This window comes from Streptomyces tirandamycinicus (assembly GCF_003097515.1).
Classification (GTDB): Bacteria; Actinomycetota; Actinomycetes; order Streptomycetales; family Streptomycetaceae; genus Streptomyces; species Streptomyces tirandamycinicus.
This window is the reverse complement of the sequence record NZ_CP029188.1, coordinates 3,970,344-4,197,702: the sequence shown is the minus strand read 5'-3', so window position 1 is coordinate 4,197,702 and position 227,359 is coordinate 3,970,344. Positions and strand designations below refer to the sequence as shown.

General features: G+C 71.6%; 205 protein-coding genes, 4 tRNA genes, 3 pseudogenes and 2 riboswitches (2 of these 214 only partly in view). Of the genes and pseudogenes, 66 read left to right on the top strand and 146 right to left on the bottom strand.

Annotated elements, in window-relative coordinates; all coding sequences use genetic code 11:
• Nucleotides 1-476, bottom strand: partial view of a metallophosphoesterase gene (locus DDW44_RS18675; RefSeq protein ID WP_108907126.1) — the beginning only. 958 nt of this gene lie to the left of the window's left edge; only the first 476 of its 1,434 coding nucleotides appear in the window; its start codon is at nt 474-476; the stop codon falls past the left edge of the window.
• A 12-nt stretch (nt 477-488) separates the two neighbouring features.
• Entirely contained in the window at nt 489-734 is a 246-nt protein-coding gene (locus DDW44_RS32850) for an SCO4848 family membrane protein (RefSeq protein ID WP_026165066.1), read from the bottom strand.
• 280 nt (nt 735-1,014) lie between these two features.
• On the opposite strand from DDW44_RS32850, the gene DDW44_RS18670 reads away from it, so the two are divergent.
• Nucleotides 1,015-2,340, top strand: a complete 1,326-nt coding sequence (locus DDW44_RS18670) for a D-alanyl-D-alanine carboxypeptidase family protein (RefSeq protein WP_341867075.1) — start codon at nt 1,015-1,017, stop codon at nt 2,338-2,340.
• On the opposite strand, the gene DDW44_RS18665 is transcribed toward DDW44_RS18670, so the two are convergent.
• From DDW44_RS18665 to DDW44_RS18655, 3 genes are all read right to left on the bottom strand, one after another.
• Nucleotides 2,288-3,208, bottom strand: coding sequence for a YihY/virulence factor BrkB family protein (locus DDW44_RS18665; RefSeq protein ID WP_017946480.1), 921 nt, complete (start codon nt 3,206-3,208; stop codon nt 2,288-2,290). The two genes, DDW44_RS18670 and DDW44_RS18665, sit on opposite strands and share 53 nt — an antisense overlap.
• 160 nt (nt 3,209-3,368) lie before the next feature.
• The gene (locus tag DDW44_RS18660; RefSeq protein WP_108907125.1) at nt 3,369-4,340 is read right to left on the bottom strand and encodes a decaprenyl-phosphate phosphoribosyltransferase; all 972 of its coding nucleotides are present in this window, start codon (nt 4,338-4,340) and stop codon (nt 3,369-3,371) included.
• Nucleotides 4,333-4,908 carry a phosphatase PAP2 family protein gene (locus tag DDW44_RS18655; protein ID WP_244224216.1) on the bottom strand — a complete coding sequence of 192 codons (576 nt, stop codon included), beginning with the start codon at nt 4,906-4,908 and terminating at the stop codon, nt 4,333-4,335. Before DDW44_RS18655 ends, DDW44_RS18660 begins: the two co-directional genes overlap by 8 nt.
• Nucleotides 4,909-5,368: 460 nt before the next feature.
• On the opposite strand from DDW44_RS18655, the gene dprE1 reads away from it, so the two are divergent.
• Both dprE1 and dprE2 read left to right on the top strand, forming a co-directional pair.
• Nucleotides 5,369-6,742, top strand: coding sequence for a decaprenylphosphoryl-beta-D-ribose oxidase (gene dprE1 / locus DDW44_RS18650; RefSeq protein ID WP_108908875.1), 1,374 nt, complete (start codon nt 5,369-5,371; stop codon nt 6,740-6,742).
• Between the two features lie 42 nt (nt 6,743-6,784).
• Nucleotides 6,785-7,540 carry a decaprenylphospho-beta-D-erythro-pentofuranosid-2-ulose 2-reductase gene (dprE2, locus tag DDW44_RS18645; protein WP_017946484.1) on the top strand — a complete coding sequence of 252 codons (756 nt, stop codon included), beginning with the start codon at nt 6,785-6,787 and terminating at the stop codon, nt 7,538-7,540.
• 191 nt (nt 7,541-7,731) lie between these two features.
• On the opposite strand, the gene DDW44_RS18635 is transcribed toward dprE2, so the two are convergent.
• From DDW44_RS18635 to DDW44_RS18625, 3 genes are all read right to left on the bottom strand, one after another.
• Nucleotides 7,732-8,319, bottom strand: coding sequence for a 2'-5' RNA ligase family protein (locus DDW44_RS18635; RefSeq protein ID WP_108907122.1), 588 nt, complete (start codon nt 8,317-8,319; stop codon nt 7,732-7,734).
• A gap of 112 nt (nt 8,320-8,431) precedes the next feature.
• Entirely contained in the window at nt 8,432-9,445 is a 1,014-nt protein-coding gene (gene trpS, locus DDW44_RS18630; RefSeq protein WP_108908874.1) for a tryptophan--tRNA ligase, read from the bottom strand.
• A gap of 583 nt (nt 9,446-10,028) precedes the next feature.
• Nucleotides 10,029-11,348 carry a serine hydroxymethyltransferase gene (locus DDW44_RS18625; RefSeq protein WP_108907121.1) on the bottom strand — a complete coding sequence of 440 codons (1,320 nt, stop codon included), beginning with the start codon at nt 11,346-11,348 and terminating at the stop codon, nt 10,029-10,031.
• A 30-nt stretch (nt 11,349-11,378) separates the two neighbouring features.
• Nucleotides 11,379-11,469, bottom strand: a riboswitch (ZMP/ZTP riboswitch).
• A 307-nt stretch (nt 11,470-11,776) separates the two neighbouring features.
• On the opposite strand from DDW44_RS18625, the gene rocD reads away from it, so the two are divergent.
• On the top strand, nt 11,777-12,985 hold the full coding sequence (gene rocD, locus DDW44_RS18620) for an ornithine--oxo-acid transaminase (RefSeq protein ID WP_017946488.1): 1,209 nt from the start codon (nt 11,777-11,779) through the stop codon (nt 12,983-12,985).
• 212 nt (nt 12,986-13,197) lie between these two features.
• Here rocD and DDW44_RS18615 read toward each other — a convergent pair whose 3' ends face one another.
• Nucleotides 13,198-14,406, bottom strand: coding sequence for a glutathionylspermidine synthase family protein (locus DDW44_RS18615; RefSeq protein WP_108907120.1), 1,209 nt, complete (start codon nt 14,404-14,406; stop codon nt 13,198-13,200).
• A 12-nt stretch (nt 14,407-14,418) separates the two neighbouring features.
• A complete protein-coding gene (locus DDW44_RS18610; RefSeq protein ID WP_026165068.1) occupies nt 14,419-14,700 on the bottom strand; it encodes a hypothetical protein in 282 nt (93 codons plus the stop codon).
• Nucleotides 14,701-14,878: 178 nt separating this feature from the next.
• Between DDW44_RS18610 and DDW44_RS18605 the strand changes: the two genes are divergently transcribed.
• Nucleotides 14,879-15,751: a DMT family protein gene (locus tag DDW44_RS18605; protein ID WP_166802807.1), complete on the top strand. Its 873-nt coding sequence runs from the start codon at nt 14,879-14,881 to the stop codon at nt 15,749-15,751.
• A gap of 178 nt (nt 15,752-15,929) precedes the next feature.
• Here the strand turns inward: DDW44_RS18605 and pdxR are convergent, their stop codons facing one another.
• The gene (pdxR, locus tag DDW44_RS18600) at nt 15,930-17,390 is read right to left on the bottom strand and encodes a MocR-like pyridoxine biosynthesis transcription factor PdxR (protein ID WP_108907118.1); all 1,461 of its coding nucleotides are present in this window, start codon (nt 17,388-17,390) and stop codon (nt 15,930-15,932) included.
• Nucleotides 17,391-17,437: 47 nt separating this feature from the next.
• Between pdxR and DDW44_RS18595 the strand changes: the two genes are divergently transcribed.
• The gene (locus tag DDW44_RS18595) at nt 17,438-17,938 is read left to right on the top strand and encodes a carboxymuconolactone decarboxylase family protein (protein WP_167455513.1); all 501 of its coding nucleotides are present in this window, start codon (nt 17,438-17,440) and stop codon (nt 17,936-17,938) included.
• Between the two features lie 204 nt (nt 17,939-18,142).
• Here the strand turns inward: DDW44_RS18595 and DDW44_RS18590 are convergent, their stop codons facing one another.
• The 6 genes from DDW44_RS18590 to DDW44_RS18565 form a co-directional block, all read right to left on the bottom strand.
• On the bottom strand, nt 18,143-19,105 hold the full coding sequence (locus DDW44_RS18590) for an ABC transporter substrate-binding protein (protein WP_017946494.1): 963 nt from the start codon (nt 19,103-19,105) through the stop codon (nt 18,143-18,145).
• A gap of 117 nt (nt 19,106-19,222) precedes the next feature.
• Nucleotides 19,223-21,193: an ABC transporter permease gene (locus tag DDW44_RS18585; protein WP_017946495.1), complete on the bottom strand. Its 1,971-nt coding sequence runs from the start codon at nt 21,191-21,193 to the stop codon at nt 19,223-19,225.
• A 67-nt stretch (nt 21,194-21,260) separates the two neighbouring features.
• Nucleotides 21,261-22,385, bottom strand: a complete 1,125-nt coding sequence (locus tag DDW44_RS18580; RefSeq protein ID WP_018889272.1) for a quaternary amine ABC transporter ATP-binding protein — start codon at nt 22,383-22,385, stop codon at nt 21,261-21,263.
• A complete protein-coding gene (locus DDW44_RS18575; protein ID WP_108907116.1) occupies nt 22,382-23,923 on the bottom strand; it encodes a GMC family oxidoreductase in 1,542 nt (513 codons plus the stop codon). The genes DDW44_RS18580 and DDW44_RS18575 overlap by 4 nt, the downstream gene beginning before the upstream one ends.
• 27 nt (nt 23,924-23,950) lie before the next feature.
• Nucleotides 23,951-25,432, bottom strand: a complete 1,482-nt coding sequence (locus DDW44_RS18570; RefSeq protein WP_108907115.1) for an aldehyde dehydrogenase family protein — start codon at nt 25,430-25,432, stop codon at nt 23,951-23,953.
• Between the two features lie 681 nt (nt 25,433-26,113).
• The gene (locus DDW44_RS18565) at nt 26,114-27,103 is read right to left on the bottom strand and encodes a malate dehydrogenase (RefSeq protein WP_017946499.1); all 990 of its coding nucleotides are present in this window, start codon (nt 27,101-27,103) and stop codon (nt 26,114-26,116) included.
• A gap of 44 nt (nt 27,104-27,147) precedes the next feature.
• Between DDW44_RS18565 and DDW44_RS18560 the strand changes: the two genes are divergently transcribed.
• Nucleotides 27,148-27,357, top strand: a complete 210-nt coding sequence (locus DDW44_RS18560; RefSeq protein WP_108907114.1) for a hypothetical protein — start codon at nt 27,148-27,150, stop codon at nt 27,355-27,357.
• A gap of 80 nt (nt 27,358-27,437) precedes the next feature.
• Here DDW44_RS18560 and DDW44_RS18555 read toward each other — a convergent pair whose 3' ends face one another.
• The 4 genes from DDW44_RS18555 to DDW44_RS32115 all read right to left on the bottom strand — a co-directional run bounded on the left by DDW44_RS18555 (nt 27,438) and on the right by DDW44_RS32115 (nt 31,011).
• Entirely contained in the window at nt 27,438-28,469 is a 1,032-nt protein-coding gene (locus DDW44_RS18555) for an XRE family transcriptional regulator (RefSeq protein ID WP_108907113.1), read from the bottom strand.
• A 529-nt stretch (nt 28,470-28,998) separates the two neighbouring features.
• Complete coding sequence (locus tag DDW44_RS18550; protein ID WP_108908873.1) at nt 28,999-29,727, bottom strand: DUF3017 domain-containing protein; 729 nt, start codon at nt 29,725-29,727, stop codon at nt 28,999-29,001.
• Between the two features lie 161 nt (nt 29,728-29,888).
• Nucleotides 29,889-30,746 carry a bifunctional methylenetetrahydrofolate dehydrogenase/methenyltetrahydrofolate cyclohydrolase gene (locus tag DDW44_RS18545; RefSeq protein ID WP_017946503.1) on the bottom strand — a complete coding sequence of 286 codons (858 nt, stop codon included), beginning with the start codon at nt 30,744-30,746 and terminating at the stop codon, nt 29,889-29,891.
• A 37-nt stretch (nt 30,747-30,783) separates the two neighbouring features.
• A complete protein-coding gene (locus tag DDW44_RS32115) occupies nt 30,784-31,011 on the bottom strand; it encodes a hypothetical protein (protein WP_167455512.1) in 228 nt (75 codons plus the stop codon).
• 225 nt (nt 31,012-31,236) lie between these two features.
• On the opposite strand from DDW44_RS32115, the gene DDW44_RS18540 reads away from it, so the two are divergent.
• The gene (locus DDW44_RS18540) at nt 31,237-31,818 is read left to right on the top strand and encodes a hypothetical protein (protein WP_108907112.1); all 582 of its coding nucleotides are present in this window, start codon (nt 31,237-31,239) and stop codon (nt 31,816-31,818) included.
• A gap of 365 nt (nt 31,819-32,183) precedes the next feature.
• Here the strand turns inward: DDW44_RS18540 and purH are convergent, their stop codons facing one another.
• Nucleotides 32,184-33,764, bottom strand: a complete 1,581-nt coding sequence (gene purH, locus DDW44_RS18535; protein ID WP_017946506.1) for a bifunctional phosphoribosylaminoimidazolecarboxamide formyltransferase/IMP cyclohydrolase — start codon at nt 33,762-33,764, stop codon at nt 32,184-32,186.
• The gene (gene purN, locus DDW44_RS18530; RefSeq protein ID WP_017946507.1) at nt 33,751-34,368 is read right to left on the bottom strand and encodes a phosphoribosylglycinamide formyltransferase; all 618 of its coding nucleotides are present in this window, start codon (nt 34,366-34,368) and stop codon (nt 33,751-33,753) included. Before purN ends, purH begins: the two co-directional genes overlap by 14 nt.
• 227 nt (nt 34,369-34,595) lie before the next feature.
• Here purN and DDW44_RS18525 point away from each other — a divergent pair, with 227 nt between their 5' ends.
• Nucleotides 34,596-35,414, top strand: a complete 819-nt coding sequence (locus tag DDW44_RS18525; protein ID WP_108907111.1) for a hypothetical protein — start codon at nt 34,596-34,598, stop codon at nt 35,412-35,414.
• Between the two features lie 352 nt (nt 35,415-35,766).
• Here DDW44_RS18525 and DDW44_RS18520 read toward each other — a convergent pair whose 3' ends face one another.
• On the bottom strand, nt 35,767-37,926 hold the full coding sequence (locus DDW44_RS18520; protein WP_108907110.1) for a cell division protein PerM: 2,160 nt from the start codon (nt 37,924-37,926) through the stop codon (nt 35,767-35,769).
• 116 nt (nt 37,927-38,042) lie between these two features.
• Here DDW44_RS18520 and DDW44_RS18515 point away from each other — a divergent pair, with 116 nt between their 5' ends.
• On the top strand, nt 38,043-39,734 hold the full coding sequence (locus DDW44_RS18515) for a helix-turn-helix domain-containing protein (RefSeq protein ID WP_108907109.1): 1,692 nt from the start codon (nt 38,043-38,045) through the stop codon (nt 39,732-39,734).
• A gap of 197 nt (nt 39,735-39,931) precedes the next feature.
• Here the strand turns inward: DDW44_RS18515 and sucD are convergent, their stop codons facing one another.
• The 7 genes from sucD to DDW44_RS18480 all read right to left on the bottom strand — a co-directional run bounded on the left by sucD (nt 39,932) and on the right by DDW44_RS18480 (nt 49,780).
• Nucleotides 39,932-40,816 carry a succinate--CoA ligase subunit alpha gene (sucD, locus tag DDW44_RS18510; protein WP_017946511.1) on the bottom strand — a complete coding sequence of 295 codons (885 nt, stop codon included), beginning with the start codon at nt 40,814-40,816 and terminating at the stop codon, nt 39,932-39,934.
• A 20-nt stretch (nt 40,817-40,836) separates the two neighbouring features.
• Nucleotides 40,837-42,012 (bottom strand): ADP-forming succinate--CoA ligase subunit beta, encoded by a 1,176-nt coding sequence (gene sucC / locus DDW44_RS18505; RefSeq protein ID WP_027731805.1) that lies wholly within the window; start codon nt 42,010-42,012, stop codon nt 40,837-40,839.
• 652 nt (nt 42,013-42,664) lie between these two features.
• Nucleotides 42,665-43,675: a hypothetical protein gene (locus DDW44_RS18500; RefSeq protein WP_108907108.1), complete on the bottom strand. Its 1,011-nt coding sequence runs from the start codon at nt 43,673-43,675 to the stop codon at nt 42,665-42,667.
• An 88-nt stretch (nt 43,676-43,763) separates the two neighbouring features.
• Complete coding sequence (locus tag DDW44_RS18495) at nt 43,764-44,888, bottom strand: hypothetical protein (RefSeq protein ID WP_167455511.1); 1,125 nt, start codon at nt 44,886-44,888, stop codon at nt 43,764-43,766.
• A 151-nt stretch (nt 44,889-45,039) separates the two neighbouring features.
• Nucleotides 45,040-46,230, bottom strand: coding sequence for a VWA domain-containing protein (locus tag DDW44_RS18490; RefSeq protein WP_108907106.1), 1,191 nt, complete (start codon nt 46,228-46,230; stop codon nt 45,040-45,042).
• Nucleotides 46,227-48,671: a DUF5682 family protein gene (locus tag DDW44_RS18485; protein WP_108907105.1), complete on the bottom strand. Its 2,445-nt coding sequence runs from the start codon at nt 48,669-48,671 to the stop codon at nt 46,227-46,229. Before DDW44_RS18485 ends, DDW44_RS18490 begins: the two co-directional genes overlap by 4 nt.
• Complete coding sequence (locus DDW44_RS18480; RefSeq protein WP_108907104.1) at nt 48,668-49,780, bottom strand: AAA family ATPase; 1,113 nt, start codon at nt 49,778-49,780, stop codon at nt 48,668-48,670. Before DDW44_RS18480 ends, DDW44_RS18485 begins: the two co-directional genes overlap by 4 nt.
• Nucleotides 49,781-49,897: 117 nt before the next feature.
• Here DDW44_RS18480 and DDW44_RS18475 point away from each other — a divergent pair.
• From DDW44_RS18475 to DDW44_RS18460, 3 genes and pseudogenes are all read left to right on the top strand, one after another.
• A pseudogene (locus DDW44_RS18475) lies at nt 49,898-50,275 on the top strand (SWIM zinc finger family protein); the annotation flags it as partial.
• 362 nt (nt 50,276-50,637) lie between these two features.
• A pseudogene (locus DDW44_RS18465) lies at nt 50,638-51,600 on the top strand (SWIM zinc finger family protein); the annotation flags it as partial.
• Between the two features lie 116 nt (nt 51,601-51,716).
• Nucleotides 51,717-53,324 carry a DUF5691 domain-containing protein gene (locus DDW44_RS18460; protein ID WP_108907103.1) on the top strand — a complete coding sequence of 536 codons (1,608 nt, stop codon included), beginning with the start codon at nt 51,717-51,719 and terminating at the stop codon, nt 53,322-53,324.
• Nucleotides 53,325-53,756: 432 nt separating this feature from the next.
• Here the strand turns inward: DDW44_RS18460 and icmB are convergent, their stop codons facing one another.
• Nucleotides 53,757-54,164, bottom strand: a complete 408-nt coding sequence (gene icmB, locus DDW44_RS18455; protein WP_017946519.1) for a coenzyme B12-dependent isobutyryl CoA mutase small subunit — start codon at nt 54,162-54,164, stop codon at nt 53,757-53,759.
• Between the two features lie 408 nt (nt 54,165-54,572).
• On the opposite strand from icmB, the gene DDW44_RS18450 reads away from it, so the two are divergent.
• Complete coding sequence (locus DDW44_RS18450; protein WP_108907102.1) at nt 54,573-55,502, top strand: esterase/lipase family protein; 930 nt, start codon at nt 54,573-54,575, stop codon at nt 55,500-55,502.
• Between the two features lie 208 nt (nt 55,503-55,710).
• Nucleotides 55,711-57,345 carry a M23 family metallopeptidase gene (locus DDW44_RS18445; RefSeq protein WP_108907101.1) on the top strand — a complete coding sequence of 545 codons (1,635 nt, stop codon included), beginning with the start codon at nt 55,711-55,713 and terminating at the stop codon, nt 57,343-57,345.
• 276 nt (nt 57,346-57,621) lie between these two features.
• Here the strand turns inward: DDW44_RS18445 and pcrA are convergent, their stop codons facing one another.
• A complete protein-coding gene (gene pcrA / locus DDW44_RS18440) occupies nt 57,622-60,093 on the bottom strand; it encodes a DNA helicase PcrA (protein WP_108907100.1) in 2,472 nt (823 codons plus the stop codon).
• A gap of 210 nt (nt 60,094-60,303) precedes the next feature.
• Nucleotides 60,304-60,472, top strand: a riboswitch (cyclic di-AMP (ydaO/yuaA leader).
• Between pcrA and DDW44_RS18435 the strand changes: the two genes are divergently transcribed.
• On the top strand, nt 60,471-61,775 hold the full coding sequence (locus DDW44_RS18435; RefSeq protein ID WP_208647976.1) for a C40 family peptidase: 1,305 nt from the start codon (nt 60,471-60,473) through the stop codon (nt 61,773-61,775). Its footprint overlaps the riboswitch before it by 2 nt.
• A gap of 493 nt (nt 61,776-62,268) precedes the next feature.
• Here DDW44_RS18435 and DDW44_RS18430 read toward each other — a convergent pair whose 3' ends face one another.
• Nucleotides 62,269-62,622: a hypothetical protein gene (locus tag DDW44_RS18430; RefSeq protein WP_017946524.1), complete on the bottom strand. Its 354-nt coding sequence runs from the start codon at nt 62,620-62,622 to the stop codon at nt 62,269-62,271.
• 251 nt (nt 62,623-62,873) lie between these two features.
• Between DDW44_RS18430 and DDW44_RS18425 the strand changes: the two genes are divergently transcribed.
• Nucleotides 62,874-63,923: a C40 family peptidase gene (locus DDW44_RS18425; RefSeq protein WP_108908871.1), complete on the top strand. Its 1,050-nt coding sequence runs from the start codon at nt 62,874-62,876 to the stop codon at nt 63,921-63,923.
• A gap of 144 nt (nt 63,924-64,067) precedes the next feature.
• On the opposite strand, the gene DDW44_RS18420 is transcribed toward DDW44_RS18425, so the two are convergent.
• A complete protein-coding gene (locus tag DDW44_RS18420) occupies nt 64,068-64,763 on the bottom strand; it encodes a LuxR C-terminal-related transcriptional regulator (RefSeq protein ID WP_017946526.1) in 696 nt (231 codons plus the stop codon).
• Nucleotides 64,760-66,034: an ATP-binding protein gene (locus tag DDW44_RS18415; RefSeq protein WP_108907099.1), complete on the bottom strand. Its 1,275-nt coding sequence runs from the start codon at nt 66,032-66,034 to the stop codon at nt 64,760-64,762. Before DDW44_RS18415 ends, DDW44_RS18420 begins: the two co-directional genes overlap by 4 nt.
• Before the next feature lie 410 nt (nt 66,035-66,444).
• Here DDW44_RS18415 and DDW44_RS18410 point away from each other — a divergent pair, with 410 nt between their 5' ends.
• Together DDW44_RS18410 and DDW44_RS18405 are read left to right on the top strand one after the other, a co-directional pair.
• Nucleotides 66,445-67,743, top strand: a complete 1,299-nt coding sequence (locus DDW44_RS18410; protein WP_108907098.1) for a PspC domain-containing protein — start codon at nt 66,445-66,447, stop codon at nt 67,741-67,743.
• Entirely contained in the window at nt 67,730-67,993 is a 264-nt protein-coding gene (locus DDW44_RS18405; RefSeq protein WP_027731820.1) for a hypothetical protein, read from the top strand. Before DDW44_RS18410 ends, DDW44_RS18405 begins: the two co-directional genes overlap by 14 nt.
• Here the strand turns inward: DDW44_RS18405 and DDW44_RS18400 are convergent.
• Together DDW44_RS18400 and DDW44_RS18395 are read right to left on the bottom strand one after the other, a co-directional pair.
• Complete coding sequence (locus DDW44_RS18400) at nt 67,900-68,418, bottom strand: DoxX family membrane protein (RefSeq protein WP_027731821.1); 519 nt, start codon at nt 68,416-68,418, stop codon at nt 67,900-67,902. The genes DDW44_RS18405 and DDW44_RS18400 overlap by 94 nt on opposite strands.
• Nucleotides 68,419-68,507: 89 nt before the next feature.
• Complete coding sequence (locus tag DDW44_RS18395; RefSeq protein WP_108907097.1) at nt 68,508-69,722, bottom strand: hypothetical protein; 1,215 nt, start codon at nt 69,720-69,722, stop codon at nt 68,508-68,510.
• Nucleotides 69,723-70,116: 394 nt separating this feature from the next.
• Here DDW44_RS18395 and DDW44_RS18390 point away from each other — a divergent pair, with 394 nt between their 5' ends.
• Nucleotides 70,117-70,560 (top strand): cupin domain-containing protein, encoded by a 444-nt coding sequence (locus DDW44_RS18390; RefSeq protein WP_018889297.1) that lies wholly within the window; start codon nt 70,117-70,119, stop codon nt 70,558-70,560.
• Nucleotides 70,561-70,621: 61 nt separating this feature from the next.
• On the opposite strand, the gene DDW44_RS18385 is transcribed toward DDW44_RS18390, so the two are convergent.
• A complete protein-coding gene (locus tag DDW44_RS18385) occupies nt 70,622-71,203 on the bottom strand; it encodes a Uma2 family endonuclease (protein ID WP_108907096.1) in 582 nt (193 codons plus the stop codon).
• A 164-nt stretch (nt 71,204-71,367) separates the two neighbouring features.
• Complete coding sequence (guaA, locus tag DDW44_RS18380; RefSeq protein WP_206307273.1) at nt 71,368-72,984, bottom strand: glutamine-hydrolyzing GMP synthase; 1,617 nt, start codon at nt 72,982-72,984, stop codon at nt 71,368-71,370.
• 305 nt (nt 72,985-73,289) lie between these two features.
• Here guaA and DDW44_RS18375 point away from each other — a divergent pair, with 305 nt between their 5' ends.
• Together DDW44_RS18375 and DDW44_RS18370 are read left to right on the top strand one after the other, a co-directional pair.
• Nucleotides 73,290-73,622, top strand: coding sequence for a chorismate mutase (locus DDW44_RS18375; RefSeq protein ID WP_017946534.1), 333 nt, complete (start codon nt 73,290-73,292; stop codon nt 73,620-73,622).
• A 900-nt stretch (nt 73,623-74,522) separates the two neighbouring features.
• A complete protein-coding gene (locus tag DDW44_RS18370; protein WP_167455509.1) occupies nt 74,523-75,614 on the top strand; it encodes an LPXTG cell wall anchor domain-containing protein in 1,092 nt (363 codons plus the stop codon).
• A gap of 198 nt (nt 75,615-75,812) precedes the next feature.
• Here DDW44_RS18370 and DDW44_RS18365 read toward each other — a convergent pair whose 3' ends face one another.
• From DDW44_RS18365 to DDW44_RS18340, 6 genes are all read right to left on the bottom strand, one after another.
• Nucleotides 75,813-77,846 (bottom strand): GMC family oxidoreductase, encoded by a 2,034-nt coding sequence (locus tag DDW44_RS18365; protein ID WP_108907093.1) that lies wholly within the window; start codon nt 77,844-77,846, stop codon nt 75,813-75,815.
• Nucleotides 77,847-77,883: 37 nt separating this feature from the next.
• Nucleotides 77,884-79,512: a succinic semialdehyde dehydrogenase gene (locus DDW44_RS18360; protein WP_108907092.1), complete on the bottom strand. Its 1,629-nt coding sequence runs from the start codon at nt 79,510-79,512 to the stop codon at nt 77,884-77,886.
• Nucleotides 79,513-79,807: 295 nt separating this feature from the next.
• The gene (locus tag DDW44_RS18355; protein ID WP_108907091.1) at nt 79,808-81,421 is read right to left on the bottom strand and encodes a serine/threonine-protein kinase; all 1,614 of its coding nucleotides are present in this window, start codon (nt 81,419-81,421) and stop codon (nt 79,808-79,810) included.
• A gap of 146 nt (nt 81,422-81,567) precedes the next feature.
• Complete coding sequence (locus tag DDW44_RS18350) at nt 81,568-84,726, bottom strand: protein kinase (protein WP_108908870.1); 3,159 nt, start codon at nt 84,724-84,726, stop codon at nt 81,568-81,570.
• A gap of 250 nt (nt 84,727-84,976) precedes the next feature.
• Nucleotides 84,977-87,724: a serine/threonine protein kinase gene (locus DDW44_RS18345; protein ID WP_108907090.1), complete on the bottom strand. Its 2,748-nt coding sequence runs from the start codon at nt 87,722-87,724 to the stop codon at nt 84,977-84,979.
• Between the two features lie 163 nt (nt 87,725-87,887).
• Nucleotides 87,888-89,594 (bottom strand): glycerol-3-phosphate dehydrogenase/oxidase, encoded by a 1,707-nt coding sequence (locus tag DDW44_RS18340; RefSeq protein ID WP_026165079.1) that lies wholly within the window; start codon nt 89,592-89,594, stop codon nt 87,888-87,890.
• 220 nt (nt 89,595-89,814) lie between these two features.
• Between DDW44_RS18340 and DDW44_RS18335 the strand changes: the two genes are divergently transcribed.
• Entirely contained in the window at nt 89,815-91,056 is a 1,242-nt protein-coding gene (locus DDW44_RS18335) for a nucleotide sugar dehydrogenase (protein WP_108907089.1), read from the top strand.
• Between the two features lie 210 nt (nt 91,057-91,266).
• Here the strand turns inward: DDW44_RS18335 and DDW44_RS18330 are convergent, their stop codons facing one another.
• The 4 genes from DDW44_RS18330 to DDW44_RS18315 all read right to left on the bottom strand — a co-directional run bounded on the left by DDW44_RS18330 (nt 91,267) and on the right by DDW44_RS18315 (nt 95,705).
• Nucleotides 91,267-92,391 carry a GuaB3 family IMP dehydrogenase-related protein gene (locus DDW44_RS18330; RefSeq protein ID WP_017949596.1) on the bottom strand — a complete coding sequence of 375 codons (1,125 nt, stop codon included), beginning with the start codon at nt 92,389-92,391 and terminating at the stop codon, nt 91,267-91,269.
• A gap of 127 nt (nt 92,392-92,518) precedes the next feature.
• On the bottom strand, nt 92,519-94,021 hold the full coding sequence (guaB, locus tag DDW44_RS18325) for an IMP dehydrogenase (protein ID WP_108907088.1): 1,503 nt from the start codon (nt 94,019-94,021) through the stop codon (nt 92,519-92,521).
• Between the two features lie 150 nt (nt 94,022-94,171).
• Nucleotides 94,172-94,759: a sigma-70 family RNA polymerase sigma factor gene (locus DDW44_RS18320; protein ID WP_017949598.1), complete on the bottom strand. Its 588-nt coding sequence runs from the start codon at nt 94,757-94,759 to the stop codon at nt 94,172-94,174.
• A gap of 334 nt (nt 94,760-95,093) precedes the next feature.
• Nucleotides 95,094-95,705 carry a response regulator transcription factor gene (locus DDW44_RS18315; protein ID WP_003948568.1) on the bottom strand — a complete coding sequence of 204 codons (612 nt, stop codon included), beginning with the start codon at nt 95,703-95,705 and terminating at the stop codon, nt 95,094-95,096.
• 379 nt (nt 95,706-96,084) lie between these two features.
• Between DDW44_RS18315 and DDW44_RS18310 the strand changes: the two genes are divergently transcribed.
• Nucleotides 96,085-96,408, top strand: coding sequence for a WhiB family transcriptional regulator (locus DDW44_RS18310; RefSeq protein ID WP_017949599.1), 324 nt, complete (start codon nt 96,085-96,087; stop codon nt 96,406-96,408).
• Nucleotides 96,409-96,514: 106 nt separating this feature from the next.
• On the opposite strand, the gene DDW44_RS18305 is transcribed toward DDW44_RS18310, so the two are convergent.
• Nucleotides 96,515-97,405, bottom strand: coding sequence for a LysR family transcriptional regulator (locus tag DDW44_RS18305; RefSeq protein ID WP_017949600.1), 891 nt, complete (start codon nt 97,403-97,405; stop codon nt 96,515-96,517).
• Nucleotides 97,406-97,484: 79 nt separating this feature from the next.
• Between DDW44_RS18305 and DDW44_RS18300 the strand changes: the two genes are divergently transcribed.
• The 3 genes from DDW44_RS18300 (at nt 97,485) to DDW44_RS18290 (ending at nt 100,072) form a co-directional block, all read left to right on the top strand.
• Complete coding sequence (locus DDW44_RS18300) at nt 97,485-98,156, top strand: MOSC domain-containing protein (protein ID WP_108907087.1); 672 nt, start codon at nt 97,485-97,487, stop codon at nt 98,154-98,156.
• 252 nt (nt 98,157-98,408) lie between these two features.
• Nucleotides 98,409-99,182 (top strand): SDR family NAD(P)-dependent oxidoreductase, encoded by a 774-nt coding sequence (locus tag DDW44_RS18295; RefSeq protein WP_017949602.1) that lies wholly within the window; start codon nt 98,409-98,411, stop codon nt 99,180-99,182.
• Nucleotides 99,183-99,379: 197 nt separating this feature from the next.
• A complete protein-coding gene (locus DDW44_RS18290; RefSeq protein WP_017949606.1) occupies nt 99,380-100,072 on the top strand; it encodes an ester cyclase in 693 nt (230 codons plus the stop codon).
• Between the two features lie 111 nt (nt 100,073-100,183).
• Here the strand turns inward: DDW44_RS18290 and groL are convergent, their stop codons facing one another.
• The 3 genes from groL to DDW44_RS18275 form a co-directional block, all read right to left on the bottom strand.
• Complete coding sequence (gene groL, locus DDW44_RS18285; protein ID WP_108907086.1) at nt 100,184-101,806, bottom strand: chaperonin GroEL; 1,623 nt, start codon at nt 101,804-101,806, stop codon at nt 100,184-100,186.
• A 100-nt stretch (nt 101,807-101,906) separates the two neighbouring features.
• Nucleotides 101,907-102,215: a co-chaperone GroES gene (gene groES / locus DDW44_RS18280; protein WP_017949608.1), complete on the bottom strand. Its 309-nt coding sequence runs from the start codon at nt 102,213-102,215 to the stop codon at nt 101,907-101,909.
• A 463-nt stretch (nt 102,216-102,678) separates the two neighbouring features.
• Nucleotides 102,679-103,806, bottom strand: a complete 1,128-nt coding sequence (locus DDW44_RS18275; RefSeq protein ID WP_108907085.1) for a polysaccharide deacetylase family protein — start codon at nt 103,804-103,806, stop codon at nt 102,679-102,681.
• A gap of 87 nt (nt 103,807-103,893) precedes the next feature.
• Here DDW44_RS18275 and DDW44_RS18270 point away from each other — a divergent pair, with 87 nt between their 5' ends.
• Nucleotides 103,894-105,171, top strand: a complete 1,278-nt coding sequence (locus DDW44_RS18270; protein ID WP_108907084.1) for a class I SAM-dependent methyltransferase — start codon at nt 103,894-103,896, stop codon at nt 105,169-105,171.
• A 223-nt stretch (nt 105,172-105,394) separates the two neighbouring features.
• On the opposite strand, the gene DDW44_RS18265 is transcribed toward DDW44_RS18270, so the two are convergent.
• From DDW44_RS18265 to tsaB, 4 genes are read right to left on the bottom strand one after another with little or no spacing between them, the layout of a single operon-like run.
• Nucleotides 105,395-105,679 carry a hypothetical protein gene (locus tag DDW44_RS18265; RefSeq protein ID WP_108907083.1) on the bottom strand — a complete coding sequence of 95 codons (285 nt, stop codon included), beginning with the start codon at nt 105,677-105,679 and terminating at the stop codon, nt 105,395-105,397.
• Entirely contained in the window at nt 105,676-106,800 is a 1,125-nt protein-coding gene (tsaD, locus tag DDW44_RS18260) for a tRNA (adenosine(37)-N6)-threonylcarbamoyltransferase complex transferase subunit TsaD (RefSeq protein ID WP_108907082.1), read from the bottom strand. The genes DDW44_RS18265 and tsaD overlap by 4 nt, the downstream gene beginning before the upstream one ends.
• A complete protein-coding gene (rimI, locus tag DDW44_RS18255; RefSeq protein ID WP_017949613.1) occupies nt 106,793-107,290 on the bottom strand; it encodes a ribosomal protein S18-alanine N-acetyltransferase in 498 nt (165 codons plus the stop codon). Before rimI ends, tsaD begins: the two co-directional genes overlap by 8 nt.
• Complete coding sequence (tsaB, locus tag DDW44_RS18250) at nt 107,287-107,940, bottom strand: tRNA (adenosine(37)-N6)-threonylcarbamoyltransferase complex dimerization subunit type 1 TsaB (RefSeq protein ID WP_108907081.1); 654 nt, start codon at nt 107,938-107,940, stop codon at nt 107,287-107,289. The genes rimI and tsaB overlap by 4 nt, the downstream gene beginning before the upstream one ends.
• Before the next feature lie 102 nt (nt 107,941-108,042).
• On the opposite strand from tsaB, the gene DDW44_RS18245 reads away from it, so the two are divergent.
• Nucleotides 108,043-108,600, top strand: a complete 558-nt coding sequence (locus tag DDW44_RS18245) for a L,D-transpeptidase (protein WP_240800516.1) — start codon at nt 108,043-108,045, stop codon at nt 108,598-108,600.
• A 182-nt stretch (nt 108,601-108,782) separates the two neighbouring features.
• Here DDW44_RS18245 and DDW44_RS18240 read toward each other — a convergent pair whose 3' ends face one another.
• The 8 genes from DDW44_RS18240 to DDW44_RS18205 all read right to left on the bottom strand — a co-directional run bounded on the left by DDW44_RS18240 (nt 108,783) and on the right by DDW44_RS18205 (nt 117,105).
• The gene (locus tag DDW44_RS18240) at nt 108,783-108,995 is read right to left on the bottom strand and encodes a hypothetical protein (RefSeq protein ID WP_018889320.1); all 213 of its coding nucleotides are present in this window, start codon (nt 108,993-108,995) and stop codon (nt 108,783-108,785) included.
• A gap of 187 nt (nt 108,996-109,182) precedes the next feature.
• Nucleotides 109,183-109,707, bottom strand: a complete 525-nt coding sequence (gene tsaE / locus DDW44_RS18235; protein ID WP_108907079.1) for a tRNA (adenosine(37)-N6)-threonylcarbamoyltransferase complex ATPase subunit type 1 TsaE — start codon at nt 109,705-109,707, stop codon at nt 109,183-109,185.
• Nucleotides 109,679-110,908, bottom strand: coding sequence for an alpha/beta fold hydrolase (locus DDW44_RS18230; RefSeq protein ID WP_018889322.1), 1,230 nt, complete (start codon nt 110,906-110,908; stop codon nt 109,679-109,681). Before DDW44_RS18230 ends, tsaE begins: the two co-directional genes overlap by 29 nt.
• Before the next feature lie 57 nt (nt 110,909-110,965).
• The gene (gene alr, locus DDW44_RS18225) at nt 110,966-112,177 is read right to left on the bottom strand and encodes an alanine racemase (protein WP_108907078.1); all 1,212 of its coding nucleotides are present in this window, start codon (nt 112,175-112,177) and stop codon (nt 110,966-110,968) included.
• Nucleotides 112,178-112,268: 91 nt separating this feature from the next.
• The gene (locus DDW44_RS18220; protein ID WP_208647974.1) at nt 112,269-113,702 is read right to left on the bottom strand and encodes an NAD(P)H-hydrate dehydratase; all 1,434 of its coding nucleotides are present in this window, start codon (nt 113,700-113,702) and stop codon (nt 112,269-112,271) included.
• Between the two features lie 285 nt (nt 113,703-113,987).
• On the bottom strand, nt 113,988-114,356 hold the full coding sequence (locus tag DDW44_RS18215; RefSeq protein WP_017949621.1) for a holo-ACP synthase: 369 nt from the start codon (nt 114,354-114,356) through the stop codon (nt 113,988-113,990).
• The gene (glmS, locus tag DDW44_RS18210; protein WP_018889326.1) at nt 114,353-116,200 is read right to left on the bottom strand and encodes a glutamine--fructose-6-phosphate transaminase (isomerizing); all 1,848 of its coding nucleotides are present in this window, start codon (nt 116,198-116,200) and stop codon (nt 114,353-114,355) included. The genes DDW44_RS18215 and glmS overlap by 4 nt, the downstream gene beginning before the upstream one ends.
• A 101-nt stretch (nt 116,201-116,301) precedes the next feature.
• Nucleotides 116,302-117,105 (bottom strand): hypothetical protein, encoded by an 804-nt coding sequence (locus tag DDW44_RS18205; RefSeq protein ID WP_108907076.1) that lies wholly within the window; start codon nt 117,103-117,105, stop codon nt 116,302-116,304.
• A gap of 179 nt (nt 117,106-117,284) precedes the next feature.
• Between DDW44_RS18205 and coaA the strand changes: the two genes are divergently transcribed.
• Both coaA and DDW44_RS18195 read left to right on the top strand, forming a co-directional pair.
• On the top strand, nt 117,285-118,277 hold the full coding sequence (coaA, locus tag DDW44_RS18200; RefSeq protein ID WP_108907075.1) for a type I pantothenate kinase: 993 nt from the start codon (nt 117,285-117,287) through the stop codon (nt 118,275-118,277).
• Nucleotides 118,278-118,338: 61 nt separating this feature from the next.
• Nucleotides 118,339-119,286: a DUF389 domain-containing protein gene (locus tag DDW44_RS18195; protein ID WP_108907074.1), complete on the top strand. Its 948-nt coding sequence runs from the start codon at nt 118,339-118,341 to the stop codon at nt 119,284-119,286.
• Between the two features lie 3 nt (nt 119,287-119,289).
• Here DDW44_RS18195 and DDW44_RS18190 read toward each other — a convergent pair whose 3' ends face one another.
• Nucleotides 119,290-119,535: a GntR family transcriptional regulator gene (locus DDW44_RS18190; RefSeq protein WP_017949626.1), complete on the bottom strand. Its 246-nt coding sequence runs from the start codon at nt 119,533-119,535 to the stop codon at nt 119,290-119,292.
• Between the two features lie 177 nt (nt 119,536-119,712).
• Between DDW44_RS18190 and DDW44_RS18185 the strand changes: the two genes are divergently transcribed.
• A complete protein-coding gene (locus tag DDW44_RS18185) occupies nt 119,713-119,946 on the top strand; it encodes a hypothetical protein (protein ID WP_017949627.1) in 234 nt (77 codons plus the stop codon).
• Complete coding sequence (locus DDW44_RS18180) at nt 119,943-120,140, top strand: hypothetical protein (protein ID WP_017949628.1); 198 nt, start codon at nt 119,943-119,945, stop codon at nt 120,138-120,140. Before DDW44_RS18185 ends, DDW44_RS18180 begins: the two co-directional genes overlap by 4 nt.
• A 117-nt stretch (nt 120,141-120,257) precedes the next feature.
• On the opposite strand, the gene DDW44_RS18175 is transcribed toward DDW44_RS18180, so the two are convergent.
• From DDW44_RS18175 to DDW44_RS18155, 5 genes are all read right to left on the bottom strand, one after another.
• Nucleotides 120,258-121,658 carry an alpha/beta hydrolase family protein gene (locus DDW44_RS18175; protein WP_108907073.1) on the bottom strand — a complete coding sequence of 467 codons (1,401 nt, stop codon included), beginning with the start codon at nt 121,656-121,658 and terminating at the stop codon, nt 120,258-120,260.
• Between the two features lie 134 nt (nt 121,659-121,792).
• Entirely contained in the window at nt 121,793-123,151 is a 1,359-nt protein-coding gene (gene glmM, locus DDW44_RS18170) for a phosphoglucosamine mutase (RefSeq protein ID WP_018889330.1), read from the bottom strand.
• Between the two features lie 200 nt (nt 123,152-123,351).
• Complete coding sequence (gene rpsI, locus DDW44_RS18165) at nt 123,352-123,870, bottom strand: 30S ribosomal protein S9 (RefSeq protein ID WP_017949631.1); 519 nt, start codon at nt 123,868-123,870, stop codon at nt 123,352-123,354.
• Nucleotides 123,871-123,911: 41 nt separating this feature from the next.
• Nucleotides 123,912-124,355 carry a 50S ribosomal protein L13 gene (gene rplM / locus DDW44_RS18160; protein ID WP_017949632.1) on the bottom strand — a complete coding sequence of 148 codons (444 nt, stop codon included), beginning with the start codon at nt 124,353-124,355 and terminating at the stop codon, nt 123,912-123,914.
• A 473-nt stretch (nt 124,356-124,828) separates the two neighbouring features.
• A complete protein-coding gene (locus DDW44_RS18155; RefSeq protein WP_108907072.1) occupies nt 124,829-126,490 on the bottom strand; it encodes an ABC-F family ATP-binding cassette domain-containing protein in 1,662 nt (553 codons plus the stop codon).
• A gap of 47 nt (nt 126,491-126,537) precedes the next feature.
• On the opposite strand from DDW44_RS18155, the gene DDW44_RS18150 reads away from it, so the two are divergent.
• The gene (locus DDW44_RS18150) at nt 126,538-127,413 is read left to right on the top strand and encodes a hypothetical protein (protein WP_108908869.1); all 876 of its coding nucleotides are present in this window, start codon (nt 126,538-126,540) and stop codon (nt 127,411-127,413) included.
• A 264-nt stretch (nt 127,414-127,677) separates the two neighbouring features.
• Here the strand turns inward: DDW44_RS18150 and truA are convergent, their stop codons facing one another.
• From truA to rpsJ, 31 genes are all read right to left on the bottom strand, one after another.
• On the bottom strand, nt 127,678-128,547 hold the full coding sequence (gene truA / locus DDW44_RS18145) for a tRNA pseudouridine(38-40) synthase TruA (RefSeq protein ID WP_108907071.1): 870 nt from the start codon (nt 128,545-128,547) through the stop codon (nt 127,678-127,680).
• 97 nt (nt 128,548-128,644) lie between these two features.
• Nucleotides 128,645-129,184: a 50S ribosomal protein L17 gene (gene rplQ, locus DDW44_RS18140; protein ID WP_108907070.1), complete on the bottom strand. Its 540-nt coding sequence runs from the start codon at nt 129,182-129,184 to the stop codon at nt 128,645-128,647.
• Nucleotides 129,185-129,385: 201 nt separating this feature from the next.
• A complete protein-coding gene (locus tag DDW44_RS18135) occupies nt 129,386-130,408 on the bottom strand; it encodes a DNA-directed RNA polymerase subunit alpha (RefSeq protein WP_017949642.1) in 1,023 nt (340 codons plus the stop codon).
• A gap of 201 nt (nt 130,409-130,609) precedes the next feature.
• On the bottom strand, nt 130,610-131,014 hold the full coding sequence (gene rpsK, locus DDW44_RS18130; protein WP_017949643.1) for a 30S ribosomal protein S11: 405 nt from the start codon (nt 131,012-131,014) through the stop codon (nt 130,610-130,612).
• Between the two features lie 65 nt (nt 131,015-131,079).
• Nucleotides 131,080-131,460, bottom strand: a complete 381-nt coding sequence (gene rpsM, locus DDW44_RS18125) for a 30S ribosomal protein S13 (protein WP_018889340.1) — start codon at nt 131,458-131,460, stop codon at nt 131,080-131,082.
• A 198-nt stretch (nt 131,461-131,658) separates the two neighbouring features.
• Entirely contained in the window at nt 131,659-131,772 is a 114-nt protein-coding gene (gene rpmJ, locus DDW44_RS18120; RefSeq protein ID WP_003956441.1) for a 50S ribosomal protein L36, read from the bottom strand.
• 58 nt (nt 131,773-131,830) lie between these two features.
• Nucleotides 131,831-132,052, bottom strand: coding sequence for a translation initiation factor IF-1 (gene infA / locus DDW44_RS18115; RefSeq protein ID WP_003956442.1), 222 nt, complete (start codon nt 132,050-132,052; stop codon nt 131,831-131,833).
• A gap of 318 nt (nt 132,053-132,370) precedes the next feature.
• Nucleotides 132,371-133,207 (bottom strand): type I methionyl aminopeptidase, encoded by an 837-nt coding sequence (map, locus tag DDW44_RS18110; RefSeq protein ID WP_108907069.1) that lies wholly within the window; start codon nt 133,205-133,207, stop codon nt 132,371-132,373.
• 132 nt (nt 133,208-133,339) lie between these two features.
• Entirely contained in the window at nt 133,340-134,005 is a 666-nt protein-coding gene (locus DDW44_RS18105) for an adenylate kinase (protein ID WP_018889342.1), read from the bottom strand.
• Nucleotides 134,005-135,324, bottom strand: coding sequence for a preprotein translocase subunit SecY (gene secY, locus DDW44_RS18100; RefSeq protein WP_018889343.1), 1,320 nt, complete (start codon nt 135,322-135,324; stop codon nt 134,005-134,007). The genes DDW44_RS18105 and secY overlap by 1 nt, the downstream gene beginning before the upstream one ends.
• Nucleotides 135,325-135,567: 243 nt before the next feature.
• Nucleotides 135,568-136,023, bottom strand: a complete 456-nt coding sequence (gene rplO / locus DDW44_RS18095; RefSeq protein WP_017949648.1) for a 50S ribosomal protein L15 — start codon at nt 136,021-136,023, stop codon at nt 135,568-135,570.
• A 2-nt stretch (nt 136,024-136,025) separates the two neighbouring features.
• Nucleotides 136,026-136,208: a 50S ribosomal protein L30 gene (gene rpmD / locus DDW44_RS18090; RefSeq protein WP_017949649.1), complete on the bottom strand. Its 183-nt coding sequence runs from the start codon at nt 136,206-136,208 to the stop codon at nt 136,026-136,028.
• Nucleotides 136,208-136,813, bottom strand: a complete 606-nt coding sequence (rpsE, locus tag DDW44_RS18085) for a 30S ribosomal protein S5 (RefSeq protein ID WP_005313527.1) — start codon at nt 136,811-136,813, stop codon at nt 136,208-136,210. Before rpsE ends, rpmD begins: the two co-directional genes overlap by 1 nt.
• A gap of 38 nt (nt 136,814-136,851) precedes the next feature.
• A complete protein-coding gene (gene rplR / locus DDW44_RS18080) occupies nt 136,852-137,235 on the bottom strand; it encodes a 50S ribosomal protein L18 (RefSeq protein WP_017949650.1) in 384 nt (127 codons plus the stop codon).
• A gap of 3 nt (nt 137,236-137,238) precedes the next feature.
• Nucleotides 137,239-137,778: a 50S ribosomal protein L6 gene (gene rplF, locus DDW44_RS18075; RefSeq protein WP_018889344.1), complete on the bottom strand. Its 540-nt coding sequence runs from the start codon at nt 137,776-137,778 to the stop codon at nt 137,239-137,241.
• Between the two features lie 22 nt (nt 137,779-137,800).
• Complete coding sequence (rpsH, locus tag DDW44_RS18070) at nt 137,801-138,199, bottom strand: 30S ribosomal protein S8 (protein ID WP_017949652.1); 399 nt, start codon at nt 138,197-138,199, stop codon at nt 137,801-137,803.
• A 265-nt stretch (nt 138,200-138,464) separates the two neighbouring features.
• The gene (locus DDW44_RS18060; protein ID WP_003956452.1) at nt 138,465-138,650 is read right to left on the bottom strand and encodes a type Z 30S ribosomal protein S14; all 186 of its coding nucleotides are present in this window, start codon (nt 138,648-138,650) and stop codon (nt 138,465-138,467) included.
• 5 nt (nt 138,651-138,655) lie between these two features.
• Nucleotides 138,656-139,213, bottom strand: a complete 558-nt coding sequence (gene rplE / locus DDW44_RS18055) for a 50S ribosomal protein L5 (protein WP_017949654.1) — start codon at nt 139,211-139,213, stop codon at nt 138,656-138,658.
• Nucleotides 139,213-139,536 carry a 50S ribosomal protein L24 gene (gene rplX / locus DDW44_RS18050; RefSeq protein WP_017949655.1) on the bottom strand — a complete coding sequence of 108 codons (324 nt, stop codon included), beginning with the start codon at nt 139,534-139,536 and terminating at the stop codon, nt 139,213-139,215. Before rplX ends, rplE begins: the two co-directional genes overlap by 1 nt.
• 2 nt (nt 139,537-139,538) lie before the next feature.
• Nucleotides 139,539-139,907 carry a 50S ribosomal protein L14 gene (gene rplN, locus DDW44_RS18045; RefSeq protein WP_003956455.1) on the bottom strand — a complete coding sequence of 123 codons (369 nt, stop codon included), beginning with the start codon at nt 139,905-139,907 and terminating at the stop codon, nt 139,539-139,541.
• A gap of 157 nt (nt 139,908-140,064) precedes the next feature.
• Nucleotides 140,065-140,349 carry a 30S ribosomal protein S17 gene (gene rpsQ / locus DDW44_RS18040; protein ID WP_017949656.1) on the bottom strand — a complete coding sequence of 95 codons (285 nt, stop codon included), beginning with the start codon at nt 140,347-140,349 and terminating at the stop codon, nt 140,065-140,067.
• A complete protein-coding gene (gene rpmC, locus DDW44_RS18035) occupies nt 140,349-140,573 on the bottom strand; it encodes a 50S ribosomal protein L29 (protein WP_017949657.1) in 225 nt (74 codons plus the stop codon). The genes rpsQ and rpmC overlap by 1 nt, the downstream gene beginning before the upstream one ends.
• Complete coding sequence (rplP, locus tag DDW44_RS18030) at nt 140,573-140,992, bottom strand: 50S ribosomal protein L16 (protein WP_017949658.1); 420 nt, start codon at nt 140,990-140,992, stop codon at nt 140,573-140,575. Before rplP ends, rpmC begins: the two co-directional genes overlap by 1 nt.
• A gap of 5 nt (nt 140,993-140,997) precedes the next feature.
• A complete protein-coding gene (gene rpsC / locus DDW44_RS18025) occupies nt 140,998-141,849 on the bottom strand; it encodes a 30S ribosomal protein S3 (RefSeq protein WP_018889346.1) in 852 nt (283 codons plus the stop codon).
• Nucleotides 141,849-142,196, bottom strand: a complete 348-nt coding sequence (rplV, locus tag DDW44_RS18020) for a 50S ribosomal protein L22 (protein WP_009327087.1) — start codon at nt 142,194-142,196, stop codon at nt 141,849-141,851. The genes rpsC and rplV overlap by 1 nt, the downstream gene beginning before the upstream one ends.
• Before the next feature lie 42 nt (nt 142,197-142,238).
• Entirely contained in the window at nt 142,239-142,520 is a 282-nt protein-coding gene (gene rpsS, locus DDW44_RS18015; RefSeq protein WP_017949661.1) for a 30S ribosomal protein S19, read from the bottom strand.
• A gap of 12 nt (nt 142,521-142,532) precedes the next feature.
• Nucleotides 142,533-143,369: a 50S ribosomal protein L2 gene (gene rplB / locus DDW44_RS18010; RefSeq protein ID WP_017949662.1), complete on the bottom strand. Its 837-nt coding sequence runs from the start codon at nt 143,367-143,369 to the stop codon at nt 142,533-142,535.
• 37 nt (nt 143,370-143,406) lie between these two features.
• Nucleotides 143,407-143,721, bottom strand: a complete 315-nt coding sequence (rplW, locus tag DDW44_RS18005) for a 50S ribosomal protein L23 (RefSeq protein ID WP_018889347.1) — start codon at nt 143,719-143,721, stop codon at nt 143,407-143,409.
• The gene (gene rplD, locus DDW44_RS18000) at nt 143,721-144,371 is read right to left on the bottom strand and encodes a 50S ribosomal protein L4 (protein ID WP_017949664.1); all 651 of its coding nucleotides are present in this window, start codon (nt 144,369-144,371) and stop codon (nt 143,721-143,723) included. The genes rplW and rplD overlap by 1 nt, the downstream gene beginning before the upstream one ends.
• A gap of 8 nt (nt 144,372-144,379) precedes the next feature.
• Nucleotides 144,380-145,024 carry a 50S ribosomal protein L3 gene (gene rplC, locus DDW44_RS17995; RefSeq protein WP_017949665.1) on the bottom strand — a complete coding sequence of 215 codons (645 nt, stop codon included), beginning with the start codon at nt 145,022-145,024 and terminating at the stop codon, nt 144,380-144,382.
• A gap of 13 nt (nt 145,025-145,037) precedes the next feature.
• Complete coding sequence (gene rpsJ, locus DDW44_RS17990) at nt 145,038-145,346, bottom strand: 30S ribosomal protein S10 (RefSeq protein ID WP_003948644.1); 309 nt, start codon at nt 145,344-145,346, stop codon at nt 145,038-145,040.
• A 1,032-nt stretch (nt 145,347-146,378) separates the two neighbouring features.
• Here rpsJ and DDW44_RS17985 point away from each other — a divergent pair.
• Nucleotides 146,379-148,049 carry an RNA ligase family protein gene (locus tag DDW44_RS17985; protein ID WP_108907068.1) on the top strand — a complete coding sequence of 557 codons (1,671 nt, stop codon included), beginning with the start codon at nt 146,379-146,381 and terminating at the stop codon, nt 148,047-148,049.
• Nucleotides 148,050-151,073, top strand: coding sequence for a poly(A) polymerase (locus DDW44_RS32845; protein WP_244224057.1), 3,024 nt, complete (start codon nt 148,050-148,052; stop codon nt 151,071-151,073).
• Between the two features lie 281 nt (nt 151,074-151,354).
• Here the strand turns inward: DDW44_RS32845 and tuf are convergent, their stop codons facing one another.
• From tuf to DDW44_RS17895, 16 genes and pseudogenes are all read right to left on the bottom strand, one after another.
• On the bottom strand, nt 151,355-152,548 hold the full coding sequence (gene tuf, locus DDW44_RS17975; RefSeq protein ID WP_017949669.1) for an elongation factor Tu: 1,194 nt from the start codon (nt 152,546-152,548) through the stop codon (nt 151,355-151,357).
• A 152-nt stretch (nt 152,549-152,700) separates the two neighbouring features.
• Nucleotides 152,701-154,827 carry an elongation factor G gene (gene fusA / locus DDW44_RS17970; protein ID WP_017949670.1) on the bottom strand — a complete coding sequence of 709 codons (2,127 nt, stop codon included), beginning with the start codon at nt 154,825-154,827 and terminating at the stop codon, nt 152,701-152,703.
• Between the two features lie 40 nt (nt 154,828-154,867).
• On the bottom strand, nt 154,868-155,338 hold the full coding sequence (rpsG, locus tag DDW44_RS17965) for a 30S ribosomal protein S7 (protein WP_006347241.1): 471 nt from the start codon (nt 155,336-155,338) through the stop codon (nt 154,868-154,870).
• A 2-nt stretch (nt 155,339-155,340) separates the two neighbouring features.
• Nucleotides 155,341-155,712 (bottom strand): 30S ribosomal protein S12, encoded by a 372-nt coding sequence (gene rpsL / locus DDW44_RS17960; protein WP_003948652.1) that lies wholly within the window; start codon nt 155,710-155,712, stop codon nt 155,341-155,343.
• Between the two features lie 565 nt (nt 155,713-156,277).
• Nucleotides 156,278-157,174, bottom strand: coding sequence for a hypothetical protein (locus DDW44_RS17955; protein ID WP_208647973.1), 897 nt, complete (start codon nt 157,172-157,174; stop codon nt 156,278-156,280).
• 449 nt (nt 157,175-157,623) lie between these two features.
• On the bottom strand, nt 157,624-161,532 hold the full coding sequence (locus DDW44_RS17950) for a DNA-directed RNA polymerase subunit beta' (RefSeq protein WP_017949672.1): 3,909 nt from the start codon (nt 161,530-161,532) through the stop codon (nt 157,624-157,626).
• 129 nt (nt 161,533-161,661) lie between these two features.
• Complete coding sequence (gene rpoB / locus DDW44_RS17945; protein ID WP_017949673.1) at nt 161,662-165,147, bottom strand: DNA-directed RNA polymerase subunit beta; 3,486 nt, start codon at nt 165,145-165,147, stop codon at nt 161,662-161,664.
• A 542-nt stretch (nt 165,148-165,689) separates the two neighbouring features.
• Nucleotides 165,690-166,076, bottom strand: a complete 387-nt coding sequence (gene rplL / locus DDW44_RS17935; protein ID WP_018889352.1) for a 50S ribosomal protein L7/L12 — start codon at nt 166,074-166,076, stop codon at nt 165,690-165,692.
• Between the two features lie 106 nt (nt 166,077-166,182).
• Nucleotides 166,183-166,713, bottom strand: coding sequence for a 50S ribosomal protein L10 (rplJ, locus tag DDW44_RS17930; RefSeq protein ID WP_017949675.1), 531 nt, complete (start codon nt 166,711-166,713; stop codon nt 166,183-166,185).
• Nucleotides 166,714-167,052: 339 nt separating this feature from the next.
• Entirely contained in the window at nt 167,053-167,991 is a 939-nt protein-coding gene (locus DDW44_RS17925; RefSeq protein ID WP_108907067.1) for an SCO4651 family lipoprotein, read from the bottom strand.
• Nucleotides 167,992-168,153: 162 nt separating this feature from the next.
• The gene (rplA, locus tag DDW44_RS17920) at nt 168,154-168,876 is read right to left on the bottom strand and encodes a 50S ribosomal protein L1 (protein WP_017949677.1); all 723 of its coding nucleotides are present in this window, start codon (nt 168,874-168,876) and stop codon (nt 168,154-168,156) included.
• Nucleotides 168,877-168,959: 83 nt separating this feature from the next.
• A complete protein-coding gene (gene rplK / locus DDW44_RS17915) occupies nt 168,960-169,394 on the bottom strand; it encodes a 50S ribosomal protein L11 (protein WP_006347265.1) in 435 nt (144 codons plus the stop codon).
• 224 nt (nt 169,395-169,618) lie between these two features.
• Nucleotides 169,619-169,828, bottom strand: a pseudogene (locus DDW44_RS33365) (VOC family protein); the annotation flags it as partial.
• 181 nt (nt 169,829-170,009) lie between these two features.
• On the bottom strand, nt 170,010-170,903 hold the full coding sequence (gene nusG / locus DDW44_RS17905; RefSeq protein WP_108907066.1) for a transcription termination/antitermination protein NusG: 894 nt from the start codon (nt 170,901-170,903) through the stop codon (nt 170,010-170,012).
• A 74-nt stretch (nt 170,904-170,977) separates the two neighbouring features.
• A complete protein-coding gene (gene secE / locus DDW44_RS17900) occupies nt 170,978-171,265 on the bottom strand; it encodes a preprotein translocase subunit SecE (protein WP_017948778.1) in 288 nt (95 codons plus the stop codon).
• 106 nt (nt 171,266-171,371) lie between these two features.
• Nucleotides 171,372-171,444, bottom strand: a tRNA-Trp gene (locus tag DDW44_RS17895).
• A 245-nt stretch (nt 171,445-171,689) separates the two neighbouring features.
• Between DDW44_RS17895 and DDW44_RS17890 the strand changes: the two genes are divergently transcribed.
• Nucleotides 171,690-172,916 (top strand): pyridoxal phosphate-dependent aminotransferase, encoded by a 1,227-nt coding sequence (locus DDW44_RS17890; RefSeq protein ID WP_108907065.1) that lies wholly within the window; start codon nt 171,690-171,692, stop codon nt 172,914-172,916.
• A gap of 401 nt (nt 172,917-173,317) precedes the next feature.
• Nucleotides 173,318-174,337: an adenosine deaminase gene (locus DDW44_RS17885; RefSeq protein ID WP_027731867.1), complete on the top strand. Its 1,020-nt coding sequence runs from the start codon at nt 173,318-173,320 to the stop codon at nt 174,335-174,337.
• A 93-nt stretch (nt 174,338-174,430) separates the two neighbouring features.
• Here the strand turns inward: DDW44_RS17885 and DDW44_RS17880 are convergent, their stop codons facing one another.
• The 6 genes from DDW44_RS17880 to DDW44_RS17855 form a co-directional block, all read right to left on the bottom strand.
• Nucleotides 174,431-175,486, bottom strand: coding sequence for a UDP-N-acetylmuramate dehydrogenase (locus DDW44_RS17880; RefSeq protein WP_108907064.1), 1,056 nt, complete (start codon nt 175,484-175,486; stop codon nt 174,431-174,433).
• A gap of 343 nt (nt 175,487-175,829) precedes the next feature.
• Complete coding sequence (locus tag DDW44_RS17875) at nt 175,830-176,258, bottom strand: MaoC family dehydratase (RefSeq protein ID WP_017948774.1); 429 nt, start codon at nt 176,256-176,258, stop codon at nt 175,830-175,832.
• 5 nt (nt 176,259-176,263) lie between these two features.
• On the bottom strand, nt 176,264-176,716 hold the full coding sequence (locus DDW44_RS17870) for a MaoC family dehydratase N-terminal domain-containing protein (protein ID WP_017948773.1): 453 nt from the start codon (nt 176,714-176,716) through the stop codon (nt 176,264-176,266).
• Nucleotides 176,717-176,835: 119 nt separating this feature from the next.
• On the bottom strand, nt 176,836-177,000 hold the full coding sequence (gene rpmG / locus DDW44_RS17865; RefSeq protein ID WP_003956487.1) for a 50S ribosomal protein L33: 165 nt from the start codon (nt 176,998-177,000) through the stop codon (nt 176,836-176,838).
• 86 nt (nt 177,001-177,086) lie between these two features.
• Nucleotides 177,087-177,159 (bottom strand) — tRNA-Met (locus DDW44_RS17860).
• A 47-nt stretch (nt 177,160-177,206) separates the two neighbouring features.
• A tRNA-Thr gene (locus DDW44_RS17855) sits at nt 177,207-177,279 on the bottom strand.
• A 298-nt stretch (nt 177,280-177,577) separates the two neighbouring features.
• Between DDW44_RS17855 and DDW44_RS17850 the strand changes: the two genes are divergently transcribed.
• From DDW44_RS17850 to DDW44_RS17840, 3 genes are all read left to right on the top strand, one after another.
• Nucleotides 177,578-178,825, top strand: coding sequence for an amidohydrolase family protein (locus tag DDW44_RS17850; protein ID WP_108907063.1), 1,248 nt, complete (start codon nt 177,578-177,580; stop codon nt 178,823-178,825).
• A 180-nt stretch (nt 178,826-179,005) separates the two neighbouring features.
• A complete protein-coding gene (locus DDW44_RS17845) occupies nt 179,006-179,662 on the top strand; it encodes an NAD(P)H-binding protein (RefSeq protein ID WP_026165425.1) in 657 nt (218 codons plus the stop codon).
• A 718-nt stretch (nt 179,663-180,380) separates the two neighbouring features.
• Entirely contained in the window at nt 180,381-180,839 is a 459-nt protein-coding gene (locus DDW44_RS17840) for a transglycosylase SLT domain-containing protein (RefSeq protein WP_017948770.1), read from the top strand.
• A gap of 219 nt (nt 180,840-181,058) precedes the next feature.
• On the opposite strand, the gene DDW44_RS17835 is transcribed toward DDW44_RS17840, so the two are convergent.
• Entirely contained in the window at nt 181,059-182,939 is a 1,881-nt protein-coding gene (locus tag DDW44_RS17835) for an FAD-dependent monooxygenase (protein ID WP_244224056.1), read from the bottom strand.
• Nucleotides 182,940-183,458: 519 nt separating this feature from the next.
• Between DDW44_RS17835 and DDW44_RS17830 the strand changes: the two genes are divergently transcribed.
• On the top strand, nt 183,459-184,691 hold the full coding sequence (locus DDW44_RS17830; RefSeq protein WP_027731870.1) for a cation:proton antiporter domain-containing protein: 1,233 nt from the start codon (nt 183,459-183,461) through the stop codon (nt 184,689-184,691).
• Nucleotides 184,692-185,050: 359 nt separating this feature from the next.
• Entirely contained in the window at nt 185,051-185,881 is an 831-nt protein-coding gene (gene nadE, locus DDW44_RS17825; RefSeq protein ID WP_108907061.1) for an ammonia-dependent NAD(+) synthetase, read from the top strand.
• 1,320 nt (nt 185,882-187,201) lie between these two features.
• Here nadE and DDW44_RS31725 read toward each other — a convergent pair.
• The 6 genes from DDW44_RS31725 to DDW44_RS17805 all read right to left on the bottom strand — a co-directional run bounded on the left by DDW44_RS31725 (nt 187,202) and on the right by DDW44_RS17805 (nt 194,973).
• Entirely contained in the window at nt 187,202-188,092 is an 891-nt protein-coding gene (locus DDW44_RS31725; protein ID WP_146207034.1) for a hypothetical protein, read from the bottom strand.
• A 4-nt stretch (nt 188,093-188,096) separates the two neighbouring features.
• Complete coding sequence (locus tag DDW44_RS17820; RefSeq protein ID WP_167455508.1) at nt 188,097-190,370, bottom strand: WD40 repeat domain-containing protein; 2,274 nt, start codon at nt 190,368-190,370, stop codon at nt 188,097-188,099.
• A gap of 119 nt (nt 190,371-190,489) precedes the next feature.
• Nucleotides 190,490-192,487: an AAA family ATPase gene (locus DDW44_RS31720; RefSeq protein ID WP_425275644.1), complete on the bottom strand. Its 1,998-nt coding sequence runs from the start codon at nt 192,485-192,487 to the stop codon at nt 190,490-190,492.
• Between the two features lie 329 nt (nt 192,488-192,816).
• Nucleotides 192,817-193,602, bottom strand: coding sequence for an inositol monophosphatase family protein (locus tag DDW44_RS17815; RefSeq protein WP_108907059.1), 786 nt, complete (start codon nt 193,600-193,602; stop codon nt 192,817-192,819).
• Nucleotides 193,599-194,456 (bottom strand): DUF5919 domain-containing protein, encoded by an 858-nt coding sequence (locus tag DDW44_RS17810; RefSeq protein ID WP_146207031.1) that lies wholly within the window; start codon nt 194,454-194,456, stop codon nt 193,599-193,601. The genes DDW44_RS17815 and DDW44_RS17810 overlap by 4 nt, the downstream gene beginning before the upstream one ends.
• A 19-nt stretch (nt 194,457-194,475) precedes the next feature.
• Nucleotides 194,476-194,973, bottom strand: coding sequence for a GntR family transcriptional regulator (locus tag DDW44_RS17805; RefSeq protein ID WP_167455507.1), 498 nt, complete (start codon nt 194,971-194,973; stop codon nt 194,476-194,478).
• Nucleotides 194,974-195,252: 279 nt separating this feature from the next.
• On the opposite strand from DDW44_RS17805, the gene DDW44_RS17800 reads away from it, so the two are divergent.
• The 17 genes from DDW44_RS17800 (at nt 195,253) to DDW44_RS17725 (ending at nt 207,167) form a co-directional block, all read left to right on the top strand.
• Nucleotides 195,253-195,636 carry a hypothetical protein gene (locus DDW44_RS17800; protein WP_108907056.1) on the top strand — a complete coding sequence of 128 codons (384 nt, stop codon included), beginning with the start codon at nt 195,253-195,255 and terminating at the stop codon, nt 195,634-195,636.
• The gene (locus tag DDW44_RS32110) at nt 195,636-195,806 is read left to right on the top strand and encodes a hypothetical protein (protein ID WP_167455506.1); all 171 of its coding nucleotides are present in this window, start codon (nt 195,636-195,638) and stop codon (nt 195,804-195,806) included. The genes DDW44_RS17800 and DDW44_RS32110 overlap by 1 nt, the downstream gene beginning before the upstream one ends.
• On the top strand, nt 195,806-196,111 hold the full coding sequence (locus DDW44_RS33215) for a WhiB family transcriptional regulator (protein WP_279634808.1): 306 nt from the start codon (nt 195,806-195,808) through the stop codon (nt 196,109-196,111). Before DDW44_RS32110 ends, DDW44_RS33215 begins: the two co-directional genes overlap by 1 nt.
• On the top strand, nt 196,108-196,488 hold the full coding sequence (locus DDW44_RS17790) for a SpdD-like protein (RefSeq protein WP_108907055.1): 381 nt from the start codon (nt 196,108-196,110) through the stop codon (nt 196,486-196,488). Before DDW44_RS33215 ends, DDW44_RS17790 begins: the two co-directional genes overlap by 4 nt.
• A gap of 101 nt (nt 196,489-196,589) precedes the next feature.
• Nucleotides 196,590-196,886, top strand: coding sequence for a hypothetical protein (locus DDW44_RS17785; protein ID WP_108907054.1), 297 nt, complete (start codon nt 196,590-196,592; stop codon nt 196,884-196,886).
• Nucleotides 196,887-197,007: 121 nt separating this feature from the next.
• Complete coding sequence (locus DDW44_RS17780; RefSeq protein ID WP_108907053.1) at nt 197,008-197,517, top strand: hypothetical protein; 510 nt, start codon at nt 197,008-197,010, stop codon at nt 197,515-197,517.
• A 2-nt stretch (nt 197,518-197,519) separates the two neighbouring features.
• The gene (locus DDW44_RS17775; protein ID WP_108907052.1) at nt 197,520-197,723 is read left to right on the top strand and encodes a hypothetical protein; all 204 of its coding nucleotides are present in this window, start codon (nt 197,520-197,522) and stop codon (nt 197,721-197,723) included.
• A gap of 93 nt (nt 197,724-197,816) precedes the next feature.
• A complete protein-coding gene (locus tag DDW44_RS17770) occupies nt 197,817-198,062 on the top strand; it encodes a hypothetical protein (protein ID WP_108907051.1) in 246 nt (81 codons plus the stop codon).
• A gap of 5 nt (nt 198,063-198,067) precedes the next feature.
• On the top strand, nt 198,068-198,877 hold the full coding sequence (locus tag DDW44_RS17765) for a DUF2637 domain-containing protein (protein WP_146207030.1): 810 nt from the start codon (nt 198,068-198,070) through the stop codon (nt 198,875-198,877).
• Complete coding sequence (locus tag DDW44_RS17760) at nt 198,874-199,512, top strand: GGDEF domain-containing protein (protein WP_108907049.1); 639 nt, start codon at nt 198,874-198,876, stop codon at nt 199,510-199,512. The genes DDW44_RS17765 and DDW44_RS17760 overlap by 4 nt, the downstream gene beginning before the upstream one ends.
• 14 nt (nt 199,513-199,526) lie before the next feature.
• On the top strand, nt 199,527-200,066 hold the full coding sequence (locus DDW44_RS17755) for a hypothetical protein (RefSeq protein ID WP_108907048.1): 540 nt from the start codon (nt 199,527-199,529) through the stop codon (nt 200,064-200,066).
• Complete coding sequence (traA, locus tag DDW44_RS17750; RefSeq protein ID WP_108907047.1) at nt 200,066-200,707, top strand: plasmid transfer protein TraA; 642 nt, start codon at nt 200,066-200,068, stop codon at nt 200,705-200,707. The genes DDW44_RS17755 and traA overlap by 1 nt, the downstream gene beginning before the upstream one ends.
• A gap of 26 nt (nt 200,708-200,733) precedes the next feature.
• On the top strand, nt 200,734-202,788 hold the full coding sequence (traB, locus tag DDW44_RS17745; RefSeq protein ID WP_108907046.1) for a plasmid transfer protein TraB: 2,055 nt from the start codon (nt 200,734-200,736) through the stop codon (nt 202,786-202,788).
• A 336-nt stretch (nt 202,789-203,124) separates the two neighbouring features.
• A complete protein-coding gene (locus DDW44_RS17740) occupies nt 203,125-205,146 on the top strand; it encodes a DUF3987 domain-containing protein (RefSeq protein ID WP_108907045.1) in 2,022 nt (673 codons plus the stop codon).
• A gap of 265 nt (nt 205,147-205,411) precedes the next feature.
• Entirely contained in the window at nt 205,412-205,594 is a 183-nt protein-coding gene (locus tag DDW44_RS17735) for a hypothetical protein (protein ID WP_108907044.1), read from the top strand.
• Between the two features lie 23 nt (nt 205,595-205,617).
• Nucleotides 205,618-205,788, top strand: coding sequence for a helix-turn-helix transcriptional regulator (locus DDW44_RS17730; RefSeq protein WP_108907043.1), 171 nt, complete (start codon nt 205,618-205,620; stop codon nt 205,786-205,788).
• Nucleotides 205,788-207,167 (top strand): tyrosine-type recombinase/integrase, encoded by a 1,380-nt coding sequence (locus tag DDW44_RS17725; protein WP_108907042.1) that lies wholly within the window; start codon nt 205,788-205,790, stop codon nt 207,165-207,167. The genes DDW44_RS17730 and DDW44_RS17725 overlap by 1 nt, the downstream gene beginning before the upstream one ends.
• A gap of 1,149 nt (nt 207,168-208,316) precedes the next feature.
• On the opposite strand, the gene DDW44_RS17715 is transcribed toward DDW44_RS17725, so the two are convergent.
• Entirely contained in the window at nt 208,317-209,018 is a 702-nt protein-coding gene (locus DDW44_RS17715) for a hypothetical protein (RefSeq protein ID WP_108907041.1), read from the bottom strand.
• Nucleotides 209,019-209,053: 35 nt separating this feature from the next.
• On the opposite strand from DDW44_RS17715, the gene DDW44_RS17710 reads away from it, so the two are divergent.
• Nucleotides 209,054-209,725 (top strand): hypothetical protein, encoded by a 672-nt coding sequence (locus tag DDW44_RS17710; protein ID WP_108907040.1) that lies wholly within the window; start codon nt 209,054-209,056, stop codon nt 209,723-209,725.
• 238 nt (nt 209,726-209,963) lie between these two features.
• Here DDW44_RS17710 and DDW44_RS17705 read toward each other — a convergent pair whose 3' ends face one another.
• The gene (locus DDW44_RS17705) at nt 209,964-210,593 is read right to left on the bottom strand and encodes a class I SAM-dependent methyltransferase (protein WP_108907039.1); all 630 of its coding nucleotides are present in this window, start codon (nt 210,591-210,593) and stop codon (nt 209,964-209,966) included.
• 241 nt (nt 210,594-210,834) lie between these two features.
• On the opposite strand from DDW44_RS17705, the gene DDW44_RS17700 reads away from it, so the two are divergent.
• Nucleotides 210,835-212,151: an AlbA family DNA-binding domain-containing protein gene (locus tag DDW44_RS17700; protein ID WP_167455505.1), complete on the top strand. Its 1,317-nt coding sequence runs from the start codon at nt 210,835-210,837 to the stop codon at nt 212,149-212,151.
• A 170-nt stretch (nt 212,152-212,321) separates the two neighbouring features.
• On the opposite strand, the gene DDW44_RS17695 is transcribed toward DDW44_RS17700, so the two are convergent.
• From DDW44_RS17695 to DDW44_RS17675, 5 genes are all read right to left on the bottom strand, one after another.
• Complete coding sequence (locus tag DDW44_RS17695) at nt 212,322-213,518, bottom strand: IS110 family RNA-guided transposase (RefSeq protein ID WP_108907037.1); 1,197 nt, start codon at nt 213,516-213,518, stop codon at nt 212,322-212,324.
• 291 nt (nt 213,519-213,809) lie between these two features.
• A complete protein-coding gene (locus tag DDW44_RS31715) occupies nt 213,810-214,109 on the bottom strand; it encodes a hypothetical protein (RefSeq protein ID WP_146207007.1) in 300 nt (99 codons plus the stop codon).
• A gap of 50 nt (nt 214,110-214,159) precedes the next feature.
• Nucleotides 214,160-215,022 (bottom strand): IS5 family transposase gene (locus DDW44_RS17685; RefSeq protein ID WP_167455504.1). Its coding sequence is split into 2 segments (ribosomal slippage): nt 214,160-214,675 and nt 214,678-215,022, totalling 861 coding nucleotides; the frame shifts between segments, so codons are not numbered across the junction.
• A 339-nt stretch (nt 215,023-215,361) separates the two neighbouring features.
• Entirely contained in the window at nt 215,362-216,081 is a 720-nt protein-coding gene (locus DDW44_RS17680) for a hypothetical protein (RefSeq protein ID WP_108907036.1), read from the bottom strand.
• Between the two features lie 468 nt (nt 216,082-216,549).
• Nucleotides 216,550-216,631, bottom strand: a tRNA-Tyr gene (locus tag DDW44_RS17675).
• A 190-nt stretch (nt 216,632-216,821) separates the two neighbouring features.
• Between DDW44_RS17675 and DDW44_RS17670 the strand changes: the two genes are divergently transcribed.
• From DDW44_RS17670 to DDW44_RS17660, 3 genes are all read left to right on the top strand, one after another.
• Nucleotides 216,822-217,310, top strand: a complete 489-nt coding sequence (locus DDW44_RS17670) for a YajQ family cyclic di-GMP-binding protein (protein WP_017948765.1) — start codon at nt 216,822-216,824, stop codon at nt 217,308-217,310.
• 196 nt (nt 217,311-217,506) lie between these two features.
• Nucleotides 217,507-218,013 carry a methylated-DNA--[protein]-cysteine S-methyltransferase gene (locus DDW44_RS17665; protein ID WP_018889370.1) on the top strand — a complete coding sequence of 169 codons (507 nt, stop codon included), beginning with the start codon at nt 217,507-217,509 and terminating at the stop codon, nt 218,011-218,013.
• Nucleotides 218,014-218,044: 31 nt separating this feature from the next.
• The gene (locus DDW44_RS17660; RefSeq protein WP_108907035.1) at nt 218,045-218,716 is read left to right on the top strand and encodes an alpha-ketoglutarate-dependent dioxygenase AlkB family protein; all 672 of its coding nucleotides are present in this window, start codon (nt 218,045-218,047) and stop codon (nt 218,714-218,716) included.
• A 111-nt stretch (nt 218,717-218,827) separates the two neighbouring features.
• On the opposite strand, the gene DDW44_RS17655 is transcribed toward DDW44_RS17660, so the two are convergent.
• Nucleotides 218,828-219,097, bottom strand: coding sequence for a GlsB/YeaQ/YmgE family stress response membrane protein (locus DDW44_RS17655; RefSeq protein ID WP_027731874.1), 270 nt, complete (start codon nt 219,095-219,097; stop codon nt 218,828-218,830).
• Between the two features lie 115 nt (nt 219,098-219,212).
• On the opposite strand from DDW44_RS17655, the gene DDW44_RS17650 reads away from it, so the two are divergent.
• On the top strand, nt 219,213-220,457 hold the full coding sequence (locus tag DDW44_RS17650) for an APC family permease (RefSeq protein WP_108907034.1): 1,245 nt from the start codon (nt 219,213-219,215) through the stop codon (nt 220,455-220,457).
• A gap of 130 nt (nt 220,458-220,587) precedes the next feature.
• Here DDW44_RS17650 and DDW44_RS17645 read toward each other — a convergent pair whose 3' ends face one another.
• The 6 genes from DDW44_RS17645 to DDW44_RS17620 form a co-directional block, all read right to left on the bottom strand.
• On the bottom strand, nt 220,588-220,980 hold the full coding sequence (locus DDW44_RS17645; RefSeq protein WP_017948758.1) for a YccF domain-containing protein: 393 nt from the start codon (nt 220,978-220,980) through the stop codon (nt 220,588-220,590).
• The gene (gene htpX / locus DDW44_RS17640; protein WP_017948757.1) at nt 220,977-221,840 is read right to left on the bottom strand and encodes a zinc metalloprotease HtpX; all 864 of its coding nucleotides are present in this window, start codon (nt 221,838-221,840) and stop codon (nt 220,977-220,979) included. The genes DDW44_RS17645 and htpX overlap by 4 nt, the downstream gene beginning before the upstream one ends.
• Nucleotides 221,841-222,003: 163 nt before the next feature.
• Nucleotides 222,004-222,462 carry a large conductance mechanosensitive channel protein MscL gene (mscL, locus tag DDW44_RS17635; RefSeq protein ID WP_017948756.1) on the bottom strand — a complete coding sequence of 153 codons (459 nt, stop codon included), beginning with the start codon at nt 222,460-222,462 and terminating at the stop codon, nt 222,004-222,006.
• A gap of 237 nt (nt 222,463-222,699) precedes the next feature.
• Nucleotides 222,700-224,250, bottom strand: coding sequence for an NADH-quinone oxidoreductase subunit N (locus DDW44_RS17630; RefSeq protein WP_108907033.1), 1,551 nt, complete (start codon nt 224,248-224,250; stop codon nt 222,700-222,702).
• A complete protein-coding gene (locus tag DDW44_RS17625) occupies nt 224,247-225,800 on the bottom strand; it encodes an NADH-quinone oxidoreductase subunit M (protein WP_037788288.1) in 1,554 nt (517 codons plus the stop codon). Before DDW44_RS17625 ends, DDW44_RS17630 begins: the two co-directional genes overlap by 4 nt.
• 27 nt (nt 225,801-225,827) lie before the next feature.
• Nucleotides 225,828-227,359, bottom strand: the 3' portion of a protein-coding gene (locus DDW44_RS17620; RefSeq protein ID WP_108907032.1) for an NADH-quinone oxidoreductase subunit 5 family protein. 469 nt of this gene lie beyond the right edge of the window; 1,532 of the gene's 2,001 nt are visible here — the last part of the coding sequence; its start codon lies beyond the right edge, outside the window — the gene reads right to left on this strand; it ends in the stop codon at nt 225,828-225,830.

Genomic DNA, 227,359 nt, shown 5'->3' with positions numbered 1-227,359 from the left:
GCGGTCGCCGTGGCGCCCTGACCTGATTCGGGCGATTCTGGCGACTCTGGAGGTTCGGGCGCGTCCGGCCGCGCGGCCGCCGGGCAACCGGCGGAGGAGACCGGGACCGCGTCCGCCGTCGCGAGCGGGACCCCGGGAGCCGCCGGGCGGCGGGCCGCCCGGCGGTCCAGGGCGCGGCGCAGGAGGGGGCGCACCGCCTCGCCCGCGACCAGGGCGAGCGTCAGGTACAGCAGCGTGGCGAGCCAGAGGTAGCCGGGCCACGCGAAGGTCTGCTTGAGCCAGAAGGGGGCGTCGGCCCGGCCGGCGGTGAACGCGCCGACGGTGAACAGCGGCAGCACGATCACGGCGGCCGTACCCGCGCGGCGGGCCGCACCGGGCCCGGCCGTCGTGTCGCGGACCAGGCGCCGCCATACGTACCAGTGCACCGCCACCAGCAGGGTGACGACGACAGCGATCACAAGCAGCACGACCAGCACGGCAGCGTTCCCCTATTCGTGGTCGCGGCGCAGTGCGCGTACGCCACGCAACCCGATCGCGCCGATCACCGTCCCCAGGAGCAAGGACGTAACGGCGAGCAGCAGATGGACCCAGAAGTACGCGGTGGGGTCACCGGCGTCGTCGAAGGCGAGCCCGCTGGCGTCCTGCCACAGGTTCCTCACGAAAGTGACCCAGATGACCCAGCTCCACACCCCGAACGCGAGCAGGAACCAGGAGACCGGGCGGCTGAGCTTCATGGACTCAGTATCGCCGCAGTCCCCTTCCCCGGAGCGGCGGGGTCGGGTGGTGCCGCACGCGGCGTCCGCGCCCGCCGGTTCCGCGCCCGCCGCTTCCGAGGCGGGCGGTTCCGAGGCCGGCGGCTCCACGTCGGCCCGTTCCGAGGCCGGCGGCTCCACGTCGGCCCGTTCCGGGGCAGGCGGTTTCGTCGTGGGCCGGGCTGGGCTGTACCGGCGGAGCTCGCGGCGGGTCACCCGGCCGGTGTCGGACCCGCCGTCGGGTCCCTGTACGTTCTCGTCCGTGTCTGCTTTGAGGAAAACCGCATGGGCGGTCGCCGTCGCGTTGCTGCCCGCGCTCACCGCCGCACCCGCGACCGCCGCGGCCAAGGCCGGCACGAAGGACGAGAAGGCCCCCAAGCCCCCGGCGGTGATGTCCACCGTCGGCGGCGCGCAGCTCGGCAGGCCCGGCACCCAGGTCAGGCTGGCGGCGGGCGCCCCCGTCCTCCCCAAGGAGGTGACGGGCCGTTCCTGGATCGTCGCGGACGCCGAGAGCGGTGAGGTGCTGGCCGCGCACAACGCGCACTGGCGGCTGCCTCCCGCCTCCACGCTGAAGATGCTCTTCGCGGACACGGTGCTGCCCAAGCTGTCCAAGGACCAGCAGCACACGGTCACCCGCGACGAACTCGCCGGGGTCGGCGTGGGCAGCAGCCTCGTCGGCATCAAGGAGAACCAGACCTACTCCGTCCACGACCTGTGGCTCGGGGTGTTCCTCCGCTCGGGGAACGACGCGGTCCATGTGCTGTCCGAGATGAACGGCGGCATCCCGCGGACCGTTCAGGAGATGCAGGAGCACGCGGAGGAGCTGCAGGCCCTCGACACCCGGGTCGTCACGCCGGACGGGTACGACGAGAAGGGCCAGGTGTCGAGCGCGTACGACCTGACCCTGATCGCCCGGAGCGGTCTGCAGAAGAAGGACTTCCGGGAGTACTGCGCGACCGCCCGCGCGCAGTTCCCCGGCGAGCAGAAGCCCGGCAAGAAGCGCGAGTCGTTCCAGATCCAGAACACCAACCGGCTGCTCACCGGCGACTTCGGCGTCGCCCCCTACCAGGGCATGGCGGGGGTGAAGAACGGCACCACCACGCTCGCCGGCTCCACCTTCACCGGTGTGGCGGAGCGCGACGGCAAGGTGCTGCTGGTCACCGTGATGAACCCGGCGTCGAAGGAGGGCCACGCGGTCTACAAGGAGACCGCGCGCCTGCTCGACTGGGGCTTCGCGGCGGCCGGGAAGGTGGAGCCGGTCGGCGAGCTGGTGCCCCCCAGGTCGGCGGACACGGGCTCGTCCGGCGACTCCGGCGGCTCCGGCGACTCGGGCGGTGCCGCGACGGGCGACTCCGACGGGCCCGCCTCAGGTGGCGAGACAGGCGGGAAGGACGGCCGGGACGGCCGGGACGGCGAGGAGCGGTACGGCCCGGACGAGGCGTCCGCCGCGAGCCGGGGCGGGACCACCGGCGCGGGCGTGGCGGTCTCGGTGGCCATCGTCGCGCTGGTGCTGCTCGCGGTGGCCGGGTTCCTGGTCAACCGGCGGTGGCCGCTGCCCGATCTGGCCCGTCGCCGGCCGCGTCGCTGACCGGCTCCTCCGCGCCGGAGCCACTGCCCGTCGCCGTCCACGCGGCGCAGAACAGCAGCAGCTTCGCGGTGAAGTTGATCCACAGCAGCAGGGCGACGGGCACCCCGAACGCGCCGTACATCGAGTTCGCCGCCACACCGGAGATGTAGCCGCTGAGCAGCAGTTTCAGCGACTCGAAGCCGACGGCCCCGACCAGCGCCGCCACGATCAGCCGGCGGCGCGGCGGATGGACGCCGGGCAGCAGCGTCAGGACGTACAGCAGCATCAGGAAGTCGGCGACGACGGCGACGGCGAGGGCGGCGGTCTGCAGCAGGACACCGCCCGCCCCGCCGCCGTCGATACCGATCCGGTCCGCGGTCCAGCCGACGGCACTGGACCCGAGCGCCGACGCGGCGGACGAGGCCAGCCCCACTCCCCCCAGGCCGAGCAGGATCACCGCGTCCTTGCCCTTGCGGGCGACCGGGTTGCCGCCCTCCTTGTCGTCGAGGCCCCAGACGACCCGCAGGCACTCCCGCAGCGAGCCGACCCAGCCGATACCGGCGAGCAGCAGCAGCGCACCGGCGATCAGTCCGACCGCGCCCGCGTTCTCCACCAGCGCTCCGAGGTCGAGCTGGTCGGAGATGCCCGGCACCTGTTCGGTCAGCTTGTCCTCGAGCGACTTCAGTTGCTGCTTGCTGAGCAGCGCGGCCCCGATCGCGGCGGCGACGGTGATCAGCGGGAACAGCGCCAGGAAGCTGATGAATGTGATCGCCGCGGCCAGCCGGGTCCAGCGCACCTCCTCGAGGGTCTCGTACGAGCGCCATGCGTGCGTCCGCATCAGGCGCTGCACGTACGGTCCGATGGCGGGAAGCCGGGTCAGCCAGTCCATGGGGTACGCCTTCCCCCGGTCGGCGCGCTTGATCCGAAGACGGGCGCACGTGTCCCCGGATCGCCGGGCAGGGTGAGCAGGGCGGGCAAGCCGGTGCCGGCGAGCAGACCGGGCAGGGCGGGCAGGGCGGGGAAGGCGGGCGGACGGTGCGGCGGCTCGGTCACAGGTCCGCGACCGCCATCGCGTAGATCGCCAGCCAGGCCAGGCCGATGACGGCGAGCGGCCGGTCGCGCAGGACGACGTCCTCGGGGGCGCCCGCGGCGCCCCGGTCGGCGAACACCGCGTACCGCAGTACGGCCAGGATGAAGGCGATCATCGAGAGCTGGCGCCACGGCAGCAGCGAACCGTCGGCGGTCCCGCCGCTCTCCAGCGCCCAGAGGCAGTAGCCGAGGACCGCCGCGCCGGCCGCGAGCTGCCACACGAACCGGAGGTAGCCGGTCGTGTACGAGGTGAGCAGGGCCCGGGTCGCACCGTCGGAGCCCTCCGTCTCGACGGCCTCCGAGTAGCGCTTGGCGGCCACCATGAACAGCGCCCCGAAGCCGGTGGTGATCAGGAACCAGCGGGAGAGCGGAATGGACAGCGCCACCCCGCCGACCACGGCGCGCATCAGGAACCCCGTGGTGACGATGGCGAGATCGACCACGAGGACGTGCTTGAGGCGGACGCAGTAGGCGATCTGCATCACCACGTACGCCGTCAGCAGCACGGCCGTCATGGCGTTGCACAGGACGGCCGCCGAGGCGGTGGACGCGGCGGCGAGCAGCACCCCGGCGGTGCAGGCGACGGGCACCGGCACGTCCCCGCGGGCGACCGGGCGCAGGCGCTTCAGGGGGTGTGCGCGGTCGGCTTCCGCGTCCAGCGCGTCGTTGATCAGGTACACGGCGGACGCGGCGGCGGTGAACAGCATGAAGACGAGGGCGAGTTGGAGGGCGGTCTGCCGGGACACCAGCTCACCGGCCGCGGCGGGTGCCGCCCCGACCAGCACGTTCTTGATCCACTGGCGTGGTCTGGCGGTCCTGACCAGGCCGATCGGCAGGCTCAGACGCCGGCGCGCCCGGGCGCCCCCGCCGGACGGCGGCAGCCGTCCGGGCTCTCCCGGCTGCTCCAGCAGCGCGGTGCTGCGCTCAGACACGGCGTCCCCCGCCGGACGGACGCCCCGGGGCGGACGGGCGTCCCCGGCCGGACGGGCTTCCCTCGCCGGACGGACGTACGCCGACGGACGGACGTACGCAGCCGGAGAGCCAGGGCGTTCCGCCGTGTGCCAGCAGTCCGCCGAGCAGCGCCCCCGCCGCCACGTCGGTGGGGTAGTGCACCCCGGCGACCAGGCGGGAGACGCACATGGCGGCGGCGAGCGGCCGGACCACCGCGCGGCCCGCCGGACGCAGCACCCCGAAGGTCACGGCCGCGGCAGCGGCCGAGGCGGCGTGCGAGCTGGGGAAGGAGTGCCGTCCCGCGGTGCGGACCAGCGGTTCGCCCGCGGGCAGCAGGGGCCGGGGGCGGCGCACCACCTGTTTGACCGCCACGCTGGCCAGATGGGCGGCGGCGACCAGCGCGGTGCCGCGCAGCCAGCCGGACCGGCGCTCGCGGTCCGCCGCCGCGCAGAGCAGGCCCGCCGCGAGCCAGAGGGCGGCGTGCTCGCCGCCGTGCGAGAGCGCGCGAGCGGCCGCCGCCACCCGGGGGTCGTCGCCGCAGCCGCGCATCACGGCCAGCAGGCGCCGCTCGGCGGCGGTCCAGCCGGACCGGCCCCGTCCCCGGTTCCCGCCGTACGGGTCGAACGGGTCGAACGGGACCGACGGGTCCGTCGGGTCCGACGGGTCCGACGGGTCCGACGGGTCCGACGGGTCGTGGCGATCCCGCCGGCTCGGACGGTCGTCCCGCCAGTTCGGCCGGTTCGGCCGGTTCGGCCGGGGTGTCCTGTCGGCATCGCGCATCAGCCGCCCCTTTCGATGAACCAGAGGCGACTCTTCTCAACGCGAGGCCGAAATGCGCGATCATATGGTGGGACACCCCTTTAATCACCCATTTCGGCGAGTCAGGGATATTGAACGCAGATCGCCTATAGAGGGCGATACCGTCGCGCGCATGTCTGCCGAGTGCGCCCCCGCCACCCCCGCCGAGCACACCGCGCCGGGCGTGCCCGTGACGCCCGCCGTGCCCGCGATGCCCGTGACGCCCGCCGACCTGGACGACGACCTGCCGGTGCCGGTGACCGGCTGGGGGCGCACCGCACCCTCCGCCGCGCTGCTGGTCCGCCCCCGTACCCACGAGGAGGCCGCGGCGGCCGTGCACCACTGCGGCAGCCGGGGCGCCATCGCCCGCGGGCTGGGCCGGGCCTACGGCGACGCGGCGCAGAACGCCGGCGGGGCGGTCCTCGACATGACCGGCCTGGACCGGATCCGCACCATCGACGCCGAAGGCGGCGTCGTGGTCTGCGACGCCGGGGTCAGCCTCCACCGGCTGATGGAGGTGCTGCTGCCGCTCGGCTGGTTCGTGCCGGTCACGCCCGGGACCCGCTACGTCACGGTGGGCGGTGCCGTCTGCGCCGACATCCACGGCAAGAACCACCATGTGTCGGGCTCCTTCTCCCGCCACGTCCTCTCGCTGGAGCTGCTCACCGCGGACGGCGAGGTGCGCACGGTGGTCCCCGGCACCGAGCTCTTCGACGCGACGACCGGCGGCATGGGACTGACCGGCGTCGTCCTCTCCGCCACGCTCCGGCTGCACCCGGTCCGGACGTCGCTGATGTCGGTGGACACCGAACGCGCCACCGATCTGGACGACCTGATGGCCCGTCTGACCACCGGCGACGGCCGCTACCGCTACTCGGTCGCGTGGATCGACCTGCTCGCACGCGGCGCGGCGACGGGCCGCGCGGTGCTCACCCGCGGGGAGCACGCGCCGCTCGACGCGCTCCCCCCACGGGCACGGCGCCGGCCGCTGGAGTTCCGTCCCCGGCAGCTTCCCCCGGTGCCCGGCGTCGTCCCCGGAGGCCTGCTCGGCCGCGCCTCGGTGTCCGTCTTCAACGAACTCTGGTACCGCCGCGCCCCCCGCGCACGCCGGGAGCAGCTGCAGAGCATCCCGGCCTTCTTCCATCCCCTCGACGGCGTTCCCCACTGGAACCGCGTGTACGGCCGCGGCGGCTTCGTCCAGTACCAGTTCGTGGTCGGCCACGGGCGGGAGGAGGCACTGCGCGAGGTGGTGCGGCGCGTCGCCCGGCGGCAGTGCCCGTCGTTCCTCGCCGTGCTGAAGAGGTTCGGCGAGGGCGACCCGGGCTGGCTCTCGTTCCCGATGCCCGGCTGGACGCTCGCCCTGGACGTACCGGCCGGACTGCCCGGCCTCGGCCCGTTCCTGGACGGGCTCGACCAGGTGGTGGCCGACGCCGGCGGACGCGTCTACCTGGCCAAGGACTCGCGGCTGCGGCCGGAGTTGCTGGCCGTGATGTACCCCGGCCTCGACCGGTTCCGGGCGCTGCGCGCACGGATCGACCCGCGCGGAGTGTTCGTGTCCGACCTGTCCCGCCGGCTGTCCCTGTGACACCCGCCGGCCCCGCACCCATGTGACGAAGGAGCACCCACCGTGAAGGACGCTTTCGGCACTCCCCAGACCCTGCTCGTCCTCGGCGGCACGTCGGAGATCGGCCTGGCCACGGCGCGCCGGCTGGTGGCCCGCCGCGCCCGTACGGTCTGGCTGGCCGGCCGCCCCTCCCCCGCGCTGGACGCCGCCGCCGACGGACTGCGCGAACTCGGTGCCGATGTACGCACCGTGCCCTTCGACGCCCTGGACCCCTCCGGGCACGAGGAACTCCTCGGCAAGGTGTTCGCGGAGGGGGACATCGACATGGTGCTCCTCGCCTTCGGAGTGCTGGGCGACCAGGCGCACGACGAGGCCAGGCCGCTCGCGGCGGTCCGCGTCGCCCAGACCAACTACACGGGTGCGGTGTCCTCCGGGCTGATCTGCGCCGGCGCGCTGCAGGCGCAGGGGCACGGCTCACTCGTGGTGCTGTCGTCGGTGGCGGGCGAGCGGGCCCGGCGGGCCAACTTCATCTACGGCTCGAGCAAGGCCGGGCTGGACACCTTCGCCCAGGGACTCGGCGACGCCCTGCACGGCACCGGGGTGCACGTGATGGTGGTCAGGCCGGGCTTCGTGCGGTCGAGGATGACGGCGGGGCTGGTGGAGGCGCCGCTCGCGACGACGCCCGACCAGGTGGCGCGGGCGATCGAGAAGGGGCTGCGGCGGCGCTCCGAGACCGTGTGGGTTCCGGGGGTGCTGCGGGTGGTGATGTCGGCGCTGCGGCACGTCCCCCGGCCGCTGTTCCGCCGCCTGCCGGTCTGAGCGGCCTGCGGTGTGCCCGGGGACGTCCCGGTCTCACGAGGCGTCCCACGGTGCTCCCCGAGACCGCTGCCGGGTGAGCCGGAGCGGACGCCCGGCCCGGCGCCCGGCCGGGGTACTCGGTGGTGAGCCGGGGCTGCGGGATCGACGGCGTGCGGCGGCTGCGGGGGCAGCACCGCGTGGCGGCCGCGGGATCAGTGGCGCGTGGCGGCCGGCTCGTCCACCGGGGTGCTCTGCGGCGGGACGCCCGCGGGGGCCCCGCCGCCGAAGGCGTACTCGCGCAGCTTGCGCCACACCCCGTCCGCGCCCTGCTCGTAGAGGGCGAAGGAGGTGCAGGTCCACGCGGCCTCGTAGCCGGCCAGCTCCTCGTACGCCCGGTCCATCGCGTCCTCCGCGATGCCGTGCGCGACGGTCACATGCGGGTGGTACGGCCACTGCAGCTCACGCACGAGCGGCCCCGACTCGTCCCGCACCTGCTGCTGGAGCCGGGTGCAGGCCGCCGCGCCCTCGACCACCTTGACGAACACCACGGGCGACAGCGGGCGGAACGTGCCGGTGCCGGACAGCCGCATGGGGAACGGCCGGCCCGCGACCGCGACCTTCGCCAGATGCGCCTCGACCTCGGCCAGTACCGACTCGTCGGCCTCGGTGGGCGGGAGCAGCGTCACGTGCGTGGGGATGCCGTGCGCGGCGGGATCCCCGAAGCCGGCGCGCCGCTCCTGGAGCAGGCTGCCGTAGGGCTCCGGGACCGCGATCGAAACGCCCAGCGTTACGGTCCCCACGTCGTTCTCCTCCTCCGGGTCCTCGTGGTCTGCGCAGGCGCCAGTGTGGCGCCTGCGGTCGTGGTCCCGCCAGGGTCCTTTTCGCCCCGGTGCCCGGCGGGATCCCCCGGTCTCAGTGCTTGGCGGGCAGGAACCCCACCCGGTCGTACGTCACGGCGAGGGTCTCCGCCGCGACCGAGCGGGCCTTCTCCGCGCCCTTGGCCAGCAGGGAGTCCAGCGTCTCCGGATCGTCCAGGAACTCCTGGGTGCGGGACCGGAACGGGGTGACGAAGTCGACCATGACCTCGGCGAGGTCGGTCTTGAGCGCGCCGTAGCCCTTGCCCTCGTACCTCTGCTCCAGCTCCGCGATGCCGGTCCCGGTGAGGGTGGACTGGATGGTGAGCAGATTGCTGACGCCGGGCTTCTCCGCCGGGTCGAACCGGATGACCGTGTCGGTGTCGGTGACCGCGCTCTTGACCTTCTTCGCGGTCGCCTTCGGCTCGTCGAGCAGATTGATCAGGCCCTTGGGGGTGGACGCCGACTTGCTCATCTTGATCTGCGGGTCCTGCAGGTCGTAGATCTTCGCCGTCTCCTTCAGGATGTACGGCGCGGGGAGCGTGAAGGTCGGGCCGAAGCGGCTGTTGAAGCGTTCGGCGAGATCGCGGGTGAGCTCGATGTGCTGCCGCTGGTCCTCACCGACCGGCACCTGGTCGGCCTGGTACAGCAGGATGTCGGCGACCTGGAGGATCGGGTACGTGAACAGGCCGACGGTGGCCCGGTCCGCGCCCTGCTTGGCGGACTTGTCCTTGAACTGCGTCATGCGCGAGGCCTCGCCGAAGCCGGTGAGGCAGTTCATGACCCAGCCCAGCTGGGCGTGCTCGGGCACATGGCTCTGGACGAACAGCGTGCAGCGCTCCGGGTCGAGACCCGCGGCGAGCAGCTGGGCTGCGGCGAGGCGGGTGTTGGCGCGCAGCTCGGCCGGGTCCTGCGGGACCGTGATCGCGTGCAGGTCGACCACCATGTAGAAGGCGTCGTGGGTCTCCTGCAGGGCGACCCACTGGCGGACCGCGCCGAGGTAGTTGCCGAGGTGGAACGAGCCGGACGTGGGCTGGATCCCCGAGAGCACACGAGAACGTTCAGAGGCCATGTCCAGCATTCTCTCAGGTGCCGCCGACAGGTCGGGAACCGATCGGCGACGCGCGGTGCACCGGCGGTGCGGGCGTGCGGCAGAGGGGCCCGGAGGGGTCGGCCCCGGACTCTCGCCGACGACCCGGCGGTGATCGCCCGCGAGCGATCCCGGGAGGCCGCGGTACGTGGAGAGCCGCTGGGCACGCGGACCGCGGGGCGCCGCCCGCGGCGGTGGCCTGCGCAGTCGGCTCCGCCTCGGAGGGTGGGGTGCGGTGCGCCCGCTCCGGGCGTACCGCCGGCCGGGCCCGTTCCGCGGTGCCGCGGCCTTCCGGCGGCGACCGCCGGGGGCCGCCGAGGGCCGCCGCCGATGAGACGAGAAACACACTGCGCCCTGCCGTGCGGACACGGGTGGCCCCGGTCGGGCGGCGTGGACGCGCCGGATCGACCGGGACCCCCGGGGAGGCCCCCGCCCCTCAGCCGTACCGGCACCGGGAAGCCCCCCCTCGCCGTACCGGCACCCCCGGGAAGCCCCCGCTGCTCGGCGGTGCCGGCCCGGGACGAGCCGGACCGCACGTGTGCGGGGTGCGGGAGGCCGCCGCCGGTCAGGCGGGCAGACCCGGCAGAGTCGGCAGACCCGGAGCCGGGAAGGCCGACATCAGCTCGCCGACCTCGGCCCGGATCGCGGCCAGCGCGTCCTCGTCGCCCCTGCGGGCGGCGGCCACCCCGCGGTCGATCCAGTCGGCAACGGCCGGCATGTGCTCGGCCGTGAGACCGCGGGAGGTGAGGGACGGGGTGCCGATGCGGACACCGGAGGGGTCGAACGGCTTGCGGGGGTCGAAGGGCACGGTGTTGTAGTTGACCACGATCCCGGCCCGGTCCAGGGCCTGCGCCGCGACCTTGCCCGGGACCTCCTTGGACGTGAGGTCCATCAGCACCAGGTGGTTGTCGGTGCCGCCGGAGACCAGCTCGAAGCCACGGGCGAGCAGGGCCTCGGCGAGCGCCCCGGCGTTGGCGACGACGGCGTGGGCGTAGTCGCGGAAGGAGGGCTGGGCCGCCTCGTGCAGGGCGACGGCGATACCGGCGGTGGTGTGGTTGTGCGGTCCGCCCTGGAGGCCGGGGAAGACGGCCTTGTCGACGGCCTTGGCGTGCTCCTCGCGGCACATCAGCATCGCGCCCCGCGGACCGCGGAGCGTCTTGTGCGTGGTGGTGGAGATCACGTCGGCGTGCGGGACCGGCGAGGGGTGGGCGCCGCCGGCGATGAGGCCGGCGATGTGCGCGATGTCGGCGACGAGCACCGCACCGGCCTCGCGGGCGATCTCCCCGAACGCGGCGAAGTCGATGGTGCGGGGCAGCGCCGTGCCGCCGCAGAAGATGACCTTCGGCCGCTCCTTGAGGGCGAGTTCACGCACCTCGTCGAAGTCCACGAGACCGGTGTCCCGCCGGACGCCGTACTGGACGCCGCGGAACCAGGAGCCGGTGGCCGAGACGCCCCAGCCGTGGGTGAGGTGGCCGCCCATGGGGAGGGCCATGCCCATCACGGTGTCGCCGGGCTCGGCGAAGGCGAGGTACACGGCCAGATTGGCCGGCGAGCCGGAGTAGGGCTGCACATTGGCGTGCTCGACGCCGAAGAGGGACCTGGCACGGGCGACGGCGAGCCGCTCGACCCGGTCGATGTTCTGCTGGCCCTCGTAGTAGCGGCGCCCGGGGTAGCCCTCGCTGTACTTGTTCTGCAGCACGGTCCCGGAGGCCTCCAGCACCGCCTGGGACACGTAGTTCTCGCTGGGGATGAGCCGCAGGGTGTCGGCCTGCAGCCGCTCCTCGGCGCCGACGAGCGCGGCCAGTTCGGGATCGGCGGCGGTGAGCGCGGGATGGCGGGCGGGTGTCGCCGGGGTGGCTGTGGCGGGTGTGACGGGAGCGGTCATGGCGTCCTCCGGGACAGACGTCGGGTGCGTCCCGGGTGCCCAGGCGGGCGGCACCTCGCAGGTTCTGCCGCACACGGCTCCACCGCGGTTCGTTCCGCGTACGCCAGTCGCCGTGCGTGCCGCCCACCCTACTGGTGGTGCTCCCGGCCCGGCCACGGGCACGGGCACGGGTGCGGCCCCGGCCACGGGCACGGGTGCGGTGCGGGTGCGGGCACGGGCACGGGCACGGGTATCGCGAACGGGCACGGGTGCGGTTATCGCGAACGGCCGCCGGGCAGCGGGGAGGTCTCCGGTGAACCGCACCGGAAGCCGGATGTTTCTCCCGCCGGTGAGCGAGCGACGATAGAAAGGGGCCACGCACCCCGGCCCTGGTCCGACCGGGCGGCCCCGCCGCAGCGGACCCACGCCGCAGTACGAACGGAGACCCCGTGTCTGCAACGGAGAGAGCCATCGCCTCCACGGAGGCGCACAGCGCCCACAACTACCACCCGCTGCCCGTCGTCGTGGCGACGGCGGACGGCGCGTGGATGACCGACGTCGAGGGGCGGCGCTTCCTCGACATGCTCGCCGGGTACTCGGCGCTCAACTTCGGCCATGGCAACCGGCGCCTGATCGACGCCGCGAAGGCCCAGCTGGAGCGGGTGACGCTGACCTCGCGGGCGTTCCACCACGACCGGTTCGCCGACTTCTGCACCCAGCTCGCCGAGCTGTGCGGCATGGAGATGGTGCTGCCGATGAACACCGGGGCGGAAGCGGTGGAGACCGCGGTGAAGACCGCCCGCAAGTGGGGCTACAAGGTCAAGGGCGTCCCGCCCGGCCAGGCGAAGATCGTCGTCGCGGCGAACAACTTCCACGGCCGGACGACGACCATCGTCAGCTTCTCCACGGACCCGGAGGCCCGCGCCGATTTCGGTCCGTACACGCCGGGCTTCGAGATCGTCCCGTACGGCGATCTCACCGCCCTCCAGGCCGCGTGCAGCGCGAACACGGTGGCGGTGCTGCTGGAGCCGATCCAGGGCGAGGCCGGGGTTCTGGTGCCGCCGGCCGGCTATCTCGCCGGGGTGCGGGAGCTGACCCGCGAGCGGAACGTGCTGTTCATCGCCGACGAGATCCAGTCCGGCCTGGGCCGCACCGGACGCACCTTCGCCTGCGAGCACGAGGGCGTCGTCCCCGACATGTACGTCCTCGGCAAGGCCCTCGGCGGCGGTGTCGTCCCGGTGTCCGCCGTGGTGTCCTCCTCCGAGGTCCTCGGCGTCTACCAGCCGGGCGAGCACGGTTCGACGTTCGGCGGCAATCCGCTGGCCTGCGCGGTGGCACTGGAGGTCGTCGCGATGCTGCGCACCGGCGAGTTCCAGCAGCGGGCGAGCGAGCTGGGCGACCATCTGCACCACGAACTCGGGCTGCTGGTGGGCGGCGGCGCGGTGGACGCGGTGCGCGGGCGGGGGCTGTGGGCCGGTGTCGACATCGCGCCCTCGCACGGCACGGGCCGGGAGATCTCCGAGAAGCTCATGGACCGCGGTGTCCTGGTGAAGGACACCCACGGCTCGACGATCCGGATCGCGCCGCCGCTCGTGATCAGCAAGGAGGACCTGGACTGGGGCCTCGACCAGTTGCGCGCGGTGCTGGCGGGCGGGTGAGCGGGCCGCGGGAGCGGCGTCCCGGAGGGTGCCCGGCCTGACCCGGGCGGTGTGCGGGACCTGCGGTGGTCCGGTCCCGGGGTCCGGCGCCGCCGGGCCGGACCGCCCATCGCGGTCGCCGAAGCGGGCAGGGCGTCACCGCCGCCGCGGGCTCGGGGCCGGGCCGCGGTGGCGGGCCCTTCAGTGGAAGGGGCCGTCAGGGGACGGCGCCCTCAGAGGATCACATGCGGCAGGAAGCGGGCGTACTCGTCCGTGACCAGTCCCGAGGACTCGCGGATGCCGAGCCCGGCCGCCTCGTTCTCGACGACCCAGGCGCCGAGCACCACCCGGTTCCCTCCCCCGGAGCCGTCGCCCGGGGGCGCCGTCAGGTCGGGGAGCGGCGCCAGCTGCTGGTAGCAGCAGGGCTCGTCACGCGGCTCGGGTGGCGTCCCCGGCTGATGGACCGTGATGCCCGAGCCCTCGCGGCCGAGGAGCGGCTTGGCGACCCAGCCGGTGGATGCGGCGAGTTCACGCGGACCGTCGAGATAGGCGGGCAGCAGATTGGGGTGCCCCGGGTAGAGCTCCCACAGCACCGCGAGCAGCGCCTTGTTGGAGAGCAGCATCTTCCAGGCGGGCTCGATCCAGCAGGTGCTGCCGGTGCCGCCGCCGTTGTCCAGGGTGTCCAGGACGTACGGGCCGAAGCGGTCCGTGGTCAGCCACTCCCAGGGGTACAGCTTGAAGCAGCTGCGGATGAAGCGGAGCCGTTCGTCGACGAAGCGGCCCGACAGCCGGTCCCAGCCGATCTGCTCCACGGACAGCGCCTCGGTGGTGAGACCCGCCTGCTGGGCGGTCTCGCGCAGATAGGCGACCGTCATCAGGTCCTCGCCCAGCTCGTCGCCGTCGGAGTGCACGAAGTGCAGCGGGCCGGACGGCAGCAGCGGCGCCTGACGCCGCCAGGCGTCGACCAGTCGCTCGTGCAGCGAGTTCCACTGGTCGGCGCCGGGGAAGCGGTCCTCCATCCAGAACCACTGGGGGCTGGCCGCCTCCACCAGCGACGTGGGGGTGTCGGCGTTGTACTCCAGCATCTTGGCCGGGCCGGCACCGTCGTAGCGCAGGTCGAACCGCCCGTACAGGGAGGGGAGTTCAGCGCGCCAATGCCAGGACTGGGCGACGAGGCGGGCGAGCCGGGGGTCGGTGATGCCGAGGTCCGCGAAACGGTCGTGCTCCACGATGTGGGCCGCCGCGGCGAGACACATGGCGTGCAGTTCCTCGACCACCTCCTCCAGCGCCTCCACCTCGGGCAGGGAGAACTCGTAGTAGGCGCTCTCGTCCCAGTACGGCCGCAGTGAGCCGTCCGGGTAGCGGGTGAGGGGATAGACGAGACCCTGCTCCTCGACGGTTCGCTGCCAGTCGGCGCGGGGTTCGACGGTGTGCCGCTTCATGCCGCCGGCCGCTCAGCCGCCGCCGGAGCCGGAGCAGCCGAAACCGCCCCGCTCCACCGCGGCCTTGTCGAAGCTGCCGCCGGAGACCCTGCCGTCGTACTTGCTGCCGCCGTAGTAGTAGGAGCCGGTGCCGCCACGCCTGTCGTCGTCGCACTCGTAGCTCGGCAGCACCTCACGGGTGATCCGGTCGACGCAGCGCCTGTCCGGCTCCGAGCCGCACGAGGTGATCGTCACCGCGAGCACCCCCATACCGCCGAGCACCACGGTGCTCGACCTCAACCTGCGACGTGCCATCCTCCGGGCCTCCCCCTGGGCGTTCGAACAGTTCCAGCCGGTCAACCAGCCGCCGGACAGACTAGATGCCACCACCGGCCGTCCGTAACCCGGTCCGCGAACCCTCCCCGTCCAGTGCCGTGTCAGGCAGGGTTTGCCCCGCCTGACGCGGCACTAGAGTCGCTTCGTGGTCATCGGGATGCTGAGTGCGCTGGGTGCGTCGGTCTGCTACGGCACGGCCACCGTCCTCCAGGCCGTCGCCGCGCGAGCGGCCGTCGAGCCGGACGCGGGGGCGTCTCGCTCGGGAGTGGACACCGCGCTGTTCGTACGCGCCGTGCGCCAGTGGCGCTATCTGCTCGGGCTCGTCCTGGACGGGGCCGGATTCGTGCTGCAGATCGTGGCACTGCGGCTGATCCCGATCTACGCGGTCGGCGCCGCACTGGCGGCCAGTCTGGCCGTCACGGCCGTACTGGCCACCCGCGTACTGGCAGTGCGGCTCAGCCGGACGGAGTGGGCGGCGGTCGCGGTGGTCTGCGCCGGCCTCGCGATGCTGGGGCTCGCCTCGGGGCCGGAGGGCGGTACGCCCGCGCCTCCGTGGCTGGAATGGGCGCTGCTCGGCACGGCGGTCGCCGTGCTGCTGGGCGGCGCGGCCGCGGGCCGGCTGCCCGGCCGGCCGCGGGCGCTGGTGCTGGGCGGGTGCGCGGGGCTCGGCTTCGGGGTGCCGGAGGTGGCGGTCCGGCTGCTCGACCGGCCCTCGGTCGCCGACCCGGCGCTGTACGCGCTGCTGCTGGGCGGGGCGGCGGCGTTCCTGCTGCTCACCTCGGCATTCGCGCACGGCTCCGTCACCACGGCCACGGCGGGGATGGTGCTCGCGGAGACCATCGCGCCCGCCGTCGTGGGAGTCGTCTGGCTGGGCGACCGCACCCGCGAGGGCCTGGCGTGGCTCGCCGTCCTCGGCTTCGCGGTCTCCGTGGCCGGCGCGCTGGCGCTGGCACGCTTCGGCGAGATTCCGGCCGCGGCGACGCCGCCGCGCTCCACCGGCTCCCCACCCGTCGGCCGGGGCGGCGGCTGACCCGGCCCGGGCCGGCCGCGTACCCGCCCGATCCCGGCACTGGTCCGGCAGGTCCCGGCACTGATTCCGGCGCGCCTGGCACTGGTCCCGGCGCTGATTCCGGCAATGGCCCCGGCGGCGCCGCGCGATGGCGACGGCCACGACGGCGACGGCGACGGCGACGGCGACGGCGACGGCGTCAGGGAAGCACCCGGCACAGGGCGTCCAGCGCCCCCGACCACGCGCTGTCCGCGGGAGTGCCGTAACCGACGACCAGGGCGTCGGGGCCCGGTGGGGTGGCGGGGTGGTGGAAACGGCCGAGGCCTTCGACGGCCAGGCCCTGCCAGGCCGCGGCCTGGACGACCGCCCGCTCGGTGCCCGGTGGGAGTTCCAGCACCGCGTGCATCCCGGCCGCGATGCCGCTCACCCGGATCCCCGGGGCCCGTTCGGCCAGCGCCGCGACCAGCTGGTCGCGCCGGCGCCGGTAGCGCAACCGCATGGCCCGTACATGCCGGTCGTAGGCACCGGAGGAGATGAACTCGGCCAGGGTCAGCTGGTCCAGCGCGCCCGACGACCAGTCCGACTCCCCCTTCGCGGCGGCCACATCGCCCACCAGCGCCTCCGGAAGGACCATCCACGCCAGCCGCACGCCGGGAGCCAGCGACTTGCTCGCCGTACCGAGGTACACGACCCGCTCGGGGTCCAGGCCCTGGAGCGCGCCGATGGGCTGCCGGTCGTACCGGAACTCCCCGTCGTAGTCGTCCTCCAGGACCAGTCCGCCCGTGGCGCACGCCCAGTCGACCGCGGCGGTGCGCCGGTCCGGTGGCAGCGCGACGCCCATGGGGAACTGGTGCGCGGGCGTCAGCAGCACCGCTCCGGCGCCGTCGAGCGAGGCGAGATCGCCGGTGCGGGTGCCGCGTTCGTCGAAGCCCAGCGCGGACAGCCGCAGGCCGGCGTCGGTCAGCCGCCTCCAGTGCAGGTCCAGCCCGTACGCCTCGACGGCCACCTCCCGCACGCGGCCTCCGGGGCCCGGCGTCCGCGCCCCGGACCGCAGCACCGATCCCAGCAGCATCAGCCCGTGGACGAAGCCGGAGCAGATCACGATGCGGTCCGGGTCGGCGTACACGCCGCGGGCCCGGGCGAGGTAGTCCGCGAGCGCCGTGCGCAGTTCCGGCCGCCCGCGCGGATCACCGTAGCCGAAGGCCTCGTGCGGGGCGGCGGTGATCGCGCGCCGGGCCGCCTTGAGCCACTCGGCGCGCGGGAACGACGCCACGTCGGGCGAGCCGGGCATCAGGCTGTGCGCCGGGCGGCCGCGCACCGGGCCGGGTCGCTGCGGGGAGGGCGCCGGCCTGCGCGGTGCGGTCCGCCGGGCGACGCGGGTGCCCGAGCCCTGCCGGGCGGTGAGCCAACCCTCGGCGACGAGTTCGGCGTACGCGTCGGCGACGGTGTTGCGCGCGATGCCGAGATCGGCGGCGAGGGTCCGCGAGGAGGGAAGCCGGGTGCCGGGGGCCAGCCTGCCGCTTCGGACGGCGTCCCGCAGCGCGTCCATCAGCCCGCTCCGCAGTCCGGTTCCGCGCAGCGCGACGTGGAGGTCGACGTGGAGATCGACGTGGAGGTCGGCGCCGGTGCCGGACGGGAAAGTGGCCCGCTCTTTCGTCATGGAAATGGACCATAGCGATGTGCCATGCGCCGCGTACGGTCGACGGTATGATCGAGACCAGGAACGACGTCCACAACCACGAGCACAGCCCGCGCATGCGGTGGGCCGAACACGCTCCCGAGGTGTACAAGGCCATGGTCAGGCTGGACGCGGCGGCTCAGCGGGGGATCGACCCCACCCTGCTGGAGCTGGTGAAGATCCGCGCGTCCCAGCTGAACCACTGTGCCTTCTGCCTCGACATGCACACCAAGGACGCCCTTGCCGCGGGCGAGTCGGTGGACAGGATCATCCAGCTGAGCGCCTGGGAGGAGTCGCGGCACTTCTACACGGCCAGGGAGGTCGCGGCGATCGAACTGACGGAAGCCGTGACGGTGCTGACGGACGGTTTCGTCCCGGACGAGGTGTACGAGAGGGCCGCGAAGCACTTCGAGGAGGGGGAGCTGGCGCAGCTCATCGCGGCGATCGCCGTCATCAACACATGGAACCGGTTCGCCGTGACGACGCGGATGGTGCCGGGCCACTACACGCCCGGCCAGTTCAAGCGCTGAGCGCCCGGCCGTACGCGCCGTCCGCGAGCGCGGCGCCCTCCCCCGCGGCCCGTCGCGCTCCGCGCGTGCGCGACGGGCCGCCCGGCGAGCGGCACGCCCGACGGCCGGGCCCCACCGCACCCGGGCCCGGCCCCACGGCGCGAGGGCCGGGGCCCCACCGCACCCGGGCCGGGCCTCACCGCGCGAGGTCCGCCCCCGTCCGCGTCACTTCTTGGGCAGCCAGGCCTTCCAGGTCGCCTCGTTCTCCTTCACCCACTTCTCCGCGGCGGCCTCCGGCGACATCTTCTCGCCGGCGATCATCAGCGCGACCTCGTTCTGCTGCTCGGTCGTCCAGTTGAAGTTCTCCAGGAACTCGGCGGCCTCGCCGCCGTTCTTCGCGAAGTCCGCGTTGAGGAACTTCTGCAGCGGTGTGTGCGGGTAGGCGCACGCGACCTTCTTCGGGTCGGCGTCGCAGCCCTCCTTGTACTCCGGCAGCTTGACCTCGACCATGTCGACCTCTGCGTTCAGCCACTGCGGGGTCCACCAGTACGTCAGGAAGGGCTTCTTCGCCTTCGCGTACTTCTTGATGGCCGTGATCTGCGCGGCCTCGGAGCCCGCGTACTTGGTCTTCAGGTTCAGCTTCAGGTTGTTGATGATGGCGTCGTCGTGGGTGACGTAGTCGGGCGAGCCCTCCAGCAGTTCGCCCTTCTGGCCGCTCTCCGCGGTCCGGAACTCCTCGGCGTACTTGTTGAGGTTCTTCCAGTCCGTCACATCGGGGTGCTCGTCCGCGAAGTACTTCGGGACGAACCAGCCGATGTGGCCGGTGACGCCGAGGTCGCCGCCCTTGACGACGGTCTTCTTGGTCTCGACGTACTGCTTCTCCTCCTTGGGGTGGCCCCAGTCCTCGAGGATCGCGTCGATGTCGCCCTTGGACAGCGCGTCCCAGGCGAGGACCTCGCCCATCTGCTGGGTCTTGACCTTGTAGCCGAGCTCCTCCTCGAGGATCTGCTTGGCCACGGCGACATTCGCCTGGGCGCCGACCCAGGACGGCACGGTCAGCTTGACGGTCTTGTCGCCGCCGGCGGCGGTGCTCTTGCCGGTGTCGGCGGCTCCGCAGGCGGTGAGGGAGAGGACGCCGAGTGCTCCGGCAACGGCGACGGCGGTACGGAGGGTTCTGGCGGTGCGCATGGTGCTCCTGTCGGGTGGTGCGGACGGGTCGGGTTCGGCGGGCGGTACCGGACGCGTTGCGGTCGGCGGGCGGTACCGGACGCGTTGCGGTCGGCGGGTGGTGCGGAAGAGGTGGGGTCAGCGGGGGGTGCGGGAGGTCCGCTGGGTGACGCGGTCCAGGACGAGTCCGAGGCAGACGATCGCGATTCCGGCGGTCATGCCGAGGCCCATCTCGCCCCGGGACAGACCCTTGATCACGTCGTAGCCGAGCGCGCCGCCGCCGACGAGCCCGCCGACCACGACCACGGCGAGCACCAGCACCACGCCCTGGTTGACGGCGAGTTGCAGAGCCGGACGGGCCAGCGGCAGCTGTACGCCGAAGAGTTGCTGGCGCGTGGACGCGCCGAGCGAGCGGGACGCCTCCACGGCCGCCGGATCGACCTCGCGCAGGCCCTGCGTGGTGATGCGCACGACGGCGGGCAGCGCGTAGACGACGGCCGCGACGATCGCCGAGGTACGGGTGGCGCCGAAGAGCGCGACGACCGGGATGAGGTACACGAACTGCGGCATCGTCTGCATGGCGTCCAGCAGCGGCCGCACCCATCGCTCGAGGCGTCCGGCGCGTGCGCACAGCACACCCGCGAGGAAGCCGAGCACCAGGGTGACCACCAGCGCGGCGAGCACCTGGGAGAGCGTGTTCAGGGACTTGGTCCACACGCCGAGCACGCCGATCGCGGCCATCGCCACGGTCGCGGTGACGGCGGAGAGCCAGTTGCCGACGAGCCGGGCCGCGGCGGCGACCAGCAGCAGGACGGACCACCAGGGCAGCCAGAGCAGCGCGTCCCGCAGCGGGTTGAGGAGCCACACGGTGAACTCGCGCGCCCAGACCTCGGTGAAGGTCAGGTTCGCGGTGATCCACTCCTGTGCCCGGTTGACCGGCGTGGAGATGTCGTACGTCCAGGCGTCGGGCCAGCCGGCGGTGCGCACGGCCGCCGCGGCGGCGACCGCGGCCGCCACCAGCGCCCAGGCCCGGCCGCCGTGCAGCCAGCTCCCGGCGGGAGCGGACGCGCCGGTGCCGTCGCCCGCGGCCGCCGTCGTACGGTCCAGCCAGACCGCGATGAGCACGATCGGGAGACCGGCGGCGAAGGCCTTGCCGACGTCCGTGGTCGCCAGCGCGGAGTACACCTCCTCGCCGAGACCGCCCGCGCCGACCAGCGCGGCGATGACCACCATGGACAGCGCCATCATGATCGTCTGGTTGAGTCCGAGCAGCATCTGCCTGCGGGCGAGCGGGAGCCGCGCGGTCCACAGGCGCTGCCGGCCGTTCGTGCCGAGCGACACCGCGGCCTCCAGCGCCGCCGGGTCGGCGCCGCGCAGCCCGAGCGCGGTGAGCCGGGCCATCGGCGGGGCGGCGTAGATGACGGTGCAGAACAGCGCGGCCGGCGTCCCGGTGCCGAAGACCAGCACGAACGGCAGCAGGTACGCGAAGGCCGGCATGACCTGCATGGTGTCGAGCACCGGGCGCAGCGCCCGGTCCACCCGGTCGGAGAGGCCCGCGGCGAGACCGATCAGCGTGCCGAGCACGGCTGCGGCCGCGACGGACACCACCATCAGCGCGATGGTGAGCAGCGTGGCGTCCCACATCCCGAGCAGCCCGCAGACGGCGAACGCGCCGAGCGCGGTCAGCGCGACGCGCAGCCCGCGCCGGCCCAGGCCGGCGGCCCGCCAGGCGACGAGCACCGCGGCGGCCGTGACACCGAGCCAGCCGAGGGCGTCGAGGCCCTGGTAGACGGCGTTGACGGCGTCCGTGGCGGTGTTGGAGAGGTGGAGCAGGAAGTACAGGAAGAGCGGGTGGGAATCGCGGTTGTCGACGATCCATTCGTTGGCCGCGTCGAGCGGCCCCGATATGTCGGCGGTCAGCCCGGCGGGCCAGGTGCCGCCGCCGAGCAGGACGGCGCCGAGCACCAGGAGGGCGGCGAGCGCCCCGCCGCCCGCGAACAGCCCGCGGCGGCGCCGTACGGCGTCGCGCAGACCGCCGCCGGAGGGCCGGGTCCGGGCCTCGCCCGCGCCGGTCCCGGGCTTGGAGACGGTGGTGGCGGTGGCGCTCATCGGCCCCACCTGCCGGTGCCGGCGGCCGGTTCGCACGCGGGGCGGCACCCCGTGGTGTGGGTCTCTCTCATGCCGCCACCTCCCGGGCGGGGACACCCGCCACGACCGCCAGCAGCGCGGCGTGGTCCACCACGCCCAGGCAGCGTCCGCCCTCGACGACGCGGACCGGGCCGCCGGAGCGGGCGACCGCCTCGATCGCCTCGGAGACCGTCGCGCCGGGGGCGACCGCGGGGCCGTGCTCGGCCTCGGTAGCGCCGTCCGCGGGGCGCATGGCCGTACGGACGGTCATGACCTGCTCGCGGGGTACGTCGCGGACGAAGTCCCGTACGTAGTCGTCGGCGGGCGAGCCGACGATCTCCTCGGGAGTGCCGAGCTGGACGATGCGCCCGTCCCGCATAAGGGCGATCCGGTCGCCGAGGCGCAGCGCCTCGTTCAGGTCGTGGGTGATGAAGACCATGGTGCGGCCCTCCTCGCGGTGCAGCCGGATCACCTCCTCCTGCATGTCGCGGCGGATCAGCGGGTCGAGCGCGCTGAACGGCTCGTCGAAGAGCAGCACCTCGGGGTCGACGGCGAGGGCGCGGGCGAGGCCGACGCGCTGCTGCTGGCCGCCGGAGAGCTGGCCGGGGCGGCGGTCCTCCAGGCCGCCGAGGCCGACCTTGGCGACGACCTCGGCGGCCCTGGCGCGCCGCTCGGCCCGGCCCACGCCCTGGATCTCCAGCCCGTAGGCGACGTTGTCGAGGACGGTGCGGTGCGGCAGCAGACCGAAGTGCTGGAAGACCATGGCGGCGCGGTGCCGGCGCAGCTCGCGCAGCCGGGCCTTGTCCATCGAGAGCACGTCCTCGCCGTCGATGGCGATGGAGCCGGAGGTGGGTTCGATCAGCCGGGTCAGCGTGCGCACCAGGGTGGACTTGCCGGAGCCGGAGAGCCCCATGACCACGAAGACCTCGCCCCTGCGGACGTCGAAGCCGACATCCCGCACGGCGGCCGTGCAGCCGGTGCGTTCGCGCAGCTCGGCGGGGCTCAGCGCGGCGAGCTCGGCCGAGGCGGGCACCCGGTCGGCCTTGGGGCCGAACACCTTCCACAGGCCGCGCACCGCGAACACGGGCGGTTCCGGGTGCCCGGTGCCCTCGTCGCCGGCCGGGGCGGCGGCCCTGGTGCCGGCGCCGGTCGTCTCCTTGGTGTCGCCGTTCATCGCGCCTCGTCTCCCGTCGGCTTGAGTAGATCCGCACACTTCTCGCCGACCATCAGCACCCCGATCATCGGGTTGACGGCCGGCATGGTCGGGAAGACGGACGCGTCGGCGATCCGGATTCCTTCGAGTCCCCTGATCCTCAGTTCCGGGTCGACCACGGCCAGTTCGTCGGCGGGGGAACCCATGCGGCAGGTTCCGGCCGGGTGGTACACGGTGTGGGCGACCTTGCGCGCGTACTCGCTCAGCTCCTCGTCGCCGGTGACCTCCGGTCCCGGGCAGACCTCCCGCTTCAGCCATCCGGCCAGCGGTTCGGACTGCGCGATCTGCCGGGCGAGCCGGATGCCGTCGACGAGGGTCCGGCCGTCGTAGTCGTCCTCGTCGGTGAAGTAGCGGAAGTCCAGTGCGGGCTTGACCTCGGGGTCCGCGCTGGTCAGGTAGAGGCGGCCGCGGCTGCGCGGCTTGGGGATGTTGGGCGTCATCGACACGCCGTGCGCGGGCCGTTCGTAGCCCAGCCGCTCCGGATTGTCGGTGAACGGGATCTGGTAGAAGTGGAACATCAGGTCGGGGCCGCGCTCGGCGTCGTCGCGGCGCACGAACAGACCGGCGTCCGAGTCCATCGCCGAGTTCTCCGGGATCGGCCCGTGGGTCTCCCAGACGATCACCGACTCGGGGTGGTCGAGCAGGTTCTCGCCGACGCCCGGCAGATCGTGGGCCACGGGGATGCCGAGGGCCTCCAGATCCGCCTTGGGCCCGATGCCGGAGTGCATCAGCAGCCGCGGGGTGTCCACGGCCCCGGCGCAGACGACCACCTCGCGGCGGGCCCGGAGCAGCCGCTCCTCGCCGTCCTTGGTGCGGACGTGCACGCCGCGGGCCCGGGTGCCGTCCAGCTCCAGCCGGTACGCCCAGGTCTCCAGCAGCAGGGTGAGGTTGGCCCGTTCGTCCATCACCGGGTGGAGGTAGGCCACCGACGCCGACGAGCGCTTGTTGTTCTCCGGGTGGTACGCGAGGTCGAAGAAGCCGACGCCCTCGTGGAACGGCTTCCTGTTGAAGCCCTCGACGCGCGGTACGCCGAGTGCCGCCTGGGCGGCTTCCACGAAGTCCCGGGCGATGGCGTTGCGGTCGGCCTCGTCGACCGGGACAACGTTGTTCAGCAGCCTGCCGAAGTACGGGTCCATCGCGGCGGCGTCCCAGCCGTCGGCGCCCGCCTCGGCCCATTCGTCCCAGTCGGACGGCAGCGGCTTGAAGGCGATGAGGGTGTTGTGCGAGGAGCAGCCGCCGAGCACCTTGGCGCGGCTGTGCCGGATGTGGGAGTTGCCGCGCGGCTGTTCGGTGGTGGGGTAGTCGTAGTCGAGTTCCCCGCCGAGGAGGCCCATCCAGCGGCGCAGGGTGAGGACGTCCTCGCGGTCCACGTCGCTCGGGCCGCCCTCGATGACGGCCACGGTGACATCCGGGTCCTCCGTCAGGCGGGAGGCGATCACCGATCCGGCGGTGCCGCCCCCGACGACGACGTAGTCGTACGCGTAATCGTGCTCGGTCATGGTGGTGGTTGCTCCTGCTCCCCGTGATCAGCCCGCGAACCAGCGCACGGGGCGCGGGGCGAGGTTCTGATAGATGTGCTTGGTCTCGCGGTACTCGGCGAGCCCGGCGGGGCCGAGCTCCCGGCCGATGCCGGACTTGCCGAAGCCGCCCCACTCCGCCTGAGGCAGGTACGGGTGGAAGTCGTTGATCCACACGGTGCCGTGGCGCAGCCGTGCCGCGACCCGCCGGGCCCGTCCGGGGTCGCCGCTCCAGACGCCGCCCGCGAGCCCGTACTCGGTGTCGTTGGCGAGCGCGACGGCCTCGTCCTCGGTACGGAAGGTCTCGACGGTGAGGACCGGGCCGAAGACCTCCTCGCGCACCACGCGCATGGTGCGGTCGCACCGGTCGAGGACGGTCGGCCGGTAGAAGTAGCCGGGTCCGTCGGGCCGCTTGCCGCCGGCGCGCAGCACCGCGCCCTCGGCGAGCGCGGAGGCCACGAAGTCCTCGGTCTTCGCCAGCTGCTGCGCGGAGACGAGCGGTCCGCACTCGACGCCGTCGTCCGTGCCGGGGCCGAGCCGGATCAGCTCGGCACGGCGGGCGAGTTCGGCGACGAAGCGCTCGCGGAGGGACTCCTCGACGATGAGGCGGGAGCCGGCGGAGCAGACCTGGCCGCTGTGGATGAACGCGGCGTTCAGCGCCTGGTCGACGGCGGTGTCGAAGCTCTCGTCGTCGGTGCAGGCGTCGGCGAACACCACGTTGGGGTTCTTGCCGCCCAGTTCCAGGGCGACCTTCTTGACGCTGTCGGCGGCGGCCCGCATCACCTTGGTGCCGCTGGCCAGCCCGCCGGTGAAGGAGACGAGGTCGACGTCGGGGTGCTCCGCCAGGCGGGCCCCGACCGGGTCGCCGGGGCCGGTGACGAGGTTGGCGACGCCGTCCGGCAGTCCGGCCTCCGACAGGAGGCGGATCAGCGCGACGGTGCTGAGCGGGGTGATCTCGCTCGGCTTGACGACGAAGGTGTTCCCGGCCGCGAGGGCGGGCGCGATCTTCCAGCTCGCCTGCAGCAGCGGGTAGTTCCACGGGGTGATCAGACCGCACACGCCCACCGGTTCGTGCACGATCACGCTGTGGATGTCCGGTGAGCCGGCGTCCACGACGCGGCCGTTCTCGTTGACGACGAGATCGGCGAAGTAGCGGAAGGCGTCGGCGACGCAGTCGACGTCGACGCGGCCCTCCTCCACGGTCTTTCCGGCGTCGCGGCTCTCCAGGCGCCCGAGTTCCTCGCGGTCCCGCTCCAGCAGCCCGGCGACGCGGCGCAGCAGCGCCGCCCGCTCGGCCACCGGTGTGCGGGGCCAGTCCCCCGTGTCGAACGCCTCGCGTGCGGCGGCGATCGCGGCGTCGGTGTCCTCGGCCCCGCCTTCCGCCACGACGGCGAAGGGCGCGGCGTCCGCGGGGTCGAGGATCTCGCGCGTGGCGCCGGAGACGGCTTTGCGCCATTCCCCGGCCACGTGGATGGTCAGTTGTGCCGACACGTCGCGTTTCGCCTTCCATTCCCGTTATGTCGCTCACCAGCAAGGACTGGCGAGCGGGTCGCCTGCCCCGGAGAGCGGAAAGCATGCGCGACGGGTGGCCGGAAGTAACGTGTGTCACTCCGCGGGGAGCGAGGGAAGTCGCGTGCGAGTCGTCACGGACGGTGAGCGGACCGGCTCGCGTGAGCGTCACGCCGGGGCCTCACGGGGTCTTCACGCGGGGCCTTCACGGGGGCTTGGGCCGGGTCTTCGCGGGGCCTCCACGAGGGTGTGCACGAAGGGCTGCACGAGGGGCTGCACGGGGAGCCTCCAGGCCGCCGCCGCACACTCTTGACTTCCGTCATATCGGGAGGAAACTGGTCTTTACACCAGAAAACCGCAGAGAGCCGCACCCCGTCGGAAGAGACGTCTTACCGAAGGGCGTGACCCCCTCGGCTCTGGCTAGGCCCCCGGCGAGAAGTGCGAGGACCAGCGCGACCGGCGACGACCGGTGCGTGGGAAATCGCCCCGATCACCGGGGACTGTCGTATGCCGGGGCCGCTCCCGGGCCGGCCGCGGGCGGGTGCCCGCCGGCGCGACGCGTCGGTCCGGCCGCGCCGCATCGTCCGCGGGAAACGCCGGAAACGCCGGTGGGACGCCGCACGTTCGTGCGGCGTCCCACCGGCGTTTCGCCGTTGCCGACCGTCAGATGAGGCCGAGGCCGCGAACCGCCTCGCGCTCCTCCTCCAGCTCCTTCACCGACGCGTCGATGCGGGTGCGGGAGAACTCGTTGATGTCCAGGCCCTGGACGATCTCGTACTTGCCGTCCTTGCAGGTGACCGGGAAGGAGGAGATCAGACCCTCGGCGACGCCGTAGGAGCCGTCCGACGGGATGCCCATGGAGGTCCAGTCGCCCTCGGCGGTGCCGTTGACCCAGGTGTGGATGTGGTCGATCGCCGCGTTCGCGGCGGACGCGGCCGAGGAGGCGCCGCGGGCCTCGATGATCGCGGCACCGCGCTTGGCGACGGTCGGGATGAAGGTGTCCGCGAGCCAGCTCTGGTCGTCGATGACCTCGGCGGCGTTCTTGCCCGCGATCTCCGCGTGGAAGACGTCCGGGTACTGCGTCGCGGAGTGGTTGCCCCAGATGGTGAGGCGCTTGATCTCGGAGACCGGGACACCGGTCTTGGCGGCCAGCTGCGACAGCGCGCGGTTGTGGTCGAGGCGGGTCATCGCGGTGAAGCGCTCCGCCGGTACGTCCGGGGCGGCGGCCTGCGCGATGAGCGCGTTGGTGTTGGCCGGGTTGCCCACGACGAGGACCTTGATGTCGTCCGCCGCGTGGTCGTTGATGGCCTTGCCCTGCGGCTTGAAGATGCCGCCGTTGGCCTCCAGCAGGTCACCGCGCTCCATGCCCTTGGTGCGCGGGCGGGCGCCGACGAGCAGTGCCACGTTGGCACCGTCGAAGGCGATGTTGGGGTCGTCGGTGATGTCGATGCCCCGGAGCAGCGGGAAGGCGCAGTCGTCGAGCTCCATGGCGGTGCCCTCGGCGGCCTTCAGGCCCTGCGGGATCTCGAGGAGGCGCAGCCTGACCGGCACGTCCGCGCCGAGCAGTTGGCCCGAGGCGATGCGGAAGAGCAGCGCGTAGCCGATCTGGCCGGCGGCGCCGGTGACGGTGACATTCACGGGAGTGCGGGTCATGGCGATCTCCGTAAGACAGCTGGCGGTGGGGGTCCCTGCCCCTGGTGCTGGACATCTCCACCGTAGTGATCGGCACCGCCGCGTTCGGCGCGATGCGCGCGATCGGCGCTCACCCCGCCGGACCGGCACGGGTCCGCGCCGATCGGCACCGGTCGGCACCGATCGGCACCGGTCGGCACCGGTTCGCGCCGATCGGCACCGGTGGCCGGGGCCGGTGGTCGGCACCGATCGCGGTGATCGATCTCTCGACGTGAAGAGATATCCAGCGGTCAGGCTATCCGACCCGGGCCCCCCGGAACCCCCGGATCCCTGTGGTGCGGCTCACTGGAGCGCGCTACTGCTCCGTCGTGCATCCCTCGTCGCCCGTCGTCAGCGTGGCGCACGCCTTCGCCTCGGACTCGGCGGCCACGGCGACCATCGGGGTGTAGGCGTCCTTGTCCGCGTTGACGAGCCCGCTGCCGCTCTCGCCACCGGCGCTGATCCGCACCTTGTCGCCCGGTGTCGCCTGAGTGATCCGCGCCCACGCGGCCCCGCACGTCTTGCTGTAGCGCACTTCGACGAGGGCGGTGCCGACGGTCGCCCGGGAGGCGGTCGTGGCGAGCTGACCGCCGCACCCCATGTTCTCGGGGTCCTGGCCCGTGCAGTCGGCACCGACGCACTTCACCCCCGCGGGCAGCTCCGGCGCGCTGGTCGCCGGCGCCGCGGAGGGCTGCCTGGCCACGTCGCTGCCCGGCTCGTCACCGGCGCCGCCGAGATCGGTCAGCAGCACCGCGGCCGCGATCACCAGCAGCGCACCGACCAGCCCCGCCACGAACACCGTCGCCTTGCGCCGCCCGCGCCCTGGTCCCGGACCGCCGGACGGGGCGGGGGCACCGGGGTACGGGGAGCCCGGCCGGTGCCCGGCCCGTTCCGATCCGCTGCTGGGCTGGGCGGGCACCCGGGGCCGGTCGCGCGGGCCCTCCCCGTCCGGTGCGGTGGTGGTCAGCCCGCCGCCGCGGCCGGACGGGGCGCCCGGGCCCTTCGGTCCGAACTCGCCCAGAGCGGCGCGCGCCTGGGATATCCGGATGGCCTCCATCGTCATGTCGTGGCGCATCTCGGCGCGGCTCCAGGCACGCTCGGCGAGCTCCCACATGGTGGTGAGGTGGACCGGATTGGTCCCGGTGACCTCGGCCAGGGCGACGATCGCGCCCTTGGGTGCGAGCAGCCGTCCGTTCAGAAAGCGCTCCCACGACGTCTTGCTGTAGCCGGTGCGGTCCGAGAGCGCGGCGATGCTCAGCCCACTGCGGTCGACGAGCCTGCGCAACTGGCTCGCGAACTCCCTCACCTGCGGATCGAGTTCTTCCGGTAGCGCCTTCCAACGAGGCATTGCCTCCCCCTTGTCCCCCGAGTACGTGCCTGATGTGCCCCGCGCCGTGGTGCCCCCCGCCACGCCTCGGGGTCCGCGTCGTGTGGACTACCCGGAGGGATGCGCGAAGCCAGGATGACAGTTCCTGGCGCCGGGGCGCACGGGAGCATTCGGGACGATGCCGTACCCCGATGTGCGCCGCCGTTCCGAAAGCCGGCCTCAGTCTCGCATCCGTTGCCCGGCGATCACACCATGGCGGAACGGTCACTTCCGTGCCACAGGCCCCGAAATTCTCTTGTGACTGATTGGCGCGTGCATGACCCTGAACCGGGCAGCGGTGTCCGTCCTCCTCGGGGGAGGGGACGGCCGCCGTCGCCCCTGCGCGCCGCACGCCGGCCGCGGCCGAGGCACCACAGCGGGGTGTGGGCGCGTTTGCGTGGTGCGCGACAGCGGGCGCGGACCCGTGCGCGCGGTGCGCGACAAAAGCCGCGAACGGCTCCGGCCGCGCGGCCGGCCCGGACGCACGGGACGGCCGGTGCGCCCGGGTGCTCTACCGCACGGTGAAGCGGACCGCTTCCTCGAGGAACGGGATCTCCAGCCACGGCCGCGGCTGGACCATCAGGGCGAGCAGCACGATGACGGTCCCGAGCACCCCGTAGGTGACCATGTCGGTGAAGCGCGAGCGCACCGCCAGCATCCCCACGGACGGCAGCACCCGGCGCAGCGCGGCGCCGGTGAGCAGGGCGGCGCCGACGAGCATCGTGCCGACCCTGAACGCCTGCTCGAACGGGTCCGCACCGACGATCAGCAGACCGAGCGCCGCGAGCCCGAGCACCGTCAGCAGCGGCCACTGGCGCGCGGGAGCCGGCGCGTCACCGGGCGCGGCCCGCCCGCCGCCCTCGGGGCGCGCGGTGTCCCGGGTGACGGTGGGCGGGCGCCGCGACCTGCCGGCGGCCCGCTCGCGCGCGCCCGCCGGCTCCTCGGCGGGCCCGGGCTGGGAACCCTTCGGCGTCTCCGCGTCGCCGGCGGCATCCACCGCGCCGCCCGCCGTCACCGTACGGTCCCCGGCGTTCGCGGAGCCGTTCGAGGTGCCGCGGTCCGCGTCACTGTCGGAGCCGCCCGGTCCCGCGTCCTCACGCCGGGCGGGGCCCGCGCCGTTCCTCGCCACGGGATCGCCCGCCTCGGACCGGGTGCCGTTGCGTCCTGCCGGTTCGCCCGGCGCCTCGGGCCGGATGCCGTTCGCGCGCGCCGTCCCGTCCGTACGGTCGGCGCCGCTCACCGCCGGGCCGGTCCCGGGCGTGCCCGGGGCGCCCCCCGGCGTGTCCGGCGGGCCGAAGGACGCGCCGTTCGCCCGGGCCGGCCGGCGGCCGGCAGCGGAGCCCGCGCGGTCGCCGGGGGAGGGAGAGGAGGAGGGGGAGGGGGAGGAAGAGTCCATGGATCTCAGTCCGCGGCTGCCTGCTCGGCCGCCTCGACGACGTTGACGAGGAGCATGGCGCGGGTCATCGGGCCCACACCGCCCGGGTTCGGCGAGAGCCGGCCGGCGACCTGCGCGACGTCCGGATGGACGTCGCCGACGATCTTCCCGTTGCCGTCGCGGCTGACGCCGACGTCCAGCACGGCCGCGCCCGGCTTGACGTCCTCGGGGCGGACCAGATGGGCCGAGCCCGCCGCGGCCACGATGATGTCGGCCTGGCGCAGATGCGAGGAGAGGTCCCGCGTGCCGGTGTGGCACTGGGTGACCGTGGAGTTCTCGGAGCGGCGGGTGAGCATCAGCGGCAGCGAGCGCCCGATGGTGGTGCCCCGGCCCACCACGACGACATGGGCGCCGTTCAGCTCCACCTCGTACCGGCGCAGCAGCCGGATCACGCCGTTCGGCGTGCACGGCAGCGGTGCGGGCTCGTTCAGCACGAGACGGCCCAGGTTCGTCGGGTGCAGGCCGTCCGCGTCCTTCGCCGGGTCGATCAGCTCCAGCACCCGGTTCTCGTCGATGCCCTTCGGCAGCGGCAGCTGCACGATGTAACCGGTGCACTCCGGGTTCTCGTTCAGTTCCCGGACGACCGCCTCGATCTCCTCCTGCGTAGCGGTCTCGGGCAGTTCACGCTGGAGGGAGGCGATGCCCACCTCCGCGCAGTCCCGGTGCTTGCCGGCCACGTACTTCCGGCTGCCGACGTCGTCGCCGACCAGGACGGTCCCGAGGCCGGGCCTGAATCCCCTGGCCTTGAGCGCCGCCACGCGGGCGGCCAGTTCGGACTTGATCTCGGCCGCGGTGGCCTTGCCATCGAGAATCTGGGCGGTCATGCCCCCATCCTCGCGGATGACCCCGCCCCGGTACCAATCAGGTTCGCTCCGAGCGGCCGGGCACCGCCCGCACACCGGCCTCGGCGGCGGTGGTGGCGTCGGCGGCGGCGGTGGCGGCGGTGGCGGTGGTCGCGGCGGGGACCAGTGTGGTGACGGCGGCTCGGTGAGACCGGTGCGGTGAGGACCGGCTCGGTGAGACCGGTGCGGTCGCAACGGCGGAGTTCGCTGCGGCGGGCTTCGCGGCGGCGCAGTTCGCACCGGCCACCCCCGGGATCCTCCCGGCATGCCACCACACGGTTCGCCCAGCGGTACACAAGGTTGCACTCGCACAACACATTCGCATATCGACTGGACAAGAAGTCGATGGCGACACCACGATGAACCGCGCAGTGTCGCGGCAGTGTCGGGGGGCAGACCGCATGGTTACCTGTGGCGTTCCTCCGGTCAGGCCCGCGTCGTCCCCGCAGAACCCCGACGGAGGAACCCCGCCATGAGCTTCGGCGACCCGAACAACCCGTACGGCCAGCAGCAGGGCCAGCCGGGCTACGGCTACCCGCAGGGCCAGCAGCAGCCGCCCCAGCCCGGTTACGGCTATCCCCAGGCCCCGCCCGTCCAGCCCTACGGGGGCGGCTACCCCGGCGCACCGATGACGGAGATGCCGGGAGGCGTGAAGGCCGCGCGCGTGATGCTCTTCGTCATCGGCGGCCTGCAGGTGCTCGGCGCCGTCTTCGCCGCTCTCAGCGCGGTGGCCATCAGCGCGGCCAAGAGCGACCCCGCGCTGCAGGACGACATCCAGTTCCAGCAGCTCGCCGACTGGTCGGCCGGCGGAGTCTGGTTCATCACGCTGCTGATACTCGGCTGGGGCGTGTTCGCGATCGTTCTCGGCGCCAAGTTCGGCAGCGGCGGCAACGGCATCCGGGTCACCGCCCTGGTCTTCGGCATCATCACCGCGATCCTCGGGATCTACCCGTTCGTCCTCGTCGGCCTCGCCCACACGGTGCTCGCGATCCTCGTCGCCGTGTTCGTCGGCAAGGCCGACGGCGCCGCGTGGTTCAACCGCCCCCGGTACTGAGGCCCGTTCACTCACCAGCCGCGGACTGCAGGCCGTGACGCCCGCCCGAGGCGGGCGTCACGGCCTTTCCCTTTCGCGCACCCGGCCCGCGCGGCACGACGACGTCCCCGGCGAGCCCCACGCGTACCGGCAGGCAACCCTCGCCCAGTGCCTGCCGTCCGGCCTCCGGCGCGGGCAGAGGCCGCAGCCCCCTCCGCGGGACGTGAGGGGGCTACGACATGCCGCCCGGCGCGATCAGCCCGGGCACGGGCACGCACTCACGCACGCACGCACGCACGCACCCGGATGCGAACACGGGCGCCCCGGTCCGGCGTTCTCCGGCCGACCGGGCGTTCCCCGGCCGACCGGGCGTTCCCGGGCCGGTCTCAGTGGAAGAAGTGCCGCGTACCCGTGAAGTACATCGTCACGCCGGCCTTGCGCGCCGCCTCGACGACCTGCTCGTCACGGACCGAACCGCCGGGCTGGACCACTGCCTTGACGCCCGCCGCGGTCAGGATCTCCAGCCCGTCGGGGAACGGGAAGAACGCGTCGGACGCGGCGTAGGCCCCGGCCGCCCGGTCCTGGCCCGCGCGCTCGACGGCGAGCCTGGCGGAGTCGACCCGGTTGACCTGGCCCATGCCGACGCCCACGCTCGCACCGCCCTTGGCGAGGAGGATCGCGTTGGACTTGACGGCGCGGCAGGCCCGCCAGGCGAAGGCGAGTTCGGCGAGCTCGTCCGCGGAGAGCGGCTCACCGGTGGCGAGGGTCCAGCCGGCCGGGTCGTCACCCTCGGCCTGGAGGCGGTCGGCGACCTGGAGCAGTGCTCCCCCGTCGATCGGCTTGACCTCCACCGGAGCCGACGGGGCGTCGGGGCAGCGCAGCACACGGATGTTCTTCTTGCGGGCCAGCACCTCGACGGCGCCGTCCTCGTAGTCCGGGGCCACGATGACCTCGGTGAAGATCTCGGCGACCTGCTCGGCCATCGCCACCGACACCGGGCGGTTGACCGCGATCACCCCGCCGAACGCCGACAGCGGATCGCAGGCGTGGGCCTTGCGGTGCGCCTCGGCCACGTCGGCGCCGACCGCGATACCGCACGGGTTGGCGTGCTTGATGATGGCCACACACGGCTCGTCGTGGTCGTACGCGGCACGGCGGGCGGCCTCCGTGTCCGTGTAGTTGTTGAACGACATCTCCTTGCCGTGCAGTTGCTCGGCCTGAGCGAGCCCGCCACCCTGCTCGGTGACGTACAGGGCGGCGTCCTGGTGCGGGTTCTCGCCGTAGCGCAGGACGTTCGAGCGGTGGTAGACGGCGCCCAGGAAGTCGGGGAACGCGCCCGCGGCGGAGCCGTTGCCGGATGCCGCGTCGGCCGGGGCGTACGAGGAGGCGAACCAGGACGCCACGGCGACGTCGTACGCGGCCGTGTGCTGGAACGCCTCGGCGGCGAGGCGCTTGCGCGCGGCGAGGTCGAAGCCGCCCGAGGTGACCGCGGTGAGCACGTCGGCGTAGCGCGCCGGGCTGGTCACGACCGCCACCGAGGGGTGGTTCTTGGCGGCGGCGCGGACCATCGACGGGCCACCGATGTCGATCTGCTCGACGCACTCGTCGGGGCTCGCCCCCGAGGCCACCGTCTCCCGGAACGGGTACAGGTTCACGACCACCAGGTCGAACGGCTCCACTCCGAGCTCGGCGAGCTGCTCGCGGTGCGCGTCGAGGCGGAGGTCGGCGAGGATCCCGGCGTGCACGCGCGGGTGCAGCGTCTTCACGCGGCCGTCCAGGCACTCCGGGAAGCCGGTCAGCTCCTCGACCCCGGTCACCGGGACACCGGCCGCGGCGATCCTCCCCGCGGTGGAACCTGTGGAGACGAGCTCGACGCCGGCCTCGTGGAGCCCGCGGGCGAGCTCTTCCAGCCCCGTCTTGTCGTAGACACTGATCAACGCGCGACGGATGGGCTTATTCACCGACATGAACCTTTCGTCCCTCAATGCGGTAGCCGTTGCGGGCCAGACGCCCCACGACCTCGACGAGCAACTGTCGCTCGACTTCCTTGATGCGCTCGTGCAGAGCGGATTCGTCGTCCTCGCTGCGGACCTCGACCACGCCCTGGGCGATGATCGGGCCCGTGTCGACGCCGTCGTCGACGAAGTGGACGGTGCACCCGGTGACCTTCACCCCGTAGGCGAGTGCGTCACGCACTCCGTGGGCACCGGGAAAGCTGGGCAGCAGGGCGGGGTGCGTGTTCACGAACCGGCCGCCGAAGCGGGCCAGGAAGTCCTTGCCGACGATCTTCATAAAGCCGGCCGAGACGACGAGGTCGGGCTCGTACGCGGCCGTCGCCCCGGTCAGCGCGCGGTCCCACTCCTCGCGGGTCGGGTGGTCCTTGACCCTGCACACGAAGGTGGGAATCCCGGCGGCCCGGGCACGCTCCAGACCGGCGATCCCCTCCCGGTCCGCACCCACGGCGACGATCCGGGCACCGAAGCCTTCGGGATCACCGCCGATGGCGTCGAGCAGCGCCTGGAGATTGGTGCCGGATCCGGAGACCAGGACGACGAGGCGGGCGGCAGCCACAGGGGACTCTTTTCGCGTTGCGGTTCCTGTTTGTATGGTCGTACGAATGAAACGAGTCCGGCGATGGGGGAACTCTACGAAGCCGTCGACCGTCGGCAACGATACCGGCACACCGCGCGGCCCCCGCGGGACGGGGGCCTGGCCGGGAGGTAGCGTCTGGGGGCAGGGCCCGTCCCCAGACGGAGTACCCGCGTACCGAGGTACCAGAGGGGAAGACGTTCACCACCATGCCGGACCGTCGCCGCCGCACGGCACTCCGCCTCCCGCTCTCCGCCGAGCGGGGCTCCCTGCTGCTGCGGGAACGCCAGTCCACCGAGCCCGCGGAGTCACCCAAGGACGAGAGCAATCCGTTCGCACCGCCGCCGGCGGGCTCGCCGGACCGGCCGTGGCACCCGCGGCACGGGTCGGAGGACGACTCATCGCCGGGCCGGGACCGGAACGGTCCGGGTGACGACGGCGAGCGCGAGGAGGGGCGTGCTCCCGGGGGCGGCCGGTGGAGCAGCCGCCAGCCCGGCCGCTCCTCGGGCGGCTTCGGCGGCCGGCCGGGCAACGAGGGCGGAAGCGGCGGCGGCCAGGGCGGCCCGGACAAGGGCCCCGGCCAGGGCACCGGCCTGCGCTGGGACCCGACGGACCCGGTCCAGCGCCGCGCCCGGTACGCGCTGCTCGGCGGCATGTGGGCGTTCTTCTTCGCCCTGTTCGACTTCCCCGAGATCGCCCTGCTCCTCGGGGCGCTGGCGATCTACTGGGGCGGCAGCTCGCTGCGCGCCAAGTCCCGCCGTACGGGACAGGGAGGCACGGCACCCACGGCCGCCCCGTCGCCGGGGACCCCGGGGCAGCCGGGAGGCAGGCCGCAGGTGACGGCCGCCGTGAGCGGACTGGTGATGGCCGTGGTCGCGCTCACGATCGTGGCGATGACGTTCACGATGCAGCTGGTGTACCGCGACTTCTACACCTGCGTGTCCGACTCCCTGACGAAGGCCGGCCAGATGTCCTGCAACACCCTGCTGCCGGAGCCGCTGCGCGGGGTCATCGGCGTCAAGGAGTAGCCGCCCCGGCCCGAGCGGCGGCCGCGACGGCGCATGCGATGGGGGCACCCCGGCCGGGGCCGGGGCCGCGGCCGACCGCCCGGGGCCGGGGCCGCCGGTCTGCCCGGTCGCAGGCCTCCGGTCTGCCGCTCCTACGGCCGCCCCGCTGCGGCCGTCCGCCGGTTCCTTGACCGCCACCGACCGCGCGGCGCCCGGTTCGCCCGTTCTCGGGCCCGTGGGTCCGCCGGTTCGCGGGTCCCCCGGTCCTCCGGCTTGAACTGCGTGACACGTGGCCTGCCCGTCCACCGGTCCGGACGGCGTGACACGGCCGCCCGCACGGGATGTGCGGGTGGCCGTCACCCTGTGCGTCCGATCAGGGGGCGGCGTCGCCGTCCGGGGACGCCGCCTCGGGACGCGGCTCGACGGGGGGTACGGATCGGCCGGGCCCCTGCGCCCCCCTGCCGGAGACACCCGGCCAGCTGCCCAGTCCACTGCCGCCGACCGGGCCGAACGGTCCGGATGCAGGCGGCTGACCGGCCGCCGGTGCCCCGTCGGGGCCGGGTACGGCGGGCACGGACTTGTCCGCCCGGGAATCCGGCGGGGGCACGGGCATCCCGGCCGTGGATTCCGGCATGGGCACGGGCCTATCGGCCGTGGATTCCGGCGCGGATTCCGGCGCGCGATCGGAGTGCTCAGGGGACGGCCTCGCCGCCGGGCCCGGCCCGGCAGCCGCCATCCCCGGCCCCACCGGTGCTCGGCCGGGCATCGCGAGGACGGGCGGCAGTTCGTCCCAGGCACCCCCGGTGATTCCGGGGCCTCCGGCGGGCATGGCGAGCCAGGAAGGCGGCTGCGCGTCCGGCACGGAAGTCCCGGCCGGGGACACCGCCGAGGCGGTCGGGAGGGCCGGGACGGTCTGACGGTACGAGCCGGCCGGGTCGGCCGGGTCGGCCGGGTCGGCCGGGTCGGCGGGACCGGCGACGTACGGGAAGGCATCGGCTCCGGGCGTGATGCCCGCCCCCGGCCCGGCGCCGGGCAGCGAACCCGCCCCGCCGGGTGCCTCCGGTGCCGACCCACCGGCCGAATCCGGAAAGGCCGGGGACGCCGACGAGGACGGCGCGGCCGGGGACGGAAACGGGATCGCCGCCATCAGACCGCCCGACGCCTGCTTGATGGCCTCCCAGCGGGGGACCCGCAGCCGGCGGTCGGCGTCGCGGAAGCGCCAGGCGTGGAGCGCGAGGGCCACGGGCACCCCCACCACGGCCGACCAGAGGAGCGCGGCCGGGCCGGTGAGCCACCAGACCGGACCGAAGGCGGCCAGGACGCCCGTGCCGAGCGCCCCGCCGGACGCCGCCGCCAGGACGGCCATGAGCACCCCGCACACGACCGCCGCCAGCAGCGTGGTGAGCACGGTCTCGCCTCGGCTCACCGGCGCCGCCCCGGCAGGCGTCCCGGCGGGCGTCCCGGTCGCCGGGAGGCCCGCATCGCGGGCCCCCGCACCCCGCAGGCCCGGCTCCGCGGACTCCGCCCGCGGAGCCGCGAACCAGGCCAGCGTCAGTCCGGCCGCGACCGGCACCACCAGCGCGGCGAGGCCCGACGGCGTCCCCGTCCGGTCCAGCGGTACCGCGGCGAGCAACGGGAAGGGGGGCAGCGCGGGAGCCCCCGCGAGCCCCAGCGGCGTCGCCGTCGCGCCCGCGCCGAGGATGAAACCCGGGCCCAGTCCGTACGAGGCCGCCCAGACCGCGGCGTTCGGCATCAGTGCCAGCACGAGCAGCAGCAGCGCGAACCTGCCCTGCCAGTCGTGCGCGAGCCGCACGAACGCGTCCTGCGCCGCGTCCAGGTGCCCCACCAGCGAGATGCCGACAAGCAGCGCTCCACCGCCGACCAGCACCGCGATCGCGAGCCCCGCGGCCCGGAAGGCCACGATCACCCATGAGCGCGCCACGGCGATCCGCACGGCCCCGGGAACCCACACGGGCGGCGGACCGAACGGGCGCCCGTACGCCGTCCACACCCCGGCCGCGGCCATGAGCACCACCAGCACGGGTACGTGCAGCAGCGCGCTGAGGGGGTCCGCAGCGAGTTCACCGCCCCTGCAGTAGAGCGCCGCACCGGCCGCCACAAGCAGGTAGCCGCAGCTCACACCGATGAGCGTGGTGCTCGCGGACGGCTGCCGCCAGCCCTCCGCCGTCTCGACGGCATCGCGCGCGGCCCGGTACACCAGGAAGGCGGGCATCGCCGCGAGCAGCAGGGGCACGAGCCCCACGGGCGCGGGCACCTCGGACAGCGTCTCGGTTCTGATCAGCTCCGTCCCGTGGGCGAGCAGCCACATGGCGGCGGCCGCGTGGAGAGCACCCTCGGGTCCGCTGTCCGGGTACGGGGAGCTGATCCACATCACCGTCACGAGCGCGGCGAGTGCACCGAGTCCGAGGCCCGCGGCGATCGCCCCGCGCATCAGGGACGTCACCAGCGCGGCCGCGGAACTGCCGCCCTGCACGGCCACGGCCACGGGGCCGCGATCGGTCGTCTGGGTCACGCGGCCATGCTGCCAACGACACGCGCTTTATCCACGTAACGGGAGTTTGCTCGATGTGTCGCTAAAAATACGCTTATGTACTTTTCGGCCCAGTACGCCCTCCCCGGGAGGTCTTCATGACGAAGAGCACCGCGGACAGCACCGAAGCGGCCGCACCTCCGCTGCCCTCGCCCAAGGAGCGCCGCAGGCTGCGTGAGGCGAAGGCGCTGTCCGAGGCCCAGCTGGCGGAGGCGCTGGGCGTCACCAGGGCGACGGTCAGGGCCTGGGAGACCGGCCGCGCTGATCCTCGAGGCCGCAAGCGCGAAGCGTACGCGAAGCTGCTCGCCGCCTACGACGCCGAACTCTCGTCCCGGGAGTCCGAGGCCGAGGAGGCCGAGGAGGCCGAGGAGGCCGAGGACGGCGGCGGGCTTCCTCCGCACGAGCCCGAACACGCGGGCGGGGCCGAGCGGACCGACCGGAGCGAGCAGGCGGGCGAAGCCGGGCACCCGGGCGGGAGGCGGTCCGGAAGCCTTCCGTCCCCACCGGAGCACCGGCCCGGCGCAGGCGGGCGCGCCGGGCGGCCGGAACGCACCGGGAACGCAGCCACCGGCCGAGCGGCCCGAGGTACCACCGGCGGTCCCTCCTCCGGAAGCCCCGCTGACAGGAGCCCGGCCCCGGAACCCGCCGCCGGGGGCCCCAGCGGGGGCCCAACCGCCGCGGCCGCTGCCGCCGGAGGCCCCGTCGCCGTCGGCACCGCCGCCGGGTACCGGAAAGCGGGCACGAGCCGGCCCGGGAGCCCCGCGCCACCGCCTCCCCTGGAACCCCCGCGTCCGTACCCCGGTACGCCCCTCACCCGAGGCGCCGACGAGCGGCACCAGGACCGGCACCGGGACCGGGACCGACGCGAGGACCACCACCAAGAGCAAGCCGGAGAGCGACGCGGAGGGCAACCCCGAAGGCAACGCGGAGAGTCGGGCGACGCCCGGCCGCCCGCCCGGGACGGGGCCGCGCTCACCGCGGAGCAGGCGTTCGACGAGTTGTACGCCCGGACCGCCGCCGGTCTCGCCCGCCAGACCCTGCTGCTCACCGGGCGGGAGTCGCTCTCGCGTGAGGCCGTCGAGCGCGCCTTCCACCTGGCCTGGCAGCGCTGGCCCGAGGTCGCCGTGGACCGGGATCCCGCGGGTTGGGCACGGGCGGCGGCGTACGAGTACGCCCTGTCGCCCTGGCACCGCCTGCGCCGCGTCCACCGCCGCCCGGACCCGGTCGCGTCCGCCCGCCCGGCCTCGGCCGCGTACCCCGGCGGGCGTACGCTCCGCGAAGCCCTGCTCGGGCTGCCGCCGTCGTACCGCCGCACCCTGCTGCTGTACGACGGCCTGGGCCTCGACCTCCCCGATACGGCGGCCGAAACGGAGGCGAGCACACCGGCCGCCGCGAACCGGCTGCTGAACGCCCGCGCCGCCGTGGCCGAGCAGATCCCCGAGCTGGCCGAACCCGACGCACTCCAGCACGAGCTGAGCGATCTGGTGGAGAACCTGGCAACGCCACGGCTCTCCCCGGCCCACTCCGTGCGCGGCGGCAGCGAGCGCCGGGCCGAGCTCTGGACGCGCGCCGCGATCGGACTCACGGTGCTGATCCTGGGCGCCGCCGCCGTGACCATGGCCGTCACCGAGGACCACTACGAGCCGCCGCAGGCGCCCGGTGAGCAGGTCGGCGGGGTGCCGCCGAGGTACGGGCCGGAGCCGTACTCCAAGGAGGACCACCGCCTCCGCGTCCAGCTCCACTCCCACCCCGGCGCGGGTCCGGCGCGCCTCGTCCCGCTGGCCCGCTGACCCCGGGCTCCCGGGCTCCCGGGCCCTCGGGCACCAAGGGCACCCCGGGCACCCCTGCGCACCGCACCCGAGGAGGCGGAACGCGACTGGGCCCGCACCCCGGAAGTCCGGGGTGCGGGCCCAGTCGCATGCCCTCCCGCAGGGGCGGCCGTCGCGGCCGCGCCCGGGGGATCAGCGGGGATGATCAGCCGGAAGAATCAGCCGAGCAGGATCTCCCGCGCCAGCTTGGCGGTCTCGGTCGGGGTCTTGCCGACCTTCACGCCCGCGGCCTCCAGGGCCTCCTTCTTGGCCTGGGCGGTGCCGGAGGAGCCGGAGACGATGGCGCCGGCGTGGCCCATGGTCTTGCCCTCGGGGGCGGTGAAGCCCGCGACGTAACCGACCACCGGCTTGGTGACGTTGGCCTTGATGAAGTCGGCCGCACGCTCCTCGGCGTCGCCGCCGATCTCGCCGATCATCACGATCAGGTCGGTGTCCGGGTCGGCCTCGAAGGCCGCCAGGGCGTCGATGTGGGTGGTGCCGATGATCGGGTCACCGCCGATGCCGACGCAGGAGCTGAAGCCGATGTCGCGGAGCTCGTACATCATCTGGTAGGTCAGCGTGCCGGACTTGGACACGAGACCGATGCGGCCGGGCTTGGTGATGTCGGCCGGGATGATGCCGGCGTTGGACTGGCCGGGGGTGATGAGGCCCGGGCAGTTCGGGCCGATGATGCGGGTCTTGTTGCCCTTGGCGCCGGCGTACGCCCAGAACTGCGCGGTGTCGTGGACCGCGACGCCCTCGGTGATCACGACGGCGAGGCCGATCTCGGCGTCGATCGCCTCGATGACCGCGTCCTTGGTGAACTTCTCCGGCACGAAGATGACGGTGACGTCGGCGCCGGTCTTCTCGACGGCCTCCTTGACCGATCCGAAGACCGGGATCTCCGACCCGTCGAAGTCGACGGTGGTGCCCGCCTTGCGCGGGTTCACGCCACCGACGATGTTCGTGCCGGAGGCCAGCATGCGCCTGGTGTGCTTCTGGCCCTCGGAGCCGGTCATGCCCTGGACGATGACCTTGGATTCCTTGGTGAGGAAGATAGCCATGGTGTGGTGTCCCTCGTCCCTTACTTCGCAGCCAGCTCGGCGGCCTTGTCGGCCGCGCCGTCCATGGTGTCCACCCGCTCGACGAGCGGGTGGTTGCGGTCCGCGAGGATCTGGCGACCCAGCTCCGCGTTGTTGCCGTCGAGGCGCACGACCAGCGGCTTCGTCACGGCCTCGCCCTTGGCCTCGAGGAGCTCCAGGGCCTGCACGATGCCGTTGGCGACCGCGTCGCACGCGGTGATGCCGCCGAAGACGTTGACGAAGACGGACTTGACGTCCGGGTCGCCGAGGATGATCTCCAGGCCGTTGGCCATGACCTCCGCGGAGGCACCGCCGCCGATGTCGAGGAAGTTGGCGGGCTTGACGCCGCTGTGCTTCTCACCGGCGTACGCGACGACGTCGAGGGTCGACATGACCAGGCCCGCGCCGTTGCCGATGATGCCGACCTCGCCGTCGAGCTTGACGTAGTTGAGGCCCTTGGCCTTGGCGGCGGCCTCGAGCGGGTTGGCCGACGCCTTGTCCTCGAGCGCCTCGTGCTCCGGCTGGCGGAACTCGGCGTTCGCGTCCAGCGACACCTTGCCGTCCAGCGCGATGACGCGGCCGTCGGCGACCTTGGCGAGCGGGTTGACCTCGACGAGGAGGGCGTCCTCGGCGACGAAGGTCTTCCACAGGGTCACCAGGATCTCGGCGACCTGCTCGGCCACGTCGGCCGGGAACTGCGCGGCCTCGACGATCTCCCGGGCCTTCTCGGCGGTGACGCCGTCGTTGGCGTCGACGGGGATCTTGGCGAGCTTCTCGGGGGTCGTCGCGGCGACCTCCTCGATGTCCATGCCGCCCGCGACCGAGGCCATGGCCAGGAAGGTGCGGTTGGCGCGGTCGAGCAGGTAGGAGACGTAGTACTCCTCGGCGATCTCGGGAGCCGTCTCGGCGATCATCACCTTGTGGACCGTGTGGCCCTTGATGTCCATGCCGAGGATGTCCGTCGCGCGGGCGACGGCCTCGTCCGGCGTGGCGGCCAGCTTGACGCCGCCGGCCTTGCCGCGGCCGCCGACCTTCACCTGCGCCTTGACGACCGAACGGCCGCCCAGTCGCTCGGTCGCCTCGCGCGCCGCCTCAGGCGTGTCGATGACTTCACCGGCCAGCACCGGTACACCGTGCTTGGCGAAGAGGTCCCTCGCCTGGTACTCGAACAGGTCCACGCGCGTCCGTCCCTTTGCTTCTCATCGTCGCAGTAGTGATCCGCGGTTCGTTGTCTGCATGGGCGTGCCGCGAAGGGCAACGTGACTGCGCGGTCACTGGGGAGGCGTACACGGTGTCCGGGCACGCGGCATGTCCGCCTCGCAGGTTATCCCCGTGGGACGTGGGTCCCTAAATCGCGGATCACAACCGGGCGGTGATACCTGTCACAGATCGCGCGCACCGGGGAACCCGGGGTTACGGGGCGGCCACGCGCCGGGCACGGTCCGGCATCGGGAGCTCGTGGACGCCGCACACCCGCGTCAGCGCGGCCGGACCGGCCCGCCGGGAGCGGCCGCGCCCACCGCATCGGCGTCCGTACACGGGGGCGTGGAAAGCGACCGCGCCCGTATGCGGGGCGTGAAAAGCAACCGCGTCCGTTCCTGGGGCCGAGGCTGCGGTCACGTCCGTACTCGGGGCGTGATAGGCGCCCGCGTGCGTACCCGGGGGCGAGGCTGCGGCACGTCGCGACACGAGGGTGAGGGCCCGGCCGCGTCCGGGCACGGGGCCGTGCGGGACGACCGGTTCCGCACACGACGGCGGGCGGCCCCCACCCCAATGGGGACCGCCCGCCTGTGCGCGTGACCCGCCGGTCAACCGCTGTGCTTCGCCCGCTCAGAAGCCCTGGGTCGAGTAGCCGCCGAGGGAGTCGACCCAGCCCGGGGTGATCGCGTCGGCCGCGCCCTGCGCACCGGCGACGGCGTTGCCGACGGCCGGCGAGGCGGCAACCGTGCCGTGCACCTGCTGTGCGAACGGCTGGACCTCGGAGACCACACCACCCGCGAACGGCGTCACCTCGCCCACGACACCGTGCGCGAAGCCGCCGGCGCTGCCGCCGACACCGTGGGCGACCGGCTGGACGTGGTCCACGACGGTCTCGACGAGCGGCTGCACGGAACCGACGACACCGTCCGCGAAGGGCTGGACACCGCCCGCCACGCCGCCCGCGAACGGCTGGACCTCGGAGACCACACCGCCCGCGAACGGCGTCACCTCACCGACGACACCGTGGGCGAGGTGGCCGGCGTCGCCGACGGCCTGACCGGCCACCGGGAGCACACCGCCGATCGCACGATGGGCGATGGGCGGCAGGACGTCCCGGGCCGTCTCGTCGGCGATCGGGGCGGCGTGGGCGACCGCGTCGGCGGCGTACCCCTGAGCGGCGGCCGGGGCCCGGTCCACCAGCTCGGGAGCGAAGGAGGACAGGGGGCCGAAGAGGTAGTCGACCTCGGCCTCGGCGTCGGCCACCGCGCCCTCGGCGTGGGCAACCGCGCCCTGGGCGTGGCCAACCGCGCCCTGGGCCTGCTGACGGGCCTGCTCCGCGGTGGCGGCGACCGGGGCCTGGGCCTCCTCCCGTACGGTGCTCTCCGCCTGCCCGGCGGTGGCGGCAGCGGTTCCGGCGGTGGCGGCAGCCGCGGCCTTCGCCTTGCCGGTGGCGGCGGTGGTGACCCGCGCCTCGGCGACCCCGGCCGCCGTGTCCTCGACGGAGTCGGCGGCCTTGTCGGCGGTGGACAGGGCAGGGGAGGTGGAGGGCAGTTCGTCGGCGCCGGCGGCGGCGGTGCCGACGGCCCACATGCCCGCTGCGCCCGCGGCGACGGCTATGGAGCGGCGGATGTTCTTGTTCATGATCGGGAAAGTCCTTCGAGTTCCGAGGGATAGGGCAGACCTGTTCCGCCCCCGCGCGGCAGGTCTCGGGCAGGGGTGAAGGCCTGCCCTATCCGGGGAACTCGGGAATCTCCCGCAGGCGGTCGCATACGCCGGAGTCCGCCTCGGGCAGCCCCGAGCCGGGCGGAAGCGCGCGCACCGGGGCGCCCTGGAACCACGCGGCGGGCTGGTCGCCGGGGCGGGGGGTGTGGCTGTCACCGGCGGTCTGCAGCACGGCGGCGCCGTACGGCGCCGCCGGGGAGCGGCCGGGGTGGCCCGGGTGAGGCTGGTCGCCGACGCCCCCGCGCAGGACCTGCGAGCGGCCGTGGTGGGCGGCCCCGGCAGGCGGCGGGGTGTCGTGGGCGGGCCGGAACTGCCCGACCTTCACCGGGCCCGAGCGGCCCTCGTCGGTGCCGGCCGCCTCCTCGTGCACGGCCTCCGCCGCGGGGGGATCTCCGGGCCGGAGCCCCGGCGGGACGCGGCCCTGGGCCACGTCCCAGACGTCGCCTCCGGACAGCACCGGTACCGGGACGGGGAGCAGGTCCTCGCCCGGCCGGCCCTGGCCGGGTGCCTGCCACGGCCCCGCGGATACCCCGGCGGAAAGCGTGCCGGCGACTCCGCCGAGGGACTCCGTCGCCTCGGCGGCCGCCTCTCCAACCGTCCTCCCGGCCGGCTGCGTCACTGTCTGCGTAACCGTCCGCGTCACCGTGCCGGTGACGGAGGCGGCGCCGAAGACCGGACGGGCCGCCTGCTCCGCCACGAGCCCGGCGACCGGCCGCACCTCCCGCACCACGGGCCCGGCGACCCGGCGCACCGCGTCCACGTCCTGCTCCACGAGCCCGGCGACCGGCCGAACCTCGTCCACGTCCTCGGCCACGTCCGGCACTACAGGCTCGGCGACCGGCCGCACCTCCCGCACCACGCGGTCGGCGGCCGGGCGCGCCGTACGGTCGACCGCTTCCGCGGCGACCGGCGCCGCGTCGCCACGGAGTTGGCGGACCGGACCGGCGGAGCCGGCCTGCGACACCGCCGAGGGTTCCCCGGGCCGCTCCACCGCGTGCGCCTGGCCGCCGAGGGCGAAGCCCAGCAGCACCAGTCCACCGAGGAACAGCAACGCCTTGAGGGCGCGCACCGCATGCCGGCCGGCCGCACGGCGCGCAGGGCGTCCGGCGGCAGGGATCCGAGCAGCGGTCACAGTCGAAATGGGGCGAGCCCTCCCAGTTGCGGAACATGGCCCTCCGGGGGCAACGGTGACGATGCTCGCATGAGTCTCCCGGGGTTGTGCAAGTCCCTTGTTACTGATGAGTCGCTCTGTCCGGTATGCGTGCTGACCTCGTGTCCGCCTCTCATATGACCGCCGGAACCGGAAGCGGCCGCTTCTCGATCGCGGCCGCCATGACGTCGGGGAAGAGGTCGGGGGTGCACGCGAACGCGGGCGCGCCCAGGGCCGCCAGCGCCGCCGCGTGATCACGGTCGTACGCGGGCGCTCCCTCGTCCGAGAGGGCCAGCAGGGCGACGAACTGCACCCCCGACGCCTTCATCGACGCGACCCGCTTCAGCATCCCGCCGCGCACACCGCCCTCGTGGAGATCGCTGATCAGCACGACGACGGTGTCGGCCGGCCGGGTGATCTGGGACTGGCAGTAGGCGAGCGCACGGTCGATGTCCGTGCCGCCGCCGAGCCGGGCGCCGAAGAGGACGTCCACGGGGTCGTCCAGGCGATCCGTCAGATCGACGACCGCGGTGTCGAAGACGACGAGCCGGGTCGTGATCGCCCGCATCGAGGCGAGCACCGCGCCGAACACCGAGGCGTGGACGACGGATGCCGCCATCGACCCGGACTGGTCGACGCACAGCACGACGTCCTTCCGCAGGGACCGGGAGGCGCGGCCGTGGCCGATGAGCCGCTCGGGCACCACCGTGGCGTACTCGGGCAGGTAGTTCCCCAGGTTCGCCCGGATCGTGCGGTCCCAGTCGATGTCCCGGTGCCGGGGCCGGCTGACACGCGCGCCGCGGTCGAGCGCGCCCGTGAGCGTGGCGCGGGTGCGGGTCGCCAGCCGCTTCTCCAGCTCTTCGACGACTTTCCGGACGACCGCACGGGCGGTCTCCCTGGTGGTCTCCGGCATCGCCTCGCCGAGCGACAGCAGCGTGCCGACGAGCTGGACGTCCGCCTCGACGGCCTCCAGCATCTCGGGTTCCCCCAGCAGCGCGGACAGCCCGAGCCGGTCGATGGCGTCCCGCTGCATGACCTGGACGACGGAACTCGGGAAGTACGTGCGGATGTCGCCCAGCCACCGTGCGACGGAGGGCGCGGAGCCCTCCAGCCCGGCCGAACGCCCGCCGCCGCGCCCGTCCTTGCCGTCGCCGCTTCCGTAGAGTGAGGCCAGCGCCCCGTCCATGGCCTCGTCCGGGCCCGTCAGGACGCGGCCCGTGCCCTCCCCCGGCCCGCCGCCGAGCACCAGCCGCCAGCGCCTCAGCCGCTCGTCGGGCGCCGTCCCCGCTTCCGCCGAGCCGCCCGTCGCCTCCGACCCGGTCACACCCGCTCCCCCTCCAGAATCAGCCGCAGTACGGGCAGTACCGCGTCGGCCCGCCGCTCGTCGAGTCCGGACCCGAACCCGGGTGCCCCGGCTCCCTCGCCCACCGGCCCTGCGGCCGCGCTTCCCCTCCGTGCGAGCTCGCCGAGGGTGCGGCGCACACCGGCCTCGTACGCCGAGAACGTGCGGCGGAGCAGCGGGAGGACGTCCGTGAACGCGCCGGCCGGCACCGAGGCCAGCCAGCCGTCGACGAGGCTGCGAAGGCGCTCGTCGTGGACGAGGAGCATCCCGCCTCCCGACGCGCCGCCGAGGAAGCCCTCGATCCACGCCGCCGCGTCCGCGGGCGGGGTGCCGGGAGAGAGGGCGAGGCCCATCAGGCGTGCCGCCTCCTCCCCGGCGAGACGTCCGCCGTCCAGCAGCAGCCTGGCCGAACGGCCCCGTATCAGCCCGGGCACGCTGTCCCGCCGGACGATTCCGCGCAGCACGTCCGCCCAGCGTCCGCCCAACTCCGCGGCCTGCGGGAGCAGTCCGATCGCCGAGTGGACTCCGTCGAGCCGGGCGCGCATCCGGGCCGCGGCGTCGGCGTCGAGCCCGGCGCAGGCGGGCGGCAGCCCGACGCATATGCGCTCGGCGAGTCCTGCGGCCACCTCGCCGAGGGTGGCGGTGTCCGTCGCCCGCACGTCCCCGTAGCGCAGCGAGCGGGCGAGCGCGGGCAGGGCCTCGGCGAGACGGCCCACGTCCGCGTCCAGCGCGGCCCGGTCGGCGATCGCCCGCATCACCACCGGCAGGGCCCCGGGGAGTTCGGCGAGCAGGCACCGCTCGGCCAGGGAGGTGACATCGGCCAGGGCCGGGGCCGACAGCGCCTCCGACTCGGCCTTGGCGGTGGCGGCGGAGAGCACGGTCGTTCCCCAGACGCCCGCCTCGGCGACCCTGACGTACAGCTCGGGCTCCCAGCGCAGCCGCCAGGTCTCGCGGAACGTGCCGGTCGAGCCGCGGCCCACCGCCGGGCGCCCCCAGCCGACGCCGAGGAGCCGGAGCCGGTGCAGCAGCCGGCTGCGGGCGGCGTCGTTGTCCTTGCGGAGGTCGAGCTCCAACTCCCGCTCGGACGGCTCCGGTCCGAGCCGCAGGCTGCGCTGGAGGCGGGCCAGATCGCGCTGCAGCGGCACCGCGGGGGCGGTGTCCGGGACCTTCCCGAGAACGTCCCCGACGGTCAGCCTGTCCCGCACCAGCGCGAGGGGCACCTCGGAGCCGTCGCACAGCACGGCCCGGATCGCGTCGGTCGTCTCCCCGAGCCCGGGGAGCGGGCGGTCGCGCAGGGCCGCGAGGGTATGGGCCAGCCGGACGGCCTCGATGACATGGGCGGAGGACACCATCCGGTCCTCGTCCCTGAGCAGCCCGGCCGCCCTGGTCATCCAGCGCTCCACGGGCCGGTCGGGCGCGTCGAACAGATGGGCGTACCAGCCCGGTGCCTCGATGCCCGCCCCGTATCCTCCCCCGCCTTCCGCCGGGCCTCGCCCGGGAGGAGCCCCGCGGCGGGCGAGCCTGCGGTGGGTCCAGGGCACCCAGGTCACCTCGGTCCTGACCCTCGGGAGGCCCTTCAGCAGGGCGCGATCCGCCGCGGCGGTCGACCGGGCCGTCAGCGCCGGCCCGTGCCAGGCGCCGCAGACGACCGCGACCTCGTCCCCGAACTCCCTGCGTGCCGCCCGCAGCTGGATCCGCATATGGGCCTCACGGACGAGGTCGCGGCGACGCCCTCGGTGGCCGTACCGCTCGCGGAGGGCCGCCATCGCCTCGCCGACGGCGGCGAACGGCGCGAGCGCGCGGTCCGCCGCCTCCGGACCCGCACGCCCCGCCGCCTCCCGACCGGTACGCCCCGCCGCCTCCGGATCCGCACGCCGTGTCGCGTCCGCACCGGCGCGGTGCTCGACGACGTCCTCCCACCAGCGCTCCGGGTCGTCGTACCCGGCGGCTTCGGCGAGCGCGCCGATCGGGTCGGCACGCGGCACCGGCTCGCCACCGGGGACGGCGTCCTCCTCGTCGCCCCACGAGGGGTCGGCGGCCAGGGAGTGCGCGGCGGGCAGGTCGATGAACCGCACCGCCGCGTCGCGGGCCAGCGCCCAGCGCATCGCCACCCACTCCGGGGAGAACCGGGCGAACGGCCAGAAGGCGGCCCGCCCCGGGTCGTCCACGGCATGGGCCAGCAGGGCGACGGGCGGCACCATGGCCGCGTCGGCGGCGAGCGGCAGCAGCGCGTTCGCCTCCGGGGGGCCTTCGATCAGCACGGCCCCCGGCTCCGCCGCGTCCAGCGCGGCCAGCACGGCCCTGGCCGAGCCCGGCCCGTGGTGCCGCACCCCGAGCACCAGGGGCCCGTCGCAGGGCCACGCCCGGTCCGGGTGCCCCGCGCCCCCGGGCACCCGGGGCGGGGACGCCGCCGGCGCCGTCATGCGCTCACCTCCCGGCAGGCCCGGTAGAAGTCCTTCCAGCCGTCCCGCTCGCGGACCACCGTCTCCAGGTACTCCTGCCAGACCACCCGGTCCGCGGCCGGGTCCCGCACGACGGCACCGTGGATGCCCGCCGCCACGTCGCCGGACCGCAGCACTCCGTCGCCGAAGTGCGCGGCGAGCGCGAGCCCGTTGGTGACGACGGAGATCGCCTCCGCGGTGGAGAGCGTCCCCGACGGCGACTTGATCCTGGTCCGCCCGTCCGAGGTGACGCCGTCCCGCAGTTCGCGGAAGACCGTGACGACCCGGCGGATCTCGTCGATGCCCTCGGGCGCCGCCGGCAGGTCCAGCGAGCGCCCCAGCTGGCCCACGCGCCGGGACACGATGTCGACCTCCGCTTCGGCGGACGCGGGCAGCGGCAGTACCACGGTGTTGAAGCGGCGGCGCAGCGCGCTCGACAGGTCGTTGACGCCGCGGTCGCGGTCGTTGGCGGTGGCGATGAGGTTGAACCCGCGGACCGCCTGGACCTCCTGCCCCAGCTCCGGGATCGGGAGCGTCTTCTCCGACAGGATCGTGATGAGCGAGTCCTGCACGTCGGCCGGGATGCGGGTGAGCTCCTCGATCCGTGCGGTCGTGCCGCCGGACATCGCCCGCATCACCGGGCTGGGCACCAGGGCGTCGCGGCTGGGGCCGTGGGCGAGCAGCCGCGCGTAGTTCCACCCGTACCGGATCGCCTCCTCCGGTGTGCCCGCGGTGCCCTGCACCAGCAGGGTGGAGTCGCCGCTGACCGCCGCGGCCAGATGCTCCGAGACCCAGGTCTTGGCCGTGCCGGGCACACCGAGGAGCAGCAGCGCGCGGTCGGTGGCGAGCGTCGAGACGGCGACCTCGACGAGCCGGCGCGGGCCCACGTACTTCGGGGTGATCACCGTGCCGTCGGGCAGTGCGCCGCCGAGCAGATAGGTGGCCACGGCCCACGGCGAGAGCCGCCAGCGGGCCGGGCGCGGCCGGTCGTCGGCCCGGTCCAGTGCCTGGAGTTCGCGGGCGAACGCGTCCTCCGCGTGCGGGCGCAGGGCTTCGGTGCCGGTGTCGGCCCCGGTTTCGGGCACGGTCATGGATCCCCCTCCAGATCGTCGGCCGAATGCGTTCCCCACCGTGCACCACGGCACTGACAACGGCCCGTCCCCGCAGGCCGGAAGGGATTGTCAGTACCTGCCCGTAGCGTCGTCGCCATGAATCAGCAGGGGGTGCGCTGGACGGCGGAGCAGGTGCTTGCCCTGGCTCCCGACGCGGCGTCGCGCACGGCGGGAAGCGGACTGGGCACGCCCGGCCCGTGGTCGGAGACGGGCGGCAGCGGCGCCGGGGCCGTCTGGGGCCTGTGCAGGGGCAGCGGCGGCGGGCCGTACCGGACGGTCGTCGACCCGTCCGGCCCGGCGTACCGGTGCAGTTGCCCGAGCCGCAGGGTCCCGTGCAAGCACGCGCTGGGGCTGCTGCTGCTCTGGGCCGGTGGCGAGGGGGCGGTGCCGGACGCCGAGGCGCCCGGCTGGGCCGAGGAGTGGCTGGCCGGGCGGCGCGCGCCCGCCCGGCGGCGGGAGCCGGCGGCGCACGGCGGGCCGCCCGAGAACGGCGTCACCGAGTCCGGTGACGGCGAGGTCCTCGCCGCCGCCCTGCTCTCCGCGACCGCCTCCGCACCGGCGTGCGGAGCTCGCGGGCCAGGGACTGGAAGCCGTCCACGACCGGTCCGGGGATCGGCGTGTCGGTCCGCCCCTTGAGACCGTCCTGCCCCGGCATGTACCACGGCGGGCCGAGCAGGAACTCGGGAAAGCACACCAGATCGATGTCACCGCCGCCGCAGACGTCCTCGATCGCCTGGTACGCGTTGCGCAGGCCTTCCTCGTGATCGTCGACCCATTGGGTCTGCACTACCGCTACCCTCATACGACTCGTCTCCTCGGGATGCCACCGGTGGATGGATCCGGCGGCGGCCCGGCGGCGGGCGGAGCGCCGGGCGGCGCGGATCACCGCCGGAGCGCGGGAGCTCGAACGGCGGCTCGCGGATCTGCTGCGCGGCGGGCTGGCTTCCGCGGAGCAGCCCGGATACGGGCTGTGGGAGGAGACGGCCGCGCGCATGGTCGACGCGCAGGCCCCCGGACTGGCCGGGCGGGTGCGTGAGTTGGGTGCCGTACCCGGTTCCGGCCGGGGCTGGCCGGCCCGGCTGCTGGAGGAGTGCGCGCTGGTGCACCTGCTCGACCGCGCCTGGCTGGAGATCGACCGGCTGCCGGAGTCACTCGCCGCCACCGTGCGCACCAGGGTGGGCCTGCGGGCCCCGGCCCAGGGCCCCGCGATCCGGGACGACTGGCTGGTCCTCGCGCAGTACGACTCCGCGGACGCCGGGCTGACCACCCGCCGGATCTGGTTGCACGGCCGGGAGACGGGCCGTACGGCTCTGCTGCTGTCCTACGGCGCGGCCGGGCGGGCGCCGCGGCTCGCCCTGCCCGCCGGGCTGACGGTCGACGCCGAGATCGTGCCCTACGGGGGCGCGGGGCAGCTGCGGGCGGAACTGCGCGAGCGGTTCGGCACTCCGGTGCCCATCAAAACACCGCCGCCGGGCGGTTCCGTGGAGGAGGCGCTCGCGGCGTACGGGAGGGCGCTGCGCGACGACCCGTGGCTCGACGCATGGCCGGTCACGCTCGAGGACGTGGTGCCGGTGCCCTCGGACGAGGGCTGGCAACTGGCCGACGCCGGGGGGACGTCGGCGCTGCCCGTCGCGCCCACCGGGGTGTCCCGGCCCGGTCTGTGGAGACTCGTCGCCGTCTCCGGCGGCGGCCCGGTCACGGTCTTCGGCGAGTGCGGCCACCGCGGCTTCGCGCCGCTGGCGGCCTGGTCCGGCGACAGCCCCGAGACGGTCGCCCTCACATCGGCCGCACGGCCGTGAACGGCACCACGCGATGCGGCGGCGCTCGGCGCCGCCCGGCTCGGGTCGCGACACTCCCGGCCCCCGGGGACCGGGGTCTCCCCACAGGATCAGGCTGGACGCACCCGGAGGACCCGATGTCCCGCACCACCCGTACGACGTCCTGGGACGAGCTCGTCACCTCGGCGCTGCTCGGCACCGACCGGCGCACCCCGCCGGACGGTGCGCCGGCACCGGGACGCGAGGCACCGCTGGCGCTGCTCGACGCAGCGGCGGTGCACACGGTGCGGCGACGAGCCGGGCTGCGGCCGGCGGCGGCCCGGCCCCGGCCGGAGCCCGCGCCGCGGGACGACCGGAGGGAGCTGCCCGAGCCCGCCCGGCGGCGGCTGGCCGCACTGCTCGCCGACCGGGCCGCGCCCGCGGGCTCCGGAGGGCGGCGGGGAACCACGCCAGACCTCACCGAGCTCCTGCCGCAGTGGCTCGCCGCCGCGGCGGCGCACGGCTACCGCGCACCGGCCTCGGAGCTGCCCGCGCTGCTGGACGCCGCCCGCGCCCGCACCGATCTGCGGCCCCTGGCGCTGCGCTTCGCCGGGCCGCGCGGGATCTGGCTGGCCGGTCTCAACGCCGAGTGGCGGTTCGCCCTCCGCGGCGCCGCGGGGGGTACGGCCCTGCCGGCGCCCGGGGACGGGGACGCGGTTCGCCGGCTGTGGGAGGAGGGCCTGTTCGCGGAGCGGGTCGCGCTGCTGGCGTCGATACGCGCGCACGACCCGGCAGCGGCGGTGGCCCTGCTGTCGGAGACATGGCAGACCGAACGTGCGGAGGACCGGCTGATGTTCCTGGACTCCCTGCGCACGGGGCTGTCCGACGCGGACGAGCCGTTCCTCGATCACGCCCTGTCCGACCGCAGCCGCAACGTCAGGGCGACAGCGGCCGAACTGCTGTCCGCGCTGCCGGGGTCCGCGCTCGCCGGGCGGATGGCGGCCCGCGCGGCGGTGTGCGTGGGCCTGGACCGCACGGCGGCCGTCCCGACGATCGACGTCGAGGCGCCGCACGAGTGCGACGGCGGGATGGAGCGGGACGGGGTCGTCCCGGCAGCCCCCTCCGGGCGCGGCGAACGGGCCTGGTGGCTCGGCCAGCTGGTGGAGGCGGCCCCGCTCGCCACCTGGCCGGAGCGACTGGGCGGCCGGACGCCGCAGGAGATCGTCGCCCTGCCGGTCGCCGACGACTGGGGCGACGAGCTGCACGCGGCCTGGTGCCGCGCGGCGGTGCGCCAGCACGACGCGGACTGGGCCCGCGCGCTGCTGGGGATACCCTCCCAGCCGCCCGCGACGGGCCCCGGTACGTCCTCGCTCGCCGAGCGGGCGCAGCTGCTCGCGACGCTCCCGGCGGAGGAACGGGCCGCATGGGTCGCCGGGTTCATCTCCGCGCACGGCCTGTCCGAGGCGTTCCAGCTGCTCGGCGTCTGCCCGGTGCCATGGGCGGAGCCGCTCGGCCGTGCGGTGGTCGACGCGCTCGACATCGCCCGGGACGCGGGGAGCTATCCGTGGAGCTTCAGCGGGGTGATGGGTCTCGCGGAGCGCTGCCTCGACCCCGCTGAGGCGAGCCGTCTCGAGCCCCTCACCGCCACCCCCGACGAGCCCGAAGGGGCGTCACCGGGAGCGGGCGGCTACTGGTCCGAGGCCTTCCGGCGACTGGTCGCGACGCTCCGGCTGCGCGCCGCGATGCACGCCGAGCTGTCGGCGTAACCGCGGGCGCGCCGCACGCGGCGCCGGACGCCGGGGGCCACGGCCCTCGGCCTGCCCGGCCGGGACGCGGGCGTTCCCGCCCCGAGTGGAGCGGGCGCCCGTGCGCCAGGGGGAGCGGGCGCTCCGCACGACACCCGGCGCCGCCCTCCCGGCCGGGGTGTTCCCGTGCCGCATGATCGGACCCGCCCGCACCGAGGCGCCAAGCGTCCACCGCGTACCCGCCGGGCGACCGTGGCACCGGGCGACCGCAGCACCGGCGCCGAACCCTGCCCGGACCTGCGCCGACCGCCCTGCACCGGCCGCCATGCACCGGCCGCCATGCACCGGCCGCCATGCACCGGCCGCCATGCACCGGCCGCCATGCACCGGCCGCCATGCACCGGCCGCCATGCACCGGCCGCCATGCACCGGCCGCCATGCACCGGCCGGACCCTACGCCGGCTGGCGGACGTTCGCGTTGACCCAGTCGACGATCGACGCCGTCGTCGCACCCGGGGTGAAGATCTCCGCGACGCCCTGCTCCTTCAGCGGCGGAATGTCCGCCTCGGGGATGATCCCGCCGCCGAAGACCTTGATGTCCTCCGCGTCGCGCTCCTTCAGCAGCTCGATCACCTTCGCGAAGAGGGTGTTGTGCGCGCCGGAGAGGATGGACAGGCCGATCGCGTCGGCGTCCTCCTGGATCGCGGTGTCGACGATCTGCTCGGGGGTCTGGTGCAGTCCGGTGTAGATGACCTCCATACCGGCGTCCCGCAGGGCTCGTGCGATCACCTTCGCGCCGCGATCGTGGCCGTCGAGACCCGGCTTGGCCACCACCACGCGGATCGGACCGGTCACACCCATCACTGCCTCCACATACCGACGGTGCCGCCATTGGCACTGTGCCCTCATTGGCGCCCAGGCGTGCCGATCGACGCGCGGTGCGCCGCCGTGGCACGGATCCCGTGCCGCGTCCCGGGCCGACACGGACCCGGGAGGTGAACGAACGTTATCCACAGATCTACAGCATCCCGCAAGCCGCCGTTTCGCGGTGGAGAGCGAGGGGGAAATCACATGTGGGACATATTCGCTACGCGCCGTACCCGCCGAAGTGCCCCGGGCAGCGGTCGGGACGCCGCGAGGGAGCCGCTGTGCGGTCGCCGTGATCACCGTGCCGCACGCCGCGCGGCCCGTCGGTCGTGACCGTGGGCAGCCCCATGAGGGCAACGGGGGCCGGAGCCGCGCCCCCGTGCGCCAGTCGGGAGGTCGGCCATGGGGTTGCTGCCGCCACTGCGGATGAGATTGCCGGTCGCCCTGCTGCGCGCCACGATGCTGGAACTGGCCATTCTCGCCGCCCACATGATCGTTTACCCGTCGGGCCTGATTCCGGAGCGTCGGGCCTCCCGGCCCACCCCCGCCGGTGCCGCACCCCCCGGCTCCTCCGACTCCTCCGGCTCCTCCGACTCCCCTGACTCCCCCGGCGCCGCCCACGGCCTCCCGGACACGCCCGACCTTGCGGAGACGCACGGCTCCGCGGCACCGCCTTACCTCCCGGCGCGGTCACCGCGGCATCCGCCGGCCGTGCTGCTCCACGGCTTCGTGGACAACCGGTCCGTGTTCGTCCTGTTGCGCCGGTCCCTGGCCCGCCAGGACGGCCGCCCTGTGGAGTCCCTCAACTACTCACCGCTGACCTGCGACATCCGGGCCGCGGCAGAGTTGCTGGGCCGTCATGTCGAGGAGATATGCGCCCGCACCGGCCGGCCGCGCGTCGACATCGTCGGACACAGCCTCGGCGGACTGATCGCGCGGTACTACGTCCAGCGACTCGGGGGTGACGGGCGCGTGCGGACGCTCGTCACGCTCGGCACACCCCACACGGGCACCAGAGTCGCCCCGCTCGCCAGCGCACACCCCATCGTGCGCCAGATGCGTCCGGGCTCCGCCGTGATCGAGGAGCTGGGACTGCCCGCACCGGGCTGCCGCACCCGGTTCGTCAGCTTCTGGAGCGATCTGGACCAGATCATGGTGCCGCTGGAGACCGCGCGGCTGGAGCATCCCGATCTGATGGTGCGGAACGTCCGCGTGAGCGGCATCGGGCATCTGGCCCTTCCGGTCCATCCGGCGGTCGCGGCAGGCATCCGCGAGGCACTCGAGATGTCCGGCGCGGAGGCCGAGTCACCCGGTGCCGTATCGGCGGCATGAAGTCGAACAGCAGTCGAACGTAAGGCCAAAGCTCCGTCCGCAGTCCGCCGAAACACCGCCGAATGCCCGTTTCCCGTTGCCTCAAAACCTTCCGAAGATTGTCGGCGTCGCATACCGCCGGGTACAGTCGCGCCACTGCGTTGCCTCCGGGGACCCCGCGCAGGGCGCCCCCGGATGTGGTCCTGCTGTCGAGGCGAGAGAGAAGTTGGTGAACGACCAGCACCCCCACGCCGGGTACGACGCGTACGCCACCGGCAGCTTCGACACCGACCCGCTCTTCGGCACGATGCCCGGCGGTCACCAGGACGGCCATCTCCCCTATGGCGGCCAGTACGGCGCGGAGCAGTGGTCCACCGGCTCCCCGACGGGCTACGACGCCTACGGCAACCCCCAGCATGCGTACGGGCAGCAGTACGGCGCAACGCATTTCGACGGCGGGCAGTACGACGCCGCGCAGTACGACGCCACCGGCCAGTGGGACGCCAACGCCTGGAACGAGGCGGGGCAGTTCACGGCGGGGCAGTTCGAGTCCACGGCGCAGGCCTACGACACCGGCGGCCAGTGGACCACGACCGGCCACGCCACGGCGACCTCGTACGAGACCGGCGCCTACGACGCCACCGCGTGGAACTCGGCGGGCGCCGACGCCACCGCCGTCCAGCCTGCTTACGACGACCACACCGGGCAGACTCCGGGATCCGAGCACGCCGGGTACGCGGTACCCGAGGAGCCGCACGACCACACCGGGGCCTTCATCCCCGAACAGTTCTCCCCCGCGACCGAGTTCGGCGCCTCCCCGGAGACGCAGCCCGGCACCGGGACCGGCTGGGAGACCGAAGCCGGCCTCGAGGCAGGGACCTGGGCCGATACCGGAGTCGCGACCGATACCGGGACCGGGACCGGGACCGGGACCGCCGGAGAGTACGCGGAGTACACCGAGTACGAGCCGGAACGGCCGCCGGTGGACGCGTACGACGAGGAGCAGCCCTCCGGACACGGCTCCGAGGCGGAGCTGATCGCCGGCGCCGCCACCGTCACGGCCCCCGCCGTCACCCTCGCCGCCGACCCGGCCCGACCCGTGCGCAGGGCGGGCGGCGCCCGCGGCCGCCGCCGCACCCCTGCCAAGCGCTCCGCGCTCCTCACCGTCGCCGTGCCGTCCGTCTGCGTGATGGGAGTCGCCGGTGTCGCGGCCGCCTCGGTCGGCGGGCTCACCGACGGCGATCAGCCGCAGGACGGCAACACCGCCGTCACGGCCGCCGATCAGTCGTCCGTGAAGCCCGTCGTCGCGAACAACGCACTCGACACCCAGCTCGCCGCGCTCAGCGCCGACGCCCGCGACTTCGGCGACCGCGCGAGCCGCACCCAGGAGCGCATCGACCTCAAGGCGCGCCAGGAGGCGGAGCGCAAGAAGCGCGAGGAGGAAGCCGCCCTGCGCGAGCGGCTGCGGCCGAAGTTCGCCCTTCCCGTCGCCCAGCACGGCCTCAGCGCCTACTACGGTCAGGCCGGGGTCAACTGGATGTCCATGCACACCGGAATCGACTTCCCGGTGTCGTACGGGACACCGGTGATGGCCGCGACCGACGGCACCGTGCGGACGCAGTGGAACAGCGCCTACGGCAACATGGCCATCGTCACCGCCGCCGACGGCACGGAGACCTGGTACTGCCATCTGAGCAGCACCAAGATCCGTTCCGGCAAGGTCAAGGCCGGTGAGGTGATCGCCTATTCCGGCAACTCGGGCAACTCCACCGGCCCGCATCTGCACTTCGAGGTACGGCCCGGCGGCGGCTCGGCGATCGACCCGCTGGCGTGGCTGCGCAGTCACGGCCTCAGCCCGACCTGATCGCACCGGCAACGGCAACCACGCACCTCCCCCTGCCGGGACCGCCCGGCACTTGCCTCACGCACGCGTTTCCGTCTGCCCGCGCGGCCGTGCGTCACACAGGGGCTTCCGCCTCCGCCCGGCCGTACCTCACGCCCGCGTTTCCGTCTGCCCGCTCGGCCGTACCTCACACACGCGCCTCCCGGCACGCACCTCAGCCTGACCGGACCGCCCGGCACCTACCTCATGCACGCACCCGGGCCCCGCGAAGGGGCCCGGCCCCCGGTCTCCACGCCGTCAGAGCTTCTCCACCGGCGCGTACCGCAGCAGCAGCCGCTTCGGCTTGGCGTCGCCGAAGTCGATCGTCGCCTGGGCGTCGCCACCCGAGCCCGTCACCGCCATCACCGTCCCCAGCCCGAACTGGTCGTGGGTGACCCGGTCCCCGACGGCCAGGGCGATCACCGGCTTGTCCGTCGTCCGCCGGGTCGCGAAGCCCGAGGGGCCGGAGCGGGACCGGGACGACGACAGCGCCGAGGCGACGCCGGACGCCGGACCGGCGGGCGCCGCCATCCGCCCCGTCCGCTTCCACTCCAGGTGCGCGTCCGGAATCTCCTCCAGGAAGCGCGAGGGCGGGTTGTAGGCGGGCTGGCCCCAGGCGCTGCGCATCGAGGAACGCGTCAGGTAGAGGCGCTCGCGGGCGCGGGTGATCCCCACGTACGCCAGGCGGCGCTCCTCCTCCAGTTCCTTGGTCTGGCCGAGCGCCCGCATGTGCGGGAAGACGCCGTCCTCCATGCCGGTGAGGAACACGACGGGGAACTCCAGGCCCTTCGCGGTGTGCAGCGTCATCAGCGTGATGACGCCGCTGCCCTCCTCGTCCTCGTCGGGGATCTGGTCGGAGTCGGCGACGAGGGCGACCTGCTCCAGGAACTCGGCCAGCGTGCCCGAACCCTCCTCGGCACCGCGCTCCTGCTCGAACTCCAGGGCCACCGCCGCGAGTTCCTGGAGGTTCTCGATACGGGTCTCGTCCTGGGGGTCGGTGGACGCCTGCAGTTCGGCGAGATAGCCGGTCCGCTCCAGCACGGCTTCCAGCACCACCGCGGGACCGGCGCCCGAGTCGACGACCGTGCGCAGCTCCTCCATGAGCGTGTTGAAGCGCTTCACGGCGTTGGCGGAGCGGGCGGCCATCCCGTACGCCTCGTCGACGCGGCGCAGTGCCTGCGGGAAGGTGATCCTCTCGCGCAGGGCGAGGGCGTCGATCATCGCCTCGGCGCGCTCGCCGATGCCGCGCTTCGGCACGTTCAGGATGCGCCGCAGCGGGACGTTGTCCTCGGGGTTGGCGAGGACCCGCAGGTACGCCAGGACGTCCCGGACCTCCTTGCGCTCGTAGAAGCGCACACCGCCGACGACCTTGTAGGGCAGGCCGACGCGGATGAAGATCTCCTCGAAGACACGGGACTGCGCGTTGGTCCGGTAGAAGACCGCCACATCGCCGGCCTTGGCCTCGCCCGCGTCCGTCAGCCGGTCGATCTCGTCGGCGACGAACTGGGCCTCGTCGTGCTCGGTGTCCGCGACATAGCCGGTGATCCGCGCTCCGGCGCCGGCGTTCGTCCACAGGTTCTTGGGACGGCGGCTCTCGTTGCGCTCGATCACGGCGTTGGCCGCGGAGAGGATCGTCTGGGACGAGCGGTAGTTCTGCTCGAGCAGGATCGTGGTCGCATCCGGGTAGTCCTCCTCGAACTGGAGGATGTTGCGGATGGTGGCGCCGCGGAAGGCGTAGATCGACTGGTCGGCGTCGCCCACCACGCACAGCTCGGCGGGGTCGAGGTCGTCGTACCCCGTGCCGACCAGCTCGCGCACGAGCGTGTACTGGGCGTGGTTGGTGTCCTGGTACTCGTCGACCAGGACGTGGCGGAACCGGCGCCGGTAGTGCTCGGCGACGTCCGGGAACGCCTGCAGCAGATGGACCGTGGTCATGATGATGTCGTCGAAGTCCAGCGCGTTGGCCTCGCGCAGCCGGGCCTGGTACATGCGGTACGCCTCGGCCAGGGTCTTCTCGAAACCTCCCCCGGAGCCCTCGGCCTGGGCGCCCCCCGCCTCGGCGGCGAAGGCCTCCTCGTCGATCAGCTCGTTCTTCAGGTTCGAGATCTTGGCGCTGAACGCCTTCGGCGGGTAGCGCTTCGGGTCGAGGTCCAGGTCACGGCAGACCAGTGCCATCAGCCGCTTGGAGTCGGCGGCGTCGTAGATCGAGAAGGACGACGTGAAGCCGAGCTTCTTGCTCTCCCGGCGCAGTATGCGGACACAGGCGCTGTGGAACGTGGAGACCCACATGGCGCGGGCGCGCGGGCCGACGAGCTGCTCGACGCGCTCCTTCATCTCGCCCGCGGCCTTGTTGGTGAACGTGATCGCCAGTATCTGGCCGGGGTGGACCTCGCGGGTCGCCAGCAGGTGGGCGATCCGGTGGGTCAGCACCCGGGTCTTGCCGGAGCCGGCGCCGGCGACGATGAGCAGCGGCGACCCCGTGTGGACGACGGCGGCACGCTGCTGCTCGTTGAGCCCGCTCAGCAGGGCGGCCGGGTCGATGACGGGGCGCGGGGCGCCGTCCCGGTAGTAGGCGTCACCGGGCGGAGGCGCGTCGAACCTGCCCTCGAAGAGGTCGTGCGGGACCTCCTCCGCGGGAAGGTGCTCGTGGTCCTCCGGCGGCGGGGGCTCATCGGGGGCCGGGGTCCGCCGGAGGTCCGCCAGGAAACTGTCGTCAAAGAGGCTGCTCATCGCTCTCCGAGTCTAGGCGGCCCCACCGACAGTCCGCCGCCGCCTTCAGGGGAATCACTACCGGACACCTCCGGTCATGAGACGGACACACAGCGCCAAGGTCACGGAAATGTATCGGGCATATCGGCCACTCTCCTTCACAGCAGCACCACACTTTGGCTAGCGTGCTCGCCCAGGCAGCCCGTACCCCCTTCGGCGAACCACGCCAGCCGGGCAGCCGCGCCGAATCCGTGCCCCTCGCAGGGGAGTTCGGAACCGGGGACCCACTCACGAAGCACAACCGGGGTGAATCGGGCCGGTCTTCACCCGGCCCGTAGGGCAGCCTTCCGTTCCGTCCGAACCCGACAGCTAACCCGGTAGGCGTCGCACGGAAGGAGATGCCGGCCTTGGCGTCGCACCGCAAGCCGCGCAGCCGCACACGTACGAACACACCTGCCGTCGGGTTCACGACGGCCGCCATCGCGGGGGTCTCGCTCCTCTCGGCCCAGAACGCGACCGCCGGACCGAAGCCCACCGTCGAGGAAGTCCAGAAGAAGATCGACGACCTCTACCGGCAGGCGGGTTCGTCGACCCGGGAGTACAACAGGGCGAAGGAGCCCACCGAGCAGCGGCGCCGCACGGCGGCCCGGGCCCTCGACGGGGCCGCCCAGCGCACGGAGGAATCCGGCGAGTCGCGGCGCGCCCTCGGCGGCCACACACCGGCCCGATACCCCACCGGCGACGCCGCCCGGACCGCCGCGCTGCTCCTCGCCGACGGCCCGCGGCCCCACGCCGACCAGACGCACCAGACGCACCAAACGGACCTGGCGGGCCTGACACACCAGACGGGCGGCCTGGCGGACCAGACGGACCAGACGGACCAGTGGCGCCCGACGGAGCAGAGGGACCGGCTGACCGGGCAGCAGCGCAGCGCCGTCACCGCGTACGAGACCCAGCGGGCCGAGTCGGCCGGGCAGCGCTCCCGGGCCACCGGGGGCCTCGATGCACACGCGGACGCCACGGACGCCACGGACCCGCAGGAGTCGCTGCGCGCCAGGAAGCAGGCCGTCCAGAGGAAGCTCGCCCAGGCGAAGGAGCTGCTGTCGCAACTGACCGCCGAGGAGCGGGCACGGCTCGCCGACCTCGAGCGCCAGAAGGAGCAGCAGGCCCGCCGGAAGGCGGAGGCCAGGGCGGAGGCCAGGGCGGAGGCCGAGGCGATGGCCGGGACGGAGGCCGAGGCCGGGCGGCAGCTCCGGGAGCGTGGGGGGCAGGCGCGGGAAGCGGCGGGCAGGAACGCGGACGCCGCCGGGGCGGGTGGGGGCACGGGTTCCGGAACGGCCGGCGGCACCTACGCCGCCAAGGCCGAGCGGGTGCTGTCCTTCGCGCGCGCCCAGATCGGGAAGCCGTACGTCCGGGGCGCGACCGGCCCGAGCTCGTACGACGGCTCGGGGCTCACCCAGGCCGCCTGGCGCGCGGCGGGCGTCGACCTGCCCCGCACCACCTGGGACCAGGTGCAGTCCGGGCAGAGCGTGGCCACGGCCGAGCTGCTCCCCGGTGACCTGGTCTTCTTCTACGAAGACATCAGCCATGTCGGGATCTACGCAGGCGAGGGCATGATGATCCACGCCCCCGAGCCGGGCGCCAACGTCCGCGAGGAGTCGATCTACTACATACCGGTTCACGGGAGCGTCCGCCCCGCGTAGCGGTGGCGCGCCCCTCAACGCCCTGCCCAACCGGCAGAACGCCACGTCCGCCCCGCGTAGCGGTGACGCGCCGGAGGCCCGGCACCGCCGCAGTCACGCCGCGGGGGGCCTCCGAGAGCGGACGTCGCGGCGTGCGTGCAACGTGTCGGAGGGGGTCCTGAGGTGCCGCCGGGGGGGACCCGGGCTGCTCCCTCCGGACGGAGGCTCCGGGATCGCTCAGGTCCGGGCGGTCCGCGCGCCGCGGGTCCGGTGGGGACGCCTCCCGCGGTCCGGTGGAAACGCCCCGGAGCGCCCGCGTTCCGCCGCCTGCCCGGCGGGATCACTCCCGTCCGCCGGGGACCCCCGCGACCTCAGGACCCCTCCCGTACACGGAAGTCCCTCACGCACAGGGAAGTTCCTCCCGTACACGGAAGTCCCTCACGCACAGGGAAGTCCCTCACGTACAGGGGCGTCCCTCATGTCTCGGGAAGTCCTCAGGCAGAACGAGCGTCCCTCACGTCCACAGCGTCGCGATGAGGACGTTCGCCAGGGTCAGGCCGCCGACGGCCCCGAACACCCGCCGGTCCACGGCCTCCTCGTCCCGCTTGACGTAGACCAGGGCCAGGATCACCACCAGCACGACCAGCTTGACACCGACCTTGAGGTTGTTCACCGGCTGGTCGTCCGCCTGGTTCAGGCCCACCAGTGCCACGCCCGTCACCAGCATGGTGAGCGCGCCGTGCAGCATCCCCGGGGTGAAGCGCGCCGTCCCCTCCCCCATCGCCTTCATCTGCGTCAGGAAGCCGCCGAGCAGCGCCGCGATACCGATGATGTGCAGGGCGACGAAGACATTGATGAGTACGTCCATGGCACCGGAGCCTAGCCCTACGGTCGCAAGCGAACTCCGGCGGTCCCTCTGCCGCCAATTCCGGTCATGACGCCCCTTCTCCGCGCCCCGGAGGCTTAGCGTCCTCCCCCAGGTGGCGGGTTGCACCGCCGTCCGTACCCGGACGGCCGCTCCGGCCACCCCCGCCGGAAGAGCCGGTGGTGGACCGCTCCCCCTGTACGGTCCGCCACCGGTACCCGCACCGGCGGGCCCCGACGGAAGGACTGGCCCTCGTGGCAGCGCACCGCAAGCCCAGGCAGCGCACGCTTCCCGGCACCGCCGCACGCTTCTCCGCCACCCTCGCACTCGCCGGCGCGGCCACCGCCACCGCCTTCGAGGGCGCCGGGCACGCCGCACCGGCCCCCGCTCCGGACGACGTACGGGCCGGGGCCGACCGCCTGTACCGGGAGGCGGAGGAGGCGACCGAGAAGTACAACGGGGCGAAGGAGAAGGCCGACAGGGCACGCAGGGAGGCCGAGGAACTCCGCGACGAGGCCGCCCGGCGCACGGAGCGCCTGAACGCCTCCCGCAACGCGCTGGGTTCCTTCGCGACGGCCCAGTACCGGGCGGGCGGCCTCGACCCCGCCCTACGGCTCGTCCTGGACTCCGACCCCTCCCGGTACCTCGCCGGTGCCGAACTGACCGAACGGGTCGGGGACCGCCAGGCCGCCACCGTCGCCGCGGTGCACCGGCAGATGAGGGAGCTCGAGCAGGTGCGGGCCGAGGCCGGTGAACGGCTCGCCGTGCTGGAGGAGCAACGGACACGAGTGGAGCGGCACCGCGCGGCGGTACGGGAGAAGCTGGCCGCGGCCGAGGCCCTGCTGGCCCGGCTGAGCGCCGAGGAGCGCGCCGCCTACGCCGGCCGGGGTGACGTCCCCGCGGAACGTGCGGACCGCGACGCCCTCCGCGGCGCTCCCGCCGTCGCCGCACCCAACCCCCGGGCCGCACAGGCGGTCGCCTACGCCTACGGAGCGCTCGGCAAGCCGTACGTCTGGGGCGCCACGGGGCCGTCCGCCTTCGACTGCTCGGGGCTGACCCAGGCCGCCTGGCGCTCCGCCGGGGTCGCGCTGCCCCGTACCACGTACACCCAGATCAACGCCGGACAGCGGGTGTCCAGGTCCCAGCTGGCGCCGGGGGACCTGGTGTTCTTCTACTCCGGCGTCTCGCACGTGGGGCTCTACATCGGCGGCGGCCGGATGATCCACGCCCCTCGTCCGGGAGCGCCCGTGCGGATCGCCCCCATCGACCAGATGCCGTACGCCGGAGCGACCCGGGTCGCCTAGGGGCCGGCCTCCCGCACCGCCGTCTCGTCGTACACCCGAAGCCCGGCGCGCCCGTCGACGGCGCGCGCCCGTCGGCGCCCCGCCGCCCCGCCGCCCCACCAGGCCGCCGTGCTCCCGGGCCGCCGTGCTCCCGGGCCGCCGGGCTCAGACCAGCCGGCGTGCCGTCGCCCAGCGCGTCAGCTCGTGACGGTTCGACAGCTGAAGCTTCCTCAGCACCGCCGACACATGCGACTCCACCGTCTTCACCGAGATGAAGAGCTGCTTGGCGATCTCCTTGTACGCGTAGCCGCGGGCGATCAGCCGCAGCACCTCGCGCTCCCGCTGGGTGAGCCGGTCCAGGTCCTCGTCCACCGGAGGAGCGTCCGTGGAGGCGAAGGCGTCGAGGACGAATCCGGCCAGCCGCGGCGAGAACACCGCGTCCCCCTCCTGGACCCGGAAGATCGAGTCGACCAGATCGGCACCGGTGATCGTCTTCGTCACATAGCCGCGGGCGCCGCCGCGGATCACCCCGATGACGTCCTCGGCGGCGTCCGACACGGACAGCGCCAGGAAGCGGACCGGGTGCTCGGCGGCCGCCACCAGTCCGGCGCACCGACGCAGCACCTCCACGCCCCCGCCACCGGGCAGATGCACGTCGAGCAGCACCACCTCGGGCCGGGTCGCCGTGATCACGGTGACGGCCTGGTCGACGTCGGCGGCCTCGCCGACGACCTCCACGCCCGTCTCCTCGGTCCTGCCGATCTCGGCCTGCACCCCCGCGCGGAACATCCGGTGGTCGTCGACGAGGACGACCCTCACCCGGCGCTCCGTCCCGTCGGCTGCGTCGGTCTGCTCGGTCATCCGTCCGCCCTCTCCATCTCCAGCTCCACTTCGGTGCCCTCGCCGGGCACCGACCGCAGCCGCGCCGTCCCTCCGTTGCGCTGCATACGGCCGACGATCGATTCTCGTACGCCCATGCGGTCCTCCGGTACCGCGTCGGGGTCGAAGCCCGGACCCCGGTCGCGCACCGAGACGAACACCGAACGGCCCTCGACCTCCGCGTACACCTGCACGGGACCTCCCTGGCCACCGTACTTCGCGGCGTTGACCATCGCTTCGCGCGCGGCCTGCAACTGCGCCGTGAGCCGCTCGTCGAGCGGGCAGTCCCCGACGACCACCACCTCCAGCGGGACGCCGTGCTTGTCCTCCACCTCCGCGGCGGCCCGCTTCACCGCGTCGGCCAGCGTGGCGGGCTCCTCGGCCTCGTCCTTGCCGGTGCCCTCCGGCCGGTACAGCCAGTTGCGCAGCTCACGCTCCTGGGCACGGGCGAGCCGGCGCACCTCGCCGGCGTCCTCCGCGTTGCGCTGGATCAGGGTGAGGGTGTGCAGAACGGAGTCGTGGACATGGGCGGCGACCTCGGCACGCTCCTGGGCACGAATACGCATCAGGCGCTCCTCGGAGAGGTCCTGGGTCATCCGCACCAGCCACGGGCCGGCCAGCAGGGCGACGCCGACGATCACGGCGAGGGCGGCGGTCAGCACGTTGCCGAGCTGCGCCGCGGAGCCCCGGACGACCACGAAGACGGTGAGGCCCGTGCCGACGAGCGCGACGCCCGCCAGTCCGCGCGCGAGCTGCAGCAGCCTGCGGCGCCGGCCGTCGCCGGTCCACTGCGCCCGGCGGGCGTTGTCCGCCTGCCGCCACACCAGCACCACACCGGCGCCCGTCAGCAGCACCGGCCAGACATAGCGGTTCGCGGGGCCGCCGAGGTCGGTGTTGGCGACGAACGCGACGGCGCCGATCAGCAGGGCGACGAGCGCGAAGAGCTGCCCCCTGTCGGGCTTGCGCAGCCGCCGTCTGCCGTCCGGGGCGGTCTCGAAGACCGGTCTGGGCTCGGCCGACCTGCCCCCGACGCCGAGCGGCACGGCGATCCAGAACACCGCGTACAGCAGCGCGCCGAGGCCGTCCGCCATGAAGAGCCCGAGGAAGACGAGCCGGACCCAGATCACCGGCAGGCCCAGATGCCCCGCGAGGCCGCGCGCCACACCGCCCAGCCACCGGCCCTCCGCGCTGCGGTACAGCCTGCGGACGGCGGGCTCTTCGGTCTCTGGCGGGCGGGCGGCGGCGACGGGCATGCCCCGATGGTCACACGGGCCCGGTGGCGGGGGCATCAGGGCCGTCCCTGAGAGAGACCCTGAGCACCGGGGTCCCGGCGGCCCCGGCCCCCGCCCCGACCCGCCCTGTTCCGCCCTGTTCCGGCCTGTTCCGGTTTGCCCTGGCCTGTCCCGGCCTGCCACCGGGCGGACGGTGCCGCGTCGTGGACGCAAGAGCCCTGTCGTGGACGGACGGCGCCCCGTCGTGGACGGAGGCCCCGCGTCGTGGACGGACGGACCACGGCACCGGCGCACGGACCGCGCCGCCGCCGCACGGACCGCCCAGCCGGCGAGCGGGCCGCGCCGCCGCCGCACCCCTGGGGTGCGATATCAGGGAAGGGCCAGGGTCGGGACCGCTGCCGCGCGCGGCGGCGGCCCGTCACCATGGAGGCATGACCCAGCCGACCGCCCCGCCGACCGCGCCGCCGCCGGAACACCGGTTGCCGCCCGCGCTGCTGCGCCGGACCGCGCGGCACAAGGTCGCCGGCGGCGTCTGCGGCGGGCTCGGCCGGTACTGCGACGTCGACCCGGTGATCTTCCGTATCGCCATGGGCGTGCTGTCGGTGACCGGCGGCATCGGCCTGATCTTCTACGGCTTCGCGTGGCTGCTCATCCCGCTGGAGGGCGAGGAGGAGAACGAGGCACGGCGCGCCCTGTCCGGCCGGGTCGACGGGGCCGCCCTGGTGGCCGTGCTGCTGGCGCTGCTCGGCTGCGGGCTGTTCCTGTCGATGCTGGGCAACGACGGGACGCTCGCGTTCTCGGCACTGCTGTCGCTCGCCGTCGCGGGCGCCGCCGTGTGGTCGCGGCGGCGTACCACGGCCGCCCCGGAGGGCGGGCCGCCGGAAGGGGTGAGCGCGCACGCCGTGGCGGAGGCCCCGCCGGAGACCACGGCACCCCCGACGCCCGGCAGCCCCTCCTGGTGGCGCGACCCGATCGTCAAGGACGGCACCACCGGGCCGGTGGCGACCGGCTACCTGTGGGGCCCACCGGACGCGTCGCCGGGCGCCCCGCCGCTCCCCAGGAGCCGGTGGGCCGCCCCCGCCGCACCCCGGCCCCAGGGCCCGCGCGGCATCGCCGGGATCGTCTTCCTGCTGGCCCTGGCCGCGGGCGGTCTGGGCACCGGGCTGTCCTGGGAGTCACAGCCGCTCGGCACCAGTCTGCAGATCGGGCTGGCCTGCGCGCTGGCCGTGTTCGGGCTCGGTCTGGTGGCCGGCAGTCTCCTCGGCCGGATCGGCGGCGGCACGATCCTGCTGTCCCTGGTCACCGCCGGGCTGCTGGCCGGTGCCTCGGTACTGCCCGAGGAGATCGGCACCCGGTGGGTACGGACGGAGTGGCGGCCCGCGACGGCCGCCGCCGTCGCGCCGCGGTACGAGCTGGGCTCGGGCACGGCCACGCTCGACCTCAGCCGGGTGGCCGTGCCGCCGCGGCGGACGGTGAGCACCACCGCGGAGGTCGGTGCCGGCCGGCTGCGGGTGGTGGTGCCCGCTGACGCCACCGTGCGGATCCGGGCGCGCGCGGCGGTCGGTGACATCCGGCTGCCGGGCGATCCGGTGCGCGAAGTGGACGTCGCCCCGGACAGGGACCGTACGCATACGCTCGCTCCGCCCGCCGGTGCGGAGCCGGCCGGCACGCTCGACCTCGATCTGGCGGTCGCGCTCGGACAGCTGGAGGTCACCCGTGCTGCGTCATGAGTTCCGCCCGGGCAGGCTGATCGCGGGCGCCGCGGTCCTGGCGACCGCCGCGGCCTACCTGGGTGACGCGACCGGGGCCTGGCGGATTCCGTGGTTCACCGCCCTGCCGGTGATGTCCGGCGGCCTGGCCCTGGCCGCGGTCGCCACCTTCGTCGGCTACCGGCTCCGCCGGCGCCGTTCCGCGATGGCCGCGTCCAGCGAGAACACGGCGGCGCCGGCGAGCACCAGCGGCAGCCAGGCGACCAGGTAGGCCAGGTCGTTCCCGTAGTAGTACGGCTCGGTCTGCCAGCTGACGGTCAGCCACAGGCTCAGCGAGATCAGCGCACCGCCGAGGGCGGCCAGCCGCGCGAGGAGTCCCAGCAGGGTGCCGAGGCCGACGGCCAGTTCACCGAAGGCCATCGCGTAACCGAAGCCCTCGGGGCTCTTCAGGGCCATGTCCACGAGCGCGGGGACGGCGGAGCTGTTCCGCACGGTGCTCATCAGCTCGCCGATCGAGCCGGTCCCGGTCGCGGAGAGGAACGCGCTGTCGAAGAGCTTGTCCAGCCCCGCGTAGATGAAGGTCACTCCGAGGAACAGCCGCAGCGGCAGCAGCGAGAACCGCGCCGCGCGCTCCTTCCAGTCGGTGCTCACGTCGTCGGACGCGTACGTCGCCGTCGTCCGGTACACATGCGTCATCGTCGCCTCCGTGTCTCACCCGGCTGGGACGATTGTCCCCACGTCCCGTCCTCGTGAATACGGGGGCGACGGCCGTACGGCTCAGCCGGTCAGTCGACGACGTCGACGGTCACCCGGTTCGACTCGGCGCCCGCCGCCGTCACGACCTGCACCTCGACCCTGCCGGGCTCGACCTCGGCCGGCACCGGAACCGTGATGCTCGTATCACTGGGGCTGGTGAATCCGCCGGGGACCGGGACCAGCGGCACATGGACGTGGACCGCGCCGATCCGGACGGTCATCAGGGCCAGCCGGTCGGGGCTCCCGGCACCGGGGGGCACGAACCCGGCGCCCCTGATCTCGATGTCGTCCCCGATGCGGACGGGGCCGTCGAGGCCGCCGGGCTCCCGGGCACGGACCACGGACAGGACGACCGGGCGGCCGCCCTCCGCGTACTTCCCGGCGAGGTAGACCGCCGCGGACACCAGGACCAGCGCCGTCAGGCCCCAGGGCAGCTCCGGCAGCCGGTCGGGCCGGCGGGCGAGCAGCACGATCGCGCACACCAGGGCGGCTGCGCCGACCAGCACGTACTGCGCGTCCGGGAAGCTGCCGCGGCCGGCGTCGTCGCAGACCAGGTCCGCGGGGCGGGGCCGGTCCGCCTCCACCTTCTGCAGCCGCTGGGTGATGATGCGCACGGTGACCACCCGGCGTACCACCACCGCGATCAGGCAGACGGCAGCCACGACGGTGAGCAGTCCGGTGCCCTGGGCGAGGCCGAGTCCGGCGGGCGCGGACGCGGCGAGCCGGAAGGCCATGAACAGCACGGCGTAGGCGGCGAACAGCGTCCACACCGCGGCCACGGCCCGAGAGGTCGACAGCCGGTTGTCCTCGCCGACCAGCGGTGCGAGCAGCCCGCCGTGCGCCCGGTGCAGCCGGGCCGCCGCCGTGAGCAGCCCGGCGAGGCAGGCCGCGGCGGCGAGTCCCGCGGTGCGCGCCACGGTCCAGCCGGAGTCGATCGCGGTCACGGCCTGGGCCAGGAGCAGCAGCACGACCACGCCCCACAGCACCAGCAGGGTGCGCCGCCAGATCCGGGTGAGCCAGGACTCGCCCGCGGCCCGGCTGCGCTCGGCGACGGCCCGGGCCGACTCGGTCAGCTCGTCGGAGATCCATTGGCGGGTCCCGCCCGCGGACGAGGCGACCTGGGCGGGCAGCCCCCGCCCCCCGGCGAGCTCGTCGCGTCTGGCCAGGAACCGGGCGACGGCCCTCCGGTGTCCCTCACGTCTGCCGTGCGGGCAGTCGCCGCAGGTGCAGCCACCGCCGTGCATGCTCTGTCCCGCTTCCTGCACCGCCACGGCGACGCACCCTTCCCCGGCAGGCGGCTTCGGCAACCACCCCGCAATTCAAAGGAATTGTGCCGTACTGGTGGGGCTGCGCACGCACCGGTAACCCGATGGGAGGGTGATTTGCGCACGATCGAATTGACGTACGACGACATGAGTTCGGGCCCGGCCGGGGAGGTCCCCCGCCTTGCGGGCCGGTCGTCGCCCGTATGCGCCGGGGTGCGGCCGATCCGTTCACCGGGGGCGCCGCCGGGCCGTTCACCGGTGCCGGCGCGGAAGGCCCCTCCGGAGGTGCGCCGGCCGGCCGTCCGCGGCGCGCTACCGGCTCGGGTCCCGGGAGTTCCGCGGAACTCCGCGGAACTCCGGGAACAATGGGCCCATGACGCAACCGGCTTCCCCACTCGTCGAGCTGCTCGGCCTGGAACCGCACGTCGAGGGCGGATGGTTCCGCGAGACGTGGCGTACGGAGGGCTCGACCACCCCGCCCGGCTATCCCGGCGAGCGCGCCTACGCCACCGGGATCTACTTCCTGCTCCACCCGGGCGAACGCTCCCGCCCGCACCGGGTCCGCTCCGACGAGGTGTGGCTCTGGCACCGCGGCGGGCCGCTCCGGCTGTGTCTGGCCGGCACCGGAGAGGCGCCGGACGGCTCCGCCACGACCCTGGTCCTGGGCCCCGGCGTCGAGTCCGGCGAACGGCCCCAGCTCCTGGTCCCGGCGGGCACCTGGCAGTCCGCCGAACCGGCGGGCGACGAGCCGGTCCTGGTGAGCTGCGTGGTGTCGCCGGGGTTCCACTACGAGGACTTCACGCTGGAGGAGGGGTGAGGGGCGGGCGCGTGGCTCCGCCGTGACGGCCGGGTGCCTGGCTCCGCCGTGACGGCCGGACTCAGAAGCGGTCGATGCCCGCGAGATCGATGTCGATGCCGAAGGGGACGGAGACCTTGAGCCGGTCGCGGAACGTGCCGCCCGGCACATAGACCCGCGCCTCCTCGTCGAGTTCGAAGGCATGCACCACCGGCCGCTCGTCGGCGGCCATGTCGACGCGCCAGAAGTACGGGATGCCCGCGCCCGCGTACTTGTGCGGCTTGGTGTCGGTGTCGCGCGCCTCGGAGTCCGGCGAGACCACCTCGACCGCCAGCAGCACGTCCCTGACCTGGAAGTAGGTCTGCTCCCGGCTCCGCGCGGCGGCGGCACGGACCACCGAGACATCCGGCTCGGGGCCGTTGCGCTTGTCGAGCACTACGGTCATCTCCCGGCGGACCTTCAACTCGGGCGGCGCCGTGCTCCGCAGACCCTGCACCAGCAGGTCGACCGCGAGGCTGTGGAAGTAGCGCTGCGGACTCACGAAGACCAGGCTCCCGTCGATCAGCTCGGTGTGCGGCGGGAGATCTGGCAGGGTGAGCAGGTCCTCCACGGTGTAGCCCTCATGCGGTGGCACCGGCCAGTGGTGCGAGATCTCTGCGCTCATGAGTGCTCCCATGGACGTGAGTCTGGTGCGTACGATCAGACCACCCAGCGGGAAAGCCGAAGCCGCCGCTCAAACGAATGAGCGACGGCGTCGGCATTGACTCGCGGGAGGTCGGCTCGCGGGAGATCGGCTCGCGCAGGACCGACTCGCGGAGGGTGGTCAGATCACTCCCACTCGATGGTGCCCGGCGGCTTCGACGTCACATCGAGGACGACGCGGTTGACGTCGGCGACCTCGTTGGTGATGCGGGTCGAGATCTTCGCCAGCACGTCGTACGGCATGCGCGTCCAGTCCGCCGTCATCGCGTCCTCGGACGACACCGGGCGGAGCACGATCGGGTGGCCGTAGGTGCGGCCGTCGCCCTGCACTCCGACGGAGCGGACGTCGGCGAGCAGCACCACCGGGCACTGCCAGATGTCGCGGTCCAGACCGGCGGCGGTCAGCTCCTCGCGGGCGATGGCGTCGGCCTCGCGCAGCAGGTCCAGCCGCTCCTTGGTGACCTCGCCGACGATACGGATGCCGAGGCCCGGGCCCGGGAAGGGCTGGCGCTGGACGATCTCCTCCGGCAGGCCCAGCTCCTGGCCGACCATCCGGACCTCGTCCTTGAACAGCTTCCGCAGCGGCTCGATCAGCTCGAACTCGAGGTCCTCGGGCAGGCCGCCGACGTTGTGGTGCGACTTGATGTTCGCGGTGCCCGTACCGCCGCCGGACTCCACCACGTCCGGGTAGAGGGTGCCCTGGACGAGGAACTGCACCGGCTGCTCGCCGTGTTCACCCGCCTCGGCGACGATCTCGGCCTGCGCCTGCTCGAAGACCCGGATGAACTCCCGGCCGATGATCTTCCGCTTCTCCTCGGGGTCGGAGATCCCGGCGAGCGCGTCGAGGAAGCGCTGCTCGGCGTCGACGACCTTCAGCGAGACGCCGGTCGCGGCGACGAAGTCCTTCTCGACCTGCTCGGTCTCGCCCTTGCGCATCAGACCGTGGTCGACGTAGACGCAGGTCAGCTGGGAGCCGATGGCCTTCTGCACCAGCGCGGCCGCGACGGCGGAGTCGACGCCGCCGGACAGACCGCAGATGGCGCGCTTGTCGCCGACCTGCTCGCGGATCGCGGCGACCTGCTCCTCGATGACATTGCCGGTCGTCCAGGTCGGCTCGATGCCGGCACCGCGGTAGAGGAAGTGCTCCAGCACCTGCTGGCCGTAGGTGGAGTGCATCACCTCGGGGTGGTGCTGGACGCCGTAGAGCTTCTTCTCGTCGTTCTCGAACGCGGCCACGGGCACGACGGCCGTGGAGGCCGTGACGGTGAAGCCCTCGGGGGCGGCGGAGCAGGCGTCGCCGTGCGACATCCAGACCTGCTGCTCGGCCGGGGTGCCCTCGAAGAGGGTGGAACCGGCCTTGCTGACGTGCAGGTCGGTGCGGCCGTACTCACGGGCGCCGGAGTTGTCGACGGTGCCGCCGAGCGTCTGCGCCATCAGCTGGAACCCGTAGCACATGCCGAACACGGGGACGCCGGCCTCGAAGAGCGCGCGATCCAGGCGCGGAGCACCCTCCGCGTACACGGAGGACGGGCCGCCGGAGAGGATGATCGCCGCGGGCCTCCTGGCCAGCATCTCCTGCACCGGCATGGTGGACGGGACGATCTCGCTGTAGACCCGCGCCTCACGGACGCGGCGGGCGATGAGCTGGGCGTACTGCGCGCCGAAGTCGACAACGAGGACCACGTCCGGAGTCGTGTCCGGGTTGGTGACGTCGGGCGCGGCAGCGGGGGACGCTGATGACACTACGGCGGCCTTCCGGCGGTGGGAGGAGGGGGCTCTGTGAGTCGATTCTACCGGCGCCGGACAGCACTCCCCGTCTCACCATCCGGGCCCGCGTTGGCCCCGCCGGGGCGGGAGGGCCATACTTCCCCCATGCGCAAGCACACGACCTTCGTCTTTACCTATGGCACCCGGCCCGCCGGCTGCCATGGTCGTGCCGCTTGAGCAACTGACAAGCGACTTCCCAGGCGCCCCGGGCCGGCAAGGCCCGGGGCGTCCTGTCGTTTCCGGGTCCGGCCGTTCCGGGGCCCGCACCCCGAGGAGCCCCTGTGCCCGCCACCGACACCGCAGCCCGTATCGACACCGGCGCCCGCATCGACACCGCGGCCCGTCCCGACACCGGCGCCCGCACCGACGACGCCGCGGACCTGATCACCAGTGCCCGTGAGCGCATCGACGCCCTCGACGACCGGATCATCGGGTTGATCCAGGAACGGACGGCCGTCTCGGCCGTCATCCAGGAGGCCCGGATCACGTCCGGCGGCCGCCGGGTGAACCTCTCCCGCGAGATGGAGGTGCTCGGCCACTACCGGGACGCGCTGGGCAAGCCGGGGACGGCACTGGCCATGACGCTGCTGGAGTTGTGCCGAGGCCGCGTCTGAGCCGAGGCCGCGTCCGAGGGCGTGCGCGCACCGGACGGCGCGCCCGCCTCCGCGCCCTGCGCGCGCACCGTGCCTCGGACCGGGCCTCGCACCGGGGCCTCGGACCGGGCCGTGTCGGGTGTGGCGGTCGACCGTGTCGGGTGTGGCGGTCGACCGTGCCGGGTGTGGCGGTCCGGACCGTGCCGCCGCCGCGGACACCCGCCGCGTTCGATGCGTACATCCGTACGGGCACGCTCTCACCCGTACGGCCCGTGACCGGTCCCGGAGCGCTTCGTTGGTACCGGTGTCCGTGCCAGCCAGGGGCGGGCCCCGAAGGAAAGAACCACGCGTGGCTCCGCCGGGGCGTGTGGCGTACCGCAGGTACGTCGTGGGACCTCGCCCCGGCGCGCGTGACCGGTCGGCAGGGGACAGCAGCCCGGTCACCCCAAGGCGGCCGGTTCCGGGGACGCCCGGAACCGGCCGCATCCGGCCGCATCCAGCCGCGCTCAGGGGCATCCGGCCGAAGCGAGGGTGCGGGCGTGCGACCACTCGCCCGCCACGAACCGGCCCCCTCCCGGGCCCCTTCCCGGACCGCACCACGGCACAGCGCCGCGCAGCCCCCCGCCGCGGGAGCGCGCCCCGGGCCGCCCCACCCACCGTGGTTCCGCGCCCACTCCCCCGCTCCGGTGCCCTCTCGGCAGGAGCTCCCGGCCCCGCCGAACCCGCCCTCTGCGCCACAAACCCACCCCGCGGCAATGTGCTGGGCGTCACATAAATTCTGTGTGAGTTCCCGTGCAACCAATTGCAGTGGCCACAGGTCATGTATGCGGAACCAATGGCCACACCCGTACCCCCATAGCCGGGAGGGCCCCCAGACTCCGTGCCGCGTCACGCGGCACGCCGGACTTCACTGAGGTCTTAATGAAGCTTCGCCGCGCTGTGGCCGTCGCTGCCGCGACCGCTGTCATAGCCCCTGCCGCCTTCCTGGCGGCGCCGGCCGCGTACGCAACGACGGGTGGCACCACCAGCACGACGTCCGGCTCCAGCGGTGAGTCGGAGACCTCGAACGCGGACGAGACCCCCGTCACGCCGGAGACCCCGGCGGGCGAGACCGCGGCCGAGGAAACCCCGGCCGAGGAGACCAAGCCGGGCGAGGAGACCAAGCCGGGCGACGACACCAAGCCGGCGGACGACTCCAAGCAGGCCGAGGAGACCAAGCCGGGCGAGGAGACCAAGCCGGGCGACGGCACCAAGCCCGCCGAGGAGACCAAGCCGGGCGACGAAGAGGACCCCGAAGAGGAGTACTACGAGGAGTGCCCGGTCGACGACGAGGGCAACGACCTCGACAACCGGCTGGAGCTGGAGGTCAAGGGCCTGCCCGGCAAGATCGTCGCGGGCAGCGGCTGGCACGAGTTCTCGCTGCGCGCCACCAACAACTCCGACAAGGCCCTCGGCACCGTCGGATGGGCGCTCTTCGTCGACAACTTCTCGGAGAGCGAGAACGAGAAGGACTGGCTGGGCACCTACGCCCAGGTCCAGTTCAAGGACGAGAACGGCAAGTGGGACCAGATGCCGGCGGAGTTCGGCAACGGCGGCTACCTGGGTGAGACCGAGCTCGACGCCAAGGCCTTCGTGGACCTGCAGCTGCGCCTGAACATCTCGTCGAAGGCGCCGGCCGGCGACGCCTACTCGGTCGGCTTCGGCGGCTACGTGGACGCCGAGACGGACTGCGTGCACAGCACCTTCTCCGACTGGTTCTTCACCGTCCTGTCCCCGGGCACCGACAACGAGAAGCCGGGTGAGGCCAAGCCGGGCGACGGCAAGGACAAGGACCCCAAGCCGAACCCGAAGCCCCAGGGCGGGCTCAAGGAGATCCCCGTCACCGGCAGCCTCGCCGAGACCGGCTCCTCCTCCGCGCTCCCGGCCATCGGCATCGCCGGCGGTGTCGCCCTGGTCGCCGGTGCCGGTGTCGTCTTCGCGATGAAGCGCCGCAAGGGCGACGCCACCGCGTAACACACCGCGACAAGCAAGAGAGGCGCTGCACTCGGAGGGGGGTGCAGCGCCTCTCTCATGTCCGGGGCGGCTCCGGTCCGGGATCCCCGGCCGGGCGCGGGAGGACTCCGGCCGGGATCCCCGGCCGGGTACGGGAGGACTCCGGCCGGGATCCCCGCCGGTTCAGGAGGACTCCGGCCGGGGAGATCCCTCGCCGTTTCAGGAGGACTTCGGCGGGACCGTCGGCACACCGAGGAAGGGGAGGTTCAAAGCCCCGAAGGCGTCCGCGGGAACGGCCGGGGCCTTGGGCGCGACCGGGGCCAGGCGTTCGTAGCCGGCGCCCTGCACGGGGCGGAGGTCCTGCTCGCCCTTGTTGGGCCAGAACGACATCGCTCGCTCCGCCTGGGCCGTGATCGTCAGGGACGGGTTCACTCCGAGGTTGGCGGACACCGCGGCCCCGTCGACGACCGATATGCCCGGGTGCCCGTACAGGCGGTGGTACGGATCGATGACGCCGGTCTCCGCCGAGGCCCCGATGGGGCAGCCGCCGAGGAAGTGGGCGGTGAGCGGGGTGCCGACGAGTTCGCCGATGTTGGATCCGGCGAAGCCGTTGATCTCCTCGGCGAGGAGCGTCGCGGCGCGGGTGGCCTCGGGTATCTGGCCGGGGTTAGGGGCTCCATGACCCTGACGTGCCGTCAGCAGACCCTTGCCGACACCACTGGGCTTGCGGTACGTCGTCAGCGAGTTGTCCAGGGACTGCATCACCAGGCCGATGATGGTCCGCTCCGACCAGCGGCGGTTGGACAGGGCCCGGACGGTGCGCAACGGGTGGCGGGCGCAGTTGGCGAACCAGGCCAGGACGCGCCGCGAACTGTACGGGACCTGGAGGACGGTCATCCCGCCCATCGCGTTGGAGCCCTTGCCGTAGCGGACCGGCTCGATGTGGGTGCTGGCGTCCGGGTGGATCGAGGACGTGATGGCGACGCCCCGGGTGAAGTCCACCCTGTCCTTGCCGTGGCGCTTGCGGTAGCGCCGGTCGTCGGTCTGGGCGCCGACGATGGCCTCGGAGTTGGTGCGGGTCAGCTCGCCGAGCCGGGCGGAGATCCGCGGCAGCAGCCCGTCGTCCCTCATCCGGTGCAGCAGGGTCTGGGTGCCGTACGTGCCGGCGGCGACGACGACCCGGCGGGCCGTGAACGTGCGGCCCGCGCCCCTGCGCCGGTTGTCGCTGGGCACGGTCCCGACCGCGAAGCCGCCCCGGGAGTCCTCGCGCACGGAGACCACCGACGTCATGGGGTGGATGACGGCACCCGCCCTCTCGGCGAGGTGGAGGTAGTTCTCGTTCAGGGTGTTCTTGGCTCCGTGGCGGCAGCCCGTCATGCACTCGCCGCACTCCGTGCAGGCGCGACGCGAGGGCCCGGCGCCGCCGAAGTACGGGTCGGGGACCTCGGCCCCGGGCTCGGCCTTCGCCGTACCGGTGCCGTCGTCGCCCGCGGCGTCCCTGCCGTCGCCGAAGAAGACGCCGACCGGCGCCATGTGGAAGGTGTCGCCGACGCCCATCGCCTGCGCCGTGGCCTTCAGATGGACGTCCGACGGGGTCATGGTCGGGTTGAGCCGTACCCCGAGCATCCGCTTGGCCTGGTCGTAGTAGGGCCTCAGTTCCTCCTGCCAGTCCGTGATGTCCTTCCACTGCGGGTCGTTGAAGAACGGCGCGGGCGGCACGTAGAGGGTGTTGGCGTAGTTGAGGGACCCGCCGCCGACTCCCGCTCCGGCGAGCACCATCACATTGCCCAGCAGATGGATGCGCTGGATGCCGAAGAGGCCGAGGGCCGGGGCCCAGAGGTAGTTGCGCAGGTCCCAGGAGTTCTTGGGGAGGGTCTCCCGGGTGAAGCGGCGGCCCGCCTCCAGGACGCCGACGCGGTAGCCCTTCTCGGTGAGACGCAGCGCGGAGACCGATCCGCCGAAGCCCGAGCCGACGACGACCACGTCGTAGTCGTACGCGGAGTCGTCGTACGCGGAATCCGCGGCGTGCGCGGAATCCGTGGCGTGGGCGAAGTCCTTGCCGTGGGCGGGATCCGTGCCGTGGGCGGAATCCGTGCCGCGGGCGGAATCCGTGCCGCGGGCGGAATCCGTGCCGCGGGCGGAATCCGTGCCGCGGGCGGAATCCGTGCCGCGGGCGGAATCCGTGCCGCGGGCGGAATCCGTGTCACGCTCGGCCTGGTCACCCGGAACCCGGGCAGGGAAGTCCTCGGACATGGCTCTCCTCGTGGAAAACGTGCGGGTGCCGGGAGCGCTAGCGCAGCCGCAGGGCCTTCATCACCTTCAGGGACGTGCTCATGAACGCCGCGTACTTCTCGTCGTCCATACCGAAGGACGGGGCGAGCGGGATCAGCCGCTGCTGTGCCACGGTCTGGGCCTCGGTGTACTTGAGGATGCCCTCGGAGCCGTGCCGCCGGCTCAGCCCGGAGTCCTTCATGCCGCCCATCGGCGACTGCACACTGCCGTAGGCGGGGGCGTAGCCCTCGTTGATGTTGACGGTGCCGGTGCGCAGCCGGGCGGCGACCGCGTGGCCGCGCTTGCCGTCCCTGGTCCAGACACTGGAGTTGAGGCCGTACGGCGTGGCGTTGGCCTGCTCGATGACGTCGTCCTCGTCGGTGAACCGGTAGATGGACACCACCGGTCCGAACGTCTCCTCGGTGCAGACGGACATCGGCGCCTCCACCCCGTCGAGGATGGTCGGCTCGTAGAACAGCGGGCCGACGTCGGTGCGGTGGACGCCGCCCGCGACGAGCCTGGCGCCCTTGGCGACGGCCTCCTCGACGTGTCGCTTGACCGTCTCCAGCTGGCGCTCGCCCACCAGGGAGCCCATGTCCGCGCCGTAGGCGAGGGCGCTGCCCAGCCGCATGGCCTTCGTGCGGGCCGCGAAGCGCTCCACGAACGCGTCGGCTACCGACTCGTGCACATACAGCCGCTCGATGGAGATGCAGAGCTGCCCGGCCGAGGAGAAGCAGGCCCGGACGGCGCCCGCCGCGGCCTTGTCGACGTCGGCGTCGTGCAGCACCAGCATCGCGTTCTTCCCGCCGAGTTCGAGGGAGACGCCGACGAGACGGGCGGCGGCGCCCTGCGCGACCTCGCGGCCGGTGCGGGTGGAGCCCGTGAACGAGACGTAGTCGGCGTGCCGTACGACCTCGGGGCCGACGACCGGGCCGTCGCCGAGGACGACCTGGAAGACGTCCGCCGGGAGCCCTGCCTCGACGAGCAGGTCACGGGCCCAGAGTGCGGTCAGCGCGGTCTCGGTGTCGGGCTTCATCACGACGGCGTTGCCGGAGACGAACGCGGGCAGCGCGTCGCCGACCGACAGCTCCAGCGGGTAGTTCCAGGGGGCGATCTGGCCCACGACCCCCCGCGGCTGGCGCAGCTCGGTGGTCTTGGTGAGGACGGGGACCACGCCGGTGTGCCGCCTGGGCCTCAGGTACGAGGGCGCTTTCCGGCCGTAGTGGCGGGCGGCGACGGCGACGGCCAGGACCTCCTCGTGGGCGTGCAGCCTGGCCTTGCCCGTCTCCAGCTGGATGAGGTCGAGCACCTCGGCCTGGCGTTCCAGGACCAGGTCGTGGAAGCGCAGCAGCACGGCGGCGCGGGCGCGCGGGGAGGTCGCGGCCCAGACGGGCTGGGCGGCCCGGGCGCGGGCGAAGGCCTCGGCCACGTCCTCGGGGGTGGACTCGGGCAGGTCCGCCAGCTTCTCACCGGTGAACGGGGTGTGGTTGGCGGTACGGCCGGAGCCGACGACGCCCCGGGTGAGCTGGGCGACCACCTCGGGTGTGACCACGTCGGCGGCGGTGCGCGCGCCGGCCGGGGCGGCGGCGGTGGGGTTGGTGCCGAGGGCGCCGGTGTGCGGGGCGGCGGGGGCCTGCGAGTCCGTCATGGGGGCGAGAGTATGACGCAATCAAGGCTTTGGGTACCCGTCAGTAACAGCTTTTCGCCAGGCCCTCACATTGCGCCAGTGATCGCTGGCAGATAAGCCCTGATCAGGGGCTTGTGACGGGCCGCGCCGTCACCGGGGCCGCAATCACGGGCTCTGCGTGCTCCTCCCACCGGGAGCGGTCGGCGATCCCGCCCGGCCCCTTCCACGCCTCCGCCGGGGGAAGGCGGAGGATCCCCGCCGGGCCTTTCCGGCCTCCCGCCCGCGGGGGCGGTGCACCGGCCGCGGCAGGGCCGGATCACCCGGTAGTGGGCTGGAAGCTCTGCACCATCCTGTCGAAGCGCTGCCGGGTCGTCGTCCACTCCTCGGCCGGGCTGGACATGTAGAGCGCGTACTCGGTGCCGTCGTCGCCGAAGTAGACCTGGTCGATGGCGCGCCGCTCACCCGCGTTGTCCTTGGTCTCGGTCCAGGTGAACTCCCACAGGGCGGACTTCTCCCGGTCCCGGAAGGCGTTCTGGTCGAGCCTCAGCCGCCGGTACTCGGGCAGCCGCTTCTTGACGGTCTTCTCGACGTCGAGCATGTGGAGGTACGGGTTCTCGAAGTCGGGCGTCCGGTCGATGCTGATGCGGATGAGCCGGCGGCCGCCGTCGGGTGTGTAGTCGATCTGGTCGCCGGCCCGCTGGCGGGACCAGCCCGCCGGTACCAGCAGGCTGAAGCCCTCCGGGTCCCGCACCCGCTGCCACTGCTGCCCGTCCCCGGGCCCCGCCGCCGTGCCCGGGGTGCCGGTCGGGGTGCCGGTCGGGGTGCCGGAGGCGGTGGGCGACTTGGCGGCGCCGGTACCGGGGCTTCCGCCGCCGCTGCCGTACCGCAGGGCGAGGAATCCGGCGGCGGCACCGGTCACGCCCGCGAGGACGGCCACGACGACCACCCGGCGCCAGGCACCGGAACGTTTCGGCGCGGGTACCCCGGGCCCCGGGGACGACATGGGCCCGGTCAGCAGTGCGGTCGGCACGGGCCGCTCCGCGGGATCGGCGGTCCGTGCCGGTACGAACGCCTGCGCCGCCCTGGGCCGCCGGCCCTCCATCACCTCCCGCAGCATCCGTTCGAGCTCGTCGGCGGGCGGGCGCTGCTCGGGCTCCTTGCGGAGCAGCGCCGCGATGACCGGCTCCAGCGCTCCCGCGTGCCGCGGTGGCGGATGCTCCTCCGTCACCACCGCCTGCATCGTGGACAGCGGGGACGTGCACCGGAACGGCGACCTCCCCTCGACCGCCGCGTAGAGGGTGGCGCCCAGGGACCACAGGTCCGAGGCGGGACCGGGATCGCCTCCGCGGACCCGCTCGGGGGCCAGGTAGTCGATGGAGCCGACGAGTTCCCCGGTCCTGGTGATGGTGGCGTCGCCCTCGATCGCGGCGATCCCGAAGTCGGTGAGGAGAACCCGCCCGTCCGAGGCGAGCAGCACATTGCCGGGCTTGACGTCCCGGTGCAGCACACCGGCGGCGTGCGCGGCACGCAGCGCGCCGAGGACGTGCAGCCCGATCCGGGCGGCCTCGGCCGGCTCGACCCGGCCGGACTCCGCGGTCGAGTCGGCGAGTGACGGGCCGTCGACGTACTGCATCACGATCCACGGACGGCCGTCGTACTCCAGTACGTCGTGCACGGTGACGACGCCGGGGTGGCTGATCCGGGCGGCCGCGCGGGCCTCCTTCTGGGTACGCGCGTGCAGCACCCTGCGGTCGGCCTCGGACACGTACAGACCGGCGGTCAGTTCCTTGACGGCGACGGTCCGGTGGAGGACCTCGTCCTGCGCGCGCCAGACCTTGCCCATGCCTCCGCGGCCGATGCTCTCGGTCAGCCGGTACCGGCCCGCCAGCAGAAGTCCCGCTGCCGTCCCCGCGCTCTGTGCCTGTTCCACGTGCTCCGCCCCGTTTCTTGGATTCCCAGGTTACGGAGGGGAGGTACGTGTACGGAACCAGGGGCGCCTCAGCAACTCGCACCGTGATGCGGTGGTTGCGGCGCGCGGTCGGGAAGGCCGCAGCGGCGGCGACGCACCGGACGAGGTCAACTCGCGGCGCGGTACGCGGCCGTGGCCTGCTGGTAGATCTCGGTGACCTTGTCCCGCTGGCCCTCGGGCCCGATCACCTGCAGCACGTGGTACCGGTCACCGACGATCATGGCGAGGTTGCGTACGTACACCTCGCGTCCGGTGCTGTCCTGCCAGGTGAACTGGCCCTCCGCCATGGCCTGTTTGCCCACGTCGATCCGGCGCAGCCCGGAGGCCGTGGACCAGGAGGAGTCGCGGAACGGCTGGAGCTCGCGCTCCCTGTCGCGCTGGTACGCCATCGGGTCCGAGCCGTTCTCCCCGACGGAGTCCCGGCCGGGGACGACGATGAGCGTGAAGTCCCCACCGATGTAGCGGACCTGTCCGCTGTCGTTCACGGGTCTGCGCTGCCAGGTCTTGTCGACACCGATCCGGAAGCCCTCGGGGTCCACCCGGACGACATAGCCCTCGGCGAGGTCCACGGCGGGCGCCGAGGTCTGCGGCCCCTTCCCGTCCGGGGACGGGCCGCCGCCGGCCTCGCCGGCGGGGCCGCCCGGCCGGTCCGGCACCCGGGGCGAGGACGAGGCCGGTGCGGACGAGGATGACACCGGTGCCGACGAGGACGTGGACCCGGAGCCGGCCTTGGGCATGAACAGCACCGCGTAGGCGACGGCGGCGGCGAGAGCGAGCAGGATCAGGACGAGCAGCATCCGGCCCAGCGAGCGCGGGCTGCGCCCCGGCCGGTCACGGCGGCCCCCTGGGTCCCGGTGCTCCCGGGGTTCCCTGGATTCCCGGGGTTCCCTGGCCTTCTTGTGGCGGTGCCGGCCGCGGAGTTCGGCTGAACCGCCGCGGCGCCTGCGGACCAGCTCCCCCCTGCGCCGTACGACGGGGAGGCGGGTGCCGTCGACGGAGGGAAGCGGAACCACTTCGGCGCCCGCGTCGGGCTCCGGGGCGGAGCGTACGAGCGACCGCAGCCAGCCCCGCAGCTCCTCGAAGTCGGGTCGCTCGGTGGGGTCCTGACGCAGCAGGGACTCCACGACGGGACGCAGCGGACCGCACTCCTCGGCGAACGCCGGCGGCTCGGCGCAGACCAGCTGCACCAGTTCGGCCGCGTTCTCCTCCGGGTACGGGGCGTGGCCCTGCACCGCGCGGTACAGCAGGGCGCCGAGCGCCCACAGGTCGGTGGCCGGGCCGATGGGCGGGGCCAGCTGCCAGTTCTCGTGGACCGGGCCGGCCTGCTCGGGTGCCCAGCGCTCGGTGACCGCGCCGACGACCGCGATCCGGGTCTGCCGGGCGCGCTCGGCGGCGAGCGGTGTGGTGGGCCCTCGGTACTCCGCCGGGGGCGCTCCGGCGGCGACGACCTCGTCCCAGCGGCCGCCCGGGGAGACGGGCCGCACACCGCCGTACGCGTCGGCCCCCCGCTGGGCGTCGGCGCGCAGCGCGTCGCGGGCGTTGCCCCCGTACCCGGCCGCACCGCCGCCGGCCGGCACCGGAGCCGACCCGTCCGAGGCGGGGCCGGGCCCGTCGCGCCAGACACCCGCGAGCCGGGCTCGCCGGGGACCGCCGGGCGGGTCCTGAGGGGCTCCGCCGTAAGGGCCGTCACCGTCACCCGGGGCGCGGTGCTCGTCCGGGTACCCGGCGCCCTGGGTGTCGTGGGTGTCGTGGGTGTCGTGGGTGCCCTCGGTGTCGTGGGTGCCGTGGGCGTCGTAAGCGTCGTGGGGGTTCCCGGCGGCGCCGGCGTCCCCGGCGTCGTGGGCGTCGTGGGGGTACTCGGCGTCGTGGGCGTCGTGAGGGACCTGCGCGTCGCGGGCGTCGTAGGCGCCGCGGGGGTACCCGGTGTCGTGGGCGTACTCGGCGGCGCCGTCGCCGGGGCGGGACCACCACTGGGGGGCGGGCAGGGCGGCGCGCTGGGCGGGCAGGGCCGCACCGGAGCGGGGCGGGGGCACGACGCTGCCGGGGGGCGTCCCGGAGCCTTCCGCGGCGCCCCGTTCGTACCGCTCGTCCCGTACGCCGGGGTGGTGCAGCCGTCCGATGCCGGCCGGCCCGCCCGCGGGCGGCAGGGCCGTCCGGTCGCCCTCGCCGGCCGCCGTGGCGGCACTGACGGCCTCGTCCGGCCCGCCCTCGCCGCGGGCCGGTCCCCGCCGGTTCTCCTCGCTGATCCGGGCGGCGGCGCGGGTACCCGCCCGGTAGGCGGCGATGGCACCGGCCCGCGCGGCACGCGCATCGTCCCGGCCGCCGCCGAACCCGGGGCCGTACGCGGGAGGGACGTACCGGGCCGCGGCGCCGCGGCCGGGGAGGACCGGTCCGGGCGCCGGGTCCGGCGGGGACGCGGGTGCGGGCGGCCGCTCGTGAGGGGGCGGGGTGCGGTGAGGCTCCGCCTCGTGCGCTGCCGGGCCCGGGGGCCGCTGCCCGCCGGGGCCCGGCGGCACCGGCCCGGCCGGACGAGACGGCTCGTACGACGGACCTCGACGCGGCTCGTACGACGGCCCCTGCGGCGACCCGTACGGCGCATGGACCGGAGCATGGACGGGCGGATCGACCTGCGCATCGACCGGCTCGGCCTCCTCGATCCCCGCCTCGGGGTCCGGGACCGGCGCGTACCCGCAGAGGGCCTCCTCCGCGGCGCCCGCAGCGAGGCCGGTCAGCACGACGCGGCCGTCGTCGCACACGAGCACCGTGCGGACGGTGATGTTCCGGTGGGTCCAGCCGTGCGCGTGGAGGGCGCGCAAAGCCGTGAGCACGTCCGCGCCGATCTCCGCGGCCCGGTAGGGGTTCAGCGGCCGCTCCGCGAGCATCGCCGCGAGCGGACGGGCGGCGACCAGCTCACTCACTATCCACAGCGACCCGTCCTCGGCGAAGACGTCGAAGACCTGGTCGAGCCGCGGATGGTCGGGGATCTGCGCGGCGGCCTGCGCGGCCTCCACGGCCCGCCGCACCGCCGGATCGGTCGGCCTGCGGGTGGTGCGCCCGGAGGCCCGGCGCGGCGAGGGGAGGCCGGTGCCCCCCTGGTCGTCCAGCACCTCGGCCTCGACGACCTCCGGCAACGGGACCTGCCGCACGAGGACTTCCTGGCCGCTGTAGGTGTCGAAGGCGCGCGTCTCGACGAGTTCGTACTCGTCGGAGGGCGGCAGGGGCAGCCGGTAGCGGTCGGCCAGCACCCTTCCCGCGTAGTCGTCCACGACGCCTCCCACCAGCGTGCAGCTTTTCCGGCCCGGTGCTCCCCGTGCCCCGTCGGCGGGGCGTTCCCACCACGGGTCCCGGACCGGTGCCATGGTCGGTCGCGCGCGGCCCTGGTCGCCAGAGCCGCGCTCCCGGTCCCGCGGACCGCACGAAGCCGTCAATTCCGGTCGCTCACCGGCCTCTTGCGGCTGCGCTCGGTCCACGACCTCTCACGATACGTGGCGTGCCCAGTCCTTGGGGCCGAACCTCTCAGCCCTTCGGGGCGAACGTGGCGAACGCCGTGTCCCGGAGTGTGCGGCACTCCGCGCCGTCCCACTCGCCCGCCGCGCAGCTGATCATGATCGAGTAGCCGCGCCCGGCGTCGACCTTGAAGCCGCGGTTGAGCACCCGGACCCGCTCGCCGAGCTGGTTGCGCTCGAAGCTCCAGTCGGCGACCGTCGGATAGCCCTTGTACGCGACGGGCTTGATGCCGAGGTGCTTGTAGCCGTCGCTGCTGCCGCTCACCGCGGACCGCGCGGCGTTCCAGGCGGCCGCTGCGTCCGCCTTGGGGCTGTCGGTGAAGTCCACCTGGACGCGCGGGAAGCCGCCGTCCGCGCTGAAGATCGCTCCCGAGTTCACGCCCGCGGTGCCCGTGCGGCGGAAGGACTTCGGCATCGCCATGGTGAAGTGGAACTGATCGTTCGACACCATCGCGTACCCGGCCGGGAGCGCGCCGGCGGCGGGGGCCCCGGGGTCCGTGCCGCCGGACGGCTGGGCTCCGCCCGTGCCCCCGCCGTCCTCACCGGCGTCGCCCGTGGCCTGACCGTCACCCGTGGCCCGGCCGTCGCCCGTACCGGCGTCGCTCCCCGCGCTGCCGCCGTCGCCCTTGCCGCCGTCGTCCTGGGCGTCGCCGCCCGCGGCGGCCCCGGCGGAGGCGGTGTCGCTCTTGGGGCTGTTCTGCCCGCCCTGGTCACCGTCCCCGCCCAGCGCGACGACGAGCACGGTCGACAGCACCGCGAGCACGGCGACCACCGCGACGACCACCAGGGTGCGCCGCGGCACCACGTCGGTGAGCGATGCCCGCGCGGGGGACGTCCGGGTGGCGGTGCGTGTGGCCGAGGGGTCGGGGGCGCCGCCCCTGCCCACCGGCTGCCCGGCCTCGGTCTTCGCCGCGTTCCGCACGGAGCGGAGCGCTCCGCGGACCCGCTCGGCCGCCGCGTCGGCGGCCTCCCTGGCCCGCTCCCGGGCGGGAGCGGCCGACTCCGGCGGGACGGGAGGCAGGGCGACGACCCGGGTCGCCTCGGGTGAGGGCGCGGGCTCCGCCGGGCGCTCCGGGGTGTCGATCACGCTCCGCAGCAGCGCACGGGCGCCCGCGTCGTCGAGCCGCTGAGCCGGGTCCTTGGCGAGCAGGCCGTAGATGACCTCCTCGAGCGGCCCGGCGTTCTTCGGTGGGTCGAGCGGTTCGGTCATCACCGCGGTCAGCGTCGCGATGGCCGAACCCTTGTCGTACGGGGGGCAGCCCTCCACGCTCGCGTACAGCAGTCCGCCCAGCGACCACAGGTCGGCGGCCGGACCGGGTTTGTGGCCCCGGGCGCGCTCCGGGGAGATGTACGAGGGCGCGCCGACGAGCATGCCGGTGGAGGTGATCGACGGGTCGCCCTCGACCTGGGCGATGCCGAAGTCGGTGAGCACGACCCTGCCGTCGGAGGAGATGAGGACGTTGGACGGCTTCACATCGCGGTGCAGGATGCCCTCCCGGTGCGCGGACCGGAGGACGTCGAGGATGGCGAGACCGACCTCGGCGGCCCGCCGGGGCGTCAGGACGCCGTCCTCGCGGATGGCCTCCGCGAGCGACTTGCCCTCGATGAGTTCCATCACGATCCACGGGCGGTCGTCCTCGTCGACGACGTCGTAGACCGTCACGGCCCCGGTGTTGCGGATCCGGGCGATGGCCTTCGCCTCACGGAGGGTGCGGGTGATGAGACGGCGCTTCTCGTCCTCGTCGATGCTGTTGGGGAAGCGCAGTTCCTTCACGGCGACCGTGCGGCCGAGCGTTTCGTCGTCGGCCCGCCAGACGGTGCCCATGCCGCCGCGCCCGAGCACGCCTCCGAGCCGGTACCGGCCCGCCAGCAGCCGCCCTTCGGCGGTCGGCGCGGGCCGTGAGGAGGCCGATGCGGCCTGCGCGGCACCCGGCCGGCCGGCCGAACCGGGAGCCCCGGCCGCCGTCTTCGCCTCGCCCCGCCCGGAAGTCCCGCTGTCCGCCGCCCTCTCCGCCGGCCTTTTCGCGGAGCCCCGGCCGCCCTTGCCCGCGGCACCCGCTGCATCCGCGGCACCGGCTGCATCCGCTGCATCCGCGGCACCGGCTCCCGCCGGGCCGGACCCGGCGTCCGCGGCCCCGCCCGTACCGGCGCCGCGGCCCGTGCCCCGCGAGGCGGCCGGGAGTGCCGCACGGCTGTCCGGTTCCTCCGCCGCCGAACGGCTGCCCGGCTCCTCCGCCGCGGGCTCCGCCAGGTCCACGGGCTTCGCCAGGTCCGCGCGCTCCGCCGCCGGCCCGGATCCCGCACCGGCCACCGGGGCGCCGGGGCGGGGGTCCGGCCGCCTGCCCGTGCTCTGTGACCCACCGTCCTTCATCAGGTCCGCCTGCCCGGCCGCGGGCTTCGCACGCGTACCGCCGCCGTCCAACGGCGGGTTCGCGCCACCGGAGCCGGGCCCGGCCGGAGTGCCCCCGGCATCCGGCCCCGCGTCCTCGGCCGCGGCAACGCTCTGTGCCCCGGCGCCACCGTCCCGGTGGGCCGCGTCGCCCGACGCACCGCGCACGGGTTCTCCCGCCGTGTCCCGCGCCGCGTCCCGGTCCGCCGTCCCGTCCGGACCGCCGTCTCCGGACCCGGAGCCCGCATCCGTGCGCCCGGCCCGCTTCCCGGCCGAACTCGCCGTGGCGTCCGCGCCGGTGGCGCGCTCGCCCTCCCGCCGCGTGTCCCGAAGGGGTTCCCGTGCCGTGTCCCGCTTCGCCTCCGACATGCGTCCCCTCTGCGATCCCTGATCCTCGCCCGCGCCCGCCGCGCCCGCGCGATGCGGTAACCCGCCCTGGAAGAGCCCCCATTCTCTCTCACTCCGGGACCGGTGGAAGTCCCGGGTCCATCGAGCGTCAGGAAGGCTACGGAGAAAGGGATTCCGCAGGATCCTAGATCGGGACGATGTCCGGCGCGCCCAGCCGCGCCGCGTCGGCGGTCAGGTCGTCGGGCTGCAACTGCGACTCGCGCTCGGCCTCCACCCGCTTCTCGTAGTGCTCGACTTCCTTCTCGATCTGCGCCTTGTCCCAGCCGAGCACCGGGGCCATCAGCTCGGCGCACTCCCGTGCGCAGCGCGTGCCCCGGTCGAACGTCTCGATGGATATGCGGGTCCGCCGGGTGAGTACGTCGTCGAGGTGCCGGGCGCCCTCGTGGGAGGCGGCGTAGACGACTTCGGCCCGCAGGTAGTCGTCGGCGCCGGTCAGCGGGCGGCCCAGCCCGGGGTCGGCCGCGACGAGCTCCAGCAGTTCCTCGGTCATGGACCCGTACCGGTTCAGCAGGTGCTCGACGCGGGCGACATGGAGCCCCGCCCGCTCCGCGATCCTCGCTCGTGCGTTCCACAGGGCGCGGTAGCCCTCGGCACCCAGCAGCGGCACGTCCTCCGTGACGCACTCCGCGACCCGGCGGTCCAGCCCGTGCACCGCCTCGTCCACCGCGTCCTTCGCCATCACCCGGTACGTCGTGTACTTGCCGCCGGCCACCACCACCAGGCCGGGCACCGGGTGCGCCACCGTGTGCTCGCGGCTGAGCTTGCTCGTCGCCTCCGACTCCCCGGCGAGCAGCGGGCGCAGCCCCGCGTACACCCCCTCGACGTCGTCGCGGGTGAGCGGGACGGCGAGCACCGAATTCACCTGCGCCAGCAGGTAGTCGATGTCGGCGCTGGAGGCGGCCGGGTGCGCCTTGTCCAGGTCCCACTCGGTGTCCGTGGTGCCGACGATCCAGTGCCGGCCCCACGGGATGACGAAGAGGACGGACTTCTCGGTGCGCAGGATCAGGCCGGTGGCCGAGTGGATCCGGTCCTTGGGCACCACGAGATGGATGCCCTTGGAGGCCCGGACGTGGAACTGCCCGCGCTCGCCGATCATGGCCTGGGTGTCGTCGGTCCACACCCCCGTGGCGTTCACCACCTGCTTCGCCCTGATCTCGTACTCCCCGCCCGTCTCGACGTCCTTGACCCGGGCGCCGACGACCCGCTCGCCCTCGCGCAGGAAGCCGATGACGGGTGCCCGGCTGGCGGCGAGCGCGCCGTACGCGGCGGCCGTGCGCACCAGGCTCGCCACGTAACGGGAGTCGTCCATCTGGGCGTCGTAGTACTGCAGGGCACCGACCAGGGCGTCCTTCCGCAGGCACGGGGCCACCCGGAGGGCGTGCCTGCGGGTGAGATGGCGGTGCACCGGCAGGCCGCGGCCGTGACCCGAGGACACCGACATCGCGTCGTACAGCGCGACGCCCGCTCCGGCGTAGACCCGCTCCCAGCCCTTGTGCTGGAGCGGGTAGAGGAAGGGCACGGGCTTCACGAGGTGCGGGGCGATCCGCTCCAGCAGCAGTCCGCGCTCCTTGAGCGCCTCGCGCACCAGCGCGAAGTCCAGCATCTCCAGATAGCGCAGCCCGCCGTGGATCAGCTTGCTGGATCTGCTCGAGGTGCCCGACGCCCAGTCACGCGCCTCGACGATCGCGGTGGACAGTCCGCGCGTCACCGCGTCCAGCGCGGTGCCCGCGCCGACCACCCCGCCACCGACCACCAGCACGTCCAGCTCGTGCTCCGCCATCGCGGCCAGGGCCTCGGCGCGCTGTGCCGGTCCCATCGTCGCAGTCCTCACGGTGCCTCCCGTCGCCCCCACTGGTCGGGCCCACACACTTGATTCTGTCCGCACTCCCGGACTTCAGCCACCGCCTGTGGACAACACTCGGGCGACCAGAGGCGCGCAATACCGCATAACGGTCATATTTACTCCTAGTCTGACATTGCCCCTGCTCGTTCTGTCCACAGGACTTGCGCGTCACGTGCCCCTCGGCTATTGGGAAGGACGGCCCACCGCCATGCCCGCAGATCTCGCCGTCATCGGACTCGGCCACCTCGGACTGCCCCTCGCCCAGGCCGCGGCAGCCGCGGGCATCAAGACCCTCGGCTACGACCCCGACCCACGCCCCGCCGCCGAACTCGCCGCGGGACGTCCGCCCGTGAGCGGCTCCCTCAGCGCGTCGGAGATCCGCCGGATGCTCTCGGGGGGCTTCCGGCCCACCACCGACCCCGCCGAGCTGGGCCGGGTGCGCACCGCGGTCATCTGCGCGCCCACCCCCCTCGGACCGGACCGCAGGCTCGACCTCTCGGCGGTCGGCGACGCCGCCCGGGCACTGGCCGCGCGGCTGCGGCCGCACACCACCGTGCTGCTCGAGTCCGCGGTCGAGCCCGGCACCACGGAGGGCTATCTGCGGCCCATCCTGGAGGAGGGCTCGGGGCTGCGGGCGGGCGCCGACTTCCATCTGGCGTACTCGCCCAGCCGGCTCGACCCCGGCAACCGCGCCCACGGCCAGGCCAACACCCCGCAGGTGATCGGCGGCCTGACGCCGGCCTGCACCGAGTCGGCGGCGGCCTTCTACAGCCGGGTCAGCGACAAGGTGGTCCGCGCCCGCGGACTGCGCGAGGCAGAGGCCGTCAAGCTCCTGGAGACCAACTTCCGGCACGTCAACATCGCCCTGGTCAACGAGATGGCGGTGCTCTGCCACGACCTCGGCGTCGACCTCTGGGACGTCATCCGCTGCGCCGAGACCAAGCCGTTCGGGTTCCAGGCCTTCCGGCCCGGTCCCGGGGTGGGCGGGCACGGCCACCCCGTCGGCACGGTCGGGCCGCACCGCTCCCTGCCGCTCGTCGAACTCGCGGGCCAGATCAACGAGCGGATGCCTGGTTACGTCGTCCAGCGCTGCGCGACCCTGCTCAACGAGCACGGCAAGTCGGCCCGCGCGGCCCGGATCCTGCTGCTCGGCGTCACCTACAAGCCGGACCTCGCCGACCAGCAGGGCTCACCCGCCCCCGAGATCGCGCGCCGCCTGATGGAGCTGGGCGCCTCGGTCGGCTACCACGACCCCTATGTGACGGACTGGCGCGTCCACGACCGTCCGGTACCCCGCGCCGACTCGCTGTACGAGGCGGCGGCCACCGCGGACCTCACCGTGCTGCTGCAGCACCACCGCACGTACGACCTGCAGGGCCTGGCGGTCAAGGCGCAGATCTTCCTGGACACCAGGGGGGCCTCCCCGGCGGGGGCGGCGCACCGCCTGTGACACCGCGGGGGTGCGGGGCCCGGCACCGCGGCGGACGCCCGGGCCCGCGCACCGCCCGGGAGCCCGGCACCGCATGCGGGCCGCCGGGCCGCTCGACGCCCCCTGGAACCGAAGCTTGGGTTCAAGGGGTCGTCGACGCCCCGCGGAACCGAGGTACGGCCCGGGCCCCTCGACACCCCCCGGAACCGAGGTACGGCCCGGGCCGGACCGTCAGCGCTTGTGCTGGGAGTCCGCGACCGTCACCTCGACCCGCTGGAACTCCTTGAGCTCGCTGTAGCCGGTCGTCGCCATGGCACGCCGGAGGGCGCCGAAGAAGTTCATCGAGCCGTCCGGGGAGTGCGACGGGCCGGTGAGGATCTCCTCCGTCGTACCGACGATGCCCAGGTCGACGAGCTTGCCGCGGGGCACGTCCTCGTGCACCGCCTCCATGCCCCAGTGGTGGCCGCGGCCGGGCGCGTCCGTCGCGCGGGCCAGCGGGGAGCCCATCATCACGGCGTCCGCGCCGCAGGCGACGGCCTTCGGGAGGTCGCCGGACCAGCCGACACCGCCGTCGGCGATGACGTGGACGTACCGGCCGCCGGACTCGTCCATGTAGTCCCGGCGGGCGGCGGCGACGTCCGCGACCGCCGTCGCCATGGGCACCTGGATGCCCAGCACATTGCGGGTGGTGTGCGCCGCTCCGCCGCCGAAGCCGACCAGGACGCCCGCCGCGCCGGTGCGCATCAGGTGCAGCGCCGCCGTGTACGTGGCGCAGCCGCCGACGATGACCGGGACGTCGAGCTCGTAGATGAACTGCTTCAGGTTCAGCGGCTCCGCCGCGCCGGAGACGTGCTCGGCGGAGACCGTCGTACCGCGGATGACGAAGATGTCCACGCCCGCGTCGACGACCGTCTTGGAGAACTGCGCGGTGCGCTGCGGCGACAGGGCGGCGGCCGTGACGACGCCGGAGTCGCGCACCTCCTTGAGGCGCTGCCCGATCAGCTCCTCCTTGATCGGCGCGGCGTAGATCTCCTGCAGACGGCGGGTCGCGCTCTCGGCGGGCAGCCCGGCGATCTCGTCGAGCAGCGGCTGCGGGTCCTCGTGCCGGGTCCACAGGCCCTCGAGGTTCAGCACGCCCAGTCCGCCCAGCTCACCGATGCGGATGGCGGTCTGCGGCGAGACGACGGAGTCCATGGGGGCGGCCAGGAACGGCAGCTCGAACCGGTAGGCGTCGATCTGCCACGCGATCGAGACCTCCTTCGGGTCCCGGGTGCGCCGGCTCGGTACGACGGCGATGTCGTCGAACGCGTACGCCCTGCGGCCGCGCTTGCCGCGCCCGATCTCGATCTCAGTCACGATATGTGGCCTTTCCCTCTACGTCTGCGCCTACCAGTATCCCCGACGCACATGCCGGGGGCGGTCCCGGGAATCCCCGGAACCGCCCCTGCGGAAACGCGGCCGCCGCCACCTGCGGCGGTGCGCGCTACTTCCTGCTGTAGTTCGGCGCCTCGACCGTCATCTGGATGTCGTGCGGGTGGCTCTCCTTGAGACCCGCCGAGGTGATCCGGACGAACCGGCCGCGCTCCTGCAGCTGCGGCACCGTGCGGCCGCCGACGTAGAACATCGACTGGCGCAGACCGCCGACGAGCTGGTGGACGACCGCGGAGAGCGGGCCGCGGTAGGGCACCTGGCCCTCGATGCCCTCGGGGACGAGCTTCTCGTCGGAGGCGACGCCCTCCTGGAAGTAGCGGTCCTTGGAGAAGGAGCGCTGGTCGCCGCGGGACTGCATGGCGCCGAGCGAGCCCATGCCGCGGTACGACTTGAACTGCTTGCCGTTGATGAAGAGCAGCTCGCCCGGGGACTCCTCGCAGCCGGCCAACAGCGAGCCGAGCATCACCGTGTCGGCGCCCGCGACCAGGGCCTTGGCGATGTCGCCGCTGTACTGGAGGCCGCCGTCGCCGATGACCGGGACGCCCGCCTCCCTGGCGGCGAGGGACGCCTCGTAGATCGCGGTGACCTGCGGGACGCCGATACCGGCGACGACACGGGTGGTGCAGATGGAGCCGGGCCCGACGCCGACCTTGATGCCGTCCACGCCCGCGTCGATGAGCGCCTGGGCACCGTCACGGGTGGCGACGTTGCCGGCGATGACGTCCACCGGGGCGTTGGACTTGATCTTGGCGACCATGTCGCCGACCAGCTTGGAGTGGCCGTGGGCGGTGTCGACGACGATGAAGTCGACACCGGCCTCGATCAGGGCCTGGGCGCGCTCGAAGGCGTCGCCCGCGACGCCGACCGCGGCACCGACCAGGAGCCGGCCGTCCTTGTCCTTCGCGGCGTTGGGGTACTTCTCCGCCTTGACGAAGTCCTTGACGGTGATCAGGCCCTTGAGGATGCCGGCGTCGTCGACCAGCGGAAGCTTCTCGATCTTGTGGCGGCGCAGCAGCTCCATGGCGTCCACGCCCGAGATGCCGACCTTGCCGGTCACCAGCGGCATCGGGGTCATGACGTCGCGCACCTGCTGGGAGCGGTCCGTCTCGAAGGCCATGTCGCGGTTGGTGACGATGCCGAGCAGCTTGCCGGCCGCGTCGGTGACGGGGACGCCGCTGATCCGGAACTTGGCGCAGATCGCGTCGGCCTCGGCGAGCGTCGCGTCGGGGTGCACCGTGATCGGGTCGGTGACCATGCCGGACTCGGAGCGCTTCACCAGGTCGACCTGGTTGGCCTGGTCGGCGATCGAGAGGTTGCGGTGCAGTACGCCCACGCCGCCCTGCCGGGCCATGGCGATGGCCATGCGCGACTCGGTGACCTTGTCCATGGCGGCGGACAGCAGAGGGATGTTCACCCGCACGTTCTTCGAGACGTGCGAGGAGGTGTCGATCTGGTCGGGCGCCATGTCGGACGCGCCGGGCAGGAGCAGCACGTCGTCGTAGGTCAGCCCGAGTGTCGCGAATTTGTCGGGCACTCCGTCGACGTTGGCAGTCATGACACCTTCCCCAAATGGCCTTGATCGGTGCGGATGTCCATGCTAACGGGATCCGGAGGTGTCACGTTCCACGATCAAGATCACCGAGCAGCTTTGTACGTTCGTACGTACGGACGCGGCGCCCGCAGGGTTCAGCCGCCGCCCTCCACGCTACTGCTCGGCGAGCGCCCGCAGCCTGCTGAGGGCCCGGTGCTGGGCGACCCGGACCGCGCCCGGCGACATGCCGAGCATCTGCCCGGTCTCCTCCGCGGTGAGCCCGACCGCGACCCGCAGCACCAGCAGCTCGCGCTGGTTCTCCGGGAGGCTGGCGAGGAGCCTCTTGGCCCACTCCGCGTCGTCGCTGAGCAGCGCGCGCTCCTCGGGACCCAGCGAGTCGTCCGGCCGCTCCGGCATCTCGTCGGACGGCACCGCGGTGGAGCCGGGGTGCCGCATGGCGGCCCGCTGCAGATCGGCGACCTTGTGCGCCGCGATCGCGAAGACGAACGCCTCGAAGGGGCGCCCGGTGTCCCGGTAGCGCGGCAGCGCCATGAGGACCGCGACGCAGACCTCCTGCGCGAGGTCCTCGACGAAGTGACGCGCGTCACCGGGCAGCCGGCTCAGCCGGGTGCGGCAGTACCGCAGCGCCAGGGGGTGCACCCGGGCCAGCAGATCGTGCGTGGCCTGGTCGTCGCCGTCGACGGCACGCTGGACGAGGGCACCGATGGCCCCCTGGGCAGCCGCCGCCTCGTCGTCACGCATCGGTCCATGGTGCCCTGGCTGCCGCTGCTCCGTGGCACCGCGTCCGTAGTTGTGCACCGAAGCGTTATGAGCAGGTGCGCCGGAACTCATCTCCTGCGCCCTCCCCTTGCGCTCGACCGAATCGTCCCCGAGGAACTCCACACCTCAAGGATGCGGCATCGCGCGGTAAACGTGTCCCCGCCGTCGGCCGCCGCCCCGCCCACCGCATGACGGGCGGGACTCGCGATGCCGTCGGGACCGAGCGGCGGGGACCCGGGCGCGCGTCGCGTGCACGACGGCCGCGCGCCCCTCCGGTGCGCCCGCCGGGACCGGTCCCGGCTTCGCCCGGCACCGCTCAGCGGACCAGGCCCCAGCGGAATCCGAGCGCGACGGCGTGCGCCCGGTCCGAGGCACCCAGCTTCTTGAACAGCCGCCTGGCGTGGGTCTTCACCGTGTCCTCGGACAGGAACAGCTCACGCCCGATCTCGGCGTTGGACCTGCCGTGGCTCATCCCCTCGAGTACCTGGATCTCCCGGGCGGTGAGGGTCGGCGCCGCGCCCATCTCGGCCGAGCGCAGCCGGCGCGGGGCGAGCCGCCAGGTCGGGTCGGCGAGGGCCTGGGTGACCGTGGCCCGCAGCTCGGCGCGCGAGGCGTCCTTGTGCAGGTATCCACGGGCGCCGGCGGCGACGGCGAGCGCGACGCCGTCCAGGTCCTCGGCGACGGTGAGCATGATGATCCGGGCTCCGGGGTCCGCGGAGAGGAGCCGGCGGACCGTCTCGACGCCGCCCAGTCCGGGCATGCGTACGTCCATCAGAATCAGATCCGAGCGATCGGCCCCCCAGCGGCGGAGGACTTCCTCGCCGTTGGCCGCGGTCGTCACGCGCTCCACGCCGGGCACGGTTGCCACCGCGCGGCGGAGCGCCTCTCGGGCGAGCGGGGAGTCGTCGCAGACGAGGACGGATGTCATGGCCGCCCTCCGCAGCTGATGCGCGTCACCTTGAGCCTCCAGGCTGGTTACGTATCGTCACCTGTGCGGTTGACGCCCCCGGACTCGTGCCCGAGTGCTGGTTCTCTCAACCGCCTCCGCCCTCTCAACGACGGTCACTCGAAAGAGTTACGGGCGGGCCGGGCACCTTCGGCACTCTACGTGAGGACCCGTGAGCGGAGGAGAGCGACACAGCTCAACCGCATGCCAGTTGGCCGGTATGCCCCATTTAGCTGCATTTCTTCCCATTTGTTGGTGTCTGCGACTAGATTCGCAATGAGTCATATTTACATCTACTTACACCGTAGATGTACGGTCGGAGCTCAGAACCACTCAGCACGGCTACAAGGGGACATGCGCTATGGCAGATTTCTCCCGCCTTCCCGGACCGAACGCCGATCTGTGGGACTGGCAGCTGCTCGCAGCATGCCGTGGGGTAGACAGCTCACTCTTCTTCCATCCCGAGGGGGAACGCGGCGCGGCAAGGAGTGCGCGCGAGAACTCGGCGAAAGAGGTCTGCATGAGGTGCCCGGTACGGGCGGAGTGCGCGGCGCACGCACTCGCGGTCCGGGAGCCCTACGGGGTGTGGGGCGGACTCACGGAGGACGAGCGCGAGGAGCTCATGGGGCGGGCCCGGCACCGGCTGATCCCGGCGGGTGGCGCGGGCGGCGCGCCGCACGGCTGACCCGGAGCCGTGACGACTGGAGAAGAAACGTTCCTGCAGCGTCCGGGGCGCAACCGGGGACGTCCGCCGCCCGGGACGGCGCACCCGGGGGGCGTTGTGCCGCGCGTCAGCGCGCGGCGGCCATGGCCAGCCTGTCCAGAGTGGCCGCGACCGCGGGCACCTGAGCCAGATCGGGCAGCGTCAGGGCCACGATCTCGCGGTGGACGGGGGGCTCCACCGCAACCGTCCGGGCCCCCTTGGGCAGTACGGACTCCAGTGCGAGCCCCGGCAGCACCGCGACGCCGAGACCGGCGCCGACGAGTCCGACCACGGCCGGGTAGTCGTCCGTGGCGAAGTCGATCCTGGGGGTGAACCCCGACTCCTCGCAGACCTCCACGAGCCGGCGCCGGCAGCGCGGGCATCCGGCGATCCAGGGCTCGTCCGCCAGGTCCGCGATGGAGACGGAGTCCGCGTCCGCGAGGCGGTGCCCCTCCGGTACCAGCCCCGTGAGCCGGTCGCTGAGCAGCGGCCGCACGACGAGGTCCGACCACTCCGTGCCCCCGGTGCCGTACCGGAACGCCAGGGCCACGTCGCAGTCCCCCTCCCGCAGCATCTCCTCGGAACGCGGCGGCTCGGCCTCGACGAGGGAGACACGGGTGCCCGGGTGCGCTGCCCGCAGGGCCGCGAGGGCGGTGGGCACCAGCGTGGAGCTGCCGCTGGGGAACGACACCAGCCGGACCCGGCCGGAGCGCAGCCCGGCGATCGCGGCGACCTCCTCCTCGGCGGCGGTGAGCCCGGCCAGGATCCCCGCGGCATGACGCACCAGCGCCTCCCCTGCCTGGGTGAGGCGCATCTCCCGGCCGGTCCGCACCAGCAGCGGGGTGCCCGCGGACGCCTCGAGGGCCTTCATCTGCTGGCTGACGGCGGGCTGGGTGCAGCCCAGCTCACGGGCCGCCGCGGAGAAGGAGCCGGTGGCGGCCACGGCGCGCAGGACGCGGAGGTGGCGGGGTTCGATCACCCCTCGATCATAAGAGACACTTGGGGCAGATGTGAGATATGCGATGGATGCTTTGAGGCGCTGGGCTTAGCGTCGGGGCATGGAACTCCTCTCCGTGAACGTGGGGCGGCTCAGGGCCGTCGAGCACACCTCCGCTGCCAGTGGCCTCAGCGCTGTGGACAAGCAGCCCGTCGCGGGCCCGGTGCGGGTCTTCGCCCCCGGGCCGCGGGGCACAGGAGCGAGCGGGGTGGAGGGGGACGAGATCGGCGACCCCCGCTTCCACGGGGGCGAGGACCGGGCCGTCAGCGCGTACGCCCGTGAGGACCTCGACCGCTGGGAACGCGAGCTGGGCCGGACGCTGGCGGACGGCGCGTTCGGGGAGAACCTCACCACCACCGGCCTCGACGTGAACGGGGCCCTCATCGGGGAGCGCTGGCTCATCGGCTCCGGTGCGGTCCTGGAGGTCACGGGCGGCCGGGTGCCCTGCAGCACGTTCCAGGGGCACCTCGGGGAGCAGGGGTGGGTCAGGCGGTTCACCCGGGCGGGGCAGCCGGGCGCGCTGCTGCGGGTGATCGAACCGGGGACGCTCCGGGCCGGCGACCCGGTGCGGGTGGTGCACCGCCCGGACCACGACGTCACCGTCGCGCTGCTGTTCAGGGCGGCCACCCTGGAGCGCCGGCTGCTGCCGCGCACGCTCGTCGCGGCGCCGTGGATGGAGTCCGCACTGCTGAAGACCGCCCGGGAGTACACGGAGAAGCACGGCGGCGGCTGACGGTGCTTCGGGTACGGCACCCCGCGGGCGGCGGACCGCGGGGCGGCCGACCCGCAGCCGGAAGGGGGGACCGGGCTGCCGCCGGAAGGGGGGACCGACCTGTCGCCGGAAGGGGGTGGGGGGGCGGACCTGCCGCCGCACGCGGTGGGGGCGGCCTGCGGCGGCGCCTGCTCCCCGTCGGGCCGGGTGACGCCCGGCACCGCGGCCGGGCCCGCACGGCGCGCATGCGCGCGGCGCACTAACGTGCCGCCTATGACGACAGCACTCATCACGGGCTCGACGGCGGGCATCGGGGCCGCGTTCGCACGGCGGCTCGCGGCCGACGGACACGATCTGGTCCTGGTGGCCCGGGACACCAAGCGCCTTCAGGATCAGGCCACCGAACTCCACGACCGGCACGGCATCGAGGCGGAGGTACTGACCGCCGATCTGGCCGAGGACGACGGCATCTCCTCGGTGGAGAAGCGGCTCGACGACCGCAGGCGGCCGGTGGACCTGCTCGTCAACAACGCCGGTTTCGGGAACAAGGGGCGTTTCCTCGAGGTCTCCATGGCCGACGAGCTGAGGATGCTGAAGGTGCACTGCGAGGCGGTGCTGCGGCTGACGGCCGCGGCCACCGCACCGATGCGCGACCGGGGCCGCGGCGGGGTGGTGAACGTGGCGTCGGTCGCCGCGTTCGTGCCGCGGGGCACCTACGGGGCGTCGAAGGCGTGGGTCGTGCAGTTCACCCAGGGGGCGGCGCGCGACCTGGCGGGCACCGGAGTGCGGCTGATGGCTCTCTGCCCGGGGTTCGTGCGCACCGAGTTCCACCAGCGGGCGGGGATGGGCACGGACAACATCCCCGGCTGGATGTGGCTGGACGCCGACAAGCTGGTGTCCTCGGCGCTCGCCGATCTGGCGCGCGGCAGGACGCTGTCGGTGCCGGACCCGCGCTACAAGGCTCTGATGGGCGTGGTGAAACTGGCCCCGCGCGGCCTGCTCGGCGGGGTGAGCTCCCGGGCGGGCCGCAAGTACGGGCCGAAGTAGTCCCGCCCTGCCGGGTCGCAGGGAGGGGCCGATCACAAGCCCGGCCGGGTCGGCCGCATCGGCCGCAGCCGCAGCCGGTCGTCCCGGCACAACCGCTCACCCGGCAGGGCAAACGGCAGGACAAATCAGGGCGGAGTGTCCGTATTTCACTAGAATGGGTGCATTCGACGCAGCGCCCCATCCGCCCGGGAGACACCATGACCTTCGTACAGATGATCGACTGCAAGACGGATCGCGTCGAGGAGCTCAACCGGCTCCTGGACATCTGGGTCGAGCAGACCAGGGGGAAGCGCACCGCCACCCACAACGTCCTCGCGCAGGACCGCTCCGACGGGACCCATCTGGTGGAGATCGTCGAGTTTCCCTCGTACGAGGACGCGATGCGCAACTCCAACCTCCCCGAGACCGACCGGATCTTCCAGGAGATGGTCGCGCTGTGCGACGGGATGCCGACCTTCACCGACCTGGAGGTCATCCGCGACGAGCAGTTGCACAAGGAGGTGTGCGCCCGGTTCTTCACCGAGGCCCTCACCGGTGACCCGGGGCTGCTCGACGGACTGCTCACCCGGGACTACCACGACCACGACCCGGCCAACTCCCCGGACGTGATCGGCGTCGAGGCGCTGCGCGGCGAAATCGCCCTGTGGCGCGACGCCTTCGACTACACCTTCACCCTCGAGGACCAGGTCGCCGAAGGCGACCGGGTCTGCACCCGCTGGACGTGGGAGGGCACGCACAAGGGCGAGTTCCTGGGCCTCGCGCCCACCGGCAGGCAGGTCTCGATGACCGGGACGACCGTCCACCGGCTCCACGAGGGCCTGATCTGCGAGGGCTGGTGGCAGTACGACCGGCTCGGGCTGATGGGCCGGCTGGGGGCGCTGGAGATGTAGCGGCCGGCCGCGCCCGGCCCGTGCGCAGCCCGCACCCAAGGGAAATGCCACCGCCCCCTCCCGGGGAGCGGTGGCATTCCGGTGTCCTGAACGGACGGTGGGCCCTACGGGTCAGTGGGCGTGGCCGTGACCGTGGCCCGCGTCCGCCGGCTCCTCTTCCTTCTTCTCCACCACGAGAGTCTCGGTGGTGAGCAGCAGGGAGGCGATGGAGGCGGCGTTCTCCAGGGCCGAGCGGGTGACCTTGACCGGGTCGATGACGCCGGCCTTCACCAGGTCGCCGTACTCGCCGGTGGCGGCGTTGAAGCCGTTGCCCTTGTCCAGCTCCGCGACCTTGGCGGTGATGACGTAGCCCTCAAGGCCGGCGTTCTCGGCGATCCAGCGCAGCGGCTCGACGGCGGCGCGGCGCACGACCGCGACACCGGTGGCCTCGTCGCCGTCCTTGCCGAGGTTGCCCTCCAGCACCTTGACGGCGTGGACCAGGGCGGAGCCGCCACCGGAGACGATGCCCTCCTCGACCGCGGCGCGGGTCGCGGAGATGGCGTCCTCCAGACGGTGCTTCTTCTCCTTCAGCTCCACCTCGGTGGCGGCGCCGACCTTGATCACGCACACGCCGCCGGCCAGCTTCGCGAGGCGCTCCTGGAGCTTCTCGCGGTCCCAGTCGGAGTCCGTGGACTCGATCTCGGCCTTGATCTGCGCGATGCGGCCGGCCACGTCCTCGCTCTTGCCGCCGCCGTCGACGATCGTGGTGTCGTCCTTGGTGACGGTGATGCGGCGGGCGGTGCCCAGCACGTCCAGACCGGCCTGGTCGAGCTTGAGGCCGACCTCCTCGGCGATGACGGTGGCACCGGTGAGGGTGGCCATGTCCTGCAGCATCGCCTTGCGGCGGTCACCGAAGCCGGGGGCCTTGACCGCGACCGCGTTGAAGGTTCCGCGGATCTTGTTGACGACGAGGGTGGACAGGGCCTCGCCCTCCACGTCCTCGGCGATGATCAGCAGCGGCTTGGAGGCACCGGCCTGGATGACCTTCTCCAGCAGCGGGAGCAGGTCCTGGATGGAGGAGATCTTGCCCTGGTTGATGAGGATGTACGGGTCGTCGAGGACGGCCTCCATACGCTCCTGGTCGGTCACCATGTACGGCGACAGGTAGCCCTTGTCGAAGGCCATGCCCTCGGTGAAGTCCAGCTCCAGACCGAAGGTGTTGGACTCCTCGACGGTGATCACACCGTCCTTGCCGACCTTGTCCATCGCCTCGGCGATGAGCTCGCCGACCTGCTGGTCCTGGGCGGACAGCGCGGCGACGGCGGCGATGTCGGACTTCTCCTCGATCGGGCGCGCGGTGGCGATCAGCTCGTCGGAGACGGCCTTGACCGCGGCGTCGATGCCCTTCTTCAGGGCGGCCGGGGAGGCGCCGGCGGCGACGTTGCGCAGACCCTCGCGGACCAGCGCCTGGGCGAGCACGGTGGCGGTGGTGGTGCCGTCACCCGCGATGTCGTTGGTCTTGGTCGCCACCTCCTTCACCAGCTGGGCGCCGAGGTTCTCGTACGGGTCCTCGATCTCGACCTCGCGGGCGATCGTGACACCGTCGTTGGTGATGGTGGGGGCACCGAACTTCTTGTCGATCACGACGTTGCGGCCCTTGGGGCCGATCGTCACCTTGACCGTGTCGGCGAGCTTGTTGACGCCGCGCTCAAGGGCGCGACGGGCGTCCTCGTCGAACTTCAGGATCTTCGCCATGGAGCTTCTCAAGTCCTCTCAAAGCGAACCGCGCCCCTCGCCGCCCGGCTTCATCATCAGCGGGGGCCAGGGGCGCGGCTCTGGGCAAATCTGCGGTGAACTACTTCTCGACGATCGCGAGCACGTCGCGGGCCGAGAGGACGAGGTACTCCTCGCCGCTGTACTTCACCTCGGTGCCGCCGTACTTGCTGTACAGCACGACATCGCCGGTCTTGACGTCGAGCGGAAGACGCTCGCCGTTCTCGAAGCGGCCCGGGCCGACGGCCAGGACGACGCCCTCCTGGGGCTTCTCCTTGGCGGTGTCCGGAATGACCAGGCCAGAGGCGGTGGTCTGCTCGGCGTCGAGCGGCTGGACCACGATGCGGTCCTCGAGCGGCTTGATGGCAACCTTGGAGCTGGTGGTCGTCACGATCCGACCTCCCCCTTCGGAGATCTCACGGGGTTCATCTGTCTGAGGTGGCGACCAGGTGGATCCGTCGTCGCGGGTGCCGGACCTGCCCGTCGCTGTGTTGGCACTCTCCGGTGGGGAGTGCCAGAGCCGAGACTATGACCGGGATTAGCACTCGGTCAAGCGGAGTGCCAATCCACTGCGTGTTCGGCCGGTTCCCTCCACCCGGTCCGGTGCGTCGCCCCGGGTGGCGCGGCCGCGGGGAAACCGCGGGGACGGGCCCGCCAAGCGACCGCGCGGCGGGCCCGACGGCGGCCGCCCGTCATCCCGGGCCGGGCACCCGGCTGCGGGCCTCACGCCCCGTCACCTCGCGCCCGGCGCCCGGCATCCGAGCCCCGAGCCTCCACCCGGCGCGCCCCCACGCGCCTCGTGCGCCTCGCGCCCCTACGCGCCTCACGCCGGCAGGCGGCAGGGCAGGCCGGTCTCAGACGTAGTCCTCCAGCCGCGCCACGGCGTAGCCCTTCGCCGTGACGACCTTCATCACATGGCGGATCATGTCCGGCATGCTGCCCTTCCACTCCGCCTTGCCGCGGAAGTGCGTGAGGATGATGTCGCCGGGGTGCAGGTCGCGGTCCCACTCGCGCCACTCCATGTGGTCGGGGAACGCCTCCGCCGCCCACAGCGGCACGGCCTTCACACCGCAGGACGCGGCGGCCCGCAGGGTGTCCCGGTTGTAGCTGCCGTACGGGGGCCGGAACAGCCGCGGCCGCTTGCCGAACCGCTTCTCCATCCTGGTCTGCTGCCCGCAGATCTCCGCCTTCTGCTTCGCGTACGGCAGCGCCGGCAGATAGGGGTGGGTGAGCGTGTGGTTGTGCAGGGAGACGCCGCGGCCCTGCATCTTCTCGAAGTAGCCGTAGTCGTCGCGGACGACGTAGTCGCTGAGGAAGGCGCTGTACGGGATTCGCAGCTCGCTCATCATCCGCAGCAGCTCCGGGTCCTTCTCCGCGCCGTCGTCGATCGTCAGGAAGACGACCTTCTGCTTGGTGGGCACGGTGGTGAAGACGGGCGGCAGGCCCTTGTGGCGGTCGACCTCGAAGCCCTTGCGGGTGGTGACCCTCGGCTTCTTGCCGGGCGGCGGGGGCGCGGGGAGCGGGGTCTGCGCGAGTCCCCAGCGCTTGGCCGCGACCGCCCGGGCGGCCTGGATCTTCTTCAGGCGCTTCGCACGCGCCTCGGCCGCGGCGGCCTTCTCGCCCGCCCGCTCCCGGTTCCCACCGCGCTCGCCCTTGCCGCGGTCCCCGCCGTTCCCTGCGGAGTCCTTCCGGTCTCCCTCGCCGCCCTTCTCCTTCCGGGCCTCCCGCCCCGGCGCCCCCGAGGAAACCGGGGAAGCCGAGGAAGCCGAGGAAGCCGGGGAAGCCGGGGAAGCCGAGGAAGCCGACGAACCCGGTGCTCCCGAGGAACCCGGCGACCCCGAGGACCCCCGCTCCCGGCCGTGCGGAGGAGCAGCGGCCGAGCCGGAGGCACCCGCCTTCCCGGTGGCCCCGGCCCCGCCGGGGGCCTGACCGGACCCGGCGGCACAGCCCGATCCGACGGCCATCGCGAGCAGCACGCACATCCAGGTGCGCCTGCGCCGAATTGCTGGCTTCTTTTCGTTTTGTCGTACTTGCCGCATGGCGTCGCATCCTGTCAGCGCCGCGCGCCCATGAGCGCCGACCGCGCCGCCCGGCCGCACACCGTCCCCCGGCTGGCCGACAATGGCCGGGTGAACGACGCCGGCTCGCCCTCCCCCCTCGCCCCTCTGCTCACCGCCGAAGGGCAGGCCCTGCTCGCCGCTCTCCGGGACTACGACCCGGGACAGGAACTGGCCGTCGCCACCAGGCTGCGCCGCGACCACCCGGCCGGGCTGGTCTCGGCGGCGCTGACACAGGCACGGCTGAGGCAGCGGGCGGTGGCGAAGTTCGGTGCCGGGGACGCGTACCGGATGTACTTCACGCCCAACGGCGTGGAGCAGTCGACGCGGGCGTCCGTCGCCGCCCACCGGGCCGCCCGGTTCGCGGCGCTCGGGGTACGGAGTGTGGCGGACCTGTGCTGCGGCATCGGCGGTGACGCGATCGCGCTCGCCCGCGCCGGGATCTCCGTACTCGCGGTGGACCACGACCCGGCCGCCGCCGACGTCGCCCGGGCCAACGCCGAGGCACTGGGGCTGGCCTCGCTGATCGAGGTCCGCCGGGCCGATGTCACCGAGGTCGGGACGTCCTCCTACGACGCCGTCTTCGTCGACCCCGCCCGCCGCGCCGGCCGGCCGGGGGGCGGGCGCGGGCCGAAGGGCGGCAGCGGCCGGATCTTCGACCCGGAGGCGTACTCGCCGCCGCTGTCCTGGGCCGTCGGCGCGGCGCGCACGGCGCGCTTCGCCGCGCTCAAGATCGCCCCCGGCGTCCCGCACGAGGCGATCCCCGGGGACGCCGAGGCCGAGTGGATCTCCGACCACGGGGACGTGAAGGAGGCCGTGCTCTGGTTCGGCACCGCGCCGGGCACCCGGCGCGCCACCCTGCTGCCGAACGGGGCCCGGCTCGCCGGGCGCGGACTGCCCGACCCGGCGGTGCGGAAGACGGGCCGCTACCTCTACGAGCCCGACGGCGCGGTCATCCGCGCCCATCTGGTCGCGGAGGTCGCCGAGGAACTCGACGGCGGGCTGCTCGACGCGACGATCGCGTACATCACGGCCGACGAGCTGCGCCCGACGCCCTGGGCGACCGCGTACGAGATCACCGACGAACTCCCGTTCAACCTGAAGAAGCTCAAGGCCCTGCTGCGCGAGAGGGAGGTCGGCACGCTCACCGTCAAGAAGCGGGGATCGGCGGTCGAACCCGAGGAGCTGCGCCGCAGGGTGAAGCCGAGCGGACCGAACGCGGCCACCGTCTTCCTGACCCGGGTGGCCGGCGCACCCACCGTTCTCATCGGGGCGCCGGCAACCGTCTGAGCGGCTGCGGACGGGCGTCTGACGGACGGAGGGGGCCGCCGGACGGAGGGGGCCGCCTGACGGCCGGAGAGCCGACTGACGGGCTGCAGGCGTCCGCGTGACGGGCTTGCACCCGCGTGACGGGCAGCACGCACCCGCGCGGCAGGCTGCGGGCGTCCGTGTGGCGGGCAAGCACGCACCCGCCCGGCGGGCGCCGCCACCGCCCGCCCGGCCCGGCGAGGGCTCAGCCGCCGGTGAAGTCCGCTGCGGAGAAGTCGAGCGACTGGAAGCGCCAGCGGTGCACCGGGCGGCCGATCAGCGCGGCGTCCGGGTCCGGGAGCTCGGGGAGGCGGTCGTCCGGGCCGTCCGTCTCCCACCAGGTCAGCACCAGCACCCGCTCCCCCGGCGCCCGGAAGGTCTCCCGGCGCAGCGGGGCCGCCCCGAGGGTCTGCGCGCGGGCCCATTCCAGCAGTTCCCCGCCGCGTCCGGAGGCCGCCCTGGCCTCCCACATCAGGGTGACGACGGTCATGAGTAGAGGTTGTCCTTGCTGACCTCGTGCACATGGTCGTGGTCGTGCACATGGTCGTGCGCATGGCCCGGGTGGTGCTCGCCCGGGACATGAGGGTCGGTCACCGGCAGCGAGGAGTCGGCGGAAAGCTCCCAGTCCGAGGCGGGCCGGTTCCTGGCGACCATCTCGGCGCCGAGCGCGGCGACCATCGCCCCGTTGTCCGTGCACAGCTTCGGCCGGGGTACCCGCAGCCGGATCCCGGCGCGCTCGCAGCGTTCCTCGGCCATCGCGCGCAGCCGGGAGTTCGCGGCGACCCCGCCGCCGATCATCAGGTGGTCGACGCCCTCGTCCTTGCAGGCCCGTACGGCCTTCCGGGTCAGCACGTCGACCACGGCCTCCTGGAAGGACGCGGCGACATCCCGCACGGGGACGTCCTCGCCCGCGTTGCGCTTGGCCTCGATCCACCGCGCCACGGCCGTCTTCAGCCCGGAGAAGGAGAAGTCGTACGCGGGATCGCGGGGTCCGGTCAGCCCCCGCGGGAACGCGATCGCCTCGGGGTCGCCCTCCTTCGCGAGGCGGTCGATGACCGGGCCGCCGGGGAAGCCGAGGTCCAGTACCCGGGCGATCTTGTCGAAGGCCTCGCCCGCCGCGTCGTCGATCGTCGCCCCCATGGGCCGTACGTCGGCGGTGATGTCGGGCGCGAGCAGCAGCGACGAGTGCCCGCCGGAGACCAGCAGGGCCATCGTGGGCTCGGGCAGCGGGCCGTGCTCCAGCTGGTCGACGCAGATGTGGGAGGCGAGGTGGTTCACCCCGTACAGCGGCTTGCCCAGCGCGTACGCGTACGCCTTGGCGGCGGAGACGCCCACCAGCAGCGCGCCGGCGAGGCCCGGGCCCGCGGTGACCGCGATGCCGTCCAGGTCCCTGGCGGTGACCCCGGCCTCCGCGAGGGCGCGCTCGATGGTCGGGACCATCGCCTCGAGATGGGCGCGGGAGGCGACCTCCGGCACCACCCCGCCGAAGCGCGCGTGCTCGTCGACGCTGGAGGCGATGGCGTCCGCGAGGAGCGTCGTCCCGCGGACGATGCCCACGCCCGTCTCGTCGCAGGACGTCTCGATGCCGAGTACGAGGGGTTCGTCAGCCATGGTTCCGGGTTCCTTGTGCGTCGTGTACGTGCAGCCGCATCACGAGGGCGTCGATGTTGCCGGGTTGGTAGTAGCCGCGGCGGAAGCCGATCGGCTCGAAGCCGAAGCGCTCGTACAGCTTCTGGGCCCGGGTGTTGTCCACCCGTACTTCGAGCAGGACCTCGTCGCACTCCCACGCGGTCGCGTGCTGCAGCAGGTCGGTGAGGAGCCGGGCGCCGAGGCCCGTGCCCCACTGGTCGCGGGTGACGGCGATGGTCTGGACGTCGCCGAGCCCGCCGGCCGCCGCGAGGCCCGCGTAGCCGGCGATCCGCCCGTCCGCCGGGTCCTGGGCGACCACATAGCGGCGGGTCGCCTGCGGGCCGCGCGCGTGCGCCAGTTCGGACCAGAACATGCCCGGGGACCAGGCGTCCTCCGGGAACAGCTCGCGCTCGATGTCCAGCACCGGCGCGATGTCCCACCAGCGCATCTCGCGCAGGACGGGGGTGCTCACCGCGGCGTGACCACCTTGTAGTTCTTGGGCACCTGGGCGTCCGGGCGGCGCAGGTACAGCGGCCGCGGCGGCAGCAGTTCCTCGCCGGCGGCCAGCTTCCCTGCGGCCAGCGCGGCGAGGGCGGCCGCCGACTGGTGCTCGGGGCCCCGGGCGTCCGGGAAGACCTCGGGGTACAGCAGGGCACCGGCGCCGACCGCGGGGAGCCCCGCGACCCGACCGGCGATCTCGGCCGGCCGGTCGACCGCGGGCTCGCCGGTCCTGCTGCGGAAGTCGTCGTACCGCGCCCAGTAGACCTCCTTGCGCCGCGCGTCCGTGGCGACCGTGAACGGCTCCCGGAGCCCGGCGGCGTACGCCAGCCCGTCCAGCGTGCAGACGCCGTGGACCGGGACCCCGAGCACCGAGCCGAAGGTGGCGGCGGTGACCAGGCCCACGCGCAGCCCGGTGTACGGGCCGGGCCCGACGCCGACGACGATTCCGGTGACCGCGTCGAGTTTCAGCCCGGCGGTGGTGAGGACCCGGTCGACGGAGGGCAGCAGCAGTTCCCCGTGCCGGCGGGCGTCGACCTGGGTGGACTCGGCGACGACGGAGTCGCCGTCGTGGAGGGCGACGGTGACGGCGGGGGTGGCGGTATCAACGGCGAGCAAGAGCACGCAAACAGCCTACGGCCCCCGCGACGGGGGCACGGCGTCCCGTTCCGCCGCCACCCTGCTGCTACCGTCACTCACGCAGGTGTGCGAGCGAGGGGAGCAGGCGTGGCAAGGAGCAGCTCGGGAACGGTGGCCGGGCTCACCGCTGCGGCCCTCGCCGTCGTCGCCTTCCTCGCCTACCAGGCCTCCGCGAACGTGCCGGAGAGCCTGGCGAAGCCCCGGGCCGCCGCCCCCAGCGCCCGCCCCTCGGAGGCCGCCGCCGCCGAAGAACCGCGGAAGGACCCGCTGGCCGTGCCCACGGGTTCCGGTACGGGCGTCCGCGTCGTCTACTCGCTGGGCGAGCGCCGGGTCTGGCTGGTCGGCGCGGAGCAGCTCACCCAGACCTTCCCCGTGATGCCCAGCACCATCAGCCCGAAGCCCGGCACCTACGAGGTGACGTCGCGCAGCGGCAGGATCGAGGGCTCGGACGGCGTGGAGATCGAGCACGTGGTGCGGTTCGCGACGGTCGACGACGTGTCGATCGGTTTCAGCGCCGCCGTGGACGGGTCGATGTCGAGCCCGGTCCCGGGCACGAAGACCGGCGGCGTACGGATGAAGCGGGCCGATGGCGACGCCATGTGGACGTTCGCGACGATCGGCTCGAAGGTCGTCGTCGTCCCGTAGCCGTAGCCGAAGCAGGCGCGGGCGCGCGGCGGACGCGGGCGCGCTCGGCAGCGACGGGTGCAAGGCCCCGGGGCGGGCCGGACGGCGGACCCGGGCGTACGGCCCGGAGGCAGGTCCGCACGGCAGGCACCGACGGGAGACCCCGGCGGCGGGCCCCGGGAAGTGGACTTCACCCGAAGGGACTACGCGGCGTCGCGGCGGGGTTCCTGCTCCTCGGGGACGGGCTCCCCGGACCGGGCGGCTCCGCCGCGGTCGCCCGGCGGGGTGGAGACCGCGCTGGCCGCCGCGCACGAGGCCAGCAGATCACGCATGGAGAACGCCGCCGGCGACGGCCGGGGCGACGGGTTCGGCGGTGACTCCGCCGTGTGCTCGGCCGTGTGCTCGGACGCCGACATGGATGCCTCCTGGTGGTCCGGGGGCAGGCGCGGTTAGGCAGACCTAACCGCGTACTTGCCTCCATGTGACCATGCCCGGAGCAGCGGATGCAACACCTTGCCGACATCTTGTCGGAACGTACCCGCGGGGCGGATCAGGCGACGCCCGTGGACCGGACGCCGGGGCTGCCCGGCAGCCGGCGGGGGGTCAGGCGGTGAGCCCCGCCAGCCCGGCGTCCGCCCAGCGCGGACCCACGCCGGTGAGCGTGATCCGGCGGCGGTCGTCGTCCGTGTTGCCCACGACCCGGTGGATGACGACATGCAGCCGGTCCTCCGAGAGGTCCTCGACCTTGCCGTCCCCCCACTCCACGACGACCACCGACTCCGGCAGCGACACGTCGAGGTCGAGGTCCTCCATCTCGTCCAGCCCGCCACCCAGCCGGTACGCGTCCACGTGCACCAGCGCGGGTCCGCCCACCAGGGACGGGTGCACCCGGGCGATCACGAAGGTCGGCGAGGTGACGGCGCCGCGGACACCGAGGCCCTCACCGAGCCCGCGCGCCAGGGTCGTCTTGCCGGCACCGAGCTCGCCGGTGAGCAGCACGAGGTCACCGGGCCGCAGCAGTTTCGCGAGCCGGCGGCCCAGCTCCTGCGTCTGCTCCGGCGAGGTGAGGGTGAGACGGGCGGCGGGCTGGTGAGCGGTCTCAGCCGCCGGGCTGTGCGGTGCTTCCATACGTGCCAACGTTAGCCGCTGACGGGACCGCCCCGACCCGCACCAGCAGGTCCGCCAGCCGGTCGGTGACCACCTCCGGGTGCTCCAGCATCACCAGGTGCCCCGCGTCCGGCACGATGACCAGCTCGGAGTCCGGCAGCAGGTCCGCGATCGCCTCGCTGTGCGAACTGGGGGTGACCAGGTCGCGGTCACCGGCCAGCACCAGCACCGGGACCTCCTGGAACACGTCCAGGGCGGCCGCCTTGTCGTGCTCGGCGAACGCCGGGTAGAACTCGGCGACCACGTCGATCGGCGTGCCCTCGATCATCCGCTCGGCGAACCTGGCCACCGCCGGGTCCACGTCCCTCGAACTGAACGAGTAGCGCTTGATCAGCCCCGCGAACAGATCGGCCGTCGCCCTCCGGCCGCGCTCCACGAGCTCCGCCTGGGAGCCCAGCGCCTTCAGGACCCCCGGCAGCACCCGGCGTACCACGTTGACGCCCGCCACCGGCAGTCCGTAGTTCACCTCGCCGAGCCGGCCGGCCGAGGTGCCGACGAACGCGGCCCCCACGACCCGCTCCCGGATCAGCTCCGGGTGCGCGGCGGCGAGCGCCATCAGCGTCATACCGCCCATCGAATGGCCCACCAGCACCAGCGGCCCCTCCGGGGCCGCCTCGTCGATGACCGTCTTGAGATCGCGGCCCAGCCGGTCGATGGACACCGGCACCCCGTCGGGCCCGGTCTGGGAGGCCCCCCGGCCCGAGCGGCCGTGGCTGCGCTGGTCCCAGTGGACGGTACGGACCAGCCCGCGCAGCGCGGCCCGCTGGAAGTGCCAGGAGTCCTGGTTGAGGCAGTAGCCGTGGCTGAACACGACGGTCACCGGCGCGGGGGCCTTGCGGCCGAACAGCCTGCGCCGGCGCGGCGCCGCGCCGCCCGTCTCCGGGTCCACCTCGTCCGTCTCGAAGTACAGGGCCGTGCCGTCGTCGGCGACGGCTCTGCCCGGAGTGCCGCGAAGCGCCCCGTAGGGCCCGGAGGCGTCCAGGGCGAGCCGGGCCTTCCGGCGCATGCCGCGGCCCACGGTCATCCGCTCTATCGCGACGCCCGCCGCCGCACCGGCGGCGATCACCCCTATGGCGGCGCCGGCGACACCCGCCCGGCGCCAGTTGCCCGTGGCGGCATCGGTCACCGCCGCCGCCACGTCCCCCGCGCTGTTCTCGCTCACCGTGCCGCTCCTACTGGTGCTACCGGTGCTACCGGTCGTCGTCTCCTGGTCGTCCGGTCAGTCGCCGGATGCCGTGCCCGTGCCCGTGACCCCGTTCCCGCCCGCCTTCTCGTGCTCTTGCTCGTGCTCGTGGAGATGGACGCGGGGGACGCGGGGCCCTATCCGGGTCACGATCTCGTAGGCGATCGTGCCCGCCGCCTCCGCCCAGTCCTGGGCGGTCGGCTCGCCCCCGTCGCCCGGGCCGAACAGCACCGCCTCCGCGCCCTCCTCGACCGCACCCCGGTCGGGGCCGAGGTCGACGACGAACTGGTCCATCGCCACCCGGCCGGCCACCCGCCGCCACTCGCCGCCGACCAGCACCGGACCGCGGCCGGAGGCATGCCTCGGGATGCCGTCGGCGTACCCCACCGGCACCAGCCCGAGGGTGGTCTCGCCGCCGGTGACGTAGTGGTGCCCGTAACTGACGCCGTGTCCGGGCGGAACCCGCTTCACCAGCGCCACCGACGCCTTGAGCGTCATCACCGGGCGCAGTCCGAAGTCCGCGGGCGTGCCCAGCTCCGGGCTGGGCGAGATCCCGTACACCGCGACACCGGTGCGCACCAGGTCGAAATGGCTCTCCGGAAGGGTCAGCGCCGCAGGGGAGTTGGCGATGTGCCGCACCTCCGGCTCGACGCCCTCCTTCTCGGCGTACGCCACCAGGTCCCTGAAGACGGACAGCTGCGCCGCGATGGACGGATGACCGGGCTCGTCGGCGCAGGCGAAGTGCGACCAGAGACCGGTGATCCTGACGGTGCCCGCCTGTTCGGCGGCACGGGCGGCCGCGACCAGTTCGGCCCAGTCGGCGGGCTGGCAGCCGTTGCGGCCCAGTCCCGTGTCGGCCTTGAGCTGGACCCTGGCGGCCCGGCCCGCCTCCTCGGCGGCCCGGGTCACCTCACGCAGCGCCCACATGCCGCTGACCGACACGTCCAGGTCGGCCTCGACCGCCTCGCGCCAGGGGCCCCCGGGCGTCCACAGCCAGCACATCACCCGGCCGCCGATCCCGGCGGCCCGCAGGGCGAGCGCCTCCTCCGGCGTCGCGGTCCCCAGCCACTGGGCTCCCGCGGCCAGCGCCGCCCTCGCGCAGGGCACCATCCCGTGCCCGTACGCGTCCGACTTGACCACGGCCATGAGGGCGGCGCGGGGCGCCCGCGCGCGCAGTGCGCGGACGTTGGCGCGCAGCGCGGCGAGATCGATCTCGGCGCGGGCCCGGAAGGGTGCTTCTTGAGTCATCGCGCTCAGTGTCTCAGAGGCTTACCACCCGGTTCGTACGGCGACGGCCACGAGTGGCGCTGGTCACCCGCCCGCTGTGGCCCGCGCCACGTCAGGGCGTCAGCGTGTCGCGCCAGGCCCGCGGGATCGCCGCGGCCACGTCCTGGGCGGACACCGGGGCGCCCAGCGAGGCGAGCCGCGCCGCCAGGCCGTGCAGATACGCGGCCACGGACCCGGCGTCGAGCGGTTCGAGGCCGGCGGCGAGCAGCGAACCGGCGAGCCCCGACAGCACATCGCCGCTGCCCGCCGTCGCGAGCCACGAGGTGCCGGTCGGGTTCACCCTCACCGGACGGCGGGCGTCCGCGTCGGCCACCAGCGTCGTGGAACCCTTCAGCAGCACCGTGGCGCCGTACTTGGTGGCCAGCGACCGCACCGAGCCGAGCCGTGCGGCCTCCACCTGCCCGCGGTCCACTCCCAGCAGCGCCGCCGCCTCACCCGCGTGCGGGGTGAGCAGCGTGGGGGCGCTGCGGGCCCGCACCGCGTCCGGGTCGAGGCTCCGCAGGCCGTCGGCGTCGACCAGGACCGGGACGTCGGACTCCAGTACCTCCGCCACCCCCGGTGCGTCACCGAGGCCCGGCCCGACGACCCACGCCTGCACCCGGCCCGCGCGGGAGGGCGGCCAGCCGTGCACCAGCGCCTCCGGGAAGCGGGCGATCACCGCGTCCGCGCCTGGGCCGACGTAGCGTACGGCCCCGGCGCCGCCGTGCACCGCGCCCGCCACGGCGAGCACCGCGGCGCCCGGGTAGCGGGCCGACCCGGCGACGACGCCGACGACCCCGCGCCGGTACTTGTCGCTCTCCGGGGCGGGCACCGGCAGCAGCCGTGCCACGTCGTCGTGCTGCAGCGCCTCCAGATCGGGGACGGACGGCAGCCGGGAACCCAGGCCGATGTCGACGAGCCGCAGGGCCCCGGCGTGCTGGTGCGCCGGGTCGACGAGCAGGCCCGGCTTGTACGCGCCGAAGGTGACGGTGGCGTCGGCCCGCACCGCCTCGCCCTTCACCTCGCCGGTGTCCGCCTCGACGCCGCTGGGCAGATCGACGGCGACGACCATCGCGCCGGAGCCGCGCGCGGCCCGCGCCAACGGGACGGCGTCCGGACGCAGACCGCCGTGGCCGCCGATGCCCGTGATGCCGTCCAGGACGACGTCGGCGACGGCGAGCACCCCGAACGGGTCCTCGGCGACCCGGCCCCCGGCGGCCCGCAGCGCCGCGAGTCCGCCCCGGTGGGCGCGGTCCGGATCGAGCAGCACCGCGCTCACTCCGGCGCCCCGGCGGGCCAGCCGCGCGCCCGCGTACAGCGCGTCGCCGCCGTTGTCGCCGCTGCCGACCAGCAGCACGATGCGGGCGCCGGAGACGCGCGGCAGCAGCCCGGCGACCGCCGCGGCGAGCCCCGCGGCGGCCCGCTGCATGAGCGCCCCCTCCGGCAGCCCGGCCATCAGTTCGGCCTCGGCGGCCCTTACGGTGTCGACGCTGTAGGCATGACGCATGCTCAGAAGCATGCCGTGCGCGCGTGCGTCGCGCTCGGCGTTGCGGGTGCGGAGGCGTCCGCCGGGCTCGGCGTCGCGGGTGCGGCGGGTCAGGCGGCGTACCACCGCGCGAGACGCCGCCGGTGCGGCGGGCCCGGCGGCGTCCACCCGCTCGGCACCGTGGTCGCGGCGGGTGCGGCGCGTACAGCGGGTGCGGCGGGTGCGGCGCGTCCGGCGGGTCCGGCGGGGAGCGCCCGCGTACCACCGTGTGGAACGCCGCGGTGGTCCGGCGGGCGCGATCCGCCGCTACCCCTCCGCGACCACCATCGCCGACGCCACCCCGGCGTCATGGCTGAGCGAGAGGTGCCACGACCGCACCCCCCGCTCACGCGCCGCCGCCGCCACCGTGCCGGTGACGCGCAGACGCGGCCGGCCCGAGTCCTCGACCCAGACCTCGCAGTCCGTCCAGAGCAGTCCCGCCGGCGCGCCCAGCGCCTTCGCGACGGCCTCCTTCGCGGCGAAGCGGGCCGCGAGGGAGGCGATTCCGCGCCGTTCGCCGCTCGGGAGGAGCAGTTCGCTCCGGAGGAAGAGCCGGTCCGCCATCGCCGGCGTCCGGCGCATCGCCTCCTCGAAGCGGTCGATCTCGGCTACGTCGATCCCCACCCCGACGATCATTCGACGGTGACCGACTTCGCCAGGTTGCGCGGCTGGTCCACCTCGTTGCCCCGGGCGGTGGCGAGTTCGCAGGCGAACACCTGGAGCGGCACGGTCGCCACCATCGGCTGGAGCAGCGCCGGGGTCTGCGGAATGCGGATCAGATGGTCGGCGTAGGTCTCGACCGCCGTGTCCCCCTCCTCGGCGATCACGATGGTGCGCGCGCCGCGGGCCCGGATCTCCTGGATGTTGGACACGATCTTGTCGTGCAGCACGGACCGGCTGCGCGGCGACGGCACGACGATGACCACCGGCACGTCGTTCTCGATCAGGGCGATGGGGCCGTGCTTGAGCTCGCCGGCCGCGAAGCCCTCGGCGTGCATGTAGGCGAGTTCCTTCAGCTTCAGCGCGCCTTCCAGGGCCACCGGGTAGCCGACGTGCCGGCCGAGGAAGAGCACCGTGTTCTTGCGGGCCAGCGAGCGGGCCAGCTCGCGCACCGGTTCCATGGTGGCGAGGACCTGCTCCACCTGGGTGGCGATCTGCGAGAGGTCCCGGATGACGGCCCGGATCTCGTCGCCCCACTTGGTGCCGCGCACCTGCCCGAGGTACAGCGCCACCAGGTAGCACGCGACGAGCTGGGTCAGGAACGCCTTGGTCGAGGCGACCGCGACCTCCGGCCCGGCGTGCGTGTAGAGCACGGCGTCCGACTCGCGCGGGATGGTGGAGCCGTTGGTGTTGCAGATGGCGAGGACCTTCGCGCCCTGCTCGCGGGCGTGGCGCAGCGCCATGAGCGTGTCCATGGTCTCGCCGGACTGCGAGATGGCGACGACGAGGGTGCGCTGGTCGAGGATCGGGTCGCGGTAGCGGAACTCGCTCGCCAGCTCCACCTCGCACGGGATCCTCGTCCAGTGCTCGATGGCGTACTTGGCGATGAGCCCGGCGTGGAACGCCGTGCCGCACGCCACGATGACCACCTTCTGCGCCTCCCGCAGCACCGCGGCGGGGATCCGCACCTCGTCGAGCGTGAGCGAACCGTCCTCGTCGATCCGGCCGAGCAGCGTGTCGGCGACGGCCTTCGGCTGCTCGGCGATCTCCTTGAGCATGAAGTAGTCGTAGCCGCCCTTCTCGGCGGCCGAGGCGTCCCAGTCCACGTGGTACGAGCGCACGTCGGCGGGCGCGCCGTCGAAGTCGGTCACCGTGACGCCGTCGCGCCGGAGTTCGACGACCTGGTCCTGCCCGAGTTCGATGGCCGAGCGGGTGTGGGCGATGAACGCCGCGACGTCCGAGGCCAGGAACGCCTCGCCGTCGCCGACGCCGACGACGAGGGGGGAGTTGCGCCGGGCGCCGACGACGACGTCCGGCTCGTCCGCGTGGACGGCGACCAGCGTGAACGCACCGTGCAGCCGCCGGCACACCAGCCGCATGGCCTCGGCGAGTTCACCGCAGGACGAGAACTCCTCGGCGAGCAGATGGGCCACGACCTCGGTGTCCGTCTCGGAGGCGAGGTCGTGGCCGCGCTCGGTCAGCTCGGCCCGCAGTGCGGCGAAGTTCTCGATGATGCCGTTGTGGACGACGGCGACCCGCCCGGCGTTGTCCAGGTGCGGATGGGCGTTGGCGTCGGTGGGGCCGCCGTGGGTGGCCCACCTCGTGTGCCCGATGCCGGTGGAGCCGCTCGGCAGCGGACGGTCGGTGAGCTCCTTCTCCAGGTTGAGCAGCTTCCCGGCCTTCTTGGCGGCGGCCAGCCCTCCGTCGGCGAGGACGGCCACGCCCGCCGAGTCGTAGCCCCGGTATTCCAGCCGCTTGAGCCCGGCGATGACGACATCGAGCGCGGACTGCGCTCCCACGTAACCCACGATTCCGCACATGGCGGCAGCCTACGACTCCGGCGCCCCGCTCGCCGCAGTCGCGGGGCACGTGAGCGCGGCGGCCCGCCGCCGGCCGGTCGTGCGGCCGTTGGCGGAGCCGGTCAGCCGAGCTTCGCGGCCTGGGCGTCGATGACGGCGGTGGGCAGCGGGAAGTCCTTGCCCGAAGCGATGGAACCGAGGTTGAAGGAGGAGAACGAGGCGAGGGTCGCACCCTGGCGCACCAGCACCACCTTGTGCGGCATCTTCTCGCCCTCCTGCTCGGACAACAGCGCCCAGGCGGTGGCCTCCTGCCCGCCCGACACCTTGATCTCCTCCACCTTGACGATCTTCGACTTGTCGGTGCCCATCGTCATGCCGAAGCCACCCGCGCAGGCGCGGGCAGCGGTCCGCAGACCGGCGACGGCCTCCTCGGCGCCCTTGCCGTCGTAGGAGGAGACGGAGACCATCGTGGCGGTCAGGTCGAAGGCCGAATTGAGCGCCTCCTCCACGTCCTCGTCCGTCAGGTCGCCCAGGTCGCCCAGGTCGGCCGCCGCGTCGTCCTTCTTCTTCGGCTCCTCGACCACCTTGCGCTTGACGGTCGCCTTCGCGTCCCCGAGCGGCACGGTTGCCACGGCGTCGGCGAGCGGCTTGCACTCGGCCTTGTCGGCGACGACCTGGCCGCCGGGGACCTCGTCCTCGGGCCCGGCCTTGGTGACCTTGTGGCCCTTGACCTCCCCCTCGGCCAGGGCGAGCTTCTCCAGCTCGGTGGCGGTCAGCGCCTTGGCCGCGGGCTCGGCGGCGGCCGGGGACCCGGCCTTGCCCTTGTCACCGCCCTCGTTGGTCCCGCCGCCGCTGCAGGCGGTGAGCAGGGCCAGGGAGACGGCGGTGACGGCAACGGCGGTACGGCGGGCGGCGGAGGTTCGCATGAGGGTTCTTTCTGTGTGATTGATGTGAACACGATATGGCCGCCCGGCGACAGAGCGATCATGCAGGGTGCGACGCCGCCCGAACCGTGACCCTCATGTGATCGTCCGGGGCCGGGTCCGGGGCCCCGCGTGACCGAGCCCACCCCCCACGCCGCGCCCCCAGCACCGACAATGGCCATGTGATCACTTCGCCGCCACGAAGCCGCAGGGCCGAACGGGCCGAGGCGTCCCCGTACGTCGACCTGACCCGCGAGGAGTGGAGCGCACTCCGCGAGAAGACGCCGCTGCCGCTGACCGCCGCCGAGGTCGAACGGCTCCGCGGCCTCGGCGACGTCATCGACCTCGACGAGGTGCGGGACATCTATCTGCCGCTGTCCCGACTGCTCAACCTGTACGTCGGGGCCACCGCCAACCTGCGCGGCGCCCTGAACACCTTCCTCGGCGAGGCGGGCAACGGCCACGGCACCCAGCGCGGCACCCCGTTCGTCATAGGCGTCGCGGGCTCCGTCGCCGTCGGCAAGTCCACGGTGGCCCGGCTGCTGCAGGCGCTGCTCGCCCGCTGGCCCGAGCACCCGCGGGTCGAACTGGTCACCACCGACGGGTTCCTCTACCCGATGAAGGAGCTCCAGGACCGGGGGCTGATGTCGAGGAAGGGCTTTCCCGAGTCGTACGACCGCCGCGCCCTGACCCGTTTCGTCGCCGACATCAAGGCCGGCAAGGACGAGGTGTCCGCGCCGGTCTACTCGCACCTCATCTACGACATCGTCCCCGGTGAGCGGCTGACCGTGCGCCGCCCGGACATCCTGATCGTCGAGGGCCTCAACGTCCTCCAGCCCGCGCTGCCCGGCAAGGACGGCCGCACCCGGGTCGGTCTCGCCGACTACTTCGACTTCTCCGTGTACGTGGACGCGCGGCCGGAGGACATCGAGCGCTGGTACCTCAGCCGCTTCCGCAAGCTGCGCGAGACCGCGTTCCAGAACCCGTCCTCGTACTTCCGCAAGTACACCCAGGTCTCCGAGGAGGAGGCGCTGGACTACGCGCGGACGATGTGGCGGACGATCAACGGCGTCAATCTGCAGGAGAACGTGGCCCCGACGCGCGGGCGTGCCACCCTGGTCCTGCGCAAGGGCCCCGACCACAAGGTCCAGCGGCTGTCCCTGCGCAAGCTCTGAGCCCGCCGCCCGCCGTACCGGCCGGACGGCCCGACCGGAAGACCGCCGAGGAGCCGTCCGCGTGCTGCACCTGCGTCTGATCGTCCCGCCCGACCGCACCGAGCGGGTCGTCCACACCATCGAGAAGACGGTGGGCACGACACACCTCGTGGTGCTCACCGGCGCCGCCCGCAACCCGTCGGGCGACCTGGTGCTGTGCGACGTCGCCCGCGAGGCCGGGGACGAACTGATCGGCGGCCTGCGGGAGCTGGGGCTGGACCGCGAGGGCGCGATCTCGGTGGAAAGCGTCGACCTGTCGCTGTCCACGCGGGCGGACGAGGCGGAGCGGCAGGCACCGGGCGAGCCCGCGGACGCGGTGCTGTGGGAGCAGCTGACCGACGCGACCCACGAGGAGTCGACGCTCTCCGTCACCTACCTGGCGTTCCTGACGCTGGCGACCATGATCGCGGCGTGCGGTGTGGTGCTGGACAACGCGATCCTGATCGTGGGCGCGATGGCCGTCGGCCCGGAGTTCGGCCCGCTCGCGGGCTTCAGCACGGCGGTGGTGCAGCGCCTCCCCCGGCTCGCGCTGCGCTCGCTGGTGGCGCTGGTGGTGGGCTTCGCGGTGGCCATGGCGGTCACGGTGCTCTTCAGTCTCTTCATGACCGGCGCCGGGCTGTTCGAGTCCTCGATGCTGCGCGCCGACCGTCCGAACACGGCGTTCATCTACGACCCGGACTTGTTCTCGTTCGTCGTCGCCGTCCTGGCGGGCGTCGCCGGCACCCTGTCGCTGACGTCCGCCAAGTCCGGGGCGCTGGTCGGGGTCGCCATCTCGGTGACGACGGTTCCGGCGGGAGCGAACGCGGCGGTGGCGCTCAGCTACGAAGCTTACGGGCAGGCGTGGGGCTCCAGCCTGCAACTGCTGCTAAACCTGCTCGGGATCATCCTCGCGGGAACACTGACGCTGTTCGTCCAGAAGTGGCTGTGGTCCCGCCAGCGCCGCGCGATGCGGAGGCCGGCGGGGGCGTGACCGTCAGCGGGACGCGTCGGTTGCACCCCGGTCGGTGACGAAGGAGCCCATGCCGTGTGCCGTGGTGATCAGCCCCTCGTCCCGGAGGGCTGCCGTCGCCTTGCGCACCGTGATCCGCGCGACGCCGAACTCCTCCTCCATCTGCATCTCGGAGATGCGATGACGCGGCGGGTACTCGCCGGTGGCGATGCGCTCTCGGATCACGTCGGCGATCTGCACCCACTTGGGGCGGGTCGGGTCGTACTCCATCACCCGGGTGACCGTACACAGTCGCGGCCATCCGAACACAGAAGCTTACGTCGCATGTTCTCTATAGACATCTATAAATCTCACCTCTAGCGTCGACCCAGGAGAGCCCCGGCGACGGATGCAGCCGTCTCGGGGACGTGGCCATCAACCGACTACGGGAACCAAGGAGCCGATGACGTGACCGACCTCATCCTCCACCTCGCCGCACGGATGCGGCGTTGGCTGGACCGGCGCTTCCCTCCAGGAGCGAACCCCGGCGGCACTCCCCCGTCCGCGCCGGTCGCGCGCCCGGCACCGCGCCTGCCCGCGCATCGCAGCCCGTACGGCCTCGACGGACCGCTCGACGGAAACGCGGGCGCGTTGGTACGCCCCTACCTTGGCGACGCCCTCCTCCACGAGTTCGCCGCATGAGCCACGACCGCTCCCCGGAACTGCCGCCGCCCGTGCGCATGTGCGTGCGCTGCGAGCGGATCACGGACGATCCCGTCGTGGTGCACGAGGTCCACAGCGCCAGCGGTCCCGGATGGAACGTGTACGCCTGCCGCGGCTGTGCATCTCACTTCCCGCCGCCCGCCGACGTGTTCGACCTGCTGCCGGGCGACTGAGCCGGGCGACCGGGCCCCGCACGACGGCGGGGCGGACCCGGCCTCGCGCCGTACACGCCCGGCAGCTCCCGGCCCGCCCCGCAGCGCCCGGCCCGCCCGGGAGCTCGTCCGGCGGGACTACCCCAGCGTCCCCTGCAGCCAGTCGAACACGACCTCGCAGTGCACCTGCGGCGCCATCGGGGAGCAGTGCAGCTGCGCGCCCTCGGCCGCGGTGAGCTTCACATAGTCCTTGGGCGCGGTCAGCGCGTCGAACATCTGCTGGGCCTGACCCGGATAGAACTGCTCGTCCTCGTAGTCGAGTACCAGCGTCGGCGTCTTGATGCGCGGCACGATGTCGGTGATCGTCAGCGCCTGGATGCGCCTCGCGGGGGTGTAGAAGTCGGTGAACATCCTGCCCTCGCGGGCCGCGAGCATCGCCGGGACGGAGAAGGGCTCGATGCGCTTCTTCATCGTCGCGGCGTCCGCGGGGGACAGCGCGGGAACGACCTCCTCGTTCCAGATCCTGTTCGTCTCCTCCTTGCTCGGAGTGAGGATCTCCCGGACCTCCGCGGGGAAGCCCAGCCACGGCTCCACGCAGCCGGGCATCGCCACCAGGGCCGCGATCCGGTCCTCGAACGCCGCGGCCCGGGGAGCCAGGTCGCCGGCCATGCTCAGCCCGGTGAGACCGATCTTGGAGGGGTCCACGTCGGGGCGCTCGGACAGCCAGTCGACGAGGGGTCCGACGACCTTCTCCCAGGTGGGGGTGAAGACCACCTGGTCCACGAAGAGCAACTGGCCCTGACCGGGGCCGTCGTAGACCAGGGCGTTCCAGCCGCGGTCCAGGGCGGCCGCGACGCCGTAGGTCCACATGTCGACGTTCTGCCCGTCGCTGCCGTTGGTGAGGATCACGGTGGGGCGGCGGGTGTTCGACGGGTCCGGCCGGAAGAACCACACCGGCAGCGGGGTCGTGCCGTAGGGGACGTTGGCCTTCACCGGCGCCGGGTCGCACAGGTCGCAGAACCTGTCCCAGGCGCCCCGTCCCGCCTTGTAGAGGTCCTCCTCGCTGCCCGGGTCGTCCGAGCCGAGGACGAAGAACAGCGCCTGGGCGTAGTACTGCGCGGCCCGCAGCGCACGGAAGCGGGTGGTCTGGTCGTCGGGCTTGCTGCCCGGAGGCGGCCCCGTCACCTTGTCGCCGAGCTCGCGGAAGGTCTTGACGTACGTCTGCGCGGAGAGGCCGGCCTTGTTGACGGCGTTCACCGCGGTGAGGACCTCGCCCACCTCCGCCGCGCTGAACCCGGCCCCGCCGAGAGCCCACAGGCAGCTGAAGTTGTAGGCCGGCTCCTTGAACAGGGTCATCACACCGGGCGTCGGATCGTCCGCCGGGCTCTGCGGCGAACGGGCTCCGCTCGGCGTCGGCGCGTTCGCGGGCTTCGCCCCCGGCGAGGTGCACCCGGCCAGTACGGCCGCCCCGCCGACGAGGCCGGCCAGTGCCGAGCGGCGGCTCGGCCCTGGCGCGCGGTCGGCTGATACGTACGTCATGCCAGCCGAACGTAGGAGCAGTGCGGCCGGGCCGCCGGCCGCGACACCCGCCGTTCCCCCGAACGGCGGGCCGCGTAGTGCCGCGTCAGCCCAGCGCGGACGTGACGGCGTCAGCCGGCGCCGACTTCACCGCGTCAGCCCAGCGCCGACTTCACCGCGTCGGCCAGCCGCCCGGCCACCGAGCGGGCCTGCTCGATGTCCGCGGCCTCGACCATCACGCGGACCAGCGGCTCGGTGCCGGAGGGGCGCAGCAGCACCCGGCCGGTGGCGCCGAGCTCCCGCTCGGCCTCGCCGACCGCGGCGGCCAGTTCCGCCGACGAGGAGACGCGCGACTTGTCGACGTCCGGGACGTTGACCAGGACCTGCGGGAGGCGGTCCATGACACCGGCCAGCTCGGCCAGCGAGCGGCCGGTCGCGGCGACGCGGGCCGCCAGCATCAGTCCGGTGAGGGTGCCGTCGCCGGTGGTGGCGTGGTCGAGCACGATGACATGGCCGGACTGCTCGCCGCCCAGGGCGTAGCCGTGCTCCTTCATCGACTCCAGTACATAGCGGTCGCCGACGGCGGTCTGCACCAGCTCGATGCCCTCGCGCTCCATCGCCAGCTTGAAGCCCAGGTTCGACATCACGGTGGCGACGACGGTGTCGCCGCGCAGGGTGCCCGCCTCGCGCATGGCCAGCGCCAGGACCGCGAGGATCTGGTCGCCGTCGACCTCGTTGCCCTCCGCGTCCACGGCGAGGCAGCGGTCGGCGTCGCCGTCGTGCGCGATGCCGAGGTCGGCCCCGTGGTCCACGACCGCGGCCTTCAGCAGGCCGAGGTGGGTCGAGCCGCAGTTGTCGTTGATGTTGAGGCCGTCCGGCTCGGCGCCGATCGTGACCACCTCGGCGCCGGCCCTGGCGAACGCCTCGGGCGAGACCCGGGCCGCGGCGCCGTGCGCCTCGTCGAGGACGACCTTCAGCCCGTCGAGCCGGTTCGGCAGGACGGCGATGAGGTGGGCGACGTACTTGTCGAAGCCCTCGTCGTAGTCCCGGACCCGGCCCACGCCCGCGCCGGTCGGCCGGTCCCACGGCGCGCCGGTGCGGTGCTGCTCGTACGCGGTCTCGATGCGGTCCTCGATCTCGTCGGCGAGCTTGTGTCCGCCGCGGGCGAAGAACTTGATGCCGTTGTCCGGCATGGCGTTGTGGCTCGCGGAGAGCATCACGCCGAGGTCGGCGCCGAGCGCGCCGGTGAGGTACGCCACCGCAGGGGTGGGCAGCACGCCGACCCGCAGGACGTCCACACCCGCGCTCGCGAGGCCCGCCACCACGGCGGCCTCCAGGAACTCCCCGGACGCGCGGGGATCACGTCCGACCACCGCCGTCGGCCGATGGCCCTCGAACGTGCCCGCCTCGGCGAGCACGTGCGCCGCGGCGACCGAGAGGCCGAGCGCCAGCTCCGCCGTCAGATCCGCGTTCGCGACACCGCGCACACCGTCCGTGCCGAAGAGTCGTCCCACTGGTGTCCTCCGATTGTGCTCCGAAAACGCAGGCCCCGCGGTGTCCCTGCGCGAGGGTGCGGGGGTTCCGGCTGCCGTTATACGCCGGGGTTACGGGGCCGTGTCATCCCGGGGGGTCGCCCCGGGGCCGATATACGGAACGCCCCGGCGGCACCGAGTGCCGCCGGGGCGTTCCTACGCCGTGCAGGCGAGCAGGCGATTTAGCGCTTGCTGTACTGCGGGGCCTTGCGGGCCTTCTTCAGACCGGCCTTCTTCCGCTCGACCGCGCGGTCGTCGCGGCGCAGGAAGCCGGCCTTCTTCAGCGGGCCGCGGTTGTTCTCCACGTCCGCCTCGTTCAGCGCGCGGGCCACACCGAGGCGCAGGGCGCCGGCCTGGCCGGACACGCCGCCACCCGCGATACGGGCGATGACGTCGTAGCGGTCGTCGAGCTCGAGCACCTTGAAGGGCTCGTTGACTTCCTGCTGGTGCACCTTGTTCGGGAAGTAGTCCTCGAGGGTGCGACCGTTGATGGTCCACTTGCCGGTGCCCGGCACGATGCGGACACGGGCGATGGCGTTCTTGCGGCGGCCCAGGCCGGCGGCCGGCTGCGGCTCGCCGAAGCGGGACGCGAGCGACTCGCTCGTGTACTCGCCCTCGACGGGGGCGTCGGACTCGAAGGTGGTGACCTCGGCGTAGGTCTCTTCGCCCTCGAGCGGGGTCTCGGTGGTGGTCTCGGCCACGATGCTCCTCAGATTCTGTTCGTCTTAGGGGGTGGCCGGACTTACTGCGCGACCTGGGTGATCTCGAACGGGACCGGCTGCTGGGCAGCGTGCGGGTGGTTCTCGCCCGCGTAGACCTTCAGCTTCGAGAGCATCTGACGGCCCAGGGAGTTCTTCGGGAGCATGCCCTTGACGGCCTTCTCGACGGCCTTCTCCGGGTTCTTGTCCAGCAGCTCGTCGTAGCGGACGGAGCGCAGACCACCCGGGTAGCCGGAGTGGCGGTACGCCATCTTCTGGGTCCGCTTGTTGCCGGACAGGTGCACCTTGTCGGCGTTGATGATGATGACGAAGTCACCAGCGTCGACGTGGGGTGCGTAGATCGGCTTGTGCTTGCCCCGCAGGAGGGTGGCAGCGGTGGTGGCCAGACGGCCCAGGACGACGTCCTGGGCGTCGATGACGTGCCACTGGCGCGTCACATCGCCGGGCTTGGGGCTGTACGTACGCACGGTCGTAGCCTTCGCTTCTTCAGTGATGGGATCCCCCGGCTTGCGAAAGCACGGAGGACGGGGTCCTGACAAGGCCACCCGGACGATCACGACAGCCCTGGCCGCACATCGGGGACGCAACCCGAGTGCACGCCGCTGGTCATCGGCCCGGTGGACCGGCGTAAGGGCCCCTCACGTGAGATAGAGCAAGCCAATACGCATAACGAACCAGCAGAATACCCGCGCTCCCCCGCACGGGTCAAAACGCCCCGGCCCCGCGACACTGCCCGGCCGACGGGCCCCGTACCCGCCGTGACCCGGCCCGGACCGGCACCCGCGGGCCTCCGGCCGCTCGGACCTCGCCACCGCCGGGCCCGGAAGCCGCCACCGCCGGACCGGTCCACCCGCCGGAGCCGGGCCCCGACCACCGTCCGGGCGCCCGGCCGGCCCCGGGCCCGGGCTGCCCCGGGCCCGGGCTGCCCCGGGCCCCGGCGCTACCGCGCCCGGACCACCCTCCGCTCGTCCCAGACCGGCTCCGGCGTCTCCCTGACCACCCCGTCGGAGCCGAAGACGAGGAAGCGGTCGAAGGAACGCGCGAACCAGCGGTCGTGCGTCACGGCGAGCACCGTGCCCTCGTACGCCTCCAGTCCCTGCTGCAGCGCCTCCGCCGACTCCAGGTCCAGGTTGTCCGTCGGCTCGTCCAGCAGCAGCGCGGTCGTGCCGCGCAGCTCCAGCAGCAGGATCTGGAAGCGCGCCTGCTGCCCGCCCGAGAGCCGGTCGAACGTCTGGTCGCCCTGGCGCTCCAGCTCGTAGCAGCGCAGGGCGCTCATCGCGCCGCCGCGGTCCTTGGCGTGCTCGGTCCACAGGATGTCGACCAGGGTGCGGCCCAGCAGCTCCGGGTGGGCGTGGGTCTGGGCGAAGTGCCCGGGCACCACCCGGGCGCCCAGCTTCCACGCCCCTGCGTGGGCCACCTCCTCCCCTGCCAGCAGCCGGAGGAAGTGGGACTTGCCGGAACCGTTCGAGCCGAGCACGGCGACCCGCTCGCCGTAGAAGACCTCCAGGGAGAAGGGCCTCATCAGACCCGTCAGCTCAAGGTTCTCGCAGGTCACGGCCCGTACCCCGGTCCGGCCGCCGCGCAGCCGCATCCGGATGTCCTGCTCGCGCGGGGGCTCCGGCGGCGGACCGGCCTCCTCGAACTTCCTGAACCGGGTCTGCATCGCCCGGTACCGCGACGCCATGTCGGGACTGATCGCCGCCTGCTGCCGCAGCCGGTGGACGAGCGCCTTCAGCCGGGCGTGCTCCTCCTCCCAGCGGCGCTTGAGCTCCTCGAAGCGGGCGAACCGCTCCCGCCGGGCCTGGTGGAAGGTGCCGAAGCCGCCGCCGTGGACCCAGACGTCGCTGCCCGCGGGCCCCGGCTCCACGGCCACGATCTTCTGCGCGGCCCTGGCCAGCAGCTCCCGGTCGTGGGAGATGAAGAGCACGGTCTTGCGGGTCTCCCGCAGCCGCTCCTCCAGCCAGCGCTTGCCGGGTACGTCGAGGTAGTTGTCCGGCTCGTCGAGCAGCAGCACCTCGTCCGGGCCGCGCAGCAGCGCCTCCAGCACCAGCCGCTTCTGCTCACCGCCGGACAGCGTGCCCACCAGGCGCCACTGGGCCTTCTCGTAGGGGACGCCGAGCGCGGCCGTGGTGCAGATGTCCCAGACGGTCTCGGCCTCGTACCCCTGCACCTCGGCCCAGTCGCTGAGGGCCTGCGCGTAGCGCATCTGCGCGGCCTCGTCGTCGACGGTCATGATCAGATGCTCGGCCTCGTCGACCGCGCGAGCCGCGTCCCTGATCCTGGGCGGCGCCACCGAGACCAGCAGGTCCCGGACGGTGCGCTCGTCACTGCCCCGCGGCCCTCCCGATCCGGGGGGCGATGCCGCGGAACCGACGAACTGCGGCATCACACCGAGGCCGCCGCCCGCCGACACCGTGCCGCCGTGCGGCCTCAGCTCGCCGGACAGCAGCCGCAGCAGGGTCGTCTTGCCCGCGCCGTTCGCCCCGACCAGGGCGGCCACGGAGCCCTCGCCCACCCGGAACGACACGTCGGCCAGCAGCGCCCTCCCGTCCGGAAGGTAGTACTCCAGATGCGCGACCTCGAGATGTCCCATGTCGGGCATTGTCACCGCAGGACATGCCCACGCCCAACAGGTTTAGGATGCGCGGCATGAGCTTTGGGGGATCGCAGTGGCCGCAGGACCCGCGGCAGCCGTACCGGTCGTACGGGGAGCCGGTCTCGTCGTCGACGCCCGACTGGGCGGCGCTGGCCGATGCCTCCGCCGCGCGGGCGCGGCGCAGGCGGTGGCTGCTCATCGGCGCGGGCGGTGTCGCCACGGCCGCCGTCGCCGCGATCGTGGCCACGGCCGTGGTCTTCACAGGCGACGCGGCGTCCTCCGGCAAGAACGCCGGTGAGCTGCCCACGGCGCCCGAACTGCCCGGACGCACCGCGCAGCCGGAGCCGTCGTTCTCCACCGTCGCTCCCCCGCCCCCGCCGAACCCCAGGGACTTCGTGTCCAGCGCCAAGAAGGACACCGCGCCGCTGAGCGCCGACACCCTCTTCCCCGGCGGGAAGCTGACGATGGGCGACCGGGTCTACACCAAGGGCCCCACGGCGCGCACGGCGGACTGCCCCTCCGCCACCCGGGGTTCGCTGGCCGCGGCCCTCCGGGCGCACGGCTGCGACCAGGTCATCCGCGCCACGTACACCAGGGACGGGGTGGCGGTCACCGTCGGCGTCGCCGTCTTCCCCACCGAGGCGCAGGCCCGGGCGGCGGTGAACCGGTCGGCCCGCGGCATCGCCCCGCTCTCCGGCTCGGGCGTCGCGGCCTTCTGCAAGGGCGGGCCGGTGTGCCGCTTCGTGGGCAACTCCTACGGCCGGTACGCCTACTTCACCGCCACCGGCTACATCAGCGGGAAGTCCGTCACCGCGGGCGACACCAAGGCGTTCCAGCCGGGCGACGACCTGGCGGAGTTCACGTTCCGCCAGATCGTGCGCCGCGGCGAGATGCAGGCGTCCGCGGCGGCGGCCGCCCCGGCGGGCTGACGGGCACGGGGCTTACCGGCACGGCGGTGTGCGCCCGACGCGTCCCGATCTCGGGGCGGCGGTCGTCATTCGGCACGCTCGGCGGTCCCGGTCGGGCTGCGCGAGGGGCGGCCTGGCCGGCAGGGGCGGACACGTCGGCACCGCTGCGCAAGTACGCCGCCGCGCTCTGACCGGCAGGTGACGTTCGGAGGGCCGGCCGCTCCCCCGGGGCGCCGGCCCTCCCCCGGCACCGGGGGGAGGTGCGCACGGCCGAGCTGCCACCGGTCAGCAGCAGCCCGCCGCCCCCGGACCGCGAGCCGGGAGCGTACGCCGGTTGCGTGCCTCGACGTTCCGGGCGGCCAGCAGTCCGTCGGCGGGATAGCCGACCTCCTCCAGGGTGAGCCCGTGCGGCCGCACGACGTGGACCGCCGAATCGCGGACACCGGCGGCCAGCACCCGGGCCGGCCAGTCCGCCGGGCGGTGGCCGTCGCCGACGAACAGCATCGCGCCGACGAGCGAGCGGACCATGTTGTGGCAGAAGGCGTCCGCCTTCACCGTCGCGGTGAGGATGCCGGACGCGTCGCGCTCCCAGCGCAGTTCCTGAAGGGTCCGAATGGTGGTGGCGCCCTCGCGCCTCTTGCAGTACGCGGCGAAGTCGTGCTCCCCCAGGAGCCGTTCGGCAGCCGTGTTCATGGCGTCCACGTCCAACGGCCAGTCGTGCCACAGCACATGGCCGCGCAGCAGCGGATCGACGCCGGACGGGTGGTCGGTGACGCGGTAGGCGTAGCGGCGCCAGATCGCCGAGAAGCGGGCGTTGAAGCCGGCCGGCGCCTCCTCGGCCCGCCACACCCGGACGTCGTGGGGCAGCCGACCGGCCAGCCGCCGCAGCAGCTTCTCCCGGTGCTCCGCCCAGAGGTCCTCCGGCAGATCGACGTGCGCGACCTGGCCGCGGGCGTGCACCCCCGCGTCCGTGCGGCCGGCGACGGTCAGCCCGTACGTGTCCGCCGAACGGGTGACGGTACGGATCGCGTCCTCGATCTCGGCCTGGACCGTCCGCTGCCCGCGCGTCTGCCGGGCCCAGCCCGAGAAGTCCCTGCCGTCGTAGGACAGGTCCAGGCGTACCCGTACGAAGCCGGGCCTCACGTCGTCACTCACGTCTCGTATGCCTCTCATGCTGTCAAGGGAACGGGCCCGCCCCCCCGCAAAAGGGGAACGGGCCCGTCCGTCAGCCGCAAAGCCGTCTCGGAACGCCTCAGGCGTCCTTCGACTCCTCGGCCGGAGCCTCGGCGGTGTCCTCGGCCTTGGTCTCCTCGGCCTTGACCTCGTCGGCCTTGACCTCGTCGGCCTTGGTCTCCTCGGCCTTGGCCTCGTCGGCTTCCTTGACCGCACGCTTGGTGGCGGCCTCGGCCTCGGCGACGGTGGCCTTCTTCGCGATCTCGCCCTCGACGAGCTCGATCACGGCCATCGGGGCGTTGTCACCACGACGGTTGCCGATCTTGGTGATCCGGGTGTAGCCACCCGGACGCTCGGCGTAGCGCGGGGCGATCTCGGTGAACAGCGTGTGGACGATGCTCTTGTCCGTGATCGTCTGCAGCACCAGGCGACGGTTGTGGATGTCGCCCTTCTTCGCCTTGGTGATCAGGCGCTCGGCGACCGGACGCAGGCGGCGGGCCTTGGCCTCGGTCGTGGTGATGCGGCCGTGCTCGAAGAGCGACTTCGCGAGGTTCGCGAGAAGCAGCTTCTCGTGCGCGGCGCTGCCGCCCAGACGGGCACCCTTGGCGGGCTTCGGCATGGTTCTTCTCCTCGTGATCTGCACCGGCCGTGTCAGGTACCGGTGTCAGCCTGTGCGAGAGGCTCGCGCCCCTCGCGCACCCCCCGGCGGTGCCGGGGACATCTGTGCCGGGCTCGCGCCCGGAGCCCGGGGCCGTGGCCCCGGAGGCAGCCACCCCGGCGGGGTGCGGGGCGCTCGGCCCCGCACCCCGCCGGGAGGTGCTCAGTACTGCTCGGTCTCGACGAAACCGGCGTCCGCGTCGTCGTCGGCGCCGAAGGCGTCGGCGGCGGCGGTCGGGTCGAATCCGGGCGGGCTGTCCTTGAGGGCCAGGCCCATGCCGGCCAGCTTCGCCTTGACCTCGTCGATCGACTTCGCACCGAAGTTGCGGATGTCGAGGAGGTCGGCCTCGGACCGGGCGACGAGCTCACCCACGGAGTGGATGCCCTCGCGCTTGAGGCAGTTGTAGGAGCGGACCGTGAGCTCCAGCTCCTCGATCGGCAGCGCCAGGTCGGCGGCGAGGGCGGCGTCCGTCGGGGACGGGCCCATGTCGATGCCCTCGGCGTCGATGTTGAGCTCGCGGGCCAGACCGAACAGCTCGACCAGGGTCTTGCCGGCCGACGCCATGGCGTCGCGCGGGCGCATGGCCTGCTTGGTCTCGACGTCGACGATCAGCTTGTCGAAGTCGGTGCGCTGCTCGACACGGGTCGCCTCGACCTTGTAGGTGACCTTGAGCACCGGGGAGTAGATGGAGTCGACCGGGATGCGGCCGATCTCCTGGCCCACCTGCTTGTTCTGCACGGCGGAGACATAGCCGCGACCGCGCTCGACGGTCAGCTCCATCTCCAGCTTGCCCTTGCCGTTCAGCGTGGCCAGCACCAGGTCGGGGTTGTGGACCTCGACACCGGCCGGGGGCGCGATGTCGGCGGCGGTGACCAGACCCGGGCCCTGCTTGCGCAGGTACATCACGACCGGCTCGTCGTGCTCCGAGGAGACGACCAGCTGCTTGATGTTCAGGATGAGGTCGGTGACGTCCTCCCTGACACCCGGCACGGTGGTGAACTCGTGCAGGACGCCGTCGATCCGGATGGACGTGACGGCCGCGCCCGGGATCGAGGAGAGGAGCGTACGGCGGAGGGAGTTGCCGAGGGTGTAGCCGAAGCCCGGCTCCAGCGGCTCGATCACGAACCGGGAGCGGTACTCGTCGACGACCTCTTCGGTCAGCGAGGGACGCTGAGCGATCAGCATGTCAGTGATCCTTCAGTCGTGGGCGCCCGCTATTTGACGCCCGACTCGGCCGGGACGGGCCCGGCTCTCAAAATACTGCGTACTGCAAGGGTACGGGCGGTACGTCCCACGAGGGGCCGTACCGCCCGAAGTCCCGGCCCGGGCGCTGAAGGCGCCGGTGGCGCCGGCGCCCGGAGCCGGACTCACAGCTGCGGCGACGCGTCAGACGCGGCGGCGCTTGGGGGGACGGCAGCCGTTGTGCGGCGTCGGGGTGACGTCCTGGATGGAGCCGACCTCGAGGCCGGTGGCCTGGAGGGAGCGGATCGCGGTCTCACGGCCGGAGCCCGGACCCTTGACGAAGACGTCGACCTTGCGCATGCCGTGCTCCTGCGCGCGGCGGGCGGCCGACTCGGCGGCCATCTGCGCGGCGAAGGGGGTGGACTTGCGCGAGCCCTTGAAGCCGACGTGGCCGGCGGAGGCCCAGGAGATCACGTTGCCGCTGGGGTCCGTGATCGAGACGATCGTGTTGTTGAACGTGCTCTTGATGTGCGCGTGGCCGTGAGCGACGTTCTTCTTTTCCTTGCGGCGCACCTTCTTGACGGCGCCCTGGCGTCCCTTGGGGGGCATGTATTTCTCCCGTGGAGGTGGTCGGTCCTACAGCGAAGACCGCTGGTAGAGCGTCCTGCTGAGGACTACTTCTTGCCCGGCTTCTTCTTGCCGGCGATGGCGCGACGCGGACCCTTGCGGGTACGGGCGTTCGTGCTGGTGCGCTGGCCGTGGACCGGCAGACCGCGGCGGTGGCGCAGACCCTGGTAGCAGCCGATCTCGACCTTGCGGCGGATGTCGGCCTGGATCTCGCGACGGAGGTCACCCTCGGTCTTGATGTTGTTGTCCACGTACTCGCGGATCTTGACCAGGTCCTCTTCGGCCAGGTCACGAACGCGGGTGTTCGGGTTCACACCGGTCGCGGCGAGGGTCTCCTGCGCCAGGGTGCGGCCGATGCCGAAGACGTAGGTGAGTGCGACCTCCACGCGCTTGTCGCGCGGGATGTCAACACCGGAAACGCGTGCCATTCAATGGCTCCTGTGGTGTTCGGGGGTCTGCAGCAGAACCGTCCCGGGCCGCCGACCGCTCCCTGAGGAGAGGTGGTACGTCCCGGTCCCCGGCCCCCGCCGGAGGTGTCGCCGGTCCATGCGGACTGGGCGGGCCCTGCTGGTGAACGTGTGTTGCTCGCGTCGCGCGAAGATCTGCGAAGTGCAGGTCGGCGTGCGTCAGCCCTGGCGCTGCTTGTGGCGCAGGTTGTCGCAGATGACCATGACCCGGCCGTGGCGGCGGATCACCTTGCACTTGTCGCAGATCTTCTTGACGCTCGGCTTGACCTTCATGGGATGTGAGGTTCTCCGGGTCAGTGCCAGCACCCCTCGGGAGAGGTGAGGGCAAGATCTACTTGTAGCGGTAGACGATCCGCCCGCGCGTCAGGTCGTACGGAGAGAGCTCCACGACGACCCGGTCGTCCGGGAGGATCCGGATGTAGTGCATCCGCATCTTGCCGGAGATGTGCGCGAGGACTTTGTGACCGTTCTGGAGCTCCACCTTGAACATGGCGTTCGGCAGGGACTCGATCACGGTGCCCTCGATCTCGATGGCACCTTGCTTCTTGGCCACGCTTCGCCCTTCGAATCGGCTACCTTGATCGGCTCTTGCCACCCTTCGACCGCAAGCGGGCATACGGGTACACGCGAACCGACGCATCAGTCTACGTCAGGCCCCTGGAAAAGACGAATCCGGGAAGTGTGCCCAAGGCGGGAGATCCTTAAGCAGGAGCGGGGCGGCCGGGACTGCCCGATCACCCCGCCCGCCCCCGGGGTGCGCCCCAGCGGCCGACGCGGACCGGGCCCTTCCCGCCAGGGCCCCGCTCACGCCGGCGGGTCCGCTCATGCCAGGACTCCGCTCATGCCAGGGCCCCTCGCGCCAGGACCCCGCTCAGGCCAGCGGGTCCGGAGCCGCCGTGACGCCCAGCTCCGCCAGCTTCGCCCGGCCGCCGTCCACGGCCGTCAGCACCAGCGGGCCCTCCTCCGTCAGGGCCACCGAGTGCTCCCAGTGCGAGGACCAGGTGCCGTCCGTGGTGATCACGGTCCAGTCGTCCGCGAGCACCTCCGTGTGCGGGGTCCCGAGCGACACCATCGGCTCGATCGCCAGGCAGAATCCGGGCACCAGCTTCGGGCCCTTGCCGCGCTTGCGGCTGACGTAGTTCAGCAGATGGGGGTCCATGTGCATCTCGGTGCCGATGCCGTGGCCGCCGTAGTCCTCGATGATCCCGTACCGGCCGCCGCCCGGCTTCGGCTGGCGGCGGATGTACGTCTCGATCGCCCGGGAGACGTCGACCAGCCGGTTGCCGTTGCGCATGGCGGCGATGCCGGCCCACATGGACTCCTCGGTCACCCGGGAGAGCTCCACCAGCTCCGGAGCGTGACCGTCGCCCACGAACGCGGTGAACGCCGCGTCGCCGTGCCAGCCGTCGACGATCGCCCCGGCGTCGACGGAGATGATGTCGCCGTCCTTGAGGACCGTCTTGCCGTCCGGGATGCCGTGGACGACGACCTCGTTCACCGAGGTGCAGATGGTGGCGGGGAACCCGCCGTACCCGAGGAAGTTGGACTTCGCCCCGTGGTCGGCGATCACCTTGCGGGCGACCTCGTCCAGGTCCTTGGTGGTGGCACCGGGGACCGCCGCCTCACGGGTCGCCGCGTGGATGGCGGCGACGACCAGCCCCGCCTCACGCATCTTCGCGATCTGCTCGGGGGTCTTGATCTGCACCATGTGGGCCGGCGCCTTTCAGAGTCGGAGAGTGGTTCGGCGGAATGCCTGGGTAATCAACGATACGGCCGCGGCGTCCTGGGGACACCGCGGCCGTATGCGATCAGGTCGGTGGATACGCCTGGGGTACGAGGTTCAGGCCTGGGCGGCCCGGTCCGTCTGCAGCGCCTCCATCGCACGCTCGGTCACCTCGTCGACCTTGCCGAGCGCGGAGATGGTCACCAGCAGGCCCTGGGCCCGGTAGTGGTCGATGATCGGCTCGGTCTGCGTGTGGTAGACCTCGAGCCGCTTGCGGACGGTCTCCTCGGAGTCGTCGTCCCGCTGGTACAGGTCGCCGCCGCACACGTCGCAGACACCCTCGGTCGCGGGAGCGCTGTAGGTGACGTGGAAGACGTGCGCGCTGTCGTTCCGGCAGATGCGGCGCCCGGCGATCCGCTTGACCACCTCGTCCTCGGGGACCTCCAGGTCGAGCACCGCGTCCAGCTTCACGCCGTCCGACGCCAGCGCCGTGTCGAGCGCCTCGGCCTGCGAGACGTTGCGCGGGAAGCCGTCCAGCAGGAAGCCGTTCTGGGCGTCCGGCTGGGCCATCCGGTCCCGTGCCATCCCGATGGTGACCTCGTCCGGCACCAGGTTGCCGGCGTCCATGTACGCCTTGGCCTGCTTGCCCAGCTCCGTCCCCTGGCTGATGTTGGCCCGGAACAGGTCGCCCGTGGAGATGTGCGGGATCGACAGGTTCTTGGCGAGGAACGCGGCCTGCGTTCCCTTGCCGGCACCGGGCGGTCCGACGAGGACGATTCGCATCAGCGGAGGAACCCTTCGTAGTTGCGCTGCTGGAGCTGGCTCTCGATCTGCTTCACGGTCTCCAGACCGACACCCACGATGATGAGGATGCTGGTGCCACCGAACGGGAAGTTCTGGTTCGCACCACCGAAGCCCGCCAACGCCATCGTCGGCACAAGAGCGATCAGACCCAGATACAGCGAGCCCGGCCAGGTGATCCGGTTGAGCACGTAGCTCAGATACTCGGCGGTAGGTCGACCGGCCCGGATACCCGGGATGAAGCCACCATACTTCTTCATGTTGTCGGCGACTTCCTCGGGGTTGAACGAGATCGCCACATAGAAGAAGGCGAAGAACACGATCAGCACGAAGTACGTCGCGATGTAATACGGGTGGTCACCGCTGACGAAGTGGGCTTCGATCCATGTCTTCCACCCCGCGTTCGAGTTCGAGAACTGGGCGATGAGCGCCGGGATGTAGAGCAGCGACGAGGCGAAGATGACGGGAATCACACCCGCCTGGTTCACCTTGAGCGGGATGTATGTGGACGTACCGCCGTACGACCTGCGGCCGATCATGCGCTTGGCGTACTGGACCGGGATGCGCCGCTGGGCCTGCTCGACGAAGACGACGAGCGCCACCATCACGAAGCCGATCAGGATGACCGTGCCGAACTCGATCCAGCCCTTGGCGAGGTTGCCGCTCTCCTTGATGGCCCACAGCGCGCCGGGGAAGCCGGCGGCGATGGAGATGAACATCAGGATGGACATGCCGTTGCCGATACCGCGGTCCGTGATCAGCTCACCGAGCCACATGACCAGGGCCGTGCCGGCGGTCATGGTGACCACCATGGTGGCCGTCACGAAGATCGACTGGTCGGGGACGATCTCGTCGGCCACCTGGCAGCCGGAGAACAGCGCGCCGCTGCGGGCCGTGGCCACCAGACCGGTGCCCTGCAGTACGGCCAGGGCGACCGTGAGGTAGCGCGTGTACTGCGTGATCTTCGCGGTGCCGGCCTGGCCCTCCTTCTTGAGGGCCTCCAGACGGGGGATGACCACCGTCAGCAGCTGGAGGATGATGCTCGCCGTGATGTACGGCATGATGCCGAGCGCGAAGATCGTGATCTGCAGAAGCGCTCCGCCGCTGAACATGTTGACGAGGCCGAAGAGGCTGCTGTTGTTCTTCGCGGCCTGGTCCACACAGATCTGGACGTTCTCATAGCTGACTCCGGGCACCGGGATGTGCGCGCCAAGCCGGTACAGCACGATGATGCCGAGCGTGAAGAGCAGCTTCTTGCGCAGGTCGGGCGTCTTGAACGCCCGGGCGAACGCGGTGAGCACGGTGCCTCCTGCGACCCCCGCGCAAAGCGTCAGAGGTGACGGTCTTGAGGTTCGACGAATTCGTATGGGTCGGGTACCGCTCCGGGGGCCGGTGGGCCTCCGTCGCGGTGTGGGGGTCGCCCCCCGGGGAGAACAGCGACAACGCACGCCACCTTACCGGCGAGTGTGCCCCCCTTGGAACGACCAACCGGGGATGCCCCGTTTGAGAGCATCCCCGGTTGGTGTTCAGGCCATCGGCTCGTCTCAGACGAGCTCGGTGACGGTGCCGCCGGCGGCGGTGATCTTCTCCTTGGCGGAGCCGGAGACGGCGTCGACCGTCACCTGCAGCGCCACGGAGACCTCACCCTGGCCGAGCACCTTGACGAGCTGGTTCTTGCGAACCGCGCCCTTGGCGACCAGGTCGGCGACCGTGACCTCGCCACCCTCGGGGTAGAGGGCGGCGAGCTTGTCCAGGTTGACGACCTGGTACTCGGTCTTGAACGGGTTCTTGAAGCCCTTCAGCTTCGGGAGGCGCATGTGCAGCGGCATCTGGCCGCCCTCGAAGCGCTCCGGAACCTGGTAGCGGGCCTTCGTGCCCTTGGTACCACGACCGGCCGTCTTACCCTTCGACGCCTCACCACGACCGACACGGGTCTTGGCGGTCTTGGCGCCGGGGGCGGGACGGAGGTTGTGGATCTTCAGCGGGTTCTGCTCCGCCATGATCAGTCGACCTCCTCGACCGTCACGAGGTGGCGGACGGTGTGCACCATTCCGCGGAACTCGGGGCGGTCCTCCTTGACGACCACGTCGTTGACCTTCTTCAGGCCGAGCGAACGCAGGGTGTCACGGTGGTTCTGCTTGCTGCCGATGTACGACTTCGTCTGCGTGATCTTGAGGCGGGCCATTACGCACCCGCTCCCGCACGCGCACGAAGCAGGGCCGCGGGGGCGACGTCCTCGAGCGGCAGACCGCGGCGGGCCGCGATCTCCTCGGGACGCTGCAGGCCCTTCAGGGCCGCCACGGTCGCGTGCACGATGTTGATCGCGTTGTCGGAGCCCAGGGACTTCGACAGGATGTCGTGGACGCCGGCGCACTCGAGCACGGCGCGCACCGGGCCACCGGCGATCACACCGGTACCGGGGGAAGCCGGCTTGAGCAGCACGACGCCCGCCGCCTTCTCACCCTGGATGGGGTGGGGGATGGTGCCCTGGATGCGGGGGACCTTGAAGAAGTGCTTCTTGGCCTCCTCCACACCCTTGGCGATGGCGGCCGGCACCTCCTTGGCCTTGCCGTAACCGACACCCACGGTGCCGTCACCGTCGCCCACCACGACCAGCGCGGTGAAGCTGAAGCGACGACCACCCTTCACAACCTTGGCGACGCGGTTGATCGCGACGACGCGCTCAACGTACGCGGTCTTCTCGGCGGCAGCAGCGCCGCCGTCACGGCCCTTCCGGTCCCGCCGCTCGCCGCCACCGGCACCGCTTCCGCGGCGCTGGGGTCCAGCCATTGGATTTACCTCTCTCTTTTCCGCTAGCTACGAACGGCTCAGAACTTCAGGCCGGCTTCGCGGGCGGCGTCCGCCAGGGCGGCGATGCGCCCGGCGTACTGGTTGCCGCCACGGTCGAACACGACAGCCTCGACGCCGGCGGCCTTCGCACGCTCGGCCACGAGCTGGCCGACCTGCTTCGCCTTCGCCGACTTGTCGCCCTCGCCGCCGCGGATGGAAGCGTCCAGGGTGGACGCCGACGCCACGGTGTGGCCCTTGAGGTCGTCGATGACCTGAGCGGTGATACCGCGGTTGGACCGGGTGACGACCAGGCGCGGACGCTCCGACGTACCCGAGATCTTCTTGCGGATGCGGATGTGGCGACGCTTCAGAGCGGCGCCCTTGTAGGCCTTGCCCTTGGCAATCTTCACGCCGTATGCCATGGCTTACTTACCAGCCTTTCCGACCTTGCGGCGGATGACCTCGCCCGCGTACTTCACGCCCTTGGCCTTGTACGGGTCGGGCTTGCGCAGCTTGCGGATGTTCGCGGCGACCTCGCCGACCTTCTGCTTGTCGATGCCCTCGACCGAGAACTTGGTCGGCGACTCGACCTTGAAGGAGATCCCCTCGGGGGCCTCCACCAGGATCGGGTGGCTGTAGCCGAGCTGGAACTCCAGGTTGGAGCCCTTCGCGGCAACGCGGTAACCGACACCGCTGATCTCGAGCGCCTTGGTGTATCCCTGGGTCACACCGGTGATCATGTTGGCCACCAGCGTGCGGGACAGGCCGTGCAGGGCCTTGTTCTGACGCTCGTCGTTCGGGCGGGACACCTGCAGGGTGCCGTCTTCGCCCTTCACGATCTCGATCGGCGCGGCGACGGTGTGGGTCAGGGTGCCCTTGGAACCCTTCACCGTGACCGTGCGGCCCTCGATGGTGACGTCCACGCCGGCGGGAACCGGGATGGGGAGCTTGCCGATACGCGACATTGTTCTTCTCCTCCGTTCCCGACTACCAGACGTAGGCGAGGACTTCCCCGCCCACACCCTTCTTGCTGGCCTGCTTGTCGGTGAGGAGCCCGTGCGACGTGGAGATGATGGCCACGCCCAGGCCGCCGAGCACCTTCGGCAGGTTGGTGGACTTCGCGTAGACCCGGAGACCGGGCTTGGAGATCCGCTTGATGCCCGCGATGGAGCGCTCACGGTTCGGGCCGAACTTCAGCTCGAGGACGAGGTTCTTGCCGACCTCGGCGTCCTCGACCTTCCAGCCCGTGATGAAGCCCTCCTGCTGGAGGATCTCCGCGATGTGAGACTTGATCTTGCTGTGCGGCATCGTCACGGAGTCGTGGTACGCCGAGTTCGCGTTACGCAGACGGGTCAGCATGTCCGCGATCGGATCAGTCATGGTCATGAATTGGCCTTCGGCCTCTCTCGCCGGGGTTTCCTGTATGTGCCATCCCTCTCCCCGCACAGGGGCGGGACGGGTGCGGCACGGGGACCTACGGCGTAGTAAGTCGATCAGGGCGGCGGGCGCCCAACCCCACAAGCCTACGGCATGTGAGGGAGGGCCCCGCCGGCCCGTTGCTTACCGAGAGCCTCTGGTTGATCCCGCCCACCCGTCGCCCGACCGCCGCCCCTCAAGGGCGGCCCTTCGGGCCGACGGACTGGACTGGGGACTACCAGGAGCTCTTGGTCACGCCCGGCAGCTCGCCACGGTGAGCCATCTCACGAAGGCACACGCGGCACAGGCCGAACTTGCGGTACACGGAGTGCGGACGGCCGCAGCGCTGGCAGCGGGTGTACGCACGCACACCGAACTTGGGCTTACGAGCAGCCTTGGCAATCAGAGCCTTCTTCGCCATCTCGCTCACGCCTCCTTGAACGGGAAGCCGAGGTGACGGAGAAGGGCACGGCCTTCAGCGTCGTTGGTCGCCGTGGTGACCACGGTGATGTCCATACCCCGGACGCGGTCGATCTTGTCCTGGTCGATCTCGTGGAACATGACCTGCTCCGTGAGACCGAAGGTGTAGTTGCCCCGGCCGTCGAACTGCTTGGGGGACAGACCGCGGAAGTCGCGGATGCGCGGCAGCGCGAGCGACAGGGTGCGGTCCAGGAACTCCCACATGCGGTCGCCGCGGAGCGTCACGTGGGCACCGATCGGCTGGCCCTCGCGCAGCTTGAACTGCGCGATGGACTTGCGGGCCTTGGTGACGGCCGGCTTCTGACCGGTGATCGTGGTGAGGTCGCGGATGGCGCCCTCGATCAGCTTGGAGTCGCGGGCGGCGTCGCCCACACCCATGTTGACCACGATCTTGACGAGACCGGGGACCTGCATGACGTTCTCGTACGTGAACTCGTCACGCAGCTTGCCGACGATTTCCTCGCGGTAGCGCGTCTTGAGACGCGGCGCAGTCGTGGTAGCCATCAGATGTCCTCACCGGTCCGCTTGGCAACGCGGATCTTGTTGCCCTCGTCGTCAAACCGGTAGCCGACGCGGGTGACGACCTTCTTGCCGTCCTTCTCCACGACGAGCTGCACGTTGCTGACGTGGATGGGGGCCTCGGTGGTCACGATGCCGCCGGCCTGGGAGGCACGGCCCGGCTGGTTGGCCTTGGTGTGCTTCTTGACCCGGTTGACACCCTCGACCAGGACGCGCTCGTCGCGCGGGAAAGCGGCAATGACCTTGCCCTGCTTGCCCTTGTCCTTGCCGGTGATGACCTGGACCAGGTCGCCCTTCTTGATCTTCATGCTTACAGCACCTCCGGCGCGAGCGAGATGATCTTCATGAACTTCTTCTCGCGCAGCTCACGGCCCACGGGGCCGAAGATACGGGTGCCGCGAGGGTCGCCGTCGTTCTTCAGAATGACGGCGGCGTTCTCGTCGAAGCGGATGTACGAGCCGTCCTGGCGGCGGCGCTCCTTGACGGTGCGAACGATGACCGCCTTGACGACGTCACCCTTCTTCACGTTGCCACCGGGGATCGCGTCCTTGACGGTGGCGACGATGACGTCACCGATGCCCGCGTAGCGGCGACCCGAGCCACCGAGAACACGGATGCAAAGGATCTCCTTGGCACCAGTGTTGTCGGCGACGCGAAGTCGCGACTCCTGCTGGATCACGTCTATCTCCTGATCGTCTGCCGGTTCCCGGCGGGGCCGGTCCGTGCGGACCGGCCCCGCCGAGCCTGGCGGAACTTAGTGCTGGGGAAGCACCCCGGAGGGGATCCCCCAGCGGGGGGCATGCGGAGGGACTCCCTTCCGGGAGGCCCCCGCAAAATTACTTGGCCTTCTCGAGGATCTCGACGACGCGCCAGTGCTTGGTGGCGGACAGCTTCCGGGTCTCCATCAGGAGGACGCGGTCACCGACGCCGGCGGCGTTCTGCTCGTCGTGGGCCTTGAGCTTGTTCGTACGGCGGATGACCTTGCCGTACAGCGCGTGCTTGACGCGGTCCTCGACGGCGACGGTGACGGTCTTGTCCATCTTGTCGCTGACGACGAGACCCTCACGGGTCTTGCGGGCGTTGCGCTCGGTCTTCTTCTCGCTCACGTTGCTCTCGCTCATCAGGCGCTCTCCACCGTCTCGATGCCCAGCTCGCGCTCACGCATCAGGGTGTAGATCCGGGCGATGTCCTTGCGGACGGCCTTCAGCCGACCGTGGTTCTCGAGCTGACCGGTCGCCGCCTGGAAGCGGAGGTTGAACAGCTCTTCCTTGGCCTCGCGGAGCTTGGCAACAAGCTCCTCGTTGCCCAGCTCGCGCAGCTCGGACGCCTTGGTTCCGGCCGACATCACGCCTCACCTGCCTCGCGCCGAACGATGCGGCACTTCATCGGAAGCTTGTGAGCAGCGCGGGTGAGCGCCTCACGAGCAATCTTCTCGTTCGGGTAGGACAGCTCGAACATCACCCGACCGGGCTTGACGTTCGCGACCCACCACTCCGGCGAACCCTTACCGGAACCCATGCGGGTCTCGGCGGGCTTCTTCGTCAGCGGACGGTCCGGGTAGATGTTGATCCAGACCTTGCCGCCACGCTTGATGTGACGGGTCATCGCGATACGAGCGGCCTCGATCTGACGGTTCGTCACGTACGCCGGGGTGAGCGCCTGGATGCCGTACTCGCCGAACGCAACCTGCGTACCACCCTTGGACATACCGCTGCGCTTCGGGTGGTGCTGCTTGCGGTGCTTGACCCTACGGGGGATCAGCATTTCGGTCAGGCCTCCGTTCCGGTGCTCTCGGCAGCCGGAGCGGCAGCGGCGGGGGCGTCGGCCTTGGGAGCCTCGGCCGACTGCTGCTGGCCACCCTGGGCCGCCTGCTGCGGCTTGCGACCGCGACCGCCACGCTCGCCACCGCGGCCACCGCGGGCCGGGCGGTCGGAGCCACCACGGGCCGGGCGGTTGCCGGCGCGGGCGGCGGCGTTCTCGGCGCGGACCTCGGCGATGTTCTTGACGTCGCCCTTGTAGATCCAGACCTTCACGCCGATGCGGCCGAAGGTGGTCTTGGCCTCGAAGAAGCCGTACTCGACGTTCGCGCGGAGCGTGTGCAGCGGCACACGGCCCTCGCGGTAGAACTCCGAGCGGGACATCTCGGCGCCGCCGAGACGGCCACCACACTGGATCTTGATGCCCTTGGCGCCCGCCTTCATGGCCGACTGCATGCTCTTGCGCATGGCGCGGCGGAAGGAGACGCGGGAGGACAGCTGCTCGGCAACGGCCTGCGCCACCAGCTGGGCGTCGACCTCGGGGTTCTTGACCTCGAGGATGTTCAGCTGGACCTGCTTGCCGGTGAGCTTCTCGAGGTCGCCGCGGATGCGGTCGGCCTCGGCGCCGCGGCGGCCGATGACGATGCCGGGACGCGCGGTGTGGATGTCCACCCGCACGCGGTCACGGGTGCGCTCGATCTCGACCTTGGAGATGCCGGCGCGCTCCATGCCGGACGTCATCATCCGGCGGATGGCGACGTCTTCCTTGACGTAGTCCTTGTACAGCTTGTCGGCGTACCAACGCGACTTGAAGTCGGTCGTGACACCGAGCCGGAACCCGTGCGGGTTTACCTTCTGGCCCATTACCGGGTTCCTTCCTTGCTGCTGACGACCACGGTGATGTGGCTGGTCCGCTTGCGGATCCGGTAGGCACGGCCCTGGGCGCGCGGACGGAACCGCTTCAGGGTCGGGCCCTCGTCGACGTACGCCTCGCTGATGAACAGCGAGGAGGCGTCCGTGTGGTCGTAGTTGTGCGCGGCGTTGGCGATGGCGCTGTCCAGCACCTTGCCGACCGGCACGCTCGCGGCCTGCGGGGCGAAACGCAGGACCGCCTGAGCCTCCGTGGCATCCATGCCACGGATGAGGTCCACCACGCGGCGGGCCTTCATGGGCGTGACGCGGATGTACCGCGCCTGGGCCCTGGCTTCCATGGTTGTCCCTTCGGTGTAAGTCATGGTCAGTCACACCCCGCGTTAGCGGCGCTTCGACTTCCGGTCGTCCTTGACGTGGCCGCGGAAGGTGCGAGTCGGCGAGAACTCGCCGAGCTTGTGGCCGACCATCGACTCGGTGACGAACACCGGGACATGGGTCTTGCCGTTGTGCACCGCGATCGTGTGGCCCAGCATGGCCGGGACGATCATCGAGCGACGGGACCAGGTCTTGATGACGTTCTTGGTGCCTGCTTCGTTCTGGGCGTCCACCTTCTTGATCAGGTGGTCGTCGACGAAGGGCCCCTTCTTGAGACTGCGCGGCATCTAAACCCGCTCCTAGCGCTTCTTGTTCGTCTTGCGGCGGCGGACGATGTACTTGTTGCTCGCCTTCTTGGGAGAACGAGTACGACCCTCCTTCTGACCCCAGGGGGAGACCGGGTGGCGACCACCGGAGGTCTTGCCCTCACCACCACCGTGCGGGTGGTCGACCGGGTTCATGGCGACACCGCGGACGGTCGGGCGAACGCCCTTCCAGCGCATACGGCCGGCCTTGCCCCAGTTGATGTTCGACTGCTCGGCGTTGCCGACCTCGCCGACGGTGGCGCGGCAGCGGACGTCGACCAGGCGGATCTCACCGGACGGCATGCGCAGGTGGGCCATGGAGCCCTCCTTCGCCAGCAGCTGCACGGAGGCACCCGCGGAGCGGGCGAACTTCGCGCCGCCGCCGGGCCGCAGCTCGATGGCGTGCAGGGTCGTACCGACCGGGATGTTGCGCAGCGCCAGGTTGTTGCCGGGCTTGATGTCGGCACCGGGGCCGTTCTCGATCCGGTCGCCCTGCGACAGGCCGCGCGGGGCGAGGATGTAGCGCTTCTCGCCGTCCGCGTAGTGCAGCAGCGCGATGCGCGCGGTGCGGTTGGGGTCGTACTCGATGTGCGCGACCTTGGCCGGCACGCCGTCCTTGTCGTGACGACGGAAGTCGATCACGCGGTAGGCGCGCTTGTGGCCACCACCCTGGTGGCGAACGGTCACACGACCGGCGTTGTTACGGCCGCCCTTGCTGTGCAGGGGGCGGACCAGCGACTTCTCCGGCGTGGACCGCGTGATCTCGACGAAGTCGGCGACGCTGGAGCCACGACGGCCCGGAGTCGTCGGCTTGTACTTGCGGATACCCATTTCTCAGTCCTCGTCCGATATCGGACCAAGGTCTCCGTTAGGAGGCCTGGCCGAAGATGTCGATACGGTCGCCCTCGGCGAGGGTCACGATGGCGCGCTTGGTGTTGGCGCGCTTGCCGAAACCGGTGCGGGTGCGCTTGCGCTTGCCCTGGCGGTTGATCGTGTTCACCCCGGTGACCTTGACCGAGAAGACCGCCTCGACGGCCTGCTTGATCTGGGTCTTGTTGGCGTTGGGCGCGACGATGAACGTGTACTTGTTCTCGTCCAGCAGCGCGTAGCTCTTCTCCGAGACAACCGGCTTGACGAGAACGTCACGCGGGTCGGTGAAGGTCTTGCTGGTGATCTCGGCCATCAGGCCTCGCTCCCCTCATTGTCGTTGGCCTTGGGGCCGGACACGAAGGACTCGAAGGCGGCCTGAGTGAAGACCACGTCGTCGGAGACGAGCACGTCGTACGTGTTCAGCTGGCCCGGCTCCAGGATGTGCACCTGGGGCAGGTTGCGGGCGGACAGCCACGCGGCCTCGTCGGAGCGCTCGGCGACCAGGAGCAGGTTCTTGCGCTCCGAGATCTTGCCGAGCAGCGTCTTGGCGGCCTTGGTGGAGACCTCGCCCTCGACCACGCCGGAGACGACGTGGATACGCGAGTTGCGGGCCCGGTCGGTGAGGGCACCGCGCAGGGCGGCGGCCTTCATCTTCTTCGGGGTCCGCTGCGAGTAGTCACGCGGCACGGGGCCGTGGACGACGCCACCGCCGGCGAACTGCGGCGCACGGGTCGAGCCCTGACGGGCGCGGCCGGTGCCCTTCTGGCGGTACGGCTTCCTGCCACCGCCACGGACCTCGCCGCGGGTCTTGGTCTTGTGCGTGCCCTGGCGGGCAGCGGCCAGCTGCGCGACGACGACCTGGTGGATCAGCGGAACGCTGACCTTGGCGTCGAAGATCTCCGCGGGGAGCTCGACGCTACCGGCCTTGTCGCCAGCGGGCGAAAGGATGTCAATGGTGCTCATCGGTTACCTCAGGCCCCCTTGGCCGCGGTACGGACCAGGACGAGGCCGCCGTTCGGACCGGGAACCGCGCCCTTGATGAGCAGCAGACCCTTCTCCGCGTCAACGGCGTGGACGGTCAGATTCTGGGTGGTGACCCGCTCGTTGCCCATGCGGCCCGCCATACGGAGGCCCTTGAACACACGGCCCGGGGTGGCGCAGCCACCGATGGAACCGGGGGAGCGGTGCTTGCGCTGGGTGCCGTGTCCGGCGCCCAGGCCACGGAAGTTGTGGCGCTTCATGACACCGGCGAAGCCCTTGCCCTTGCTCTTGCCGGTGACGTCGACCTTCACGCCCGCCTCGAAGACCTCGGCGGTGATCTCCTGGCCGAGGGTGTACTCGCCGGCGTCGGCGGTACGGATCTCGACGAGGTGACGGCGGGGGGTGACGTCGGCCTTGGCGAAGTGGCCCTTGAGGGGCTTGTTCACCTTGCGCGGGTCGATCTCGCCGAAGGCGATCTGGACCGACTCGTAGCCGTCGGTGTCGTTCGTACGGATCTGGGTGACGACATTGGGGCCGGCCTTGACGACGGTCACCGGGACGACACGGTTGTTCTCGTCCCAGACCTGAGTCATGCCGAGCTTCTCGCCCAGGATGCCCTTGATCTGCTTAGCCATCTCGCGCGTCACCTCAGAGCTTGATCTCGATGTCGACGCCGGCCGGCAGGTCGAGACGCATGAGCGAGTCGACCGTCTTCGGCGTGGGGTCGAGGATGTCGATGAGGCGCTTGTGCGTGCGCATCTCGAAGTGCTCGCGCGAGTCCTTGTACTTGTGCGGCGACTTGATGACGCAGTACACGTTCTTCTCAGTGGGCAGCGGCACCGGGCCCGCGACCGACGCACCAGTGCGGGTCACCGTCTCGACGATCTTCTTCGCCGAGGAGTCGATGACCTCGTGGTCGTAGGCCTTGAGCCGGATGCGGATCTTCTGTCCCGCCATGGCTACTTCGTAGTCCTGTCTCTCGTAACGCTCCGGAACCCGGAGGCTTCTCGTCTCCTCCGACCCACGCGGTCGGGCGTGTCGCAGCCCCTCTACGAAGATCTCCCGAAGGATTTCCCAACCAAGGGGGTGCGGTCCCTGGGACCACGGAGCCGGGGGGTGACACCCACCGGGTGCCTGGCAGGCGCCCCGCTCACGCTTCCCGGAAGATTCCCGTACTTCCACCCCTGATCAGGGGTGACGAGTACTGTGGGACTCGCTTCCGGTCCTCCCGGCGGGAGGCGCGCAGCATCGGCACTCAACCGAGCAACCCGGACAGTCTGCCATACGGGCCACTGGGGGCGCCAATCGAGCCGAAGAGACTACCCCGGCCGTGACGAACGTCAAACCGCGGCACGCGGAGCACCGCCCCGGCCGCCCCGCTCCCCCGTCGTGCACGAGCCGTCCCGCCCCGCGGCGGCCGGCTCAGAACCGCTCGACCTCCTGGCCGTCGGGCGGGCCGGAACACCAGGGTGGATCTTCAATCGCGCAGCCTCGATGGTTCGGACCCGAATGCACCCGGTCGGCGCGTCCGGCTTTCGAGGTGCGGCCGCCATTCCCCCCGAACGGCCGTTCCCCGACGGGCCACGGATGGCACGGTCTCGGGGCGAAGCACGGGACTCGCGCAACGCTTGCCCGTCGGCGGGGAGCACGTGCCCCGTCGCCACCATCCGCCCCCGGCTCCACGAGGATCACGGTCCCTCAGGAATCGCGGACCCGGCAACGTTCCGGCAGGCCGATTCGACGGTGACCTCCAGTTCCACCCCGCCCCACCGGCCGTGCACGGCACGGCCGCCGGCCGGTGGAGGGAACAGGCCGGACACAGGACGCGGACGAAGGGGGGACCACCGCCGCACCATAGCGTCCCCGCCCACCGGTCCCGGCGGCACCGGGTATCCGGCCGCCGGGTATTTCGGTCGAGCACCGTCGTACCCCCCGCCTACAGTGGCGACGCACGCATGACGGGGGACGGGGGACGGGGGACGGAACACCATGGGCCGGCATCCGGCGCGTACGCACTATCCGCGCACGCCGCACCTGCCGTGGTCGCCCGGCGCGTCGAGCGACGACCTACGGGCCGGGGACCTCGCCGCGCTGCACGGCCGGGAGGTCGTCGTCACCGAGAAGCTCGACGGCGAGAACACCACGCTGTACGGCGACGGGCTGCACGCACGGTCGCCCGACTCCGCGCACCATCCGTCACGGGCCTGGGTGAAGGCGCTGCAGGGCCGCATCGGCGACCGGATCCCGGCGGGCTGGCGGGTGTGCGGGGAGAACATGTACGCCCGGCACTCACTCGCCTACGACGACCTGGAGAGCTGGTTCTACGGCTTCTCCGTCTGGGACGGCGACGGCCGCTGCCTGGACTGGGACGGCGGCGCGGACTTCCTGCGCGCACTCGGAATCCCGGTGCCGCGCGTGCTGTGGCGCGGAGTCTTCGACGAACGGGCCCTGCGGCGGCTGAAGGTCGACACCGAGCGCCACGAGGGGTACGTCGTTCGCACGGTCGAGGGCTTCACCGCCGGGGAGTTCCGGCACCGGGTCGCCAAATGGGTCCGGCCGGGACACGTCCGCACCTCCACCCACTGGATGCACGCCGCCGTCGTGGCGAACGGGCTGGCACCGGCCGCCGCGCTGTGGGCGGTGCGGTCGGGGGCGGCACCGGACCCGGCCGCCCTGCTCGAGGCGGTGGGACTCCCGGACGGCGACGCCCGGGCGGCCGGCGACGTCGCCGCGCGCCTCGGCGGCACCGGGGACGAACGGCTCGCCGGCGTGCTGGCCGGGCTGCTGCACACGCGGCACCGCGGGACGCTCGCCGGCCGGCTGGCCCGGCCGCTCGGTCTCCCGCTCGCACGGCGCGTCGCCGATCTCGTCGGTCTGCACACCGGCCTGCACCGCCCCTACCCCGACGAGCAGCGCCGGACCGGGCTGCGGCGGATGTCGTACGCCGTCGGCCTGGACGCGCTGCACGCCGTCGCCGCCGCGGCCGCCCCGGACTCGGCGGCCCGTGAGCAGGTCGAGTGGTCCGCCCTGCACGCCGAGGAGGTACGCCCGATCGGTCCGCTGCGGGAGGCGTTCGCCGGACTGGCCCCGGAGGCCGCGGCCCGCTGCCTGGGCGAGGCCCGTGAGGCGTACGCGCTGGGTCGTGTCGGAACCGTCGAGGAGGCGGTCGCGGCCACCTGGCGCCTACGCTCCGGGGACTTCCCGCGACTGATCCACCTGGTCGGCCCGTCCGGCAGTGGCAAGAGCACCTTCGCCCGGGCGCTGCGAGGCGTCGACGCATACGTCTCGCTCGACGACCTGCGCGAGGCCCGCGGCGCCCGCGCGGACCAGAGGGCCAACGGCGAGATCCTCCGCCGGGGCCTGGAACGGCTCGGCACCGCGCTGGCGGAAGGTGCGACGGTGGTGTGGGACGCCACATCCCTCAACCCGCACCAGCGGTCCCTGGTGCACACGGTCGCCCGCCGCCGCGACGCCCTGGTCACCCACGCGGTGGCCCTCGTCGACGAGGACGAACTGGTCCGGCGCAACGAACGGCGGCCGCACCCGGTTCCGGCGGAGGTGCTCACCGCGCAGGTGCGCCGGTACGTGCCTCCGTACCCCGGCCAGGCACACCGCACCTGGTACATCGGCGCGGCCGGCACGATCGAGGAGGAGGCGTAGGTGCGTACCAGCGAGGAGATCTACCACCGGGTCCGCTGGGACCCGCGCTTCGACCCGGCCCGGTTCGTGATGGGCGTCCACCAGCGCGCCGCCGCGCCGAAGCGGGTACGGCTGGACGACTTCGACCCCTCCGGGGAGATCCCCTGGCACCGGGTGCTGTTCTTCGAGGCGGACGGCGAGGTGGTGTGGGACCGGTCCACGGGAGTGGACCGGATCGACGCCACCTCCGCCGGGCGGATCCGCAGCCCCCGCAGGCTGCGTGCCCCGTTCTTCGCCGCCCGGACGCCCCACGCGTGGGACCCCGCGCGCGGCTGGGCGCCGTACGCGGGGGACGACCCGCTCGGGACCGCCGCCGGGGCGCGCGGGCCCGCACCGGCCACGGGCCTGCGCGTACTGACCTGGAACACGCTCTGGGATCGGTACGACCCCGACCGCATCGACACCGCCCGGCGCAGACCCCTCCTGCTCACCGCGCTGCGCGGTGCCGACGCCGACGTCATCGCGCTCCAGGAGGTCGAGGCGGAACTGCTCGCGATGCTGCTCGCCGCCCCCTGGGTACGGGAGTCGTACACGCTGGGCACCGACCCGGGCGGCGGGGACGTCGGGGAGTGCGGCCTGCTGCTGCTCAGCCGGCTGCCCGTGCGCGAGGCGGCCCACCACGCCCTCGGCCCGCACAAGGCGGTCGCCGCGGTGGTGGTGGAGACCGCCGGGGGCCCGACCACCGTCGCCGTGACGCACCTGAGCAGCGACCACTCGGAGGACGGGCCGGCCCGTCGGGACGCAGAGCTGGGCCGGCTGGCCGAGGCACTCGCGGGCGTCGAGGGCGAGGTACTGCTGCTGGGGGACTTCAACGACGGCGGGGACACGCCCGCGACGGCGCTCGGGCTGCGCGACGCCTGGACCGAGGCGCACGGACCGGCCGACCGCACACCGACCTTCGACCCGGGCGTCAATCCGCTGGCCGCGGTCTCGTCGAGGAGCGGCCGGGCCGCCCGGCTCGACCGGGTGCTGATCGGATCGGAGCGGCTGCGGGTGGATGCGGCTGCCCTCCTCGGCGACACCCCCACCTCCGGCGGGCTGTACGTGTCCGACCACTACGGCGTCGTGGCCGATCTGAGCCCGGGTGACCCGGTGCCGGACGCCCGGAGGACGGAAGGAGCGGGCGGCACCCCGGCGTCGGGGTCCACCGCCGGTGCGGCTCCCGAAGCGTCGCGGACGACGGAGGTGGGCGGGCGCTCCGTCCCGGGCACCGCCGCCGACCGCGGCGCCGCCGCCGACGGGCCGGCCGGGGTGCTCGCCGTCCGCCCCACGCCCCGGACGGCCGTCGCCTGGCTCCCGCCGGACGAGCTGTGGCCCCCGATCCAGCACATCCGCCGTGCGCACGACCGGCAGATCCGGCGCTGGCCGCCGCACGTCAACCTGCTCTTCGGCTTCGTACCGGAGTGCGACTTCGAGCGGGCGGCGCCGCTGCTGTCCGCCGCGGCCTCCGGTACTCCCCCGTTCACGGCGCGCCTGGAAGGGGTGCGCAGCTTCCGGCACCGGGAGGACGCGACCGTCTGGCTCGACCCGGCGGCTGACGGAGCGGAGCCGTGGGACCGCCTGCACGGGGTGCTGGCCGAACGCTTCCCCCGATGCACGGGCCGCACCGACGGCTTCACCCCGCACCTCTCGCTCGGCCGGACCCGCCGCGCGCACGAACTCGCCGCCCACTGCGAGGCCCTGCTCGGCAATACGACGGCGCGCGTGGGCGATGTCGTGCTGCTGTCGCGGCGCGGTGACGAGCCCATGCGGGTACGGGCGAGGGTGCGCCTCGGTACCGGGGAGGTGCGCTGGGAACCCGAGGAGTGCGACGCGGCCGCGCCGGCCGCCGAGGGCCCGGATCGCGCGGAGCACGCCCGACGCACCACGCGGCGCATCGCTGCGGCGCTGGCCGACGGGGTCGTGCACCTCGCCGGCTCGCGGCGCATGGGCTGTGCGCTGCCCGGCGCGGACCTCGACCTGGTGGCCGCGCTGCCGGGCACGACCGGACCGGGAGAAGTACGGGCCCGGCTGGCCGAGGCCCTGCCGGAGGCGGAGGACGTGCGGGACGTGGTGGGGGCGCGGGTACCGGGCCTGCGGTTGCGGATCGGCGGGCTGACCGTGGATCTCGTCCTGGTGTCCACCGGGCAGATGGACCCGGACGAGGCCGTCGCCCGCCGGGCCGAGCTGGGCGAGGCCGCGGCCGTCGCGCTCAGCGCCGTCAGCGACGCCGATGCCGTGCTGGAGCTGGCGGGACCGCATCGGGAGGCGTTCGTGCGGCTGGCCCGGGAGGTCAAGGCGTGGGCACGGGCACGCGGACTGGACTCGGCCCCGTACGGCGGGCTGCCCGGGCTGGCGTGGGCGCTGCTGGCAGCCCGCACCGTGCGCGAGGCCGGGGAGCTTCCCCCCGCCGGGCTGCTGGGGCGGTTCTTCGCGAGCTGGGCGGTGGCCGACTGGAGCGAACCCGCGGTGCTCACCCCGACGGCGCCGGTCCGCTCCTGCACCGCGCAGATCGGCCCCGGCTTCCGTGAGTTGCTGGCCCAGGAGCTGTTCCGGGCCTGGGAAGTCGTGGACGCGGCCGTCCCCGGTGCGACCGCCCCGACCGGCACGGCCGATCGCGCCCCGGTCCGCCCGGCGTGCACGGACCTCCCCTGGTCCGAGTTGCTGGCACCACCTCCCCTGCACCGGAGGCATGCCGCCTGGGCCGTACTGACCGTGCCCACCGGTCCGGAGGAGGGCAGGGTCCGCGGCCGGGTGCGCGCCCTGATCACGGCGCTGGAGGAGGCCGGCGCCGCGGATGTCCACGCCTGGCCCCACCCGTTCGCCTCCGGCCCCGCGGAGGTCCGCTACGCGATCGGGCTAGGCGCCACTCCCCCGGACCGCACCCGCCTCGCGAAGATCTCCGAGCGCTGGCTGCGCGGACTGTCCGGTACGTCACTGAGCTGGGCCGACTGCGGCGACGTTCCGACTCTCCGGGCCCCGTCCACCGCTGCGAACGGGGCGTGACCCCGCCCCGGCCCCGGTCTCCGTCCGCTGACGCGGAGACCGGCGTGTCCCTCGCTGATCGGCGAGCGGCAGCACCCCGGCCCTCCCGCCGAAGGGCGTCGCCCGGCCGGACCGGCCCCCGTGTCGCGCGGACCGCCGGAACCCAAGACCGACCCGCCCCCGTCACCCGGACCAGGACCGCGGCCCGGGCGCCCGGGCATGCCAAGGGGCCCCGCACCTCATGGTGCGGGGCCCCTCGCTTGCGGCTCGCTGCGGAGCTGCCGGGTCAGACGGTCAAGAACTTACTTGACGATCTTGGTGACCTGGCCGGCGCCGACGGTCCGGCCACCCTCACGGATGGCGAACTTCAGGCCCTCCTCCATGGCGACCGGCTGGATCAGCTGGACGGACATGGTGGTGTTGTCGCCCGGCATGACCATCTCGGTGCCCTCGGGGAGGGTCACGACGCCGGTCACGTCCGTGGTACGGAAGTAGAACTGCGGGCGGTAGTTGTTGAAGAACGGGGTGTGACGGCCACCCTCGTCCTTCGACAGGATGTAGGCCTGGGCCTCGAACTCGGTGTGCGGGGTGACCGAGCCCGGCTTGATGATGACCTGGCCGCGCTCGACGTCCTCGCGCTTGATGCCGCGGAGGAGCAGACCGACGTTCTCACCGGCCTGGCCCTCGTCGAGCAGCTTGCGGAACATCTCGATGCCGGTGACCGTGGTGGTGGTCTTCTCCTGCTTGATGCCCACGATGTCGACGGTCTCGTTGACCTTGAGGACACCACGCTCGATACGGCCGGTGACGACGGTGCCACGACCGGTGATCGTGAACACGTCCTCGATCGGCATCAGGAACGGCTTGTCGACGTCACGCTCGGGCTGCGGGATCGCCTCGTCGACGGCGGCCATCAGGTTCAGGACCGACTGGCCCCACTCCTTGTCGCCCTCGAGAGCCTTGAGCGCCGAGACCTTGACGACCGGAACGTCGTCGCCCGGGAACTCGTACTCGGAGAGGAGCTCACGCACCTCGAGCTCGACGAGCTCCAGGATCTCCTCGTCGTCCACCATGTCGGCCTTGTTCAGGGCGACGACGATGTACGGGACGCCGACCTGGCGGGCCAGGAGCACGTGCTCCTTGGTCTGCGGCATCGGGCCGTCGGTGGCGGCGACCACGAGGATGGCGCCGTCCATCTGGGCGGCACCGGTGATCATGTTCTTGATGTAGTCCGCGTGACCGGGGCAGTCGACGTGGGCGTAGTGACGCGACTCGGTCTGGTACTCGACGTGCGCGATGGAGATGGTGATACCGCGCTGGCGCTCCTCAGGAGCCTTGTCGATCTGGTCGAACGCCGAGGCCTCGTTCAGGTCCGGGAACGCGTCGTGCAGCACCTTGGTAATGGCGGCCGTGAGGGTCGTCTTACCGTGGTCGATGTGACCGATGGTGCCGATGTTGACGTGCGGCTTAGTCCGCTCGAACTTCGCCTTCGCCACTGGGGTCCTCCTGTGGAGTGGTTCTGTACGCCTTACTCATCGGCGCCAGGGTGATCTTTGCTGGTGGTGCCGACCGCCGGGACGAGCCTCACGGGTTCGCGGGGAACGCCCCGACGGTTCGGCGTCAAGCCTAAAGCGTGTACTCGGGTGAGTTACTCGCCCTTGGCCTTCGCGATGATCTCCTCGGCGACGTTCCGCGGAACCTCGGCGTAGGAGTCGAACTGCATCGAGTAGCTTGCGCGACCCGAGGTCTTGCTGCGGAGGTCGCCGACGTAGCCGAACATCTCCGACAGCGGCACCAGGCCCTTGACGACGCGGGCACCGGCACGCTCCTCCATGGCCTGGATCTGGCCACGGCGGGAGTTGATGTCACCGATGACATCGCCCATGTAGTCCTCGGGCGTGGTGACCTCAACGGCCATCATCGGCTCGAGGAGAACCGGGGACGCCTTGCGCGCGGCCTCCTTGAAGGCCTGCGAACCGGCGATCTTGAACGCGAGCTCGGAGGAGTCGACCTCGTGGTAGGCGCCGTCGAGAAGCGTGACGCGGACGCCCGTCATCTCGTAGCCGGCGAGGATGCCGAACGACATCGCCTCCTGGCAGCCGGCGTCCACGGAAGGGATGTACTCCTTCGGGATGCGGCCACCGGTGACCTTGTTCACGAACTCGTAGGCCGCGTCGCCGCCCTCGATCGGCTCGACCGCGATCTGCACCTTGGCGAACTGACCGGTACCACCGGTCTGCTTCTTGTGGGTGTAGTCCACGCGGTCCACCGACTTGCGGATGGTCTCGCGGTACGCGACCTGCGGCTTGCCGACGTTGGCCTCGACCTTGAACTCGCGCTTCATCCGGTCGACGAGCACCTCGAGGTGAAGCTCGCCCATACCGCCGATGACGGTCTGGCCGGTCTCCTCGTTGGTGTGCACCTGGAAGGAGGGGTCCTCCTCCGCGAGACGCTGGATGGCGACACCCAGCTTCTCCTGGTCGCCCTTGGACTTGGGCTCGATCGCGACCTCGATGACCGGCGCCGGGAAGTCCATGGACTCCAGGATGACCGGGTTCTTCTCGTCCGCGAGCGTCTCACCGGTGGTGGTCTGCTTCAGGCCCATGACGGCGACGATGTCACCGGCGCCCACCGAGTCGATCTCCTCACGCTTGTTGGCGTGCATACGGTAGATCTTGCCGATGCGCTCCTTCTTGCCCTTCACGGAGTTCAGCACCGCGGTGCCGGACTCCAGACGGCCGGAGTAGATGCGCACGAAGGTGAGCTTGCCCAGGTGCGGGTCGCTCATGATCTTGAACGCCAGCGCCGACAGCGGCTCCTCGTCGGACGGCTTGCGGCGGACGATCTGCTCGGCGTCCTTGACGTCGTGACCCTCGATGGCCTCGACGTCCAGCGGCGACGGCAGGTAGCGGACGACCGCGTCGAGCAGGGGCTGCACGCCCTTGTTCTTGAACGCGGTGCCACAGAACACCGGGGTGACCGTGGTGCCCTTGCCCTTGCCCGAGGCGATGGTGATACGGCGGATCGCGGCGTACAGCTGCTCCTCGGAGGGCTCCTGGCCCTCGAGGTACAGCTCCATGATCTCCTCGTCGTTCTCGGCCACGGACTCCAGCAGCTTGCCGCGGTACTCCTCGGCAGCCTCGGCGTGCGTGTCCGGGATGTCGACGACGTCGTACATCTCGCCCTTGGCGGCCTCGGCGGACCAGACCAGCGCCTTCATACGGACCAGGTCGATGACGCCCTTGAAGTCCGCCTCGGCACCGATCGGGAGCTGCATCACGATCGGCTGAGCGCCCAGGCGGTCGCTGATCATGTCGACACAGCGGTGGAACTCGGCACCGGTGCGGTCGAGCTTGTTGACGAAGCAGATGCGCGGAACGCCGTAGCGGTCGGCCTGACGCCACACGGTCTCGGACTGCGGCTCGACGCCGGCGACGCCGTCGAACACCGTCACGGCACCGTCGAGCACACGCAGGGAGCGCTCCACCTCGACGGTGAAGTCGACGTGCCCCGGGGTGTCGATGATGTTGATGGTGTGGTCGACGTCCTCGAGCGGCCAGTGACAGGTCGTCGCGGCGGACGTGATGGTGATGCCGCGCTCCTGCTCCTGCTCCATCCAGTCCATCGTGGCGGCGCCGTCGTGGACCTCACCGATCTTGTACGAAACACCGGTGTAGAACAGGATGCGCTCGGTGGTGGTCGTCTTGCCCGCGTCGATGTGGGCCATGATCCCGATGTTGCGGACCTTGGCCAGGTCAAGCGAAGTGGTAGCCATAAGGCTTTCGTCTTCTCTCGGTTCTCGATGGGGTCTGCGACTACCAGCGGTAGTGCGCGAAGGCCTTGTTGGACTCGGCCATCTTGTGCGTGTCCTCGCGCTTCTTGACCGAAGCACCGAGGCCGTTCGAGGCGTCCAGGAGCTCGTTCATGAGGCGCTCGGTCATGGTCTTCTCGCGGCGGGCGCGGGAGTAGCCCACGACCCAGCGGAGCGCGAGGGTGGAGGCGCGACCGGGCTTGACCTCGATCGGCACCTGGTAGGTGGCGCCACCGACGCGGCGGGACTTGACCTCGAGGGACGGCTTGACGTTCTCGAGAGCGCGCTTCAGCGTGATGACCGGGTCGGCACCGGTCTTCTCGCGAAGGCCTTCCATGGCGCCGTAGACGATGCGCTCGGCGGTGGAGCGCTTGCCGTTCAGCAGGATCTTGTTGATCAGCGAGGTCACCAGAGGAGAACCGTAGACCGGGTCGATGATGACCGGGCGCTTCGGGGCGGGGCCCTTACGAGGCATTCTTACTTCTCCTTCTTGGCGCCGTAGCGGCTGCGGGCCTGCTTGCGGTTCTTGACACCCTGGGTGTCGAGGGAACCACGGATGATCTTGTAGCGAACACCCGGCAGGTCCTTCACACGGCCACCACGCACGAGCACGATGGAGTGCTCCTGCAGGTTGTGTCCCTCACCCGGAATGTAGGCCGTGACCTCGATGCCCGAGGTCAGACGCACACGCGCGACCTTACGGAGGGCCGAGTTCGGCTTCTTCGGGGTGGTCGTGAACACACGCGTGCAGACGCCGCGACGCTGAGGGGAACCCTCGAGTGCGGGCGTCTTGTTCTTCTCGACCTTGTCCTGCCGGCCCTTCCGGACCAGCTGCTGGATCGTAGGCACTACTTCTCCGGTTTCTGTGTGCCGTTAGTAAAGCTAACCTGGAACGTCACCGACCCACGCGGTCGGGTGTGTCGAATACCGCGGACCCCCGCCGAAGGCGGAAAAGGCGCAGATTACGGTGGCCGATGCAGGCTCCCCGCACGGTTGTAGGCACGCACGAAGGCCAGGGCACACCCCAGGCACAAGGTCTGAGCGTACCTACCGCACCGAGTTCGGTCAAAACAAATGCAACGGGGAGCGACACGCCGGAACGGCCGCCGACGGGGTCCGATGCCGCGGTGGCCCCTCGGACGCCCCGCATCGCCGGGGATCGGCGCGCCACTGCGAAGGTGCGCGCACGTGGAGCACGGCCGCCGACTCGCGGTTGCCGCCCCGCTCGACCGGGCTCGGCGTGCCCCGCGGCCACCGGGACCTGGATGCCCTTACCGGCCCCGGAGGCCGCCGTAACGCCCTCCGCCCGAGCCTGGACACGGGGTCCTTCGTCCCGGACCTCCTCCGCGGAACGGCGGAAGCGGGGCCGGCGCGGCGGCTCAGCCCCGCCGGGACTCAGCGGGGACGGGCCGGGCTACTCGTCCGCGAAGATCGCTTCGGCGGAAGGGGCGGTGACGGCCCGCCGGAGCCAGTGACGCAGGGTCTCGGGATCGCCGCAGCCGGTGACGCGCTCGCGAACCGCCTCGGGCACGGCGATACCGCGCTCCGCCAGGACGTCCAGGACGTCCTCGGCCGCGCGTCGCGCCTCACCCTCGGCACGGCCCTCGGCACGGCCCTCGGCACGGAGTTCATCGGAGAGGGGCGACTTGTAGAAAGAGAGGTCCACGGCCACCAGTTTCCTCCATGTTTCTGCGGCTGGGTACGTGCCCAGGCCCTGCGCGATGAGTTCGACGATCGGGTTGGCGAGGACTGCGGGCGTGTCCCGCAGCACATGGGTCATCGCCTTGAGTATGGCCCCGATGTCCGGATTCGCAGCCTGGGTGATCGCGGACAGTGTGGCCAGCGCGAGGTCCTTGCGCACTTCGACGGGGTCGGTGAGCACCGGCATGTTGTGCGGCCCCGCGACGAGCGGGTGCAGGGTGAGCAGCGGCCACTGGGGAGGGCCGAAGCGGACCGGCCGAGCCGCCCATTCGGCCGTCGCGCGGTCCTGGCAGACGACCAGCAGCATCGGCTGCAGCCGGTACTTCGCGAGCAGGTACGAGGCGTAGTAGGCCCAGCTCGCGGGCTTGTCCGGGTCCTTTCTGCCCTGGGCCTCGACGGCGAGGAGGAACGGCTCGTCCCCTTCCGTCTCCAGCCTCAGCAGGGTGTCGACGCGTCGTTCGAGCGGGCGGGTCTCGGTGAGGTCGGTGGGCAGGACGGTGACCGAGGTGGGTGGGGCGAAGTCGACGCCGAGCACCTCGGACACCCCGGAGAAGAGGCCCGGGTGGTCCTGGAAGATGCGGTGCATCGCCTCGTGGGACGAGCTGACCATAAGGGTTCCTGTGCAGGGAGTGGACGTACGTGAAGGCGCCAGGCGCCGTGCGGCACATGCAGGAGGCATGTGCCGCACGGCGAGCGTAGTTACGCAAGGGGCCCTGAATCAGGGCCAGTTGGCGACGTTCACCCCAAGAGGTGACCCTGTGTGGATTCGCATGCGGCGGCCGCAAGGTCAGCGGCTCGGTCCGGCCCACTCCTGCCGGCGCCTCCGGGCGGCTGCCCGGCGCGGCGGCAACAGGACGGTCGGCCGTGCCCGGCCCGTCGACAGCTCGGGGCGAACCTCTGCGATGGCGGCGAAGTCGTCGTCCATGGGGAATCACGGTCAGGCGGTGGCGCTCGGCGGTGAGCGCGATCAGGATGCCGCCACAGCGAACTCACCGCGCCCCCGAACGCCGAAGGGCGGCCACCCCGGAGGGTGACCGCCCTTGGCGTCAGACGTACGCCTTACTGGTTGTACGGACCGTAGTCGTAGTCCTCCAGCGGAACGGCCTGGCCGGAGCCCGTGCCGAACGGCGAGTAGTCGATGTCGTCGTAGCCGACGGCCGAGTACATCGCGGCCTTGGCCTCCTCGGTCGGCTCGACCCGGATGTTGCGGTAGCGGGCGAGGCCCGTACCGGCCGGGATGAGCTTACCGATGATGACGTTCTCCTTGAGGCCGATCAGGGAGTCCGACTTGGCGTTGATCGCCGCGTCGGTGAGGACCCTGGTCGTCTCCTGGAAGGACGCCGCCGACAGCCACGACTCGGTCGCCAGCGAGGCCTTGGTGATACCCATCAGCTGCGGACGGCCGGAGGCCGGGTGGCCGCCTTCCTGGACCACACGACGGTTCTCGTGCTCGAACTTCGAGCGCTCCACCAGCTCACCGGGCAGCAGCTCGGCGTCGCCGGACTCGATGATCGTCACACGGCGCAGCATCTGCCGGATGATGATCTCGATGTGCTTGTCGTGGATCGACACACCCTGCGAGTTGTAGACCTTCTGGACCTCGCCGACCAGGTGGACCTGGACGGCGCGCTGGCCGAGGATCCGCAGCACGTCGTGCGGGTTGGTGGCACCGAAGGTGAGCTTCTGGCCCACCTCGACGTGGTCGCCGTCCCGCACCAGGAGCTTGGCGCGCTTGGAGATCGGGTACGCCGCCTCGTCGCTGCCGTCGTCCGGAGTGATGACGATCTTCTTGGTCTTCTCGGTCTCCTCGACCCGGACGATGCCGGCGACCTCGGAGATCGGGGCGACGCCCTTCGGGGTACGGGCCTCGAAGAGCTCGACGACACGCGGCAGACCCTGGGTGATGTCGTCACCGGCCACACCACCGGTGTGGAAGGTACGCATCGTCAGCTGGGTTCCGGGCTCACCGATGGACTGGGCGGCGATGATGCCGACCGCCTCGCCGATGTCGACCAGCTTGCCGGTGGCGAGCGAACGGCCGTAGCAGTACGCACAGGTGCCGACCGCGGACTCGCAGGTCAGGACCGAGCGGGTCTTGACCTCCTCGACCTCCGCCGCGACGAGCGCGTCGATCAGCACGTCACCGAGGTCGACGTTGGCCGGCGCGATGACCTTGCCGTCCACGACGACGTCCTCGGCGAGCATCCGCGCGTACACCGACGTCTCGACGTCGTCCGCCTTGCGCAGGACACCGTCGGCGCCCCGCTCGGCGATCCGCAGCTTCAGACCGCGGTCGGTGCCGCAGTCCTCCTCGCGGATGATGACGTCCTGCGAGACGTCGACCAGACGACGGGTCAGGTAACCCGAGTCGGCCGTACGCAGGGCGGTGTCGGCGAGACCCTTTCGGGCACCGTGCGTGGAGATGAAGTACTCCAGCACGGACAGGCCCTCGCGGAAGGACGCCTTGATGGGACGCGGGATCGTCTCGTTCTTGGCGTTCGACACCAGACCGCGCATACCGGCGATCTGACGCATCTGCATCATGTTTCCGCGCGCACCCGAGTTGACCATCATGAAGATGGGGTTGGTCTTCGGGAAGTTGTCGTTCATCGCCTCGGCGACCTCGTTGGTCGCCTTGGTCCAGATCGCGATGAGCTCCTGCGTGCGCTCGTCCTTGGTGATCAGACCGCGCTCGTACTGCTTCTGGACCTTCTCGTCCTGCGCCTCGTAGCCCGCGACGATGTCCTTCTTCGCCTCGGGGACGACGACGTCGGAGATGGCCACGGTGACGCCGGAGCGGGTCGCCCAGTAGAAGCCGGCCGCCTTCAGGTTGTCGAGCGTCGCCGCCACGATGACCTTCGGGTAGCGCTCGGCGAGGTCGTTGACGATCTCGGAGAGCTGCTTCTTGCCGACCGTGTAGTCGACGAACGGGTAGTCCTCGGGCAGCAGCTCGTTGAAGAGCGCGCGGCCCAGGGTGGTGGTGAGGCGGAAGCTGTCGCCCTGCTGCCAGGGGCCGACGCCCTCGTGCCCCTCCTCGTCCGCCGGCGGGGTCCAGCCGCGCGGCGGGACGGTGCCGATCGGGAAGCGGATGTCGATCTTCGCCTGGAGCGAGAGCTCCCGGGCGTCGAACGCCATGATCGCCTCGGCGGTGGAGTTGAACGCACGGCCCTCGCCGCGCACCTCGCGCTCCTCCTCGTCCGTGGTGAGGAAGAAGAGGCCCAGCACCATGTCCTGGGTCGGCATGGTGACCGGACGGCCGTCGGCCGGCTTGAGGATGTTGTTCGAGGACAGCATCAGGATGCGGGCCTCGGCCTGCGCCTCCGCGGACAGCGGCAGGTGCACGGCCATCTGGTCACCGTCGAAGTCCGCGTTGAACGCGGTGCAGACGAGCGGGTGGATCTGGATGGCCTTGCCCTCGACCAGCTGCGGCTCGAAAGCCTGGATGCCGAGGCGGTGCAGCGTGGGCGCACGGTTCAGCAGCACCGGGTGCTCGGCGATGACCTCTTCGAGGACGTCGTACACGACGGTGCGGCCCCGCTCGACCATGCGCTTGGCCGACTTGATGTTCTGCGCGTGGTTCAGGTCCACCAGGCGCTTCATCACGAACGGCTTGAAGAGCTCCAGCGCCATGGCCTTGGGCAGACCGCACTGGTGCAGCTTCAGCTGCGGGCCGACGACGATGACGGAACGCGCCGAGTAGTCGACTCGCTTGCCGAGCAGGTTCTGGCGGAACCGGCCCTGCTTGCCCTTCAGCATGTCGCTGAGGGACTTCAGCGGGCGGTTGCCGGGACCGGTGACCGGGCGTCCGCGGCGGCCGTTGTCGAACAGCGCGTCGACGGCCTCCTGGAGCATCCGCTTCTCGTTGTTCACGATGATCTCGGGGGCACCGAGGTCGAGCAGGCGCTTCAGGCGGTTGTTGCGGTTGATCACACGGCGGTACAGGTCGTTCAGGTCGGAGGTCGCGAAGCGGCCACCGTCCAGCTGCACCATCGGACGCAGGTCCGGCGGGATCACCGGGACGCAGTCCAGCACCATGCCCTTGGGGCTGTTGCTGGTCTGCAGGAACGCGGAGACGACCTTGAGGCGCTTGAGCGCACGGGTCTTCTTCTGGCCCTTGCCGGTACGGATGATCTCGCGGAGGCGCTCGGCCTCCTCCTCCAGGTCGAAGGACTCCAGGCGCTTCTGCAGCGCCGCGGCACCCATCGAGCCGTCGAAGTACGTGCCGAAGCGGTCACGCAGCTCGCGGTAGAGCAGCTCGTCGCCCTCGAGGTCCTGGACCTTGAGGTTCTTGAAGCGGTTCCACACCTCGTCGAGACGGTCGATCTCGCGCTGGGCGCGGTCGCGCAGCTGCTTCATCTCGCGCTCGGCGCCCTCGCGCACCTTGCGGCGCACATCGGCCTTGGCACCCTCGGCCTCCAGCTCGGCCAGGTCGGCCTCGAGCTTCTTGGCGCGGGCCTCCAGGTCGGCGTCGCGGCGGTTCTCGATCTGCTGGCGCTCGACGGAGACATGGGCCTCCAGCGAGGGCAGGTCGCGGGTACGGCGCTCCTCGTCCACGTACGTGATCATGTACGCGGCGAAGTAGATGACCTTCTCCAGGTCCTTCGGGGCGAGGTCGAGCAGGTAGCCCAGCCGCGACGGAACGCCCTTGAAGTACCAGATGTGGGTGACGGGAGCGGCCAGCTCGATGTGGCCCATCCGCTCGCGGCGCACCTTGGCGCGCGTGACCTCGACGCCACAGCGCTCACAGATGATGCCCTTGAAGCGGACGCGCTTGTACTTGCCGCAGTAGCACTCCCAGTCCCGGGTAGGGCCGAAGATCTTCTCGCAGAAGAGTCCGTCCTTCTCGGGCTTGAGCGTGCGGTAGTTGATGGTCTCCGGCTTCTTGACCTCGCCGTGGGACCACTGACGGATGTCGTCAGCGGTGGCCAGGCCGATCCGCAGCTCGTCGAAGAAGTTGACGTCGAGCACTATGCGTCAATCCCTCTCAGGGTCGTGTCTCAATCAATGGTCTGATGGGGGTCCCTCCACGCCCACAGGGCGTAGGGGGAGGGTCCGGGGACGGCCGGGACTCCTGTCGGGGAGTCCCGGCCAGGCCCGTCAGACCTCTTCGACGCTGCTCGGCTCGCGCCGGGACAGGTCGATACCGAGCTCCTCCGCGGCGCGGAAGACGTCCTCGTCGGTGTCGCGCATCTCGATGGACATGCCGTCCGAGGACAGCACCTCCACGTTGAGGCACAGGGACTGCATCTCCTTGATGAGCACCTTGAAGGACTCGGGGATGCCGGGCTCGGGGATGTTCTCGCCCTTGACGATGGCCTCGTAGACCTTCACGCGGCCGGTGACGTCGTCGGACTTGATGGTCAGCAGCTCCTGGAGGGCGTAGGCGGCGCCGTACGCCTCGAGCGCCCACACCTCCATCTCGCCGAACCGCTGGCCACCGAACTGAGCCTTACCACCCAGCGGCTGCTGGGTGATCATCGAGTACGGACCGGTCGAGCGGGCGTGCAGCTTGTCGTCGACCAGGTGGTGCAGCTTGAGGATGTACATGTACCCGACCGAGATCGGGTCCGGGAACGGCTCGCCGGAGCGGCCGTCGAACAGGCGCGCCTTGCCGGACGGGAGGACCATGCGGTCGCCGTCGCGGTTCGGGATCGTGTGGTCCAGCAGACCCGCCAGCTCGTCCTCACGGGCGCCGTCGAAGACGGGGGTGGCGACGTTGGTGCGGGGGTCGACCTGGTCGGCGCCGATGGCCTGCAGGCGCTGGGCCCACTCGTCGGCGAGGCCGGAGACGTCCCAGCCCTGGCTGGCGAGCCAGCCGAGGTGGATCTCCAGGACCTGTCCCGGGTTCATTCGGGACGGGACGCCGAGCGGGTTGAGGATGATGTCGACCGGGGTGCCGTCCTCCAGGAACGGCATGTCCTCGATCGGCAGGATCTTGGAGATGACGCCCTTGTTGCCGTGGCGGCCGGCGAGCTTGTCACCGTCGGTGATCTTGCGCTTCTGCGCGACGTACACGCGCACCAGCTGGTTCACACCGGGGGGAAGCTCGTCGCCCTCCTCGCGGTCGAAGACGCGGACGCCGATGACCTTGCCGGTCTCGCCGTGCGGCACCTTCAGCGAGGTGTCGCGGACCTCGCGGGCCTTCTCGCCGAAGATCGCGCGGAGCAGGCGCTCCTCCGGGGTCAGCTCGGTCTCGCCCTTGGGGGTGACCTTGCCGACCAGGATGTCGCCGGCGACGACCTCGGCACCGATACGGATGATGCCGCGCTCGTCGAGGTCGGCGAGGACCTCCTCGGAGACGTTCGGGATGTCCCGGGTGATCTCCTCCGGGCCGAGCTTGGTGTCGCGGGCGTCGACCTCGTGCTCCTCGATGTGGATCGAGGAGAGGACGTCGTCCTGCACGAGGCGCTGCGACAGGATGATCGCGTCCTCGTAGTTGTGGCCTTCCCACGGCATGAACGCCACGAGCAGGTTCTTGCCGAGCGCCATCTCGCCGTTCTCGGTGGCCGGGCCGTCGGCGAGGACCTGGCCCTCGATGACCCGGTCGCCCTCGGAGACGATGACCTTCTGGTTCACCGAGGTGCCCTGGTTGGAGCGGGAGAACTTCGCGACGCGGTACGTGGTGTACGTGCCGTCGTCGTTGGCGACGGTGACGTAGTCGGCCGAGACCTCCTGGATCACACCGTCCTTCTCCGCCTTGATGACGTCGCCGGCGTCGGTGGCGCAGCGGTACTCCATGCCGGTGCCGACGAGCGGCGCCTCCGCCTTGATCAGCGGAACGGCCTGGCGCATCATGTTCGCGCCCATCAGGGCGCGGTTGGCGTCGTCGTGCTCGAGGAACGGGATCATGGCGGTCGCCACCGACACCATCTGGCGCGGCGAGACGTCCATGTAGTCCACGTCCTCGGGCGACACGTAGTCGACCTCGCCGCCGCGGCGGCGGACGAGCACGCGGGCCTCGGAGAAGCGCATGTCGTCGCCGAGCGCGGCGTTGGCCTGCGCGATGACGAAGCGGTCCTCCTCGTCGGCGGTGAGGTAGTCCACCTGGTCGGTGACCTGGCCGCCCTCGACCTTGCGGTACGGCGTCTCGACGAAGCCGAACGCGTTCACCCGGCCGTAGGTGGCGAGCGAACCGATCAGGCCGATGTTCGGGCCTTCGGGGGTCTCGATCGGGCACATGCGTCCGTAGTGGGACGGGTGCACGTCGCGGACCTCGAAGCCGGCCCGCTCACGGGACAGACCGCCGGGGCCCAGCGCCGACAGGCGGCGCTTGTGGGTCAGGCCCGACAGCGGGTTGTTCTGGTCCATGAACTGGGACAGCTGGCTGGTGCCGAAGAACTCCTTGATGGAGGCGACGACCGGCCGGATGTTGATCAGGGTCTGCGGCGTGATCGCCTCGACGTCCTGGGTGGTCATGCGCTCGCGCACGACGCGCTCCATACGGGCGAGACCCGTACGGACCTGGTTCTGGATCAGCTCGCCGACGTTGCGCAGACGGCGGTTGCCGAAGTGGTCGATGTCGTCGGTCTCGACGACGATCTGGGTGCCGCTCTCGCCGACCGTCTCGGTCTCGCCGGCGTGCAGCTTGACCAGGTACTTGATGGTCGCGATGACGTCGTCGGTGGTGAGCACGCCGGCGTCCAGCGGCTCGTCGGCGCCGAGCTTCTTGTTGACCTTGTAGCGGCCGACCTTGGCGAGGTCGTAGCGCTTCGGGTTGAAGTACAGGTTCTCCAGCAGCGTCTGCGCGGCCTCGCGCGTCGGGGGCTCGCCCGGGCGCAGCTTGCGGTAGATGTCGAGCAGCGCGTCGTCCTGGCCCTGGGTGTGGTCCTTCTCCAGGGTGGCGCGCATCGACTCGTACTCGCCGAACTCCTCCAGGATCTGCTCGGTGGTCCAGCCGAGCGCCTTCAGGAGGACGGTGACGGACTGCTTGCGCTTGCGGTCGATGCGCACACCGACCATGTCGCGCTTGTCGATCTCCATCTCCAGCCAGGCACCCCGGGACGGGATGATCTTGGCGGAGAAGATGTCCTTGTCGGACGTCTTGTCGATGGAGGAGTCGAAGTAGACACCCGGCGAGCGGACCAGCTGCGACACCACGACACGCTCGGTGCCGTTGATGACGAAGGTGCCCTTGTTCGTCATGAGCGGGAAGTCGCCCATGAAGACGGTCTGGGACTTGATCTCGCCGGTCTCGTTGTTGGTGAACTCGGCCGTGACGAAGAGCGGGGCGGCGTACGTGAAGTCGCGCTCCTTGCACTCGTCGATCGAGTTCTTCGGAGGCTCGAAGCGGTGGTCGCGGAAGGTCAGCGACATCGACCCGGAGAAGTCCTCGATCGGGGAGATCTCCTCGAAGATCTCCTCCAGACCGGACTTGGTGGGGACGTCCTGTCCGGACTCCAGAGCCGCCTCGACACGAGCCTTCCATGCGGCGTTGCCGAGCAGCCAGTCAAAGCTCTCGGTCTGCAGCGCGAGGAGGTTCGGAACCTCGAGGGGCTCCTTGATCTTTGCAAAGGAGATGCGCAGCGGGGCGGTGCTTGCGCCGTTGTTCGTATTCGCGGTCGAGGCGTTGCGCGAGGCGGCCAAGAGGGGGTCCTTCCGAGGGCTCGGACTCACTACGCGCGTACCGGTCCCAAGCCGGGCACAAAGACAGAAATCCCAGGTCAGGGCTATTCTGGCCAACGATGCTCGTGCGAGGGGATGCCCCTGGTGACGGGCAGGGGGCAGCTAACAGGCAGCGCAAAGGGTCAGTGTAGCCACTTGGCCCACTGATGTCCAGGGCGGGTTTACCGAGACCCTCGTTGTTCTCAACTCCGCGGTATGCCGCGCGCCGGGAGGCGCACACCGATACTGCCCGTTCGGTCGCCGATCCATGCCTCGAACTTGGACCGTTGTGACGACGCGTCCTGAGAATTGCGCGCTGCGTGCGGTTCGTCAAGGCCCCCCAGCCCAATCCTGGCTGCGGGGATCGTCACCTGGCGCACGGCGAAGATCACCTTACTCCCCGCGACGGACAGCGCAAGGCGCCCACCCGACGGTGCCGGCAACACCGAAGGGCGACCACCCGAATGGATGATCGCCCTTCAGCGCGTGCGCGTTACAGCGCGAGAGTCAGAAGACTCGCGAGGTCACTTGACCTCGACGGCCGCACCGGCGGCCTTGAGGGACTCGGCGGCCTTGTCCGCGGCCTCCTTGTTGACCTTCTCGAGGACCGGCTTCGGGGTGCCGTCGACGAGGTCCTTGGCCTCCTTCAGGCCCAGCGAGGTCAGCTCACGGACGACCTTGATGACCTGGATCTTCTTGTCGCCGGCGCCGGTGAGGATGACGTCGAACTCGTCCTTCTCCTCGACGGCCTCGGCAGCGGCGACACCGGCGCCACCGGCGGCGGCAACGGCGACCGGGGCGGCGGCGGTGACGTCGAACTTCTCCTCGAACGCCTTCACGAACTCGGAGAGCTCGATGAGGGTCATCTCCTCGAACTGCGCGAGCAGGTCTTCCTGAGACAGCTTCGCCATGATGGCGGTCCTTCCACTATTCGGCTGGTGCCGGGATGTACATAACGGCGGGCGTACGGCCCGCTACGACCCGCGCCGGGCGGCGCGGATCAATGCGCGAGCCGAATTACTCGGCACCGCCCTGCTCGGCCTGCTTGGCGCGAAGCGCGTCCACGGTGCGGACGAGCTTCGACGGAAGCGCCTGGAAGAGCGCGGCAGCCTGGGACTGCTTGCCCTTCATGGCGCCCGCCAGCTTGGCGAGCAGAACCTCGCGGGACTCGAGGTCCGCAAGCTTCTTGATCTCATCGGCGGACAGCGCCTTGCCGTCAAGGACACCGCCCTTGATGATGAGGTTCGGGTTGTCCTTGGCGAAGTCACGAAGACCCTTCGCCGACTCCACCGGGTCACCGGTGATGAAGGCGACCGCCGTCGGACCAGCGAACTGGTCGTCGAGCGAGGTGATCCCGGCCTCGTTGGCCGCAATCTTGGTCAGCGTGTTCTTCACCACGGCGTACTGGGCGTTCTCACCGAGCGAACGGCGCAGCTGCTTCAGCTGCGCCACGGTGAGACCGCGGTACTCGGTCAGCACGGCGGCGTTCGAGCTGCGGAACTTGTCCGTCAGCTCGGCGACCGCGGCGGACTTGTCGGGCCTCGCCATGAGCCTCGGCCTCCTTCCGGGTGATTCGGACCGCATGGGCTGAAGGAAGGAGACTGGGCAAAACGAAACGCCCCGGCGCAGGCGCACGGGGCGTGGCTCCACCGGACACATGTCCGGGAGCTTCATCCACAGTCACCTGCGCGGGTCGTCCGCAGCTAGCGGATCCTTCGGCCGCCGACACCCTGACGGGCACGGCAACGACCAGCGGTCTTTGGCTTCCGGGGAAGAGTACGCGAACGGATCGGCGCCAAGCAAATCGGGCGTCCGGACCCGACCGGCAGGCGGTCGTGGCTCGTGGCGGGATCCGCCGCGAGCCACGACCGGGGGTGCCGGGACCGCTCAGCCGTCCAGGCCGGCGCCGCCCTCCGCGCCCTCCAGCTGCTTGAGCATCTCGAACAGGTCGAAGGTGTCCTTCGCCGGCGGCGCCTGGACGGTGGCCGCGGCGCCGTAGTCGGAGTAGTTCGCCGTCATGTTCATCGTGCCCTGCGGCATCTTGATGCCCACGACCATCTTGACCGGGTACTGGTCCTCGTTGACCCAGACCTCGGTGTCGTAGCCCTTGATGCCGGCCTTCTTGACGTTGGCGACGAGCTTCTCGCGCTCCTCCGCCGAGAGCACCTCGAACGCCTTGTTGGCGTCGAGCATCTCCTTGAAGGTCAGCGTGCCCTTGTAGTGCTGCGCCTCGACGCCGTCGACCTTCTCCGGGCCGAGGTGCTTGATGCTGGGCGAGCCGAGCAGCAGGGCGAGCTGCTGGGCCGGGTCCTGGTTCATGTTCTCCAGGCTGCCGGTCATCTGCTTCTGGAGCTCCTTGTCGCCGCTCGCCTCGGCGGCGGCCTTGAGGTCCAGCTTCATCCAGCGCTTGCCGTCCATCTCGGCGGCCTGCTTGGCGCCCAGCTCCATGTACATGGCGTCGTCCACCATCACCATGCGCATCTGGGAAGGCGCGTCGGGGTCGCCCGCGGTGAGCATGGAGCCCTTCATGGTGACGTCCAGCAGACCGGGGTCCCAGCCCTGCACACCGGACATCTCCATGGTGCCGCCGCCCTCCATGCCGGCCGGCATGGTCATGGTCATACGGACCTTGGCGGACTTGGCGTCCGACGTCTTCTTGTAGGCGGCCTGGATCACCTTGGTGATCTCGCCCTGGGACTGGACGGCGGACTGCGACGACCCGGCGGCCTTCTTCTTCTCGCCCCCGTCACCGTCCTGGCAGCCCGCGGCACCCATGACGACGGCCACGGCCGTCAGCGAGACGCCCGCGCGCTTCCACGTCGACATGCTCATTGAAATCCCCACCCCGGTCTTCTGTTCTGTTGCGTCAGTGAAGTCGGTTGAACCGTAACGCACCCCACTGACATCGGCGTACTGATAAACAGGCCCCCGCACCCCCTCGGCGAGAGGAGGTGCGGGGGCCGATACCACCGTCTGCGAGCCGCCGGCTCAGACCGCGGCCGGGTCCTCCTCGACGAGGAGGTTGCGGGTGCGGTTGGAGTCCAGCGGGATGCCGGGACCCATGGTGGTGGTCAGGGTCGCCTTCTTGATGTAGCGGCCCTTGGCGGCGGACGGCTTCAGCCGGAGGATCTCCTCCAGCGCCGCGGCGTAGTTCTCCACCAGCTTGGTCTCGTCGAAGGAGACCTTGCCGATGATGAAGTGCAGGTTCGCGTGCTTGTCGACACGGAACTCGATCTTGCCGCCCTTGATCTCGGTGACGGCCTTGGCGACGTCCATGGTCACGGTGCCGGTCTTGGGGTTCGGCATCAGACCACGCGGACCGAGCACGCGGCCGAGGCGGCCGACCTTGCCCATGAGGTCCGGGGTGGCGACGACGGCGTCGAAGTCCAGACGGCCCTTCGAGACCTCGTCGATCAGTTCGTCGGAGCCGACGATGTCGGCGCCCGCGGCCTCCGCGGCCGCAGCACGGTCACCGGTCGCGAAGACCAGGACCCGGGCGGTCTTGCCGGTGCCGTGCGGAAGGTTCACGGTGCCACGGACCATCTGGTCTGCCTTGCGCGGGTCGACGCCCAGGCGGAAGGCGACCTCGACGGTGCCGTCGAACTTGGTGCTGGCGGTGTCCTTCGCAATACGGACGGCCTCGAGCGGGGCGTAGTTGCGCTCCCGGTCGACCTTGGCGTCCGCGTTGCGGAGAGCCTTGCTGCGCTTCACTTCTTCTCCTGTGGTGTTTCAGGCGTGGAGTTCGTGGTCCGGGCCAGCGCCTGGCCCTGCCACTGAGGTCTCGGGGGAGTCGATCAGCCCTCGACCGTGATGCCCATGGAACGGGCGGTGCCGGCGATGATCTTCTCGGCGGCGTCCAGGTCGTTGGCGTTCAGGTCGGGCATCTTGGTGGTGGCGATCTCGCGGACCTGGTCGCGCGTCAGCTTGGCGACCTTGGTCTTGTGCGGCTCGCCGGAGCCCTTGTCCACGCCCGCGGCCTTGAGGATCAGCTTGGCGGCCGGCGGAGTCTTGGTGATGAAGGTGAAGGAACGGTCCTCGTAGACCGTGATCTCCACCGGCACGACCATGCCACGCTGCGACTCGGTCGCGGCGTTGTAGGCCTTGCAGAACTCCATGATGTTGACGCCGTGCTGACCCAGCGCGGGGCCGACCGGCGGAGCCGGGTTGGCGGCGCCGGCCTGGATCTGGAGCTTGATAAGCCCCGTGACCTTCTTCTTCTTGGGAGGCATTGCTCTCTCCGGGTCCAGTTGAGAGTGTGCTGAAACTGCATGACTTCCACCCGATCATCCGGATGGAGGCATACCGCACAACGATAGCGGGTACCACCCTGCGGCCAAAAACCGAGCAGGTCAGAACGGCCGCGGGCCGTTACGACCCGGCCGGAAGCCGTCGGCCGGAGCGTCCGGGCCGCGCGCTCACCTCTGCGTACGGTGGCGATCTCCCGGCTGTGTCCGCCGGGGTCGCGGAAGGATGCGGTGCGTATCCCCCAGGGCCGGTCCATCGGGCCGTTCAGCAGTTTCACGCCGCGGGCGACCGGTTCCTCGCACATCGCGTCCGCGTCGTCCGCGGCGTCTGCGTCATCTGCGTCATCTGCGTCATCTGCGTCGTCTGCGGCGTCCGCGGCGTGCACCGTGCGGGTGGGCACCAGGCGGGAACCCGGCATCGGGGGCCGCGCCGGACGAGGGCTCGATCGGTTCACGCGCCGCACGGGCACCGCACTCCGCGGAGCCGTCCGTGTCGAAGCCCGAAAGCGGCCCGCGGCCCCGCGGCGGCCCCGGCACGCGAAGGAGCCCCTGCCCGACGGGTGACCGCCGGGCAGGGGCTCCTTCGCAGCGTCGTGACGCCTAGTTCTTCTGGATCTGGTCGAAGCTCAGCTCGACCGGCGTCTCGCGGCCGAAGATCTCGACGAGGCCCTTGACCTTCTTCGAGTCGGGGTTGATCTCGTTGATCGTGGCCTGCAGGGTGGCGAACGGGCCGTCGGTGACGGTCACCGAGTCGCCGACCTCGAAGTCCAGCACCTGGACCTCGACCTTGCGGGCGGGCGCCGGCTTGCCCTCGGCCTCGGCGGCCTCGCGGGCCGCCTTCTCCTCCGCCTCCGGGGCGAGCATCTTGACGATCTCGTCCAGGGTCAGCGGGTACGGGTCGTACGCGTTGCCGACGAAGCCGGTGACACCGGGCGTGTTGCGCACGACACCCCAGGACTCGTTCGTCAGATCCATCCGGACGAGCACATAGCCGGGCAGCTTGTTCTGCCGGACGTTCTTGCGCTCGCCGTTCTTGATCTGGACGATCTCCTCCTCGGGCACCTCGGCCTGGTAGATGAAATCCTCGACGTTCAGCGAGACGGCGCGCTGCTCCAGGTTGGCCTTCACCCGCTTCTCGTAGCCGGCGTAGGTGTGGATCACGTACCACTCGCCGGGCAGCCCGCGCAGCTCCTCGCGGAGCGCGGCGACGGGGTCGACCGGAGCCTCCGGCTCGGCCTCCTCGACCGGCTGCTCGTCGCCGGCGGCCGCCACGGCCTCGGCGCCCTCAGCATCCTCCTCGACCTCGGCGACGGCCTCGGCGTCGGAGTCCACGTGGATCGCGGCCTGCTCGGCGGGCTCGCCCGCAGCGGCGTCAGCAGCTTCCGCCTGGTCCGGATCGACGGAGTCCGCCGCCTCGACGATGTCGAGCGCGTCCTCAGCGGACTCGAGGCTGTCGCTCGGCTCAACGGCGTCGTTCAGGTTCGGGTCAGACACGGTGGCTGCTTCTTCCTGGATACAGATGGGGTGGAACATGCGAAAAAGGCGCCGGTCGGGCGCCCTCCGCGGGATCAGCCGAAGACGTACTTGACGGCTGCCTGGAAGCCATAGTCCATCACGGTCACCAGACCGATCATGATGACGACGAAGATGATGACGACGGTGGTGTACGTCGTCAGCTGGTTACGGGTAGGCCAGACGACCTTGCGCAGTTCGGCGACGATCTGCCGGTAGAACAGCGCGAGGCGCCCCAGGGGGCCCTTCTTCCCGCGCTTACCGCCCTTGCGGGTCTTCTTGCGGGACTCGGGCGCCTCGTCCTCGGCATCAGGCATGTCGATGGAGCCCACGGCGTCCGTCACGTCTCTCACCTGATTCCGGGTCGTGGCCGTGCCGCGCCCGGTCGAGCCGCACGGCTATGCATCGAAGTACGTACATGCGCACACATCCTGGCGAAGACGTGTGTAGCAGGGCCGGAGGGACTTGAACCCCCAACCGCTGGTTTTGGAGACCAGTGCTCTACCAATTGAGCTACGACCCTTTGTGGTTCCCCCCAAACCTACCGCATCCGCGGTGGTGGTCCGTGAGGGCCAACGACCAGTGAGTGTACGTGGTCGGGAGCCGTGCGTCGAACAGATAGCTTCGAGGCGGTTCCTGTCCGCGTTCCGTTCGGCCCCTGTCCGCGTCCCGTTCGGGCCCTTTCGGCCACCGCCCGGTCACCGTCGGCAACCGTCCGGCCCGCGAACCCCGGTGCCCTGGCACCCGGCGTTCTGGGAGCATGGCCGTATGAGCGCTGCTACTCCTCCCACCGAGCGCCGGGTCTCCGCCCGCATCGGCGCGATCTCCGAGTCCGCGACCCTCGCCGTCGACGCCAAGGCCAAGGCCCTCAAGGCCGCCGGCCGTCCGGTGATCGGTTTCGGCGCGGGCGAGCCGGACTTCCCGACCCCGGACTACATCGTCGCGGCCGCGATCGAGGCCTGCAAGAACCCGAAGTACCACCGCTACACCCCGGCCGGCGGCCTGCCGGAGCTGAAGAAGGCGATCGCGGAGAAGACGCTCCGCGACTCCGGCTACGTGGTCGACCCGGCGCAGGTGCTGGTGACCAACGGCGGCAAGCAGGCGATCTACGAGGCCTTCGCGGCGATCCTGGACCCGGGCGACGAGGTCATCGTGCCCGCGCCGTACTGGACGACGTACCCGGAGTCGATCCGGCTGGCCGGCGGTGTCCCGGTGGAGGTGGTCGCCGACGAGACCACCGGCTACCGGGTCTCCGTGGAGCAGCTGGAGGCGGCCCGTACGGAACGGACGAAGGTCGTCCTGTTCGTCTCCCCCTCCAACCCGACCGGCGCGGTCTACAGCCGGGCCGACACCGAGGCGATCGCCCGCTGGGCGCACGAGCACGGTCTGTGGGTGCTGACGGACGAGATCTACGAGCACCTGGTCTACGGCGACGCGGCCTTCACCTCCGTCCCCGCGCTGGTGCCCGAGCTGCGCGACAAGTGCATCGTGGTCAACGGCGTGGCGAAGACGTACGCGATGACCGGCTGGCGGGTGGGGTGGATCGTCGGCCCGAAGGACGTCGTCAAGGCCGCGACCAACCTGCAGTCGCACGCCACCTCCAACGTCTCGAACGTGGCGCAGGTCGCCGCGCTGGCCGCGGTCTCCGGCGACCTGGAAGCGGTGGCGAGGATGCGTGAGGCGTTCGACCGCCGCCGGCAGACCATCGTGCGGATGCTCAACGAGATCGACGGCGTGGTCTGCCCGGAGCCCGAGGGCGCCTTCTACGCGTACCCGTCGGTGAAGGGCCTGCTGGGCAAGGAGATCCGCGGGCGGCGGCCGAGCACCTCGGTGGAGCTCGCGGCGCTGATCCTGGATGAGGCCGAGGTCGCGGTCGTCCCCGGTGAGGCCTTCGGCACACCGGGCTACCTGCGCCTGTCGTACGCGCTGGGCGACGAGGACCTGGTCGAGGGCGTCTCGCGCATGCAGAAGCTGCTGGCGGAGGCCCGGGACTGAGGTTCCGTCCCCGCTGGGCCGGGCAGTAATCGGGCCCCGGTACCGGAAGGACGCTGCGGTGGTACGGGCCCCGGCCGTCCTTCCGGACGGCCGGGGCCCGTTCCCTTCCCCAGGGGGCCTCATCCCCGCGGGCCCGTCCCCGTCCCCACGGGCCCGGCCTCATCTCTTGCCGGGAGTGTGACGGTCCCCGGCGCGTTCCTTCGTCGTCGCCGCCCGGGATGTCACGGCTCGGATGTCACGGCTCGGGATGTCACGGCTCGGGATGTCACGGCTCGGGATGTCACGGCCCGGGATGTCACGGCTCGGGCGCCGAACCCGCCGGGCGCGTTCTTTCGTTCGGGCAAGGACCCGATCGGGGAAAGGGGCTGCCGGACGCCCGGTGTCTGCGGCAAGATCCTTCAATGGAGCGAGTACGCGACCTCAGCCTGCTGCCCAAGGCCCACCTGCATCTGCACTTCACCGGGTCGATGCGGCCCGGCACCCTGCTCGAGCTCGCCGACAAGTACGGTGTGCACCTCCCCGACGCGCTGACCGGCGGGGAGCCGCCGAAGCTCCGGGCGACGGACGAGCGGGGCTGGTTCCGCTTCCAGCGGCTCTACGACATCGCGCGGTCCTGTCTGCGGGAGCCCGAGGACATCCGGAGGCTGGTGCGGGAGACGGCCGAGGAGGACGTGCGGGACGGCTCGGGCTGGCTTGAGATCCAGGTCGACCCCACCTCGTACGCCCCGATGCTGGGCGGGCTGATCCCGGCGCTGGAGATCATCCTCGACTCCGTGGACGAGGCGGTGCGGGACACCGGGCTGGGGATGCGCGTCGTGGTCGCCGCCAACCGGATGAAGCATCCGCTGGACGCCCGCACGCTGGCGCGGCTGGCCGTGCGCTACTCCCACCGCGGCGTGGTCGGTTTCGGGCTCTCCAACGACGAGCGCCGCGGGCTGGCGAGGGACTTCGACCGCGCGTTCGCGATCGCCCGCGACGGCGGCCTGCTGGCGGCCCCGCACGGCGGCGAGCTGGCCGGGCCGGCCTCGGTGCGCGACTGCCTGGACGATCTGGACGCCTCCCGGATCGGCCACGGGGTACGCGCGGCGGAGGATCCAAGGCTGCTGCGCAAGCTGGCGGAGCGCGGTGTCACCTGCGAGGTCTGCCCCGCGTCGAACGTGGCCCTGGGGGTGTACGAGAAGCCCGAGGACGTACCCCTGCGCACGCTGTGGGACGCTGGCGTCCCGATGGCGCTGGGCGCGGACGACCCGCTGCTCTTCGGGTCACGGCTGGCGGCCCAGTACGAGATCGCCCGGCGCCATCACGGCTTCTCCGACGAGGAACTGGCCGAGCTCGCCCGCCAGTCCGTCCGGGCATCGGCAGCTCCGGGGCATGTACGCGACGCCCTGCTGGGCGGTATCGACGAGTGGCTGAAGGACTGACCGGGCCACCCCGTCGCAGCGGCCACTCCGTCGCAGCGGCCGGCGCGTGCGACGGCCGGCGCCCGCGGCGGCCGGCGCCTGCCCCGAACGGCCTCAGAGACCGACGCCGACCGTCACGGGCTCGTTGACGAGCGTGACCCCGAAGGCGTCCCGGACCCCGGCGACCACCTCGCGGGCGAGTGCCAGCAGGTCCTCGGTGGTGGCCTCGCCGCGGTTGGTGAGGGCCAGGGTGTGCTTGGTGGAGATCCGGGCGGGGCCGCTGCCGTAGCCCTTGGTGAAGCCGGCCCTGTCGATCAGCCAGGCGGCGGAGGTCTTGGTGTGCCCGTCACCGGCCGGGTAGGCGGGCGGGGTGACGTCCTCGCCGAGCCGGTCCCGCACCCGGCCGAGGAAGGTCTCGTACTCCGCAGCCGAAAGGATCGGGTTGGTGAAGAAGGAGCCGGCCGACCAGGTGTCGTGGTCGTCGGGGTCCAGGACCATGCCCTTGCCGGCACGCAGCTTCAGGACCGTCTCGCGGGCCGCGGCCAGCGGAACCCGGTCGCCCACCTCTGCCCCGAGCGCCCGCGCGGTCTCGGCGTACCTGAGGGGAGCGGACAGACCGCCCGCGTCCTCCAGCCGGAACCGGACGCGCAGCACCACATAGCGGTCGGGGGCGGCCTTGAAGCGGCTGTGGCGGTAGGTGAAACCGCAGTCGGCGTTCGGCACGGTGACCGTCTCGCCGGTGCGCCGGTCGTAGGCGACGACCTCGGTGATGGTGCTGGAGACCTCCTGGCCGTACGCCCCGACGTTCTGGATCGGGGTGGCGCCGGCCGAGCCGGGGATGCCGGAGAGGCATTCCACTCCGGCGAGCCCGGCCTCGACGGTGCGTGCCACGGCGTCGGTCCACACCTCGCCCGCGGCGAGCTCCAGCTCCCCGTCCTCCAGCCGGAAGCCGGCGGTGGCGATGCGCAGGGCGGTGCCGTCGAACCCCTTGTCCCCGATCACCAGGTTGCTGCCGCCGCCGATCAGCAGCAGCGGGGTCCCGGCGGCATCCGCCTCCCGGACGGTGGCGATCACCTCGTCGTCGGTGGTGGCCGTGACGAGACGGGTGGCCGGACCACCCAGGCGGAAGGTGGTCAGCGGGGCGAGAGGCGCGTCATGGAGTTCCAGCACGGGACAAGGGTACGGTCCGGGCCGTCGCCGCCCGGGGGCGGTCGGGGGCGGCCGGGCCCCGTGGGGGCCGTCGCCGTCCGGTGCTGCCTGGCGGCGCGGCGGGCGCGTCCCGGGCCGGGAGGCGCCCCGCCCCGGCGGCGGACGGGTCCGGACCGGGGGCGTGTGCGGACCCGGGATGCGTACGGGCCCGGGACGTGTCCGGGTTCACGCCGTTCGCGGGGAGCCCCGGAGCAGGGAAGCGGCCTCAGGAGAGCCGGACGACCGGCCCCGCCGCCGGGGCCCCGGGAGAACCCGACGACCGGCCCCGCACACGCGGTTTCCCGGCCGCCCGGCACACGCGGCCTCAGGAGAGCCGGACGACCGCCCGGGACATCCCGAGCACCTTCTGGCCCGCCGAGACCGCAGTCAGGTCGACACGCACCCGGTTGCCGTCCAGCTTCGCCGCGACCTTGCCGCCGACCTCGATGACCGCGCCCTGGTCGTCGTCCGGCACGACCACCGGCTTGGTGAAGCGGACCCCGTACTCGACGACCGCACCCGGGTCACCCGCCCAGTCGGTCACCACCCGCGCCGCCTCGGCCATCGTGAACATGCCGTGCGCGATCACGTCCGGGAGCCCGACCTCCCTGGCGAACTTCTCGTTCCAGTGGATCGGGTTGAAGTCCCCCGAGGCGCCCGCGTACCGCACCAGCGTCGCCCGGGTCACCGGGAAGGTCCGCACCGGCAGTTCGGTTCCGACCTCGACGTCCTCGTATGCGATCTTCGCCGCCATTGGGGTCAGCCCTCCTCGGCGGCGCGTGCCACCAGCTTGGTCCACGCGGTGACGACGTGCTCTCCGGCCTCGTCGTGCACCTCGCCGCGGATGTCCAGGATGTCGTTGCCCGCGAGCGACTTGATCGCCTCGATGGTGGAGGTGACCGACAGGCGGTCCCCCGCCCGCACCGGCCGGGTGTACGCGAACTTCTGGTCGCCGTGCACCACGCGGCTGTAGTCCAGGCCCAGCTGCGGGTCCTCGACCACCTCTCCCGCCGCCTTGAAGGTGATGGCGAACACGAAGGTCGGCGGGGCGATCACGTCCGCGTGGCCGAGCCGGCCGGCGGCCTCGGGGTCCGTGTACGCGGGGTTGGCGTCACCGATCGCCTCCGCGAACTCCCGGATCTTCTCCCGGCCGACCTCGTACGGCGCGGTGGGCGGATAGGTCCGCCCGACGAAGGACTGGTCGAGCGCCATGGACTCGCTACCTCCTGGTTTCCCTTACTGGCCGGTGGCCCCGGAACACTCGCCGGTAACCCCGGGACAAACGACACGAGGCCGCCCCCGGTGGGGACGGCCTCGCATTCGAGCCTGATTCAGCGCGTCTCGCGGTGCGCCGTGTGGGAGTTGCAGCGCGGGCAGTGCTTCTTCATCTCAAGACGGTCCGGGTTGTTGCGCCGGTTCTTCTTGGTGATGTAGTTCCGCTCCTTGCACTCCACGCAGGCCAGCGTGATCTTCGGGCGGACGTCGGTGGCAGCCACGTGAGTGCTCCTTGGACGGATGGACGGATTGAACGCAGAAAAGAGTAGCCGATCGAAGGACCGACCCCACAATCGGCTACTGTGTGTAGCGGTGACCGGACTTGAACCGGTGACACAGCGATTATGAGCCGCTTGCTCTACCGACTGAGCTACACCGCTTTGATGCCGGATCCCCTCGCCCGAGGGCGAGGATCACCCAACACCAGAGCCCCAATACGGAATCGAACCGTAGACCTTCTCCTTACCATGGAGACGCTCTGCCGACTGAGCTATTGGGGCGAGCGATGAAGACATTACACGGTCGGCCGCCGTTCGCCCAAATCCGTTTACAGGCCGCGTTGGCCGCCTTCGTCACCTCCCGGCGGCGTCCCGGCGCGTCCACCTCCCGTACCGCTCGGCGGACGCCGACGCCACCGCCGTCGCACCCGTCCCCGTACGCCACTCGTGGTCACACCGGTACGACTATTGCGCTCCTCCTCGATGCGGGGTCCAGGCGCCCCTAGGCTCGGCACACGCCGGGTGATCTTGATCGCCCCGCAGGCCGAGCGCAGGCCACTCCCCCGCCCTCAGGAGCGCGATGCCCGACAGCCAGGCGCAGCCGCCCGACGGCGCCACCGCGGACAGCACCACGCTGCTCCTGTGCGGCGCCAGGCTCACCGACGGCCGCACGGTCGACGTGCGGCTGAGCGGTGCGCGCATCGAGGCCGTCGGCACCGCCGGCAGCCTGAGCTCCGCGGCGACGACGCGCTCCGCCCGTGTGGACCTCGGCGGATATCTGCTGCTGCCCGCTCCCGCCGAGCCGCACGGCCACGCCGACACCGCGCTCACCGCGCTCGCGCCGGAGGGGCCGGTGTCGTACGCCACCGAGGACGTGCAGCGGCGCGCCACCGAGGCCGCGCTGCTCCAGCTCGGGCACGGGGCGACGGCGCTGCGCTCGCACGTGCGGATCGGCGATGTGCAGGGACTCGGGCCGCTGGAGGCCGTGCTGGAGGCGCGGCGGGCACTGCGCGGGCTGGCCGAGCTGACCACCGTCGCCGTACCCCGGCTGCTGACCGGGGTGGCGGGCGCCGACGGCCTGGCGATGCTGCGGGACGCGCTGAAGACGGGCGCGTCCGTGGTGGGCGGCAGCCCGGACGCCGATCCGGACCCGACCGGTTACCTGGAGGCGCTGCTGGAGGCCGCGGCGGAGCACGGCTGCCCGGTGGACCTGCACACCGACGGCGACGATCCGGCACGGCTGGCGCGGCTGGCCGCCATGGCCGGGGGCCTGCGCCCCGGTGTGTCGATCGGCCCGTGCGCCGGTCTGGCCAGGTTGCCCGCGGATGTGGCGTCCCGGACGGCGGACCAGCTGGCGGCCGCCGGGGTCACGGTCGTCTGCCTTCCACAGGGCGGCTGCGCGGGCTCCGAACTGCGCGGGGTCGCCCCCGTGCGGCTGCTGCGGGCGGCGGGAGTCCCCGTCGCCGCGGGCAGCGGAGCGATGCGGGACGTGGCGAACCCGGTGGGCCGCGGCGACCCGCTGGAGGCGGCCTTCCTGCTCGCCTCCCAGGGCGGACTGCGGGTCCCGGACGCGTACGACGCCGTGAGCGCGGCGGCGCGGGCTGCGATGGGCCTGCCGGAGGTGCGGGTGGAGGCGGGTTTCCCCGCCGAACTCCTCGCGGTCCGGGGCGAACGGCTCGCGGGCGTCCTCTCACTCGCGTACAGCCGCATCGTCATCCACCGGGGCCGCGTGGTGGCCCGGACCAGCGCGGTGCGTGAGTACTGCGACTCGGCGGCGGCGGTGGCGCTGGAACTGCCACGCCAGGGGCGTCCCGATCCGAGGCCGTGAGCGGGGCGGGCGGTGCGGCGGGGGTCCCGTCCGTTTGTCCGGTCCGCGCGTCCGGTCCGCGACTCCGAGGTGGTGGGCGAAGGGCCGCAGGGCGGGTACGGCCCGAGGGTGGCCGAAAATGCCCCCCGGGTCCCCGGCCGTCGCGCGCACGGGGTGCCGGACGGGCGTACGGTCGGGAGCATGCGCATAGTCATCGCTGGAGGACACGGCCAGATCGCGATGCGCCTGGAGCGGCTGCTCGCAGCCGGCGGGCACGAGCCGGTGGGCATCATCCGGAAACCGGAGCACGGCGACGACCTGCGGCAGGCCGGTGCGGAGCCCTGCCTGCTGGACCTGGAGTCCGCCTCGGTGGAGGAGGTCGCCGCGGTGCTGCAGGGCGCGGACGCGGCGGTGTTCGCGGCGGGCGCCGGTCCGGGGAGCGGCGCCGGGCGGAAGAAGACGGTGGACCGGGACGCCGCGGTGCTCTTCGCCGACGCGGCCGAGCGAGCCCGGGTGCGGCGGCATGTCGTCGTGTCGGCCATGGGCGCCGACCCCGGACACCGGGGCGACGAGGTCTTCGACGAGTACCTGCGGATGAAGGGCGAGGCGGACGCCTACGTACGGGGCAAGGAGACCCTGGACTGGACGATCCTGCGCCCCGGGATGCTGACGAACGACGCCGGCACCGGGCTCGTGCGGCTGGAGGCCGGCACCGGGCGCGGCACGATCCCGCGGGACGACGTGGCCGCGGTGATCGCGGAACTGCTGGACAGTTCGGCGACGGCGGGTCTCGTCCTGGACGTGATCAGCGGAAAGGTGCCTGTCACGGTCGCGGTGAAGGCGGTCGCGGGCAACTAAGCCCGCTTGCCGCCGACGCCGGCCTCTCACCGCAACCCCACCGCAGCCCCGCCGTCGCACACCTGATCACTGCCTGAGCCGTGCCTGAGCCGTGCCTGAGCAGCAGCGGAGCCGAGCGGGACACGGCGGGGGCCGGGCGGTCGGCAGGGCCGAGGGGCGAGCCTGGACCTGGGTTCAGGCCCAGGTCTGAGCCCGGGTACGAGTACGGGTCCGGGGCCCGGAAACCGGCCACGCTCCGGCATGAGCGCTGCGACGGGTGTCGAGCGGGACACGGACGGACGGGATACGGAACCGGCCTTCCGCCCGTCCGGTCGATCACCTACGCACATATCGCGACGATCCCTGATACGCCGTCATAGGCATGCGCTCGAAAGCGCGTTGACCCAGGGGACGCACCCCGATCGGCGAGACGCCCGCTCCGGCGACATTCCCGTTCCCGCGAATCCCCCGTGCGCCACCAGCGGCGGAAATCACCCCGCACACAGCCGGACGACCCCGGGGCGCCACCCGTTCCACCACCCTGCCCGAACTGTCACGTGACGGGAACCACATCACGCTTTACCTCGCATTTATTCCTCTTGTGGTGCCAATCACAGAATTGCCTCTTGTCGTCGCCCCTCTCCGCTCGGATGCTGAAAACACCGGCGGAAATCCCCATTCCCGATTAACCGCCTTGCATGGGATCGGAACCCCAGGATTCATGTGAAAGGGCGGCGTCATGCAGCTTTCCCCCCTCCCCCGCAGAGCGACCTCCAGGATCGCCAAGTACCTCGTGGCCGGCATCGCGGCCGCCACCGTCGTGACGGGTGTGACCTCGGCCGTCGCACCAGCCGAGGCCTCCGCGGCGCCCGCCAGCACGCAGCGGATCGACGGCTGGATCAAGCACTCTCTGATGATCATGAAGGCCAAGGGAATTCCCGGCAGCTACGACGGGATCCACCGCAACCTGATGCGCGAATCGAGCGGCGACCTGTACGCGATCAACCTCTGGGATTCAAATGCCAAAAAGGGCATTCCATCCAAGGGTCTCATGCAGGTAATTGACCCCACATTTCGGACATACCACGTGGACGGCACCTCGTGGGACATTTATGACCCAATTGCAAATATCACTGCGGCGTGCAATTACGCGGCCAAGCGCTACGGGTCCATCGACAACGTGAACGGCCCCTACTGACCCTACTGATCCGCTGTCCCGGGCGGGCGGAACACGCTTCACCACGTCCGGGGCAATGACGCCGGCCGCACCGGCACCAAGGCTCCCGACCCCAGCGGCGGGCGCCTCACCCCCGTCGCGGTTCGACCGCACCGGCCGCACCGGCGGCGTGTGGGCGGACCGTGGCAGGTGCGGACATTCGCCGGGCCGGGAGGCGGCGCGCGGTGCGGTGGTCCGCGCCTACAGCCGGAAGACCCGCGCCAGCTCCTCGGACAGCGCCGCTACCGAACCGGCACCGGTCAACGGCGCCACACGCGCGGACAGATAGCCGTCCGGCCGTACGACAAAGGCCGCAGCGCCCGTGGTGCGGTAGGCGCGGGCGAACTCGCCCCGGCTGTCGAGGAAGGCGGGCAGGTGACGCCCGTCCGCGTCCGTCGCGTAGCCCACGAGTTCCGCGGGGTCCCCCGCGCCGCTGCCGGCCACCCCGGACGCGACGGACGTGCCCCGGCTCGCACCCGTGCCTTCCGCACCGGCGTCCGCCCCCGTACACGTATCCGTATCCGCACCGGCGTCCGTGCCCGTACCAGCCTGCGTCTCCGCGTCCGTACTCGCACCAGCCTCCGCGTCCGGGTCCGGGTGCGTACCCGAGCCGGCGTCCGGGGCGACCAGTACCAGGGCGGTCATCTGCCCGTCCGTCAGATGGCGGATTGCGGTGGCGACCTCGGCGCACCCGCCCAGCGCGGCGGCCGAGTCGGCATGGAGCAGGAGCACATGGCCCCGCTCGCGCAGCAGGTCGTACAGCCGCAGGGGAAGCGCGGCGATGCCCCCGGTGAGACCGCCGCAGTCGGGCGCCCGGTCGCCGGGGCCGGGGCCCACCAGGCCCGGCGTGCCCCGGCCCACGACGGGGCTGTCCGGATAGGCGACGAGCAGCTGGGCCTCACGCAGCATGATGGTCGTGAAGTCGTCGGCATCGGCATCGGCCTGGACGCCCTGGGCGGCGTGCCGGACCGTGCGTTCCACGACCTCCTCGCCGACGGGGCGGCGCTCGGCGTCATAGCTGTCGAGCAGGTGGGGCTGGGCGGCGCCCCGCACGGTGAGAGCCAGTTTCCACGCGAGGTTGCAGGCGTCCTGGATACCGGTGTTCATGCCCTGGGCACCGGTCGGCGGGTGAATGTGTGCGGCGTCGCCGGCGATGAAGACCCGCCCGTCCGCGTACTTGTCCACCAGGCGGTGGCTGATCCGGAAGACGGAGGACCAGCGCATGGCCGAAGCCGTGGTGGGCTCCGGGGCCAGCCGGTCGAGTACGGCCTGGATGTGCTCGATGCCGGGCGCCCGCTGCCCGGTCTCCAGCCCGTGCGCGACACCGTTCCGGGAGCCCTGCTCCCCCGCGGGCCGGTGGGCGACGGAGAGTTCCGGCGGGACGAGCATGGACACGCGGTAGCGGCCGCGGCCGGGCAGCGGGATGCAGACGAGCAGGTCGTCGACGGTCCCGTCGTCGCCATGGTGCACGGCGCGGACGCCGTAGCCCGGCGGCAGGCCCCAGTCGACCTCGACGTCCGCAAGCATGTACTCCTCGGGGAAGGCGGCTCCCTCGAAGGTGAGCCCTAGCGTCTTGCGGACGACGCTGTGGGCCCCGTCGCAACCGACGAGGAACCGGGACCGGACCTCCTCCTCACGGCCGTCGACCGTGACGATCCTGCTGAGGACCCCGTCCGTGTCCTGCGTGAACGAGACCAGCTCCGTGGCGCGCTCGATCCGGGTGCCGAACCGGGCGAGGTGCTCCTCGATGACGCGCTCGGTCTCGTACTGCGGCAGCGCCGCGAAACCGTAGGGGACGTCCGGCGGCAGCCGGAGGTCGATGCGTCCCTGCTCGGAACCGTCCGCGTAGAGCAGTTGGCCGCGCATCGGCACGGCCGCGTCCAGGGCTTCGCGGACCATCCCCATCCGGTCCCAGATCTCCAGGGTCCGCGGCTGGATCCCCACGGCCTTGGCGTACGGGAGCCGGGCCGGGAGCCGGTCGACGATGCGGCAGTCCGCGCCGTGCCGCCGCAGCTCGGCGGCCGCGGTCAGTCCCACCGGTCCGGCACCCACGATCAGCACATCGGTGTCCACCACTGGCATCTCCCACCGAGAGCCCCCGGCTGGGCCGTCCCTCCGTGTCCGCTGTCCCTCCATGTTCGGCCGCCGGGCCGGCTCTGGCGAGTCGGGCCTGTTCACGACCGCCGTCCGCAGGCCGGAGGCGTCGGCCATGGGCGTTCCGCCGGGGTGTGCTCGCCCGGCTCGGTCTCCGGGAGGACCCGCCCGGTACGTGGCCGCGAGGGCCCGGCGGAACGTTCCACCTCAGCCCGTACCCGTCCCCCTTCCCGTATCCGTCCCCCTTCCCGTACTCGTGCCCGCACCCCTTCCCGTACCCGCTCCCGTTTTGGCAGTCCTCGCCGCTCCCCGGATCCCCTTCCTCCTCAATTCCTCTTCCAAGAGGCGGACTTCACAGCGAAGCGTGTGCGAATCCCGAACACCCGCCCCGTAACGGGGAACGCAAAAGGCCGATTCCTCGGCGCCGTCGACGCCGGCTGCGGGAATCCGCCGCTCTAAGCTCGGTTTCCGAGCCCGGCGATGCGCGGAACGGAAAGCGGGGGTCGCATGCTTGCCGTCACGGTCATCGCGGGAATTCTCTTCGTGTGGTCGCTGCTGGCGCTCAGGCTCTCGCGCTGGAGTATCACCGCGCCCATCGCGATGATGGCGGCGGGCATCGCGCTGACGGCCGGTTCGGATCCTCCCCTGCGCTTCGAGCTCGAGACGACCGCCTTCGAGCACGCGGTGGAGGTGATCCTGGCCCTGCTGCTGTTCGTCGACGCCATCGAGGTCCCCGGCCGGATCATGGGCCGCGAGAAGAACATCGTCCTCCGTCTGCTCGGCGGCGGACTGCCGTTGACGCTCTGCGCCGCGTTCCTGAGCGGCCTCCTCCTCTTCCCCGGTCAGTCCGGATGGCTGCTCGCGGTACTGGCGACCGTCGTCGTCCCGCTGGACCTCGCCCCCACCGCGTCCGTGGTCCGCGACCGGCGGATCCCCGCGCGCCTGCGCGAGGTCCTCAACGTCGAGGGGGGCCTCAACGACGGCATCGTCTCCCCGGTCTTCCTCCTCTGCGTCGCGGCGGCCGTGGAATCGCACGATGTGCGCTCCGACTACGGGGAAGCGCTGCTGACGGCGGTGGACGCGGCCGGCTGGGCCCTCGCCACCGGACTGTTCGTGGGCTGGACGGCGGGCTGGTTGCTGCGCACGTCGTGGTCGCGGGGGTGGACACAGACGCATGCGATGCGCCTGGGCGTGCTCGCCGTGCCGTTGGTGGCGTACACCTTCTCCAGCGCTGTGGGCGGAAACGGCTTCGTGGCAGCCTTCATTGCCGGTGTCGTCTTCGGGCCGGCGGTGCAAGAGCTGCCGGCGTCGGCGGTGGAGTTGACCGACGACCTGGTCACACTCCTCAGCCTCGCGCTGTGGTTCGTCTTCGGCCAGATCGTCAACAACGCCTTCTGGCCCGGCTTCCAGACCACGGTCGTCCTCTACGCGCTGCTCGCCGTCACACTCGTCCGCATGGTCCCCGTACTCCTCGTCCTCATGGGAGCGGGAATGAGCCGGACGGACAAGCTCTTCCTCGGCTGGATGGGACCGAGGGGCGTGACCTCCGTCGTCTTCGGCTCCCTGGCGGTCATCGAACTCCCCGACGCGAGTGCGGACTTCGTCTCCCGCGTCATGGTGGTCACGGTGATGCTCAGCATCGTGCTCCACGGACTGAGCGCCGAGCCGATCGCCCGCTACTACGCCCGTCGTACCGGGAAGCCCCGGCCGGCCGCTCCGGCGGCCGGCGCCGGGCCCTGACCTCCAGCGGCCACGCACACCCCTCAGTGGTGGGTGCCCGATGGTGGCCCGGTGGTGGCTGCCCGGTGGTGGGTGCCCGCCCCGCACCCCGACCGGTCACGGCCGCACCGCACCCCGAGTGCCGGTGTCCGTCGGGCCCGGACCTCGGTGGCCTCGCACGGAAGCACAGCCCGGGCTCCCGCCGAGCGCACCGGAGCGGAGCCCGGGTGTCGGCGTTCCACCCCCGCCCGTCCGCGAAGCAACACCGCGAAGCACTACCCGGTGCGTCCCTCCTGACCTGCGAGGAAGCGCCTCACTCCGGACAGGCTAGGGTGAGCGCGACAGCGGCAGACCGCCGCCGATCCGAGCAAGGAGCAGACGTGAGCGAGTCGGCGTCCATCGCCCTGCAGCAGGAGATAGCCCGGGAACTCCAGGTCGCCGGGACCTTCGAGGCCGAGCACGAGATCGAGCGCCGGGTGGCCTTCCTCGCCGACAGTCTGACCTCCACCGGTCTGCGTTCCCTGGTACTCGGCATCAGCGGCGGCGTCGACTCCACCACCACCGGTCGGCTCTGCCAGCTCGCGGTGGAACGCGCCCGCGCGGCCGGGCACGAGGCGCGGTTCCACGCGATGCGCCTGCCGTACGGGCTTCAGGCGGATGAGCACGACGCGCAGCTCGCGCTGGCCTTCATCCGCGCCGACCAGGTGCTGACCGTGGACGTCAAGCCGGCCAGCGACGCCGCGCTCGCCGCCTTGCCGGCCTCCGGCGTGAGCTTCCGCGACGCCCACCACCGGGACTTCGTGCTCGGCAACATCAAGGCCCGGCAGCGGATGATCGCCCAGTACGCGGTGGCGGGCGCGCACGACGGGCTGGTCGTCGGCACCGACCACGCCGCCGAGGCGGTCTCCGGCTTCTTCACCAAGTTCGGCGACGGCGCCGCGGACCTGGTGCCGCTGACCGGCCTGACCAAGCGCCGGGTGCGCGCCGTCGCCGACGCGCTGGGTGCACCCGCCGAACTGGTGTGGAAGACCCCGACGGCCGACCTGGAGACCCTCGCCCCGGGCAAGGCGGACGAGGACGCGCTCGGGGTCACCTACGACGACATCGACGACTTCCTGGAGGGCAAGCCGGTGGACGAGCGCGCCTTCGAGACCATCGTCCGCCGCTACCGCGCCACCGGCCACAAGCGCGCCCTGCCCGTCGCCCCCTGAGGGTCGGCGCTCACCCGAAGGCGGAAACCGACGGCACCTCCGCGCCGCAGAAAGCGCGCCGAGCGCCCGTATGACCTTCGCCATGGACCGCCGCGGCCGGTCTGCGCTGATGGCGTCGAGAATTCTCGTCCACGTGTCGTCCGGAGACGCTGATGGAGAGCGGGATTCAGTGAGACAGGGCGAGACGGTCGCACACTGAACACCGGCACGGCAGAACGGCCCCTGATGCGCGTTTCCGCAGATCAGGGGCCGTTCTCATCGCGTGGCGGCGCCAGGATTCGAACCTGGGTAGGCTAAGCCGACGGATTTACAGTTCACTGCCTGGCGCGATCGGATCCCGCCTCTCACCTGCGAATACGTCCACCTGCACTCCCCTTCGCGGACCTGCGGCCCGCAGCTGGCCCGGATCTTGCTCTGACAGCCACCACTCCCACCCGCTCACGGGGCTTCGAGCCGGCATCTCCACCACGGGTCGCGCGGCGAGGCGAACGGTCGTTGAGCGTGCGGGCGAGGAAGCGCTCATCAATCGGCTTGAGCAGCATGCGGAGCTCACGCGCCGAGCTCCGGCAGAGGCTGGAGCACAGCTCTTCCAAGAACGCGCGGACGTCGGCGCCGGTGAAGGGATCACAGCACTCGCAGCCGTCGCCCTCCGGCGCGGCGTACATCACCCACGGCCCGGGCTTGTACGCCATGGCCCGCCATCGCGTCATAGCTCGGTGCGCATCACCGGACCAGTACCAGCACCGCTCACTCGGGCAATCTCGGCAAGGGCCCTGGGAGAGAGCCCAGGGATCGCCGCTCTGCTGTCCCACGGGTGTGGGACAAGTTGCAGGTCCATCCTGACCTGCGAGGAAGCCCTACGCGGCATAGTCCTTTCGTACGTCAGTCATGCGGCAATCATGCACGGCTCCACACCACCTGCCCACTGCCTTTGTGCCAGTCCGTCACCGCGGCCTGGGCATGAGATGAACGGACGAGGCCTCGCAGGAACGATTGACCACCTGATGCTGCAACACTGCTGACGTCACGACAGTTCTCAAGAGGATCACTTTCCGCCGCGCCCGGCCCCCAGACCAGCCGTTTCCCCTCTGATAAAGCTTCAGCCCTTGCCTGAGCCACGCCTGGCCACACTCCCCCCAGGTGCAAGCGTTCAATGGAGGCCATGGAACGCCTCCACAGGGCCCGATCCGAGCACCAGGCCCTGTGCCGGATGCTGCCCGGATCCGTAGAGCCGACCGAGGGCTGGACCGGGGCGAAGCTGTAGTCCGCCACGAGCATGGTCCTTGTACGCGGATACACCTACCGCAAAGGTCTGGCAGCTCACGGCGGCCGCCCATGGCCCGGAGATTCCTCTGCCACCGGGGACTCACACGACTCGCCCTGCGCCGCAAGCCCCCTTACAGCGTCGGCGAGCTGCCGGGAAGCTAGGTAGTTCTTGGCAAGGTGAAAGTCGAATGCGCTGATCAGGGTGTGTCGATCAACATCAACGCCAGCGAAGTTCTGCGAAATTCCGCCGGGTGGAATCGCAACAATGTCACCAGGGTCAGCCAAGTTCACCCACTTCCTGACTCCCGGCGGACGTCCAGGCGTCCGAACTTCAGGGCCGGGCTGGAGTCGGGGGAAAACCGCATGCGGTAGGGCTAGGGGTGAGCCGATAGTGATCAGCAAGTCGACATTGATCTCTGTCCGCTCCCAGAGCGCTTCGTATGTGACCACAGACCCCAGAGAATGGGCGATGATGATCTGTGGCCGGTGCTGTGCCCAAGCTTGCGCCACTCGCGCACGAGCGGAGACACGAGCAGCACCAGTTGGCTCTTCCAGATAGGTCGCAACTTCCTTGAAGAACCGCGCGACGAACCGCTCGGTTGGGACTTTACCCAGGGATCTACTTTGAGCTAGCCACGAAACTGCCTGACGAATCGGCCACGTTCCCGGTCCGGCGGCGATCTCCTGAGGTGGTTTCAGGGCCTCAAACCATTCTCGAGCAAGCTCCAACGCGAACCCGTCCAGGTCGTCGAGATCATCTGCGGCTCCTTGCTTACCAGCTGGCCGCAATAGGTCAGCGAAATAGGCGACAGCTGTCTCCAGACCGCAATCGGCCAAGCGCATTTCAAGCGCTGCACGCCAGATTAATGCCAGACTTCGCGCCGCCTCGGCTGACGACTCGCCTGTACGGAAATTTCCCACACCGTGCACACCAAGCACCCGCATACTGCTACATCCCCCAGCCTTGTTCCATGACAATGACTTCAAGCCCACTGCCTACGACCAACGTGCCCCCGGAACCTGCCGCCAGAGCACCTACAGGCTCCGGCATGGGAAGGACGTCCACGACACGGGCATCCCGAAGATCCCAGATGCGCACGGTACGGTCTCTACTTCCCGTAATGGCGACCGGGCGCTTGCCCAATGTGGTGCAGGTGATCGCACTAATAGCATCGACATGACCGTCCAGTAGTCCGTGAAATGAGCCATCTCGCAACCGCCATACTCCGGCCTTCCCATGGCTGAAGCCGACGACCACCAGTGGCTCTCCGGAAAGGCTCATGCACCCAACCGCAGTCACCTGCTCGAGGTTTAGGTCCTCGCGCAGAGCGAGACGTCTTGAAGTTCCTGTGGCCAGTTCCCAGATATACATGCCAGCTACCACAATGGGCACACCGTCTACCGTGCAGCAAGCGAGTGCTCCTGAGTGCATGTCACGTCGATTCGCCCTCCACCTTTGGACCAGCTGCCCCGTGGCCATGTCCCACAACCGCAAGTCCTGAGCAGAACCCGCCGTGACTGCTACTGCGCGACCTTCCAGCGTCGTGCACGCCACCGCTGAATTGGTAAGCCGGGTGTGGGGATCAAGTTGTGAGACATCGAACCGTTCCTCGTTCGCGAGGATGTCCCAGCACTGCAAGGCACCATTAACGAGCGCGGCGGCAGCTGGCCTACCTTCCACGTAGCAGAAGGCGATGTCGGCGATCTCCTCGCAGTCTGCAGACCAAACGGTGTGCTCCTCAAGCGGAACAGTTGCGGGTGCGAGGCGCACTGTGGCGTCGCTGCTGACACTGACGATCAGGCTATCGTCGGCGGTATCGCCGAAGACCACTGTGCCGATGACCTCGGTACCATGACCGATCTGGGGCGTACCGTGCCGATGCCCGAGCGTAAGGTCCCAGAACCGAATCATGTTGTCGCCGCGAGTGCCTGCCGTCATGGCTACTGGTCGACCATCCATCACCGCACTGTCCACTGCAACGATGCCCGCCGGATGGCGGGGGATCAACTCGCCCACCGGTTGGCTACGAGTCAAACTTCGCACATCGGCCATGCCGTTCTCGTGGGCGATGAGAACCGCTGGCTGGCCGCCAGTGACGGCGTAAGCCAGGGAGGTAATTGGGGCGTGCGTTGACTCGGTGAGCTCGTGACGATAGCGGGATGACGATGACCGATGCCATCCACGGGTAATCGCGTAACCCGTTCGAAGATCCCACATCTTGACCTCCCCATCCCAGTGTCCGGTGAAGAGGAATCTCCCATCTGGCGACGACGTCAGCGCTGTCACCGTGTCGGGTCCGATGGGAAACGCTCTCTGCATTTCTCCACTAGCTAGGTCCCACGCACGGACGACACCATCACCGATACCACCAGCTGTGACGGCTGTAGTTTGACCCTCAATCGTTGCAATCGCTAGCCCGGAGATACCTCCGCTGTGTCCAGTCTCGATGACAGCACCGGGTCCTCCGGAAGCAAGGTCCCATACGTGCAAGGTGTTGTCCCCAGTTCCGCCGGCGGTGACGGCGGCCGGACGTTCACCGACCGTTGTGCACGCAACAACGGACACCGCACTGACGTGGGCACCTGCGACGGCCCACTCTGGGCGCACCTCGTCCTCACTCATGCCCATCCAGTCCACCGGCCCTGATTCCAGCAGGATGGTTTGCATCCGGACACTGCCATCCACATGACCTGTTACGACTCGGACAGCTGAGTCGTCCTTGTAAACGCAGGCAACCGCCGAAACATCCTGATCGCCGGCGTCAAACTGCCTCTGCTTGGTCGTACCTTCAGAGTCAGCGTCCCGCTGCCAGATACTCACCTCATGGCCGCTGAAAGCTACGACGGCTACCTGGCCCTCCAAGCCATTGAGGCACACCGCACCGTGTGTTTCAGCGCCTCTAAAGGGATACTCCACCAATAGGCCGCTGAGGACCTGGGAGCCCGTGGCCCATCGAGGTCGCCATACGCCAGGCAACAGGCCATCGCACAGAGCGTCCACCAGTTGTGTCGCTCCAAGGCGGGCGGCATCAACAGCCAGTAGGTTCCTACGGGACGCCGCAGCGAGACGGCGGTGTTGGGAAAGAGACACGCAGTATACGGCTGCGGCCAACTGAGCGCGTTGTGAACGGGCCTGTGCCAGCACACGGATCAGCGCCTCGGGGTCTGCGTGAGCAAGGAAGAGGGGGTCTGAAAGAAGTTCGTCGGCGCGTTCGGCGTCCACAGCGTGCTCAATTGCGTGTCGCAGAGTGTATTCGGGTGCACCTTCCCAATCGAGGCCTCTTGGCCCACTGATCTCGTCAAGGAGAAGGTCAAGGACACGACCAGCCGCAGGGATGTTAGTCACGCCAGATCTCCCTCCTCAGGCTGAAGGCTGGAAGGGCCATCCGGGACTTGGCGGAGATAGTCGGCCAAGCCCTGGTGGAACAGACGGTACAAGCCGGTGCCATCTCGATCGACGCTGCTGCGCAGGTAGAAGCGAGCCTGCTCGAGTACATGGTCCTGAGCTGCCTCGTGGAAGGCAGGGGACAAGGCAGCAGCAAGTCGAAATGCAAGTCCCCACGGCATGCCATCGCCTTTGGCGTGAGCCAGCGCCGAAAGCAGCGCTCTCACAGCAGTCTGACCTGATGGCTGGGCCTCGAGGTCCAACTCCAAAACCTCAGGTAGGGTTCGAGGGATGGACGCTCCCAGGTGGGTCGCATTGTCAACGTCGGCCGGGGCAGTCAGCGTGCTGAGGTACCGGCAGAAAAGACCAGCCACCAGGAAGGCACCCCATTCACTATGCCCGGTTTCGGTAAGCCGGTCGGCGGCACGGTCGGCGAGTGCTTCACGCACTTTCCGCTGCTGCGCCGTGTCATAGCCATGTGTGGAAGCGAGACGGCGCAAAAGGTATGCACGCAGGTCCGATCGCTGCTCTGCAGCAGTCACCTTGTCCAGGTCGATCAAGCGATGGTCCGATTCGGCGAGATCTCGCAGCGAAGCAAACTGCTCCCAGGGACGCATCCCAACCAGAAGCCTGCACGCGGGCGCTTCGCTTTGCGTTCGAGCCAGTGCCAGCGGCATGAGCAGGGACTGTGCGGTCCCCTGAGGGTCAACCGCTTCGTCCAATGCGTCAATGATGATGGCAGGAGGAACCTCCCCCCGACCATCACCAACTCTTACCGCCGCAATAAGACTCTCAACGTCCCAAGTTTCTGCTGGTGCAGTGAGCCTTAGTTGGCTCGCAATCGATACGACGATGTCCTGGATTGTTCGCTGGCGCGCATGGACGGCGGCCAGTAAATGGTTTACCGACGGGCAGCCCGCAGCGTCTTGCGCAAGCAATCGATCCCGCACCCCGGGCACCGCGTCCACCAAATCAGGATGCGCGGAGCACACCAGAGCCCCCAGCAGCGCAGACTTCCCCACACCCGGACTACCTGTGACCACGCACAGCCCGCCAGCCGCCGTATCGTCCAGCCAGGGCGCAAGCCGCTCAAGCGCGCTCCGTCGTCCCACAAAGTGCGTGCCCACCTTGTCAAGGAAATGATGGACGTCAGCAGGGTCCATCCCCTCAAGGTCATACAGGAACGAACGAATGGGTGCATCAACTTTCTGCAGAGCGCGATAGTCACCGTGATCCACGTAGCGCGGGTTCGGGAAAAATGGCAGTTCCGGCTCCTCCATGCTGGGATCCACAGGATTTGCATAAACATCCTGTGGAATGCCCCCCAGCGCATTCACTTGACGACTGATCCGCTTCGCAAAGTTGGAAAATGTCACGTAACGACACATGGGGTGCGTCCCCAGCCCATCGCGCCTCAGCTCGCCCAATACGTCGATCAAGGCTCGAGTGAACTTTCCATTATAGGCGTCCTGATCACTAGCAGCGGCAGCGATAACCCAAGCATACGTCTCTCGCCCGGCTTGCTTCGTCAGAAACGGCTGCCTGGCAGCTCGGCCTGACCTGCATGCGTCAACAAGAAACAGCATATGCCGTCGTCTTCTCTGTGCATCGGAAAGCCAAGCACCAACGTCGGTCCTGCCTCCGGTTGTAGAGCAGGATGGAACTACATCCAGCCTGTCCTCGTTGGCCGGGTCGATCTCGCCGTGTGAGATCACGTGTACAACCCTGTACTCGCCCGCTAGGGCGGCGTCCACGGCGCTGGCCAACGCAGCTGCATCGGGATCGCGGCACTGATCTACGGAGTACCCCAAGCTCTGGAAGCGATCTTCCACCTCTGGGACCAGCTCATATACGAACGGAAGATCCGACCACGTTGATTCAGTGGACTCATCCATCCTGGATGCAGGGGCTCTGAATGCACCCACACCGATTACCAAAGCGCGTCCATTTTCCACAGCGACTCCGATACAATGAGTGAGGTGCACGAGCCGAAGACATCATGTCAGGGTTGTGCCGCGCCCGTCCTCGATCCAACTGTCCTCGCACTCAAGGCAGGTTAGTGAACTCGACTCAGTTGGCACCCCGGTCGTCGGTCGTGTCTCCAAGGCTGATACCTGTCCGCCGCACAGAGCCGGAGAACTGACGCCGACGCACTGCAGCAGAGGTTGTGGTCCGGCTCCTTCACAGCGACGGTCGCCACGGACACCTTCCGGGCTGAGCTGCTATCCGAGTCTCCGCACGGGGCTGCCGGGTACGGCCGTAACAGCAACCAGGTCTTCTCTCTTCAGATACCAGTCAGAAGTTCCAGCAGAGCGTCGCCCAAAGCCGACGAGACCGCGATCGTGGCCGCAGACGTGAGGTCATGCGGAGTGCCATCGACGTCCATCAACACGGCGCCGGCCTCCCTCGCGATGGCCGCCCCCGCCGCCATGTCCCACGGGTGGTTGCTGAGCGCGATGCTGCAGTCGATCTTCCCGGAAGCCACCCACACCAAATCGACTGCTGCCGAGCCGAACATCCGGACGCGCAGAACGCTCTCCGCCAGGCGAGCGGTGAGGTCAAGCCGGCGGGCGTTCCTCTCCTGGGCTCGCTCGCCGACGGCGTAGTCGCCGATGGCCACGATCGCCTCGTTCAGCGATGTCGTCTCTCTGGGCCAGATCCGGTCGTCGCCGCAGTACGCGCCGTGGCCCTCCGCCGCGCGGTAGCGCTGGCCCAGAAATGGCAGGTCGATGACACCCAGCACCGAGCGGTTGTCCGCGATCAGGCCGAGGGACACCCCGCAGAGCGGGATGCCGTTGACGAGGTTCGCCGTCCCATCCACCGGATCGAGCGCCCAGGTGAGCGCACCGCCAGCACCCGCTCCCCCGCTCTCCTCGCCGAGGAAGCCGATCTCCGGGGTCTCCTTCTGCAGGAAGGTGCGGACGTGCTCCTCTACGGCGAAGTCGATCTCGGAGACCATGTCCCGGTCACCCTTGGCCTGCACCGCCCCCACGGCCATGTCCGTGACGAGCGTCGACGCCTGGTCCAGCGCCGCGCCAGCCACACCCAGGAGCGATCGCAGGTCGGTCATTCGGCTTCCCGCCTCTCCCACAGTGTGGTGAAGATCTGGTCGAACGTCGGATAGAGCCCACCGGCGACCCGGCGCTTCCGGACCAGGAAGGTGGGCGAGTCGACACCGCGAGTCTGCGGCAAGTACGGCTGAGCCACGCACAACTGGCCGTCGATCAGCGTGATGTTGAACCGTATGGGCTCGTCATAGACCCCGAACTCGATGCGCTGCGCCGCCTCCGGGCTGAGCCGCTCCACGACGCGCTCCTGCAGGATGGTCAGGTTCATGGCCGTCAGCGCGGACAGCCGGCCTTCCGGGTAGCCCTCTTCGTGTTCGCGCTCCGCGATGAAGTGGCCGTACGGCTTGAGGAACAAAGCCTTGAGGGTCGTTCCGTCCTCGACGATCTGCCGGAGACGGGCCTCGGAGTACGACTGGCATAGGAGATTGAGCGACAACCCTGACATCCGGATGTCCTTGGCGTCGTCTAACAGCTCGGAGGCGGACACCTTGGCTTGGAACTCGGACCGGCTCGCGTAGACACCTGCGAGATCAGCGAACTGGTCGCCGACGATCTGTGTCAGCGCATCGCGCGGCTCGCCGTCGGTCAGGCCGGGTGCGGACTGCCGCACGATGAGCTCGGCCGCGACCAGGACATCACCGGGCGGCGTCGCGGTGGTCTCCCAGGACTCCAGCGCTTCCGGGCTCACGTTCCAGTCGAGCATCGTCGACAGCAGCTCCGCGAAGTCCGCGGGGCTCAGCCGCTTCGCGACGCGGGCGGCGGCCAGCTGGTTGCGCGCGAGTTCCGCCAGGTCGGGGCGGTAGGACGCCCTTCCGTGCAGCGACACGACCGTGCCGGACTTCCTTGGGCCTTCCATGTCCCCCTCCGAGTGCGGCTCAGCCGCCGACAGCCCTGCGTGACTGATCGGGCGCCTCAGTCCTGAGCGGCGCCTTGTCGCGTGGGTACGGCTGCCCCACACGGCCGTACAACTCGATCAACTGTGCCTGAAGAACGGCGACTGATCGGCGCAGTTCCGCCATCTCTTCGCGCAGTTCATCGATGGCCGCGGTGTCGGCCGGCGCCGACAGTCCCGTCACGCGCTCCTCGAGCTGATGGAGACCTTGCGTGAGCTCATCCAGCGACATGCGCTCCGTGGCAGATTCCTCGGGCGTCGCCCGAACATAGACCGCCTTGCCGGCCTGGCCGTAGACGAGCCCTTCATCTCTCAGGATCTTGAGCGCGTCCCGCACCACAGTCGTGGACACGGCATGCGCCTTCATCAGCTGCGACGCAGACGGAAGCGCCGAGCCCACGGGCAGATCCCCCTGAGCGATCTGCGAGCGCAGCTCATCCGCAAGCCGCTTGTACGCGGGGCCTACCTGTGTGTCAGCCACTCCGAGTCCTCTCCCGCCTGCACCTACTGCACCAGCCACAGCTAGTGCAGCACACCTCCAAAGGACTGAGCCAGGCGACCGCGAACCTCTTTCGTGGAATGCCTTGACAACCTCATGCACTAGGTTGAACCTAATGCATGAGGTTGGGACTGGGTGAGACACCTTGAGCCACCTCGACACGACGACGGCCCCGGCAGATCCGGGCCCGGAAGGTGCGCCAACACCTGCCGAACCCCTGCCGAGGCCAGCGCATCGCCCTTTGTCAGAAGGAGTTCAACGATGCTCAACCAGCGTACTTCCGCGGCCTTATCGGTCGCGACCGTCTCCCCCGAGGGTGACGAGCGCGCCCAGTACGTCGCCGGCCTTCGCGGGCTGGCGGACTGGCTGGAGTGTTCGGCCTCCCCGATCCCGATCGGCCAGCGGCTCCTCCTGCCGCTGCACTCGAATCCCGCTGTCGAGGCCTTCGCCGCCGAGCACGACTTGGAGGTCGTGTACGACCGCGAGGGGAACGCCAGCACGGATCTTCACTTCGGCCAGATCGCCTACCACGTCTTCGGCTACGTCGACTTCGGCAAGCACTGCGAGCGCGCGGACGAGCGGCAGGCACGGGCATGGGCGGACCGGAACGGCCTGGTGCTCCGGCCTGCGAGGGAGGAGGCGTGATGACCGCATCTCCGTCCTACGACCGCCGGCCCGTCTGCCGCCTGGCTTCCTGCCCGCGCTGCCGCCGCCCCGTGCCGGTCTCCCGCACCCACACCGCCCGTGAGCTGTGCGGGCATTGCGGCCACGAGTGGGCCCAGGCCTCCCGGATCGAGCGGGCGGAGGTGCGCTGATGGCTCGCCGATACCTGCGCGGCATCGCCAATCCGCACCGCATGCCGCTCCGCCTGGCCCTCGAGGAGCATCTGCCCGCCGTCAACCCGTTGAGCGGGGCTGCGTGCACGGGGACGGACACGGATGCGTTCTTCGACGGGACCCCGTCGGGTACCGAGCTCGCGAAGCGAACGTGCATGGGCTGCCTGGTACGCACGAAGTGTCTGGAGCTCGCGCTGGATCGCGGTGACAGGTTCGGCATCTTCGGCGGGCTGACCGCTGATGAGCGCCGGATGCTGCGTCGGAGGGAGGCACGAGCGGCATGACGTACCCGACTGCTCCCCAGTCCCAGCCAGGTGAGCCGTACGTCCTCACCGACGCCTTCGGACGCACATTCGTCTCGTCGGCGCCGCCGGCCTCTGGCGTGATCCCGTTCGAGGCTCCGGTCTCCGCAGTCCAGCAGTGCTTTCACGACCAGGCGCCGCTCCCGGCCCCGCAGCGCTCCAGCCTCTCGCCCGTGGCGCTGGTCGCCGTAGGTGCGGGCATTGCGCTCGGGGTCGGCACGGCCCTGGTGGCACTGCTGCTGTCGGTCGCGGTGGTCGCCGCCTCGGTCGCGGTCGCCGCGATGTCTCTGACCGTGTGCGCGGTGGTGCTGCGCTCGATGGTCAACAGCCGGGAGCCCCGCGGGCGATACCGCCGCTGAAGTTCCTCACTCCCTCTCCTGACTCGGCTGCCGGTCGCACCGGCTCTGCTTCGCGCTGCCCGTCTGCGCGCCGGCAGCCGCCTTCTTCGGAGGTTCGCTCAATGTCCGACCGGACACTTCCCACCACCGCCAAGCCCACAATCGCCTCGCTGACTCAAGCGAACGGCAAGCTACGCCGCCAACTCGCCGCGCTGCACCACGACCACAGCGAACTGCTGAGCGCCGCTCGCGCCGCAGTCACCGCCCACTACGACGGCTACGCGCTACCGCTCACCGTCCTGATCGACACCCTCGACCAGCTCGGTGCACTCCCGGAGTACGCGCCTCAGATCACCGACGACGGCCTGGCCGCCCTCGCGGCCGCCGACCTCCCGCTGATCGGGAGGCGGGTCGCATGAGCGCGCGACCCCGCTGCCCGATGTGCGGCTGGCACCCCGCCCACCGCAACCAGCGCGCAGCCCGCCGGGCCGCACGTGCCCACACCTGCCACCCCGCCCAGCTTCGGAAGGGAGTCCTGCGATGACCGAGCCGAACACCATCCCCGCGCCCGGGAGCGTCATGGGCCGTCTCCGGGACCTGGCCACCCGCAGCCGCGGGACTGTCGAGCTCAACTGGGCGCGTGAGCGGGAAGAGCAGCTGGCGCGCGACCGCCAGGAGGCCATGGCCAGCGCCGCCTCGTACGTCCGCAACCACTTCCCGGCGACGCTGGCCATGGTGCTGCCCGACACCGCCTGGGCGGGCTATCCGCGCCTGGGCGAAGCCGAGACCGAGTCGCTGAGCGTCGTGCGGCCGTGTGCGGTCGCGCACCTGGGCGAAGGCGTATGGATCCACCACACTCGGAGCCGCTCTGTCGGTCACCACAGCACGGCAACGCTGCTGATCCCGTGCGTGTGCGGGAACTACCGCGAGGCGCCTGTCGACGACGACTACACGCTGGCCCGCGAGCTCGACTACCTCGCCGACACCTGCGACGTATGCCTGGGCGCCTGCACCCCGAGCTGCCCGACCGCGAACGGGGAGGACTGGTGACCATGCCCGAGCCGCTCCCGCTGCCCGAGTCCGTCGTCATCCCCGACCTGCCTGTCATCCGCCGCCGGGCCTACCTCGCGGTTTGCGCCTTGGTGCCGGGCCTGTTCTCCGAGCGCTGGCACGTCTGGCACGCCAACGGCACCTACGTCGGCTTCTGCACGGCACCCGAGTTGATCGACCTCACGATCGCCCAGCACGACCGGTAGCCCGCTCTTCCCGCCCCGCGCGCCGGCCAGATGCGCCCGCGCCGGGCGGGGCCCCAGACACCTCCCACTTCCTGGTTGAAGGAGTCCCTTCCCGTGAACGCCCATGTGCTCGCCGCCTCCGCGAGCGGTTCCTCGCCCGTGGTGACCGTCTCGATCCTCCTGGTCCTGATCGCGGCCGGCGTCGTGATGTGCACCTACATCGGCCACCGCTGGTCCACGCTGATCGTCGGCATCCTGATCGGCCTGTACCTGTCCGGCACCGTCGCCGACACCACCAAGTCCGTGGTCTCCCAGGTCCTCACCGCCACCGCCAACGGCATCTCCGACGCGGTCGGGTGAGCGCCGTGACCACACACACCAACGACACTCCTGCCGAGAGCCCGCCGGTGCGCCGGGACTGGCTGCTGTACGCCGGGATGGGCACCGTCGGCGCGGCCGCCGCGGCCTCCTCGTACGCCGCGCTGCAGGACCTCGCCGTACGGACCGGCTGGTGGATCCAGCTGTCCTGGCTGCTTCCGCTGACCGTCGACGCCTACGCGATGACCGCCGTACGGGTCTGGCTGGGCAAGTCCACCCGCAACGACCACGCACGCGCCTGGGCCAAGGCCAACGCCATCGGCGCCATCGTTCTGTCGGTCGCCGGAAATGCCGTCGATCACGCGATTGCCGCACGGGTCATCCCGGTCGGCTGGCCGCTGATCGTCGCGGTCTCGGCAGTACCGCCCATCGTGCTCGGGTTGCTGGTTCACATGGCGCACCTGCGCACCCTGCCGCCCATGCCGCAGACAGGTGGCGGCAGCCCTGCCACACACAGCGGACAGCAGTCCCCGCCGCCTGCCGAAGAAGCATCCCTGCCGCCCGCGCCGCCGAAGCCCCCTGCCGCGCCAGGCACCCGGCAGCCCCGCCGTCGTGCGAAGAGCACCCCCAAGCGACAGGAGCTGCCGCCCGGCAAGACCGACCAGGAGCTGATCGACGCTGCGCGCCAGCGGATGGCCGCCGGGCAGGAGCCGTCCGCCACCTGGCTGATCAAGACCTACGGCGTCGGCACCAGCCGCGCAGCCCGCATCCGCGACGCAGCCCTGCAGCGCACCCCGGCGGCTGCCGAGCCCGTACTCGCCCTCTCGGGCGCCGCAGAACTGGAGTCCACACCGTGACCGATTCCCTGCCGCACGCCCTGGCAGCCCTGTCGTTACTGGGCTGGTTCGGCCACAGTCTGTGGCTGTCCCGACGCCTGTCCGCCGCGCGCCGCGACCCGCTTACCGGGTTGCGCACCCGCGCCGCGTTCACCGCCCGCGCCCACCGTGCACTTCGCCGTCCCGACGCCAGCGTGCTGCTGCTCGACCTGGACCGGTTCAAGCAGATCAACGACAGCTTCGGGCACGCGGCCGGCGACTCACTCCTCGCCGCCGTTGGCGAACGCCTGGGGAAGTGGTGCACCGACCACGGCGGGTTCGCCGGACGGCTTGGAGGCGACGAGTTCGCCGCGGTCGTCCACATCGACGACGAACGAGCCGATGACCACATCACCGACCTCTCCCGGTGCCTCTCTGAGCCCGTCCGGCTTGGGCACCGTGCTGTGGTCCCTCGCGCCTCCATCGGCATCTGCCGCCCCGGCGACCGGTCCGGCGCCCCGCTGGACGAGCGCCTGCGTGCCGCCGACGAGGCCATGTACACCGCCAAGTCCCTCGGAGGCCGGTGGCGTCCCGCCTCGAGCCACAACACGTATGCCACCGCCATGGGGCGCCGCGTCGGCCGGCTCGGCACCCGTCACGCCTCACCCACCCAGTGAAAGGGCCCCTTCCCATGTCCAACCGCACCCGTGCCCGGGGCGCGAAGATCCCGCCCGGTGCCACCGCGATCCGTGTCCCCCGCCAGCGCCGCCGCGGCTTCGGCGGTCGGCAGATGGGGCCGATCATCCTGGTCGTTCCCGAGAAACCCTCCCTCGCGGCCCGCGCCACCTACGCGGTCGGCGGCTGGGTGTGGGACCGGCGGCGCTCGTGGGCGCCGACCGGGATAGCCGTCGTCGCGTTCGTCGCGGCCGCGATCGTCCACGTCCTCGCCTGGTGGACCGGGCTGGTACTCGCACCTGCCACGGCGGCACCGCTGGTCTGGCTGTGGTGGACCTCCCGGCATCGTCCTGCCGAGGCCCGGTCCGTACGGCGTTGGCGCCGTGGCCTCGCGCTCCTTGGCATCGCCGCCGCGGCCTGGGCTGCGCTCGCCGTCGCCTTCGGCCCCACCGCCGGCCCGCTCGAACTTCTGTGGCTGATCGCCACGATCGCCGCTCAGGCCCTGTGGCTGCAGCTCCGCCGTACCTCCCCCGACCCGATCGAGGAGATCCGCTGATGTCGTCCTTCACTCCGCCCCCGAGCAGCGGCAACGGGTCCGGCGCCCCGCACGGCGGCAGCGCCAACAGCAGCACGGGAGCAAGGTCGTGGTTCGGCGGCACCCAGGACTCCGGCGGTCCGCAGAACACAGGCGGCAACAACCGCACCCGGACCACTAACCGGACCCGCACCCGCGAGTACCACTTCCACGTCCACGACGGCTCCGCCCGCAACGGCCAGGCCGGCCCACGCAGCGGCGGCCCGGGCGGCCAGCAGTTCACCGGCCGTGGCGACGGCGCCCGCCACGGCGGACACAGCCCCCTCGCCGACCCGGAGTTCTTCTCAAACGCCGACATCCGCAACTACTGCGAGAACGGCCGTGGCCTCTTCCTGCAGTTCGCCTTCGAGCTCGCCAACGCCGCAGAAATGCTCAACGCCGTACTCAAGGAGGTCCCGGACCCCGAAGGCCGCGCGTTCGGCTCGCGGATGAGGGCCCGCAGGGTCTCCCGGAAGCTCAAGAAGGCCGCTGACGACGCCCGCGACACCGCCAAGAACATGGCCGCCACCTACGCAGCGTTCCAGCGCGAGTTCGACCCCGAACTCGCGCCGTACCGAAGCCGCCAGCGCCACACCGGCCGCCGCTTCGACTTCACCAGCTGACCCAGCCCGACCAGGAGGACCAGGCCGTGTCCCAGCCCACCCCCGAGCAGCGTTACGAAGAGCAGCTGCGTGCCGCGCACGGCAGCGGCGGCATCGCCGAATACCTGCTCCACCGTGCCAAGCCGCATCTTCCCCCGTGGCTCGCCGGGATCGGGACCGGCCTGGCCTCCCTGCCCGCGCACTTCTACTGGTCAGGCAGCGCCGCCGCGACCGCCGGCCTCACCCTCGTCTCAGTCGCGCTCACCGGTACGACCTGGTGGGCGGGCAAGACCACCACCGCCCAGCGCCGCCTCCACTCCGCGATCACGGTCGCCGCGTCCTCCAGCTGGTTCACGGCGGCCGCTATCGCCGGGCCCGACTCCGGTCCCCTGCCGGGCCTGTACTTCATGGGCGCACCCGCACTCGCCCTGTCCTGGAACATCCGACAGATCCTGCGGCGCAATCCCGAGGGCGGCATCAGCGCTGACGGCGGGCTGCTGGAGAAGGTCGGCCTCGCCAAGGCCCAGATCACCCGCTCGACCGTGTCCCCGAACAAGGCCACCTTCGACCTGCAGCTGCCTCGGGGCGAACTCACCCAGGACGACGCGAGCAAGGCCCTGCCGCTGCTCGCAAGCGCCCTGGACGTCTCGAAGAACGCCGTCCGGCTCACCCACGACCCGGACTCCGCATCCCGCGTCCAGCTCACCGTCGTCCCGCACGACTTGCTCAAGAACACCGTCCCCTGCCCCGGCCCCTCGCACCCGGGCGGCTCCATCGCTGACCCCGTACACGTCGGCATCTACGAGGACGGCACCGAGGCCGTCATGTACTTCCCCGGCGATCCAAAGGCCGGCCGCAATGCCATGCACCTGCTCGTCATGGGGATGACCGGCTCCGGCAAGTCCGAAGGCGGGCTCACCGCCCTGGCGGAGATCCTCACGCGCCGCGACGTCACCGTGTGGGCATCCGACCCCGCAAAGGCCGACCAGACTCTCGGTCCGTTGCTGCCCGCAATCGATTGGGCCGCCCTCGACATGAAGTCGACCAAGGCCATGGTCGAGGCCCTCAACGCGGTCATCCCGGCCCGAACCCGATGGCTCGCCAAGTACGGCTACAAGCAGTGGGAACCCGCCTGCGCCAAGACCCAGGCCGACGGCTCCCCCGGCATGCCCTACCTCATCGGCTGGTTCGAGGAAGCCGCCAAGACCATCCGCGAGACCGACGACGACGTCTTCACCGGAATCGCCCAGGAAGCCCGCTCCGCCGGCGTCTCCTTGGTCATCTCCCTGCAGCGCGCATCCGGCAACCAGGTCTCCACCGACACCCGCGCCTCCCTCGGCTCCTCCTGGGTGTACGGCCTGCGTAACGACCGCGACGCCACCTTCGCCCTGGACGACGACGTCCTCGACGCCGGGGCCGCCCCGCACGCCTGGAAGGACAAGAAGCCCGGCTACTGCTACCTGGTCGCCAACGGCATCCCCGAGACCTTCTGGGCCACCCCCGCCCGTTCGTACCTCACCGCCCGCGAATACCTCGATTGGGTCGTCCTCGCGTTCGACGCCACCCGGGCCGCCGGCGACCCCATCACGGCCGAGGCCGCATCCAAGGCCGCAGGCCGTCTCTACGCCAAGCGCACCCGCTACCCCATCCCCGGCGCCGACAACGCCCCGACGACGGAGACCGCCATGATCGACCCCAGCCCGTACGACCAGGACCTCGACGCCGAAGACTTCGACGACCAGGACCTCGACGAGCCCGACACGGACGACGACCATGACGAGGACCTGGACGCCATCGACCCCGAGGCCGAACTCCCCGAACCGAGCGGCGTGATCCAGCTCGCCGAACGTCCCTCCGCCAAGCAGAAGGTCGACCTCACCCCAGCCCAGGCCCGCCAGGCCATGGCAGAGATGCTCGACGAGTTCGAAGCCGAAGGTCGCACCATCGTCCGTCCCTCCGACTTCATGGAGCACTGCGACCGCCACGGCCGCTCCCGCCCCTGGGTCTCCAGCCAGGTCGCCAACTTCGTCATGGCTGGCCGACTCGCTGAGACCAACGAGACCGGCGTCTACCGGATCATCCGCGAAGACGAAGCCGCCTGACGGCCCTGACGCGTCGGACGCGTCTGACAGCCCGGACGGCAGCGGGCCCCAAACGCACAGGTCATACGTGCGCGCGACCCCCGTCAGACGCGTCCGACGCCGCTTGGCTGACGCCCCTGACGTCCAGCAGCGGGCGGCCGAGCGCCGAGGGTTTCTGGACTTTCTGGACCGCCCTACGCGTGCGCGCGCGTCATGCGCAAACGCCGCCGCCAGGGCAGCGCGACGCCACAGGTGTCACAGATTTCGCCCGCAGACGTACCTACATGCAGAGGCATTGATCAAGACCGCTCCGAGACGACCTGACACAGCACGACCAGGGAAAGGGCCCAGCACCCAGTGACCGAACAGCCGCACGGCGAGTACGGCAACGTCCGCCCTCTGCACACCAGAGCTGACGACCTCGCGGGTTCCCCACCGAACGACAAGGATGCCGAACAGGCCGCTCTAGGCGCCATGCTCCTGCCCAGCCCCACGTTTGACGCCTTCGCCGAAGTCACCAGGTTCATCGGCCCCGATGACTACTACGAACCGGCCCATGCCACCATCCACGCCGCGATCGTCGACATGCGCAACAGTGGGCGCCCGATCGACGTCATCACGGTCACGAACTACCTGCAGAAGGCAGGAGACCTCCACCGGGTGGGCGGCGCTACCTACCTCCACATCCTCGTTCAGGCCGTGCCGACCGCAGCAAATGGTGGCTACTACGCGGAGATCGTCGCGGAGAAGGCCGCGGAACGCAGACTCATCGAGACCGCCACCCGCACGATGGCACGGGCTCGGAGCGGCAGCAGCAGCGCCGGACAGATCGCCGCCGACGCCGAGCGGGAGCTCGCCGCGCTGCGCGACACCCAGAAGTGGCCCGACCCGATCCCTCTCGGCACCCATGGTCCGCTTCCCACATTCCCCGTCGGTGCCCTGCCGCCATGGGTTGCTGAGACCGTCGCGGCGGTAGCCGAGTTCACCCAGACTCCGCCGGACCTCGCCGCCACCATGGGTCTGGCCGCGCTCTCCACGGCTGCGGGCGGACGCGTGCACGTCCAGGTCCGGCCGGGCTGGACCGAGCAGACGAACCTCTACCTGGTGTGCGCTATGCCCCCGGCCTCCCGCAAGTCCGATGTCTTCGCTGCGATGACCGCGCCGGTCTACGAGGTGGAGAAGCAGCTCCAGGAGGAATCCCGCGCCTCGCGCATCGAGGCCCAGACCGCCAAGGACGCCGCGGAAGCCGAAGCCGAAGCCCTCATGGCCAAGGCGCGCAAACCTGGCGACGGCATCGACCGCACCGCCCTCGTCGCCGAAGCCTCCGGGGCTCGCATGCTCGCTGACGAGATCCACGTCCCGCCGGTCCCTCGGCTCACGGTGTCGGGCGACATCACCCCCGAACCGCTCGCCCAGCAACTCGCCGTACACCGCTGCCTCGCGGCGCTCTCGCCCGAAGGCGACCTGTTCGACATCATCGCCGGCCGCTACAGCGCCAAGCCCAACCTCGGAGTCTTCCTCCAGGCCCACAAGGGCGAGCGACTGCAGACCGACCGCATCACCCGCGAACAGCCCTCTGTCGACAAACCCGCGCTCACTATTGGCGTCACGCCGCAGCCCGCCGTCCTGCAGGACCTCGCCGACGCACACGGCGCCCGCGACCGGGGCCTGCTCGCCCGCTTCCTGTTCGCCCTGCCTGCCTCGAATCTCGGTTACCGCAAGACCCGCACTGCTCCCGTCCCCGAGCCCGTCGCTCAGCAGTACAGCAATCGCCTCACAAGCCTCCTGCGCACCCTTTACGCCCTGCCCGAGCCCGTGACCGTGCCCATGTCGGCGCAGGCCGATCACGCCATCGAGAGGCTGCAGGAGGAACTCGAGGCCTCGCTTCGCCCCGACCAGCGGCTCTCCCACCTGCTCGACTGGGCGGGCAAGTGGGTCGGCGCCACCGCCCGCGTCGCCGCACTCCTCCACCTCAGTGACCACGTCGGATCCGACGCCTGGGGCCGCCCCGTGGGCGAAGACGCAGTCACCCGTGCTGCCGAGATCACCCGCTACTACACCGACCACGCCCTGGCGGTCTTCGACCTCATCGGCTCCGACCCTGCTACCGAAGCCGCGCAGACCATCCTCGCCTGGCTCCGCCGGCCCAAGGCCGACGGCACCTGGCGCACCGCCATCAAGCGCCGCGACGCCGTCGCCGCCTCCCGACGATTCCGCACCGTCGCCCAGGTCGAGCCCGCCCTCGCGCTCCTCGAATCCCACGGCTACCTCCGCGCCGACGAACCGACGAAGACCGGACAGCCCTGGCGCCCGCCCACCGCTACCTACCGTGTCCACCCCTCCCTCCACGCCTCTGAGGGCGGTTCCGATGGCCGCTAACCGTCAGCAACGTCAGCAAAAGTCGCCGACCAGCGAGAACACCTGGGGACGGGAAGTCAGCAAGGGTCAGCAACGTCAGCAGAAGTACCGGCATTCGCTGACGCTGCTGACGCCTGCTGACAGCAGTCAGCGCACCAAGGCTGCAGGTAGACGACTTCTGCTGACGTTGCTGACACCTTCCGGTCCCGGCCCTCGTCCGCCGCCTGGCCGCTCACGCTCCGCGCACAACACCCATCGGCCGAAACCACCGCTTGGAGTCCCTGCCATGCGAATCCGCCTCCACGGCACCGAACTCGAATGCCTCCGCACAGCCCAGCAGCTCGCGCGCGTGCTGGACGTCCTCGACACCAGCCAGCCCTACCCCGACCGACCGCCCAGCCGCCTCGTACGGCTCTACCTCACCGTCGCCACGCCCATCGACAACCCGCAGATCTCCAAGGGGGACTGATCGCCTTGCGCCGAGAACCGCACATGAAGCTCGCCGACGTCCTGGACGAACTCGGCATGTCCCGTGCCGCCTTCTACCGCATGCGCGCCCGCGGGAAGGCACCTCGCTACATCAAGCTGCCCAACGGACAACTGCGCTTTCGCCGACGCGAATTCGACGCGTGGCTGGAGAGCTGCGAGGAGCCCGTCCACTGATGCCCACGAGCTACGACGTCCGCTTCTGGGACATCCGCGAACGCGCCGGCCGCCGAAAGCCCTTCGAAGTCCGGTGGTCCGTGGGCGGCAGAGAAAAGTCCGAGTCCTACCTCACGAAGCCACTGGCTGAGAGCCGCAAGGCCGAACTCATCACAGCGGCCCGAAACGGCGAACCCTTCGATCTGGAAACGCGGCTTCCTGCCTCCGAACTGCGCAAGCGCAAGCAGGCCGTTACCTGGTACGAGCACACCCTGAAGTTCATCGACATGAGGTGGGAGAGCACCCCTGCCAAGTCCCGACCCGGGCTCGCCGACGCACTGGCCACCATCACGCCTGCCTTGGTGAAGACGGAGGCCGGCCGCCCAGACGCCCGAATACTCCGACGCGCCCTCTACAGCTGGTCCTACAACAAGAAGGCTCGCGAACAGCAGCCTCCTGCCGAGTGGCGCGAAGCTCTGGAGTGGGTGAAGAAGCAGTCCGTCTCGGTCTCCGACCTCGAGGACCCGCTCGTGCTGCGCAAAGCCCTCCACGCGCTCAGCACGAAACTCGATGGGAAGCCGGCAGCAGCGAGAACCGCTCGCCGCAAGCGGGTCTGCTTCAACCAGGCCCTCACGTACGCGGCGGAGTCCAAGTACTTCTCCACCATGACCAATCCGCTGTCGTCGGTGAGCTGGACCCCACCCCGGACGTCGGAAGAGGTAGACCCGGAGGCCGTTGCGAACCCCCGCCAGATCCGCCGCCTCCTGCAGGCTGTCCGCGAGCAGGGCGAGCGAGGAGCGAGCCTGGAGGCGTTCTTCGGCTGCATGTATCACGCGGCCATGCGCCCCTCTGAAGTCATTAATCTCCGGGCCGACCAGTGCCACCTCCCGGAGCAGGGCTGGGGCACCCTCACTCTCCGCCGCGGGCTCGTACGCGTTGGCCGTGACTGGACGGATGCCGGCACCGCCCACGACCAGCGAAGCCTGAAGTGGCGGGCACCAAACGAATCCCGGCCAGTGCCCATCCCGCCCGTCTTCGTCCAGGTGCTTCGCCAGCACCTCAAGGAACATGGCACGGCGAAGGACGGCAGGGTCTTCCAGACCCTGCGCGGTGGCGTGGTCCAAGAGAGCGGATACGGCGAAGTGTGGGCCAGAGCCCGTGAGAAGGCCCTCTCCGATGCTGAACGGGGCTCCCTGCTCGCCAAGCGACCATACGACCTACGACACGCGGGCATCTCGTTCTGGCTCAGCTCAGGAGTGGACCCGGCAGAGTGCGCCCGTCGGGCTGGCCACAGCCTCGCCGTCATGTTCCGGATCTACGCCAAGGTCTTGGCTCAGTCCCAGGGTCGGGCAAACAGGCGCATCGACGCCGCCCTCGAAGAGTGGAGCACCACCTCCTAGAGGGCTACCACAACACCGAGCGGGGCTGGCCAAGTGCGCCAGCCCCGCAGCCCTTCCCGCACTGCGCGAGCCAGCAAGCTCAACTCGCGCTCGGAGATGGTGGGGATAACCACCGCGGTAGCCATCGCAGCCCCCGTGCTGCCCACGGTGATCCGGGTGCGCCGTCGCCATCGCGCAGGTGCCGGAGGTAATCGGCCGCTTGATGGACGAAGCCCGCCCTCGTCGGCGCCCGGCTGCGGGCCCGCACTGACCGGAGCCACATCACACCGAGCATCCGCCGGTTCGCCGCCGAGCAAATCAAGTACGCGACCGCCTTCCTGCACTGGCTCGGCAAGCGGAACACCAACCTCGCGTCCTGTGGCCAGCTCGACATCGACGCGTGGCGGGCCGAGAACACGGAACACGGCCGCACCTGCTTGCGAGCCTTCCTCAACTGGGCCATGCAGACCCACCGCTGCCCAGGCTTCCTCTCTGTTCCGGCCATGAAGGTCTCCCGGCGGGCCGCAATGAGCGACGACGAGCGCCTCGACGCCCTCGGCCGACTACTGACCGACACGGAGACACCGATGAGGCTCCGAGTCGCCGGAGTCATCGTGCTCCCCTACGCGCAGCCCGTGAGCCGCATCGTCCGACTCACCCTCGACGACGTCATCCGCGACGGCGACACCGTGCTGCTACGGCTCGGGAAGTCACCCTCGCCGATCCCCGAGCCGGTCGTGGACCTGCTGCTGGAACACATCGCACACCGCGACAACATGAACACCGCCACCAACCCCCGCGTCCGGCTGGCTCTTCCCCGGCCGCAGGGCCGGCCAGCCGTTCCGCCCCGATCACCTGTCCGCTCTGCTGAACGAGATCGGGATCCCGGCCGCAGCTGCCCGCGGCGCCGCCATCCGCCAGCAGCTCCTCGACATGCCCGCCCCCGTGGTCGCGGACGCGCTCGGCTACCACCACAAGACCACCACCCGGCTCCGCAACGAGACCGGCGGCACGTGGAGCCGATACGCCCAAGGAGATCACGGAAGGTCACCAGCGGGCTGGACTCCTCGGGGACCCGGCGACAGTTGATTACGCGAGTCCATCAGTACCAAGGCCGGTCGGCAGCCACGAAGGCGCAGTGCTGACCTGCCCTGAGCTACCCGCACCAGTTCAGGCGTCTGGCGATCCGCTCGGAAGGTCTGGCGAGGGGGGACGAGGTACCCGGTTTCTTCGTTCCCTGAACGCGTCCGCCTGACGTTGCCGTTCCTCCCTGATCATTGGGGCAGCAGCCAGCTTGTAACTGTCGGTCAGCTTGCCCAGCACAGTGCTGATGCTGTCTAGCTCCTCCTCCAGCCGCTTGGTAGGCCGCTCGCCAATCAGCGAGTCCCCCCAAAAACCGAAATCGATCATGTACTCCAACGCCTCCACTGCGCCTTCAGGTCCATCGCATTGAACAGTGAACGTGTAGGCGGTCGGGAGGTCGGTACGCCACCGGTCGTGGTCGTCGAAGAGATAGACGAGGCGCCTTCGGGGAGGCAGCGCTGAGATGGGCTGCGACATGATCTGTTGCAGGGTTGCGGTCAGGTCATCGCCCCAATTTGAGACGATCGGCGGGTCGCAACTGATCCGCACGTTTCTGGCTACCGTGGGGCCGATGTTCTCAATGACCAGGACCATGGCTGGGGAGCCTGGCTGGTAGGGCTCGATGTCCACGACGACGTAGGGCTCGTTTTGTTCGCGGTGCACCCGCTTGGCCATCTCCATCTGACTATCTGCGGACGTGCGAGCGATCCGGGCCTGCCATGCGCTGATGAAGGCGGCGCCGACCGACACAACGACCGCGATCAGAGCGATCCAGTCTCCTGAGTCCATGTGGAGAACCTAGGCTGCTGCTACGGTCCGGCGCCATGAACACTGACGACTGGACGGCGTTCGGTGCCATTGTTACCGCGGTCGGGGTGGTGGTCGCCGCGGTCATGGCGTACTGGACGACCCGCAAAGCGGCGGCGGCCGCTGCGGACTCGGCTGACACCGCGCGAGAGGTGGCGCAGATCGAACGAGACCGCTGGCACCGCGAGTTGACTCCTAAGCTGACCTTCAGCCTGATCCGCGTGGGCTCCAACCGCCTGAGGCTCACCACCACACTCGCCGGCCCGGTCGGCCTGGATCACCTCGACACGATCACCCTCACGGTGCGCGACGAGGCCGGACGGGATCACTCAGCCAGACCGCATTACGACGAAGCTATGCGTACGGAGCTGCCGTCGGTGATCTGGGGGCCCGCCCGATTCAGCCCCGGGGTCGACGGGGTTGCCGCGCCCGGCCGCCAGTGCATTATCCGGAGCCTGGAGCGCGGCAACTTCGTGCACCGGCAGATGGATAACTCCGAGCCGCCGAGCTGGTTCCAAGACCCGGGAGACTGGGTGGACGGGTACTGGGAGGCGAAACTGCGCCTGCACGCGGTCTGCGAAGTGGAGGGGCATAGACCCTGGATCGTCGTTGCCGAGGTCGTGAACCCGGGGGTGGGGTACATCTCCGACGGTTCAGACGAGATGGAAATTCCGGAGCAGTACCGCTGAATGACGGCTGCCCGGGGTTGAGGCCCAAGCGGCCCCGGCGACGCCGGAGGACCCCGGCGGCAGGTCCTCGCCGAGCGTCGCTGAACGCCACCGGCCCCGGACCAGCACAAGCAGCTCACCCGGAGTCGATACGCCGTTGGAGATCACACACGGTCACCAGTGGGCTGGGTTCCTCGGGGAACTGGCGACAGTTGAATACGCGAGCTCACCAGTAAGAGGCCAATGTATGGGCCATGCTCTAGCGGAGGCGGGCCAGCAAGTGGGCGTCGAGGAAGCCCCGCTCAGAGGCCGGGTCGTGGAGCAGCCGGGCGAACGTGACGATCCCGGCTCCAGCCAGCAGCTCGGCGAACCGGTCCGCCGGCCAGCTATAGGCGGGCGTCACCTTGTGGTCGAATCGGACCGGCTCGGGTCCGTTGGTCGCGAAGAACGAGACCAGGAGGAGGCCTCCTGGTGCCAGGACCCGCGCCTGCTCGGTGAGCAGCGCGGGTAGTTCCCCAGGAGGGGTGTGGATCATCGAGTAGTGGGCCAGCACGCCGCCGAGGGCGCCGTCCTCGATTGGTAGGGCCTCCATCCGGGCCTCGTCGAATAGCAGCGCCGGATGGGCCCGCCGGGCGTGGTCCACCATGGCCGGGGAGAGGTCGACCCCGAAGGCGTCCAGCCCCAAGTCGTGCAGCATGGCCGTCAGATGTCCGGGCCCGCACCCGACGTCGGCTACTTGCAGGTTCCCCGTCCCGCGCACCTGCTCGGCGAAGGTGCCGACCATAGCTCGGGCGAAGGGCTGCGTTTCCAGCCGATCAGCGAACATCGACGCATACAGCTCGACGATCCCGTCGTAGGCCGCCCTGGTCTCATCCTGGTGGTCCACCACGGCAAGGAAGCTAACACGCCCATTCGCAGCTGTTCTCCGGCCCCGTGCCGAATCCCGGCCCCTAGGAACTGCTTGCCCCGTCCCTGTACCGGATCGAGCGCCAGCCTACGTCCACGGACGACTCCTACTCTCGTGTGGGGCACGTTCCTGTCGTCTGGCTGAGCCGCGCCGAGTGGAGATATCGAGCAGGGGTGTTGTCAATGACCCAACGCCCGCGCAAGCCGACGCGTACGCTCACCGCGTGGCTTCTCTGAGTCGTTCGGCACTGATCGAAGCGCTGGCCGCTGGCCGCCCCGATGACCTCCTCGGCGTGGCCGAGGCCTCGTGGGTGGACTTCAAGCGGTCCCCATACGACCTGGCATCCGACAAGGGCAAGTACGAGCTGTGCAAGGACGTGGCGGCCTTCGCCAACGCCCACGGTGGGCTGCTCGTGCTGGGCGTGGTCGCAGAGAAGAAGAACAACCAGGCGCTAGAGGTCGCCACCGACCTCCGCCCCTTCCCACAGAGCCGGGTGGACGTTGTCAAGTACGTCGATACGCTGAACGAGTACCTGCGCCCTCGCGTCGCCGTCAGCCACCACTGGTACCACGACCCCGCCCGGAGCGCTGCGGAAGCGGATCACTACTACCTGGTGATCGAGGTCGAGCCGGTACCCGAACCGTCGCGCTATGTCCTAGTCCGACGGATGATCAATGACAAAGAGCGGTTCGTCGACGGGCTCGCGGTCCCCGTGCGGCACGGCGACCGGACGGTCTATATGCCTTCGGAAGACGTGTACCAGCTCATCAACGAGGGCGTGCGCGCTCGGGACGCTGCAGCGGTCGGCGCAGCTCTTGCACCGCCGGGCGCCGAGTGGGGCGAGCAAGCCGACCAGGTCCTGGATGAGCTCGAGCAGCGCCAGGACTGGGAGGAGGCCCCCGTGCTCTTCTGGCAGAGCTTCCCCGCACGGCCGGTCACGGGCATATTGCCCGGTCTCCACAGCAACGACGGGATCAAGAGGGGCCTCAAATATCAGGATGTCCTTCGCCCCTCGGGCTTCAATTTCCAGGACAGCACCGGACGTCTGCAGACGCTCAACGGCGGCCTGTACCTAGGCCGCACACGCTGCGCGGTGTGGGTGCGTCCAGACGGACTTGTCACGGCCGGAGCGACGGCGACCTCGGACATGCTGTGCTGGGCCATGAACGACAGCGCCTGGGCGCAGCGCCTGAACGTGCATGTGTTGACCGAGATGACGCTGGAGTACTTCCGAATCGCCGACAGGCTGGTCGCGCCACGGGTGGCGGGCCCCTGGCAGCACCGCGTCGTGACACGCCGTTTCCAGGGCGACAGGCCACGCTCCCTGGGCCCGGGAGGCAGCGGCCTCCAAGCGTTCCTCAGTGATGCCTCGGCAGCCAGCGCGGACTCGTGGGACCAGTCCTGGCCGGCCGACGGTGATCCTGAACGGGACGCGTATGAAGCGCTCGTCCGCGTCTACGCCCTGTTCGGTCTAGACGTGTCTACCAACCCTGACGTGGACAGCGATCGCGTGTCCGAGGAGCGCTTGCGGGCTACCTGAGGCCTTGACGCGGTACGCGCTGCCGGAGCGGACAGAGGCTTCTCTGGGCACCACAGGGTCGCGCCGACCTGCTCGCCCGCCGCCCGGCAGGCTCTCAAAAGCCGAGGCACCCGACCAGGCACTGCACCTCTCGACCAGGACGAAGCCGAGAGAGCTTCCTAATGGTGTTGTCAAGCAGCGTTAGTGACTGGTGGTGTCACCTCGTAGCACCGTCGGTCACGGATCAGTGCCCAGATGACGTTGACGCGTCGGCGGGCCAGGGCCAGCACGGACTGGATGTGTTTCTTGCCCTCGGCGCGTTTGCGGTCGTAGAACTTCCGCGAGTTCGGGTCGTAGCGGACGCTGACGAGCGCGGAGGTGTAGAAGACGCGCTGGAGTCTTCGGTGATAGGTCATGGGCCGGTGGAGGTTGCCGCTGACCTTGCCCGAGTCGTGAGGCGCGGGGGCAACGCCGGCGAAGGCCGCCAAGGAGTCAGGGGAGTCGAACTCGTCCAGGCCGCCGCCGATGGCGGCGAGGAACTCGGCGCCGAGGGTCGCGCCGATGCCGGGGACGCTCAGGAGGATGTCGGCGAGTTCGTGCTCGCGAAACCGGCCCTCGATGAGCTTGTCCAGTTCCGAGATCTGCTCGTTGAGGGTCATCACCTCCCCGGCCAGGGTGTGGACCAGCTTCGCGATGGTCTTCTCCCCGGGGACGGCGGTGTGCTGGCGTTCGGCGGCCTCCACGGCGGCTTCGGCCAGGGCTCTGGCGTTTCGGACCTTGCGGTTGGCCAGCCACGTCGTCAGCCGTGCGGTTCCGGTGCGGCGGATCGCGGCAGGGGTCTGGTAGCCCGTCAGCAGCTTCAACGGGCCCGTGTTGGTCAGGTCCAGGGCCCGTTCCAGGGCCGGGAACATGCTCAGCAGGGTGCCGCGCAGGCGGTTGACGGAGCGGGTCCGGTCCTCGACCAGGTCAGCTCTGCGTCCGGTCAGCAGCTTCAGCTCGATCGTGGCTTCGTCGCCTGGGCGGATGGGGCGCAGGTCGCGGCGCATTCTGGCCTGGTCGGCGATGACGTAGGCGTCGCGGGCGTCGGTCTTGCCCTCGCCGCGGTAGCCGTCGGACGCTCGGTTGACCAGCCTGCCGGACATGTAGAGGATTTCCTGGCCGTGGCTGACCAGCAGGGCCAGCAGCAGGGCCGGTTCCCCGCCGGTCATGTCGATGGCCCAGGTGACGTGGCGGCCGTCGGCGAGGTCCAGGACGTCTCCGATCAGCTTCAGCAGCTCGGGCTCGTCGTTGGCCACCCGGCGCGACAGCAGCGTCTTGCCGTCCGTGTCCAGGGCGAGGCCGTGATGGTGGCCCTTGCCGCTGTCGATCCCCACCCATATCCGGCTCATCGTGCTCCTGACGTACGTATTCGTTCTGTTCGTGCCACGGACGACCTCGCCGGCATTGCTCTACACAGCGACTTGTTCGCACTTCCTAATCGGCGGCCGAGTCGTCGTGGGGAGCCGGGCGGCCAAGCCTTCAAAGCCACGATCGGCAGCTGCCTGATAGCCACACCCGGCTCCCCTGGGCGTCCTCACCCTACGAATGGGAGGAGCAACCCGCTGCCGAAAGGTAGAGCTGCCTGAGCCGTACGGGCTGGAGGTCCCTGCGGACTAGGGCCTGTTGTGAAAGTGGCGCCGTCAGTCGCCGTTGAAGACGAGATACCGGTGAGCCTTGCGCTCGACTTGAGCAGTCAGCACAAGGATTTCGTGCACCGCCTCGGCTTCTTCGGCGGCTGAGCCGTTCGCCAAGGCCCGGAGTTCCGGGATGAGGACTCTGAGCTGCGATCGGTTGAACACGGTGTCGTCGCAGGGATCGACGCATCCGAGCATGGGCAGGTTCTGACTCTCCGCCCGTCTGCACAGGTCAGCGATGGATGGATGCACGCACGTGGCTTCGACGGCGCCTGTGAATGTCCGAACCTGAACGCTGATCTGCATGGGGGCACGCTACTGCCCGACAGTTGGTGCCACCGAAGCATTTACGGAGCTCAGAGCCATTCGTTGATGGCTGCGATCAGCACGGTCGCTTCATAGCGGACGTACCGTGTGGCGACGGCCCGGTGGCGCTTGAGCCGGTTGATCCCGCACTCGACCGCGTGCCGCTGCTTGTAGTCGTCCTTGTCGAACGTCGGCGGCCGGCCGCCACGCGATCCACGCTTGAGGCGGTTGCGGACCCGGTCCGCCGGAACCGGGATGGTGGCCTTGATCCCGCGTCTGCGCAGGTAAGAGCGATTGCGGCGGGAGTCGTACGCCTTGTCGGCCCGGACTCGGTCCGGGCGCTTGCGTGGCCTGCCGAGACCCAGCCGGGGAACCCGGATGGCTTCCAGGACCGGCTCGAACTGCGGGGAGTCGCCCCGCTGCCCGGCGGTGATCACCACGGACAAGGGCTTCTGCCCCTGCTCGACCGCGAGGTGAATCTTGCTGGTCAGTCCGCCGCGGGAGCGTCCGAGGCCGTGGTCGGCCGGCTCGATGAAGATCCCGCCAGGCGGTTCCTTCTGGAGATCCCCCTTTTCGCCGCTCCGGCGGCGTGCTGATGGGCTCGGCAGACGGTGGAGTCGACGTTCACGTCCCAGGTGATCAGACCCTTCGCGTCGGCCTCGGCCTGGAGCTGGGTCAGGATGCGGGCCCAGGTGCCATCCCGCTGCCAGCGTCGGAACAGGTCATAGACCCGGTCCCATGGCCCATAACGCGCGGGCACATCCCGCCAGGGAGCACCGGTCCGGGTCCGCCACCGTATGCCGTCTATCAACTGCCGCCGCGTCCACACCTGCGGCCGACCCGGCTTGATGCCCCGCGGCAGCAGCGGCTCAAGTCGGGCCCACTGGCCGTTCGTCAGATCCCCACGTCCCACAGGACGTGATCATGAATGATGAAGATCAACTTTCGCAACAGACCCTAGGCGCCCACCAACTAATCAACGCCTGTGGTAGACAGACTTCTTGGCTATTGATCCCACCGTAGCGAGAGCGACCGCGGCACCCGTCCGTCAGGGATCGCGCCGGCGCGGTCGCCCGCCTCGACCGGGGCCCGGCCGACAGCTCCTGGCACGACGCCCGACGGCTCTCGGCCGGTGCCGTACGTCTGCAGGAGTTCGTCGGGGTGCTCGATTTCTGGCGCGACTCCACCCAATCCGGGAAGTCCTGCGTGATTGCACGCTTCAGTGAGCCCTTGCGCACTGCGTTTCCACAGGTCAAGTGCGGCCTACGGGCGCTTCGTCGAGGTGCGCCCGTACAGCGTCGATGAAGACCTTGAGCGTCTTCATGACCTGGTCGCGTGCTTCCAACATGCCAACGGGCTTGATAGCGGGCTGAGGGCCGCCGATACGGAGGCCCCCACGCAGCGGGGATACCAACCGCGGTGTGACTATGCCGGCGTCGGCGATGGTCTGCCACGCTGCGCTCACTCTGGGGTCGTCCGGCCCAGAAGCCTCGCAGAGCTCACCGATGGCTGCCGAGATCGCGTCGCTGCTTTCGGCTGCTTGCTTGAGGGCATGCCAGGCATGAGCGGTGCGTTGCCTGCGGGCTCCACGCCTGGCGAGTGCGTGCAGCGCATGCATGACCGTGGTCGCCTTCTGTGCGAGTTCCTCGGGGCCCTCCAGGCGAATCACCGTGCAAGCCCGGCTCACATCTCCTAATACACGCTTCATGATGGGATCCAAGTACTCCTCAATGGGGTCCCTGCTCTCAAACATGCGCATGCACTCGTCAAAGGCGGCCTCAGCGGCCAGGACGAATGCCACGGAGGCCTCGCGTCGCGCCGACTTACGGGCCTGGCTATGGGCGGCGTGGGCGGTGAGCTCAGCGGCACGATGCGCGGCACGCGCCTGGCGCATTCCGACGACGAGAGCGGCGGGTACACCGAGGACTGCCGCGCCCGAGGCGGCCAGGGCTGCAATGGCTTCAGTCTGCACGTCCGACATCGTCCCGGAAGGGCCGTACGCGCCGAAGGCGGATGCCGAGATCGGCGGTGAGAGGCGGTTCAAGGCCAGACCAAGCGGTGAGCTCTGCCACTGACCCTGCTTTCATGATCGAATACTCCGCCCCGTAATCCCGCTTATGCGCGATACCGCCACCGCGCTCACTCCATTTCGCTGAGCCTCTGCTGGCACGGCGGTGGTAGGTCGCGCAGACGGTCCCACGCGGTGATCTTGACTGTGCGAGGGGCGAGAGACGTGAGCAGAGGCAGCATGCGTCGCCGAGCGGAGCCCTTACGACTTGGCCCGCGCATGGCCCGCACGCGCTGGTCAGCGCCCAGATCCGGGCGGAACAGAGTGAGACAGGTCCCCCGTTTTCGATTCCGATCGAAAGGTCGCCCCGAGGCAACGAGAAGACCCCCGCCGTCCTGCGTTTCCGCAGGTCAACGGGGGTCTCACTTCGCGTGGCGGCGCCAGGATTCGAACCTGGGTAGGCTAAGCCGACGGATTTACAGTCCGCTCCCATTGGCCACTCGGGCACACCGCCATGGGATGTCGCTCTGGAGCCGCTTTCGCGTGGCGCTCCGTGGCAACGACGTAAACGATACCCGATCCCCAGGGGTGCTCCGCCACCGGATTGATCAGCGCCCACGGCGGACGCGGGTGGCTAGGCTTTGCCGTGGCGGTCCGGGCATCCGGCCGTGCGTCTACCCACTCGATACAAGGAGCCACAGGACATGGCCGACTCCAGTTTCGACATCGTCTCGAAGGTCGAGCGGCAGGAGGTCGACAACGCCCTCAACCAGGCCGCCAAGGAGATCTCGCAGCGCTACGACTTCAAGGGCACCGGCGCGACCATCGAGTGGTCGGGCGAGAAGATCCTGATGCAGGCGAGCGGCGAGGAGCGGGTCAAGGCGATCCTCGACATCTTCCAGTCCAAGCTGATCAAGCGCGGCATCTCGCTGAAGGTACTGGAGGCCGGCGAGCCGCAGCTCTCCGGCAAGGAGTACAAGATCTTCGCCTCGATCCAGGAGGGCATCTCGCAGGAGAACGCGAAGAAGGTCGCCAAGACCATCCGCGACGAGGGCCCCAAGGGCGTCAAGGCCCAGGTTCAGGGCGACGAGCTTCGGGTCAGCTCGAAGAGCCGGGACGACCTGCAGGCCGTCATCGCGCTGCTGAAGGGCAAGGACTTCGACTTCGCCCTGCAGTTCGTGAACTACCGCTGAGCCGTGGCCACCGCCGAGCCGTCCGGCCCGGCGGCGACGGGCACCCGGGGGTGGTGCGGCCGGGCCGCACCACCCCCGCCGCGTGTTCCGGGCGGTCCGGAGCGATGTCGGATTTTCGCCAGACCGGGCGCCGCCCACGCCGCAGACTCGTAGGTGCGGGCCGTGGAGGGCGGACCCACGGCGGAGAGGAAGAGCCATGACGGTGTACGCGACGGTCGACAGCCCGCTCGGCGAGCTGGTTCTGACCGGCGAGGAGTCCGCGACCGCCGCCGGCGGGACCGCGCTCGTCTCGCTCTCGCTGCCGGGGCAGAAGGGTGCGGCGGAGGCGCGGAACGGCCGGCGGCTCGCGCCGGGGGCGTTCGAGGAGATCGCCGAGCAGCTCCGGGCCTACTTCTCCGGGGAGCTGACGTGCTTCTCGATCGAGTTCGCGCCGGGCGCCGGCACGGACTTCCAGCAGCGTGTCTGGCGGGCGGTGGAGGAGATTCCGTACGGCCGGACGGCGAGCTACGGCCGGATCGCCGAGCGGGTCGGCGCCGCGGGGGCCGGGGTGAGGGCCGTGGGGACGGCGATCGGCCGGAATCCGCTTCTGGTCGTGCGGCCGTGCCACCGGGTGATCGGCGCCGACGGCGCACTGCGCGGGTACGCGGGCGGGTTGCCGAGCAAGGAGTGGCTCCTCGGGCTGGAAGGCGCACTGGCGCCATGAACGCGAGCGGACCGGAAGGCGCACCGGCGCCATGACTGCGGGGCTGTTCCCGCGCGAGCGGGCCGAGGTGGCACCGGGGGCGGTGCACGTCCCCGGCTGGCTGTCCCCGGCCCGGCAGCGCGAACTGGTCGAGGCGTGCCGGGAGTGGGCGCGCGGGCCGGTCCCGCTCCGGCACACCAGGCTTCCCCGGGGCGGGGTGATGTCGGTGCGCACGGTCTGCGTGGGCTGGCATTGGCAGCCGTACCGGTACACGCGGACGGCCGACGACGTGAACGGCGCGCGGGTCGTCGGGTTCCCCGGCTGGCTGGCGGAGCTGGGACGGGATGCGCTGACCGCCGCGTACGGCGACCCGGGGGCCGGCGACGGGAGCGGCAGGCCGTACGCGCCGGACACCGCGCTGGTCAACTTCTACGACGGCGCGGCCAGGATGGGCATGCACCAGGACAAGGACGAGAGGTCCGGCGCCCCGGTGGTGTCGCTCAGCATCGGCGACACCTGCGTCTTCCGGTTCGGGAACACCGGGAACCGGGGCCGGCCGTACACGGACGTGGAGCTGGCGTCCGGGGATCTGTTCGTCTTCGGCGGGGCGTCCCGCTTCGCGTACCACGGAGTTCCGGGGGTCCGTCCGGGCACGGCCGATCCCGCGCTGGGGCTGGCCGGCCGGCTGAACGTGACCCTGCGGGAGACCGGGCTGCGGGACTGACGGCTCCCGGCTGAGGGCTCCGGCGGGCCCGGGGCCCCGGGCCCGCGACGGGCCGGTCCCGCCCGCCGGTCCTCGACGAGTCGCTGTGAAGCGCACTTTCGCGGCAAGCCCTCAGCGGGAACGCGAGTGGCCGAAGAGGATGCGGTACGCGATCAGCAGGACGAGTGCACCGCCGATCGCGGACACCCAGGTGGCACCGTCGTAGAAGTCCTTGGTGATCGGCCGGTCTAGGAAGCGGGACGATATCCAGCCGCCGACGAAGGCGCCGGCGACGCCGATGAGGGTGGTGCCGATCAGTCCGCCCGGGTCGCGGCCCGGCAGCAGGATCTTGGCGACGATCCCGGCGAGCAGCCCGAGGACGATCCAGCTGATGATGCCCATGCCATGACCTGCCTTTCCTTGTGCGCGTCCCCGGACTCCTGCCCGTAACGCGCTGTTGTCATGTCAGACGACCGGGGTGGGGAGTGCGGTTGCGGCCGTGCGTAGGGTGCGGCCTATGACACATGAACTGCGCAGGTCGCTGGGCGTGTTCGACGCCGTGGTCATCGGTCTGGGCTCGATGGTCGGCGCCGGGGTGTTCGTCGCCCTGGCGCCGGCCGGTGCGGCGGCCGGCACCGGGCCGCTGCTGCTGCTGGCCCTGGGGCTCGCCGCGGTCGTGGCGTACTGCAACGCCACGGCGTCGGCCCGGCTCGCGGCCCGCTACCCGGAGTCGGGCGGGACGTATGTGTACGGGCGGGAGCGGCTCGGGCCGTTCTGGGGCTATCTCGCGGGCTGGGCCTTCGTCGTCGGCAAGAGCGCGTCGTGCGCGGCGATGGCGCTGACGGTGGGGGCGTACCTCTGGCCGGAGCAGGCGCACGCCGTCGCGGTCGCCGCTGTCGTGTGCCTGACGGCCGTGAACTACGGGGGCGTCCAGAAGTCCGCCTGGCTGACCCGGGTGATCGTCGCGGGTGTGCTGGCGGTACTGGCGGCGGTGGCCGTCGCCTCCCTCGCCTCGCCGTCCGCGGACCCCGGGCGTCTCCTGTCGGGTGGCCCCGGCGGCGGCGCGGGGGGTGTGCTGCAGGCGGCCGGGCTGCTGTTCTTCGCCTTCGCCGGGTACGCGCGGATCGCCACGCTCGGCGAGGAGGTGCGGGATCCGGCCCGGACGATCCCGCGCGCGATCCCGCTGGCCCTGGGGATCGCGCTGGCCGTGTACCTGGCCGTGGCCTGTGCGGTCGTCTCCGTGCTGGGCGTGGCCGAGCTCGGCCGGGCGACGGCCCCGCTGGCCGAGGCGGTACGGGCGGCGGGGGTGGAGGGGCTGGTCCCCGTGGTGACGGCCGGGGCGGCGGTGGCCGCGCTCGGCTCGCTGCTCGCACTGATCCTCGGTGTCTCCCGGACGACGCTGGCGATGGCCAGGGACGGCCATCTGCCGCGTACCCTCGCCGCCGTCCACCCCCGCTTTCGGATCCCGCACCACGCCGAGCTGGCGGTGGGGGCGGTGGTGGCCGTGGTGGCGGCGACGGCGGACCTGCGGGGTGCGATCGGCTTCTCGTCGTTCGGTGTGCTCGTGTACTACGCCGTCGCCAACGCCTCGGCCTGGACGCTCGGTTCCCGCGGGCGGGCCCTGACCGCCGTCGGGCTGGCGGGCTGTCTGGTGCTGGCCTTCGCGCTGCCGCTGTCGTCGGTGGTGGCGGGCTCGGCGGTGCTGGCGGCGGGCGCGGCGGCGTACGCGGTACGGGCGCGGGCCGGCCGGGGACGGTCCTGACGCCCTCGGTGACACGGAGGCCGGGGATCCGCCTCGCCGCGCCGCGGACGGATGGCCTCGCCGCGCCGCGAACGGATGCCGCACCTCGTCGCGAACGGCCGGTCGCCACCTCGTCGCGAACGGGCGGCCGCTACCTGGTCGCGAACGGCTGGTCGCTCGGCACGATCTCCTTGCCCAGCGGCAGCAGTGAGACGGGGATCAGCTTGAAGTTCGCGATGCCCAGCGGGATGCCGATGATGGTGAGGCAGAGGACGATGCCCGTGGCGATGTGCCCGAGCGCCAGCCACCAGCCGGCCAGGACCAGCCAGAGCACGTTCCCGATGCAGGACGGCGCGCCCGCGTCCCGGCGCTCCACCACCGTCTGCCCGAAGGGCCACAGCGCGTAGACGCCGATGCGGAAGGCGGCCAGGCCGAAGGGGATGCCGATGACGGTGATGCAGAGCAGCACGCCGGCCAGCAGATAGCCGAGGAACATCCAGAAGCCGCACAGCACGAGCCAGATGACGTTGAGGACTGTCTTCATGGGCGGTGACCTGCCATCTGTTCGAGACGGGCGATGCGTTCGGCCATCGGTGGGTGGGTGCTGAAGAGTTTGGTGACGGTCTGTCCCGGCCGGAAGGGATTGGCGATCATCATATGGCTCGCCGTCTCGATCTTCGGCTCGGGCGGCAGCGGCAGCTGCTTGGTGCCCTCCTCGAGTTTACGCAGGGCGCTCGCGAGGGCGAGCGGGTCGCCGGTGAGCCTGGCCCCGTCCGCGTCGGCCTCGAACTCGCGGGAGCGGCTGATGGCGAGCTGGATGACGGACGCCGCGAGTGGACCCAGGATCATGATCAGGAGCAGGCCGAGCAGCCCGGGGCCGTCGTCGTCGTCCGAGCGGCCTATGGGAATCAGCCAGGCGAAGTTCACCAGGAACATGATCACGGAGGCGAGGGCGCCCGCGACCGACGAGATGAGGATGTCCCGGTTGTAGACGTGGCTCAGCTCGTGGCCGAGCACGGCGCGCAGCTCGCGCTCGTTGAGGATCCGCAGGATGCCCTCGGTGCAGCAGACCGCCGCGTTGCGCGGATTGCGTCCCGTGGCGAAGGCGTTCGGCGCCTGGGTCGGCGAGATGTACAGCCGGGGCATCGGCTGGCGGGCGTGGGTGGAGAGCTCGCGGACGATCCGGTACAGCGCGGGTGCCTCGAACTCGCTCACCGGGCGGGCGCGCATGGCCCGCAGCGCGAGCTTGTCGCTGTTCCAGTAGGCGTAGGCGTTGGTGCCGAGGGCGATGACCACGGCGACGACCAGGCCGGTACGGCCGAACAGACTGCCGATGACGATGATGAGGGCCGACAGCCCTCCGAGGAGAACGGCGGTCCTCAGTCCGTTGTGCCGGCGGTGCACGGTACGCCCTCCAAGTGGCTCGGCAGGGGAACCCTCTGCGGTCGTGGTCCGCTCTCCAGTGGACCCTCCCGTACTGGTCAACGCCAGGCGGGAGCCGCGGGTTCCCCTGCCGCCACGGGCGTGGGCGGCGGCGCCGCTGGGCCGTTCGGGTGACCCGGCCGGCTCAGCGCTGGGACGGGAGCAGGCCGGCCTTCTCGAGTGCCTCGGGGAGCGGTTCCACGTCGCTGGTGCAGTGCGCGCAGCGGCTGGCGATCGCGGGGATCTCCGTGTAGCAGCGCGGGCAGTCGCGCACCGCGGCCTTGATGCCGGCCGGCTCCTCCTTGGTGAAGCGGTTCTGCACCTTCAGCATCGGGACGACGACGCAGAAGTAGAGGACCGCGGCGGTGATCAGGAAGGCGATGGCGGCGCTGACGAAGAGCCCGTAGGGGAACTTCACCCCCTGGACGGTGAAGACCGCCTTGCTGAAGTCGCCGGCGCCCTGCGTGGCCACGCCGATCAGCGGGGTGATGAAGGCGTTGCTGAATCCCGTGACGACCGCCGTGAAGGCGGAGCCGACCGCGAGACCGATCGCCAGGTTGATCACGTTGCCGCGGAGGATGAAGTCCTTGAACCCGCTCAGCACAGCGGTACTCCTTTGCCGTCGCTGCTGCCATGTCGTTCGTGATGCTGTCCGTGTGCGGCCACCACCGTGCCCGCTCGGGGCACCGCTTGTCGAACCGCTGGTTCCGCTTACCCGGCCGCGGGGCTGCCACGGGCCCGGGGCCTCCACGCGCTGCCACGGCCCCGGGGCTTCCACAGGCCCGGGGCTCCGCGGGCCCGGGCGGACCCTCTGGCACCGCCCGCACCCGTCGCGGGCGGCTCAGAAGAGGTCGACGGCCGCGAAGCGCAGCACCAGCTGGGGCCAGCCGGACAGCAGGATGCCCGCGGCGGCGGTGAGGGCGATGGCGGTGGTGACCAGTGCGGGGCCGCGGCGCCGCACCGGGGGGCCCTCCGGCGCGGGCGCGGGCGCCTCCTCCGGTGCCCGGAAGAGCAGTGCGGTCCACTGCAGGTAGTAGTACAGCGCGATCACCACGTTGACGGCCATGATGACGGCGAGCCAGCCGAGGCCGGCGTCGACCGCGGCGGAGAACACCGCGACCTTGGCGAAGAGACCGATGACGCCGGGCGGCAGACCGGCCAGGCACAGCAGGAAGAAGCCCAGCGCCAGGGCGGCCGCGGGACGGGTCGCGTACAGGCCGCGGTAGTCCGCGATCCGGTTCAGCGGCTTCCTGCGGGCGACCAGGGCGACCACGGCGAAGGCCCCGAGGTTCACGACGGCGTACATCAGGGCGTACGCGACGGTGGCGCCGATCGGCACGTCCCCCGACCAGGCGGCCGCGGCGACCGGGACCAGGATGTAGCCCGCCTGCCCCACGGAGGACCAGGCGAGCAGCCGTACGGCGCTGTGCGCGCGGGTGGGCGACTGGCGTACGGCGGCGACGTTGCCCGCGGTCATGGTGAGGGCCGCCAGCACGGCGACGGCCGGGCCCCACACGCCGGCGTGGGCGGGGAAGGCGATGACGGTCACCAGGATCAGCCCGGAGAAGCCGACGGCCTTGCCGATGACGGAGAGGTAGGCGGCGACGGGCAGCGGCGCACCCACATAGGTGTCGGGGACCCAGAAGTGGAACGGCACGGCCGCCGTCTTGAAGGCGAAGCCGACGAGGGTGAGGGCCACACCGGCCGCGGCCAGCGTGTCCAGCCGGCCGGGGACGTCGTCCATGCGGGCCGCGATCCGGGTCAGGTGCAGGCTGCCGGTCGTCGCGTAGACGAAGCTGACGCCCAGCAGCATCACGGCGGTGGCCGTGACCGAGGACAGGAAGAACTTCAGCGCCGCCTCGCTGGACATCCGGTCGCCGCGGCGCAGGCCGACCAGCGCGAACGCGGGCAGCGAGGCGACTTCCAGGGCGACGACGAGGGTGGCCAGGTCCCGCGCGGCGGGCAGCAGGGCCGCCCCGGCGGCCGAGGACAGCAGCAGGAACCAGTACTCCCCGGCGGGCAGCCGCCCCCGGGTCTCGGTGACCGAGAGCAGCGCGGTGACCAGCGCCCCGCCCAGCACCAGGAACTGGATGACGAGCGTGAACCGGTCCACCGTGTAGCTGCACACGTCGGGGGCGGTGGTCAGGCAGAACGTGGCACGGTCGGCCGTGCGCAGCGGCACCAGCGAGACCAGCGCGACGGCGAGGGAGGCGATGGCCGCGTAACCCAGCAGCGCCTTCCTCCGCTCGGCGACGAAGAGGTCGGCCACCAGGATGAGCAGGGCGGCCACCGCGGTGATGGTGGGCGGGGCGATCGCGAGCCAGTCCACGGACTGGACGACGGACTGGGCGGCGGGCGCGGCGAGCACCTGCGGCGCGGCGGCCAGGGTCATGCCTTTCCTCCAGAGAGGAGCTTCTGCACGGCCGGGTCGGTCAGGCCGAGGAGGACCGCGGGCCAGAGCCCGGCGAGGACGGTGAGGGCGACGAGCGGCGTCCAGGCGGCGAACTCGTAGCCCCGCACGTCGGCAAGCCGCGCCTCTCCGGCGGGCCGGGCGCCGCCCATGCAGACCCGGCGGACGACGACGAGCAGGTACGCGGCGGTGAGCAGGGTGCCGAGACCGCCGATCGCCATGAAGGTGAGGAAGGCGGGGCGGCTGAGGCCGTCGGCGGGATCGAAGGCGCCGAAGAGGGCGAGCATCTCGCCCCAGAACCCGGCGAGGCCGGGCAGGCCCAGCGAGGCCACGGCCGCGAAGGCCAGCAGTCCGCCGAGGCGGGGCGCGCGGCCGTACAGCGCGGCGCCGGTGGCGCCGGCCAGGGTGTCGAGGTCGGCGGTCCCGTAGCGGTCCTTGACGGCGCCGGCCAGGAAGAACAGCAGACCGGTGATGAGTCCGTGGGCGATGTTGGCGAAGAGCGCGCCGTTGACGCCGGTCGGGGTCATGGTCGCGATGCCCAGGAGTACGAAGCCCATGTGGCCGACGGAGGAGTACGCGATCAGGCGCTTCAGGTCGCCCTTGGAGCCGGGCCTGGCGAGAGCGAGGCAGGCGAGGGACCCGTAGACGACGCCGACGACGGCGAAGGCGGCGAGGTACGGGGCGAGGACCAGCATGCCGTCGGGCGCGATCGGCAGGAGGATCCGGACGAAGCCGTAGGTGCCCATCTTCAGCAGGACGCCGGCGAGCAGGACCGAGCCGACCGTCGGAGCGGCGGTGTGGGCGTCGGGGAGCCAGCTGTGCAGCGGCCACATCGGGGTCTTCACGGCGAGGCCGATCCCGATCGCGAGCACGGCGACGATCTGCAGGGAGAGGCCGAGGCCGCGGCCGTTGTCAGTGGCGAGTGCCAGCATGTCGAAGGTGCCGGCCTGCAGTCCCACGAGGAGCAGGCCGAGCAGCATGACGACCGAACCGAGCAGGGTGAAGAGGATGAACTTCCAGGCCGCGGGGCGGCGGCCGGCGCCGCCCCAGCGGGCGATCAGGAAGTACATCGGGATGAGGACCGTCTCGAAGGCGAGGAAGAACAGCAGCAGGTCGAGGACGGCGAAGGTGGCGAGGGTGCCGGACTCGAGCACGAGGATCAGTGCGACGAACGCCTTGGGGGACGGGCCCTCGGGCATCGTGAAGTAGCTGTACAGCGCGCAGAGGAAGGTCAGCAGCGCGGTCAGGACGAGGAGGGGGAGGGAGATGCCGTCGGTGCCGAGGTGGATCCGCACGTCCAGCGCCGGGATCCAGCTGATGTCCGTCGTGGCCTGCATCTTCGACGGCTGGTCGTGGTCGAAGCCCAGCGCGAGGACGATCGCGGCGGCGAGGACCGCGCCGGTGACGGTCACACCGTGCCGCAGCACGGCCTGGTCAGGTGACTTCCCCTTCAGTCCGGGCGGGGCCGGCAGGAGGGCCGCGGCGGCGCCGATGAGCGGGCCGACGACGATGAACGCGAGAAGGAACTGCATCACGGATTCGCTGATATCGAGCACGGCTCACACTCCCGCGGCCACGAGTACGACGGCGATCGCCAGGACGACGGAGCCGGCCAGCAGTGCGCTGAGATAGGTCTGGACGTTGCCGGTCTGGGCGCGGCGGACGAGCCACCCCAGCCAGGTGGTGCCGGTACCCGCGCCGCGCACATAGGTGTCGACGACCTCGCGGTCGAGGAACCTGACCAGTTCGGCGCCGGCCGTGACGGGGCGGACGAACAGGGTGTGGTAGACGGCGTCGAGGTGGAACCCCGCCGCGGCGGACCGGTGCAGCGGACCGAGCAGCAGCCGGCCGGGGTCGGCCGGGTCGGGTGCGGCGGCGATGTCCCCGTACACGGGTTCGTGGCTGCTGATGGCCTCGGCCTCGGAGACCGCCGGTTCGGCCTCCGGGTGGGCGGCGACGGCACCGATCGGGACACGTGCGGCCAGGGCCGTGGTGTGCCGCCAGGTGGCGTAGGTGACGAGCCCGCCGACGAGGGCGACGCCCGTGCCCAGCACGGCGGTGGTGAGGGTCGGCTGCAGCGGCCGGCCGTCGAGCCAGTCGCCGATGAAGCCCGCGGTCAGGCCGAACGCCAGCGACGGTACGGCCAGCACCCAGAGGACGGCGGTCATCGCCGCGGGCTGCCGGCCGTGGTCGGGGGCCTCGGCTCCCCGGCCGCGGAACGCGAGCAGCCACAGCCGGGTGGCGTAGGCGGCGGTGAGAAGGGCGGTGAGCAGACCGGAGACGAGGACGGCCCAGCCCACCGCGACCGGGGCGGGGGCGGACTGCCCGAGCTCCCCGAGCGCGGTGCGCTCTGCGGCCACGAGCACGGCCTCCTTGGAGAAGAAGCCGGCGAAGGGAGGGATGGCGACGAGCGCGAGCAGGGCGATGGTCATCGTCCAGTACGCGTCGGGGATCCGCTTGGCCAGGCCGCTCATCCGGGACATCGCGGCCAGCGAGTTGGTACCGGCGGCGTGGATGATCACTCCGGCCGCGAGGAAGAGCAGCGCCTTGAACGCGCCGTGCGACAGGAGGTGGAAGACGGCGGCGCCGCGGTCGACGACCGCCAGCGCACCCGACATATAGCCGAGTTGGCTGATCGTCGAGTAGGCGAGGACCCGTTTGATGTCGTCCTGGGCGAGGGCGGCGAGGGCGGAGCCGACCATGGTGATCGCCGCCATCACGGCGAGGACGGTCAGCGCCGCGGCGGAGGCGGCGAAGACGGGGAGGAGCCGGGCGACGAAGTAGACACCCGCGGCGACCATCGTCGCGGCGTGGATCAGCGCGGAGACCGGGGTCGGGCCGGCCATGGCGTCGGGGAGCCAGGTGTGCAGCGGGAACTGGGCGGACTTGCCCGCCACGCCGGCGAGCAGCAGCAGCGCCACCAGGGTCGGGTGGTCGATCGCCCCCGTCGCGACGGCGCCGAGGATTCCGGTGATGCGGAACGTTCCGGCGTCCACGGCGAGCGCGAACAGGCCGAAGAGGAAGGGCACGTCGCCGAGCTTGGTGACCAGGAACGCCTTCAGGGAGGCCGCCCGTGCCTCGGGCGTCTCCC

Excerpts from the sequence above, each read along its gene's own strand:
- DDW44_RS17830 (WP_027731870.1), top strand. The coding sequence starts at position 183,459 with ATGCTTGCCGTCACGGTCATCGCGGGAATTCTCTTCGTGTGGTCGCTG.
- pdxR (WP_108907118.1), bottom strand. The coding sequence starts at position 17,390 with ATGACGAAAGAGCGGGCCACTTTCCCGTCCGGCACCGGCGCCGACCTC.
- DDW44_RS18135 (WP_017949642.1), bottom strand. The coding sequence starts at position 130,408 with ATGCTGATCGCTCAGCGTCCCTCGCTGACCGAAGAGGTCGTCGACGAG.
- purH (WP_017946506.1), bottom strand. The coding sequence starts at position 33,764 with ATGTCGGTGAATAAGCCCATCCGTCGCGCGTTGATCAGTGTCTACGAC.
- DDW44_RS17875 (WP_017948774.1), bottom strand. The coding sequence starts at position 176,258 with ATGGCGGCGAAGATCGCATACGAGGACGTCGAGGTCGGAACCGAACTG.
- DDW44_RS18430 (WP_017946524.1), bottom strand. The coding sequence starts at position 62,622 with ATGGACGTACTCATCAATGTCTTCGTCGCCCTGCACATCATCGGTATC.
- DDW44_RS17715 (WP_108907041.1), bottom strand. The coding sequence starts at position 209,018 with ATGGACTCAGGAGACTGGATCGCTCTGATCGCGGTCGTTGTGTCGGTC.
- DDW44_RS18580 (WP_018889272.1), bottom strand. The coding sequence starts at position 22,385 with ATGAACGGCGACACCAAGGAGACGACCGGCGCCGGCACCAGGGCCGCC.
- rplO (WP_017949648.1), bottom strand. The coding sequence starts at position 136,023 with ATGGCGGAGCAGAACCCGCTGAAGATCCACAACCTCCGTCCCGCCCCC.
- rpsM (WP_018889340.1), bottom strand. The coding sequence starts at position 131,460 with ATGGCACGCGTTTCCGGTGTTGACATCCCGCGCGACAAGCGCGTGGAG.
- DDW44_RS18275 (WP_108907085.1), bottom strand. The coding sequence starts at position 103,806 with ATGTGCGTGCTGCTCGCGATGGCCGTCGGATCGGGCTGTGCCGCCGGG.
- rplD (WP_017949664.1), bottom strand. The coding sequence starts at position 144,371 with ATGAGCACCATTGACATCCTTTCGCCCGCTGGCGACAAGGCCGGTAGC.
- rpsE (WP_005313527.1), bottom strand. The coding sequence starts at position 136,813 with ATGGCTGGACCCCAGCGCCGCGGAAGCGGTGCCGGTGGCGGCGAGCGG.
- DDW44_RS18265 (WP_108907083.1), bottom strand. The coding sequence starts at position 105,679 with ATGACCGTCGTCACCCTGATGTGGGAGGCCAGGGCGGCCTCCGGACGC.
- DDW44_RS18480 (WP_108907104.1), bottom strand. The coding sequence starts at position 49,780 with ATGACCGTGCCCGAAACCGGGGCCGACACCGGCACCGAAGCCCTGCGC.
- DDW44_RS18615 (WP_108907120.1), bottom strand. The coding sequence starts at position 14,406 with ATGAAGCGGCACACCGTCGAACCCCGCGCCGACTGGCAGCGAACCGTC.
- DDW44_RS17890 (WP_108907065.1), top strand. The coding sequence starts at position 171,690 with ATGAGCGCTGCTACTCCTCCCACCGAGCGCCGGGTCTCCGCCCGCATC.
- rpsC (WP_018889346.1), bottom strand. The coding sequence starts at position 141,849 with ATGGGCCAGAAGGTAAACCCGCACGGGTTCCGGCTCGGTGTCACGACC.
- DDW44_RS17655 (WP_027731874.1), bottom strand. The coding sequence starts at position 219,097 with ATGGGCATCATCAGCTGGATCGTCCTCGGGCTGCTCGCCGGGATCGTC.
- DDW44_RS17870 (WP_017948773.1), bottom strand. The coding sequence starts at position 176,716 with ATGGCGCTCGACCAGTCCTTCGTCGGGCGGACCTATCCGCCCACCGCG.
- DDW44_RS17800 (WP_108907056.1), top strand. The coding sequence starts at position 195,253 with ATGCTCAACCAGCGTACTTCCGCGGCCTTATCGGTCGCGACCGTCTCC.
- DDW44_RS18205 (WP_108907076.1), bottom strand. The coding sequence starts at position 117,105 with ATGCGAACCTCCGCCGCCCGCCGTACCGCCGTTGCCGTCACCGCCGTC.
- DDW44_RS17785 (WP_108907054.1), top strand. The coding sequence starts at position 196,590 with ATGTCCGACCGGACACTTCCCACCACCGCCAAGCCCACAATCGCCTCG.
- dprE1 (WP_108908875.1), top strand. The coding sequence starts at position 5,369 with ATGCCCGTGACGCCCGCCGACCTGGACGACGACCTGCCGGTGCCGGTG.
- DDW44_RS18435 (WP_208647976.1), top strand. The coding sequence starts at position 60,471 with ATGCCGGCCTTGGCGTCGCACCGCAAGCCGCGCAGCCGCACACGTACG.
- DDW44_RS18460 (WP_108907103.1), top strand. The coding sequence starts at position 51,717 with ATGTCCCGCACCACCCGTACGACGTCCTGGGACGAGCTCGTCACCTCG.
- DDW44_RS17835 (WP_244224056.1), bottom strand. The coding sequence starts at position 182,939 with ATGCCAGTGGTGGACACCGATGTGCTGATCGTGGGTGCCGGACCGGTG.
- DDW44_RS17735 (WP_108907044.1), top strand. The coding sequence starts at position 205,412 with ATGCGAATCCGCCTCCACGGCACCGAACTCGAATGCCTCCGCACAGCC.
- DDW44_RS17625 (WP_037788288.1), bottom strand. The coding sequence starts at position 225,800 with ATGCAGTTCCTTCTCGCGTTCATCGTCGTCGGCCCGCTCATCGGCGCC.
- DDW44_RS17670 (WP_017948765.1), top strand. The coding sequence starts at position 216,822 with ATGGCCGACTCCAGTTTCGACATCGTCTCGAAGGTCGAGCGGCAGGAG.
- DDW44_RS18450 (WP_108907102.1), top strand. The coding sequence starts at position 54,573 with ATGGGGTTGCTGCCGCCACTGCGGATGAGATTGCCGGTCGCCCTGCTG.
- DDW44_RS18270 (WP_108907084.1), top strand. The coding sequence starts at position 103,894 with ATGAGCGCCGACCGCGCCGCCCGGCCGCACACCGTCCCCCGGCTGGCC.
- DDW44_RS33215 (WP_279634808.1), top strand. The coding sequence starts at position 195,806 with ATGGCTCGCCGATACCTGCGCGGCATCGCCAATCCGCACCGCATGCCG.
- DDW44_RS18655 (WP_244224216.1), bottom strand. The coding sequence starts at position 4,908 with ATGCGCGGCTGCGGCGACGACCCCCGGGTGGCGGCGGCCGCTCGCGCG.
- tsaD (WP_108907082.1), bottom strand. The coding sequence starts at position 106,800 with ATGGCTGACGAACCCCTCGTACTCGGCATCGAGACGTCCTGCGACGAG.
- DDW44_RS18290 (WP_017949606.1), top strand. The coding sequence starts at position 99,380 with ATGACCTTCGTACAGATGATCGACTGCAAGACGGATCGCGTCGAGGAG.
- rplJ (WP_017949675.1), bottom strand. The coding sequence starts at position 166,713 with ATGGCGAGGCCCGACAAGTCCGCCGCGGTCGCCGAGCTGACGGACAAG.
- trpS (WP_108908874.1), bottom strand. The coding sequence starts at position 9,445 with ATGGCCTCTGAACGTTCTCGTGTGCTCTCGGGGATCCAGCCCACGTCC.
- DDW44_RS17730 (WP_108907043.1), top strand. The coding sequence starts at position 205,618 with ATGAAGCTCGCCGACGTCCTGGACGAACTCGGCATGTCCCGTGCCGCC.
- DDW44_RS18320 (WP_017949598.1), bottom strand. The coding sequence starts at position 94,759 with ATGCGTGACGACGAGGCGGCGGCTGCCCAGGGGGCCATCGGTGCCCTC.
- rpsH (WP_017949652.1), bottom strand. The coding sequence starts at position 138,199 with ATGACCATGACTGATCCGATCGCGGACATGCTGACCCGTCTGCGTAAC.
- DDW44_RS18360 (WP_108907092.1), bottom strand. The coding sequence starts at position 79,512 with ATGACGGACTCGCAGGCCCCCGCCGCCCCGCACACCGGCGCCCTCGGC.
- rplK (WP_006347265.1), bottom strand. The coding sequence starts at position 169,394 with ATGCCTCCCAAGAAGAAGAAGGTCACGGGGCTTATCAAGCTCCAGATC.
- DDW44_RS18555 (WP_108907113.1), bottom strand. The coding sequence starts at position 28,469 with ATGCCTCGTTGGAAGGCGCTACCGGAAGAACTCGATCCGCAGGTGAGG.
- rplR (WP_017949650.1), bottom strand. The coding sequence starts at position 137,235 with ATGGCATACGGCGTGAAGATTGCCAAGGGCAAGGCCTACAAGGGCGCC.
- pcrA (WP_108907100.1), bottom strand. The coding sequence starts at position 60,093 with ATGAGCAGCCTCTTTGACGACAGTTTCCTGGCGGACCTCCGGCGGACC.
- DDW44_RS18240 (WP_018889320.1), bottom strand. The coding sequence starts at position 108,995 with ATGTCGGCGTCCGAGCACACGGCCGAGCACACGGCGGAGTCACCGCCG.
- fusA (WP_017949670.1), bottom strand. The coding sequence starts at position 154,827 with ATGGCTACCACTTCGCTTGACCTGGCCAAGGTCCGCAACATCGGGATC.
- DDW44_RS17725 (WP_108907042.1), top strand. The coding sequence starts at position 205,788 with ATGCCCACGAGCTACGACGTCCGCTTCTGGGACATCCGCGAACGCGCC.
- DDW44_RS18385 (WP_108907096.1), bottom strand. The coding sequence starts at position 71,203 with ATGAGCGCAGAGATCTCGCACCACTGGCCGGTGCCACCGCATGAGGGC.
- DDW44_RS18500 (WP_108907108.1), bottom strand. The coding sequence starts at position 43,675 with ATGAACAAGAACATCCGCCGCTCCATAGCCGTCGCCGCGGGCGCAGCG.
- DDW44_RS17780 (WP_108907053.1), top strand. The coding sequence starts at position 197,008 with ATGACCGAGCCGAACACCATCCCCGCGCCCGGGAGCGTCATGGGCCGT.
- traA (WP_108907047.1), top strand. The coding sequence starts at position 200,066 with ATGTCGTCCTTCACTCCGCCCCCGAGCAGCGGCAACGGGTCCGGCGCC.
- DDW44_RS32110 (WP_167455506.1), top strand. The coding sequence starts at position 195,636 with ATGACCGCATCTCCGTCCTACGACCGCCGGCCCGTCTGCCGCCTGGCT.
- DDW44_RS18410 (WP_108907098.1), top strand. The coding sequence starts at position 66,445 with ATGACCCAGCCGACCGCCCCGCCGACCGCGCCGCCGCCGGAACACCGG.
- map (WP_108907069.1), bottom strand. The coding sequence starts at position 133,207 with ATGGTGCAGATCAAGACCCCCGAGCAGATCGCGAAGATGCGTGAGGCG.
- DDW44_RS18180 (WP_017949628.1), top strand. The coding sequence starts at position 119,943 with ATGAGCCACGACCGCTCCCCGGAACTGCCGCCGCCCGTGCGCATGTGC.
- DDW44_RS18545 (WP_017946503.1), bottom strand. The coding sequence starts at position 30,746 with ATGACCGCCCAGATTCTCGATGGCAAGGCCACCGCGGCCGAGATCAAG.
- icmB (WP_017946519.1), bottom strand. The coding sequence starts at position 54,164 with ATGGGTGTGACCGGTCCGATCCGCGTGGTGGTGGCCAAGCCGGGTCTC.
- rpmC (WP_017949657.1), bottom strand. The coding sequence starts at position 140,573 with ATGTCGGCCGGAACCAAGGCGTCCGAGCTGCGCGAGCTGGGCAACGAG.
- DDW44_RS18335 (WP_108907089.1), top strand. The coding sequence starts at position 89,815 with ATGCCCGCAGATCTCGCCGTCATCGGACTCGGCCACCTCGGACTGCCC.
- DDW44_RS17925 (WP_108907067.1), bottom strand. The coding sequence starts at position 167,991 with ATGTCGACGTGGAAGCGCGCGGGCGTCTCGCTGACGGCCGTGGCCGTC.
- DDW44_RS17815 (WP_108907059.1), bottom strand. The coding sequence starts at position 193,602 with ATGACCGACCTGCGATCGCTCCTGGGTGTGGCTGGCGCGGCGCTGGAC.
- rpsK (WP_017949643.1), bottom strand. The coding sequence starts at position 131,014 with ATGCCCCCCAAGGGACGCCAGGGCGCCGTCAAGAAGGTGCGCCGCAAG.
- DDW44_RS18060 (WP_003956452.1), bottom strand. The coding sequence starts at position 138,650 with ATGGCGAAGAAGGCTCTGATTGCCAAGGCTGCTCGTAAGCCCAAGTTC.
- rplP (WP_017949658.1), bottom strand. The coding sequence starts at position 140,992 with ATGCTGATCCCCCGTAGGGTCAAGCACCGCAAGCAGCACCACCCGAAG.
- DDW44_RS18525 (WP_108907111.1), top strand. The coding sequence starts at position 34,596 with ATGCCGGACCGTCGCCGCCGCACGGCACTCCGCCTCCCGCTCTCCGCC.
- DDW44_RS18415 (WP_108907099.1), bottom strand. The coding sequence starts at position 66,034 with ATGCCCGTCGCCGCCGCCCGCCCGCCAGAGACCGAAGAGCCCGCCGTC.
- DDW44_RS18295 (WP_017949602.1), top strand. The coding sequence starts at position 98,409 with ATGACGACAGCACTCATCACGGGCTCGACGGCGGGCATCGGGGCCGCG.
- rpmD (WP_017949649.1), bottom strand. The coding sequence starts at position 136,208 with ATGGCCCGCCTCAAGATCACGCAGACGAAGTCGTACATCGGCAGCAAG.
- DDW44_RS18605 (WP_166802807.1), top strand. The coding sequence starts at position 14,879 with ATGCTGAGTGCGCTGGGTGCGTCGGTCTGCTACGGCACGGCCACCGTC.
- DDW44_RS18310 (WP_017949599.1), top strand. The coding sequence starts at position 96,085 with ATGGCAGATTTCTCCCGCCTTCCCGGACCGAACGCCGATCTGTGGGAC.
- alr (WP_108907078.1), bottom strand. The coding sequence starts at position 112,177 with ATGACTCAAGAAGCACCCTTCCGGGCCCGCGCCGAGATCGATCTCGCC.
- rpsJ (WP_003948644.1), bottom strand. The coding sequence starts at position 145,346 with ATGGCGGGACAGAAGATCCGCATCCGGCTCAAGGCCTACGACCACGAG.
- DDW44_RS18155 (WP_108907072.1), bottom strand. The coding sequence starts at position 126,490 with ATGCCCGACATGGGACATCTCGAGGTCGCGCATCTGGAGTACTACCTT.
- rplE (WP_017949654.1), bottom strand. The coding sequence starts at position 139,213 with ATGGCTACCACGACTGCGCCGCGTCTCAAGACGCGCTACCGCGAGGAA.
- rpsG (WP_006347241.1), bottom strand. The coding sequence starts at position 155,338 with ATGCCTCGTAAGGGCCCCGCCCCGAAGCGCCCGGTCATCATCGACCCG.
- rpsS (WP_017949661.1), bottom strand. The coding sequence starts at position 142,520 with ATGCCGCGCAGTCTCAAGAAGGGGCCCTTCGTCGACGACCACCTGATC.
- rpmJ (WP_003956441.1), bottom strand. The coding sequence starts at position 131,772 with ATGAAGGTCAAGCCGAGCGTCAAGAAGATCTGCGACAAGTGCAAGGTG.
- rplF (WP_018889344.1), bottom strand. The coding sequence starts at position 137,778 with ATGTCGCGTATCGGCAAGCTCCCCATCCCGGTTCCCGCCGGCGTGGAC.
- DDW44_RS18105 (WP_018889342.1), bottom strand. The coding sequence starts at position 134,005 with ATGCGAATCGTCCTCGTCGGACCGCCCGGTGCCGGCAAGGGAACGCAG.
- DDW44_RS17985 (WP_108907068.1), top strand. The coding sequence starts at position 146,379 with ATGGGCCGGCATCCGGCGCGTACGCACTATCCGCGCACGCCGCACCTG.
- DDW44_RS17845 (WP_026165425.1), top strand. The coding sequence starts at position 179,006 with ATGCGCATAGTCATCGCTGGAGGACACGGCCAGATCGCGATGCGCCTG.
- guaB (WP_108907088.1), bottom strand. The coding sequence starts at position 94,021 with ATGACTGCCAACGTCGACGGAGTGCCCGACAAATTCGCGACACTCGGG.
- DDW44_RS18585 (WP_017946495.1), bottom strand. The coding sequence starts at position 21,193 with ATGAGCGCCACCGCCACCACCGTCTCCAAGCCCGGGACCGGCGCGGGC.
- groL (WP_108907086.1), bottom strand. The coding sequence starts at position 101,806 with ATGGCGAAGATCCTGAAGTTCGACGAGGACGCCCGTCGCGCCCTTGAG.
- DDW44_RS17755 (WP_108907048.1), top strand. The coding sequence starts at position 199,527 with ATGTCCAACCGCACCCGTGCCCGGGGCGCGAAGATCCCGCCCGGTGCC.
- DDW44_RS17840 (WP_017948770.1), top strand. The coding sequence starts at position 180,381 with ATGCAGCTTTCCCCCCTCCCCCGCAGAGCGACCTCCAGGATCGCCAAG.
- rplX (WP_017949655.1), bottom strand. The coding sequence starts at position 139,536 with ATGAAGATCAAGAAGGGCGACCTGGTCCAGGTCATCACCGGCAAGGAC.
- rplB (WP_017949662.1), bottom strand. The coding sequence starts at position 143,369 with ATGGGTATCCGCAAGTACAAGCCGACGACTCCGGGCCGTCGTGGCTCC.
- DDW44_RS17630 (WP_108907033.1), bottom strand. The coding sequence starts at position 224,250 with ATGACCCTGGCCGCCGCGCCGCAGGTGCTCGCCGCGCCCGCCGCCCAG.
- DDW44_RS31725 (WP_146207034.1), bottom strand. The coding sequence starts at position 188,092 with ATGCGGGTGCTTGGTGTGCACGGTGTGGGAAATTTCCGTACAGGCGAG.
- glmS (WP_018889326.1), bottom strand. The coding sequence starts at position 116,200 with ATGTGCGGAATCGTGGGTTACGTGGGAGCGCAGTCCGCGCTCGATGTC.
- DDW44_RS17645 (WP_017948758.1), bottom strand. The coding sequence starts at position 220,980 with ATGAAGACAGTCCTCAACGTCATCTGGCTCGTGCTGTGCGGCTTCTGG.
- DDW44_RS18400 (WP_027731821.1), bottom strand. The coding sequence starts at position 68,418 with ATGACGCATGTGTACCGGACGACGGCGACGTACGCGTCCGACGACGTG.
- DDW44_RS18595 (WP_167455513.1), top strand. The coding sequence starts at position 17,438 with ATGATCGAGACCAGGAACGACGTCCACAACCACGAGCACAGCCCGCGC.
- DDW44_RS18395 (WP_108907097.1), bottom strand. The coding sequence starts at position 69,722 with ATGCACGGCGGTGGCTGCACCTGCGGCGACTGCCCGCACGGCAGACGT.
- DDW44_RS17955 (WP_208647973.1), bottom strand. The coding sequence starts at position 157,174 with ATGGTCAGCTCGTCCCACGAGGCGATGCACCGCATCTTCCAGGACCAC.
- DDW44_RS17650 (WP_108907034.1), top strand. The coding sequence starts at position 219,213 with ATGACACATGAACTGCGCAGGTCGCTGGGCGTGTTCGACGCCGTGGTC.
- DDW44_RS17775 (WP_108907052.1), top strand. The coding sequence starts at position 197,520 with ATGCCCGAGCCGCTCCCGCTGCCCGAGTCCGTCGTCATCCCCGACCTG.
- DDW44_RS17850 (WP_108907063.1), top strand. The coding sequence starts at position 177,578 with ATGCCCGACAGCCAGGCGCAGCCGCCCGACGGCGCCACCGCGGACAGC.
- DDW44_RS18540 (WP_108907112.1), top strand. The coding sequence starts at position 31,237 with ATGAGCTTCGGCGACCCGAACAACCCGTACGGCCAGCAGCAGGGCCAG.
- DDW44_RS17660 (WP_108907035.1), top strand. The coding sequence starts at position 218,045 with ATGACTGCGGGGCTGTTCCCGCGCGAGCGGGCCGAGGTGGCACCGGGG.
- rplC (WP_017949665.1), bottom strand. The coding sequence starts at position 145,024 with ATGGCTAAGCAGATCAAGGGCATCCTGGGCGAGAAGCTCGGCATGACT.
- DDW44_RS18300 (WP_108907087.1), top strand. The coding sequence starts at position 97,485 with ATGGAACTCCTCTCCGTGAACGTGGGGCGGCTCAGGGCCGTCGAGCAC.
- DDW44_RS18365 (WP_108907093.1), bottom strand. The coding sequence starts at position 77,846 with ATGTCCGAGGACTTCCCTGCCCGGGTTCCGGGTGACCAGGCCGAGCGT.
- DDW44_RS18485 (WP_108907105.1), bottom strand. The coding sequence starts at position 48,671 with ATGACGGCGCCGGCGGCGTCCCCGCCCCGGGTGCCCGGGGGCGCGGGG.
- DDW44_RS32850 (WP_026165066.1), bottom strand. The coding sequence starts at position 734 with ATGAAGCTCAGCCGCCCGGTCTCCTGGTTCCTGCTCGCGTTCGGGGTG.
- DDW44_RS18515 (WP_108907109.1), top strand. The coding sequence starts at position 38,043 with ATGACGAAGAGCACCGCGGACAGCACCGAAGCGGCCGCACCTCCGCTG.
- DDW44_RS18665 (WP_017946480.1), bottom strand. The coding sequence starts at position 3,208 with ATGGACTGGCTGACCCGGCTTCCCGCCATCGGACCGTACGTGCAGCGC.
- DDW44_RS18190 (WP_017949626.1), bottom strand. The coding sequence starts at position 119,535 with ATGGAGTACGACCCGACCCGCCCCAAGTGGGTGCAGATCGCCGACGTG.
- DDW44_RS18625 (WP_108907121.1), bottom strand. The coding sequence starts at position 11,348 with ATGACCGCTCCCGTCACACCCGCCACAGCCACCCCGGCGACACCCGCC.
- DDW44_RS17810 (WP_146207031.1), bottom strand. The coding sequence starts at position 194,456 with ATGGAAGGCCCAAGGAAGTCCGGCACGGTCGTGTCGCTGCACGGAAGG.
- DDW44_RS31715 (WP_146207007.1), bottom strand. The coding sequence starts at position 214,109 with ATGCAGATCAGCGTTCAGGTTCGGACATTCACAGGCGCCGTCGAAGCC.
- sucD (WP_017946511.1), bottom strand. The coding sequence starts at position 40,816 with ATGGCTATCTTCCTCACCAAGGAATCCAAGGTCATCGTCCAGGGCATG.
- DDW44_RS18575 (WP_108907116.1), bottom strand. The coding sequence starts at position 23,923 with ATGACCGAGCACGATTACGCGTACGACTACGTCGTCGTCGGGGGCGGC.
- DDW44_RS18370 (WP_167455509.1), top strand. The coding sequence starts at position 74,523 with ATGAAGCTTCGCCGCGCTGTGGCCGTCGCTGCCGCGACCGCTGTCATA.
- DDW44_RS18315 (WP_003948568.1), bottom strand. The coding sequence starts at position 95,705 with ATGACATCCGTCCTCGTCTGCGACGACTCCCCGCTCGCCCGAGAGGCG.
- DDW44_RS18220 (WP_208647974.1), bottom strand. The coding sequence starts at position 113,702 with ATGCGTCATGCCTACAGCGTCGACACCGTAAGGGCCGCCGAGGCCGAA.
- rplL (WP_018889352.1), bottom strand. The coding sequence starts at position 166,076 with ATGGCGAAGCTGTCTCAGGAAGACCTGCTCGCGCAGTTCGAGGAGATG.
- DDW44_RS18420 (WP_017946526.1), bottom strand. The coding sequence starts at position 64,763 with ATGACCGAGCAGACCGACGCAGCCGACGGGACGGAGCGCCGGGTGAGG.
- DDW44_RS18390 (WP_018889297.1), top strand. The coding sequence starts at position 70,117 with ATGACGCAACCGGCTTCCCCACTCGTCGAGCTGCTCGGCCTGGAACCG.
- DDW44_RS17790 (WP_108907055.1), top strand. The coding sequence starts at position 196,108 with ATGACGTACCCGACTGCTCCCCAGTCCCAGCCAGGTGAGCCGTACGTC.
- DDW44_RS18215 (WP_017949621.1), bottom strand. The coding sequence starts at position 114,356 with ATGATCGTCGGGGTGGGGATCGACGTAGCCGAGATCGACCGCTTCGAG.
- DDW44_RS18150 (WP_108908869.1), top strand. The coding sequence starts at position 126,538 with ATGAGCTTTGGGGGATCGCAGTGGCCGCAGGACCCGCGGCAGCCGTAC.
- DDW44_RS18175 (WP_108907073.1), bottom strand. The coding sequence starts at position 121,658 with ATGACGTACGTATCAGCCGACCGCGCGCCAGGGCCGAGCCGCCGCTCG.
- DDW44_RS18590 (WP_017946494.1), bottom strand. The coding sequence starts at position 19,105 with ATGCGCACCGCCAGAACCCTCCGTACCGCCGTCGCCGTTGCCGGAGCA.
- rplV (WP_009327087.1), bottom strand. The coding sequence starts at position 142,196 with ATGGAAGCCAGGGCCCAGGCGCGGTACATCCGCGTCACGCCCATGAAG.
- DDW44_RS18565 (WP_017946499.1), bottom strand. The coding sequence starts at position 27,103 with ATGACCCGCACTCCCGTGAATGTCACCGTCACCGGCGCCGCCGGCCAG.
- DDW44_RS17710 (WP_108907040.1), top strand. The coding sequence starts at position 209,054 with ATGAACACTGACGACTGGACGGCGTTCGGTGCCATTGTTACCGCGGTC.
- rpsQ (WP_017949656.1), bottom strand. The coding sequence starts at position 140,349 with ATGAGCGAGAGCAACGTGAGCGAGAAGAAGACCGAGCGCAACGCCCGC.
- DDW44_RS18345 (WP_108907090.1), bottom strand. The coding sequence starts at position 87,724 with ATGTCGGAGGCGAAGCGGGACACGGCACGGGAACCCCTTCGGGACACG.
- DDW44_RS18610 (WP_026165068.1), bottom strand. The coding sequence starts at position 14,700 with ATGGCACGTCGCAGGTTGAGGTCGAGCACCGTGGTGCTCGGCGGTATG.
- rplQ (WP_108907070.1), bottom strand. The coding sequence starts at position 129,184 with ATGCCGAAGCCCGCCAAGGGTGCCCGTCTGGGCGGCAGCGCCGCGCAC.
- tsaE (WP_108907079.1), bottom strand. The coding sequence starts at position 109,707 with ATGGAAGCACCGCACAGCCCGGCGGCTGAGACCGCTCACCAGCCCGCC.
- DDW44_RS17665 (WP_018889370.1), top strand. The coding sequence starts at position 217,507 with ATGACGGTGTACGCGACGGTCGACAGCCCGCTCGGCGAGCTGGTTCTG.
- DDW44_RS17695 (WP_108907037.1), bottom strand. The coding sequence starts at position 213,518 with ATGAGCCGGATATGGGTGGGGATCGACAGCGGCAAGGGCCACCATCAC.
- DDW44_RS17885 (WP_027731867.1), top strand. The coding sequence starts at position 173,318 with ATGGAGCGAGTACGCGACCTCAGCCTGCTGCCCAAGGCCCACCTGCAT.
- rplW (WP_018889347.1), bottom strand. The coding sequence starts at position 143,721 with ATGGCCGAGATCACCAGCAAGACCTTCACCGACCCGCGTGACGTTCTC.